This window comes from Ochrobactrum teleogrylli (assembly GCF_006376685.1).
Taxonomy (GTDB): Bacteria; Pseudomonadota; Alphaproteobacteria; order Rhizobiales; family Rhizobiaceae; genus Brucella; species Brucella teleogrylli.
Genome location: NZ_VEWL01000002.1, coordinates 55,255 through 285,940, shown reverse-complemented (window position 1 = coordinate 285,940; position 230,686 = coordinate 55,255). Strand labels below are relative to the sequence as shown.

Genomic DNA, 230,686 nt, shown 5'->3' with positions numbered 1-230,686 from the left:
GCGACCTTACTATTAAGACGGGCAATAGATCGGTCCTGCCAGAAAAGACAGATCTAAAGTCAGAGCCCGAACGAGACATCGCTTTTCTTTGACTTTTGCGTGATATGCATAATGCGCATGTTGCGAATGGCCCGCGATTTCGTCACAGGGATTCGCGAACGGCACGTGGCGAGGCAAATATGACGTCTGAACCGGAACAGAAGCAGCCGAAGCGCAGCGCGCAAAGGAAAAGCCGCAAGCGAGGGAAGTCCCAGCGCGTTGGTATCAAGGGCTTGCTCACCCGTCAGCCGGTCCGGGACGGCAATGATCTGTTCTCACAGGTCTCGATGATGACCGGCGCTTTCTGGAATTCGCCAGTGCGCACCACGCTGATTGCACTCGGAACCGGCATTTTCGTGCTGATCGTGCTGATTGCGATTGGGCAGGTGGCCATCAACCGCTGGAACGAGCCGTTTTACGATGCGCTGGCGCGCAAGGATTTGCAGGCGTTCTTCCAGCAGCTGATGGTGTTCTTCGGTATTGCGGGCACATTGCTGGTGCTCAATGTCGCCCAGACATGGCTGAACCAGATGTTCAAGCTGAAGATGCGTGAAGGGCTGGCGCGCGATCTCGTTGGTCAATGGCTGGTGCCGGGGCGCGCCTTTCGGCTCGCCAATGCGGGCGAGATCGGCATTAATCCCGATCAGCGCCTGCATGAAGATGCGCGCCACCTTGCCGAAACATCCTGCGATCTCGGTATCAACCTGCTGCAATCGACCGTCATTCTGTTGAGCTTTGTCGGCGTATTGTGGTCGCTGTCGAGCGGATTTATTTTCAATATTGGCGGTTATAGCTTCCCGATTCCCGGCTATATGGTGTGGGCGGTGATCATATATGCCGCGTCCGCATCGTGGCTGACATGGATCGTCGGGCGCAACCTCGTCAATATCAATGCCAATCGTTATGCGCGCGAGGCGGATTTCCGCGCCTCGCTGATGCGCGTCAATGAGCATCTCGATTCGGTCACCCTTTCGCGCGGTGAGGTGGATGAGCGCCGCCGTCTCGATCTCGATATCGACGCCGTGCTGGCTGCGATCCGCAAGATCGTCTATGCGACCACGCGACTGACATGGGTGACGGCTGGTTATGGCTGGCTCACCATCGTCGCGCCGATTCTGGTCGCCGCACCGGTGTATTTCTCTGGCGGACTGACCTTCGGTGGTCTGATGATGGCCGTCGGCGCGTTTACGCAGGTGCATAATTCACTGCGCTGGTTCGTGGATAATTTCGGTGCCATTGCCGACTGGCGCGCCACACTGCTTCGTGTCGCCACTTTCCGTCAGGCAATTCTGCGCATGGATGAGCTGGGTCATCTCGACCGGCACGTCGATCTGGCCGTCAACGAAGGCGATACAATCAGTCTCGACGATGTGTCGATTGCGGCACCCGATGGCTGTTTGCGCCTGTCGAAGAGCGCCTTCGCGGTCAAGCCGGGCGAACGGGTGTTGGTAACCGGCGGCACCGAAACCCAACGCACCTTGCTCTTTCGGGCGCTTGGCGGTCTGTGGCCATGGGGCGAGGGGCGGATCGGCATGCCAGCCAATGACGGCGTAGCCTTCATGCCGCGTGCGCCTTATTTCCCGCCCGGGACATTGAAGAGCGTGATCGTCTATCCATTCGACCTGAAGAAATTCTCGCCCGAAGCGCTGGAGGGCGTGTTGCAGCGCGCCGGGCTTGACCGGCTTATCGGCAGTCTCGACTACGCCACACGCTGGGAACGGGTGCTGACCGATGACGAGCGGCAATGTCTCGCTTTCGCCCGCCTCATTCTGCAAAAGCCGCAATGGATCATCATCGATGGCGCGCTGGATGGTCTCGATGCCGAAGCCTATGATCGCATCCGGGACATTTTGACCACTGAGCTGAAAGACGCTGCTGTGATCCATCTGGGCAAGCCGCATCTGCATAACGGGTTTTTCTCCCGGCAGGTCAATCTGGAAGATGATCCCGATGGCAAGCCGCTGGAAATTCCCGCTTTAAAGAGCGCATGAAAAAAGCCGCCGGATCGCTCCGGCGGCTTTTTTCATTATCTGTAAAACAGATTATGCGCGGAAGTAATCCTGCAGCGGACGCACTTCCAGCGAACCGGCCTTCAGCGCCGCGATGGCTTCGGCCGCTGATTCTGCGCCTGCCATCGTGGTGTAGTAAGGCAGCTTCTGCATCAGCGTTGCGCGGCGGATCGACTTGGAGTCGGACACGGCGCTGGCGCTGTCGGTGGTGTTGAAGACCAGATGGATCTGACGGTTGCGGATCGCATCTTCCACATGTGGACGGCCTTCGATGACCTTGTTGACCTTGATCGCCTCGACGCCATTGTCAGCGAGGAAACGCTGCGTGCCGCCGGTTGCCATCACGCGGAAGCCGAGGCTTGCGAGCTTGCGCACAGGTGCCAGAACGCGTTCCTTGTCTTCGTCGCGCACCGACACAAACACCGTGCCTTCACGCGGCAGTTCCACGCCGGCACCAAGCTGCGCCTTGGCGAAAGCCAGTGCGTAGTCGTAGTCGAGGCCCATGACCTCGCCGGTTGAACGCATTTCCGGTCCGAGCAGCGTATCGACGCCGGGGAAACGGGCGAACGGGAACACGGCTTCCTTGACCGCGATATGCGGGCGCGATGGGGCCTGCGGCTTGCCGCCATAAGCGCCGAGCGCTGCTTCAAGGCTTTCGCCAGCCATGATGCGGGCCGCGACCTTGGCAATCGGGGTGCCGATGGTTTTGGCAACGAACGGCACCGTACGCGAAGCGCGCGGATTCACTTCAAGGATGAAGATTTCGCCATCCTTGATCGCGAACTGCACGTTCATCAGGCCGCCGACATTGAGCGCCTTGGCCAATGCTTCGGTCTGACGTTCGAGTTCGGCGACGGTTTCAGCCGAGAGCGAGTGAACCGGCAGCGAGCAGGCGCTGTCGCCGGAGTGAATACCGGCTTCTTCGATATGCTCCATGATGCCCGACACAAAGCTGTCCTTGCCATCGCAGAGGCAATCGACGTCCACTTCGATGGCCTGGGTGAGATAGGTATCGAACAGCAGCGGGTTCTTGCCGAGCAGGGTGTTGATCTGGCCGGTCTTGTCGTTCGGATATTTCGCCTTGATGTCTTCCGGGACCAGTTCCGGCACGGTGTCGAGCAGGTAGGCTTGCAGCGTGCGCTCGTCATGGATGATCTGCATGGCGCGGCCACCCAGAACATAAGACGGGCGAACGACCAGCGGGAAGCCGAGGTCAGCGGCGACGAGGCGAGCCTGTTCGACCGAATAGGCAATGCCGTTCTTCGGCTGGTTCAGGTCGAGCTTGACCAGCAGCTTCTGGAAGCGGTCGCGATCTTCCGCAAGGTCGATGGCGTCCGGCGAGGTGCCGAGGATCGGAATGCCGGCCTTTTCAAGTGCATTGGCGAGCTTGAGCGGGGTCTGGCCGCCGAACTGGACAATCACGCCGTGCAGGGTGCCCTTTTCCTGTTCAACGCGCAGGATTTCCAGCACGTCTTCCGCCGTCAGCGGTTCGAAATAGAGGCGGTCCGAGGTGTCGTAATCGGTCGAAACCGTTTCCGGGTTGCAGTTGATCATGATGGCTTCGTAATCGGCGTCGCCGAGCGCGAAGGCAGCATGGCAGCAGCAATAATCGAACTCGATGCCCTGACCGATACGGTTCGGCCCACCGCCGAGAATGACGACCTTCTTGCGATCCGAAACTTCAGCTTCCGAACGTGGCTGGCCGACGAAGGGCGTTTCATAGGTCGAGTACATATAGGCGGTCGGCGAAGCGAATTCGGCAGCGCAGGTATCGATGCGCTTGTAGACCGGATGCACGTCGAGATCGGCGCGCAGCTTGGCCACGTCCGCAGCGTCCTTGTTCGTCAGGCTGGCAAGGCGCGCGTCGGAGAAGCCCATTGCCTTCAGCATGCGCAGGTTTTCAGCGTCCTGCGGCAGACCATGTTCGCGAATGCGTGCTTCGGTCAACACGATGGCTTCGATCTGTTCGAGGAACCATGGGTCGATCTTGGAGGCGTCATGCACCTGCTCGACAGTCAGGCCGAGGCGCATGGCCTGCGCGACCATGCGCAGACGATCCGGCGTCGGCGTGCCGATGGCGGCGCGGATGGCGTTCTTCTCGTCGCCGTCCTCGATGCCGGGAATGGCGATTTCGTCAAGGCCGGTCAGGCCGGTTTCAAGACCGCGCAGCGCCTTCTGCAAGCTTTCCTGAAAAGTGCGGCCAATGGCCATCACTTCACCGACCGACTTCATGGCGGTGGTCAGGATCGGCGAGGAGCCGGGGAATTTTTCGAAAGCGAAACGCGGGATCTTGGTGACGACATAGTCGATCGACGGTTCGAACGAGGCTGGCGTCGCGCCGCCGGTGATGTCGTTGTCGAGTTCGTCCAGCGTGTAGCCGACGGCGAGCTTGGCAGCGACTTTGGCAATCGGGAAGCCGGTAGCCTTGGAAGCGAGCGCCGAAGAACGTGAGACGCGCGGGTTCATTTCAATGACGATCATGCGGCCATTGGCCGGGTTGATCGCGAACTGCACGTTGGAACCGCCGGTTTCAACGCCGATCTCGCGCAGCACCGCAATCGAGGCGTTGCGCATGATCTGGTATTCTTTGTCGGTCAGCGTCAGCGCAGGCGCGACGGTGATCGAATCGCCGGTGTGTACACCCATCGGATCGAGGTTTTCGATCGAGCAGATGATGATGCAGTTGTCCGCCTTGTCGCGGACGACTTCCATTTCATATTCTTTCCAGCCCAGAACCGACTCTTCGATCAGAACTTCGGTGGTCGGCGATGCGTCCAGACCGCGTTCGATGATTTCGAAGAATTCCTGACGGTTATAGGCGATGCCGCCGCCGGTGCCGCCGAGCGTGAAGCTCGGGCGGATGATGGCCGGAAGGCCAACCACGTCGAGCGCCTGCGCCGCCTTGGCGAGCGCGTGGGTCATGTAGCGCTGCTTGCGTTCGACTTCGCCGAGCTGCCATTCGGTTTCCAGCTTGTCGAGGGCCTTGTCCAGCGCGTCGCCCGAATATTGCGACTTCACTTCAGCGCGCTTGGCTTCGTGACGCTTGCGGTCTTCGTCCTTGATTTCGGTGGCGTTGGCGAGGCGCGATTCCGGCGTATCGAGGCCGATCTTGTCCATGGCTTCGCGGAACAGCGCGCGATCTTCGGCCTTGTCGATGGCCTCGGCATTGGCGCCGATCATCTCGACATTGTAGCGCTCCAGCACGCCCATGCGGCGCAGCGACAATGCGGTGTTCAGCGCGGTCTGGCCGCCCATTGTGGGCAGCAGCGCGTCCGGACGTTCCTTGGCGATGATCTTGGCGACGACTTCCGGCGTGATTGGCTCGATATAGGTCGCGTCCGCCAGATCGGGGTCGGTCATGATCGTGGCCGGGTTGGAGTTGACGAGGATGATGCGGTAGCCTTCCTCTTTCAACGCCTTGCAAGCCTGCGTGCCCGAATAATCGAATTCGCAAGCCTGGCCGATGACAATGGGGCCCGCGCCGATAATCAGGATCGATTTGATATCTGTACGTTTCGGCATGGGCGCTCATCCTATCTTCTTCGCGCGCATGATCTTGTCCGAAAACCGGTTCCCATTTTCGGGATCATGCTCTTGTTTCACGCATATCTTGGTCTCGAAACCGGTTCCCACTTTCGAGAGACATGCTGCTTAGCCTGCCAGAAAAGCCCGCACGGTTTTCCGGCGGGTTGGCAGCTTATGAATTCTGTGGGCTAAGCGGGCCTTATAGGCAATGATGACCCAAAGCGGAACCCCACAAATACGCTTATTTCAAAGAAAATGCGGGCATTCACGAAAAATCTTCGTCATTTATCTGTCTTATGCCGGTCGAGTTCGATCACGATCAGCCACCCGCCATGACAGATGGCGTATTAGCGTGCCATAATTGGTGTGGTTTTGTTACGCCGGAGTTGCCGTTTGTGATTTGCGTGCCATTTACTTTTTATATTGCGGTGGCAACTCTTTATGCGACAATTATACGAGATAATATTTTGCGCCGCGGGGTTTACAGCGGCCGGTGTTGAGGGAGTGGGTGCATGCGCTGGCAAGGTCGTAGGCAAAGTGACAATGTGGAAGACCAGCGTAGCGGCGGTGGCGGCATAGGCGGTGGCCAGGGCGGCGGTTTCGGCGGTGGCGGGCCGGGCTTCAAGGTCGTGCGCGGCGGCGGGCTTTCCGGCATTCTCATTCTGGTCGTGATGTTCTTCGTGCTGCGCGCCTTCGGTATCGATCCGATACCGATTCTGTTCGGCAGCGGCGGCATGGACTCGTCCGTGCAGACGCAACAGCAGTCCAGTGGTCGCACGGCTGCCGAGGGCGGCGCCGTCGCCAATGACGAGATGACCCAGTTTGCCCGCACGGTGCTTGCCGAAACAGAAGATGTCTGGAGCGGTATTTTCCAGTCGCGCGGCCAGACCTATACCAAGCCGACCATGGTTCTCTTCACCGGGCAGGTGCGTTCGGCCTGTGGTTTCGCTTCGGCGGCATCCGGGCCGTTCTACTGCCCCGGCGACCGCAAGCTCTATATCGATCTGAGCTTCTATGACGAACTGGCGAACCGTTTCGGCGCGTCGGGCAATTTCGCGCAGGCCTATGTGCTGGCGCATGAAGTCGGGCACCATGTCCAGAACCTGCTCGGCATTCTGCCGAAGTTCAACCAGATGCGTCAGCAGATGAACGAAGTGCAGGCCAACCAGATGTCGGTTCGCGTCGAGCTTCAGGCTGATTGTTTCGCCGGAATCTGGGGCTATTACACCGAGCAGAAGGGCATTCTGGAAACGGGTGATCTTGAAGATGCGCTCAATGCGGCGCACCAGATCGGCGATGATACCTTGCAGCGCCGCAGTCAGGGCTATGTCGTGCCGGAAAGCTTCAACCACGGCACATCGGCCCAGCGCGCCAAGTGGTTCAAGCGCGGCTTTGATACAGGCAAGCTCGAATCCTGCGATACATTCAGCGGCGACGTCTAATCCGCCCGGAATATGCGGTAAAAGGCGGCTACGGCCGCCTTTTTCTTTGCAGCTTAAGCGGTGTTTGGCAGCAATTTCGCCGAGTTTCATCAAGCAGGCTTGTCGTAGAATAATTTTCCCTATAAAGGGTCTGCATCGGCGCGGCCCTTTTCCAAATCATGCGTGACGCTCAGTTTTGAGCGGCGATGACGCGCGATCCTTTCCAACAATCAAAACATGATGCTGTCTGCGGCACATCCGCATGAGCATATTTCAGGTGTTCCAATGCTTGACCCCAAATTCGTAAAGCGGGGCCTTTGGCTGGTCTTCATGACGCTGTTTCTCGATATTATCGGGATCGCGATCATCATGCCGGTTCTGCCAGCCTATCTCGAAGAACTGACCGGCGCGGATGTCAGCACCGCTGCAGTCGATGGCGGTTGGCTGCTTCTGGTCTATGCGGCGATGCAGTTTCTGTTCGCGCCGCTGATCGGAAATCTCAGCGACCGTTTTGGACGGCGGCCCGTTCTGCTGGCCTCCATTCTGACATTTGCAATCGACAATCTCATCTGCGCGCTGGCAACCTCATTCTGGATGCTGTTCGTCGGACGTGTGCTGGCGGGCATCAGCGGCGCAAGCTTTGCGACCGCATCCGCCTATATTGCGGATGTCAGCGATGACAGCAATCGCGCGCGCAATTTCGGCCTGATCGGCATTGCCTTCGGCGTGGGCTTTGCGCTCGGCCCGGTTCTGGGCGGCCTGCTTGGCGAATTCGGTCCGCGCGTTCCGTTCTACGGGGCGGCGCTCTTGTCCTTCATCAATTTCGTGCTGGCTTACTTCCTGTTGCCGGAAACGCTGTCCTTGCAAAACAGGCGCAGTTTCCAGATCGGACGCGCCAACCCACTCGGTGCGCTGAAGCAGTTGCGCAGCTATCCCGGCATCGGCTGGGTGATGGCGGTCTTCTTTCTGTACTGGCTGGCCCATGCGGTCTATCCGTCGGTCTGGGCCTTTGTCGGCGCCTATCGCTATAATTGGAACGAGGCACAGATCGGCCTGTCGCTTGGCATGTTCGGCATCGGTACAGCGTTCGTTATGGCAGTCGTCCTGCCGCGCGCTCTGCCTATTCTGGGCGAACGGCGCACGGCGATCATCGGCGTGCTGTTTGCCGGTCTCGGTCTGACGGGCTATGCAATCGCCTGGGAAGGCTGGATGGTCTATGCGGTCATCTTCCTGACCGCTCTGGAAGGCTTCGCCGATCCACCGCTGCGCAGTATCGCTGCGGGCAAGGTGCCGCCTTCCGCGCAAGGTGAGTTGCAAGGCGCGCTGACCAGCGTTTCGAGCATCACGACGATTATCGGGCCGCTGCTCTTCACGCAGTTGTTCAGCCATTTTACCGGCGCGAATGCCCCGTTCGACTTCGCCGGTATGCCCTATGCGGTTGCAGCTGGGTTGATCTTCATTGCGCTGGTCGTGGTGGTGGCGCGGGTGCATCCGAAGCCAAAGTCGAAGCCTGTGGACGCTTAAACGCCCACATTGGAGCATGAAAAAAGCCGGGGTGTTTGCCCCGGCTTTTTATTTTTCTCACAATAAGTTAACCGCAAAACCTCAGTTTTGGATTCACGCGGCCTGTTCGCGTTCCGGCAGAAGAGCTTCGCCCTTCTTTTCGCGGATCAAATTGATGAACCGGCGGAACAGGTAGTGTGAATCCTGCGGGCCGGGCGATGCTTCCGGGTGATGCTGCACGGAGAAGACCGGCTTGCCGATGACGCGCAGGCCGCAATTGGTGCCGTCGAACAGCGAGACATGGGTTTCTTCGACATCTTCCGGCAGCGATTCGGAATCGACTGCAAAGCCGTGGTTCATCGAGACGATTTCCACCTTGCCGGTCGTGTAGTCCTTCACCGGATGGTTGGCGCCGTGATGGCCCTGATGCATCTTCTCGGTGCGACCGCCAAGCGCCAGCGCCAGCATCTGGTGACCGAGGCAGATGCCGAAAACCGGTAGGCCACTGTCAACCAGTTTGCGGATGGTCGGCACGGCATATTCGCCGGTGGCTGCCGGATCGCCGGGGCCGTTCGACAGGAACACGCCATCGGGATTATAAGCCAGCACGTCGTCGGCGGTTGCCGTTGCGGGCAGAACCGTGACCTTGGCGCCGAGGCCCGAGAGCAGACGTAGAATGTTGCGCTTCACGCCGAAATCGAGCGCGACCACATGATATTGCGGGTTGGCGAGTTCGCCGAAGCTCTCGCCCTTGATCCAGGGCGTTTCGTTCCAGACCTGGCTCTGGCCGATGGTGACATCCTTGGCGAGATCAAGATTCTCCAGACCGCTCCAGCCAGCCGCGCGGGCTTTCAGGGCGTCAATGTCGAACTTGCCGTTCGGGTCATGCGCGATGACGGCATTCTGCGCGCCTCGTTCGCGGATCAGCGCGGTGAGGGCGCGGGTGTCGATGCCTGCCAGCGCGATGACGCCGCGCGCCTTCAGCCAAGCATCGAGATCTTCGCTCGAGCGATAATTGGATGGTGCGGTGATATCGGCCTTGAAGATCGCGCCGACTGCGCCGTGGCGGTTGGCTGGTGTCAGGTCTTCGATGTCTTCAATATTGGTGCCGACATTGCCGATATGGGGGAAGGTGAAGGTCACGATCTGTCCGGCATAGGACGGATCGGTCAGGATTTCTTCGTAACCGGTAAGCGCCGTGTTGAAGACAACTTCCGCTTCGATTGCGCCGGTCGCGCCGAGGCCCTTGCCTTCGATCACGGTGCCGTCGGCAAGAACCAGAACGGCGGTTCGCTTTTCGGTTGTCCAGGGTGCGGTTTTCGGGGTCGTTTCGGTCATGTTTGCACTCCTGTTTAAATTGCAGCACCTAAATCCGTGCCACGTTTAATGTTTTAGCTTCCGCACACGCTCGCGTTCCAACCCGCCAGGTCCACCCCTGTTACCGGGCGAATGGCTTGAAAGATGGGGCGTCAATGGTCATATACGCGCCAACGGGCGACGGGATCATATATGCGCCAAAAAGCAGCGGGGATTTCAAACCTCCCACTGCCAGCATGTACCGATGTCCTGCTAAGCCTTGATCAATAAAGAAACTTGGTTGCCGGGTCAATCGTCCGAGCGTACCCAATCGGGAAATAATCGCGATAATGATCGCATTATTGTTCTACGGGCGGGTAGTTCGGACAGCTCGTAGCAGCACGCGATTGCTTTATGGATCACGTTGCGGGTAAGAAGAGACAAACACCGTCAGGAGACATTCGATGCTTCGCCAGGAGATTTCCCAGGCCCTCACAACCGCGCTCAAGGCGCATGAAAAGCGCCGCACATCGACGCTGCGCCTCATCCTGGCCGCCGTGAAGGACCGCGATATCGCCAACCGTTCCGCCGGCAAGGACCCGGTCGGAGATGAGGAATTGCTGGGTATTCTCGGCAAGATGGTCAAGCAGCGCGAAGAATCGGCGCGCATCTATGAAGAAGGCAGCCGCATTGAGCTGGCGGAAGCCGAGCGCGAGGAAATCGTCATTATCTCCGAGTTTCTGCCGCAGCAGATGACCGAGGAAGAAGTGAAGAAGGCTTGCGAGGACGTTATCGCCGAAATCGGCGCGCAGGGGCTGCGCGACATGGGCAAGTGCATGGCGATCCTCAAGGAACGCTATGCAGGCCAGATGGACTTCACCAAGGCAAGCGCACTGGTGAAATCGCTTTTGCAGTAGAAAGCCGTTCTCATACGACATCAAAAGGCCCCGTTCAAAGCGGGGCCTTCTTGTTGTTCGCGCTATCTGGATGTTATGCGGGCGCAATCGAAATCAGTCAGCGAGATTGTTTGTCATGGCCACCGCTCTGCTTATCATTGATGTCCAAAACGATATTGTAGCCGGGATGGGTACGCCTGAGCGTCAGCCTGTGATTGATCGCGCGCTGGAGGAAGTTGTCGCCCGATTGAGCGACGTGAAAGCGCGGGCGCGTTCTGCGGGCATTCCCGTGATTCTCGTGCAGCATGACGGCGGGCCGGGCGACGTGCTTGAAAAAGGTACGCCGGGTTGGGCAATCCGGACCGAACTGGCGCCGCTGACCAACGACATCGTGGTTGAAAAGACGAGCTGCGATTCATTCCACGAAACAGAGCTTCAGGACCGGCTGCGTGCGTTGGCGATAACGCATCTGGTCATCGGCGGTTGCCAGACCGAATATTGCGTTGATACAGCGGTTCGTCACGCGATCTCGCTCGGCTATGATGTGACATTGATTGCCGACGGGCACACGACGGGCGATACGGCGAGCTTGCAGTTCGCCGATATCGTGGCGCATCACAATGAAACGCTTAACGGGTTCCGGGCAGGAAGCACCCGCGGACGCACGGCCAACGCTGCCGATATCGCGTTTTAACGGCGTTAGCTCTGCTTGGCGGTCTTGAGTCGCGTTTCGCTCAGGAGGCCCTGTTCTTCCAGCACCGGATAGGCCATCGAAGCCAGCAGCGAATTGATCTGCTTCAGGTCGCGGATCGTATCGAGATGGATGGTGCTGGTCTCGATGCTGCGGGTTGAGCCTTCGCGCAGACGCGAGAAGTGGCGCAGGCTGGTCTGCTTTTCCAGTTCGCGCAGCCGATCCTTTTCCTGAACGAGCTGGCGCGCCGTGCGCCCGTCACGTGAGACGACCACGTTGAACGCCAGATGCGCATTGGCCAGAACCATGGCGTGGAAGTGGCTGAGTTCTGCCCAGCCTTCCTCGGTGAATTCCAGCTTGTGGTCCATCTTCTTTTGCACCTGCGCCAGCATGTTGCGCACGATGATGTCGCCCACCTGTTCGAGCTTCACGCAGGCGCCGAGCAGTTCCTGCATCCGAAGCGCCTCAAACTCGTTGAGATCATGCGAGGCAAGCCGCGTCAGATAAAGCTTGATAGCGGCATGTTTCTTGTCCACGCGATCGTCGAGGGCGGCGAGTTCGTTGATGCGGGCCTGATCCGGCTTTTCGTAGAGGTCGATGATACGACGCAGCATCACCTCGACGGTATCGCAGACGCCGACGACTTCGCGGGTGGCGTTGGCCAGCGCCTGCGATGGGCGATCAAGTACGCTTATGTCGAGGGCGCTATATTCTTCCATTTCCAGCGGCTGCGCCGGTGCAGCCGTCTTGTCGGCATTGAGGCGAACAAGCGCTTCGGTGGTGCGCAGAACCAGCCCGGAGAGCGGGATACCCGCCACCATGACAATCACGTTGAACAGGATATGTGCGTTGACCACCTGCGATACGGGATCAGCGCCGAGAAAGGCAATCGACGGCTTGAAGGTCTCGTAAAGCACCAGCATCACCAGCGAGCCTGCACCGCGCATCAGAAGATTGCCGAGTGGCACCACGCGGGTTTCCGGCGGAGCATTGCGGGTGAGGATCGGCGCGATGATCGAGGAACCGAGATTGACGCCCAGCACCATGACCACGGCCAGTTCCGGATCGATGAGGCCGCGCGATGCGAAGGTGGTCAGCAGGATGACGGCTGCGACGCTGGAATGGAACAGCCATGTCATCAGTGCGGCCAGCAGATAGGTGGTGATCGGATCGCTCGACAGATAATCGACGATCACTGGCAGAAGCTCGCTCTGGCGCAGGGGCTCGGTCGCTTGCCCGGTCATTTCCAGCGACATGATCAGAAGGCCGATGCCGACCAGAATGCGCCCGATCTGCCGCCAGTCGCGGCGCTCGGTGGTCATGAAAATGCCGGTGCCTATCACAAGGCAGAGCGGAACGAGAATGGTCAGGTCATAGCTCAAAATCTTGACGACCAGCGCCGAGCCGAGTTCGCCGCCGCGCACCGCCATCAGTCCCGCAACGCCGCTGACGAAGCCAGATCCCACGAAGGAACCGACCAGAAGTGTCACCGCCGTCGAGCTTTGCAGGGCAACCGCAAGCACCAGACCAAAGGCGACCGACAAAAGCGGGTTCTGCATCTGGTTGCGCAGGCGTCTGCGCAGACGGTCGCCATAAGCGCGCTCTACCCCGGTTCGCACCATGCGGGTGGCCCACAAAAGAAGGGCGACAGCGCCGGCAAGATGCAAAAGGACCAAAGAACCGTTCACGGCGAAATCCCTTCGGTTGGCGGTTGACGTTGAAAGCTAGAATTATCTCATAAAACGAAGAAATTATGTTCCGGCTAATTAAATATCCAAGAGATATGGGCTTATTCGCGCATAAAATCAACCGGCTTACGCTGAATGTAAAAGTTATATGACAGTTTTGTGACAGCTGCGTGACCGTAGAGCAGGCTCGTCGAACAGGTTGTCAAACAGTCTGGGCAGAAGACTGTGATTAGCGGGGAGGGTTATGCGCGCGCGATGGACTGTCAGAGCCTGCGCGCCTATATACTCTATGGAAGACACGCCCGCTGTCGGGCCGAGCTGAAAGTGAAATCTGTAATGCGTTTCCCACCCTCCTTTCTCGATGAGATCAGAGATCGTGTGCCGATCTCGACGCTGATCGGAGCACGGGTTTCGTTCGACCGCAAAAAGAGCAATCCGCCGAAGGGCGATTTCTGGGCCTGTTGTCCGTTCCATGGCGAAAACACGCCGAGCTTCCACTGCGAAGACCGCAAGGGACGTTACCACTGTTTCGGCTGCGGCGTGACTGGCGATCACTTCAAGTTTCTGACCGAACTGGAAGGCTTGAGCTTTCCCGAAGCCGTGGAGCGCGTGGCCGATATGGCGGGCGTGCCGATGCCAGCGCGCGATCCTGAAATGGAAAAGCGTGAGGCTGAGCGCGCAACGCTTTATGACGTGATGGAACTGGCGGCGCAGTTTTTCGAGGCGCAGCTACAGAGTGCTGCCGGTGCCAAGGCGCGCGCCTATCTGCGCGACCGTGGCCTTTCCAGCGCGACGCAACAGGCGTTCCGCATGGGCTATGCGCCGGAATCGCGCAATGCCCTGAAAGAGTTTCTGGCGGGCAAGGGCGTATCGCGCGAGCAGATCGAGGCTTGCGGCCTCGTGGTGCATGGCGAGGGCATTGCCGTTTCCTATGACCGCTTCCGCGACCGCGTGATGTTCCCCATCGAGGATTTGCGCGGACGCATCATCGCATTCGGCGGCCGCGCACTTTCTGCCGATGCGCCTGCCAAATATCTGAACTCGCCGGAAACCGAACTCTTCCACAAGGGGCGGGTGCTTTATAACGGTCTGCGCGCACGCAAGGCCTGCCAGCCACAAAATGGCGAACCGGCCAAGCCGATCATCGCCGTCGAAGGCTATATGGATGTGATCGCGCTGGCGCAGGCGGGTTTCCACCACGTCGTGGCGCCGCTCGGTACGGCGCTGACCGAAGAACAGCTCGAACTTCTCTGGCGCATCAGCCCGGAACCGGTGCTTTGCTTCGATGGTGACGGTGCGGGGCTTCGCGCTGCCTATCGCGCCGCCGATCTTGGTCTGCCGACCTTGCAGCCGGGCAAGTCGCTGCGCTTTGCGCTGTTGCCGGAAGGACAGGACCCGGACGATCTGGTCAAGGCGGAAGGTCCGGCGGCGTTTCAGGCCGTGCTGCGTGACGCCAAGCCGCTGGTCGACATGATCTGGACCCGCGAAACCGTGGGCGGCGTGTTCGACACGCCGGAAAAGCGCGCCGAACTGGAAGCGCGTTTGCGCGAGATAACCAGCCGCATCGCCAATGAGGATATTCGCCGCCATTACGGTCAGGATATGCGCGAACGCGCCCAGGCATTCTTCGGGCAGGGGCGGCAGCAGGGCGGCCAGCGCAATGGGTCGTTCAACCGCCGCAACGACAATGGGCGCGGACGTGGCGCCCCTGGCATGGGCGGCGGCGGGCGATTGACGATCTCCGACAGCCTTGTTCGTTCCACGCTGGTCAAAGGCGGGCGTCCCGGTGCGGGCACCCATGCGCCGCTGCGGGAAACGGCAATCGTACTGACGCTGATGAACCATCCGCGCCTGATCGAAGAAGATTTCGAAACGATTGCCGGGCTTGATCTGGCGCATGATGCGTTGAAGGCGCTGCATCTGGCCATGCTCGACGTTCTGGCCTCCAACCATGTGGACGATGGTCTGGCCATGCGTCACGCGCTGGTCGGCGCCGGGCATCGCGATCTGATCGAAACGCTGGAACAGGCGGTGAAGGGCGCAAGGCTCTGGACCGCATCCGCGCTTGCGGCGGAAGACGATGCGCGGGAAGCTTTGCGGCAGGCGCTTCACTTGCATCAGCGCGCCCGCACACTACATAAGGAGCTGCGAGCCGTGGAGGCCGCACTGGAAACCGATGAGACGGGCGAACTTTATGCGCGCCTCATCGATATACAAAATCAGATTTTAAAGGCAGATGCGACCGAAGCCCTGATCGACGGTTTCGGTCTGTCGTCCGGACGCTCTCCCGGCGGTTTCTGATTCGGATTGCCCGAATCACTTTATGGGAAAGTACCGGGAATAAGGGGTTGCGGACGGCCAATAGCGCTCTAATTAGAGCATTTCCAGCAAAAGTGCGTAGCGGTTTTGCGTAGGATAATGCGTAAAAACAAAAAGATAGAGCGGTTTCACGATTCCGTTTTAACCGGAACAGTTCTAGCCCGCGGATGGGCCGCGACAACAAATGATTCGCTTTTTAAGGGCGAATCAGGTGAGTCGCTCTTGACGAATGGCGTAAATGACGGAATCACGACAGTTCGAACAAGGATAGAACGGATACCGATGATGTTCCGATACCTCTGCTCCGTGTGAAGCGGGATGCGGAACAAGGGCAAAAAACCGTTGCGATGACGTGATGTCACCGGCTCTGCCCACAGAAAATCGATCACGATGGAGCCTGATACCGAGGGCAGGGTTAATCCGCCATTAACGGCAAATCAGCTACTCGCAGAATCAACCGGCGGCTTGCAGGCTCGCAAAACCGTTCGGACACTCTATATATCTTAAAAGCGACCGGGGTCGCCTGGAGAAGAACATATGGCAACGAAGGTTAAGGAAAACGAAGAAGCCGAAGTCGAGCGCGAAGGTGCTGCCGACGGTCCGCTTCTCGACCTTTCTGACGATGCTGTCAAGAAGATGATCAAGGTCGCGAAGAAGCGTGGCTATGTGACCATGGACGAGCTGAACGCCGTTCTTCCTTCCGAGGAAGTGACGTCGGAGCAGATCGAAGATACCATGGCCATGCTTTCCGACATGGGCATCAACGTCGTTGAAGACGACGAGCAAGACAACGATCGCGAAGAAAACAACAACGACGACGACGCGGAAGAAGGCGGCGATCTGGTCGAGGCTGGCGGTACTGCCGTTGCCACTACGACGACCAAGAAAGAGCCGACGGACCGCACCGACGACCCCGTGCGCATGTATCTGCGCGAAATGGGTTCGGTGGAGCTTCTGTCGCGCGAAGGCGAAATCGCCATCGCAAAGCGCATCGAAGCCGGTCGCGAAACGATGATTGCCGGGCTGTGCGAAAGCCCGCTGACTTTCCAGGCCATCATCATCTGGCGCGATCAGTTGAATGAATCCAACATTCTCCTGCGCGAAATCATCGACCTTGAAACCACCTATGCCGGTCCGGAAGCCAAGCAGGCGCCGGTGATCGAGCGCGTGGAAGAAGAACGCCCGCGCGACGACAAGCCCGCGCGCCGTTCGCGTGACGACGACGACATCACCAATGTCGGCGGCGACATGCCAGCGGAAGAGGAAGAAGAGGACGAGGACGAAGCCAACCTGTCGCTGGCGGCCATGGAAGCCGAACTGCGCCCACAGGTCATGGAAACGCTCGACCTCATCGCCGATACCTACAAGAAGCTGCGCAAGCTGCAGGACCAGCAGGTTGAAGGCCGTCTGGCCGCGACCGGCGAACTCTCCTCCAGCCAGGAGCGCCGCTACAAGGAACTGAAAGACGAGCTGATCACCGCCGTGAAGTCGCTCTCTCTCAATCAGAATCGTATCGAACAGCTCGTCGAACAGCTCTACGATATCAATAAGCGTCTGGTTCAGAACGAAGGCAAGCTTCTGCGTCTGGCTGAATCCTTCGGCGTGCGTCGCGATGAGTTCCTGAAGGAATATCAGGGCCACGAACTCGATCCGAACTGGGTTGAGCGCGTCGGTCTGCTATCGGCTCGCGGCTGGAAGGATTTTGCCGCCAAGGAAGTGGGTACGATTGCCCGTCTGCGCAGCGAAATTCAGAACCTCGCCACTGAAACCGCGATTTCGATCGGCGAATTCCGCCGCATCGTCAATCAGGTACAGAAGGGCGAACGCGAAGCCAGCATCGCCAAGAAGGAAATGGTCGAGGCCAATCTGCGTCTCGTGATTTCCATTGCCAAGAAGTACACGAACCGTGGTCTCCAGTTCCTCGATCTCATTCAGGAAGGCAATATCGGCCTGATGAAAGCGGTCGACAAGTTCGAATACCGTCGCGGTTACAAGTTCTCGACCTATGCGACCTGGTGGATTCGTCAGGCGATCACCCGTTCGATTGCCGATCAGGCGCGCACCATCCGTATTCCGGTGCACATGATCGAAACGATCAACAAGATCGTCCGCACGTCGCGCCAGATGCTGCACGAAATCGGTCGTGAGCCGACGCCGGAAGAACTGGCCGAAAAGCTTGCCATGCCGCTCGAAAAAGTGCGCAAGGTGCTGAAGATCGCCAAGGAGCCGATCTCTCTCGAAACGCCAGTCGGCGACGAGGAAGATTCACATCTGGGTGATTTCATCGAGGACAAGAACGCACTGCTGCCGATCGACGCCGCCATTCAGGCGAATCTGCGCGATACGACGACCCGTGTTCTCGCTTCGCTGACGCCGCGTGAAGAACGCGTTCTGCGTATGCGGTTCGGTATCGGTATGAACACCGACCACACGCTCGAAGAAGTCGGCCAGCAGTTCTCGGTTACCCGTGAACGTATCCGTCAGATCGAAGCGAAGGCGCTGCGCAAGCTCAAGCATCCGAGCCGTTCGCGCAAGCTGCGTTCGTTCCTCGATTCTTAAAACGGGAGGAAACCATGTCGTTCCTGAAGCGTCTGTTCGGCGGCGGTGGTGAAGCCGCTGAGAAATCAGCGGAGCCGAAAGAGGCCGGTCGTACCGAGCACAAGGATTTTCTGATCGTCGCCACGCCTTACAGCGAAGGCGGTCAGTATCAGGTGTGCGGTGTGATTTCCAAAACGATCAATGGTGAATTGAAGGAATATCGCTTCGTTCGCGCTGACCGTTGCCCCGGCATCGAGGATGCCGCCAGCATTGCGCTGAACAAGGGTCGCCAGATCGTTGACGAGCAGGGCGAGCATATCTTCCGCTGATCGTCTCGATTGCAAATGAAAGCGCCGCGCATGGGTCCATGCGCGGCGCTTTTTATTGAGACTGTCCCGATGATCGGATCAATCCGGATGGCACACAAAGGCAACCATTTTGCGCACAATCGGCAGAAGCATCAGCAGAACCGGGAAAGCCACGATCCACGAAACCACCCATGAACTCATCCAGTTGGATGCGAGATCGGGATGGGTGAGGCCGAGGCTTTTCGCGGTTGCGATCAGCGAGACCACCAGTGTCATCAGCATCGAAAGAATGAGCGGCATGACGAAAGACGCATAATGCGCTGGCAGTTTCCTGCGACGCGGCGTGTCAGAATTTGGCATGATAGTACCTGGAATTCAGAGCGGAAAACGGAACACAACGTCAGTGCATCGGCGGCCGTTTCCGGTCGGTTGATGCGTTGCCTGACGTTAGACGCTTACGATCATGGGAATGATGCTTCTGACTTAGCCCAGGCAGGCCGGGCTTTCAATAGTCAATTAGCCGTATGCATCAGCTCCAGTCAGGGCGGCGATTTGTCCACGCTATTCCCGACATATTTCCGATATAGGCTCAGACATGACCGACAAGCCATTCTGGAAAACCAAAAAGCTCAATCAGCTGACCCGCAGCGAGTGGGAAAGCCTGTGCGACGGTTGTGGCCAGTGCTGCCTGCATAAATTGCAGGACGACGACACCAACGAGATTTACTGGACGAGCGTGGCCTGCACTTTGCTCAATGCTGAAACCTGCCAGTGCCGCGATTATCCAAACCGCAGGGCCACCGTGCCGGATTGCGTATTCCTGACGCCGGAAATCGTCGATGAAGTGGACTGGTTGCCGGTGACCTGCGCTTATCGTCTCGTTGCGGAAGGCTCCGACCTTTACTGGTGGCATCCGCTGGTTTCCGGCTCGCGGGACACTGTGCATGAGGCGGGCGTTTCGGTGCGCGGCAAGGTAACCGCCTTCGATCATGACATGGAAGATGACGAGGATTATCTCGATCATATGGTCATGCCCGATTGAATGCGCATTCTTTATAACATTGCTTAAATTTAATAGAGAGCAGGCAGCACTTTTCAGTTCTCTTAATTCTTTGAATTTGAATGGGTTTTACCAGTGGTTTCCTGCCTTATCCGTCTCGCTCGTCTTAACTGAATGTCAGATGAACGGAGGCTTTTCGTTTCGTTCATCTTCCTCGTTCTAATTATCGGGTGTCTCAGGCGGAGGGCCTGACACTCAATTGGAAGAGGTTCAAAATGTCCGCTATTTCGCTCAAGTCGTTTGCCGTTACCGCTGCACTCGGTCTTGCCGCCGTCTTTTCGGCTGGCGCATCGGCGAATGCCGCGCCTGCAATGACAACACCGGCTGTCAGCACTGCCGCCCATGGCGCAGTTATCAATGTCGATTATCGCGGTCGTCCGCATCATGGACGTCCGGCCTATCGTGGCCCTGCCTGCTCTGTTGAATCCGCCAAGATGAAGGCGCATCGCATGGGCATTCGCAATGCGCGGGTTGCTTATCGTGGCAAATCCGTGCAGGTGCGCGGCTTCCGCCATGGCCGTCCGAGCGGCGTTGTATTCGCCAATGCGCGCGGCTGCCCGATCATCCGCTAATGTGATGTAAAGATAAAAGAAAAGGGGCGCCTGGCGCCCCTTTTTTGTTGGCCGAAACTGTCGTTATTGCTTGATCTCGTAGACGACATTGACCGAAACATTGAAGCTGTTTTCGCCAGCTGCGACCGGAACGGCATCTTCCGGAGCGGCGGCAGCCATGGTCTTGAACTGGCCGCGGGCGATTGGCATCGGCATGGGCGGACGGCCCTGTTCGGTGATTTCGATGACACGGCCGAGACCGACGCCTGCGGCATCGGCAAGCGTCTTAGCCTTGGCGGCAGCGTCGGCCACGGCGCGCTTGCGCGCTTCGTTGATGGTTGCAGCCGGATTGTCGTTGACGAAGCTCAGATCTCCGCCCTGATTGACGCCGAGTGTAATGGACTGGTCGAGTACTTCGCCGACCTTGGCAAGATCACGGACGCGCACGGTGAGGCTGTTGGTGACCGCATAGCTTGTGATGCTCGGTTCCTTGAGGCCGTTCTTGTCGTCAGGGAAAACATAGCGCGGCTGGATATTGATGCCGCCGGTCTGGAGGTCGCGCCCTTCTATGCCGGCTTTTTTCATGGCGTCGAGAACTTTGGCCATGGCTTCGTTATTGGCGGTCATCGCCTCGCGGGCAGTCTGGGCTTCGCGCAGAACGGTGAGATTGAGAATCGCCATGTCAGGTGCGGCTGTCGTGGTGCCTTCACCGGTCACGGCAATGCGCGCAGGCTGTCTCGACATCTGGTTCTCCTGGGCTGCGGCGGGCAGGGCGAGAGCGCCTGCGAGCATGATTGCCGAAAAAGAGGCTGCTATGAGCGTGGTAGCGCGGTTTTTCATGAAATCTCCTGTAGAGAATGTTGAGGCAGCTTATTGAAAGCAATCCGGGTTGCCGGTTCGCTTTATCGTTGAAATCGTTTGTTTCTTAAGTTCCCTCTCATGCGCGTCGCCATGATATAAGAATGGAAATGCCCCTTTAATGCAACCGGGCTTCAAATCCTGACCATCGTGGCTTGCTGACGCCATCCATCGCAATCGAATATGTGCGCATTAGGGCGACTGGCAGATTTGACAGTTGTATCTTCCGTTTCTTTAGGGTACGTGCAGTGTTGCGTGGGGCCTGTAGCTCAATTGGTTAGAGCCGGCGGCTCATAACCGCTTGGTTGGGGGTTCGAGTCCCTCCGGGCCCACCATTTCCTTTAAAAGCAAAGACTTGCAGATCGGCTTTCGTGTTTCGAAAGCCGCGCGCCGACCACGTTCGTGCTGCTTCGCCCGTCATTTCCCGATCATATCCATTGTTATGTCTGCCGGGCTGATATCGCGCTGCTGTGCCCTGTTTGAATTGCGGATTCTTATTCTCAAATTTTCAACAAATTTTTAGGTCTTTGTTAAGGAAATAGTAACGCAATGTTATAATTTTTTAACATGCGTGATTTTGCAATATTATGGAGGTTTTCGGCGATGAGGAAAAATGCAACCACCGTTGCGTTAGCACTGGCAGGGTTGGTGGCGAGTTCTCTCGTGGCTACGGCAAAGACGAATTATATCGGAGAATTCAAGGACTGGGGCGTTTATCAGAACACTGATCTGCCCGGTAACAAATGCTATGCTTTGACGGTTCCGGTTAAATTTCATCCCGTAGATGTCAGGCACGGCGATAATTTCATCATTATTTCCAAGTCGAGCGGACAGTACAGCCCGCAGCTTGTCATGGGCTATGATCTCAAGGCAGACAAAGCCGTGAATGTCATGGTGGATGGCACAGCATTTCCTTTCTTCAGTGAAGGCAATCGCGCCTGGGCGGAAAATATCGCCGATGAAACGCGGATTATAAAGGCAATGCGTGCAGGCAAGGCGGTCAATGTGCAGGCGGTTTCAGCGCGTGGCACGCAGACGCGCTACACATTCTCGCTGATCGGCCTTTCGGCATCGCTTCAGCGCGTCGATGGCTGCTGACCGGAGCCTCAGTAAAGAAAGACCCCGCCATTGGGCGGGGCCTTGGAGTTCCATCAAAGTCCGAGGAACTTGAACGGTTCGGTTTCCTTGAACTGATCGTTGGCCATGCCGGAGAAGGTGTTGGTCTGGTCGGGCCCGAGATCGAGCTTCTTCACCTTGCCGGTTTCGGGCGAAAAATCGACCTTGTTGAGGTCGATCCAGAATGTATTCGGTGTCAGTGCGGATTCGAAGAAATAGAGCTTGCGCTTGTGGTCGGCCACGGTGCGCCAGCGGGTCGATGAAATATTCGGCTGATCGGGCGTGCTGATGCCGAACGGCACCGAGACATTTCGAATCACGCTGAACACGCTGGCGATGGTTTTCACCGGATCTTCCGTTTTCGGAATGGCATTCACGTAGAAAGAAGCCCGGGCGAAGCGGTCGGCGGCGCGGTTGGTGCCCGGCAGCATCACGGTGCCGCCAATATCCTTCCAATAGGCGTTGAGCGCCAACTGCTGGTCAAAGGTCGGCGAATTGGTCATCACCGGATATTGCTTGCCGTGGTGGATGACCTGCTTGCCGTCGATATATTCGATGATGGCGCTGTCGCCGCTGGAATCCGACATGGCCAGATGCAGCGTGGCGAGGCGATCTTCCCCCGGCACCTTGTCGGTCACGACATTGAACGGATTGTCGCTCAGCGCTTTTACCGCTTCATCGACAGTTGCGAAATTGTCGAGGACATATTGCGTCCAGGCAGCGATGCTGAGGCTTGGATGCTTTTCATCGAAGGGCGGATATTCCGATTCCACCAGCCACAGCACGCTTGCCGAAAGCCCCGCTTCATTGAGGCCGTCCGTGGTTGAAATGTCATAGCCGGAGGCGATGACGCTGCCATATTTGGATTGCCACTGCACGGAATTTGGCCCGGCTTCGCCGGAGCGTTTCATACCGCGTGGAAAAATCCAGAGATTGGTCGCCACGTCGACCTTCCAGTCCATGGAACGGGCCGTGATGATCTGGTCATTGGCACCGTGATAGACGAGGCGCGTGCATGCCTCGGCGACAGGAGCAGCAATCATGCTGCCCGCCACAAGCAATGCGGTGCATGTGGCAGCAAAAGAACGTTTCAATGTCGGCATGGAATGGCCCCTGATGTTCGTTTCAATGCGGGATCGGAACGGATCGGCGTAGAACGCCCCGAAACCGATATAGGGCGGGGGCTGGCGAAGAAAAGCGCGTTAAAAACGTTGTTATGCCTTTTTGTTTAGTGATGATCGCCCGTGTCGCCGGGCTTGCGATTGACACCCTGAAGGATGACTTCGAGAAGCCACGGTTTCTTTTCAATGACTGCGGAAAGATCGTCGGCGCGAATGCTCAAGCCGGCTTCCTTGAGCATCGTATCAGCTGCTGCGCCCGAACCGTTTGTCTTGTCCAGAGCCAGACGGTGCGCGCGGCGCAGCAGCATTTCCGCCGGTGTAAAGCCGCCATCCGCGAGGCTTTTTTCTATCCGGCGTTGGAGCTCTTCAGGAACCACCATTGTGCAATTGCCCTCATCGATCTTTGATATTGTTTGAAGCTGCCCCGCTTCAGGGAGATTCCGCCCGAGACTTTATAGATAGGCCTGTTGAAGAATTTGAGAATATGAAAAGTAAAATCGCGGGATCGCTCGCGTCCGGCGTCTTTCCGCCACATGAACAAAATTTTGCCGTTGTTTCCCTTGTTTGGCGATTTGACGCCTCTTACATAAGGCAATAGCCCATCCGGGGAACGACGTCGTGATTTTGACCGGCGTCGGGAAGGGCTCTGTCTTTAGTGAAAACAATAAAACGGTTTGCAATGGCCACCCTACGCTATTTTACATGGCCCATGATCTTCACAGTCGTGGGTCTCGCAGCTGCTGTCTGGCTCGGATACGAGATGACCGGCACTTTCGGGGGAATGGTCTCCGTTTTCATCATCTGCGCCGTGCTGAGCGTTCTTGAGATTTCGCTTTCCTTCGATAATGCCATCGTGAATGCGCGCATTCTGCGTGACATGACACCCGAATGGCAGCATCGCTTCCTGACATGGGGCATCATCATCGCCGTTTTCGGCATGCGCATCATTTTCCCGCTGGCCATCGTTGCGGTGGCCATGTGGACGGACCCGATTTCAGCGCTCAAACTCGCCATCTGGCAGCCGAATGAATATGCCCGTGTGATCGCGGAAGCCCATACCGGGATTGCTGCGTTTGGCGGCACGTTCCTGCTGATGGTCGGTATGAAATATTTCTTCGACGTCGAGAAGGATGTGCACTGGATCAAGGCCATCGAAAGCCGCATGTCGAAATTCGCGTCCGTGCAGGGCGTTGAAATCGGCGTTGCCGTCGCGCTGATCTTGTTCTTCTCCTACCAACTGGATGCTGTTCATTCGCACACATTCCTCGTTGCTGGCCTGTTTGGTCTTCTGACCTTCCTGGCGGTTGAGGGACTAGGCGAGGTGCTGGACGCCACGCAGGAACAGATCGACATGGTCCATCGCGGTGGTCTTGGCGCTTTCATCTATCTGGAAGTGCTTGATGCAAGTTTCTCGTTTGACGGCGTCATCGGCGCTTTCGCGCTGACGACCAACCTCTTCATCATCGCGATCGGCCTTGGCATCGGCGCCTTTTATGTGCGCTCGCTCACCATCATGTTGGTGGAGCGCAAGACGCTCGGCCAATACCGCTATCTGGAACATGGCGCGTTCTATGCCATCCTCGTTCTGGCGGTAGTGATGTATGTGCAGACGCTGGTTCACATACCGGAAGTCATTACCGGCCTCATCGGTGCGGTGCTGATCGGCCTCTCCTTCATGTCGTCGCTGCGCTATAACCGGCTCAATCCGCACTGGCAGGACGACAGCGAAGAGGTCATAGGTCACTAAGCAATGACATCAATGACAAAAAGGGCGGCCTATGCCGCCTTTTTTATTGCACTGGATGATATGGTTTGCCGGTAGCCGATTTGGCCGAATCGACAGAACCATCGAGGGGAACCCATGATCGTTACTCGCTTGAGCAAGACCGCTTTCGTGGCGGTAATCGCCTTCTTCGCAACCCTGGTCGCTTTCGGTAACATCACCGATTACGGCAGCAATTTCGCCTTCGTCCAGCATGTTCTGATGATGGATACGATCTTTCCCGATGCCACGATCAAATATCGCGCTATCGACAATCCCACCCTGCATCATGCGGGCTATATTCTGATCATCGCGGCTGAAACGCTGACCGCCATCCTGTGCTGGATCGGGGCTTTCGCCATGTTGGGGCGGCTCACGGATCGCGCGGCCAGCTTCAATCGCTCCAAGAAATGGGCCATTGCCGGGCTTTCGCTCGGCTTTCTGGTCTGGCAGGTGGGCTTCATATCGGTGGGCGGCGAGTGGTTCGGCATGTGGATGTCGCAGACGTGGAACGGCATCGAATCGGCCTTCCGCTTCTTCATCACCATCATCGCCGTGCTGATCTATGTGGTCATGCCCGATGGCGAGCTAGAGTAAATGCGCGGCTGAGGCAGGCTCATCGACCAGTTCGACGCCAGCCTGCTTCATCTTCTCCAGCATGGTGCTCATGGAGCCGTTGAGGTCGATGCCACGACAGGCATCGAGCCGCACCCGTACCTGAAAACCTTGTGCTACGGCATCAAGCGCGGAATAGGCAACGCAGAAATCGGTTGCGAGACCCGCAAGCGTCAGCGAACCGATGCCGCGCTCGCGTAAATATCCGGCAAGGCCGGTCGGTGTTTCACGATCGTTTTCGAAGAAGGCTGAATAGCTGTCGATGCCGAAACGGAAGCCTTTGCGAATGACGAGCTGTGCGCGCGTCCATTGCAGGGCAGGGTGAAATTCCGCCCCGCGCGTGCCCTGTACGCAATGATCCGGCCACAGTGTCTGCGGCCCGTAGGACATGTCCACCATATCGAAGGGCGCTTTTCCGGGATGGGTGGAGGCGAAGCTCGAATGACCGGCAGGGTGCCAGTCCTGCGTCAGAATGACGTGTTCGCTTTCCTCGATCAGTCGATTAACGGCGGGCAGAATTTCATCGCCATACGCGACAGCCAGCGCGCCGCCGGGGCAGAAGTCATTCTGAACATCGACGACAATAAGGGCATGACCGATCATAAGCGCACCTGCTTCATTTTCAGCTTTTTCACCGCGACTATAATCAGCCCGTTTCACTGAGACCAGCGAATATGCGCGTTCTGGTATAACATGGAGAAGGGTGCTAGGGACCGCGCTTAACAGTGACAGTATAGGCAGGGATCACCATGGCAGACGAAATCACGCGCGACAGCAACGGCACGCAATTGAATGACGGCGATTCCGTCACGCTCATCAAAGATCTGAAGGTCAAGGGAACCTCGACCACGCTGAAGCGCGGCACGATGGTCAAGGGCATTCGCCTGACCGGAAATCCCGCCGAAGTCGATTGCAGCACCAAACAGGTCAAGGGTTTGGTGCTGAGAACGGAGTTTCTGAAGAAAGCTTAAGCGTCGATCTCCACGCGACCACGCGGGCGGCTGCAACAGGCGAGAATATAGCCTTCCGCGATTTCATCATCGCGAATGCCGCCATTGTGGTTCATTTCGGTTTCGCCGCCGAGGCATTTCACCTTGCAGGTGCCGCAAATGCCGAATTCGCAGGCGCTCGGTATTTTGAGACCGCCATTGCGGGCGGCAAGCAGGATGGTGTCGTTTTCGGTGCATTCCACTTCGACGCCCGAAAGGCTGAACACCACGCTGGCGGCAGCCACGGCTGGCGCTGCCGGAGGGGCGGCAACTGCGGCAGGTGAGGCGGGCGCAAGTGCGCTCGGCACGGGCACCGACGAGATTTCGCTCGCGGGCTGGAAGCTCTCCTGATGATAATTGGCCATGTTGAAGCCGGATTGTTCCAGCAATCCGCGCACGCCGTTCATGAACGGTTCGGGGCCGCAGCAGAAGACCTTGCGATGCTGGAAATCCGGCGCCAGCAATTCGAGCCGCGCCCGGTCGATACGACCGTGCAGGCCCGGCCAGACATGGCGGGCAGATGACTGCTCGACAATGAAGGCGAGTCGCATCGCATCCATACGACCGGAAAGCAGTTCCAGTTCCTTGCGGAAAATAATGTCGTCCGGTGTACGGGCGCAATTGATGAATGCTATGTCGGTTCCAGGAGCGCAGTCGAACAGCCAGCGGGTCATGGACACCATCGGCGTGATGCCGGAACCAGCCGAGATGAACAGGTATTTTTCGCTCGGATGATTGGCGAGCGAAAAGTCGCCATTCGGCCCGTAGGCCTTGATCTTCATCGGCGGGCGCAGATTGTCGAGCATCCAGCGGGTGCCGATGCTGTCCTTCTGCGCCTTGACCGTCACCGAAATATGGTAGGGCCGCGACGGCGTGGACGACAGCGTATAGGTTCTGAGCACAGGGCCAAGACCGTCCGCCCGCTCCAGCGGCAGTTCCAGCGTGACGAACTGGCCCGGCGTATAGCGGAACCAGTTGCCTTCTTCGGTCCTGAACGAGAAGGTCATCACATCCGGCGCTTCTTCGATGGCCGAAATGCACTCCAGCATTTGCAGCCTGTCGTTCCACGGCAGCATCTCGTCCAGATATTTCAGAGGCTGCATGGCCTTCTCGCTTCTCAATTCGTATTTCGGTCTATGCCGATCAGGCCACGCGGCTAAGCTTGGCCGTTTCACCGCTGAGGCGCGGCGTCATCGTATTGGTGTACCATTCGAGGAACTGCATCACGCCGCCTTCATGCTCGACCGAATAGGGGCCGGGCTGATAGGCGGGCGAGCGGATGCCGACGGCATTTTCCTCGACGATCTGCCGATCCTGATCATTGGTCTGTATCCACACATGGGTCAGTTCGTCCAGATCATAATCGACGCCCTCAACCGCATCCTTGTGCACCAGCCACTTGGTTGTGACGAGGGTTTCTTCAGCGCTGATCGGCAAAACGCGGAACGATATGGCGTGGTCGGCCATCAGATGGTTCCAGGTGGACGGATAATTGAAGAGCAGCATCGCGCCGATATTGGTGTCGCCTGCAACCTGATCGCTTAGCGGCTTCTTGACGGCGGCCTTGCCCGACATTGTATAGCTTACCGCATCGCGCAGAAGCGGAATGCGGGTGATGCGATGACGACCGTCTTCGGACATTTTGAATTCTGCCGGCAGGCCGGCGCTGGCGCAGTTCTTCCAGAGCTGGTTGATTTCCGGGTCTTCCATCACACCCTGAACGCCGGTCGCCGATGGCGCTTCGGGATAGGTGCGGCAGAGTTCCGGGTGGTTCGCGGCGCAGTGATAGCACTCGCGATTGTTTTCCCAGACCAGCTTCCAGTTGCCCTTTTCGATGATCGAGCTTTCGAAAGCGACCTTGGCGTCCTTGATATTGTGCGGCGCGAGATAGGGTTCGACCAGATTGCGGAAGGCGGTGAAATCGGGGGCTTCGTCGGCGACGCAGATATAGATATAGCCTGCGACCGTCTCGCAATGCACCTGCTTCAAACCATATTCGGCGGGCTTGAAATCCGGGCCAACCTGACGCGCGAAGAGCAAGCGTCCGTCCAGCTCATAGGTCCACTGGTGATAGGGGCAGACGAGCTTCGCCGCCGTGCCTTTCTCGGCAGAGCAGATGCGCGAGCCGCGATGACGGCAGGAATTGTGGAAGGCGCGGATACCGCCCTGCGCATCGCGCACGATGACGACCGGATAGGCGCCAACCTGCACGGTCATGTAGGAGCCGGTCTTCGGCAGCTCGCAATCATGGCCGACAAACAGCCAGTCACGATAGAAGATGTTTTCCAGATCCAGCTTGTAAAAATCCGGATCGGTGTAAAACTTCTGCTCCAGGCTGAAATTGGGGTCGCGCCCGGACAAAAGCCCCAGCATTTCCCCCAGCACTTTATTGCGAACGTCCATCATCACGACCCTTGCTTCATCTTCGTTAGGATCGGCATTTGCTGTTCTCCCAGCGACCTTGGCCTGATCCGGTGTTCCCTTAGCCTTCCAGAAGCCCGGCTTTTGCCGCTACATCAATGGCTTGTTCGCTTCCATTTCGGATTTCGAACTGGCTTCCGTTGTCATGATTCAATCACTGAAATGTCCTAAACGCGCATTGGGATGCGACATGGATTTCGCGTAAAGACGACACGCCAAAATGTCGCTTTTGCGGCAGGCAGTCAGGACAGCAAATATGCGTGACAGCTGACATGCAAAGCATTTCCGGGATTGCCAACAGGCCGAAAAGATAGTTACCACACGAACCAGACAGAAACTGTTTCATTCCATGGGAGGCCCAGAGGTCATGAAGCGCTCAGAAATCAATGATATTATCCGCGAAAGCGATGCGTTTATCCGCTCATTCGGCTATGTCATGCCGCCCTTTGCCTACTGGACCCCGGAAGAGCTGAAGCAGCGAACCGGCAGCGATGCCGCAGCCATCCGCGATGCGCGTCTGGGCTGGGACATTACGGATTACGGTCAGGGCAAGTTCAAGGACCTTGGCCTTTTCCTGTTTACGACACGCAACGGCAATGCCGATGACCTGAAGCGCGGCGGCGGCATGCTTTATGCCGAAAAGATCATGATCTCGCGCGAGAACCAGCTGTCGCCGATGCATCGCCATGTGGTTAAGGCTGAAGATATCATCAATCGCGGTGGCGGCACGCTGGTGCTGGAACTGTTCAATTCGCTGCCGGACGGCAGTGTGGATGAGCATTCCGATGTTACGGTCGCGACCGACGGTCGTCTTGTGACGCAGAAGGCGGGCGCGCATCTGAAACTGTCGCCCGGTGAAAGCGTGACGCTTCTGCCCGGCAACTGGCATGCTTTCTGGGGCGAGGGCGGCGACGTGCTGATTGGTGAAGTTTCGACCGTCAATGACGACCTCACCGATAATATTTTCCGCGAGCCGATTGGCCGCTTTTCGAATATTGAAGAAAACGAAAAGCCGCTGCATCTGCTGGTCTCTGACTACGACAAGTGGCTCTAAGCCAAACTGAAGGACTGAACATATGAAGCTGGCGATGATCGGAACGGGCTATGTGGGTCTGGTTTCGGGCGTGTGTTTTGCCGAATTCGGCTTCCACGTCACCTGCGTCGACAAGAACCCGTCGATCATCGAACGCCTTGAGGCGGGCAAGGTCACGATCTTTGAGCCGGGCCTCGATGAACTTCTGACCCGCAACATTCGTGACGAACGGCTGGATTTCAGTACCGATCTTGCGACAAGCGTGGCCGATGCCGATGTGATCTTCATCGCTGTCGGCACGCCGTCGCGGCGTGGCGACGGCGAGGCGGACCTGCAATATATCGAGGCGGCGGCGGACGAAATCGCAGCCGCGATGAAGCCGGGGGCCGTGGTCGTCATCAAGTCGACGGTGGTGGTCGGCACCAATGCGCGTATCCGCGACCGTATTGCCGCAGCACGCCTCGGTGTGCCTTTCTCCATGGTTTCCAATCCGGAATTCCTGCGCGAAGGCTCGGCCATCGAGGATTTCATGCGGCCCGACCGCGTTGTGGTGGGCGTTGAGGACGAGCGCGGCAAGGCTGCGATGCAGCGCCTCTATCGCCCGCTTTATCTGCGCGAGACGCCGATGGTCGTCACCTCGCTCGAAAATGCCGAGATCATCAAATATGCCGCCAATGCGTTTCTGGCAATGAAGGTCACCTTCATCAATCAGGTGGCGGATTTGTGCGAGAAGACCGGCGGCAATGTACAGGAAGTTGCACGCGCCATCGGCATGGATAACCGTATCGGCTCCAAATTCCTCCATGCGGGACCGGGCTTCGGCGGCTCATGCTTTCCGAAGGATACGCGTGCTTTTGCCGCCACCGGCAAGCGTTACGACGCGCCGCAATCGCTGATCGAGGAAGTGATCGCCATCAACGAAACGCGCAAGCAGTCGATGGCGGAGCGGATCGTTTCCGCAGCGAAGGAAAGCGGCGCTGCGACGGTTGCGGTTCTGGGCATCGCGTTCAAGCCTAATACTGACGATATCCGCGAATCTCCGGCCCTGGATATCGTGACCGCGATCCAGAAGGCAGGCATTTCGGTGCGCGCGCACGACCCCGAGGCGATGGAAGCCGCCAAGGCCGTTCTGCCGGATGTGATCTGGTGCAACTCAGCCTATGAGGCAGCGGAAGGGGCTGGCGTGGTGGCGCTTCTGACAGAATGGAACGCCTATCGGGCGCTGGATTTGAAGCGCGTCGCAAAAGCGATGGCTGGCAACGTGCTGATCGATTTGCGCAATGTCTATAAGGCGGAAGACATCGCCGATACTGGCCTCGACTACCGTTCGGTAGGGCGCCAGCTGAAAAGCTGATCTCGGGGCGAGCTATTCGCTCGCCACGATTCGCTTCTTTTCATTGGCGATAAGCCAGAGATTGCGCACATAGACCAGCAGGCCGAAACCCTGTCCAGCAATGAAGACCGGGTCTTTGCGCTGGACCGCATAGATCAGCAGCAATGCGCCGCCGAACAGCGAGAAAAACCAGAACGCCACTGGCATGACACTGCGTTTGGCTTTTTCGGAAGCCAGCCATTGCACGACGAAGCGCATGGTGAAGCAAGCCTGTGCGACGAAGCCGAGCACGATCCAGCCATCCCACTGCGCGACGAACACTTCGTGCAGCCAATGCGACAGGCTGTTGAAAATATCAGTCATGGGTAATCTCCGTCACACGCGGCACGACCTTGCGGCGCTTGCGCAGCCACCAGACGCCGTAAAGATCGAGTATGCCACGCAGTCCGCGATCAAGGATGCCGTAATTGGATTTGCCATGGCGGCGTTCGCGGTCAACCACATCCACATGCACGACATCGAAACCTTCGCGCAGCGCCAGCGACGGCAGATAGCGATGCCAGCCGTCGAAGAACGGCAGCTGACGGAACAGGTCGGTATGCAGCGCCTTGAGGCCGCAACCGGAGTCGCGCGTCTTGTCCTTCAGGATTGCGCCACGCAGATTATTGGCGAAGCGGGACGACATTTGCTTCAGCTTGGTATCGGTGCGCTTCAGACGCTGGCCAGCGGCAATGCCGTAGCCTTCGCCCGCCTCAACCAGCGCATCGACCAGAACCGGCAGATAGGCCGGGTCGTTCTGGCCGTCGCCATCCATCGTCACCACAATCTTGCCGCGCGCGGCAAATACACCGGAACGCACCGCAGCACTCTGGCCGGATGAACGGTCATGGCGCAGATGGCGCAGCGGCTTGCCCGCATGGATGCGCCGGGCGATGACGTCGCTGGTCGAATCCGTCGAGCCGTCATCGACGACAATCACTTCATAGGCGCGGCCCTGCATCGCGGAATCCACCTCATCCAGCAGAAAGGCGAGATTGTCCGCCTCATTGCGGCAGGGGATGACCACAGAAATTGTCGGTGTTTCCACGCAGAGTGTTCCTTCGTTCCTTGCGCTATTCTTCAAGCGCAGGCTCCCCTTTTGCTGTTCGGAGCCCCGATATCGCGCAAGCCGCGCTAGTTTTTTGATCAGCATCGGCTTTTCCCGAAACCGATAATCACTTTCGGGGCCGATGCTCTAGCACTGAATACCCGGCGAAGCCAAGATGCTTCAAGAAATCGTGAGCCGAGCTCGATACAGAAGATAATAGCCGCTTTTTAACTGGACATGGTTGAAGACGGAAGGGTCTCCGCCAGCCAATCCAGAAATTTCTGTGTTACGTCGTCCCGGTTGATCTCATTCAGGCTTTCGTGGCGGGTGTCGGGCAGGATCGTGCAGGTGACCCGCGTGAATCCCATACGCCGCATCCGCTCCGCCAGTCGCGCGACGGCAGCGCCTTTGGCAGTAGCGGGGTCTTCGCTGCCGCCCACCAGATGAAAGGGCAGGCTGCGCGGGATGTTGCCGAAGGTGCGATCATCCGCGCCGCGTGCGGTCATGTGCACGAGATCGAGCCACAGCGATACAGTCGCATCGAAGCCGCAAAGCGGATCGGCGACATAGGCATCGACCTCCGCCGGGTCGCGTGACAGCCAGTCGAAGGGCGTGCGATGGCCGGGGATGGAGCGGCCCCATGCACGAAAGGTCAGCTTCGGTAGCAGGCTGCTCGGAACATCCGACCCTTTCAGCATGCGCTCCATATAAAGGAGAGCGGCAGCGGCTTTGGCTTCAAGGCCGCCGTCGAAATTGGCATTCCAAATCGCAGCGGCATCCACCGTGTCGGCATGGTCCAGCACATAGTTCAGCGCGATCAGGCCGCCCATCGAATGGCCGAACAGCACCACCGGCAATCCGGGGTGCTCGAGATGAATATGGCGGTTCAGCGCCAGAACATCCTTGATCGCCACATCATGGCCTTGCTTTTGTGAAAACATTCCTCTCGGTGCATGGGCGCCGATATTCACGCCGTGTCCACGGTGGTCGTGCGCATAAACGTGATAGCCAGCCTGTGCCAGCGCGTCTGCGAACCGCCGATAGCGTGCGGAATGTTCCGCAAGACCGTGGCAGATTTGAACGACCGCGCGTGGTGCGTCGGCAAGCGCGTTTCGAAACGGCAGTTGCGTCGCGTCGGACAAGGAGAGGTGGTGGACGGTTTCAAACGACATTTCACCATCTGATTTTATGCCGCGCAAATAGTCAATTCCCCGCTTGGGCACGATATTAAAAGAGGCATGACAACGTTGTATGAGGGAATTTTAGGCAAAAGCTTTTTTTGTGCAAATTCTGCTTGAAATGCGGAAAAAGCTGGGCAAATCTAGCTTCAACGGGGAAATACAGGGGCTTTGACGGTTATAAAAGGCGTCATTTAGAGAATTTCAAGCCATCATTTGCAGGCCGTCCGATGAAAGGGAGGAAACTTTCGCGGACGGTGGCCAGAGGGGAAACCGGGTGACGGAAATATCCGCGCCCGGTTTCATTCTTTTAAGCTCAATTTTTGAAGCGTGTGCTGCCGGGGGCCATGCCTCAATCGGCATATTTGTTTTGCGTGATGGCGTTTGCGTCCGCTCACTATTTGGCCTACATACGCGTCAGCAATTTCCGCGCGGCTCGGCTTCGTTTGGACCGCCCGCGCTTTCCAACCAGTGGAGACGACGCGCTTTATGGCACGCCAATTCATCTATCATATGTCCGGGCTGAACAAGGCCTACGGCGCCAAGAAGGTTATCGAAAACCTTCACCTGTCATTCTATCCGGATGCGAAGATCGGTATTCTCGGTCCCAACGGTGCCGGTAAGTCGACCATCCTCAAGATCATGGCCGGTCTCGACAAGGAATATACCGGCGAAGCCTGGCTCGCAGACGGGGCCACTTGCGGCTATCTCGCGCAAGAACCGCATCTCGACCCGGACAAGACCGTCCTCGGCAATGTGATGGAAGGTGTGGCTGCGAAGACAGCCATTCTCGACCGTTACAACGAGTTGATGATGAACTATTCTGATGAAACCGCCGACGAAGGTGCGGCGCTTCAGGATATCATCGACAGCCAGAACCTCTGGGATCTGGAAAGCCAGGTTGAAATGGCGATGGAAGCGCTGCGCTGCCCACCAGCCGACGCCGATGTCACCAAGCTTTCGGGTGGTGAACGTCGCCGTGTTGCGCTTTGCAAGCTGCTGCTGTCGAAGCCTGACTTGCTGCTGCTCGACGAACCGACCAACCACCTTGACGCTGAAACCACCGCATGGCTGGAAAAGCATCTGCGCGAATATCAGGGCGCTGTCCTGCTCATCACGCATGATCGCTACTTCCTCGACAATGTAACCGGCTGGATTCTCGAACTCGATCGCGGTCGCGGCATTCCTTACGAAGGCAATTACTCGGCTTATCTCGAAGCCAAGGCCAAGCGTATGATTCAGGAAGGACGTGAAGAAGATTCGCGTCAGAAAGCGCTTGAGCGCGAACGCCAGTGGATTGCCGCAAGCCCGAAAGCTCGACAGGCCAAATCGAAAGCCCGTATCAAGGCTTATGATCAGCTGGTCGAAGCTGCGGAAAACCAGCGTCCGGGCGATGCCCAGATTCTGATCCCGGCAGGCGAGCGTCTCGGTCAGGTGGTCATTGAAGCGGAAGGTCTGACAAAGTCGTTTGGCGATCGCATGCTGATCGAAAACCTGACCTTCAAGCTGCCTCCCGGTGGCATTGTTGGTGTTATCGGCCCGAACGGTGCCGGTAAGTCGACGCTGTTCAAGATGATCACCGGTCAGGAAAAGCCGGATTCCGGTTCGATCCGCATCGGCGACACGGTTCATCTCGGTTACGTCGATCAGAGCCGCGATCACCTTGATCCGAACAAGAATGTCTGGGAAGAAATTTCCGGTGGCAACGACATCATCAAGCTCGGCAAGTTTGAAATGAACTCGCGCGCTTATTGCGGTGCGTTCAACTTCAAGGGTGGCGATCAGCAGGCTAAGGTCGGCAATCTGTCCGGTGGTCAGCGCAACCGCGTGCATCTTGCCAAGATGCTGCAGGCAGGCGGCAACGTTCTGCTGCTCGACGAACCGACCAACGATCTTGATACGGAAACACTGGCAGCGCTCGAAGACGCGCTTGAAAAATACGCTGGTTGCGCCGTTATCATCTCCCACGATCGTATGTTCCTCGATCGTCTGGCAACGCATATTCTCGCTTTCGAAGGCGACAGCCATGTCGAATGGTTCGAAGGCAATTTCGAGGATTATGAAGCGGATAAGGTCCGTCGTCTCGGACCGGAAAGCGTCAACCCGAAGCGGGTGACGTATAAGCCGCTGACAAGGTAATGATTTTAAGGCCGGTGCATCGCACCGGCCTTTTCATTTGATGAAAGGAAAGACGATGAAAGACTGGTCCGCAAAACAGTATCTGAAATTCGAAGATGAACGCAGCCGCCCGGCGCGTGATCTTCTGGCGCAGATACCTCTGGCAACACCGCGCAAGGTGGTGGATATCGGCTGCGGACCCGGCAATTCAACCGAGCTTCTGGTCGAGCGCTGGCCGGACGCGCAGATTTCGGGCTTCGACACCTCGCCGGATATGATCGACAAGGCGAAGGCGCGTTTGCCGGATGTCGAGTTCTTCATCAGCGATGCCGCCAGTTTCGAGCCGGACGCCGAAACGGACGTGCTGTTCTCCAATGCCGTCTTTCAATGGCTGCCAGACCATATCGAGCAATTGCAGCGGCTTTTGTCCTTGATGCAACCCGGCGCATTTCTGGCGATCCAGATGCCCGACAATATGGGCGAGCAAACCCATATCGGGATGCGCGACGTTGCCAAGACTGCGCCTTTTGCAGCCAAGATCGGCACGACGGGCAGGGGGCCTTTGCCGCCGGTCGCGACTTATTACGACGCTTTCGCTGGCGATGCGGCGCGGATTGATATCTGGCACACGATCTATAATCACCCGCTGGCGGGCGTGGATGCCATCGTGGAGTGGGTCAAGGGCACGGGTCTCAGGCCATTCCTCGACCCGCTGGATGCGGACGAGCAGGCGGCCTATCTTGCAGCCTATAGGGAGCGCATCACCCCGCACTATCCGACGACTCGCGACGGCAAGGTGCTGCTTCGATTCCCGCGTATTTTCATGCTCGTCCAGAAGCGATAATCATGCCGAAACCGGCCACTACACGGGGATGTGATTGACGCTCGCCGGGGCAGCGGTCAGGCGCATTTATAATTTTTCCAATTATTTCAAAGAACTGCGACGGATGATGGCAGGTGGATCGCCATCGTCCGCCTTGCTATTGGTTACAAGTCAATAGATTGCATGCAAATGATTTTGCTCCTATGGTCTGATCGCATTCTGGAACCGATGCTAATTTAGTAAGTTAGCAGGCATCCTTATAACGCTGCGCTTCATCCAAAATTTTCGCTGTCGTTCGATGTGGGTAACAGAATCCGCTTTTGGGAGTTTTCAACATGAGCAATGCAAATACGCATGTCGATGCCAATGGCGAGTTCGAAGCGGCGCATGACGCCCACGATACACGCCGTCGCGTCTATGCGATTGTGGCCAGCGCCTCGGGCAATCTGGTCGAATGGTATGATTTCTATGTTTATTCGTTTGGTGCGCTTTACTTCGCGTCGCAGTTTTTCCCGGCCGAGGATCAGACCAGCCAGCTTTTGAATGCAGCTGCGATTTTCGCGGCCGGCTTTCTGATGCGCCCGATTGGCGGCTGGTTGTTCGGTCGTATCGCCGACAAGCTGGGTCGCCGCACATCGATGCTGATTTCCGTCACCATGATGTGCTTCGGCTCGTTTGCCATCGCCATCCTGCCGACCTATGCATCGATTGGCGTGCTGGCGCCGGTGCTGTTGCTGATCGTGCGTCTGTTGCAGGGCCTTTCGGTCGGTGGCGAATATGGCACCACGGCAACCTATATGAGTGAAGTTGCGCTTGCAGGCCGTCGCGGCTTCTTCTCGTCGTTTCAATATGTCACGCTGATCGGTGGCCAGCTTCTGGCCGTGCTGGTGATCGTGCTTCTCCAGTTCTTGCTGACGTCTGAACAGCTTCACGCCTGGGGCTGGCGCATCCCGTTTGCAATTGGTGGTCTCGCGGCCATCGTGGCGCTCTTTTTGCGCCGCACGCTGCATGAAACGACCACGGAAGAAACCCGCAACAGCAAGGCTGCCGGCAGCTTCGCCACCATCTGGAAGCATCATCGCAAGGCGTTTCTGGTTGTTGTCGGCTTCACGGCAGGCGGTTCGCTCGCCTTCTATACGTTCACAACCTATATGCAGAAATATCTGGTCAATACGGCCGGCATGAGCAAGGAAACCGCCAGCGAAACCATGACCTTCGTGCTGCTGGCCTATATGCTCATGCAGCCGCTATTCGGCGCCTTGTCCGACAAGCTCGGCCGCAAGACCATGATGATCGGCTTTGGCGGCATCTCGATCTTGACCACGATCCCGTTGATGACATTGATTGGCTCGGTGCAGAGCTCGACCATGGCTTTCATCTATATCGTGATCGCGCTGGCCGTGGTGAGCATGTACACCTCCATCAGCGGCATCGTGAAAGCCGAGCTTTTCCCGGCGGAAGTGCGCGCCCTTGGCGTCGGTTTTTCCTACGCCATCGCCAATGCGATCTTTGGCGGCACGGCGGAATATGTCGCGCTGTGGTTCAAACAGCAGGGCATGGAAAGCGGCTTCTTCTGGTACGTGACCATCATGATGGTCATCGTGTTTGCGGTCAGCATCTTCATGCCGAACCCGCGTAAGCACGGTTATCTGCAGGGGCATGGGTCCGTCGATTAAACGGGCCGAGGTTCTCTAGGATCAAGACGCCGCCTCCGGGCGGCGTTTTTACATCTCCACGGCTTCGTCGTCTTCCGGCGACAGAAGCCGTGTCGCGCGCCATTCCGTCAGCTTTGAGTTGATCGCGTCTAGCACAAAGAAGCGCGCGGAATCCTTGTCATATCCGTCATCGCGCAGCGTATCATAATCCGTATGGGCGTGGCGCACATGCGCCACGGTGGCAAGCCAGACCGCCGTGGACGGCGGCAGCGTCTTCATATGCGGGGCGAGAGCCGCCGCTCTGATCGGTTCCGAATCCGAATAGGGAACTGCCGGAAGCAGCAATGTGAGCGATTTGGCGATTGCCTTTTGACGCGTTGTGCCCGCACGCATGGCGCTTTCCTTTCCCGCACTCGCTGTGAACGAATCCCCAGCTCCCGTTCATTCTGCCATGAAAAGCACTTGCATAGGAATGCCTTTCCATATAAACATATCTTTATATGTTTTTGAGCGCAGCCATGGTTGTGCCGCAACGGAAGAGCTGAGGACATGGCCGGTTTGCAATTGCAACTCGATCAGATGGTGGATGTGTTGAAGGCGGTGGCAGAGCCAAGCCGTCTGCGCATTCTGGCGCTTCTGGCGCGGGGCGACCTGACAGTTTCCGATCTGACGACAATTCTCGGCCAGTCGCAGCCGCGTGTGTCGCGCCATCTCAAGCTGTTGGGCGAAGCCGATCTCATCGACCGCTATCAGGAAGGGGCATGGGCCTATTTCCGGCTGGCGGATAATGCGATCAGCGGCGATCTGGCGCGCGGGCTTCTGGCGCGGCTCGACCGCTCTGATGCGCTGGTCGAGCGCGATCAGGAGCGGCTTTCGCAGGTCAAATCCAGCCGTCAGGAAAAGGCCGCGGCCTATTTCAGCGCCAATGCTGGCAGCTGGGGCGAAATCCGCAAGCTGCATGTTTCCGAAAATGCGGTCGAAACCGCACTCAAGAAGATCGTCGGCGAAAAGCCGTTTCAGGCCATGCTCGATGTCGGGACCGGCACAGGGCGCTTGCTGGAGCTTTTCGCGCCGCTTTATGCGCGCGGTCTCGGCATCGATATCAATCGCGACATGCTGGCCGTGGCACGCGCCAATCTCGATCTTGCGGCCATCGGCAATGCGCAGGTGCGCCAGGGCGACGTTTATGCCCTGCCGGTCGAACGCGAGAGCTTCGATCTGGTGACGATCCATCAGGTGCTGCACTTTCTGGATGACCCGCTTTCGGCAATCCGTGAAGGCGCGCGTGCGCTGCGTCCGGACGGTCGCTTGCTGATTGTCGATTTTGCGCCGCATACGCTCGAATTCCTGCGCGAAGACCATGCGCATTTGCGCCTTGGCTTCAGCGACGAGCAGATGCTGAGCTGGATGAAGGAAGCGGGCCTTGAGCCTGAAAAGACGCTGGAATTAAGCCCGAAAGGCGCAAGCGGAGATGAGGGGCTGACCGTCAAGCTTTGGCTTGCACGTGATCCGCGTCTTCTCATTGCCGATCCGGCAACGAATGAATCAAGCATGACGGAGACAGTGTGATGGGTTTTTATGGTCTTTCCCGCCGACCGGATGTCGGCCAGACCACCCGGGTATCGTTCGAATTCTTTCCGCCCAAATCGGAAGAAATGGAACAGCGCCTTTGGGAAACGGTCACACGGCTGGCACCGCTGCAACCGGAATTCGTCTCCGTGACCTATGGCGCGGGCGGTTCCACGCGTGAGCGTACAATACGGACGGTGGCGCGTATCCTTAAAGAAACCGACATCAAGCCTGCGGCGCATCTGACCTGTGTGGATGCTACACGCGAGGAAGTTGACCGCGTGGTGCGCGAGTTCGCCGATCTTGGCGTGAACCGCTTCGTGGCCCTGCGCGGTGATCCGGCAGCGGGGATTGGTGAAAAATATGTGCCGACAACCGGCGGTTATCTGAACGGTGCCGATCTGGTCGGTGGCCTGCGCCAGATTGCGGATTTCGACATTTCGGTTTCCGCCTATCCGGAAAAGCATCCCGAAAGCCCGGATTTCGCGACCGATATCGACATGCTGAAGCGCAAGGTCGATGCTGGCGCCACCCGCGCCATCACGCAGTTCTTCTTCGAGAACGATCTTTATGAGCGTTATGTCGAGCGCGTGCGCCGGGCGGGGATTTATATCCCGATCGTTCCGGGTGTTCTGCCGGTGCATAATTTCAAGCAGGTCAAGAATTTCTGCGCCCGTTCCGCGACGCATATTCCGGCCTGGCTGGCCGAGCGTTTCGACGGGCTGGAAAACGACCCGCAGACGCATCAGCTCGTGGCTGCGGCCATCGCCGCCGAACAGGTGATGGATCTGATCGAGCGCGGTGTGCAGGACTTCCATTTCTATACGATGAACCGTGCCGATCTGCCCTATGCGATCTGCCATATGATTGGCATTCGCCCGAAGACGGAAGCGGTGCTGGAGCCTGCCTGAAAATAAAGAAAGCCCGCCGAAATGGCGGGCTTTCTGTTTCTTGCGAGACCGGTCTATCCTCGAAACCTGTGTCGCCGTATTGGTCAAAGCATGTCTCCCAAAAGTGGGTCCCGGTTTTGGGAAAAAGACATGCTTTAAAAGTAACTTCGCGTCTGCTTTACGGTATGACGCCTGCTATCAACGCTGCAACAAATGCAAATGCTGCACAGATCATGAGGACATTCAAAGATCGTGTCAGTCCCATCGGTCTGTCTCCTTCATATGCGCCAGACAAGCGTCCGGTGCGCGCTGGTAGAGACTGGAATCTAAGCGCAAAAAGCCGAGAACAAAAGAAGATTTCGTGCTGCAACCTGGCGTGATTGCGAAAAAAACCTTCTGTTTACCACCTAAGTTATTGAAATTTTTGACCTGAAAAATCTGTTCACATTTCATGAAAAAGACACAGAACTGACAGGATTTACAGGGAAATAGCCACAATTCCCACAATCCGCTTCTACAATGCGCCTATGCGAAATCCCGCTTTTTATCAGCGGATCAAAGCCAGATAGGCGGAGAGTGTTACCACCGAAATTACCGTCGAATAGAGAATGACGTTGGAGGTGATGGCCGCCTCGCGCCGGTAATGTTCGGCGAGCATGAAAGGGCCGGTGCCCGTCGGCAAGGCGGCGAGAAGGGCGGCACTTTCCGCCATCAGCGGCGGCAATCCGAAGACATAGACCGCGAGCAGCCATGTGGCGAGTGGCTGGACGATCAGCTTGATCGACACGAGGAATGCAATGGCGTTGACGCTTTCGCGTTCGACCTTGCGCGATTGCGCGAGGAACAGGCCAAGCGCCACGAGCGCGCAGGGCGATGCTGCGCCGCCGAGCATTTTCAGGAAAGTTTCGGCGGGGGCGGGGATCGTCAGCCCGAGGAAAGAAAATATCGCGCCAAGCGCCGGTGCAAAAAGCAGCGGATTGCGGATAAGCGAACGGACGACTTTCCAGACGAGATGAAACGGCTTCTTCTCGGTTTGCAGGCCGATCTCGATCAGCACGATTGCAAAGGCGAAAGTCACGCAAACGGTGATGATGATGGAAATGGTGGTTGCAGCCAGAACGCCGGAACCGAAAGCGATCATCGACAGCGGAATGCCCATATAGCCGGTATTGGGATAGGCGGCATTGAGGCCGTCCAGCGCGGTGTCGGCAAGCGGCAGCTTTCCGCGCAGCCGCACCAGAAAGGGCAGGACGAAGGCGACGGCGCTGCTCAAGAGGAAGACGGCGATGAAGCCCGGTTGCCAGAGTTCGCTGCCATGGGTGTTGGCCATGATGTCGAACAGCAGCGCAGGCAGCGCCAGATAAACCACGAAGCGGTTCAGCTCTGCTATGGCGTGCGGTCCCAGTATTTTCAGCTTGAACGCCCCCCAGCCGGAAAAAATCAGCGCAAATACGGGCAGGACGACGATCAGGGTGGTGAGCATGAGGCAGGCATTCGCGGTCAGGGTGTCGGAAAGGAAAAGGCGCGGGGATTAGCCCGCGCCTTCATTGTGTGACTCAGAGCTTGTCCAGCAGCTCCTGGGTTGGCCAGGAATCGGCCGGCATGCCAAGCCGCATCTGTTCGGCGCGCACGGCATCGCGGGTCAGGAGACCGTAAACGCCGTCGATCTTCGCGCCCATATCATAGCCGCGCGCCTGAAGCTTGGTTTGCAGCTCCTTCATCTGGTCCTGCGTCAGACCCGGAATTGGATTGCCGGGATCGAATGCAGGTGCACCCGCGAGGCGGGTCGCAAAATAGGCTGCGGTTGTGGCGTAGACGATGGATTTGTTCCATTCGACGAAGACGTCGAAATTCGCATAGGACAGGAAGGCCGGGCCCTTGCGGCCCAGCGGCAGCAGCAGCGAGGCATCGCCGTCATCCGGCCCAAGCGGACCCTTCAGGCCGGTCACGCCCTGCGCGGCCCACCAGGAGTGCGGCTTGCGGTTGGTGCGGATGGCTTCTTCCCAAGGCAAATCCTTGGTGATGCGCACTTCTTCCAGCCACGGCTGGCCGCGTTTCCAGCCAAGTTCCGAAATCATGCGACCGGCGGTCATCATGGCGTCGGGAACGCTGTTCTTCAGATCGACCTTGCCGTCACCGTCGCCATCGACGCCGCGCTCCAGATAATCCTTGGGCAGAAGCTGCATCATGCCGATTTCGCCAGCCCATGCGCCGGTCGTGCTCGCATCGACAACGCCCGTGTCGAACAGCTTGAGCAGCGCGATCAGCTGCGGACGGAAAAGGTCCGGGCGGCGGCAGTCGTAGGAAAGGGTAACAAGCGCATTCAGCGTGTCGAAATCGCCCTGAATCGCGCCGTAGTCGGTTTCAAGGCCCCAGAAGGCAGCGAGAACGGGACCCGGCACGCCATAGGTGTCTTCGACTTTCTTGAAGACATCGGCATATTTGACCAGATTTTCCTGGCCTTTTTTCAGGCGCGCTTCGGAGATGAGGCGCTTGGAAAATTCGGTGAAGGTCAGGTTGAAGACGGTCTGCTTGCGATCCCGGTCGAGCACCTTCTGTTCAAGCGAGGCCTTGTGCAGCTCGCTGATGCCCTTGTCGCCGACGCCAGCTTCACGCGCTTCCTTGGCCAGATTTTCGACCCACTGGCCGAGATCGGTTTCGCATTCGGGCTTGGGCATGTTCACGGCAGTTTCAGCCGGAGCCGCAGGTGCCGGAGACGCACTGGCGGTCTGCGCATGCGACACAGCGGTCGAAGCGAGCAGGGCGGCTGTCATGATGGAAGCAACAAACTTCATCGGTAACTCACACTATTTTGCAGGGCACAGGCTTGCCCTTCCGGGAATTGTTAAAGCTATTGCCCCAACAAGACCCGGAAATGAAGCAAAACTTGGTGCGATCAGCCAAACGGGCCCGTCTTAACGGCCCTTGTTGCTTTCCAGCCACTTTTTCCATGTGGCTGCGTCGCCCGCGAAGACATTGATATCCGCGTCGCCCTTGATGCCCGGAATGCTGCCCGTGCCGGTATATTGCCAGAAAGTCCACGGATGCGGGCCGTATTTTTCGTCCGGGTGGCCCGCGACCGAGCGCAGCCAGAACGGATAGTCTGGAAGCTGGCGCAGGTCGTTATCGTCGAAGAAATCGACGGTCGTGTAGATGATCGGACGCTTGCCGTAATGCTTTTCGAGCGCTGAAAGGAAGATGCGCATTTCCTTGCGCACAACCGCCGCATTGGGCCGCAATTTGCAGGTCGGCGATTGCGGGTTCCATTCCATGTCGAGAACGGGCGGCAGCGCGGACGGGTCGCGCGGCACGTTCTGAATATACCAGCGCGCCTGTTCGATGGCCGGACGGCAGAAATAATAGAAATGATAGGCGCTGCGGGGAATGCCCGCCTCGCGTGTGCCATTCCAGTGTTGGGCAAAGCGGTCGTCCAGACGGTCGCCGCCTTCCGTCGCTTTGATAAAGGCAAAGGAAATGCCGCTGGCGCGGACCGCGCTCCAGTCCACACTGGTCTGGTATTTCGAAACGTCAGTGCCGTGGATCGGATAGTGCCAGGGCGTCTTGCCGGTCCAGTCATGCGGATCGCGGTCGCCGAAGCGCGGCGCCTTCACCGATCCCGATGGAGGTGGGATGCGGGCGACCGTGCCGTTCTTTTTCACATCGGAAAAATCGTAATCCACTGTCGTACAGGCCGAAAGCAGAAAAACGCCCATGCAGGAGGCAAAGCAGGGGCCAAGAAAATTGCGGCTGGCCAGACGGCTCATGAGACGTTTCATGCAGGGTTTCCGGTGTCGCGAATCAGTCCCTACAACGGTTACGCGATCCGCACCCGGTCGTCACCAGCCTGTGGCGTTGTTGCTCCTAATTTTATGCAAAAGCCCGGATGACGGCGATCCACGCAAAGCCGCGATAAAGCACGCGGCGTTCCACTGTGAGGCCGCGTTCGGCAGCAAGCCATTCGCACACGGCGAACATGTCCTGACGCGGCGTGACATGAAACCAGTCGAGCCATTTATAGAGCCCGCGCTTGAACCATCGGGGCAGGCGGCTTTGATCGCCGAAATCGACGATATGCAACTCGCCTTGTGGCGCCAGATGGCGAATGCTCTCGCGGATGACCGATTGCCATTGCGGGATCATCGATATGGCATAGGAAATGAAGATACGGTCGAAGCCTGTTTGATGGAAAAGCTGTTCGGGATCGAACTGCGCCGCATCGGCGCGTTCCAGCCGGGTGCGGCTTTCGATGCCCGCACGTTTGGCGGCACTGCGGGCCGTATCCAGCATTTCTGCTGAAATATCGATGCCATAGAGTTTGGCATCGGGGTAGTGTTCGGCCGTCTTGACGAGGTTGCGGCCCGTGCCGCAACCGATTTCCAGAACGCTGCCGCCGTCCGGCACATTGAGCGTCGCGATCATCTCGTCGCGCCCCAGCAGGTAATATTTGCGGGTCGCATCATAAAAGTGGCGCTGGCGGCGATAGACCCGGTCCATCAGCCGCGCATGACTTGCGCCCTGACTGTTGCCCTGCGTGCCTTCAGTATTTTGCAGCATGTCACGCGTCCTTCAGGACATAAAGGTGAAAGCCGCCATAAATCGACGAGCGGTCGCGGTCATGCAATGCGCGGGATTCGTCTTCGCGGTATTCCCAGTGGTCGAGAATTTCCGGCGCGACGCGACCGGGCAGCAGGCTCGGCTCGGCGGCAGTGCGGAAAATCACGCGAGCGCCCGGTGCGGCAGTGCGTGTGATTTCGCTCCAAACGGCATTCAGCTGGCTGTCGTTCATCCAGTCTTGCGCGTCGAGAAGGATATAGCGATCCACCGATGCGGCGGGTTTGGCGGCCAGAAAGTCGGTGTAATTGGCGTTCTGCACCGTCATGCGGCCGGCGCGGGCGCGGACTGTTTCGAAATTGGCGCGCGACAGATAAGGCGGCAGAGGGCCGGTTTCTTCGTTGCCGCTATAGCCGCGTCCGAAAGCCTGCCAGGCAAAGTAGTTTTCCGTCAGCGGAAAGCCGCAGGCGAGCTTTTCAAGGCGGCTGCGCAGCACCTCGGCCATATTGCCGTTTCCGGCGGTGGCCAGCGCATCATATTGCTGGGGCGGAATGCCAAGACCGAACAGCGAGGATTTGCGTGCGGTTGCCCAGCGCACCATGCGTTTTTCGAACAAGGGCGCAAGTGCGGTGTCGAAGAAGCTGCGCTGTTCTTCCATGCTGCGCGATTTGAGAATATCGCGCGGATCAATGCCATAGAGCCGCGCCACGCGATGGCCCATGCCGATGAATACGCCGAGCAGGCCGTGACGGTAAAGATCGCGCCAGAAGATGGAAATGCGCTGGCGACCGTTCCACTTGCGCTTTTCCCAGTAAGCGCGGCTTTCGGCATCAAGATGCGGACGCACGAAGCGCTTATAGGCAGCCAGATTGGTCTTGTCGTCAGCCTTGCCATAGAAGCGGTAAAAGGCGCTGTAATCTGGCAGGTTCTTGAGCGCGGCCAGCTTCAGCCGGTTGAAGGCGACATGAGCCTCGTTGAGATCAACGGCCTCGACGCGGGCGGGATCGGCGGTGAGATAGGAAAGCGCGTTACAGCCGCCAGACGCGATAGTGACGATGCGATGACCGGGCTGAATGGCGAGGGCCGCCATGTCCACATCCGGATCTTCCCAGATTTGCGGATAGACCAGCCCCTTAAAGAGCCAGGCAAACAATCGTTCCGAAAAACCCGCGCGGGAAAGCGCATGGTTCTGGGTTACTGCACGCTTCAGAATAGTACCGTCGGCTGATTGGTCGGCCATGAATTCCCCTTTGGGACGAATCCCGTGCTTGGTTTCAAAAAAGTTAAACACGGGGCATGACACCGCTGTGACATGGGGGATTGACGGACTAATGATCGCTTCTGACTGGGAAATGCGGGATTAAGTGTCTGCAATATTGGCGTTTTATTACGGACAGTAAGACTAATTGAGAGAACCTTTCCTTTGGTCTGCCGTTTTCTTTTGTGACGGTGGGTATCGACAGGAGTTCTGTGCCTGATCCAACCGCAAAAGTGCCCGACCGGTAAGAAGCCGGATGGACACGAAGAAAGCTATGAAAAGAGCAGAGGGGTGTCTGCGCAAACTGCGCCATGCTCAACAGGGATGAGCTCGGATCGAGCAACCCACGCTAGGAAGGAGAGCCAAAATGAAGAAGTTTCTGATTACATCTGTTGCCGCTGTATCGCTTCTGGGCCTTGCCGCCTGCAACGACAAGAAGGATGACGGCGCAAGCAACGCTCCGGCACCGGCCCCGACGACGCCGGCCGCACCTTCGAACAATGATACGAACACCACGCCTGCAACACCGGCTCCGGCAAATCCGGGCACGGGTACGGGCGGTACTGGTACTGCGCCTGCTAATTAAGCTCGGGTGCTATTTTGTATCAATAAAGCGCGGGCAAGTTACGGCTGGTGAGCTGTCATAGACCCGTGTGGTAAACGTCATACGAATGGCGATCCGGGAAACTGGATCGCCATTTGTCCCAGAAGGAAGTGTAATGCATGAACGATCCCGCGGCATTTTACGGGAAAGACGGCGCGCAAGCGATTTCCGTGTTTAAACGCAGGCTATCTTCGGTTATGGCTTTGGTCATGAACCGTAACACCCTGTTTTTCGTTGCCGCCATTGTTCTGGTTGCGCTTGCTGCTTGCGGCAAGGGCAACGAGGAAAAGGCTGCCGCTCCGGCGCAGGACGGCGCTGCTGTTTCCCAGCCTGCCGCACCAGCGGAAGGCGCATCGGAAAAAGAGGGGCCAGATCTCGTCAAGGCACTGCGCGAGGACGCCGGCGTGACCACGCCCGAAGAACAGGCGGCTGCCATCGAACGCGCCCGCACTAATGCCGAATCTGCCGCAAAGGCTGTCGGGCAAAATGCCGAGCAGGCCCAGGCCGCCGGAGAAGCTGCCGCCGCGACGGCACAACGCTCCTTCAATGAACGCCAGAACGCCGTTCAATCCAATTAATTGGGAACAGCGTTCTCCTTTTTTGGTTTACACCATAACAGTTCAGGGCATTTCTTATCACAGACCGGTGATAAGCGCATATAAATCATTGTTTTTTCGACTTCGCTTCATGCAGGCGGTTTCCAGCCGCGACGGAATTTTGTAGAAAAGCCCCATGTCGATTTGGGTTCGCATCGGTGAGTTTGTGGCGTCAGTGACGTCGAACGCCATTACAGGCGTTATCGAGGCTGTGCGCACCGTTTTTGAAGGCGATGCCGATACGCGCAGGCGGGTGGCCTTCTCGATTGCCATGATCGCGCTCTCCGCAAAAATGGCGAAGGCCGACGGCGTGGTCACGCAGGACGAGATACGCGCTTTCCAGGATATTTTTGCGGTGCCGCAGGAAGAAACCGCGCATGTCGCCCGGCTTTACGATCTGGCCAAGCAGGATGTGGCGGGTTTCGAAAGCTATGCGCGCCAGCTGGCCGGACTTTGTCAGGAAGGCCAGACCGAGTGCCATCTTCTGGAAGATATTCTCGACGGACTGTTTCATATCGCCAAGGCGGATGGCTATGTCCATGAAAAGGAATTGGCATTTCTAACCGAAGTCGCCGGTATTTTCGGCTTTGACGAGGTTGCCTTCGACCGCATCGCGATCCGGCATGTGCAGCGTGGCGAGGGCGATCCTTATGCCATTCTGGGTCTTGAACGCGGGGTGTCGTTTGATACTGCGCGCAGCCGCTACCGTTCGCTGGTCAAGCAGCACCATCCCGACCGGCTGGTTGCCGAAGGTTTGCCGCTCGAATTTATTGCTATTGCCAATGCGCGCCTTGCTGCCATAAACGCGGCTTGGGCGAGCATAGAAAAGCATTTGGAGGCTGCGTGATGCAGACGTCGAGCGACGCAACCGGATTTCAGGATGAGGAATTGGCGGAACTGGCGCTGGAAAAGCCCGATTTTCCCGATGCCACGCTCGATCCTTCGCCCAATTTCGGCCCGCGCCGTGACGGCAAGACGCCGGTTTTTCTGATCCAGCATTATACCGGCCTTGCGACCGCGCAGGAGGCGATCGACATTCTGAAATCGCCCGAAATGCAGGTCTCGGCTCACTATCTCGTTCTAGAGGACGGGAAGGTGTTGCAGATGGTTTCGGAAAAGGCCCGCGCCTGGCATGCGGGCAAGAGCTTCTGGAAGGGCGAGACCGACATCAATTCGGCCTCTATCGGCATCGAAATCGTCAATCCGGGCGTTCTGCAAGACTATCCGCCGTTTAAGGATGCGCAGATCGAGGCGGTGATCCGTCTCAGCCGCGATATTTGTGCACGCCACGCCATCGCGCCGGAAAACGTGCTGGCGCATTCGGACATCGCACCGGCGCGCAAGACCGATCCCGGCCAGAGCTTTCCGTGGAAACGTCTGCATGAGGCGGGTGTCGGGCATTATGTGGAGCCGACGCCGATCCGCGGCGGACGGTTTCTGGCGCGGGGCGAACAGGGGCAGCCGGTGGAGGCTTTGCAGTCCATGCTGGCGCTCTACGGCTATGGAATTGAGATCACCGGTATCTTCGATGAAGCCACGGAAATCGTGGTTAAGGCATTTCAGCGTCACTTTCGGCCACAAAATGTAGACGGTGTGGCCGATGTTTCTACCATAGATACCCTCTACAGGCTGATTTTTTCCCTGCAAAATGTTACCGCCTGATCAAGCAGTATCCATCGGGCGTCTTTCGCAATTTAATTAGAATTTCGTTCAAAATTTCAAAAATTTAGCCGAATCACCTTTTAGACCTCGCTTAAGTGACGGGGCGTCGACTCACGTCCGATTGAGTCGGTTTTGTTACAACCTGTAAGACGATTTTACTTTTGCAACCAATCTTCGGCTGCATTTCCCCTTCAGATCATCGATCAATCCCAGCGGAAATGGGCCTCGAGAGCTCATACCGGACGGGACCCGAATAAACGGATCGTCTCCCCCCAAGACGGGCGGTCCCCCATAAGAAACGTTCCAAGACGGTAGGTTATGAAAGTAAAATTTGTTATTGTTAGCGCCCTTGTTGGCGCGATGAGTTCGTTTGGCCTGAATCCGGCGCTTAGCGCCCCTGCAAGTGAACCAACCAACCTCGTAGCACTTCTCAAGGCGCGTCAGCAGAACAAAGTTGCTGAGGCCGACAAGGCGAAGCCTTCGGTCAAAAAGGCGTCCGTCATCACCAACCGCGCAGCCCCCGCAGGCAAGGGTTCGCGTTCCGGTTCGTCCAAGTCCGGTGGTGCCAGCCGTTCGGTCAAGAGCGGCAGCGGCTACTCACAGATCATCAACCGCTACGCTTCCACTTATGGCGTACCGTCCTCGCTCGCTCATGCGGTCGTGCGTCACGAAAGCAATTTCCAGCCGAATGTGCGCGGTGCTGCAGGCGAAATCGGCCTGATGCAGATCAAGCTCTCGACGGCGCGCGCCATGGGCTATTCCGGCTCGGCCAAGGGGCTTTATGAGCCTGCCACTAACATCCAGTACGGCATGAAATACCTCGCCATGGCCCAGAAGCTTGGCGGCGGCAGCACCTGCGGCACGATCCTGAAATACAATGCCGGTCATGGTGCAAAGCGCATGAACCCGATCTCTGCGAAATATTGCAGCTCGGTGAAGGCATATATGGCCGGACTTTAAGCATCGCTTTTGGAGTTCGCTCCAGAATTTGCGTCGGCGGTTGCGTAGAGTTTCAAGCCGTTTGATGTGAACGAAAAGCCGGTAGCGGTTTTGCTACCGGCTTTTTTGTTGCTTTTTCGGGCAGAAGCGAATTTATACGCGGTGTCAGTCGGTCGGGCAGCCGCGCTTGTCATATGCCGAAAGGCGGCAGGTGAGGAAAGTCCGGGCTCCAGGGAAACACGGTGCCGGGTAACGCCCGGCGGGGGTGACCCCAGGGATAGTGCCACAGAAAGTAAACCGCCTCGTCTTCCGTATCGTTGTGCAGAAGCTGCAACGACAGGGATGACGAGGTAAGGGTGAAAGGGTGGGGTAAGAGCCCACCGCGTCTGCAGCAATGCAGACGGCACGGTAAACCCCACCGGGAGCAAAACCGAATAGGGACGGCGCGCCGGTTCGCAAGGACCGGCAATCGGTTTCCGGATCAGTCGTCCGGGTGGGTTGCAAGAGGCGGGTGGCAACATCCGTCCCAGATGAATGGCTGCCACGTCGGGCGAAAGCCCGGCCATACAGAACCCGGCTTACAGACCGGCTGACACTTCTTCGATAGCGAAAAAGCCCGGCTTTGAGCCGGGCTTTTTGCTTGTGCGCAGTTGCTTGGGAGGCGTTGCGCGGATCCTTCATTTTAACGCGCATCTTTTCCGAAAACCGTTTCACACTTTTCGGGATGCGCTGGATTAATCAGATCGGTACGCCGGTGAAGAAGTCATAGATGAGCTTCAGGTTCAAAACGACGATGATGACCGCAGTGATGGCGGCCAGAATGGTGACCCAGCGTGGTGCGACCAGCGATCCCATCTTCTTCTTTTCCGCCGTGAACATGACCAGCGGTATGACCGCGAAGGGCAATTGCAGGCTGAGTACAACTTGCGACAGGATCAGGAGTTCCGTCGTGCCCTGCGAACCGTACATGATCGTCACAACAGCCGCGGGCACAATGGCCACAAAACGGGTGATGGCACGGCGCAGCCACGGCTTCAACCGGATACGGATAAAACCTTCCATGACGATCTGCCCCGCCATGGTGGCGGTTATGGTCGAATTCAGGCCGCAGCACAGAAGCGCGATGGCAAAAAGCGTGGGGGCAAGCGATGATCCGAGCAGCGGGTTGAGCAGGGCATGCGCCTTGTCGAGGTCTTCCACGCCGGTATTGCCGGTCGCATTGAAGCTGGCTGCGGCGAGGATCAGGATCGATGCATTGACCAGCAGCGCGAATGTCAGCGCGATGGTGGAATCAAGCGTCGAATAGCGGATGGCTTCGCGCTTTTCAGCGGTTGTGTGTCCATAGTCGCGGGTCTGCACGATGCCCGAATGCAGATATAGATTATGCGGCATGACCGTCGCGCCGATAATGCCGAGCGCTATATAAAGCATGTCCGGGTTGCGGATGATCTCGACCGTTGGCGCAAATCCGAGAATGACCTCGTTCCATTTCGGCTGCGCCATCAGGATCTGGATCAGGAAACAGAGCGCGATGACGGCCAGAAGCGTCATGATGAGCGCCTCGACGCGGCGGAAGCCCTTATTTTGCAGATAGAGCACCAGAAGCACGTCGGCGGCGGTGATAATGACACCGAGTTCGAGCGGAATGCCGAACAGAAGGTTGAGGCCGATGGCTGTGCCAATGACTTCGGCAAGATCGGTGGCGCAGATCGCCAGTTCCGCCAGCAGCCAGAGCGGCCAGGCGAGAAAACGGGGATAGGCGTCGCGGCAGGCCTGCGCCAAATCGCGGCCAGTCGCGATTGCGAGCCGTGTGCAGAGCGCCTGCAACAAAACGGCCATTAGGTTGGACAGCAGCACGACCGACAGCAGCGCATAGCCGAAGCGGGAACCACCGGCGAGCGAGGTCGCCCAGTTCCCGGGGTCCATATAGCCGACGGCGACCAGATAGCCAGGGCCGACAAAGGCCATGGCCTTGCGAAAGCGCGACCCGGAGCGGTTGACCGCCACGGAGCGATGAACATCGGACATTGAGGCTTCGCCGCGATCCCGCCGCCAGCCTTCAAAAGTGACGTCATGACCTTCGGAGGGGCCCGCTCCATGGGGTGTCATGCTAAATACCTTTATTACCAATATGCACTTGCAAACTATTTGCATTTAATAATGGCAGACGGGTGGCGCGTCAATAGGGGGAGGAGGAAGGGCAGTAGGGGAATAGGGGAATAGGGGAATAGGGGAATAGGGGAATAGGGTAGGAACTCGTAGCCCCGAAAAAAACGCTTGCGCTGACAAAGCGCTCGCGATCCTCTTCCCTTACTCCCTTACTCCCTTACTCCCTTACTCCCTTACTCCCTTACTCCCTTACTCCCTTACTCCCTTACTCCCCTCAATATTCCTGTGCGCTCATGTAAAGGATAACGCTTCATTAAGCTTAATATCCGATAACTGACGAACGAATCCGTCATGACGACAAATGGTCGGAATCCGCAGACAGAAAACAGGATAGCGGGGGCAACTCCCGGGAAAGGAACGGAATGATGGCGAGCCTCGGCGGAGACAAATCTCAAGCCGAAGGGGCTGAAGTCCGTCACGTTCCGGTGTTGATCTCCGAGGTGATTGACGCTCTCAAGCCCAAGCCCGACGAAGTCATCGTCGACGGCACCTTTGGGGCAGGCGGCTACACCCGTCGCATATTGGACGAGGGCGCCGAAGTGATCGCGATCGACCGCGATCCGACGGCCATCGAAGCCGGACGCGCCATCGAAAAGCAGTTTCCAGGGCGTCTGCATCTGGTGGAAAGCCGGTTTTCGGCACTGGATTCAGCCGTTGCGCATGTGAAGGGAGCAGGCAGCAAAGTGGATGGCGTTGTGCTCGATATCGGTGTTTCGTCGATGCAGATCGATGAAGCCGAGCGCGGCTTCTCCTTCCAGAAGGACGGGCCGCTCGACATGCGCATGTCCAGCAAAGGTCCCAGCGCTGCCGATGTTGTTAATCGCCTGAAGATGGGCGATCTGGCGCGCATTTTCAATTTCCTCGGTGAGGAGCGTCATGCAGGGCGCATCGCGCGGATGATCGAGAAGCGCCGCGAGGCGCAGCCGTTCACCCGCACGCTTGATCTCGCCAATGCGATTGAAACGCTGGTCGGTCGTAATCCCAAAGTGCCTATCCATCCTGCGACGCGCGTGTTTCAGGCATTGCGCATCTACGTGAATGATGAGTTGGGTGAACTGGCCCGCGCATTGCTGGCAGCCGAACAGGTTTTAAAGCCCGGCGGTCGGCTGGTGGTGGTGACGTTCCATTCGCTCGAAGACCGCATGGTGAAGCGCTATTTCGCGGATCGTGCAGGCGGCAGTGCGGGTTCGCGGCATATGCCCGAAACCCATGTGCGCCATCCAAGTTTCACGCCCGCCGTCAAGGGCGCTGTCGGGCCGACGCCGGAAGAAGAAGCCCGCAATCCACGTGCGCGCTCGGCGAAGCTGCGCGCAGGAGTGCGGACTGATAATCCGTCGCTTGAAGATGATCTTTCGCTGTTCGGGCTTCCCAAACTGCCTGAAACGCATGAACTAAGCCGGAGTTGAACGAGTGCTGCGTACTTTCGATCTCATCATGATTGCGGCGATGTTGGTGGCAGCGGCTGTCACCTACACCATCAAGTATGACGCGGAAAAGCAGATCGCGGTCATTGCCAAGCTGACGCGTCAGATCAATTCCGAGCGCGACACGATCACGCTGCTGCGCGCCGACTGGGCGCTCATGACCCAGCCGGGCCGTCTGCAAAGCCTGACGGGCGTTTATGAAAAAGAACTGAACCTGCAGCCCATCGTGGCCGAGCAGCTCATTTTGAGCGCCGGTGACATTCCGGAGCGTCCGTTGGACGACATTCAGAAAATCATCTCCGGCACCGATGAACTGGTGGCAAGCGGCGTCCTCGAACAGGACAAGATCACGACCGGCAGCGTCAAGAAGAGCGGGGCAAAGCACTGATCATGCGGCTGAAACTCGGTCTTTCAAAAAAGAAAAAGCAGGATATGATGGACGGCATGGAGCCGGTCGGCGATGAAAAGCTGGCTGGCAACATGGCTTTTGTCGGGTCGCGTAAAAAGCACGGCAATCGTGCGCGCAACCGTTTGTGGATGGCGATTGCCTGCTTCGTCGGCATTTATGGCGTGATTGGCGGCAAGCTCGTCTATTTCGGCATGATCGGCGGTGAGGACGAAGATGCTTCCGGTCCAGCGGTGCAGCAGCTTGCCTCGCGCCCGGATATTCTGGATCGCAACGGCGAAATTCTCGCGACCGATATCAACACCGCTTCGCTCTACGCCGAACCGCGCAAGATCGTCGATCCCGACGAAACCATCGAAATGCTCTCCACGGTGCTACCCGATCTCGATTGGGAGGCGACCTATAAGCGCCTCAAGAGCGGCGCGGGCTTTGTCTGGGTCAAGCGCGGCCTGACGCCGAAGCAGCAGAGCCAGATCATGGCGCTGGGCGTTCCGGGCATCGGTTTCCGCACCGAAAAGCGCCGCTTCTATCCGGGCGGTCCTACCGCATCCCACATTCTCGGTCTGGTCAATGTCGATAATCAGGGCATTGCCGGTATGGAAAAATATATCGACAGCCAGGGCCTGACCGATCTCCGTCTTGCCGGTCTTGCGACCGGTCAGTCGCTGGAGCCGGTGCGTCTGTCCATCGATATTCGCGTGCAGCACATCATGCGCGACGTTCTGGTCAAGGCCATGGAGCGCTATCGCGCCATTGCTGCCGGCGCCGTTGTTCTCAACATCAAGACCGGCGAAGTGATCGCCATGGCCTCGGTGCCGGATTTCGATCCGAACAACCCGGTCAATGCGCTCGACAAGGATCGCCTCAACCGCATGTCGGCGGGCACCTATGAAATGGGCTCGACTATCAAGACCTTCACGACGGCGATGGCGCTCGATTCCGGCAAGTTCACCTTGCAGTCGAAGCTCGATGCGACGCGTCCGCTGGTGTTCGGTCGCCAGACCATCCGCGACTTCCACGGCAAGGGCCGCTGGCTGACGCTGCCGGAAGTCTTCATCTATTCGTCGAACATCGGTTCCGGTCGCGAAGCCGATGCCGTCGGCATCGAAGGCCACCGCGCCTTCCTCAAGAAGATGGGTCTTCTTGACCGCATGCAGACGGAATTGCCGGAAGTGGCGCGTCCCGTTGAGCCGCGCGTCTGGAAGAAGGTCCATTCGATGACCATCTCGTTCGGTCACGGCATGATGACGACCCCGTTGCAGACTGCGGTGGGTGCGGCAGCGTTGATGAACGGTGGCAAGCTGTTCAACCCGACCTTCCTGATGCGTTCTCAGGCTGAGACCGTCGCGCTGGGAGAGAAGCAGGTCGTTCATCCACAAGTTTCTGCTGATATGCGTTATCTCTACCGCCTCAATGCCACGGCGCCGGGCGGTTCGGGCAAGCGCGCAGCCGTTCCGGGCTATCGTGTCGGTGGAAAGACGGGTACGGCTGAAAAGGTGGTTCACGGTCGCTATTCGAAGGATTCGCGCTTTAACGCCTTCCTTGCCGCGTTTCCGATCGAAGATCCGGCCTATGTGGTGCTGACCATCATCGACGAGCCGAAGCCGGAACAGGGCAAATTCGGCGCGACCGCGGGCTTCAATGCTGCGCCGATGGTCTATGAAATCATCAGTCGCTCGGCATCCTTCCTCGGGGTCAAACCGAACTTCGAACTGGATGCGCTACCGGCAACTGTTAGCAATGTAAGCGGCGGGCCTGATTTAAAACAGGAATTGCCGCCAGCAATGGTTTCCAACGAATACGACTGATTCGTGTGGTGCAGCTTCAGGCCGCGAGGCCACTTTGGGTACGACGCAACGGAATTTGGATTTGATTGCCATGAAACTGAAGGAAATCGCTCTTTTTAAGGAACTGGCCTCCGGCAATGACGGTGAGGTTGAAATCACGGGCGTTACCTCGGATTCCCGCAAGGTCGAACGCGGTTTTCTCTTTGCCGCGCTGAAAGGCGTGAAGGCGGATGGAGCGGCATTCGCTGCGGATGCGATCAAACGCGGCGCTGCCGCCGTCATCGCCGCCAAGGATGCAACCATCGCCGATGCGGGCGTGCCAGTCTTGCATGTAGACGATCCGCGTCATGCGCTGGCCACCGCTGCGGCGCAGTTCTATGGCAAGCAGCCTGAAATCATGGTTGCCGTTACGGGCACGAGCGGCAAAACCTCCGTTGCTTCCTTCACGCGTCAGATATGGGCCTATGCAGGCTTCCCCGCTGCAAACATCGGCACGACAGGCGTGTTTTCGCCGACCCGCAGCGACTATAATTCGCTGACGACGCCCGATCCGGTGGAGTTGCAGCGCGTTCTGACCGAACTTGCCGATGAAGGCGTGACCCATGCCGCGATGGAAGCTTCTTCGCACGGGCTGGACCAGCGCCGTCTCGACGGCGTGAAACTCGCCGCTGGCGCCTTTACCAATCTTGGCCGCGACCATATGGATTATCACGCGACCATCGAAGAATATCTCGGCGCGAAAATGCGCCTGTTCGATACGCTGCTGCCGAAGGGTGCGCCTGCGATCATCTTTTCGGACGATCATTTCTCGCAACAGGCCATCGATGCGGCGACCGCTGCCGGTTGTGACGTGAAGACCGTCGGCCGCAAGGGCAGTTTCATCAATCTGAAGCGCGTCGAGCATGAGCGATTCCGCCAGCATGTGGAAGTGCGCATCGGCGACGAAATCTTTGAAATCGAGCTGCCGCTGGCCGGTGATTTCCAGGTGGCGAATGCGCTGGTCGCAGCCGGTCTCGCTATGGTTACGGGCGTGCCCGCTGCCGCCGCCATGCGCGCGCTGGAACGCCTGAAGGGCGCGCCGGGCCGTCTCGATCTGGTGGGTGCGACCGAAGATGGCGCACCAGCCTATGTCGATTATGCGCATAAGCCGGAAGCGCTTGAAAATGTTCTGACTTCGGTTCGCCCATTCACCACGGGCCGCGTGATTGTCGTGTTCGGTTGCGGCGGTGATCGTGACAAGGGCAAGCGCCCGATCATGGGCGAAATCGCCTCGCGTCTTGCCGATGTGGTGATCGTCACGGACGACAATCCGCGTTCGGAAGTGCCGGCGCAGATTCGCTCCGAGATCATGGCCGCGGCAACCGGAGCGACCGAAATCGGCGATCGCCGCGAAGCGATCTTCACGGCTGTGTCCATGATGATGCCGGGCGACACGCTGGTGGTTGCGGGCAAGGGACATGAGGAAGGCCAGATCGTTGGCAACATCACCTTGCCGTTCTCCGATCATGCGGAAGTCGCAGCCGCACTGGCTGCCCGTCTTGAGGAGCGTCAGGGATGAAAGACTGGCTGTGGTCATCGGCTGATATGGTTGAGGCCATGGGAGGCAGGCCCTTCGGCAAGCTCCCTAAAGGCATCACCGGCATTTCCATCGACAGCCGCACGCTGAAGCCCGGCGAGGCTTTTTTCGCCATCAAGGGCGACCTGTTTGACGGCCACGACTTTGCCACGGCGGCAATGGCGGCTGGCGCAGGTCTTCTGGTGGTGGCTGAGCATCGCCTGCCTGCTTTCGGCAATCTGAAAGTGCCGATGATCGTCGTGGAAGACGTGCTTGAAGCGCTGACCAAGCTGGGGATTGCATCGCGTGCGCGCTCGAAGGCGCAGATCATTGCGGTGACGGGTTCGGTCGGCAAGACGACGACCAAGGAAGCGCTGCGCCATGTCCTGTCCGGCGTTGGCAAGGTTCATGCCTCGGTCGCATCCTTCAACAATCATTGGGGCGTGCCGCTGACGCTCGCCCGCATGCCAGCCGATACCGATTACGGCGTGTTCGAAATCGGCATGAACCATCATGACGAAATTCGTCCGCTGGTGAAGATGGTGCGCCCGCATGTGGCGCTGATCACGCTGATCGCGCCCGCGCATCTTGGCCATTTCGCCAATCTGGAAGAAATCGCGGTCGCCAAGGCCGAGATTTTCGAAGGCATCGTACCGGGCGGCTATGCGCTGCTCAACCGTGACGACAAGCGTTTCAAGCAGTTGGAAGAACTGGCGGAGAAAGCTGGCGTCGAGCATATTTCAACCTTTGGCGAAAATGCGCGCGCCGATTATCGCCTGCGCGAAGTCAAGCTGCACCCGACATGCTCCTGCATGACGGTGAAGATCGGCAATCACGAAGCCGTCGTGAAGGTCAGCATACCGGGCCGTCATATCGTGCAGAACATGCTGGCTGTCCTTGGCGCTTGCGATCTCGTCGGCGCCGATCTCGCCAAGGTGACGATGGCGATGGCGGCCCTTTCAGCAGAAGGCGGGCGCGGCGCACAGCATGTGCTGCAACATCCCGATGGCGGCACATTCACGCTGATCGACGAAAGTTATAATGCCAATCCGACCTCCATGCGTGCGGCGCTGGCATTGCTCCAGTCGTCCAAGCCGGAAGGTCCTAAGGGACGGCGCATCGCCGTTCTCGGCGACATGCTGGAACTCGGTCGTCAGTCGGGCAAGCTGCATGCCGACCTCGCACGTCCGATCGTGGATGCCGAAGTCAGTTCACTTTTTATCGGTGGCCCTGAAATGTCGGTGCTTAAAAACGCCTTGCCGGTTGAAATTCACACCGAATACAGGCAGAGCACCGATGAATTACTGCCGCTGGTGATAAAGGCGGTCCGTCCCGGCGATGTCGTCATGGTGAAATCGTCCAAGGGAATCGGCTTCTCCAAAATCGTCAAGGCTTTCACTGCCCAGTTTCCGCCGGTCGAGCCGGCGGAATAGGCGATGGTCGAGGGAATTTTCTCCACATGCTGATGCTTCTCACCTTCTTCGCTGAACACATGACACCGCTCAACGTGTTCCGCTACATCACCTTCCGCACTGGCGGCGCGATGATTACCTCGGCGCTGATCGTGTTCCTGTTCGGCCCGACGATCATCAACTCGTTGCGCGTGCGTCAGGGGAAGGGGCAGCCGATCCGCGCCGACGGCCCGCAGACCCATTTCAAGAAAGCCGGTACGCCCACCATGGGCGGTCTGATGATCATGACCGGCATTCTCATTTCGTGCATGTTGTGGGCCAATCTCTCCAGCGTCTATGTCTGGGTGGTGCTGCTGGTCACCGTGGGCTTCGGTGCCATCGGTTTCTATGACGACTATCTCAAGGTGACGAAGCAGTCCGACAAGGGCTTTTCCGGCAAGGCGCGTCTGGGCATCGAGTTCCTGATCGCAGCGATTGCCGCCTTCGTCATCATGCGCGCCGGGCAGGAGCCTTTCTCCTCCTCGCTGACCTTCCCATTCGCCAAGCAGTTCGTCATCAATCTGAGCTGGTTCTTCATCCCGTTCGCCGCCTTCGTGATGGTCGGCGCGGGTAATGCCGTGAACCTGACCGACGGTCTCGACGGTCTGGCCATCGTGCCGGTCATGGTTGCTGCAGCTTCCTTCGGCTTCATCGCCTATCTTTCCGGTAATGCGATCTTCGCAGATTATCTGCAAATCCATTTCGTGCCGGGCACGGGTGAACTTGCCGTGGTCTTAGGCGCGGTCATTGGCGCTGGTCTTGGCTTCCTGTGGTTCAATGCGCCGCCTGCCGCTATCTTCATGGGCGATACGGGTTCGCTGGCGCTGGGCGGCATGCTCGGCACCGTGGCCGTTGCGACCAAGCATGAAATCGTGCTCGCCATCATCGGCGGACTGTTCGTGATGGAAGCGCTGTCGGTGATCATTCAGGTTGGCTCTTTCAAGCTGACCGGCAAGCGCGTCTTCCTCATGGCGCCAATTCACCACCATTTTGAAAAGAAGGGCTGGACCGAGAGCCAGGTCGTGATCCGGTTCTGGATCATCGCCATCATTCTCGCAATGATCGGCCTTTCCACCCTCAAGCTCAGATAGTCACAAGACCAGTATCGACAGGCAAGAAGAATGATCCCGATCACCGCCCTTAAAGACAAGACCGTCGCCCTCTTCGGATTGGGCGGGTCGGGCATCGCCACAGCCAAGGCCATCGTGGCCGGAGGGGCGAAGATCATTGCCTGGGACGATAATCCCGACAGTGTCGCGCGCGCGCAAGGCACAGGCATTGCAACCGGCGATCTGAGGCAGGCGGACTGGTCGCAGTTCGCCGCCTTTGTGCTTTCGCCGGGTGTTCCGCTGACCCATCCGAAGCCCCATTGGACGGTCGATCTTGCCCATGCGGCAGGCGTCGAAATTATCGGCGATGTGGAGCTTTTCGTGCGCGAGCGCAATCATATCGCACCCGATTGCCCGTTCATCGCCATTACCGGCACCAACGGCAAATCGACCACCACCGCGCTGATCGCCCATATCATCAAGGCGTCGGGCCGCGACATGCAACTCGGCGGCAATATCGGCACGGCAATCCTCACGCTGGACTCGCCAGCGGCCAACCGTTTCTATGTGGTTGAATGCTCGTCCTACCAGATCGATCTGGCACCCTCGCTGAATCCGACTGCCGGAATTTTGCTGAACCTGACGCCGGATCACCTCGACCGTCACGGCACGATGGAAAACTATGCGGCCATCAAGGCGCGGCTGGTTGCGGCCAGCGGCACCGCGATTATCGGCGTTGATGATCTTTACTGCACGGCGATTGCTGAAAATCTGGCGGCGAACGGCGTCAATGTTGCGCGGATTTCCAAGGAAAAGCACCTCGACAATGGCTATTTCGCTGATGGTCCGACCTTGATTCATGCCACCGATGGCAAGAATGAGGAACTGGCCTCGCTCGCCGGGGTCGGTTCGCTGCGCGGCGCGCATAATGCGCAGAACGCGCTCGCAGCCGTGGCGGCCTGCCTCGCTGTCGGCCTGTCGCTCGATGAAATTCGCGCCGGTCTGAAAAGCTTTCCGGGTCTGGCGCACCGCATGGAGCAGGTGGGGCGGCGCGGCAAGGTGCTGTTCGTCAATGATTCCAAGGCGACCAATGCCGATGCGACCGCACCGGCGCTGTCGTCCTTTCCGCGGAACATCTACTGGATCGCTGGCGGCGTGCCGAAAGCAGGCGGTATCGAGTCGCTCGGCGGGTTCTTCCCGCGTATCGCCAAGGCCTATCTGATCGGCGAAGCGGCGGCGCAGTTTGCTGCTACGCTGGGCGACAGCGTGCCGTTCGAAATTTCCGATACGCTGGCCGTGGCCGTCGATCACGCCGCGCGCGATGCGGGCAATGATGCAGCCGCAGAGCCGGTGGTGCTGCTTTCGCCAGCCTGCGCCAGCTTCGATCAGTTCCAGAATTTTGAAAAACGCGGCGATGCCTTCCGCAGCGCCGTATTGGCCCTTCCCGGTATCATGCCAATTGGAGGAGAAAGCTGATGGTAAGCCGTGTCGATCGCGGTCCTGTCGCCAACTGGTGGTGGACAATAGACCGCTTCTTTCTCGTAGCCTGCCTTGCCCTGATGGGGCTTGGCATTCTCCTGTCCTTTGCGGCAAGCCCGGCTGTGGCGTCGCGCATCGGTCTCGACAGTTTCCATTTCGTCGAGCGTCAGACCATCTTCATGATCCCCGCCGTCATCGTCATGGTGGGCGTGTCGTTCTTCTCCCCACGGCAGATCAGGCGTTTCGCGCTGATCCTGCTCGCTATTTCCATGGTGCTGATGGTTGCGGCGCTCTTCTTCGGTATCGAAGTCAAGGGTGCGCGCCGCTGGGTCAATCTGGCGGGTATTTCCATCCAGCCATCCGAATTCATGAAGCCCGCTTTCGTGGTCGTCTGCGCATGGCTTTTCTCCGAGCGCGAACGTGGCGGCGACATGCCGGGCTATTTCCTCGCCATGATGCTGTTCTGCACGGTTGCCGGTCTTCTGGTGTTGCAGCCCGATCTGGGCCAGACCATGCTGACCACCGGCACATGGGGCGCGATGTTCTTCCTCGCCGGACTGCCGATGTTCTGGATTCTGGTTCTGGGCGGGCTTGCGGTTTGCGGCGGCTTTAGCGCTTATTTCGTGTTCGACCACGTGGCCGGTCGTATCAACCGCTTCATGACGGGCGAGGGCGATACGTTCCAGGTCGATGCCGGACGCGAAGCCATTCTGCGCGGCGGCTGGTTCGGGCAGGGGCCGGGCGAAGGCACCGTCAAGCGCATCATCCCCGACAGCCACACCGACTTCATCTTCTCCGTGGCTGCGGAAGAATATGGCATCATCCTGTGCATGATCATCATGCTGCTATTTGCCTTCATCGTGGTGCGTGGGCTTTCCATCGCGCTCAAGGAACGCGATGCGTTTACGCGTCTTGCCGTGTCTGGCATCGTGATCCTGTTCGGCTTCCAGTCGATCATCAACATGGCGGTGAACCTGCACCTGATGCCCGCAAAAGGCATGACGCTGCCGTTCATTTCCTATGGCGGCTCGTCGCTGGTGGCGATTGCCATCACCATGGGCATTTTGCTGGCGCTCACCCGTCGCCGCCCGGAAGCGCGCATGACGCACACGGTTGGGCATATCGGGTCAAATCGGGGCGAACGCATTCCGGCGCTGTGAGGGATTGATGGCTAAAGGTGTTATCGTATTGGCCGCCGGGGGAACGGGCGGCCATCTTTTTCCGGCGGAAGCGCTGGCGCATGAACTGAAGTCTCGCGGCTGGGATGTACATCTGGCGACCGATGCCCGGGCGCAGCGTTTTGCAGGCGCTTTCGATGAAAGCCATGTGCATGTGATCCGTTCCGCGACCATTGCGGGCCGCAATCCGATTGCGCTGCTCAAAACATTCTGGTCGCTGTGGCAGGGCAATCTCGATTCACGCAAATTGTTCCGCCGCTTGAAGCCGCAGCTTGTCGCTGGTTTCGGCGGTTACCCGACCTTGCCGCCGCTTTATGCGGCCAGCAATATGCATATTCCGACGCTGGTGCATGAACAGAACGCCGTGATGGGCCGCGCCAACAAAGGCCTTGCGGGGCGCGTCAAGGCGATTGCAGGCGGGTTTCTGCCGGAAACAGGCGGTGCCTTTGCCGACAAAACGGTCACGACCGGCAATCCGGTGCGCCCGCCTGTGTTGGCGGCAGCCGCCACGCCTTACAAGCCCGCAAAGCCGGACGAGCGGTTTCGTCTTTTGGTTTTCGGCGGCAGTCAGGGTGCGCAGTTCTTCTCAAACGCGATACCGGCTGCTGTTGCTCTTCTGCCCGAGAAGGAACGCGCGCGACTTCTGATCACCCAGCAGGCGCGCAAGGAAGACGAAGCTTCCGTGCGCGAGGCCTACAAGAAGCTTGGCATTCCAGCCGATGTGGCCCCGTTCTTCAACGATATGCCCGCACGCATGGCGGATGCGCATTTCGTGATTTCGCGCTCCGGCGCATCGACGGTTTCGGAAATAACGGTGATCGGTCGTCCGGCCATTCTGGTGCCATTCCCCCATGCGCTTGATCACGATCAGGCGGCCAATGCCGAAGCACTTAGCCGTGCAGGCGGCGGAGAGGTCGTGCGACAGGCGGAGCTTTCGCCTGAACGCCTCGCGCAAATCCTGCAATCGGCGATGAATGAGCCGGAAAGGCTCGAAAATCAGGCAAAAGCTGCAAAAAGCGTCGGCAAGCCGGATGCTGCGCGGTTGCTTGCCGATCTGGCAGAGGCTATTGCAACTGGCAAATCAGTTCACGAATTCAAAGAAGGAACTCGGCCATGAAAATGCCGCTGAACATCGGGCTCGTCCATTTCATCGGAATTGGCGGCATCGGCATGAGTGGCATCGCCGAGGTGCTGCATAATCTCGGATACAAGGTCCAAGGCTCGGATCAGTCGGACAGCGCCAATGTGCAGCGTCTGCGCGAGAAGGGCATCGAGGTTTTCGTCGGCCACAAGGCAGAGAATCTCGGCGATGCGGAAGTCATCGTCGTTTCGACCGCAATCAAGAAGACCAACCCGGAACTGGCCGCTGCCCGCGAAAAGCTGCTGCCCATCGTGCGCCGCGCCGAAATGCTGGCCGAGCTGATGCGCTTCCGCCGCGCTGTTGCCATTGGCGGCACGCATGGCAAGACGACCACCACTTCCATGGTGGCAGCGCTTCTGGATGCAGGGCATCTCGATCCGACCGTTATCAATGGCGGTATCATCAATGCCTATGGCACCAATGCCCGCATGGGCGACGGCGACTGGATGGTGGTGGAAGCCGACGAAAGCGACGGCACCTTCCTCAAGCTGCCCGCCGATATCGCGGTTGTGACCAATATCGACCCGGAACATCTCGACCATTACGGCAATTTCGACAATGTGCGCGCCGCTTTCGCGCAGTTCGTCGAGAATGTGCCGTTCTACGGTTTTGGCGTCATGTGCCTCGATCATCCGGAAGTGCAGGCGCTTGTGGGCCGCATCGAGGATCGCCGCATCATCACCTATGGCCAGAACCCGCAGGCGGAAGTGCGTTTTGTTAATCAGCGCATGGAAGGCGCTGCGAACCTGTTCGATGTGGTGATCCGTTCGCGCAAGGGCGATGCCGTCGAGATCAAGGATCTGCGCCTTCCGATGCCGGGCCTGCACAATGTTTCCAACGCCACGGCGGCGATCGCGGTCGCGCATGAACTGGGCATTTCCGCTGACGATATCCGTCGCGGCCTTGGTTCATTCGGTGGCGTGAAGCGCCGCTTCACCCATACGGGTTCGTGGAACGGCGTCGAGATTTTCGACGATTATGGCCATCACCCGGTGGAAATCCGCGCGGTGCTGAAAGCCGCACGCGACGCAACAACTCAGGCAGGTGGTCGCGTGATCGCCATTGTGCAGCCACACCGCTACACCCGCCTGCACAGCCTGTTCGACGAATTTGCCGCATGCTTCAACGATGCCGACACGGTCATCGTCACGCCGGTCTATACGGCGGGCGAAGACCCTATCGAAGGCGTGAACTCCGAAACGCTTGTCAGCCGCATCAAGACGGCGGGTCATCGCGATGCGCGCTACGCCAGCGGGCCGGAAGCTCTGGCCCCGCTCGTTGCCTCCATCGCGCAGCCGGGCGACTTTGTCGTCTGCCTCGGCGCGGGCAATATCACGCAATGGGCCTATGCGCTGCCCAAGGAACTCGCCGAACAGGGTAAGAAGTAATGGACTATCACCCGATGGAAAGCGGCGAGGCGCTTCTGAAGAAGCTTGACGGCAAGCTGTCGGGCCTGCGCGGGCGTCTGACGCCCGATACGGGCATGGACAAGATCACCTGGTTTCGTGCCGGTGGACCGGCACAGGTTCTGTTCCAGCCCGCCGACGAGGAAGACCTGTCGAATTTCCTGAAGGCAGTGCCGGAAGAAATACCGATCCTCGTGGTTGGTATCGGCTCCAATCTGCTCGTGCGTGACGGGGGCGTTCCCGGCTTTGTCGTCAGGCTTTCCGCAAAGGGGTTTGGCGAGGTCGAACGCGTTTCCGAGACGCAGCTCAGGGCAGGTACAGCGACACCAGACAAGCGCGTGGCAGCGGCGGCGCTGGAAGCGGGCCTTTCGGGCTTCCATTTCTACCACGGCATTCCTGGTGGGATCGGCGGGGCGTTACGCATGAATGCGGGCGCCAACGGTGTGGAAACGCGCGAGCGTGTCGTGGAGGTGCGGGCGCTCGACCGTAAGGGCGAACTGCATGTGCTTTCGAATGCCGATATGGGCTATGCCTATCGCCATTCTTCGGTATCGCCGGAGCTGATCTTCACCTCGGCGCTGTTCGAGGGCGTTCCGGGTGACCGCGAGGATATCCAGCGCGCCATGGACGAGGTGCAGCATCACCGTGAGACGGTGCAGCCTGTGCGCGAAAAAACTGGCGGCTCAACTTTCAAGAATCCTGAAGGCACGTCTGCCTGGAAGGAAATCGACAAGGCGGGCTGCCGTGGACTGCGTGTCGGCGGCGCCCAGATGTCGGAGATGCACTGCAATTTCATGATCAATACCGGCACCGCGACCGGGCATGATCTGGAGACTTTGGGCGAGACAGTTCGCGCAAAAGTTTTTGAGTCGTCAGGGATTCGCCTCCACTGGGAGATCAAACGTCTCGGTTTGTTCCGCGACGGCGCGCGCGTAGAAGAGTTTCTCGGCAAAGTTTAATAAAAAAATTGCCCGGATTTTCTGCCTGAAAATCCGGGCTTTTTTGCCTTCGCAAGCGACGCGTAAGGTTCGTCCCTTTTGATAGGGTCTTGTCACGGAATCAATCCTCTGATTCTTTATGGTTAACCACACAGTGATTTGATTCGGCAGGATTTTCCTGCCGTGGGCGTCTGCGGCCTGTGCCGCCGGATGACTCAGACTCTGTTCTTGATTCACCGCGCAGGGGATTGCGCAGAGGGGATGCTTCACATGACGGGAAAACACGTCGCCGTTTTGATGGGTGGGTTCTCCTCCGAGCGTCCTGTCAGCCTGTCGTCCGGCGCGGCCTGTTCGGCGACCCTGGAAGAGCGCGGCTACCGTGTGACCCGCATCGATGTGGATCGCAATGTTGCCAGTGTTCTCGCCGAGCTGAAGCCTGATGTCGCCTTCAATGCGCTGCATGGCCCATTCGGTGAGGATGGCGCCATTCAGGGCATCCTTGAATATCTCCAGATTCCCTACACCCATTCCGGCGTTCTCGCTTCGGCGCTCGCCATGGACAAGGATCGCGCCAAGAAGGTTGCTGCGGCGGCTGGCGTGGCCGTCGCGCCGTCGCGTCTGATGAACCGTTTCGATATCGGTTCCGAACACCCGATGGAGCCGCCTTATGTGGTCAAGCCGGTGCGTGAAGGTTCAAGCTTTGGCGTTGTGATCGTCAAGGAAGACCAGACCCATCCGCCGCAAATCATCGGCTCTGCGGACTGGAAATATGGCGACGAAGTTCTGGTTGAAAGCTACATCGCTGGCCGTGAATTGACCTGCGCCGTGATGGGCGACCGCGCCATGGATGTCTGCGAGATCGTTCCGGTCGGTCATCAGTTCTACGATTATGATTCAAAATATGTTGCAGGGGCATCAACTCACGTGTGTCCGGCAAAAATTTTACCAAATATTTACCAAAAAATACAAACAATGGCCCTTACGGCGCATCGGGCAATCGGGTGTCGGGGCGTAAGCCGGTCGGACTTCCGTTTCGATGATCGTTTTTCAGAAGAAGGCGAAGTTATCTGGTTGGAAGTTAACACCCAACCGGGGATGACGCCCACCTCGCTCGTGCCTGATATCGCCAAAGCGGCTGGTATCTCTTTCGGTGAATTGTTGAGTTGGATGGTGGAGGACGCGTCTTGTTTGCGTTGAACGGCAGAAATGATGGATATAGGCGCTCGGGCGCGATGCGAGACGCATCGGCGATGAATGTCGCATTCGTCCTGCCGCGCTTTCTGCGCAAGCCGTTTCGCTTTGCCGCCCGTCTGTTTCAGGGCAATGTCAGCATTCCACGTCATGCCGGAACCATTGGCATGCTGGGCTTCCTCGGCGCCACCGGCATTTACGGCATGGTTGTTGGCGGTCACTCGCAGGATGTGGTGAAGGCTACGGCCTCGACGCTCGGTTTCGCCATCGAGGATGTCAAGGTCGTCGGCAATCACGAGACCTCCGATATCGATATTCTTGGGCAGCTTAACCTTGATGGCGAAACTTCGCTGGTCGGCCTGAACGCTGAAGAAGCGCGCGCCGCCATCGCACAGCTTCCATGGGTGCAGAGCGCCGAAGTGCGCAAGGTTTATCCGGGTACGGTTCAGGTTGCGTTGCATGAACGTCAGGCCTTCGCCATCTGGCAGAACGACAAGGAATTGTCGCTGATCGATGCCGAAGGCGACACCATCGTGCCTTTCCGCGCCGGGCGTTACAACACGCTGCCGCTTGTGGTTGGCGACGGCGCTGAAAAGGTCGTTAAGGGCTTTGTCGACGAGGTCGCAAACTATCCGGCGCTGGCTGGCAAAGTTCGCGCTTATATCCGCGTCGCTGACCGTCGCTGGGACCTTCTTCTGGACAATGGCGTGCGCATCATGCTCCCGGCGGAAGATCCGCTGAAAGCGCTCGCACAAATCCAGAAACTCGATGAGGAAAAGCAACTTCTCACCCGCGATATCATGGCGGTCGATCTTCGTCTGGATGATCGTGTAACCGTTCAGCTGACGGCAAGCGGTATGGAACAGCGCCAGAAGTTCCTGGCGGAGCGTAAGAAAGAATTGGCCCGCACGGGGAAGCGCGTATGAGTATTCTGGGCGGTAAGGGATCATCTCAAGGCGGAACTGCAGGGCGCAAAGTGCGCCTGCTCACGGTTCTGGATGTTGGCTCAAGCAAGGTGTCCTGCGTCATCGCAAGGTTGCGTCCGCATGAAGGCGGCGCGCTTCTGCCAGGCCGCACGCACCGCATGGAAGTGCTGGGCATCGGTCATCAGCGTTCGCGTGGCGTGAAGTCCGGCGTGATCATCGATCTCGATGCTGCCGAACAATCCATCCGTCTCGCCGTCGATGCCGCAGAACGCATGGCCGGTCTGACCGTCGATAGCCTGATCGTGAATATTTCGGCCGGCCGCCTCAAGAGCGAAACCTTCACCGCTAGCGTCAATCTCGGCGGTCATGAAGTCGAACAGACCGATATTCGCCGCGTTCTCGCAGCTGGCGCGAAACAGGCTCTGGCCGCTGAACGTCACCTCGTTCACTCGCTGCCGATCGGCTACACGCTCGATGGCGAGCGCGGCGTTCGCGACCCGCAGGGCATGCTGGGCGACAGCCTCGGCGTCGACATGCATGTGCTGACGGCTGATGCCGCTCCGCTGCGCAATCTCGAACTTTGCATCAATCGCTGCCATCTGTCGGTCGAGGCCATTGTTGCGACGCCTTATGCAAGCGGTCTGTCTGCTCTGGTCGGCGATGAAGCCGAAATGGGTGCGGCCTGCATCGACATGGGTGGCGGCACCACGACGATTTCTGTCTTCTCCGAAGGCAAATTCATTCACGCCGATGCAGTTGCCATCGGCGGCAATCACGTCACGATGGACGTGGCGCGCGGTTTCTCCACTCGCATGGAAGACGCCGAACGCCTGAAGGTCATGTATGGCTCGGCGCTGCCAAGCGCTGCCGACGACCGCGATCTCATCTCCGTCTCGCCGATTGGCGACGACGAGCGTGATGTACCCAATCAGTATCCGCGGTCGGTTTTGACGCGGATTATCCGTGCAAGAGTGGAAGAAACGCTGGAACTGGTTCGCGACAGGCTGAACCAGTCGGGTCTCGGACACATTGTCGGCAAGCGTGTGGTTTTGACCGGCGGCGCAAGCCAATTGCCGGGCATGCCGGAGGCCGCCAGACGAATCCTTGCAAGAAATGTACGAATCGGGCGTCCTCTAGGAATAGCGGGATTGCCTGAGGCGGCTAAGGGGGCAGCTTTTGCCGCGACCGTCGGACTTCTGATCTACCCGCAGGTGGCCGGGATAGAAGAACGGTCGGTAAAAGCAGCTTCCTCCGGTCTTATGACCGGTACGGGTGGGCGCATTCAACGTGTCAGCCAATGGCTGAGGGAGAGTTTCTGAGTAACCGATCTTTGAGTGAACAGTCGAATTTTCCGGGACGTGACCATCTGGGTAACAACCAATCAGCACCGCAGCGGCGAAAAGCGGTGACGGGCTTTAAGAGGAACAAGGACCAATGACTATCAATCTGCAAAAGCCGGACATCACCGAGCTGAAGCCCCGCATCACCGTTTTCGGTGTCGGCGGTGGCGGCGGCAATGCAGTCAACAACATGATCAATGCCGGTCTTCGCGGTGTGGATTTTGTTGTGGCCAACACCGACGCGCAGGCTTTGACCATGTCGAAGTCCGACCGCATCATCCAGCTCGGCGCTGCCGTGACGGAAGGTCTCGGCGCAGGTTCCCAGCCCGAAGTCGGTCGTGCCGCTGCTGAAGAATGCATCGACGAAATCGTCGATCACCTCAATGGCACGCATATGTGCTTCGTCACCGCAGGCATGGGTGGCGGCACCGGCACCGGTGCAGCTCCAGTTGTTGCCCGCGCAGCACGTGAACGCGGTATCCTGACCGTCGGCGTCGTGACCAAGCCTTTCCATTTCGAAGGTGCGCGCCGCATGAAGACGGCCGATCTCGGCATCGAAGAACTGCAGAAGAACGTCGATACGCTTATCGTCATTCCGAACCAGAACCTCTTCCGCATTGCCAATGACAAGACCACCTTCGCCGACGCTTTCGCGATGGCCGATCAGGTGCTCTATTCGGGTGTTGCCTGCATCACCGATCTGATGGTCAAGGAAGGCCTCATCAACCTCGACTTTGCTGACGTTCGCTCTGTCATGCGCGAAATGGGCAAGGCGATGATGGGCACCGGCGAAGCTTCCGGCGAAGGCCGCGCAATGGCTGCTGCCGAAGCTGCCATCGCCAACCCGCTGCTCGACGAAACCTCGATGCGCGGCGCCAAGGGCCTGCTGATTTCGATCACCGGCGGTCGCGACATGACCCTGTTCGAAGTCGACGAAGCTGCAACGCGTATCCGTGAAGAAGTCGATCCGGAAGCAAACATCATCCTCGGCGCAACCTTCGACGAAGGTCTCGAAGGCGTCATTCGTGTATCCGTGGTTGCTACCGGCATCGACAAGCAGATCGGAGATGCGGCGCCTGCGCCGCTGGAATTTCGCCAGCCAGTAAAGCAGCCGACTTCGCAGGCCAAGCCTATGGCTCCGCATGGCGCTCTGCGTCCTCCGGTCGTTGAACAGCCGCGTCAGGCTGACCCGATTGCGCAGGCAATCCAGTCTGCCGAAGTCGATATGCCGATTGCAGCTGCGCCAGCCGCACCTGCTGCATCCGCAGAGCCTGATTTCCGTCCGCAGAGCCGCATTTTCCAGGCACCTGCACCGGAAGCCTTCGAACGCGCACCGGTTGCTCGCGCACCGATGCCTCAGGCTCACGCTGCTCAGGCCGCTCAGCCGCAGGCTTACCAGCAGCCGCAGCAGATGCATGCAGAACCGGCCCGCGAACCGCGCCCGGCTCCACGTATGCCAGCCGTTTCGGATTTCCCGCCGGTTGCACAGGCTGAAATCGCCGCCCGTCGCGCTCCGCAGCAGCCACAGCCTGCTCAGGAAGAGCCACGCGGCCCGATGAGCCTTCTCAAGCGCCTGACCCACGGTCTGTCGCGTCGTGAAGAAGAGCAGCCTGCAGCCCGTCTGGAGCCTGCGCAGCATCGCGAACCCGGCATGCGTCCGGCTGAACGCCGCCCGATGCAGCAGGACGGCTCGATCTACGCACCGCGTCGTGGCCAGCTCGATGATCAGGGCCGCCCGCAGCCGCGTGCAGCTTCGGAAGACGACCAGCTCGAAATTCCGGCCTTCCTGCGCCGTCAGTCGAACTGATCGAACACCGACATAAAATTTCAGAAAGCCCGCCTGTCTCAGGTGGGCTTTTTGTGTTTTGCGGGAAATGCTGGAATAAAACGGCTTTTATGGTAATAGAGCGTAAGAAAGCGTGATTTTGTCCGAACGTTCCGGCTCACTATTTTATATGTGGTCGGTTGTTTTGGGGCTCACACGGGGTTGTGATTCTTTTTGTCTTCCCTGCCGCTAATTTTGCCATATCTAACAGATTAATCCGTTTGAGGATTAGATGTGCGATTGCGGGAGCAGGGTACGCCAGCGAGCAAGTGCGGCCTGTTTACGCCTGCGCGTATATTCTTGATTATGAATAGATTGGAACAGTCTTGAGCGCTTATCAGAAGACAATTGGTCGTGCGGTGACCCTCTCCGGTGTGGGTGTCCATGGTGGCGCTCCGGCTTCGGCCACGTTTCTTCCTGCCGATGCGGATACGGGTATTGTCTTCCAGCGCTCGGACCTGAAAACCAGCGCGCGCGAAATCCGTGCCCATGTTTCGGAAATCGGCGCGACTGACCTGTGCACCTCGCTTGGACCGAAAGAAGCGAAAATCGATACGGTCGAGCATCTGATGGCCGCTATTGCAGCGCTTGGCATCGACAATCTGATTGTCGAGGTTGATGGCCCGGAAGTGCCTATTCTTGATGGCACCTCGGCGCGCTTCATCGAAGCGCTCGATGAGGCGGGCATTGTCACGCAGCAGGCCAAGCGCCGTTTCATCCGTATTCTCAAGACGGTTCGTGTGGAAGCCGGTGGCTCCTGGGGCGAGTTCCGCCCGTTCTCCGGCACGCGGTTTGAAGTGGAGATCGATTTCGAATGCCCGCTGATCGGTCGTCAGAAATTTGCCAATGACATGGACGAGGCGGTGTTCCGCAAGGAAATTTCCACTGCACGCACCTTTGGCTTCATGAAGGATGTGGAGCGTCTTTGGGCCTCCGGTCATGCGCTGGGTTCATCGCTCGACAATTCTCTGGTCATCGGCGACGACAATTCGGTCATCAATCCGGGTGGTCTGCGCTTCAAGGACGAGTTCGTACGTCACAAGACGCTGGATGCGGTGGGTGATCTGGCGCTCGCCGGTCTGCCGTTCATCGGCTGCTTCCGTTCCTATCGCAGCGGTCATCGCCTGAACGCAGAGACGGTGAAGGCGCTTCTTGCCGACAAGAGCGCTTTCGATATCGTCGAGGCATCTGGTGTGCGTCGCAATGCGAAGAGCTCGGATTTCGTTGCGGTGAAGCCGAATATCGCGGCACCCTGGGCGCTTTAAACCTCTCGCAGCATCGTCCACAATAATTTGGATGATCCCGGCGCACGGCCTTAATTGAGCCGTGTTCGCCGGTTCACCATTGCGATGCGAGTCGCCTTCCGTTTTGCGGCGGGTCGATGAGGGGACCAATCTTCACGGTTCACAGGATGCGAAGGAGCCGTCCGGACAGTGTTTCGGCCAAAATCTGGCGATTGTAGAGCTAGACGATTGCGCCTGCATGTGGTTTATGGACGGCCAAAACAGCCTTGGCATTGTTTAATCTTTGCCAAAGTTGAATGATTTGGATGGATGAAGCACGGTTGCAATGCTACAAGCGCGCACGTTGCTTCAAACAGGAATGACGCTGCCAGAAGGCCGGAGACCGCATGACGAGTTTCAAATTCACGGGTGTGACGAAAACTGCGCTGTTGACTGGCGCTATCGCCGTTCTTATCCCGCTCGCCGGTTGTGCCAGCAAGGACGACGATATCGATCTCACCAAGTATGTTGAGACGATCGATCCTGCCGACAAGCTCTATAATGAAGGTCTGGCCAATCTGGATGCAGGCCGTCTCGACGAAGCCTCCAAGAAGTTCGCTGCCATCGACCGCCAGCATCCCTATACGGAATGGGCACGCAAGGCGCTCGTGATGGCTGCCTTCACCAATTACCGCAAGGGTAACTACGAAGAAGCGATCAGCATGGCGAAGCGTTACAACACGCTTTACCCGACATCGCCCGAATCGGCTTACGCCTATTACATCATCGGTCTTTCCTACTTCCGTCAGATTCCGGACGTGACACGCGATCAGGCTGCCAGCCGCCGCGCCATCGCCGCGATGCAGGAAGTGGTCGATCGCTTCCCGGATTCGGAATATACCGACGATGCGAAGGCCAAGATCCGCTTCGCCCGCGATCAGCTCGCCGGCAAGGAAATGCAGGTCGGCCGCTATTATCTGGAACGCAAGGAATATCTGGCCGCCATCAAGCGATTCCGCGGCGTGGTCGAGGAATATTCCAACACCCGTCAGGTGGAAGAAGCGCTGGCGCGTCTGGTCGAAGCCTATTATGCGCTCGGCCTGACCTCGGAAGCCCAGATGGCCGCTTCCGTCCTCGGCAAGAATTTTCCGGACAGCCAGTGGTACAAGGACAGCTACAAGCTCTTGCAGAGCGGTGGTCTGGAACCACGCGAAAACGGTGGCTCATGGCTGGCCAAGGCTTCGTCGCTCATCACGGGCGGCGGTTCATAACAGTTTGAGCCCGACATGCTGTCGCACCTCTCGATCCGCGATATTGTCCTGATTGAAAGGCTCGACATCGAGTTCAAGACCGGCTTGTCCGTGCTGACGGGCGAGACCGGCGCCGGTAAATCCATCCTGCTTGATTCGCTGTCGCTGGCGCTCGGTGCGCGTGGCGACGCTTCACTGGTTCGCCACGGGGCGGATCAGGGGCAGGTGACGGCGGTATTCGATGTGCCGGGCGGTCATCCGGCCCGACTTTTCCTTCGCGAAAATGGTTTTGACGATGACGGCGACGTCATCCTGCGTCGCCTCCAGATGGGCGATGGGCGCACGCGCGTCTTCATCAACGATCAGGCGGCAAGCGTTGCACTGTTGCGCGATCTGGGTCGCAGGCTGGTGGAAATCCACGGCCAGCATGATGACCGTGCGCTGATCGATACCGATCTGCACCGGACATTGCTGGATGCTTTCGGCGGTCTCGACGCCGAGGCGGTCGTGGTGCGCGAACGGCACAAGGCGTGGCGCGATGCGGAAACCGCCTTGTCGCGTCATCGCGCTCGCGTGGAAGCAGCCGAGCGCGAAGGTGACTATCTGCGCTCTTCCGTGGAAGAATTGACCAAGCTTGATCCGCAGCCCGGCGAGGAAGACGAACTCGCCGAACGTCGCGCGGTGATGATGAAATCTGAAAAGATCGCCGGTGATGTGAACGAAGCGGGCGAGCTTCTGTCGGGCAATGGTTCGCCAGTGCCGACACTGGCAAGTCTGGTGCGCCGTCTGGAACGTAAAATCCCAGAAGCGCCGCATCTGCTGGAGCCGGTCTGCAAAGCCATCGATGAAGCACTGAACAGTCTGGCTCTGGCGCAGGACGGCATCGACCACGCCATGCGGGAGATCGATTTCGATCCGCGCGTGCTGGAACAGGTGGAAGAGCGCCTGTTCGCGCTGCGTGCGGCTGCGCGCAAATATTCGGTCGCTGTGGAAGGCTTGCCTGCGCTGCGCGACAAGATGGACGCCGATCTAGCCGAGCTGGATGCAGGCGCGGAAAAGCTGGTGCAGCTTGAAGCGCAGGCGACCGAGACACGCGCTGCCTATGACGCGGCGGCGGCGGAATTGTCCGCCCGGCGCAGAGATACCGCGGAGCATCTGAAAGATGCCGTCATGGCGGAACTGCCCGCGCTCAAGCTGGAACGCGCTGAGTTCCTCGTGGAGATGATCACCGACCCGCAAGCGCGCGCTGCCGAAGGTATCGACACGGTGGAATATTGGGTGCGCACCAATCCGGGCACGCGCGCCGGTCCGATGATGAAGGTTGCTTCCGGCGGCGAGCTGTCGCGTTTTCTTCTGGCGCTGAAGGTGGCGCTGGCGGATCGCGGTTCCGCGCCGACGCTGGTTTTCGACGAAATCGATACGGGTGTGGGCGGTGCCGTGGCGGATGCCATCGGCCAACGTCTGGCGCGGCTGTCGTCGCGGGTGCAGGTGCTTTCGGTCACCCATGCGCCGCAGGTGGCGGCCCGTGCATCGACGCATTTCCTGATTGCCAAATCTGCGACCCATGAAGACCGCATGTCGACATCGATCCGGTCCATCGGCGTGGATGAGCGTCAGGAAGAAATCGCCCGTATGCTCGCCGGTGCCAGCATCACCGATGAGGCGCGCGCGGCGGCGGAGCGACTGCTCGCGGAAAACAGCGCTCTGGCCTCCTGACAGCTATCTGACAGTATCCTCTGTTCGTAAAGTCAGGCGGCTGTAGGCTAAATGACTTTTCTTGGATATGTTTCTGGTCGATTCAGATAGCCAGGATGCTTGTCGCATATGTCCGAAACTCCCGTTGAAAAACTGACCGACCTTGAAGCTGCTGCCGAACTGGAGCGACTGGCGCGTGCGATTGCTCATCATGATGAGCTTTATCATGCCAATGACAGGCCGGAGATTTCGGATGCCGATTATGACGCGCTCAAGCGGCGTAATGAGGCCATAGAAGCGCGTTTCCCGAAACTGGTGCGCGATGACAGCCCTTCGCGCCGTGTGGGCGCAGCGCCTCTGCTGGCGACTTTTGCACCTATCGTGCATTCGCGGCCCATGCTGTCGCTGGACAATGCCTTTTCGGACGAGGACGTGCGCGATTTCGTCGGCAGCGTCTATCGGTTTCTGGGGCAATTGCCGGACAATTCCATCGCCTTTACCGCCGAGCCGAAGATCGACGGGCTTTCCATGTCGATCCGCTATGAAAACGGTGTTCTGGTCAGCGGCGCAACGCGCGGCGACGGTACGACGGGCGAAAACGTGACCGCCAATATCCGTACCATCGGCGAGATCCCGCACAGGCTCCCGGCGGGCGCGCCATCGGTGGTGGAAGTGCGCGGCGAGGTCTATATGGCCAAGAGCGACTTTCTGGCGCTCAACGCCCAGATGGAAGCCGAAGGCAAGCAGACCTATGTGAACCCGCGCAACACGGCGGCTGGTTCTCTGCGCCAACTTGACGCCAAGGTGACAGCAAGCCGCAAGCTCCGCTTCTTCGCTTATGCCTGGGGCGAGATGTCCGATATGCCAGCCGATACGCAGCTTGGCATGGTCGAGGCTTTTCGCAGTTGGGGTTTCCCCGTCAATCCGCTGATGAAGCGCCTGTCGAGCGTCGATGAACTGATCGCCCATTACCGCGCCATTGGTCTGGAGCGCCCCAATCTCGACTACGATATCGATGGCGTGGTCTATAAGGTTGACCGGCTGGATTTGCAGACGCGGCTCGGTTTCCGCTCGCGCAGCCCGCGCTGGGCGATTGCGCATAAGTTCCCGGCGGAACAGGCAACCACCATTCTGCGCGGCATCGATATTCAGGTCGGGCGCACCGGTGCGATGACGCCAGTAGCGCGACTGGAGCCGATCACCGTCGGCGGCGTGGTGGTGACCAATGCCACGCTGCATAACGAGGATTACATCAAGGGCATCGGCCAGAAGGGCGAGCCGATCCGCGAAGGGCGCGACATTCGCATCGGCGATACGGTGATCGTGCAGCGCGCTGGCGATGTCATTCCGCAGATCGTCGATGTGGTGCTGGAAAAGCGGCCCGCCGGTGCGGTGCCATTTCCATTCCCGCACCAGTGCCCAGTGTGCGGCAGTCATGCCGTGCGCGAGGAAGGCGAGGCCGTCTATCGTTGCACGGGCGGGCTGACCTGCGCTGCGCAGGCCGTCGAGCGTATTCGCCATTTCGTGTCGCGCAATGCCTTCGACATTGAGGGTCTCGGCGAAAAGCAGGTCGAGTTCTTCTTCCATGCCGAAGATGAAAACCTGAAGATCAAATCGCCTGCCGATATTTTCACGCTGCAAAAGCGACAGGCTGCATCGCCGCTCAAGAAGCTTGAAAACATCGAGGGTTTTGGCGCCACTTCGGTCAAGAAGCTCTATGACGCGATCAATGACCGGCGCGAGATCGCGCTCAGCCGCTTTCTGTTCGGCCTCGGTATCCGCCATGTCGGCGAAGTCAATGCCAAGCGTTTTGCGCGGGCTTATCTGTCTTACGCTGCTTTTGAAAAGGCGGCGCTGGAAGCCGTTCCGCCAAAAGGCGGCGACCGCGCCGACAAGGGCAATGACGCATGGCAGGACATGCTTGCCGTCGAGGGCATTGGTGCAATCGTCGCCGAAGCGGTGGTGGATTTTTACGGCGAGCCACATAATCGCGAGGTACTGGCCGCCCTGCTTGCGGAAGTGACGCCGCTGGATGAAGCGGCGCGCGTCGCGACCGGTTCGCCGGTGGAAGGCAAGACGGTGGTGTTTACCGGCAGTCTCGAACGCATGTCGCGCGACGAGGCCAAGGCCATGGCGGAGCGCTATGGCGCCAAGACGGCTGGTTCCGTGTCGAAGAAGACCGATCTGGTGGTGGCCGGACCGGGGGCGGGATCGAAGCTTGGGAAAGCCGCAGAGCTTGGCATCGAAGTCATCGATGAAGACGCCTGGTTCACGCTCGTCGGGGAGGGCTGATCGAATGGCACCGTTCAAGGGGTTTGGCGACAAGGCTATTCCATTTTTGAAGGCGCTCGATTTCCACCAAAACCGGGAATGGTTTGTGGAGAACAAGGATCTCTTTGAGGAACACCTGAAAGAGCCGCTTGGCGATCTGATTGAAGAACTGAGTGCCCGCTTTGAAAAAGCGGGGCTTGGCTTCAAGGGCGACCGCGTCAAATCGCAGTTCCGCATCAAGCGCGATACGCGGTTTTCCAAGGACAAAGCGCCCTATAATCGGCACCTTTCGGCGCTGCTTTCACGCTCCGGTACCAAATGGGACGAAAGCGGCTGTTTTTATGTCTGCATCGGTCTGCCCGGCGTGCGCGATTGCTATGCCGGTGTTGCCTGGTGGGGGCCAAAACCGAAGCTTCTGCTGGCCATCCGCAAAGCGATTTCCGAGAAGCCGGAAGACTATCGCGCCGTGGTCGCAAAGCTGAAGAAGAACGGTTTGCAGATCAGCGACAATGACCGTTTGAAGCGCACTCCGCGTGGTTTTGAGAGCGTGACGGAAACCGATCTCGTAGGGGCTATTCGCAATCGCCATTTCGCGGTGCGCATGGAGATCGATCCGGGCAGCATTACCGAAGCAGCGCTTGCGGATCGGCTGGTTGACTTTGTCGAGCGCGCGCGACCTCTGGTTGACTGGATCAGAAAGATTGAAGGCACACTGCCGCCAGATCAGCCGGATTGATCGCCGCATCAATTATCTGCATGAGTGGTGCCTAAATGTTGCGTCGGCCAGATAAACTGACCGCACCGTCTCTATTTGTATGATTTTTACCGGAAACGTATTCCAACACGTCATGGAATTGCCTAAGAGCCTGTTCCAAAAGTCGTCCTGTGTGGCTGCAAATGGCAATTTTCTAAGTTCCGGTGCTCACGTACCTTAAGTACGCTCCGCTCCGGTACTCGAAAATCACTATTTTCGCACACACATGCCGCTTTTTGATTCAGGCTCTAATGGCTCCTTGGCTGAAGGAGGGGATTCCGTGGATCAGGGTTTCAGGCCTGCAAAGGTCTCTGCGAGCAGCGAGCTTATCGAAGGCGCGAAACGTGCAGTGCCGATTGTGCTGGCGGGTTCACCTTTCGGCGTGTTGTTCGGTGCGGTCGCTATCGATAATGGCCTGTCCGTCGGCGAAGCGGTGTTTATGAGCGCATCGCTCTATGCCGGCGCCAGCCAGATGGTCGGCCTCGACCTGTTCGGGCAGAATATCGCACCATGGATGATTGTTCTCTCCATCTTCGCGGTCAATTTCCGCAATGTGCTCTATTCCGCGACAGTAGGGCGGCGCATCCGCCACTTCTCATTCTTGCAGAAGGCCGTCGCGTTCTTCGTGCTGGTCGACCCGCAATATGCGGAGGTGGAGATTCGCAGCGAAGCAGGCAAGAAGATCAGCTTCTCGTGGTATATGGGGCTGGGGCTGACGACCTATATTTGCTGGATTCTGGAAACATGGGTTGGCGCGATGTTCGGCGACCTGATTTCCGATCCTTACGCGATTGGCGTCGACTTCCTGCTGCCGATCTACTTCCTCGGCATGGTGATGAGTTTCCGGCATCGCAGGCATTGGTGGCAGGTGGTTGTCGTCAGCGCGATTTCTGCCATCGCCGCCTATAAATTTGTCGGTTCGCCCTGGCATGTAACGCTTGGGGCCGCCGGGGGCGTGTTGCTTGCCGCGCTTCTCGCTAAGCCGCAGAATGCGAAGGTTTGACGCCCATGGATACCACGACCTGGATCATCATTGCCGCAGCCTTCTTCACCTATCTGACCCGTATTGGCGGGCATCTGGTTTTATCGCGTTTTGAGCGTTTGCATTATCGTGTGGAAGCGGCGCTGAATGCAGTGCCTGCGGCTGTGCTGACGGCGATTGTCGCCGCACCCGCATCCGATCATGGCTGGCGCGAACTGCTCGTGCTGGCCGTTTGCGTCATCCTGTCCTTGCGGGTCAGCATGATGACGATGTTCTTTGCTGGCGCAGCGCTATTGATTGCGCTACGCCATTTTTTCCCCATTTGAACTTATAGCGGGGCGGTGGCGGTCTCCAGCCACTTGCGTTCCGCATCCTTCAGATGGCCTGACAGCTTTGTACGCACGCGGGCGTGGTAATTGTTGAGCCAGTCCAGCTCTTCCTGCGTCAAAAGCGCCTTGTCGATCAAACGACGATCAATCGGGCAGAAAGTCAGCGTTTCGAAGCCCATCATCGGAATGTCACCGCCTTCCGGCAGTTCCGGCTCGGTGACGATGATAAGGTTCTCGATACGAATGCCGAACGAGCCCGGCTTATAGTAGCCCGGCTCGTTGGAGAGGATCATACCCGGCAGAAGTTCCTGCGAACCCGTCTTGGCGATCCGCTGCGGTCCCTCATGCACCGAAAGATAAGCGCCGACGCCATGGCCGGTGCCATGGGCATAATCGAAGCCATGCTTCCACAGCGCGATGCGGGCGAGAACATCAATATCCTGCCCACGCGTGCCTGCGGGAAAACGCGCCGTGCTGATCGCAATCACGCCTTTCAGCACGAGTGTGAAAGCCTTGATGGTTTCAGGCGCGATTTTGCCCACCGGAACCGTGCGGGTGATATCGGTGGTGCCATCGCGATATTGCGCGCCGGAATCGACCAGATAAAGTTCGCCATCCTGTAGCGTGCGGTTGGTATCGGTATTGACGCGATAATGGATTACCGCGCCATTGGGGCCAGCGCCCGAAATCGTGTCGAAGGACACGTCTTCCAGCGGCATCTGGAAATCACGTCCAGCGCTGGCGCGTGATTCTTCCAGCTTTTGTGCTGCGCCGATTTCATCCAGCGTACCGGGCTTTTGCGCATCGACCCAGGACAGGAAATTGACCATGGCCACGCCGTCGCGCTCATGCGCGGCACGTGAACCGTCAAGCTCGGCCTTGTTCTTCACCGCCCGTGGAATGCGGGCAGGGTCCTTGCCGTCGATCACAGTGCCGCCTGCGCCGGTGACGATTAGGCGCAGTTTTTCCGCCGCAAGTGCGGGGTCGAGCAGAATGGCTTCACCCTTTGCAGCGCGTGCGCTGAGATGGCCTTCCAGATTGCTGGGAGCCGACAGCTTGGCAAGCTGGGTCAGATAAGCGCGGGGCTCAATGGCAAGCTTGGCTTCGTCGATGAATATTTCCGGTTCGCCCTTGGCCGGAATGATGGCGAAGCTCAAGGGCAGGGGCGTGTTGGAAACATCCTTGCCGCGGATGTTGAACACCCATGCGACCGACGAGGGATCCGTCAGCACGGTGGCCGTGGCACCGCTGGCAGTGACCGCCTTCTGCATGTCCCTGATCTTGTCTGCGGCTTCATGACCGGCAAACCGTGCGGGCTGGATGGTCACGGCAGCGGTTGGTGCGGCGGGCTGATCGTCCCACACCGCATCGACCAGATTGGTTTCGACGGGAACCAGCGTGCCGCCCTGCTTTTCCAGCGCCTCGCGAAGCGCATGGGCTTCGGAAATGGTGTGGAGCCATGGATCGAAACCGATAGTCAGGCCCTTGCCGTTTTCAGCCAGCCAGACGGATGGCGGCGTGCTGACCAGACTTTCATAGGAAAAGATTTTCGGGTCGGTCTGCGCGCGCACCTGCAATTCGTAACGTCCGTCGATAAAGACATAGGCCGATTTCTTCAGGATCAGGGCCGCACCTGCCGAGCCGGTAAAACCGGTCAGCCAGGCGAGGCGCTGAGCATGAGGCGGCACATATTCGCCCTGATGTTCGTCGGCGCGCGGCACCAGAAAACCGTCGAGGCTGAGGGCCGCCATTTTCTCGCGCAGCTTCGCCACGCGGGGCGCGCCATTGGCCGGATTGGTGGTGACGTCAAAGGACTGAAAAGCCATGGGTCTAACTCACAACAGATGGAAGATAACCGTTCTTGCGTCCCGTCTCCGGGATCACTTTATTTCAGATGGATCGCCACCCAGCCTTCGCGATGCAGCGTCTTTTGATGCGTCAGGCCCTGCGCCTGATAGGCGGCGAGCACTGTATCATGCTGGCTGTCGAGAATGCCGGAGAGAACAATCGAGCCGCTTGGAGCCAGATGCTGCTTCAACGAGGGCGCAAGTTCAATCAGCGGATTGGCGAGGATATTCGCGACAATCAGATCGAAAGGCGTATAGGAGCGGAAGATCGAATGGTCGAAACCTTCTGCCGTCGCCGTGATGACATGCTCGGCAACGCCATTTTTGGCGGCGTTTTCTGCCGCGACGGTGACAGCAATCGGGTCGATGTCGGTGGCGAGGACCGGGATCGGCGCTAGCTTCGCAATGGCGATGGCCAGCACGGCGCTGCCGGTGCCAAGATCGAGCGCATTGGTTGGGTGTTCGTTCTCAACGACTTCCTCGATCAGTTCGAGGCAGCCAGCAGTGGTGCCATGATGGCCCGTGCCGAAGGCCAGACCCGCATCGATCTCAATCGGAATGTCGTTCGGTTCTATTTTGTCACGGTCATGCGAGCCATGGACGAAGAAACGCCCGGCGCGAACCGGCTTCAGACCTTCCAGCGAATGGGTGACCCAATCAATATCCGGCAGTTCCTCGGTTTCGAACTTGTCGGCACCGACAAGCTCATCTACACGGGCCACGACCTCTTCAGCGCCGTCCTCGACATAGACCGAAACTTCGAAAATCTGCCGGTCTTCATCGATTTCGGTGATGGCGATGGGAAAGCCGTCATCCTCGAAAGCCTGCTCGAGAATATTGTAAACGCGCTCGGCTTCCGCCTTGTTCGCCGAAAAGAAAAGTCGTGACTGGGCCATGAGGTAAAAAGCTCTCTAAAAGTTCAAGAGCTTCTGTTTAGCTGTCAGAGCGCCGCGCGTCCATCCGAACACATAAATGGCGCTCCGAATCTTTGGGATTTACGTGCCCGCCAAAGGGCGGTTGCCAAAGAAAGCAGGGGGCGGCTTTGAACTAGTGGATTGAATTTGACGTTTGAATCCTGGCTGACATAGATGCTGTTTCAAACGTCAAATTCGAAAAATCCCCTAGATACATATTCTTGCTAGTGGTCTTTTTGATTCCAACATTTGCTCAGCGCGTGAACCGAGGGATGCAAATGTTGGAACCAGACCACTAGCCGGCGGAAGCGCCCTTGGCGAGGTTCTTCAGCTTTTGCAGTGCGGTGTCCGGGTTTTCCTGATAGGCGATGGTGCTGCGGAAACGTCCGCCCTTGTCGAGCAGGAAGACGGATGCCGTGTGATCCATGCTGTATTCGCCGTCTTCGCCCGGAACCTTCTTGGCGTAGACATGGTACGACTTGACCATGTCGGCGATATTTTCCGGCGTGCCGGTGATGCCGACAATGCGCTTCGAGACATTGCCGACATAGGTTTTCATGATGTCCTGCGTGTCGCGCTCAGGATCGACGGTGATGAAATAGGCCTTGAGGTCCTGACCTTCGGCACCCAGCTGGTTCAGCCAGCCGTCAAGCTCGTAAAGCGTGGTGGGGCAGACATCCGGGCAATGGGTGAAGCCGAAGAAAATGACCGAGGGCGTGGCGCGCAGGTCTTTTTCGGTAAAGGGCTGTCCATCCATCGTGACGAGATTGAGCGGCCCACCGAAGGGTTCCTTCGCCGCCTGACGGTCCCGAAACATGTTGAAACCAGCAGCGCCGACAATCACGACGATGAAGGCAATGATGAAGATGGGCAGAAATTTTTTCATGTCCGATGAACCCTGCATTTCTGAGCGCGCCTTCGCGTGCTCTACAATCACGCACTTCTAGAGCATTTCCAGCAAAAGTGCGTAGCGGCTTTGCGTAGGATAATGCGTAAAAATAAATAGATAGAGCGGTTGCCCGATACCGTTTTAACCGGAACCGCTCTAAGTGGGCCTAATCTACGGTTCTTTCTCCGATTTTCAATAATTTCTGAAACTTTTGTTCAATCATTCTGTTTGCCGGACAACCAAAGTTGAACGTGGAAGTCTGCTATTTCGTTTGGTATCGACCGGCGGATTGTTATATTTCAGTTATAAAACTGCAATACTTCAAGAGAACCGCATTGGAAATCGATTACGTAATCGCATGGGTGGATGGTCAGGACCCGGCGCATAAGGCCTCGCGGCAGAAATTTGCGCCAGACTCCGAAAAGACCCATTTCGAAGCGGTAACCAGCGAGCGCTACTTCGACAATGGCGAAATCTATTACAATATCGCATCGGTGATTAAATTCGCGCCGTTCATACGGCGTATCTTCATCATCACCGACAATCAGAAGCCGCGGCTGCTCGATGCTTTCGCGACCGAGGGAAAATGCGATCCGTCCTTCATCCAGATTGTCTCGCATGACGATATTTTCAAAGGTCTGCCCGCGGCTCGCCCGTCCTTTAATGCGAGAGCCATCGAAGGTGCGGTGTGGCGCATACCGGGCCTTTCGGAACATTTCATCTATTCCAACGATGATTTCTTTCTGAATGCCCCGTTGGACGTGTCCGACCTTTATGAAAACGGACGCCCCAGATTGCATGGCGACTGGGTGCGACCAGAAAATTCCCGCTGGAAGTACAAGCTGCGGCGCTTTCTCGGAAAGATTTCCCGATACGAATACACGTTCCCGAAATTCCGCCTTGCGCAATGGAAAGGCGCTGTCACAGCCGGGGTGAAGGACAGGTTCCTGAGCATCCATCATCACCCGCATCCACTGAGACGCAGCACGCTGGCCTCGTTCTTTGCCCAACGCCCCGATGTCCTGAACCGGCAGGTGGGGTTCCGCTATCGCAATATCGAACAGTTCAACACTGTTTCGCTCGCCAACCATCTGGAAATTGCGCAGCATAACACGCCCGTCCACCCGGCACGGGAACTGGCTTATCTCGACTTTGTGCAAGCCAAGCATTGGGGCGAGGAGCTGGACAAAATCCGAAACGGTTCGGCTCCGTTCGGCTGTGTGCAGGGCTTCGAACGGTTCGAGCCGCAGTTTCAGGCGCAAATTCATGCAGCGCTGCTCGCAAAGTTTGACGATGTGCTGCCGAATGTTATCAAGGCATACTTATCGAGCGAACAGAGTTCGCAGCAGGCGGCTTAAGTCGCCTTCAAAACCCTGAGACTTTTGATGGCCAATTCCGACGATCTTCGTTTCCAGAACAGCGAGCCGCGCATTCATTCAACGGCGCAGCTCAAATCCTCGAAGCTCGGACGCTATGCTGATATCGGCGAGCGGGTCATATTGCGCGAAGTGACAGTCGGCGACTTCACCTATTTCGAGCGCAACGGCGAAGGCATTTATGCCGAGATCGGCAAGTTTTGCTCCATCGCGGCCAATGTGCGGATCAATGCGCTGGAACATCCGATGGAACGGTTGACCACGCATAAGCTGAGCTACCGCCCCAATGAATATTTCCGCTATCTGGGTGTCGATGGCGATTTTCGCGCGCGCCGTCAGGCGAAACGGGTGGTGATCGGCAATGATGTCTGGATCGGCCATGGCGCGGTTATCACGCCGGGCGTGACGGTCGGCCATGGCGCAGTGATCGGCGCGAATGCGGTCGTGACCAGGGATGTCGCGCCCTATACGGTGGTCGGCGGCGTTCCGGCAAAACTCATTCGCAAGCGTTTCGATGATCCAATTGCCGAACGCCTGCTGAAACTTTGCTGGTGGGACTGGCCGGTCGAAAAGCTGTTTGAGGCCGTGCCCGACATTCAAACCATGGCGATTGGCGACTTCCTCGACAAATGGGAATAGGCGGTTCGGCGGCGGATGTTTTTCAGTAAGCTCTTGCAAAGACGGGTCAGCCGCGCCACTTCTCCTCACAGGTTTTCAGGGAGAACATGATGAAGCAGACTTTCGCCGCTTTCGCTCTTCTTGCCATCTCGGCCCTGCCGGCGACTGCGGAACAGGTTGGCAAGGTTGGCGTGGATTGGGTCGGCAACGATATCGTCATTGATGCGGTGCCCGATCCGAAGGTCAAGGGCGTGACCTGTCATCTCGCATCCTTCTCGCGCAGCATGATCGACCGGTTGCAAAAGGGAAAGTGGTTTGAAGACCCGTCCAATGCATCGATTTCCTGCGAGCAGACCGGACCGATTTCCATCGGCGATATCGAGCTTGGCCAGAAGGGCGAGCGGGTCTTTTCCGAGCGCACAAGCCTGATCTGGAAGAAGCTGGTCATCACCCGCATTTACGACAAGCAGAACAATACGCTGCTCTATCTCGCCCACGCCACGCAGGTGCAGGATGGTTCGGCCAAGACTTCACTCTCGACCGTGCCGCTCTTCAGGGGCGATGTGACATGGGAAAAGGGCAAGCCGGAATAATCCGGCGCGCTTTTGTCTCGTTTAGGCAGGCGTCACGAAGCCATCAAGAACGCGCTTCTGTCCGGCCTTGTCGAAGTCGATTGTCAGCTTGTTGCCGTCGATGGCGGCGACTTTGCCATTGCCGAATTTCTGGTGGAACACGCGGTCGCCGACCTTGAATGCCGATGGCTTGTCGGCAACCGATTTCGCGACCAGTTCGCCTTCGATGGTGCGGCCCTTGACCGAACCGCGTCCGGCGCCGAAACCGGAATCGGTTTCGCCATAGCCGACGCGCTCGACGCGGCTGCCGGAGCGTGAACCCCAATTGTTGCGGGTCGCGTCCGAGCGGTTCTGCTGCGCGCGCTGCCAGCCCGGCGTCGAATAGCTATTCTGGAACGGATCGGCTCGGTCGAAGCGGGACTGGCCGTAACCACCGCCATAGCCACCGTAATTGCCTTCCAGTTCCGCGACTTCGACATGGGCTTCCGGCAGTTCCTCAAGAAACCGCGACGGAATGGTCGATTGCCACATGCCATGAATACGGCGGTTGGACACGAACCAAATATGCAGGTTTTTCTTGGCGCGGGTGACACCGACATAGGCGAGGCGGCGTTCTTCCTCCAGCCCGGAGCGTCCGCCTTCATCGAGCGCGCGCTGGTGGGGGAACAGGCCTTCTTCCCATCCGGGCAGGAATACGGTTTCGAATTCCAGACCCTTGGCCGAATGCAGCGTCATGATGTTGACGGCATCCATATCTTCATTCTGTTCGGCATCCATCACCAGAGCGATATGCTCAAGGAAGCCGCGCAAGCTTTCATAGTCCTCCATGGAACGGATCAGTTCCTTGAGGTTTTCCAGCCGTCCCGGCGCTTCCGCCGATTTGTCGTTCTGCCACATTGCGGTGTAGCCGGATTCGTCGAGAATGGTTTCGGCCAGTTCGGTATGGGGCGTGTTGTCGAGCAGCGACTGCCAGCGGAGGAAGTTTTCCACCACTTCGCGCAAGGCGGAGCGCGGCTTTGGCTTCAGCTCTTCCGTTTCGATCAGGTCACAGGCGGCGGCGAACATGGAAATGTCACGGGCGCGAGCATAGTCGTGAACCTGACGGATGGCCGCTTCGCCCAGACCGCGCTTCGGCGTATTGATGATCCGCTCCAGCGCCAGATCATCGGCTGGCTGCGCGACGACGCGCATATAGGCCAGCGCATCGCGGATTTCGAGCCGCTCATAGAAGCGCGGGCCGCCGATAACGCGATAGTTGAGACCAAGCGTCACGAAGCGGTCTTCGAATTCGCGCATCTGGAAGGAAGCACGCACGAGGATCGCCATGTTGTTGAGCATATGGCCCTGACGTTGCGCCTGTTCGATCGCTTCTCCAACGGCGCGGGCTTCTTCTTCCGAATCCCACGCTGCATGCACTTTCACGCGCGGATCGTCGGGATTTGGCGCTTCCGTGAAAAGCGTCTTGCCCAGACGGCCTTCGTTGTGAGCGATCAGATGCGCGGCGGTGCCAAGAATATGTGCGGTCGAGCGGTAGTTGCGCTCAAGCTTGATGACAACCGCGCCCGGAAAATCCTTGTCGAAGCGCAGGATGTTGTCCACTTCCGCCCCGCGCCAGCCGTAGATCGACTGGTCGTCGTCGCCAACGCAGCATAGATTGACGCGCGAACCCTCACCCTGAGGTAGGGAAAGCGGAGTGCGGCTATCAGGTGCGTTTCTTGGCTGCGGTCGTTGTGCGAGCAGGCGCAGCCAGAGATATTGCGCGGTGTTGGTGTCCTGATATTCGTCCACCAGAATATAGCGGAACTTGGCGTGATACTCGCGCAGTATATCGGGATGGTTGCGGAAGATGCGGATCGGATGCAGCAGCAAATCGCCGAAGTCGCAGGCGTTGAGCGTGCGCAGGCGCTCCTGATAGGCCTGATACAATTCGCGGCCCTTGCCATTGCCGAACGAGCGCGCATCGCCTTCCGGAATGTCGGAGGGGCCAAAGCCCTTATTCTTCCAGCCGTCGATCATATTGGCGAAAGTGCGCGCAGGCCAGCGCTTGTCATCCAGACCTTCCGCCTGAATGAGTTGCTTGATCAGCCGGATCACATCGTCAGTATCGAGGATGGTGAAATCGGATGTGAGATTGACCAGTTCCGCATGGCGGCGCAGCAATTTCACGCCGATGGAGTGGAACGTGCCAAGCCATGGCATACCTTCCACCGCGCCGCCGACCAGATGACCGATACGCTCCTTCATTTCGCGCGCGGCCTTGTTGGTGAAGGTCACGGCGAGAATCTGGCTCGGATAGGCAAGGCCGGTGGTGATGATATGGGCGATGCGGGTGGTCAGAACACGGGTCTTGCCGGTGCCCGCACCCGCAAGCACCAGAACCGGGCCTTCGGTCGTCAGCACGGCCTGTCGCTGTTCCGGGTTCAGCCCTTTCAGGTAGTCAGGCTCGCCACGCTGTTGGTTGCGCGCGGCCATGGCGCGCGCCGCAATACCGCCGGTAGCTGGCGCGCGGCCAGCCGGTGCATCATCGCCGAAAAACGGCATATCGTCGGGAAAATCGGACATCTGACCCCGAATGTAATGATTCGTGGCTGAAAGACCAGCGAAACGGTTAAAATATTCGACTACTCTAATTGAGTAACGCGCCGGTCCGTGAAGTTTAGCCGATGGGCGGCCAGCGCTTCCACAAGGCCGCGCAGTTCCGGCTCGCGCTGCAGCAGGTCATCCAGCTCCGTCATCTGGTTCATGGCGATCAGCCGCAGGATATCGTCGCGAATGGTGCCGTCTTCACGACGCGGCAGGTGCGCGACCGGCTGGATCAGCTCCACCTTCTGGCTTTTCAGACGCGCCCGCAGGCTTTTTTCATCCGCATCCAGCGTTTCCACGAAAGCATAGAGACCCACGCCCTTGGCTGGCAGCGAATAAAGCGCCAGCGCCACGTCCTTGACGCGCGGATCAGACTTGAGTGCGGCCAGAATCGCCGGGCCTTCATTGTCGATACGGTCGCCCGTGCCTTCACCATCCGACCAGCTGAAAATGCCGCGTGTGATGAAGTTGTAGACCTTCTTGCCGGTGGCGAGCCAGATGCGCGAGGGCAGCGAACGGCGCGCCAGAATACGCTTTTCCGTCGGCGTCATCAGATCCTTGGCGAATGCCCGTTTCTGCTTGATGAGGTGGCGGAAGTCTTCATACGCCATCAGCCGATAGAGCGCGCCACGACGACGATGGACGCTGGCAAGCTGGAAGTCGATCACAGCGGCTTCGCCTTCCGGCGTCATCAGCCAGTTTTGCGGCTTTGCAAGATCGTTATGCGTGACGCCAAGACGGCGCATATCGCGTAAGATTCGATGCGCGGTGCGATACCATTTCGGATCGGACGGGCGCGCAAGATGCAGCGGCGTGCCTTCCGTCCACGAACGATAGAGGCCGTCGCGATCCGTTGCGATCAGCTGCGGCACACCTTCAATGCCGCGCACGGTCTTCAGACCGCGAATTTCGCGCCGGGCGAGAATCCATGCAAGCGGGCTCGACCACCAGGGAGCAGCGCTCACCACACGGCGGATAATGCGCGTGTCGGGATCGTTCGCAAAATAGCCCGCGCGCGTTTCGGAAAACACGTCGCGCTTAAACACGGCTGTCTCCACAAACGGGGGAATTTGGTCGCCCTTCAAAGGCACATCGATATTGGGGTTCTGAGCCATAAGGTTCCACTAGCGTCTTGTGTACCATCAATCAAGTTTGGCGATGAACGTCGGTGGATATCCGCTGTTGCAAACATGTGAATGAAGGGGCACAAGAAACCCATCTGAGTTTCCATGGAGCGATAAACGTGGCGCAAGGCGACGACATCAAATTGGCGATCGGGCAGATCATCCGTCAGGAACAGGCACTGATTTTTCCGTCTTTCGACGAGAACGACGCTTTTGCGCTCGGCCATAGAATTCGCGATATCGCCGTGAAGGAAAAGCTCGGCGTGGGCATCGATATTTCGCTGTGGGACCGGCGTTTGTTCTTCGCGGCGACTATCGGCACCACGGCGGATAATTCTGAATGGCTGCGCCGCAAGTTCAATGTCGTGCGCCGTTTCCATGCTTCGACCTATCGTCTGGTTCTGGAACAAAATCGTGAAGACCGGATGTTTGCGCCGCATAAGGCGCTGGATGTAACTGATTACGCGCTGGCGGGCGGTGGATTCCCGATCCGCGTTGCGGGCGCTGGTGTGATTGGAGCCGCCATCGTTTCGGGCTTGCCGCAGCGCGAGGATCACAATCTCGTCGTGCGCGCCATCGCCTTGCAGCTGGGGCAGGACCCGGCAGCATTGGCTCTTCCTGCTGTTTAATATTCCGGAGAATGAACAATGTCGCTTGAGCATGTGATCGCGCTTCCACGCAATGAAGAGGGGATCGCCGCTGTTGTCGGTATCCTCAAGCAGCGTTTTGGCGAGCGGGCGCAGACCGGGCAGGCCATGCGTGAGCAGCACGGCCACACCACCAGCTATGTGCCGACGCAGGCGCCGGATATCGTGGTGTTCGCTGAGAATACGCAGGACGTGCAGGATGTGGTGCGCATTTGCGCCGAACATCGCGTACCGCTGGTGGCTTTCGGCGCTGGTTCGTCGCTGGAAGGTCAGGTCAATGCGGCGGCGGGCGGCGTATCGCTCGATCTGACGCATATGAACCGCATTCTGGCCGTCCATGCCGAAGATCTCGACTGCGTCATCGAGCCGGGCGTCACGCGTAGGGAACTTAACGAATATCTGCGCGATACCGGCCTGTTTTTCCCCATCGATCCAGGCGCCAATGCGACGCTCGGCGGCATGGCCTCGACACGCGCATCCGGCACAAATGCGGTTCGCTATGGCACCATGCGCGAGAATGTTCTGGCGCTGAAGGCCGTCATGCCGGATGGTCGCCTGATCGAAACGTCCAAGCGCGTCAAGAAGACCGCCGCCGGTTATGACCTCACCCGCCTGCTGATCGGCGCGGAAGGCACGCTCGGTATTATCACTGAACTCACCTTGAAGCTTCAGGGCATTCCGCAGGCAATTTCCGGCGGCATCTGTCCGTTCCCGGATGTGGAATCGGCCTGCCGCGCGGTGATCGACACGATCCAGATGGGCGTGCCGGTGGCGCGTATCGAGCTGGTCAACAAGTTGCAGATGGAAGCGCTGATCCTCTATTCGAAGCTGCCCTACGAAGCGCAGCCCTATCTGTTCGTGGAGTTCCACGGCACGGAAACCGGCGTTGCGGAACAGGCCGAGATTTTCGGCGAAATCGCCGCCGGACATGGCGGCGGACCGTTCCACTGGACACAGGACGCCGAGGAGCGCGACCGTCTGTGGCGGGCACGCCATGACGCCTATTTCGCCTCGTCGCTGCTGCGCCCCGGCTGCAAGGGCATTTCGACCGATCTCTGCGTGCCGATTTCGCGTCTGGCCGATTGTATCACCGAGACCGAACGCGATCTGGCGGAGAGCAACATCATCGCGCCGATCGTCGGTCATGTGGGGGATGGCAACTTCCATCTGCTTCTGCTGCTCAATACGGAAGACCCGGAAGAAATGGCGCGGGCAGAAGCTTTTATGGACCGGCTCGTGATGCGGGCGCTGGCCATGGAAGGAACCTGTACGGGCGAACATGGCATCGGTCAGGGTAAGATGAAATATCTCGCCATGGAGCTTGGTGAAGCGACCGATTATATGCGCATGATCAAAAAAGCGCTCGATCCGCTCAATATCATGAACCCCGGTAAAATCCTGATTTCGTGAATCAAATCAGCCTTTTGCGCCGCTCGGCTCAGAGGGTGATTCAGCGAGGGGACCTATTTGGATCGGTTGGGCGGCAGCTTGCCTTGTTGTCGCCGAACCGATGCTGTTTTTTGTTGCCGCGCAATCCTGAAAACCGCTTCGCACTTTGTGCGATGATGCACTATGTTGCGTTGGTAAATATGGCGTGATTCACCTGTTGTCTCGCGCCTGACCGAATTCACCTGACTGACCGGAGCTGCTTCTTGGGCCGCATATTCGTCATTGTCGGCGGGCTTCTGGTGCTGCTTTTGACAGCGGCGCTGGTGGTGCCGCCTTTTGTCGACTGGAGCGGCTATCGGGCCGATTTCGAACGCGAGGCGAGCCGCATTCTGGGACGTCCTGTCAAGGTGGCGGGCGATGTGAATGCGCGGCTGCTGCCGTTTCCATCTGTGACCTTTTCCGATGTCCGCGTCGGGGCCGATGCAACGCATCCGGTGATGACGCTCGCCCGGTTTTCGATGGATGCGGAACTGATGCCTTTCCTGCGCGGTCAGGTGCTGATTTTCGACATGCGCGTCGAGCGTCCGCGCGTTTCGATCTCGCTGGATAAGGACGGCAAGGTGGATTGGGCCATTCGTCCGTCCACGCCGCTCGATCCATCGCAGATCAAGGTCGAACGGCTGTCGATCAGCGACGGCACCGTGACGCTGCATGACTTGGCAAGCGGGCGCGTTCATGAGGCCACGGGCCTTAATGCCGTGCTGTCGGCCAACAGCCTCGCGGGGCCTTGGCAGGCGCAAAGCAGTTTTAGCCTTGCGGGCCGCAAGCTTTCCGTCGATCTGACGAGCGGCGAGGCGAAGCCTGACGGTTCCCTGCGATTGCGGGCGCGTGTTTCGCCGGAAGCTATTCCCGCCGCATTCGAAACCGATGGCGATATTGTCCTCAAAGATGGCCGGTTGAATTATGCGGGCGATTTTTCGCTGCGCTCCTCCGATATGGTGGCGCAAAACGCCAAAAGCCAGAAAGACGCGTCCGCCGATAAGCCGTTTTTCAGTGGCCTGCGCCTCACCGGCAAGTTTGCCGCCGATACCGACCGCTTCGATGCAAGCGAATTTCGCATGGAGCAGGGGCCAGCCGACAATCCTTACGTGGTTAATGGCAAGGCACTGATTGATTACGGCAATGTGCCGCGCTTTGAAATCAGCGCCGATGGGCAGCAGATTTTCTGGGGCCCAAGCGAGACGGCGGAAGACCAGCAGGTCGCTTCCGCCATGCCGCTGACGGACCGCATCGCCATTGCGCGCCGCGTTCTCGAACAATTGCCAATCCCGACCATACCGGGCCGTATTGACCTTCGTTTGCCAGCGGTCGTTGCCGGTGGAACCACCATTCGCTCCGTAACGATCAACGCCGAACCCGATGGCGGCGACTGGAATATTCGCCAGTTCGCGGCTGACCTGCCGGGGCGCACCAAGGTCGAGGCCAAGGGCAGGCTTTCGGTTGGCGATGATTTCGGTTTCAAGGGTGAGATGCTGGTGGCATCGCGCCAGCCATCCGGTCTTGCCACCTGGCTCAATGAGACCGTGGATGAATCGATCCGCGCGCTCGACGGGGCCGGCTTCTCCGGCAAGGTCGATTTGCGCGACGGCATGCAGCGCATCGACGATCTGGAAATCGGTCTGGGCAAGACGTCGCTCAAAGGATCCCTGCTGCGGCAGGTCAATGGGGCGGCGCAGCCGACCATCGACGTCAATCTCCAGGGCGGCGCGGTGGAGAGCGATGCCTTGCAGGCTTTCGTTTCGTTCTTCTCCGGCGGCGAGGGGCTGGCGCTTCTCGATGCGCAAACGCTCAATGTCGGCTTCAAGGCCGGGCCTGTGCGGTTCAAGGATATGGAAGCGGCCAATGTCGATCTGGCGATGCGCCTTCACGATGGACGCTTCGATTTCGACCGGCTGATGATCAGCGATGTCGCCGATGCGACGCTGACGGCAACCGGCGCCTATGAGCCTTTCGCCAATTCACCGTCGGGCAAGCTCGACGCGACGATCCTTTCGGGCGATCTGTCCCGCTTTATCGCGTTGATGGCGAACCGGTATCCGCAGTTGCCGCTGTTCCACGCCTTGTCGGCGCGCGCGGCCAATTTCCCCGGTCTGTTTGAAGACAGCGAGATCAACGTGATCGCCAATGCGGTTGCGCCGGTCAGGCCGGAAACGCAAGCCAATCCCGCGAAGAACGGCGCAGCCAAGGGCAAAAGTGCGCGACCAGCCGAGACGAGGCCCAAGACTTCGCCCGGCAGCGGCGAGTTCTCCTTCAGCGTCACTGGCAAGACCGGTGGGATGAAGCTCGACCTGTCGGGAACGGCCAGCGGTGGCGAAACGGAAGCAGACCCGTTGCAGATGCAGCTGAACGGCACGGCTAGTTCCGAGCAGGGAGAGGCAGTGCTGGCGCTGATCGGCCTGCCGTCGCTGCCATTGGGCCTTGCCGGTGAACTGACCGCCGATCTGACCATGCAGGGCGCGCCAAGCGCCGGAATGCGGACGCTTCTCAAGCTGACGGCGCCGGATGGCACGGCTTCGGCTGACGGGGTGATTTCGCTGATCGGCAACGATATTGCCGCAAGCGGCAAGGCGCAGGTCAAATCAGCCGATCTGCAGCCATTCATCGCGACAGCGGGCTATGCATTGCCGGGTTATGGCGCGGGGCTTTCCGCTGAGCTTTCCAGTGATTTCCAGTTTGCCAAAGGCATTTTGCGCTTTCCGAATCTTGCTGGCCAGTTGGGTGGCGAAGATGTTTCGGCGCGGCTGGAGGCGAACTTTGCCGATAGCGGATTGCCGCAATTGAAGGGCGAAGCGAAGCTCGCTTCGCTTGAAGTCGATGGTCTGGCGGCCATCATGCTCGGTCAGGACGCGTTTGAACCAGCCAAGCCGACAGAAAAGTCCATCTGGCCGCGTGGGGCCTTTGCGGTTCGTCCGTCGCTGCCGCTGCTGATCGACGTGAAGTTGAATGTTGCTGAGGCGCATATGCAAGGTTTCGGCACGGCGACCGAGTTTTCGACGCGGCTGCAAAAGACGATCGATAGTCTGAGCCTCACCGAACTGACCGGAAACTGGGCAGGGGGTTATCTCGTCGGCACCCTGTCGTTGCGCAACAGCGACAAGAATGCGCTGCTTTCGACCGATCTGAAATGGAGCGGTGCGGACCTCGCCAATTTCTACCATCTGGAAGATGGTTCGGCCCCGCTGGGTGGTGTCGTCAAGGCTGCGGTGACGCTGAATGGCAGCGGTGAAAACGCTGCTGCGCTGGTCGGTTCGCTGGCGGGAACTGCGACCGTGGATGTCGAAAAATTCGCGGTCGCCGGTCTTGATGGTGCGGCGCTGCCTGCCATGGTCGCAGCCGCTGACGGCATTGGCGATCAGCCTGCGGGCGACGAAAAACTGGATGCGAAGCGGTTTGCCGCCATTGCCGATAAGGCCGTCGCCCCGGATGCGCGGTTTACGCCCGGCGACGCGCGTTTCGAATTCACGGTAGCGGGCGGTACGGCGCGGATGTCTGCCGCCAACCTGTCGGACGGCAACGCAGCTTTGTTGAGCGATTTGCAATTCGATCTTTCGACGCTCGGCGTCGGGGGCAGCGGAACTTTTACCTTCCAGGGTAATGAGGGCGCGCAGACCGGCCTTGCGCCGCAGGTGGCCTTCACCATCGGCGGAACCTATGACCGGCCAGAAGTAAAGCTCGACCGGCAGCCGCTTGTGCAGTTCCTGACCCAGCGTGCGCTGGAGCGTGAACAGGAGCGTGTCGAGGCCATGCAGGCCAGTCTGATGGAAAAGCAGCGTCTGCGCCGTCAGCTTGGCGTATTGGAAGCTGATGCGGCGGAACGTGAACGTGCTCAGCAGGAAGACGAGACGCGCCGTCGTTCCGAAGCGGCGGCACGGGTTGCAGCAGAAAAACAAGCTGAGGAGAAGAAGCGTCGCGAGTCGGAGCAGCCGCAGCCAGCCAATCCGGAAGGCGGGGCCGAAAATGGCGCGGCGATGCCGTTGGCCAGCCCACAAGGCGGACAGTCGCTGAATGAATTCCTGAAAAGTCTGGAGCCAGCACCGAGCGCACCCGTGCCGCAGCCGTGATCGGTTTGCTATCAGCTGGCTGGTGGTAACTGCGATTTGAGCCAGTTCAATACGTGGAGCCGCAGCGCCGATGAGAGGTTGGTGGTGCGCTCACGCTTGCTGTCCACCTCGGCCACCAGTGATGCAATCGACTGGCCGCGCATTTCGGCAATCTGGTGGAGAATCTCGAAGAATTCGTCTTCCAGCGTATAGCTGGTCGCATGGCCGCGAATGCTGACAGAGTGCTTGCGCAGGCCGCCGGTGCTCAAAGCTCACCATCCGCGTCGTCTTTGCGCTCCAGGCGATTCACGTCCAGAAAGCGTTCGCTCTTGCGGGTCTCTTCCCGCGCGAAGTCTTTTTCCACTTTCGTTCGTCCGAAAAGAATGCGGTTTTGATCCGCCTGCTTTTCCTTGGCGTCACGCGCTTTCTTTTTCTTGAACTGCCGCAGATTGACGATGTCGCTCATGTCGATGTCTCGGATGGCTTAGAGCGCGTTTCGATCTGATTGCATCAGATCGGCGCTCTAATTCTTTGTTTTAACGCGCATCTAACCCGAAAACCGTTTCACACTTTTCGGGATGCGCTCTTAGTGCGTTGACACACGCTTTTATAACGCGGCGCTTCGACGGGCTGCAAGCTGTCGGCTTGGCTTACTGTCTCGGTTCCTTGGGATTGGTGAACCACCAGATCGCGACTGAAACCGCGACGAGTAGCAAAAGGCCGATGGTCATTTGCCAGAGGGGAAAGTTCGGCGCGTCGCTCGCGATGAAAAACGCAGCAATAACGCCGCTTATCCAGAGAACTGCCTGCGCTAACAAACGGACCATGAGATTCCCGCCTTGATTTCCACTGCCGTAATGGCCGCTATCATATCATTTTAAACTTCGGTTGCCTTGATCGAAGTCAAAACGAATGGTCTGGTCAGTAATATACTATGGAATAACGCCCTGTCTGGCCACAGTTTTATACGAACGGTTTCTGGCCACAGCAACATACTTGCAGCGCAGCCAAAGCCTTCATGAATTCATGCAAAGTTGGGAAGAAGATTTACTTCTTGCGGAAAGCGTCCAGCGATACCACGTCGGCGGATGGCTTCGGCGTATCTTCGCCCTCAGCATTATCCTTCGCGGCGGCTGCCTGCTTTTCAGCAGCAGTCTTGCGCGACTTCGCCTTGGGCTTTTCCGGCTTTTCGGGCGCGGTTTCCACCGGCATCATCTCGATTGGCGCGATATTGTGGTCTTCGTCATTGTCGCTGGTCGGCTGAACTGCCGCAACATCGAACTCAAGTTCGAAATTGACGGACGGGTCGTAGAAACCACGCACTGCCGAGAATGGTATCACCAACTTTTCGGGAATATCACCGAAAGACAGGCCGACTTCGAACAGCTGATCGGTGACATTCATGTCCCAGAACTGATGCTGCAACACGATTGTCATCTGCTCGGGATATTTCTCTTTCAGGCGCGTGGAAATACGCACGCCCGGCGCTCCGGTGAGGAACGTGATAAAGAAATGATGATTGCCCGGCAGGCCAGCCTTGGCCACCTCCGCAAGAACCTTGCGGATGACGCCACGAAGGGCTTCCTGAGCGAGAATGTCGTAACGGATCAGATCCTGTACCATGGGTTTCTTATCCCACGGATTCGCAGGCAGATGTCAAGTTCGTTCTCGCAGGAAACGATGATATATATCGCGAAAGTGCGGCAGCACTGCTCGATCTGTCAGGGGAGAGGGGCAGCTTGCGGCGACGAAGCGGTCCCGCCAAATGCCAGCAGAAATGTCCTGACGCCATTGATGGCGCTGCGCTCAATGGTGTCGTCATCAATGGCGCATCCGTGCAAGGCGTGCAGTTGCGTATCGGCGCTGATCAGGGCCATGAAATGCAGTGCCGCCAGATCAGGATCATTGAGGCGCAAATGTCCCGCCAGCGCCAGACGGGACAGGCACGCGGCAATGGCCGGGACAGCCTGCGCCGGACCCTTGGTCTTGCAGATATAGCCCGCGAAAGACATGTCGGGCGTACTCGACTGCAAAAGCTTGCGCAGAAAAGCACCCGATGGATCGTAAACGCAGTTCCGGCTCATGCGGATCGCGAAAGCCGTCAGATCCCGCTCAAGATTGTCACCGCTCTGTGGAAAAGTGGATAGCACGGCAAACAGGCTTGCATTCATGCGGTCCAAGGCGTCTTCAACCACAGCGGCAAGCAAAGCTTCCTTATCGCGGTAGTGGTTATAGATGGTCTGGCGCGAAACGCCGGCCTCGTTTGCAATCAGGTCGATACTGGCGCCCTGAAACCCGTCGCGCGAGAAAACGCGCGCCGCAGAACACAGGATGAAATCGCGCTTCATGCACTGCCCAGGCTTCATGGCGGCAGTGTTTGCAGCGGCATTCAGCCCTTTTCCGGTGGTGCTACGCTTCACCGGCGGGGCGGCCATTTCGATTATGTCAGTAGGTTTCATAAGCCCAACATAAGATGACTTGACGTTTTGGACAATGGTGTCTAATTTGACATCAATGTCAAATTCCTTTTGGCGTTTCGTCTAGACAAGAGACTGTGACAGTCATTTCAGAAGTCTGGTTTGCCCGTTTAAGCGCGTATATCCCGGATATCATCTGAAAAGCCATAGCAGTTACATAGAGTTATTCAATCCAGTACCGGTTTTGCGAGCCCAGCGATCCACCCTCCCAAGCGAAGTTGGCGATCCGAAACCGGTGCGGGCACCTCACGAAACATTGATGAAAGCGCGTCTCCCATGGCTTCGAGTCTTGTGCGCAATGCGATTGTTCTTGGTCTTCTTTCCGCCGTCGGTCCCTTCGCGATCGACATGTATCTCCCTGCCTTGCCGACGATTGCCGCCGACCTCCATGCGGAAACCGGCGCGGTGCAGATGAGTCTGCTTGCCTTCTTCATCGCCTTGGCGATTGCCCAGCTTTTCTGTGGGCCTCTGTCGGACATGGTCGGGCGCAAAGTCCCGCTTTACGGTGGGCTGATTCTGTTCGCCATCGGCAGCGTCGGCTCCGCGCTGGCGACCAACATTGATGTGCTGGTGCTGTTTCGCTTCCTGCAGGGGTTGGGTGCTGCGGCGGGCATGGTGATTCCGCGCGCTGTGGTGCGTGATCTGCATACCGGCGTCGAAGCGGCGCGGCTGATGTCGCTGTTGATGCTGGTCTTCTCCATTTCGCCGATTCTGGCGCCTCTCACGGGCTCGGTCATTATCAGCTTCTTTGGCTGGCGTGGCGTGTTCTGGGCTGTTCTGGTCGCGGCGATTATCGGCCTTGTGCTGCTTGCGACGGCCCAACAGGAAACGCGAACGCGTGAAGCGCGGCTTGAAAGCAGCGTTGGGAGCGCGCTGCGCGGCTATGGCCGCTTGCTCAAGGACCGCTATTTCCTAGGGCTGGTTTTCGTCGGCGGCTTTGGCATTGCCTCGTTCTTCGTTTATCTGGCCAATTCATCCTTCGTGCTCATCGATCACTACGGTCTGACCCCGAACGAATATGCGCTGGCTTTTTCGGCCAATGCGGTGTCGTTCTTCGGCGTTTCCCAGCTGAATGGTTGGCTGGGCGCGCGATTCGGGCTGCGCCGTGTAATGCGCTTTGCCGTATCCGGTTTCGCTGCCGCCATGCTCGCTATGTTCGCAGCCGTACTGATGGGGCATCAATCGCTCTGGCTGATCGCAAGTTTCCTGTTCGTCGGTTACGGCTTCCTCGGGCTGGTGATCCCAACCACGGCGGTTCTGGCGCTGGAAGATTATGGCGCGATTGCCGGTACGGCTTCGGCGCTGATGGGAACGCTGCATTTTGTGATTGGCGGTCTGGCGATTGGCATTACCGGTTCGTTCTTCGACGGAACGGCTGTGCCTATGGTCGGCGGAATCGCCGGTTGTGCGCTGACCGCATTCGTGCTGACGCAGATCGTTCTCTCCCGCAAAGCGAGCGATCTCGATACGGAAGCAGCAGCAGCCTGAATTGAAGAGGGAAAGTGGAGGCTTCTGTTGCCAGGTGCCTCCGAACCCCGCCTTAAGGTGCTAACCCTAAGGGCTTTAGAGTGGGTTTCCCGCACCGCCATTAGGCAGCGAGAGCATAACCCTGAGCTTTGTTGTCATTTGCAACTACTCAATTGACCCGATAACGGTGGTATCATGCCGAGTAAAAGAGCGATCTTTACACCCTTGTCGATCCTATTTCGCCCCCGCCACAGCACAGACCAATCATAGAGCCTGTGTTCTGGTGGAGGCGCCGGGTACCGCCCCCGGGTCCAATGGGTTTATTACACCGTCCGTTTATCACCATAGCTGGCTTGCGCCAGCGAGACGTATATAGGCGCGGTCGATCCATATTGGAAGAGGGGCGGTTATATTTGTCAGGGGCAAATTTACTCCTGAATTTTCTGAAATATGAATAGGGCAGCTCGTTTCGTCGCTTCGGGAAGCGAAGCAACTTCAAGCGTTTCATGCTCGGTATGTGCGCCCGAACCCCATGGCCCCAATCCGTCAATACCCGCTTTTACATAAGGCGTGATATAGGAAATATCCGCGCCGCCACGCTCCTCAGGGGCGACTGCCTTCAGCGCAGGGCCGCCAAGTTGCTGCGATATGGCGCTATATTGCAAGAGCAACGCATAATTGGCGTTGGTTGCTGGCATTGCCGGCATGATATCCTGAAACTCGACCTTGCTGTGTGTCCCGGAAAGCGGCTGCGCTGTGATCTTTTGCAGGGAGGCTTCAATCGCGTCACGTTCATCCTTCGTCATGAAGCGCAGATCGCCATGCGCCAAAGCATTGGGCGGAACGATGGTCTTGCGCCCGCTGGCGATCCCGGTTCCCTGATCGATGTCCTCGTTGATTTGCTGCCCGCCAAGGAGAAGGCCTACATTCATGGTGATATCGGGCGTTTTCGTCAGTTCCATACGCAATGCATCAATCACTCTGGCTATTTCATAAACAGCGCCAAAGCCGACATCGGGCTGGAAAATCTGCGAGGAATGCGCGGCATTTCCGGTGGCGGTCAGAAACCACTCGGACAGGCCGCGTCTTGAGACGACCAGTTCATCGGGGGCAAGTGCAAATTCAAACCCCAGCGCAATATCGCTTTGTTTCGCGGCGTCCATCAGAACTTTCCGGGAGAGGCTCGTCGGTCGCGCCGCCAATTCCTCGTCGCCGGTCATGACGATTGTGATATTCGCATTTTTGAGCGCATCGGCGTTTTTAAGCGCCTTCATCGCATAGAGAATGGTGACCAGTCCGCCCTTGTCATCGATGACGCCGGGGCCGCTTGCCTGTTTTCCGTCATGAGAAAGGGTGAAGTGCTGGAACTTGCTTGTTGGCGGAAACACCGTATCCAGATGCGCGATCAGGAGAATGCGCGTCTTCGCGTTTCCGGTATGTCTGGCGACCAGTGTGCCCGCATGTTTCAAGTCTGCCGGAAGATCATGCCATCGAACATCAAAGCCAAGCGCTTCGAATTCCGGTTTCAGAAGATTCCCGATTTGCTTCACGCCGTCGGCGTTTGCGGTTCCACTGTTGATATTGACCAGTTTTTCAAGCAGCAACAGCTGCTCATTTTTATGATCTTGAATATAACCCGCAATATCTTTCTGCGAAATGTCCGCTGATGCCGAATAGGCATGAGCTGGATAAAGAAAAATATGCAATGCAGTGATAATAGATAAGGATCGAAACATAATAAAACCTGTCGTAAAATTGGAAGTAGATTTCAAATTTTTATCAAATAGGCGTTATATGCGTGAAGAAATTTTTATACCGAGATTATGTTAAGTTAGATTTTGTTCTTTGCAGGGCAAAAGCTCAATCTCACGGGTTGTTTCTCATAATTGCCGTTGACAGCTTGCTCTCACTGGTCAATCTTGGTCGCATATATATTGGAAAGGCTGGAGTTTTCTTCCGGTCTATCCGGAATTGCGGTTTAGACTGGGCGGTGTGCCCCACTGAAGGAGAGCCGATATATGAGTGAATACCTCGCAGATGTCCGTCGCTACGATGCCGCCGCCGATGAAGCGGTTGTCGAGAAGATCGTCAAGCATCTGGGCATTGCGCTACGCAATCGCGACTCCTCGCTCGTTTCGGCGACCGATCCGGAAGAACTGAAGCGTGTGCGCGACAGCTGGGTTGGCAAGAAGCTCGGCGTGACCGATGCCGCCAAGGCAGAAGAAGTGGTGAACCACGTTGCGGAAGTCATGAAGGGCGACCGCAACAAGCACCGCGTGACCTTCTATTATCTGGTGGCAAAGCAGCTCGGCAAACTCGGCGATCTCTGATCGGTGCATATTGCCTGTGGAATTCCAACCCCGGTGCCCCGCGCCGGGGTTTTTCCTTATAGTAGGGTCGAAACGAATCGATCTCGAAAACCCTATCCGGGAACATCCCATGCGCACCTATCTCGATCTTCTCCAGCATGTGCTCGACAACGGCACCGATCGCGGCGACCGCACGGGAACGGGCACGCGCTCGGTTTTCGGCTATCAGATGCGCTTCAATCTGGAGGAGGGCTTTCCGGTCCTGACCACCAAGAAGCTGCATCTGCGCTCGATCATCTATGAGCTGTTGTGGTTTCTGAAGGGCGATACCAATATTGCCTATCTCAAGGAAAACGGTGTTTCGATCTGGGATGAGTGGGCCGACGAGAAGGGCGATCTCGGCCCGGTTTACGGCTATCAGTGGCGCTCCTGGCCAGCGCCGGATGGTCGCCATATCGACCAGATCTCCAATCTCATGAAGATGTTGCATGGCAATCCGAATTCCCGCCGCCTGATCGTGTCGGCCTGGAACCCGGCGCTGGTCGATGAAATGGCGCTGCCGCCGTGCCATTGCCTGTTCCAGTTCTATGTCGCGGACGGAAAACTGTCCTGCCAGCTCTATCAGCGTTCGGCGGATATATTCCTCGGCGTGCCGTTCAACATCGCTTCCTACGCGCTTTTGACCATGATGATCGCGCAGGTGGCGGGCCTCAAGCCCGGCGAATTCATCCATACGCTGGGTGACGCGCATATTTATTCCAACCATTTCGAGCAGGCGCGGCTGCAATTGACGCGCACGCCGAAAAAGCTGCCGGTCATGCGCATCAATCCGGATGTGAAGGACCTGTTTGCCTTCCGTTACGAGGATTTTGCGCTGGAAGGCTATGAAGCCGATCCGACGATCAAGGCGCCGATTGCGGTATGAGTGAGAGCGTGAACACGGATAAGCCGGTCGTTTCGATTATCGTGGCTGCAGCCGAGAATGGCGTGATCGGGCGCGACAACGATATGCCATGGCGGCTTTCGACGGACCTCAAGCGCTTCAAGGCGCTGACGCTCGGCAAGCCGGTCATCATGGGGCGTCGCACATGGGAGTCGATCGGGCGACCCTTGCCGGGACGACCGAACATCGTCGTGACCCGCGATGCGAATTTTCAGGCTGAAGGCGTACATATCGTCGGCTCGCTGGAAGAGGGCATTGCGCTTGGGCGCAAGCTTGCCGAAAAGCTCGGCGTTGGCGAGGTCTGCATCATTGGCGGCGGCAAGATTTATGCGCAGGCTTTGCCGCTGGCGGACCGCGTGCATCTGACGCGGGTTCTGGCGGCAATCGATGGGGACACACATTTCCCGGAGATTAAGCCCGATGCGTGGCGTCTGGTCTCGTCGGAAGACGTGCCAGCCGGCGATAAAGACAGCCATCCGACCCGCTATATGGTTTACGAAAAGCGTGTTGCGTAAAGCATAACATAGGAATTTTATTGCGCTTCCGTTGAAAGCGCGCCTCCCGATGCCTATAAAACGGTAACATTAGTTGATGACGGGGGTTTGCGCCTTGCTTTCCCGTCTTCCGGGAGCATCTCCGTTAAAAGCGCTGAGGCGTTTTTTGCCGGAGATGCGGGAAACAGAAGCTTAGAGGTGAGGATGCCCTGGAGCAATCAGAATGGCGGCGGCGGCCCATGGGGTGGCGGCGGCGGTGACAACAATAATAACAACAATAATAATGGCCCCTGGGGACAGGGCCCGAAGGGTCCGCGCGGGGGCGGCCAGAATACGCCACCTGATCTCGAGGATATTTTGCGCAAAGGCCAGGATCGCCTGAAGCAGGTGTTCCCCGGCGGCGGTGGTCGCAGCGGCGGCAATCGCCCGATCTATTTCCTGATCGGCGCGGCCTTGCTCGGCTTCTGGGTTTTCCAGTCCGTCTATACAGTACAGCCGGATGAACTGGCGGTTGAACTTCGTTTCGGCAAGCCGAAGGCTGAAGTTTCCGAACCTGGCTTGCATTTCCATTGGTGGCCGATTGAAACCTATGAAAAGGCGCAAATCGTCGAAAAGCAGATCAATATCGGCGCTCAGGGTTCCCGTACTGCGACGCAGGGTCTGATGCTGACCGGCGACCAGAACATCGTGAATGTCCAGTTCTCGGTTCTCTATCGCGTTTCTGATCCGCGCGCTTACCTGTTCAATGTCGACAGCCCGGATGCGATGGTGCAGCAGGTTTCGGAAAGCGCGATGCGTGAAATCGTCGGTCGCCGCCCGGCGCAGGACGTTTTCCGCGACAATCGTGCCGAGATTGCGCAAAGCGTGCGCGCTATCGTGCAGCAGACACTCGACACCTACCAGGCCGGTATTCAGGTCAATGCCGTGTCGATTGAAGACGCATCGCCGCCGCGTGAAGTGGCCGACGCCTTCGACGAAGTGCAGCGCGCCGAACAGGACGAGGATCGATTCATCGAGGAATCGAACCAGTATTCCAACCAGAAACTCGGTCAGGCCCGCGGTGAAGCCGCTCAGCTTCGCGAAGAAGCGGCAGCCTATAAGAACCGCGTCGTTCAGGACGCCGAAGGTGAAGCGCAGCGTTTCAGCTCGGTTCTCGGCCAGTATGAAAAAGCCCCGGAAGTGACCCGTAACCGTCTCTTCCTCGAAACCATGGAACAGGTGCTTAAAAGCACCAAGAAAGTCATTGTGGAACCAGGAAAGGACGTCGTGCCCTATCTGCCGCTGAACGAATTGATGCGCCAGCAACCGCGCGCAGGCGCAACTCCGGGTGCAACCGTGACCACGACCCCCTCGACCGGCGGAGGTGCACAGTAATGGCTCAGAACAGACTTCCGATCATTGCCGGCATTATCGCTGTCCTCGCCTTCCTGCTTTATTCCGCGACGTTCATCGTTTCGGAGCGCCAGCAGGCAATCGTTCTTCGTTTCGGTCAGATCGTCAGCGTGAAGACCGAGCCTGGCATCTACTTCAAGTTGCCATTCGGCTTCCTTGACGCCGATACGGTGCAGATGATCGATGACCGCTTGCTGCGTTTCGATCTGGACGACATCCGCGTTCAGGTTTCGGGCGGCAAGTTCTATGACGTCGATGCGTTCCTCGTCTATCGCATCACCGATGCCCGCAAGTTCCGTGAAACGGTTTCGGGCAGCACGCTCCTTGCCGAACAGCGCTTGCGCACCCGTCTCGATGCATCGCTGCGTGGTGTCTATGGTCAGCGTGGTTTTGAAGCCGCTCTTTCTGAAGAGCGCGGCGACATGATGCGTGAAGTGCGCGATCAGCTTCGTCCTGATGCGACTTCGCTCGGCCTGACCATCCAGGACGTGCGTATCCGCCGTACCGATCTGACGGCAGAAGTCTCGCAGCAGACCTATGAGCGCATGAAGGCGGAACGTCTGGCGGAAGCCGAGCGTCTGCGTGCCCGTGGCCGTGAAGCCGCCCAGCGTATCCGCGCCGTGGCCGACCGTCAGGTTGTGGAAACGATTGCCGAAGCGCGCAAGGAATCGGAAATCCTTCGCGGTGAGGGCGATGCGCAGCGCAGTGAAATCTACGCAGCCTCCGCATCGAAGGATCCGGGCTTCTTCGCCTTCTATCGTTCGATGGCCGCTTATCGCGAAGCGCTCGAAACGCCGGATACGACGCTGGTTCTCTCGCCGGATTCGGAGTTCTTTAAGTTCTTCCGTGATGCTGGCGGCAAGCTGGCAACGCCTTCGCAGTAAAGTGCGGGAACAGCTCTCATGAGCGATTTTCTAGCCGCCGTAGGACTTCTCTTCGTTATCGAGGGGCTGCTCTACGGCGGCTTTCCTTTTTTCGCCAAGAAGCTCGCCCGGGAGGCGAGCGAAGCACCGGAAGGCATGTTGCGCATTGCCGGTATAGCGGCGCTTGCCATCGGCGTCGGCATCGTCTGGCTTGTCAGGGGATAAGCACCTCTGGTTCCGTTATTTATGGCCCTCTGCCTATACGGGGCCGTAAACAGGCCTTAATTTGCGGCGATCTAACCTTTAGGTTATTTGCGTAGATATTCAGGATCGGAGCAGAGCTTTATGGCAATCGTACCGAAGGCGGGATTCGCTCGCACCCTATTCGCAACCGTGGCAATGGGCGCGCTTGCTGTCACCGGAACGCTGACGGTCGCAACGCCGCCTGCCTTTGCTCAGGACGCTCCCGTGAAAGGCATTCAGGGGCCGGGTTCTGTCGCTGATCTCGCAGAAGGGCTGCTGGATGCGGTGGTGAATATCTCCACCTCGCAGACCGTGAAAGACGATGGCGGCGAGGGCGATGGCCCCGTGCCGATGCCGAAAGTGCCGGAAGGCTCACCGTTTCAGGAATATTTCAAAGACTTCTTCAACAACAAGGACGGCGAACAGAGCGACGAGTCGCGCAAGGTGCAGTCGCTTGGATCGGGCTTCGTCATCGATGCCGAAAAGGGCTTCATCGTCACCAACAATCACGTCATTGCGGATGCCGACGAGATTGAAGTCAATTTCAACGACGGCACCAAGCTGAAGGCCGAGCTGGTCGGCAAGGATATCAAGACCGATCTGGCTGTCCTGAAAGTCGATCCGGCCAAGCACAAGCTCAAGGCCGTGCAGTTTGGCAATTCCGACAAGGCGCGTATTGGCGACTGGGTTCTGGCCATCGGCAATCCGTTCGGGCTTGGCGGAACCGTGACCGCCGGGATCATTTCGGCGCGCAAGCGCGATATCAATTCCGGCCCCTATGACGATTTCATCCAGACGGATGCTGCCATCAATCGCGGCAATTCGGGCGGCCCGCTGTTCGACATGAGCGGTCAGGTGATCGGCATCAACACGGCGATTATTTCGCCGTCCGGCGGCTCCATTGGCATCGGCTTTGCCATTCCGGCCGAAATGGCAGTGGGCGTGATCAACCAGCTGAAAGAATTCGGCGAGGTCAAGCGCGGCTGGCTCGGCGTTCGCATCCAGCCGGTGACGCAGGATATTGCCGACAGTCTTGGTTTGAAAGAACCGAAGGGCGCGCTGATTGCCGGGCTGATCGAGAATTCCGGCGTGGACAATACGGCGCTGAAGGCTGGCGATGTGGTTATCCGCTATGAAGGCAAGCCAGTGGATACCGCCCGCGATCTGCCCCGCCTCGTGGCCGAAAGCGCGGTCGGCAAGGATGTGGAAATCGTCGTTGTCCGTGACGGTGCGGAACAGACCGTCAAGGTGAAGCTCGGTCGTCTTGTGGAAGACGACAAGAGCACGGAAGCTGCTACCGAAGATCAGGCGCCGGTTCCGGATGGAGCGGAGGGTGAGGATGGTGAGGAAGCGCCAGCCACCCCGAAGCAGGAGCAGAAGAGCGAAGCCACCGGCCCGTCCGTGCTCGGCATGAGGCTCGCTGCGCTCAACGACGATGTGCGTGGCGAGTTCGGGATTGCCGAAGACGTGCAGGGCGTGGCGATCCTCTATGTCGCTCCCGGTTCGGCTGCGGGCGACAAGCGCGTTGAAACCGGCGATGTCATCGTCGATATCAATCAGGTCACGGTCAAGGCGCCCGAAGACGTGAAGAAGCGCATCGATGCGCTGCGACGGGAAGGGCGCAAGAATGCGCTGTTCATGCTGGCGTCACGCTCTGGCGAACTGCGTTTTGTGACGGTTCGGATCGACTAAACGCCTGTGCGAAATGAACCTGGAACGGCGCTGCGGATCATCCCGCAGTGCCGTTTTCATTTGCGATTTGAATCAAATAGCGGCAAGTGCTGAGAACGAGATTCAATGCCCGATTGGGTGGTGGAGTGGTGCGGGTTTGGAAACTGTCGATATTGTCGTGATAGGCGCGGGCGCAGCCGGGATGATGTGCGCCATCGAAGCAGCCAAGCGCGGTCGTTCCGTGCTGGTTGTCGATCATGCCAGGACGGCAGGTGAGAAAATCCGTATCTCCGGGGGCGGGCGGTGCAACTTCACCAATATCCATGCCAGCCCGAAAAACTATCTGTCGCGCAATCCGCATTTCTGCATCTCCGCCTTGAGCCGCTATACGCAGCGCGATTTCATCGCATTGGTCGAGAGGCATCGCATTGCCTATCATGAAAAGACGCTTGGCCAGCTTTTCTGCGATGGGTCGGCAACGCAAATCATCGACATGCTGCTTGGCGAGATGAAGCGCCACGGCGCGCGGTTGAAAACCTCCTGCGGTGTCGAGAGTATAGCCAGAATACTAGGAGAAGGGTTTGAGCTGCGGCTGATGGAAGGCGGCATCCGCACGACAGTCAGATGCCGTTCCGTGGTGGTCGCCTGCGGTGGCAAATCTATCCCGAAGATGGGCGCAACCGGCTTCGGCTACGACATCGCCGAGCAGTTCGGCTTGCGGCTGGTCGAGACACGCCCGGCGCTGGTCCCGCTGACTTTTGAACCGAAGACGCTGGAACGGTTGAAGCCGCTGGCCGGTATCGCCGTCGATGCGGTGGTGGCCTGCGGCAAGACGAGTTTTGCCGAGGCCATGCTGTTCACGCATCGCGGCATCAGCGGGCCGTCCATTTTGCAGATATCATCCTACTGGAAAGAGGGCGATGAAATCCGCATCAGCATGTTGCCCGGTACGGATCTGTTCGAAGCCTTGCGTGCGCAGCGCACGACAAATGGAAAGCAGGCCCTGCAGACAGCACTCGGCCTGTACCTTCCGAAGAAACTTGCACAGACAATCGCCGAGGAAAACGGTGCCAGCGGGCATCTCGCCGATATGTCCGACAAGCTGTTTCGGCGTGTGGAAGCTGCCGTCAATGATTGGCGCATCAAGCCCGCCGGATCGGAAGGCTATCGCACGGCGGAAGTGACGCTGGGCGGTGTCGATACACGCGATCTCGATTCGCGCACCATGGAGGCCAAGTCGGTGCCCGGCCTCTATTTCATTGGTGAAGTGGTCGATGTCACCGGCTGGCTCGGTGGCTATAATTTCCAGTGGGCATGGTCTTCTGGCTGGTGCGCCGGTCAGGTCGCATGAGCGCGATAAACGACGTGGCGTTTCAGTTGGGGCGTTTCGTCCGGTACGCGCGGATGATCGAAATCACTTGAAGGATCGCGCACCATGCCAATGCGCTGCATGACGTTCGTGGAGCGATCATTATTGTGTACGGCGAAAGAAACGACCTCAGACAGGCCCAGCGAACCGAAGGCGTAGTCAAGAAGAGCTTTGGCGGCTTCTGTCACAAAACCCTTTCCCCAGAAAGGGCGGGCTAGTCGCCAGCCGATTTCCACTGTTCCATCCGGCAAATGCGGCTCAAGATTGGTGCGGGCAAGACCGGCAAAGCCGATGCATTCACCGCTTGTCTTTTCTTCGAGCGCATAGAAACCAAGGCCGGTTTTCGAAATCATGGTGCGCAGCCGGGTGAAAAGTTCGTCCGACTGTTGCCGGTCGTGCCGGAACGGGAAGAAAAGCATGACATCTTCGTCGGAATTGATCGTGTGAAAGAGGTCGCGGTCGCGATCCTCCCAATTTCGAATGATGAGCCTTGGCGTTTCCAGAATGATCATTCGACGAAATCCGTTTTCCTGTAACCCTGAATGTAGAGAAGGGCAGTCAGGTCGCCATGGTCGATGCGAACCTTGGCTTGTGCCGCCACCGCCGGTTTAGCATGTAGCGCCACACCCGTTCCCGCGAGCTGGATCATGCCGAGATCGTTAGCGCCATCGCCGACAGCAATCGCATCCTCGGGCGTCAGCCCAAGACGGTCTGCAATTTCTTCCAGCCGTTCCACCTTGGCTTCTCGACCGAGAATCGGTTCCGCGACAACGCCGGTCAGCTTGGCGCCATCATCCAGAAGGAGATTGGCGCGGTCTTCATTGAAGCCGATCATTTCGGCAATACGGTGCGTGAAGGACGTGAAACCGCCCGAGACGAGCGCGGTATAGGCGCCGTGCTTGCGCATGGTGCGCACCAGTTCCGGCCCGCCGGGGGTGAGTGTGATGCGGGTGGCGATCACCTTGTCGATAACCTGAAGCGGCAAGCCTTTCAGAAGGGCGACGCGCTCGCGCAAGGCTGGTTCAAAGGCGACTTCACCGTTCATAGCACGGGCGGTGATTGCGGCCACATGGTCGCGCAAGCCTGCCTCTTCGGCCAGTTCATCAATGCATTCCTGCTGGATCATGGTGGAATCCATGTCGGCGATCAGGATTTTCTTGCGGCGGCGATCCTGCTCCTGCACAACCACGTCGACCGGTATGCCATCGAGTGCCGAGCGTAGCGCGGCGTCGGCTTCTTCGGCGCTCAAGCCGGTTGGCAGGGGGATATCGCAGGCAATACCATCTGCAAGCCAGTAAAGTCCTGTTGCATTCACTGCCGCTGACGCTTTAATCCCGAGCGACGGAACAAGAGCGGCCTTGGCCGGGTTGGTGATCAAAGTGGCAATGAGCGAAGCGGATGCAGACATGAGGGAGCGATTCCTGCGATGAGTGAGGAGGCGATCAAGAATGCCATCCTGATAGCGGGCCCGACGGCCAGCGGCAAGTCGGCACTTGCTGTTCATATGGCAAGGGAGACTGGCGGGTTCATCGTCAACACCGATTCCATGCAGGTTTATGACGTACTCGATCTGCTGACGGCGCGTCCGGGCGCAGACGATCTGGCTTCAGCCGGGCATCATCTCTACGGCCATGTTTCGCCGTCTGTGTCCTATTCCACCGGCAAATGGTTTGCCGATGTGGCATCCCTTCTGGCGCAGCCCGATCTTGAAGGACGGACGCCGATTTTCGTCGGCGGGACGGGACTTTATTTTCGCGCTCTGCTGGGCGGCTTGTCACAAATGCCGGAAGTCTCGCCCGATGTGCGCAATCATTGGCGCGCCCGCATGGAGGCGGAAGGGGCTGAAGCCCTGCATCGGGCGCTGTCGGAACGCGATCCGCAAATGGCGGCGACGCTCCAGCCGACCGATAGCCAGCGCATCGTGCGTGCGCTGGAGGTGATCGAAAGCACCGGAAAATCCTTGAGCGCGTGGCAGCAAAGCAAGGGCCATGTGCTGGTGGACGACCAGTCGGCGCGGAAAATTGTGCTTTTGCCGGAACGGGGCTGGCTTTCCGAACGTATCGCGCGGCGCTTCGCACTGATGTGGAATAATGGCGCAATTGACGAAGTGAAGGCGCTGTTGTCCTTGCAGCTTGATCGGGCGCTACCCGCGATGAAGGCGATTGGCGTTCGGGAAATCACCGCTTTTCTTGATGGCACCATGACTGAAGAAGAGGCCATTGAACGATCCGTCATTGCAACGCGGCAATATGCCAAGCGCCAGTCGACCTGGTTTCGCAATCAGCTGGATGAAAGCTGGAATTTTTTAAGTAATTCTGATGAAGCACTACTTCAATTAACGTCACCGAAATAACTAGCAGGCTATCTTCTGACAGGAGAGGCGGGCGCGAAACATGCGGTTTCATAAATCGGAGCGGGCATTTTTCATTCTGATTATTTTAATGTGCGGGATAGGCATTTTGCTTTATCGCGTGCATGTCGATTTGGGCTTGCTTGAAGCGACCTCCCTCAATGCATCCGCTGCCGAAATCGCAACTTCTCTCGGGCGGCTCAATCATGCGGCGATCTGGGTTCTCATTGCCTCCATCGTCTGCGGGCTTTTGCTGATCTATCCGCAAATCCGCACCGAGGCGCTGGATCGCGGCAAATTGCAGATCATCACGCAGGATTTGTCCGAACGGTCGCAGACGCTCGAACATGCCGCGCTCACCGACAGCCTCACCGGCATGCAGAACCGTCGTTATTTCGACGAAGCGTTGAAGGAATATCTGGTCCAGTTCGACCGTATCCAGCGGCCAGTCGGCCTGATGATTATCGATCTGGATCACTTCAAGGCGGTCAACGACACCCACGGACACGATATTGGCGACGTGGTGTTGCAGGAAGTCGCGCGCTGCCTGCGTGATTATACCCGGTATCACGATGTGGTTGCGCGGCTTGGTGGTGAAGAATTTGCTGTACTCGCTCCCAATATGGATGCAGAGCTGATGATCAAGCTCGCCAATCGGATCCGAAAAGCCATTGCCGGGCTGGAAATTGATCTTGGCGATGTGAAGCTGACGGTCACCGTCAGTATCGGTCTTGCGGTCTGGGACCGGCGCGAAACGTCGAAGGACCTTTATCGCCGCGCCGACAAGATGCTCTACGCCGCCAAGAATATGGGGCGCAATCGCGTCTGCGCCTGATATCGGGTCGTTGCAGGCGTCCCGTCAGCTCTCGTAATCCTTGCGGAAATTGCGCACCAGATCGCCAAGTTTCTTCATGCTTTGGGCTGTCTCGCTGTTATGCGAGACGATGGGAGCCGGTCGTTCCGGTGCAATTGGTGCAACCGCGACGGTCTCCAGCCTGCTGATCGTCGAAGGCTTTTCTAATAGATCGCTGTCGTCGGTCGGCTTTTCCGGCGCGCCGGGCTGCGCATTGTTTTCGAACGAACGAAGCCGGTCCACGATACGATCCAGCGCGATTCTGTCATCGACCTGCAAGGATGATGTCAGGCTTTCGGTTTTGCGTCGCCCCGGCAGCTGATGCGCTGGAACCGTTTCGAAGGTCAGTCGCATCGGTGTCGAAAACGCTTCGCCGAAGGCAATGGCTTCGCGATTGGCAATCGACGAGAGGAAACCGGCCATGCTGCGCGCGCCGCCGCGCAGCGCGCCCTTGATGATTTCCTGATCGCGCTCATTGCCGAGACGCATCGCGAAAATGGAATTGCATTGCGAAAGAATGGTGGCGTCCAGCTCGCCGGGGCGCTGGCTGATCACGCCGAGATAGGAGCCGTATTTGCGCCCTTCCTTGGCGATGCGGGCAATCGCCTGTCGCGTAGGCCAGAAGCCTGCATCCTTGTCGGCTGGAATATAACGGTGCGCTTCCTCGCAGATGACGAGGGTTTGCAGGCTGCCTTCGCTTGACATGGCAATGTCGAAGGAGAGGCGGCACAGAACCGAAGCAACGGCATTGACCACTTCGGACGGAAGGCCGGCAAGCTGGAAGGTGCAGATCGGCTTGCCATTATGCGGAATGCGGAAAATGCGTGCGATAGCCTGACGCATGGTTTCCGGCCCGCCGGTGACGGCGAACATGAAGCGGAAACGCGGGTCGCTGGCAATCGACTCCAGTCTTGCTTTCAGGTTGCGCAGATAGGGGCGCTCCGCCTTGCTGTCGAGAAGGCCGATCCTGTCATCGATCAGCGTCAGGAGATCACGCAGGCGATAGGCGATGGGCGTATCGACGCTGACCGTCCTGTCCGAAAGCTTGCGCCGCAAGCTGTGGCGTCCGCCGGTTTCACTGTCACTGGTTTTTTCGCGCGCAAGCTGCACGAGGTCGCGCAATATGTCGTATTCCGTCGGCTCCGGCGTGCGGCCGCGAAAGATAACATCGGCAAATTCGTCCAGTCGCAGCATCCAGAACGGCAATTCGATATTGGTCTGGTCTACTGCAATGGCGAGGTCTGGAAACGCGCCCGCAAATTCATTGTGCGGGTCGAGGATCAGGATGCGCAAATCGGGCCGCTGCAGGACGATGCGGCGCAAGAGCAGCATGACGGCGCTGGATTTGCCCACGCCCGTGGTGCCGACAACGGCAAAATGGCGCGAGATGAGGTCTTCAACCGAAACATAGGCCGGGACGGAGGCGTCCTGGGTCAGCGCGCCGATGGGTACGCTTGTCTGGCCCATCTGGGCATAGACTGCGGAAAGGTCGGAGGCGCGGATACGGTGGGCGATGGCGCCGGGATAGGGATATCTTGAAATCCCGCCGCTGAACGACATATGGCCATCCGGTTCGCCGCGCACTTCGCCCAGAAATTCGACATGGACATGGACGATGTTGTCGCCGCCGCGTGTCCAGGCATTATCGGGCACGGTGACATTGTGGACGAGGCCAACCAGGCGGTTGCCGCCCGACTGGATCGAGATCAGCTGACCGACGGTCCAGTAGTCATCGGACGCAGTGGAGGAGGGGCCGGACAAAGCCGCAATGATGGCGCGCTCGCCGTCGCACTGGATGACATGACCTTCCGTGCGGTTGCGCTGTACAAAGCCGCGGCCCTTCATCTCGGCACTACCGTCAATATCCCCGCCCGTGTTCATTCCGCCAACTTTCATAAGAGCTATCTGATGAAGCTAGCAAATCCGGGTTGAAATAAAGTTATCGAGAGGGTGGGGTGAATCTTAAGAAAATATCACAGGGCTCGTATTTATGCGTTGACGGCTTCTTTTCAGGCGATTAGTGTCCCGCCCCATGAACACGTTTATTATTCTTGTGGTACGGGCGCGCATGGGCAGGATGGTGTAACCATCCGGCGAAAGCTCCCATGCGCGAAAGACAGGCTCCCTCGGGGGCCTTTTTTATTATCCAAAAAAGCCCGATGCGGCTAAATCTGACACCGAAATACAGACTAGACGGGAAGAGAACGATGACTGCAGGTAAACAAGAGGCGGAAGCGACCGCCGCAGGATCTCAGGAAACAAGCCATCCACGCGAGATGACCGGCGCGGAAATGGTTATTCAGGCCATGATCGATCAGGGCGTGGAGAGCATTTTCGGTTATCCGGGCGGCGCAGTGCTTCCGATCTATGACGAACTGTTCCAGCAGGACAAGATTCAGCACATTCTCGTGCGTCACGAGCAGGGTGCTGGCCATGCCGCCGAAGGCTATGCCCGCTCCACCGGCAAGGTCGGTGTGCTGCTGGTGACATCCGGCCCCGGCGCAACCAATGCGGTCACCCCGCTTCAGGATGCGCTGATGGATTCCATCCCGCTCGTCTGCATTTCCGGTCAGGTCCCGACCTCGTTGATCGGTTCCGATGCCTTTCAGGAAGCCGATACGGTCGGCATCACGCGCCCCTGCACCAAGCACAACTGGCTGGTGAAGGACGTCAAAGACCTGTCGCGCATTCTGCATGAAGCCTTCCATGTTGCATCCACGGGCCGTCCGGGTCCGGTTCTGGTCGATATTCCGAAGGATATCCAGTTTGCCAAGGGCATCTACACGCCGCCGCAGACCACGCCGCGCACCACCTACCGTCCGGTTCTCGACGGCAATGCGCAGGCAATCTCCGACGCCGTCCGTCTCCTCGCCACGGCCAAGAAACCCGTCATCTATTCCGGCGGTGGCGTGATCAATTCCGGCCCGGCAGCTTCCCGTCTGCTGCGCGAGCTGGTTGAACTCGGCAACTTCCCGATCACCTCGACCCTGATGGGCCTCGGCGCCTATCCGGCATCGGGCAAGAACTGGCTCGGCATGCTGGGCATGCACGGCACTTACGAAGCGAACATGACCATGCATGATTGCGATGTCATGCTGTGCGTTGGCGCGCGCTTCGACGACCGTATCACCGGTCGCCTCAATGCCTTCTCGCCGAATTCGAAGAAGATTCACATCGATATCGATCCGTCTTCGATCAACAAGAATGTCCGCGTGGATGTGCCGATCATCGGCGATGTTGCGCATGTTCTGGAAGATATGGTTCGCCAGTTCCGCGCTTCCGAAAAGAAGCCGGAAAAGAAGGCCATCGCCGCCTGGTGGGAGCAGATCGACCGCTGGCGCGCCCGCAATTCGCTGGCCTATACGCCGAACAAGGACGTCATCATGCCGCAATATGCCATTGAGCGGCTGTATGAACTGACCAAGGATCGCAAAACCTACATCACCACCGAAGTCGGCCAGCACCAGATGTGGGCGGCACAGTTCTATGGCTTCGAAGAACCGAACCGCTGGCTGACCTCGGGTGGCCTCGGCACGATGGGCTATGGCCTGCCTGCCGCGCTCGGTGTGCAGATTGCGCATCCGGATGCGCTGGTTATAGACATTGCCGGGGACGCATCGATCCAGATGTGCATTCAGGAAATGTCGGCAGCGATCCAGCACAATGCGCCGATCAAGATCTTCATCCTGAACAACCAGTATATGGGCATGGTGCGCCAGTGGCAGCAATTGCTGCATGGCAACCGCCTGTCGCATTCCTATACGGAGGCGATGCCGGATTTCGTCAAGCTGGCGGAAGCCTATGGCGCGCACGGCATTCGCTGCGAAAAGCCGGGCGATCTCGACGCCGCCATTCAGGAAATGATCGACATCGACAAGCCGGTCATCTTCGACTGCCGCGTTGCCAATCTGGCGAACTGCTTCCCGATGATCCCGTCCGGCAAGGCGCATAATGAAATGCTGTTGCCCGACGAAGCCACCGACGAAGCCGTCGCCAATGCCATCGACGCCAAGGGCCGCGCGCTCGTCTGATCCGGAGGATTTGAAATCATGAATGCACAGAACCTAGCTTCCGGATCGGCCTACTTCATCGCGGCCGAGACCCAGACCCCGGAAACCCATACGCTTGCCGTCCTCGTCGATAACGAGCCGGGTGTCCTTGCCCGTGTGATCGGATTGTTTTCCGGTCGCGGCTACAACATTGAAAGTCTGACGGTTTCGGAAACCGAGCACGAAAAGCACCTTTCGCGTATTACCATTGTGACGCGTGGTACACCGCACGTGCTTGACCAGATCCGCCACCAGCTGGCGCGCATCGTTCCGGTTCACCGCGTGGTTGATCTCAGCCACCGTGCGAGCGAACTCGGGCATGATCGCCCGATCGAGCGCGAGCTGGCGCTGGTGAAAGTGGCTGGCAAGGGTGAAGCCCGCGCCGAAACGCTGCGTCTCGCCGATGCGTTCAAGGCCAAGGTGGTCGATGCGACGACGGATCATTTCATTCTGGAGATCACCGGCAAGACCGCGAAGATCGACCAGTTTATCCTGATCATGAAACCGCTCGGCCTCGTGGAAATCTGCCGCACGGGCGTCGCGGCGATGAATCGTGGTCCTGAAGGCATGTAAGTGCAACGTCTCTGCCAAGGGCAGGGATCGATACAATAAGGTTTAAAACCGGCACAATGTTTCGATTGTGCCGGTTTTTTATTGAGCTAATTTGTGCGGGTAAATCGGGTTCATCACATGTCTGTCGAAATATTTTTGGCGCTGATCGCCTTCGCTTTTGTGTCTTCCATCACACCGGGGCCGAACAATCTAATGCTGCTGGCATCGGGGGTTAATTTTGGCTTTCGGCGCACGATCCCGCATATGCTGGGTATCGGTGTCGGGTTTTTCGGCCTGCTTCTGGCCGTTGGCTTCGGTCTTGGCGTGCTGCTTGAAACGGTGCCAGCCTTCTACACCAGCCTGAAATTCGCGGGCGGCGCTTACATGCTCTATCTGGCATGGAAAATCGCAATGTCGCGTTCGATCGGTGAAGCGAAGGGTACTGGTGATGGCAAGCCGATGACGTTCATGCAGGCGGCAGCCTTCCAATGGGTCAATCCCAAGGCGTGGGTGATGGCCGTCACCGGCATTGCCACCTATGCCACGCATGACAATTACTATCTGGCCGTGTCGCTGGTGAGCGTTGCCTTCACGCTGGTCAACCTGCCGAGCGTGTCGGTCTGGGCAGGCTTTGGCATGTTGCTGCGCAACTGGCTGGATGATCCGGTGCGGCTCAAATGGTTCAATATCTTTATGGCTTTGCTGCTGATCGCGAGCCTCTGGCCGATGCTGAAGTAGCTCAATCGGAGCATCAAAATGCGTGCACTTCCTACCTATGACGATGTGGTTTCCGCCGCCGGACAGATCGAGGGCCATGCGCTTCGCACACCGGTTCTGACCTCTGCGGCGCTCGATGCCGAGACCGGCGCACAATTCTTTTTCAAGGCCGAAAATCTTCAGCGCATCGGTGCGTTCAAGTTTCGCGGAGCGTTCAATGCGCTTACCCGTTTCAGCGACGAGCAAAAGAAGCGCGGCGTGATTGCGTTTTCGTCGGGCAATCATGCGCAGGCGGTGGCCTTGTCGGCAAAGCTGCTTGGCATTTCCGCCACCATATTGATGCCGGAAGATGCGCCGCAGTCGAAGTTGGAAGCAACGCGCGGCTATGGCGCCAATGTCATCACCTTCAATCGGTATAAGGATGACCGTGACGCCCTGACGAACCGTCTGGCGGAGGAGGGCGGTCTCACCCTGATTCCACCCTATAACCACCCGCATATCATTGCCGGGCAGGGCACCGCGACCAAGGAGCTGATCGAGGAGGTCGGGCCGCTTGACGCGCTGTTCGTCTGCGTCGGCGGTGGTGGGTTGATTGCCGGATCGGCGCTGGCCGCCAAGGCGCTTTCGCCTGATTGCGCCGTTTATGGTGTCGAGCCGGAAGCGGGGAATGATGTCCAGCAATCCTTGCGGGCGGGCAAAATTGTGCGCATCGACACGCCGCAGACGCTGGCCGACGGTGCGCAGACGCAGGCGCCGGGCGACCTGACCTTTGCCATCATCCGCGAGAAGGTCACGGATGTTCTGGCCGTTAGCGATCAGGCCCTTGTCGACGGCATGAAGTTCTTTGCTCGTCAGATGAAACTGGTGGTCGAGCCGACGGGTTGTCTGGCTTTCGCCGGCGCCCGCCAGATGGCGGATCAACTGCGCGGAAAGCGCGTCGGTGTGATCGTCAGCGGCGGCAATGTCGACCTCTCCCGCTATACGGCTCTGCTTAATACGGCTGTTTGATCACGGTTTGATCTTGTTTTCGGGTCGCGAATCCTGTCTGAAAGAGCCATGCAGTTTTCACCGGAACAGGATCAGGCGCTCAAGGCCGTCGGACAATGGCTGAAAGACGGACGCAGTCCCATTTTCAGGTTGTTCGGTTATGCCGGAACGGGCAAGACGACACTGGCGCGCTATTTCGCGGAACATGTCGATGGCGATGTGCAGTTTGCCGCCTTTACCGGCAAGGCCGCGCAGGTTTTGCGTTCCAAGGGCGCCAGTAATGCGCGCACGCTGCATTCGCTGATCTATCGTCCGCGTGGCGAGGAAGCCGTTGAGGACGAGACGACAGGCAAGACGTCCATCGCGCCGACATTCTCGCTCAACCGGCAAAGCCCGGTCGCCAAGGCGGCGATGATCGTGGTGGACGAATGTTCGATGGTCGATGAAGCGCTTGGGCGCGATCTCATGAGCTTCGGAACGCCGATCCTTGTGCTGGGCGATCCGGGCCAGTTGCCGCCGATTTCCGGCGGTGGGTTCTTTACCGAGCATGAGCCGAACTATCTGCTCACCGAAATTCACCGTCAGGCGCAGGACAATCCGATTATCCGCATGGCGCTTGACGTGCGCGAAGGGCGCGAGCTGCCCTATGGCGATCACGGCGCGGCAAAGGTCATCAGCAAGAACGAAGTCAATCAGGACATGGTTTTGAAGGCCGATCAGGTGCTTGTCGGCACCAATCGCACGCGGCGGCGTTATAACCAGCGCCTGCGCGAGCTGAAGGGCTTTACGGCGGATTATCCGCAGGCGGGTGACAAGCTGGTCTGCCTGCGCAACGATCCGGCCAAGGGCCTGCTCAACGGGTCACTTTGGAAGGTCATGACCTCATCCAAGGAAACCGTGAAGCCCGGGATCAATCTGCTGGTTGCGCCGGAAGACGATGATCGCGGCGTTGCCAAGATCAAGCTTTTGAAGGCGCAGTTCGAGGACCCGGACAGCGAAATTCCGTGGCAGACCAAGAAGCGTTACGACGACTTCGACTATGGCTATGCCCTGACGGTGCACAAGGCTCAAGGTTCGCAGTGGGATGATGTGGTATTGTTCGATGAAAGCTATGCTTTTCGCGATACGCGCGAGCGCTGGCTCTATACGGCCATTACCCGTGCAGCAGAACGCCTGACGATTGTAAAATAATCAGCTTTCAATTGGTTTGGCGCTCAGCCACTCCCATGCGTCCTGTTCTTCGTCGGCTTCGAAGGAGCGCATTTCTATCGAGAGGAAGGGCTGCATCAGGGTGATGCTGGCCTGTATCCATAATGGACCGCCGACAATCGCATAGCGGCGCAGATGCTTGAGCGATTTTGAGCGCATTGAAAGCATGCTTTCGGAAAAAGCCGCGGTCCAGTCCACGCCCTCATAGCCGGTCAGGCGGATCAGCAGATCAATCTCGTCATATTGCTCATAGGCTGCGTCGAGCAGCCCATAAAGGTTCTCCAGCGATGAATCGTCCAAATGCCCTTCAATGGCAAAGGCGAATACATCATTCCGGTCCGTGGGAATGCGGCGGACGACGGGGATGTCCTCATTGCGCATCATCGGTCTCCAAGCGTCTTCTATGACCAATCGTCAATTCGTGCCCTGTCGGGACAGGATTCAAACGTCCAAACCGGGCGAAAGGTTGCGGATTGTTGTTCCAAATTCGGCAAGGAATAGCTTGGCCTATGCTCCAAAGACGGGAAACGGCAACATTTGGGGATGGGTCATCAGGTGCGACGGGAAAACACTCACACTTTCCTGCGGCGGGCGATATAAGAGCCTGACTCAAAAAGCGGCATGTGTGTGCAAAAATGGTGAAAATCGGCATTTGCAGCCACACAGGACGGCTTTTGGAACAGGCTCTAAAGCGAAAACCGATCATGGGAGAAATGCCTCCATGCCTGCGAAATTATCTGTCAATCTCAATGCCATCGCCATGCTACGTAACCGTCGCGATCTGCCCTGGCCGAGCGTCACCGGTCTCGGGCGAATTGCACTCGCGGCGGGGGCGGCAGGATTGACGGTGCATCCGCGCCCGGACCAGCGCCACATCCGCTTTTCCGATCTTGGCGATATTCGTGCATTGATCGATGATGAATTTCCGCAGGCCGAATTCAATATTGAAGGCTTTCCAAGCGAGGCCTTCCTCGATCTGGTGGAAAAGCACCAGCCGGAACAGGTGACGCTGGTGCCGGATGATCCGACACAGGCCACTTCCGACCACGGCTGGGATTTCCTGTCCAAGGCCGATTATCTGGCGCCCATCGTGGCGCGGTTGAAGAAGGGCGGCATGCGCGTTTCGCTGTTCGCCGATCCCGATCCGCTGGGTTATGAAAAGGCCAAGGCCATCGGCGCTGACCGGCTGGAATTCTATACCGGTCCTTATGGCGCGACCTATGACGATCCGGCAGCGGCAGCGCGCGAGCTGGACCGTGTTGGCAAGGCCTCGGATGCCGCAACGGCGCTCGGTCTTGAAATCAATGCCGGTCACGATCTGACGGTCGAAAATCTCCCGGCACTGGTCAAACGCATTCCACAATTGAAAGAAGTTTCCATCGGACATGGATTGACGGCGGACGCTTTGACGTATGGTATGGCGGCGACAGTGGGACGTTTTAACGCTGCTTTGGCTGGGTAATTGGCACGTTCAATGCGCAAAATGCATAGCTTTGACCTGAGCTTTGCGAAAAGCGCATTTGTGCCAAAGCTCAACAAGCTATAGGCGTCCGCGGCTGGTTCATCCGCGTCAGGAGCGCGCAGGGACGTATGAGGGAAGCATTGATACGGTTTTCCGAAATCCGCATTCCACATCGAAGTGCCCCGGCGTGCTTTGCCTTCGGGGCATCATCGGAGCAGCGCGTATGCACCGCTCGGTTCGGTGATGATGTTTGAACCGGATTGGGGCAAAGATGCGGCACGGTTGTTGCAATCCGCAATCTTTTGCGGGTGTACCTGTGAGTGGACTCCACACAGTATGATTTCCAGCCAGAATGATTTCAGGATGTTGCGAGGTGTCGGCAAATGAGCGACGAGCTGAACGGCCAGAACGCGCAATCGCAATCCTCCGCGCCGGATGCGGCGGTCACGCCGCTTGTTGGCGGTGTTGGCGCTGAAACCGGATATATCGGGGAAGAAAACGACCATCACAGCGACAGCATGAAGACGCTGGTCTTGGGCGCGCTCGGTGTGGTCTATGGCGATATCGGCACCAGCCCGATCTACGCTTTTCGTGAGGCGCTGCACACGGCGGCCTCTGACGGCGTCCTGTCGCGTCCGGATATTCTCGGCGTCGTCTCGCTGATATTCTGGGCGCTGACGCTGGTTGTCACGATCAAATATGTCCTGTTCGTGCTGCGGGCCGATAATAACGGCGAAGGCGGCATCCTATCGCTGATGGCGCTGGTGCGCGGCGCTCTGAAAGGACGTCCCAATCTCATTCTGGCCGTAGGTATATGCGGCGCAGCGCTGTTCTTTGGCGATGCCGTGATTACGCCTGCCATTTCCGTGCTTTCCGCGATGGAAGGCCTGGAAATCGTCGCGCCCAGCCTCACGCCTTTCGTGGTGCCCATTACGGTCGTCATCCTTGTGACGCTGTTTTCGGTACAAAAGCTCGGCACCGGCAAGGTTGCCATCGTGTTCGGGCCGATCATGGCGATCTGGTTTCTGGCGCTGGGCGCGTCGGGCCTCTGGCACATATTCGACGATCCAACCGTCATTTATGCGCTCAATCCCTATTATGCAGTGCGCTTTCTGGCCATTAGCCCCGGTATTGCCTTCATCACCGTTGGCGCGGTTTTCCTCGCCATGACGGGTGCCGAAGCGCTCTATGCCGATCTTGGCCATTTCGGGCGCAAGCCCATCGTGCGCGCCTGGCTGTGGATCGTGTTTCCATGTCTGGTGCTGAATTATTTTGGACAGGCCGCCTTCATCCTGTCGCATGGCGAAGCAGCGGCATTGCCGTTCTTCCAGATGCTGCCGAATTTCGCGCTGCTGCCGATGGTGCTGCTGGCGACGGCAGCAACGGTGATCGCCAGTCAGGCCGTTATCACCGGTGCCTTTTCCGTGGCGCGGCAGGCGGTGCAGCTCAACATTCTGCCACGCCTTGAAATTCAGCACACGTCGGAGAAGCTGCACGGGCAGATCTATATCCCGCGTGTCAATCTGCTGCTCGGCCTGACCGTGGTCATTCTGGTGCTGGGCTTTGAGAAGTCGACCAATCTGGCCGCAGCCTATGGTATCGCAGTGACCGGCAACATGCTGGTGACGACCGTGCTGCTCTATATTGTCATGACGCGGATCTGGAATTGGCAGGTCAGTCGTGCGCTGCCTTTGATGCTCGGTTTCCTGCTGATCGACATCATGTTCTTCAGCGCCAACATCATCAAGGTGCATGAAGGCGGTTGGGCTTCTATCGGCATTGCCGCAGTGCTTGTGCTCATCATGTGGACATGGGTGCGCGGCACCCGGCACCTGTTCCTCAAGACACGCAAGGGCGAAGTGCCGCTCGATCTCATCGTCGAGCAAATGGCCAAGCGCCCGCCAACGATTGTGCCGGGAACGGCTGTCTTCCTGACGGGCGACCCGAAAAGTGCGCCAACCGCGCTGATGCACAGTCTGAAGCATTATAAGGTGCTCCATCAGAACAATGTCATCCTGACCGTCGTGACCGCTTCGAAGCCGTGGGTCTCCAGCGCAGACCGCGCGCGTGTCTCGCAATATAACGAGCGCTTTATGCAGGTGACGCTGAAGTTCGGCTATATGCAGCAGCCGAATATTCCGCGCGCGCTTGGCCTTTGCCGCAAGCTTGGCTGGAAGTTCGACATCATGACGACCTCGTTCTTCCTGTCGCGCCGTTCGCTCAAGGCTTCGGTGCATTCCGGCATGCCTCTGTGGCAGGACAAGCTGTTTATCCTGTTGGCGCGCACGGCGTCGGACGCGACCGAATATTTCCAGATTCCAACCGGACGCGTGGTCGAAATCGGTACGCAGGTGAATATCTGATCGGGAATTCGCTTTAACAGACCGTGTTTTATCAGGGCGTTATCTGAGAATTTGATTCCGGATGACGCCCTAATTGTTTGTTTTTCCCACTATTTTTGCGCAAATACATAGTTCAATCGCGCTATCGGCAACGGCATCTTTAGTACACGCCTTACCATCCGAATTTTTAAAAAATCCCGCTTGACCGCCTATGCGGCAAGGGCTAATAGAATGGGAACCGTACCGTACGGTACAAGAGGAGGAAGTGCCCCGTGACTGATGGTAGCGACGAATTGCAGGCTCAAAAGCAGCAGGCTCTTTCGCCGCGTCAGAACGATGTTCTGGAGCAGGCGTTGCGCCTTCTTGTCGAAGGCGGAGACCGCGCTTTGACGACGGCGAGCATTGCGCGTGCCGCCAATTGCTCCAAGGAAAGCCTCTATAAATGGTTTGGCGACCGTGACGGTCTTCTGACGGCGATGGTTCGCTGGCAGGCCTCCAAGGTTCGCGTTGTGCCGCTGGCGCGCGAGAAGCTTGACGCGGAATCGCTGTTTTCAAGCCTGGAACACTTTGCCCGCGACTGGCTGCTGGTGCTTTCGGGCCGCACGTCGATCGCGCTTAACCGTCTGGCTGTCAGCCATGCGGCATCGGGCAAGTCGGCGCTGGGCGATATCGTTCTCTCCAACGGGCCGGTGGCCATGGCCAAGCGCCTGAAGCCGATCCTTGAAATGGGGATGGAAGCCAAGCTGCTGGCTTTCGACGATATCGATGAAGCATTTCGCACGTTCTTCGGGCTCGTCGTCCGGGACATGCAAATCCGGTTGCTGTTGGGCGACCGGCTGGAACTGACTGACGACGTGGTCATCCGGGACGCCCGGCGCGCCACAAAGCAGTTTTTCGCTCTGTACGGGGCTTAGTCACATCGGCTGACGCAAGAAGGCCAGAGAATAAACTGAAACGAAGGGAATAGGAAATGCGCGTTTATTACGACCGGGATGCAGACGTTAACCTGATCAAGTCGAAGAATGTGGTTATCGTCGGCTACGGCAGCCAGGGCCGCGCCCATGCGCTGAACCTGAAGGATTCCGGTGCTGCCAATGTGCGCGTCGCCCTTCGCGAAGGTTCCGCAACCGTCAAGAAGGCGGAAGCAGACGGCTTTCAGGTGATGAACGTTGCTGATGCCGCCAAGTGGGCCGACCTCATGATGATGGCGACTCCGGATGAACTCCAGGCCGACATCTACCGCGACCACATCCACAGCAACCTGCGCGACGGCGCTGCGATTGCTTTCGCACACGGCCTCAATGTTCATTTCGGCCTCATTGAGCCGAAGAAGTCGGTCGACGTCGTCATGATCGCACCGAAGGGCCCAGGCCACACGGTTCGCGGCGAATACCAGAAGGGCGGCGGCGTGCCTTGCCTGATCGCCATCCATCAGGATGCATCGGGCAATGCCCATGACCTCGCTCTGTCCTACGCTTCGGGCGTTGGCGGCGGCCGTTCGGGCGTCATCGAAACCACCTTCAAGGAAGAGTGCGAAACCGATCTGTTCGGTGAGCAGGCTGTTCTCTGCGGCGGCGTGGTTGAGCTGATCCGCACCGGTTTCGAAGTTCTGGTTGAAGCCGGTTATGCGCCGGAAATGGCCTATTTCGAGTGCCTGCACGAAATGAAGCTCATCGTGGATCTGATCTACGAAGGCGGCATCGCCAACATGAACTACTCGATCTCGAACACCGCTGAATGGGGCGAATACGTCACCGGCCCGCGCATCATCACCGCCGAAACCAAGGAAGAAATGAAGCGCGTTCTGAAAGACATTCAGACCGGCAAGTTCACTTCCGATTGGATGCAGGAATATCGTGCAGGCGCTGCTCGCTTCAAGGGCATCCGCCGCAACAACGATGCGCACCAGATCGAAGAAGTTGGCGAGAAGCTCCGCGCCATGATGCCATGGATTGCCGCCAACAAGCTGGTGGATAAGGCTCGCAACTAAAAATCAGCGATATTGAGGTTCTGGCTGTCTGCAAATGGCACTTCCTTCCGCTTCCGGTGCTCATGTACCTTTAAGTACATTCCGCTCCGGTTCTCAGAAAGCACCATTTTCGACGGACCAGAACCAAAATCTCATCTGATTTTGGGAGCTTCCACGACGAGCAAAAAAGGGGGCGTTTCATACGCCCCCTTCATTACTTGGCGCTGGATGGTGGGATTGATCGCGATTAAGCCGCGAACGAAAAGAACCAAAACTCTGCGTCAGCTTTCCGTTTCATGCACTTCGACGGACAAAAGAATTTCGAATAGCTTTATTCCATAGAAGCATGGGAAAAGCTGTTCTCGTTGGTCTAAAATTGCGCTAGAGCTTCGCCCTATTAGCTGGGGTTTGAGGAGATCTGGCTAATACGAATTCCATCAGATGGATGGTTAAGTCTAGTTGAGGAGATTTCCCGTGTTGGACTGGGAAAATGTTTTTGCAACGCGTTCCAAACGCATGCGCGCATCGGAAATCCGCGAACTTTTGAAGCTTCTGGAACGTCCGGACATCATTTCATTTGCCGGTGGCATTCCCGATCCGGCGCTGTTTCCGCATGACGCCTTTCAGGCTGCCTATAAGGAAACGCTGACGGGTGCGGAAGCCAATGCCGCGCTGCAATATTCAGTATCCGAAGGCTACAAGCCGCTGCGCACCTGGCTTGTCGGCGAACTGGCCAAGATCGGCATTCCCTGCACCGAGGACAATGTTTTTATCACCTCCGGTTCGCAGCAGGCGCTCGATTATCTCGGCAAGCTGTTCATTTCGCCCAATGATACCGCGCTGGTGACTGCGCCGACCTATCTCGGCGCCTTGCAGGCATTCAATGCCTATGAGCCGACCTATGACACGCTGGCGATCAAGGGCAACCGCACGCCTGAATCCTATGTGCAGGCCGCTGAAAAGGCTGGCGGCAAGGTGAAGTTCAGCTATCTTTCTGCCGATTTCGCCAATCCGACCGGCGAGACCGTCGATCTGGCGGGCCGTCAAAAGCTTCTGGCAGAAGCCGATGAGCTGAATATCCCGATCATTGAAGACGCAGCCTATCAGTATCTGCGCTACAATGGCGAAGCCATCCCGCCGATCCTTTCGCTCGACATCGCCCGCAATGGCGGCGACATCGAAAAGACCCGCACCATCTATTGCGGCTCGTTCTCGAAGACCCTCGCACCGGGGCTGCGCGTCGGCTACGTGGTTGCCTCGAAGGATGTTATCCGCAAGCTCGTTCTCATGAAGCAGGCGGCGGACCTTCATTCCTCGACCATCAACCAGATCGCGATCTATCATGTCGCGACGCATGGCTTCGATGCACAGGTCGCCAAGGTCGCCAAGGTCTACAAGCATCGCCGTGACCGCATGCTTGAAGCCCTTGCCAAATATATGCCGGAAGGCACCAGCTGGACCAAGCCTGAAGGCGGCATGTTCATCTGGGTCACGGTGCCGGAAGGCATGGATGGCGCGCAGTTGCTTGCATCGTCCATTGAGACTGAAAAGGTCGCTTTCGTTCCCGGCAAGGCGTTCTTTGCCGATGCCACCGGCGCGAATACGCTGCGCCTTAGCTATTCTTGCGCCAATGACGAAATGATCGATGAAGGCATCATGCGGCTTGGCCGCCTGATCCGCACGCACAGCAAGTCTGCTGCTGCATAAGAACTGGGAACAAAAAGCAAAGGCCGGGAAATTTCCCGGCCTTTCTTTATTGAAATGGCGAGTTGCAGCTGGTGCGCGGCCCGGCGAGGGGCTGATAGGTATCATCGGAGCTGCGATAGCTGCGATAGCGGTTTGAGCACCACTGCATGTGATTGACGCTCGGCCCGAAGCGCTTAACCTGCGGGCGGGTGGATGGGCGCACGTCCAACGGCTCGCCGTTCTTGTAACGCAACACACCCTGACCGGAGATATAGTTTTCGCTGTTGCGGCAGGTGACGGAGCCGTAGCATCCCGGCGAATTCGGGCCGGGTCGATTGGTATTCGAATTGGGATTGACGACTGGCGGTCTGGTCGGCTGCAACGACGGCAGATAGGGCGTTTTGCGCAGTTCGACCGCCACGGCGGGCGCAGCGAAGCCAACGGCAAACAGACTGGAAATCATCGCTGCGCACAGGGTTTTCTTGAGCATTACGACTATTGCCTTTCATGTATGGGAGGCGGGCATTCGCTGTCGTCATACACTTAATATGGGTGTTTCATCTTCCAAAATCATCCGTTCGGGGAAAATTCCCGGCGCGGCCAAGAAGTCCTTGCCAATCGCGATGCAAGTGGCGAGATTGCTCGCACATGTTTACGATAGCCACATTCAATGTCGAGAATCTGATGCGCCGGTTCGATTTTTCCGGCTTCCGCAATGAATTGCATCAGGACCGCAGCCTGCAATTGTTCGAAATCGGTGACGAGGCGCAATACCGTCTGCTGGAGCAGGCGCGTGCTGTCGCCCATGCCGACGACACAAGGCAGATGACGGCGCTCGCAATCGCCGAAACGCGCGCCGACATACTGTGCCTGCAGGAAGTCGATAATCTGGCCGCGCTCAACGCCTTCGAATATGGCTATCTTTTCAAGATGATCGGCCATGGCTACCGGCACAAACATCTGATCGACGGCAATGACAGCCGGGGCATCGACGTGGCCGTCATGATCCGGGACACGACCCGCGACGGCCAGCCTATAGAGGTGGACGAGGTCACGAGCCACGCGCATCTGACCTATAATGATTTCGGCCTGTACGAGCCTGTTCTGGCAGAACTTGGCATTGAGCCGCATGACCGCATTTTCAAGCGGGATTGTTTGAATGTGGATTTGCGTATTGCGGGCAAGCCGCTCTCGCTTTTCGTGACGCATCTCAAATCCATGACCGGCGCGCGCAACGGCTTTGACGGGCGCACCGCTTCATCCCCGGTTCGCAAAGCCGAGGCGAAGGCGATCCGCCGCATCATCGAAGACAAGTTCGGACCGGCCAAGGCTGCCAATCGGCGCTGGCTGATCTGTGGCGATTTCAACGATTATCGCGAGCGCATCCTCATCGGTGGCGATGAATGGAACGGCTATGACTTCACGCCGGTTCAGGAGGAGGACAGCGCGCTCGATGTGCTGCTTGGCGATGGTTTTGCCGTCAATCTCGTGGAGCGCCGCCCTATCATGGATCGCTGGACGTTGTATCATACGCGCGGACCACTGGAGCGACATCTTTGTCAGCTTGATTACATCCTGGCGTCACCATCATTTGCTTTGAAAAACGAAAGCGCGGTGCCGCAGATTGTGCGGCGCGGCCAGCCATGGCGCACGGTGTTTCCACCGGATCAGCAGGTGGAGCGCTATCCGCGCACGGGCTGGGATCGGCCCAAGGCCAGTGATCATTGCCCGGTCGCCGTGACGCTGAATATTGTCTGAGAGGCAGGATAGAACCACGATGGATCATGTGCGGGAAAATACGGTTCATGTCATCAATGATGCCGATGTCCGTGTCGTTCCGGGGCCGCTTGAATATACCGAGCAGCATCAGCAGATAATTGCGCTGAACTGGAAGCGTGAGCAGGCCGCAAAGCCAACCTTGTTCGATGGCGAAATCTTTTTGGCGCCGGAAGCGCGGCTGGCCGATGGTGTCTTGAAGGCGGGTTTCAAGCGCAGCAGCTTTGCGACGCTGATGCATTGGCGCAACGACCCGGAGCCAGTTCGTCCATGGCATATCTTTGGCGTGGGTGTCATTGTTTCAGGCGAGGGGCATCTGATTGCGGCCCGCATGGGCATGCAGAATGCCGGTGGGGGACGCATCTATTTTCCGGCAGGCTCAATCGACGATAACGACATTGTGGACGGGCGCGTGGACTACGTCGCCAATATGCAGCGCGAGGTGCGTGAAGAAACCGGTCTCAATCTGGCCGACGCTGAGGGCGAGGCGCAGCTCAATCTGGTGACCGGCAATCGCAGCATCGCGCTGTTCCGCCGCTATCGCTTCGATGCGCCGTCGCGGGAGCTGGTTTCCGGCATCGAAAATTTCGTATCTGCGCAGGCTGAGCCGGAACTGGCCGAGATTATCCCGATCAAGGCAGCGGGCATGATGGGCGATGCCACACCGTCTTATGTTCGTGCTTTTGCCGACTGGCATTTCAGACAGTGAACAAATAAGCCAGACTGGCAGTGACAGGGCCGATAAATTGGCTATGCTCGCACAGAATTCTATTAAGATGATGGTTGAATATAAAGACACTGATCATGGTTTCCAGAAAAGTGTCGAGGGGAGATTGAGGGATGAGCGAAGCCGCTGTTTCCGGCCGTTTCTATGAGGTTTTCGACGTTTTTGCCGAGAAAGCTCTGGCCGGAAATCCTTTGGCCGTCGTCCATGACTGCGAAGGGCTGAACGATGCCCGCATGCAGGCCATCGCCCGCGAGTTCAATCTTTCCGAGACGGTTTTCATTTTTCCGCCTTCCAATCCCGCCCATGAGGCTGCGGTTCGGATTTTCACGCCCGATTACGAATTGCCTTTTGCCGGTCATCCGACGGTGGGCGCCGCCGTTTCGCTGGCGCGTCGTCGCAACACCGGCGATGAGGCCGACCGGCTTGTCGCGCTGGAAGAAAAGGTGGGTATTGTGCGCTGTGGCGTCATTCTGGGTGACAACAGCGCCTTTGCCGAATTCGATCTTCCGCGCTTGCCGGAAAAGATCGACATACGGATCGAGAAAGAAGAAGCAGCCGCCGCCATCGGGCTTGGAACGCATGAGATAGGCTTCGAGAATCATGTGCCCGGCATCTGGAGCGCGGGAACGCCTTATCTTCTCGTGCCGGTTCACAATCTCATCGCTGCGGCCAAGGTGTCGATCGATCCGGTCTATGTCACGGAGAACCTGCCACATGTCGATGGGCGTCCGCTGCCGATCTATGTCTATTGCCGCGAGACGATCCTGTTCAACAGCAATTATCATGCCCGTATGTTCGTGACCGGGGCGAATGTCTATGAAGACCCGGCGACGGGTTCGGCGGCTGCAGCCTTTGCCGGAATGATCCAGCAGAACGATAAGCCGATGGACGGCAGTTCGCAATGGTGGATCGAGCAGGGCATGGAAATGGGGCGTCCGTCGCTCATCCGTCTTGAACTCGACGTCAACGGGCAGAAGCTGACAGGCGCGCGCATTGGTGGAACGGCGGTCAAGATCGCCGAGGGGCGGCTTTTCATCTGACGCAAATCCTTTCGTCTCCTTGATCTCTGTCAAGGCAAGCTCACCGCCCTATGTATTAGGAGTATGGGGAAGCTTTTTCAGGAGACGATACGCCATGTTGATCAAGGAAATGTCGGACTACGATCTTCGGGACATGATTCAGAATTCGCATATGGGGCGGCTGGCTTATATTCTGGATGACCGCCCGGTTATTGTGCCGATGAGTTTCCGCTTCAATGGCGGGTCGCTTTATTCCTTCACGACCGATGGGCAGAAGACCGAAGCGATGCGCAAGAACGATGCTGTCTGCATCCTCTTCGACCACATTCTATCCCGCACCGAATGGAAAACCGTGGTGCTGCACGGTCGCTATCGTGAGATCGCGCGGGAAGACGAGAAGGCGGCCATCGTCAGTATCATGTCTGCTGAGCCGACTTGGTGGGAACCGGCCTATACCAAGACCATCACCAAGGAAGGCGACACCCGCAAGCTGGAGCCGGTTTTCTTCCGGGTGGATATTGAAAGCGCCAGCGGTCATCAAACAAGCTGATCGCCGCGACTTCGATCATTCTTCACTTATCGAACGACAAGCACTGGAATCGTGCTGCGTGTAACGACTTCATAGGTCTGGCTGCCGAGCAGCAGGCCCTTGAAACCGCGCCGTCCGTTGGATGCCATGACGATCAAATCGCTGCCCAGTTCGGTCGCGGATTCGATGATGGCTGTTGCCGGGTGCTGCTCGACCACATGCAGCGTGTGGACTTCGCAGCCAGCCTCGACTGCCAGTTCGCGCGCGCGTATCAGTGTCGTATCGGCGAAATCCTTCCATTCCTGTTCGAAACGTTCGATGAAAGCCGGACTGTCGGTCCAACCGCCGGGCAGGCCGGACACGGAATAAGGTGCGGTGACCGTCACAACCGTAACCTTGGCTCCAACGGCCTTGGCCAGCTGGAATGCATGCACGAGACCACGCTCGGCGAATTCCGATCCATCGGTCGTGGCGACAATATTCTTGTACATGTTTCCTCGCTTCTCCAGATTCTGCTTTAAGCTAACGCCTATAAGAACCATATCCAAGCCTTGGCCGTAATGTTTGCGGCTGGAAATGCAAAATCAAAAGCGGAATGCCCATGCCTCTCGACATATCGCCGCCCATGTCCCCCCATTGCGATGCGTTTCAGGCAAGCTGGATCGCCACGGTTCTCAATCTCGACTGGCCATCGCGGGCGTCAACGAAAATCGAAAATGACGATGAACGCATCCGGCGGCAAAAACAGGAGCTGGTGAACCTCTTCAACGAGGCGTCGGAACACGGAATCAATGCGGTGGTGTTTCAGGTGTCGCCAGCAGCGGATGCATTCTATGCGTCATCCTATCTGCCGTGGTCGTCTTATCTGACCGGGACGCTCGGCAAGAACCCCGGCTTTGATCCGTTGCAGTTTGCCATTGAGCAGGCACATAAGCGCGGCATCGAACTGCATGCCTGGCTCAATCCCTATCGGGTTTCGATGGACGTCGAGGCATCCACGCGCAAGGAATTGAAGAACTCGTCAAAGGATTCGCCGCCGAGTGTCTACAAAACCCATCCAAGCTGGGTCGGCGTGTCGGCGGATCGCTATGTTCTCGATCCTGGCATTCCCGCCGTTCGCCAATGGGTGACGAACATCACCGCCGAGGTCGTGCAGAAATACAATGTCGATGGAATCCAGTTCGACGATTACTTCTATTATGAAACCGCGTCCTCGCCTCTCGATGACGACAAGACCTATGCGCGTTTCGGTACACGCTTTGCCAGAAAATATGACTGGCGACGTTACAATACCTATACTTTGGTTCAGGAAATTTCCGACAAGATCAAGTCGATCAAGCCGAATGTGCGCTTTGGCATCAGCCCCGGTGGGGTCTGGCGCAACAAGGCCGACGATCCGCTAGGGTCTGCCACGCGCGCGGGCAAGACGAATTATGACGGCGATTTCGCCGATACGAGACGCTGGGTCAAGGACGGCCTGATCGATTATATCGCGCCGCAGGTTTACTGGTCGTTCGGACGCAAGGCCGTGCCCTACGACACGATCGTCAAATGGTGGGCGGATACGGTGCGCGGCACCAAGACTGATCTTTACATCGGCATGGCGCTTTATCGCGCCGGAACCGCAACCGCGTCGGAGCCGGGCTGGCAGGCAGGTGGCGGCTTAAGCGAGATCAAGCGCCAGCTGGAACTGAACCAGTCGCTGCCGGAAGTGAAGGGCAGCATCCTGTTTCGACAGGGATTTCTGTCCGACCCAAAACTGAAGAACGTATCGGATTATTTGAAGAAGACGTGGGGCAAGTGCGGCCAGAAATAGCGCGTTTCACCGCGCATCTTTGATCCTGATCAAAGTGCGCTTCCCGCAGAGTTGCTAATCCTTATGCCGTTGCTGGTTTCCACCAGAATCGGCGACCCGGGATGTCCGGCCCTAAATGGCATCCCGGCCTTCATCAAATCTGTCGAGCGCATACCAGCGCGATCTTCCGTAGCGCCGTTTTCGACAGCCAGCGGGTGCTGTCGGCGTTGCCCCTCTATTTCACCAAATCGGCACCCGCGCTTCTCGTCGGTCGAGTATTTTGAAGAAATTGCCAGTATTTTAGCGTCTATTGATCAAGGTCAAAGCGATTGAAATTCGGGGCCACTATGCAGGGCCGCAACGGCATTTACTTTATACCGCGTTTATTAGCATTCGCTGGTTGTCAACCTGTGCAGTTGTTCCATATCCTCAACCATATGGTTCTCCGATGACTATCGAGCGGGGCGGTGGGATTGCGAACAGCCCGACAATGGGGATCGCCTGCCAATGCCTTGAACTAACTCGGGAATAATGCCGGCATTGTCGTAGATATTGCAAAAAGGGTGTTTCGCATGAGTTCCAACCGCAAGCAATGGATTGTGGCTGCAGTGGTGGTGGCGCTGGCTGCTGGTGGTTACTATGCCTGGAAGGCGCTGAACGGCAGCGGATTGCCCGAAGGAATTGCCTCCGGCAATGGCCGTATCGAAGCAACCGAAATCGATATTTCGACCAAGAGCCCTGGCCGTATCCGCGAAATACTTGCCAATGAGGGTTCATTCGTCAAACAGGGCGATATTCTCGCTCGCATGGATACCGATCAGCTTGAAAGCCAGCGCGCACAGGCGGAAGCGCAATTGCGCCGGGCGCAGATCGGCATCGAGACGGCACAGAGCCTCGTCATACAGCGACAGGCGGAATTTGCCGCCAATCAGGCGACGGTCGCCCAGCGCAATGCGCAACTCGATGCGGCACAGCGGCGTCTGGCACGTTCGCAGGCGTTGACCCAATCGCGAACCGTCTCCGAACAGGTTCTCGATGATGACCGCGCCACTGCGCAAGGCGCGCAGGCAGCGGTCGAGGCTGCCAAGGCGCAGCTTGCGGCAAGCGACGCGGCCATCAATGCCGCCAAGGCGCAGGTTGTCGATGCCGAGGCATCGGTGGAAGCCGCCAAGGCGGCGATTGCCAGCATCATGGCGGATATCAACGACGCAACGCTGGTCGCGCCAACGGCGGGGCGGGTGCAGTATCGTGTCGCCCAGCCCGGCGAAGTGCTTTCGGCTGGCGGTCGCGTGCTCAACCTCGTTGACCTTGGCGATGTCTATATGACGTTTTTCCTGCCGACTGCGCAGGCCGGTCGTGTCGCAATCGGCGCCGAAGCCCGCATCGTGCTGGATGCCGCGCCGCAATATGTCATTCCGGCCACGATTTCCTTCGTGGCCGATGTGGCGCAGTTCACGCCGAAGACGGTTGAAACCGAAGAGGAACGCCAGAAGCTGATGTTCCGCGTCAAGGCAAAGATTTCGCCGGAACTGCTTCAGAAATATATCCAGCAGGTGAAGACCGGGCTACCGGGCATGGCCTATGTAAAGCTCGACCCCGCCGCTGAATGGCCGAAGAACCTCGCGGAAACCGTAAAATGAGTGACGCTTCGGTCCAGTCTGAGGCGGGAGGCGACAGTTTTGTCGTTCGCGCAAAGGGCGTAAAATTGTCCTATGGCGCTGCGCAGGCGCTGCGCGATGTTGATCTCGATATCCCCGCCGGGCGTATGATCGGCCTGATCGGTCCCGATGGCGTCGGCAAATCGAGCCTGCTGTCGCTGGTTTCCGGCGCGCGCAGCATGCAGGAAGGGCACATTGAGGTGCTGGGCGGCGATATTGCCGATCGGAAGCATCGCGAATCTGCCTATCCGCGCATCGCCTATATGCCGCAAGGCCTTGGCAAGAACCTTTATCCGACGCTCTCGGTTTTCGAGAATATTGATTTTTTCGGACGGCTGTTCGGCCATGACAGGCAGGAGCGGGAGCGGCGCATTGCCGATCTTCTGGCGCGCACTGGCATGTCACCCTTTGCGGATCGCCCGGCAGGCAAGCTCTCGGGCGGCATGAAACAGAAGACGAGCCTCTGCTGTTCGCTGATCCACGATCCTGATCTGCTGATCCTCGATGAACCGACCACTGGCGTCGATCCCCTGTCGCGCCGGCAGTTCTGGGAACTGATCGACGATATCCGCAAGGACCGTCCGGGGATGAGTGTCATCGTCGCGACCGCCTATATGGAGGAAGCGGAGCGTTTTGACTGGCTTGTCGCGATGAATGACGGGCAGATATTGGCGACGGGCACGCCGCGGGAGCTTCTCGAACGCACTAAAACGCCCAATCTCGATGCGGCCTTCATCGCTTTGCTGCCGGAGGAATTGCGGCAGGGGCACAAGGAAATCGTCATTCCGCCGCGCGCGCCGGGTGCCGATGCCGAGATCGCCATTGAAGCCGAACATGTCACGGTTCGGTTCGGCAATTTCACGGCGGTCGATAATGTGAGCTTCCGCATTCCACGCGGCGAAATTTTCGGATTCCTCGGCTCCAATGGCTGCGGCAAATCCACCACCATGAAGGTGCTGACCGGCCTTCTGCCCGCCAGCGATGGCATTGCACGGTTGTTCGGGCGCGAGGTCGATCCGAAGGATATCGATATCAGGCGGCGCGTCGGCTACATGTCGCAGGCCTTTTCGCTTTATTCCGAGCTGACGGTTCTCCAGAATCTGGAACTGCATGCCAAGCTTTTCGGCATGGAGCCGGAACTGACCGCGCGGCGCATCAAGGAACTTTCCGAGCGTTTCGATCTGGCCGGTGTGATGGACGAATTGCCGGATTCCATGCCGCTTGGTATTCGCCAGCGCCTGTCTTTGGCGGTGGCGCTGATCCATTCGCCGGATATTCTCATTCTCGATGAGCCGACCTCTGGCGTGGACCCGGTGGCGCGTGATGCTTTCTGGGAAATTCTGGCCGACCTGTCGCGCAAGGATAATGTGACGATTTTCGTCTCGACCCACTTCATGAATGAGGCGGAGTTGTGCGACCGCATTTCATTGATGCATGCGGGCAAGGTGCTGATCAGTGAAACGCCGAAAGCGATCACGGCAAGCCGCAATGCGGCGACCTTGGAAGAAGCCTTTATCGCCTATCTGACCGAAGCCATCGGCGAGACGGGGCAACCGGCGGCACCCGTTACGGAAGAGGCACCAGCGCCGGTTCAGGCTGCCGTCAGTCCTCCCAAGCCTCAGCCGAGTTGGCTTCCCAATCCGCGCCGCATGCTGGCTTATACACGGCGCGAGGCGCTGGAATTGAAGCGCGATCCAATCCGCGCGACACTCGCCATTCTTGGCACGGTGATTTTGATGTTCGTGATCGGTTACGGCATCAATCTCAATGTCGAAAACCTGACATTTGCGGTTCTGGACCGCGACGATACGACGGTCAGCCGCGATTATACGCAGCAGATTGCCGGGTCGCGCTATTTCACTGAAATGCCGCCGATTACCGATTATGACGATCTCGACCGGCGGATGCGCAACGGCGAGATTAGCCTTGCCATCGAGATACCGCCACGTTTCGGCGCAAATATCGCGCATGGGCGGCCTGTCGAGGTGGCGGCCTGGATCGACGGTGCCATGCCCACCCGCGCTGAAACGGTGCGCGGCTATGTGCAAGGCATGCATGCCAACTGGCTGACGCAAAAGGCGCGCGAGCTTTATGGCAATGCGGCGACGGTCGGCAATTTCAATCTGGAAATTCGCTATCGCTACAATCCCGATGTCCAGAGTCTGGTGGCAATGGTTCCAGCAGTCATTCCAATGCTGCTTTTGATGATCCCGGCCATGCTCGCGGTTTTGAGTGTGGTGCGCGAAAAGGAACTGGGCTCGATCATCAATTTCTATGTGACGCCGGTGACCAAATTCGAGTTCCTGTTCGGCAAGCAATTGCCCTATATTGCACTCGCCTTCCTCAACTTCCTGATGCTGACAGCCTTTGCTGTCTTCATCTTCCGGGTGCCGTTTACCGGCAGTTTCCTCACCTATGCAGCGGCGGCGCTGCTCTATGTCATCATCGCGACCGGCATGGGTCTGGTGCTTTCCACCTTCATGAGCAGCCAGATTGCCGCCATCTTCGGCACGGCCTTGCTGACACTCATTCCGGCGGTGCAATATTCCGGCATCATCGATCCGGTTTCGTCATTGCAGGGTGCGGGCGCATTCATCGGCAAGATTTACCCGACGACCTATTTCGTGACCATCTCGCGCGGGGTTTTCTCCAAGGCGCTTGATTTTGGCGATCTTGCCGGGTCGTTCATACCCTTGCTGATCGCCATTCCGGTGCTGATGGTGCTGGCCATTCTCCTTCTCAAGAAACAGGCGGGCTGAGATGCGGATAGCCAATATATTCCAGCTCGGTATCAAGGAATTGCGCGGTCTCGCCCGCGATCCTATGCTTCTGCTGCTGATCGTCTATGCGTTTACGCTTGCGGTCTATACCTCTGCCCGGGCCCAGCCCGAAAATCTCAGCAATGCGGCTATCGCGATTGTCGATGAAGACCAATCGCCGGTCTCAAACCGTATCACCTCGGCTTTCTACCCGCCTTATTTCGTGCCGCCCAAACTCATTTCTTCCTACGAGATGGACAGCCGCATGGATGAAGGGCTCGACACTTTCGCGCTGAACATTCCGCCGAATTTTCAGCGCGATCTGCTTGCCGGGCGCTCGCCGACCATCCAGCTCAATGTGGATGCAACTCGCATGAGTCAGGCCTTTACGGGCGGTGGCTATGTTCAGTCCATCGTCTCCAGTGAGGTGAACGAGTTCCTGAACCGTTATCGCGGCACGGCGGATACGAAGGTCGATCTCAATTTGCGATCCCGCTTCAATCAGGATCTGAACAAGAGCTGGTTCGGCGCGATCAACAATGTCATTTCGTCGGTCACCATGCTGTCGATCATCCTGACGGGTGCTGCGCTGATCCGCGAGCGCGAGCATGGCACCATCGAGCATTTGCTCGTCATGCCGGTGACGCCGGTTGAAATCATGGTCAGCAAGGTCTGGTCCATGGGGCTGGTCGTGCTGGTCGCTTCGGCCTTTGCGCTGATCTTTGTAGTGCAAGGTCTGCTAGCGGTGCCGATTTATGGATCGGTTCTGCTGTTTCTGGCTGGCGCCGCATTGCAGCTTTTCGCAACCACCAGCCTCGGCATTTTTCTGGCAACGGTTGCAGGCTCCATGCCGCAGTTCGGCATGTTGCTGATGCTGGTGCTAATGCCGTTGCAGGTACTTTCCGGCGGCATGACCCCGCGGGAAAGTATGCCGGATATCATCCAGAACATCATGCTGGTGGCTCCAAACACGCATTTCGTCATATTGGCGCAGGCGATCCTGTTTCGAGGGGCGGGGATCGGCGTAGTCTGGCCGCAATTTCTGGCCCTGATCGTCATCGGCTCGGTGCTGTTTTACTTCGCGCTGCAACGCTTCCGGGCGTTTTTGAGATAATCAAAGCCTTTTGAAAACAATGCCCTGAATCGCTTCGTTGAGAATGCGATTCAGGGGAGCGCGCTTTTCGGCGCATTGCGAATCCGCATCAGCCTTGCTAGGGCTCGTTTCAGGAAACGGTTTCGCTGTAAAAGGCGGATGAAAAGGGAACGCGGTGAGGCCATCTGGCCAATTCTGCGACTGCCCCCGCAACTGTAACCGGAGAGCTATCTTCCACAATCGCTCAGGCGATCAAGCCACTGAGAGCAGTTTTTGCACTCGGGAAGGCGGAAGAACAGCGGCGACCCGGAAGTCAGGAGACCTGCCGTATCCGGTCACCTAGTTTCGACGCGGGGCGTGTCGGGGCGCGGCTTTCCGTAGCGGTGACATTGGACAAATGTTGCCGCCGGAACGGGAAATGGGTTTCCCCTATTTCTTCGACCTGCGGTCAGGCGATACCGCCTTGCAGGAGACGATACAGGTGCATATTCCAAAATTATCCATTTTGCTGACGGCTGCTTTTGCGGCTGCAAATCCGCTTGCCGCATCGGCCCAAACCGCCAGCGGCGCGGGCGATGCCAATGCAAGCGTGGTTCTCAATACGATTGTTGTCACGCCGCTTCGTCGCGCAACGTCGTTGCAGCGATCCACCTCGTCGGTAACGGTCATCGACACGGCTGAAATCGAGCGTTCGGCGGCCCCCGATCTGCAATCACTGCTGAAATCCTATAGCGGGGTTTCGATCAAGGCGAATGGCGGGCAGGGGTCGAAGTCGGACATCTATATGCGCGGCATGTCGTCCAAGCAGACGGTCGTGCTGGTCAATGGCGTCCGCACGGCATCGGCTACGGATGGGACCACGGCGCTGGCCAATATTCCGCTGACTTCAATCGAGCGTATCGAGATCGCCAAGGGCGGCCATTCGGCCCAGTATGGGGCCGATGCGATGGGTGGCGTCATCAACATCATCACCAAGCAGGGCGGGGCTTGTGGCGAGCGCTCATGGTGCGGCAGCCTGTCCACGGGCGTCGCCCATCCCTGGGGCGGCTATGCTTCCGGTTCGGTGCAAGGGCAGAGCGCTGCGGGTGTCGATTATGCCTTTGGTGCGGCGATCACCGGCACCGAGGGCTATGATTTCACCAGCCCCGATGCGTGGGGACACGAACCGGACCGGGATGGTTTCCTGCAAGGCTCGTTCAACTTCTCGCTCGGAAAAGATTTTGACTGGGGCAGGCTCTATGCGGACGGGCTTTTGAGCCGGGGCCGCAATCAGTATGATTCCGAATATCCGTCCGCCGATCAGGGCTACAGCACAGCCTTTTCCGGCAAGATCGGCACGCGGATCGATCACGCGGATGACTGGTCTTCGACAGTCGAGTTCAGCTCGGGCATCGATAGCAGCCGTGATTTCCGCAAGGGCGTCTCCGGCTCCGACCGTTATGAAACCAAGCGCTACGGTGTTTTCGCGTCCACCGAGAAAAGTTTCGAAACGGGCAAGGCAAAGCATGTCGTGACCGGCGGTGTCGAAGCCTATCGCGAGACGATCGATTCCACCGTCGCCTATGACGAGACGGGGCGCAATCTGGCGGCGGTGTTCGGGCAGTATTCGCTGGAATATGAAGCGCTGCGCGTCGATGGCGGTGTGCGTTACGACCACAACCAGCAATTCGGCGACGTGACGACATACAATATTGGTGCGAGCTATGAGATTGTACCCGACCTCGTTGTGCGGTCGTCCTATGCGACCGGATTTCGTGCGCCGACATTCAACGAGCTTTATTATCCCGGTTTCGCCAATCCCGATCTGCAGCCGGAAAAGTCACGCTCCTATGAAGTGGGGCTGAACTGGCAGATTTCGGCGGCGACCAGCCTTGATCTTGCGCTTTATCGCAATGAATTGCGCGATGCGATCATGAGTACCGCGCCTTCTTATCTGCCCTATAATGTGGCGCGCGCTCAGGTGACAGGTTTCGAGGCGACGCTGGCGCATCGCTTCGATGACCAATGGGGCGTGAAGGGGGTGCTGGACTTCAAGCGACCCATCGATGAAGAAAACGACACCGATCTTGCCTATCGCGAACGTTTCAAGGCGACCGCCGAAGTGAACTATACGCCGTTCGAAGGTCTCGACCTGACGGGCCGCGTCTTCTATGGCGGTTCGCGTTATGCGGATGCCGCAAATACGCGGAAGCTCGGCAGCTATGTAACTGCCGATTTCGTGGCGCTTTATGCCATCGACAAGCAGTCAAAGCTGAAGTTCTCGGTCGAGAACATCTTTGACAAGGACTACCAGACGACCTCCGGTTATATTGCGCCGGGCCGTACCTTCAACATCGGTCTGACGCGGAATTTCTGAGGGTTTATCGACGGATGACGAGAGCGACGATCCTTGGCGCAAACTGGCTTATGGCGCTGGCAGCCATGGTTTCGGTCGCTCTTTCTTCTGCCAAGGCTGCACCGCCACAGCGCGTGGTGTCGATCAATGTCTGCACCGATCAACTGGCCATGCTTCTGGCCGCGCCGGGACAGTTGCGGTCGGTTTCCCGTCTGTCGCGCGATCCGCAGCTTTCCGTGCTGGCCGGGCAGGCGGCGACAATACCGGTTAATCGGGCTGAAGCAGAGGAGATTTTCCTCATGAAGCCCGATCTGGTGCTGGCGGGCACATTTTCATCGCAGGTGACGGTCGATCTTCTGCGCAGGCTTGGCCTGCATGTGGAACAGTTCACGCCTGCGCGCTCGTTTGACGATATCGAAGCGCATCTAAGGCGGATGGGCGCGTTGCTTGGACGCGAAGAACAGGCGGAAGCGCTGGTCGCCTCCATGCGATCTAGACTTGCGGCAATAGAAAAGCCGCAGCAACGCAAGACTGTCGCGCTTTATTTCGCCAATAGTTACACATCCGGGCGCGGCACGTTGATTGACGAGGCGGTCAAGCGGGCAGGGCTGGACAATATCGCCGACCGCGCTGGCGTGAACGGACCTGCGGCGCTACCTCTCGAAATGCTGGTGATGGAAAAGCCGGATATGCTTGTCCTCAGTGCAAGCGAGCGCGCACCGGCGCTGGCTTTCCAGAATTTCCGGCATCCGGCTTTGCAGGCGCTGGAGCGCGAGGCGAAAGCAATGAGGCTTCCCGATAATCTGACCGTTTGCGGCGGGCCGTTCAGTGTTGAGGCGGTGGAAAAACTTGGCGAGGCGGCGCGTGACTGAAAACACTCGTTTCGTGCTTTTGCTCGTCAGCCTTACCGTGCTTGTGGCGGTTCTTTTCGCGTGGTCGCTGCTGACCGGGCCAGCCAATATTGCCGTGAGCGACAGTCTCCGGGCGCTGTTCAGCGGCGAGGGCGATGCCATCGTGCTGGTGATGCGTGAGATCCGCCTGCCGCGCGCCTTGCTGGCTTTGCTGATCGGCGCGTCGCTGGGGCTTTCTGGGGCGGCCCTGCAAGGCTATCTGCGAAACCCGCTGGCAGAACCCGGATTGCTCGGTGTCAGCGCTTCGGCTTCGCTTGGCGCAGTCATCGCCATTTATACCGGGCTGTCGCTGCTGTTTCCCTTGGCCCTGCCTTTGCTGGCACTGGCCGGTGCATTCGCATCGGTCTTTCTCGTCAAGCTTCTGGCCGGGCGCAATGCCGGAACATTGACGGTCATTCTGGCCGGTGTCGCGGTGACCAGCCTAGCCGGAGCGCTGACTGCTCTGGCGCTCAACCTTTCGCCTAACCCCTTCGCAGCGATGGAAATCGTGTTCTGGATGCTCGGCTCGTTGGCAGACCGCTCGATGACCCATGTGATGCTGGTGGTTCCGTTCATCATCATTGGCTGGATCATGCTTCTGTCGCTGGGGCGGTCGCTCGACAGCCTGACGCTCGGTGCCGATGCAGCGGCCAGCATGGGTGTCAGTCTGGCCCGCGCGCAGCTTCTGGCCGTGTTGGGCACAGCGCTTTGCGTCGGTGCTTCGACGGCAGTGGCGGGCGCTATCGGATTTGTCGGTCTTGTGGTGCCGCATCTGCTGCGACCGCTGGTCGGGGCGCGACCATCGCGGCTGCTTGTCGCGAGTAGCTTGGGCGGTGCGGCTTTGCTGCTTGCTGCCGATATAGTGGTGCGGGTCGCCATGCCGGGACGAGAACTGAAGCTCGGCGTCGTCACGGCCCTGATCGGCGCGCCGTTCTTCCTGTGGCTGGTGTTCAAATATCGCAGGCAACTCGTATGACGGTGCTCTCGGTTCAAAATATCAGCGTGTCGCTGGGCGGGAAAACCGTGCTGGATCGCGTCAGCTTCGATGCAGGCCCCGGCGAGTTCATCGGCCTGATCGGACCCAATGGCGCAGGCAAAACCACGCTTTTGAAAGCAATGCTCGGCCTTGTTCGGGCAGATGGCGCGGTTTCACTCGATGGACGAGGAATAGCCAATTTCAACGCCCGCGACAAAGCTGGTGCGGTTGCCTATCTGCCGCAGGAGCGCGATGTCGCCTGGCCGGTTTCCGCGCATATGCTGGTGTCATTGGGACGGTCGGCGCTGAAGCCAAGCTTTGCTTCGCTGGACGCTGGCGATGAAGCGCTGATCCGTTCGGCGATGCAGCGCATGGATGTGGAAGCCTTTGCCGAGCGGCCAGCCAACGCGCTTTCCGGCGGTGAACTGGCGCGAGTGCTGATCGCCCGCGTTCTGGCGCAGGATACGCCTGTGATCCTCGCCGACGAGCCGGTCGCCGGGCTTGATCCGTCGCATCAACTGGCCTTGATGGAAAACTTTGCAGCGCTTGCGCAGGAAGGCCGAACGGTGATCGCCTCGCTGCATGAGCTTGGCCTTGCGGCACAATATTGCACGCGGCTGATCATTCTCGAGAACGGGCTTCTTGCGGCGGATGGCCCGCCACAGGACGTGCTGACGCCGGAGCGGCTGCGGCAGGTTTACGGGATCGAGGCGCATATCCTGCATATCGACGGGCAGTTCATCGTGCAGCCGAAGTCCCGCGCTTAAACTCTGCGCCACTGGCGTTCCCGCGCCGAAGCGTAGATCGTTTCCAGCGTCTTTTGCACTTCATAACCTTCACGGAAATCGGCATGGCCGGTTTTATGGCCAGCAATAGCCAGCAGGAAGTCGCGCACTTCGATGGTCTTGAGGTCGTTGAAACCGATCTGGTGTCCCGCCGCCACGCAGAACGAACCATAGGGTTCGTGGTCGGGACCGGCAAAAATCTTGCGAAAACCCTGCTGGCCTTTTTTGTCGGCATGAAGAAACAGGTCCAGCTCATTGAACCGCTCCTGCGTGAAGAAGATCGCGCCCTTCGAGCCGGAGATTTCAAAGTCGTGCTGCATTTTGCGCCCGCTGGCGATCCAGCTTGCTTCCAGCGTCCCGGTCGCCCCATTGGCAAAACTGATCATGGCATGGCAGACATCGTCCACTTCAACCGGCTTGCTTTGTGAAGGATCGGCGCTGTCCGGGCGCTCGCGAATGGCGGTGACGGTCCTGCCCATGACTTCGGCAATCGGGCCGACCAGATAGCGTGCGGCGGCGATGATGTGGCTGCCAATATCGGCAAGGGCACCGCCGCCGCCAGCCGGGTCCAGCCGCCATGTCCACGGAATACGCGCATCGGCCATGAAATCTTCCGCATGGATGCCGCGAAAGTTCCGGACCTCGCCAATTTCTCCGCTGTCTATAATGTCTTTCGCCAGCCGGATCATCGGGTTCTTGAGATAGTTGAAACCAACGGCTGTCTGGACACCTTTCTTCTCCGCCGCGAGCGTCATTTCCAGACAATCGGCTGCGCTGGGGGCAAGTGGCTTTTCGCAATAGACATGCTTGCCTGCTTCAATCGCCGCCAGCGCCATTTCCTTGTGAAATCGGTTGGGCGTGGTGATATCGATAAGGTTGATTGTCGGATCGGCAATCAGGTCGCACCAGTTGCCGGTCGCATGGGCAAAGCCCAGTTGTCTTGCGGCTTTCTCAGCGGTTGTTTCATCGATATCGGCCAGCGTGTGCAACTCGACCTGCAAAGGCAGATCGAAGATGCGATTGACGTTGGCAAGCGCCAGCGCATGGGTCTTGCCCATAAAGCCGGACCCGATCAGACCTGTAACGACTGCCATGCCATCCTCCCAAGCGCTGACACCATACATGCTGGCAAAGTTCTGCCCGCGATACGCATCATCCAGTCGGAAAATATGCGTTTCGGGGAGAGCTTATGCGATTGACATGGGCTAGCAGAAATGGAATTATAATTCCACGAGAATTTTCTAATGATTGTTTCATTCTATTGAATAGCCGAAGTCGGTTTATTTGCGGGTCATGACTTGGAGGAAGTCACCGTGATGATACCGACAAGGCCGAAAATCGAGAAAACCGGCGGGGAGCGTCGGACAATGGGAGGAGTGAACATGAAATCTCTTTTGAAATCGGCAGTCGCTGGCGCGGCCCTCATGGCTGCGTCATTCGCTGCACATGCGGCTGACATCAATATCGTTGTCGTCAGCCATGGTCAGGCATCGGACCCGTTCTGGTCCGTGGTGAAGAATGGTGTGGCGGAAGCTGCCAAGGATACGGGTGCCAAGGTTGACTATCGCGCGCCGGAAACCTTCGACATGGTGCAGATGGGGCAGCTTATTGATGCCGCCATCAACCAGAAGCCGCAAGGTATCGTCGTATCGATCCCGGATGCCGATGCGCTCGGGCCGTCGATCCAGCGCGCCGTCGCCGCTGGTATTCCGGTCATATCGATGAACTCCGGTTCCGATGCTTCCAAGAAACTCGGCGCGCTGCTGCATGTCGGTCAGGATGAATTCGATGCGGGCAAGGTCGCCGGCGAAGCCTTGAAAGAGGCCGGCGGCAAGAAAGGCATCTGCGTCAATCAGGAAGTGGGCAATGTCTCGCTTGACCAGCGTTGCGCCGGTTTCAAGGAAGGCTTCGGTGACGTGACCGTTCTGCCGACCTCCACTGATCCGGCGGAAAACGAAGCCAAGGTGCGCGCGGCGCTCGCCTCCGACACAGCGGTCGATACGATCCTGACCCTTAACGCGACGCTTGCCGGTGAGCCTGCCGTGAAGGCGGCAGCAGAAAGTGGCCGCAGCGGCATTCATGTCGCAACCTTCGATATGTCGGCAGGCTTCCTTGAAGCCGTCGAGAAGGGGCAGGCGGACTTCGCCATCGACCAGCAGCAGTTCCTGCAAGGTTATCTGCCGGTCTCCTTCCTGGCGCTCAATGCGAAATATGGCCTGATGCCCGGCGGCAATGTGCCTTCCGGCCCGAACCTGATCACCAAGGACAAGGCTGCCCAAGTGGTCGAGCTTTCCGCCAAGGGCATCCGTTAGAACCGGCAATATTTCGGCTCTGGCGGCCTGCAAATGGCACTGTTTTGCGCTTCCGGTGCTCATGTACCCAAAAGTACACTGCGCTCCGGTTCTCAAACCGCACCATTTTCGGCTCGTCAGAGCCAAAATTTCCTCCGGTTCTAAAAACACTTTCCATGACCCGCCCATAGCGATGGGCGGGAACGGGTGGTTGCACCCGAAGCTCGACAGCTGCGCATGAAGCAGCTGCGATAAGGCCTCAGGAGAAAATCATGAGCGAACCCATGTCCGAACCGAAGCCCGCGACGATTGCGGAGCAGAGAGACGAACGGCTGAAAACAGCAAGTCCGATCCAGCGGCTGCTCAGTCGCCCCGAACTTGGTGCGGTTTCCGGGCTCATTCTCATCACGGCTTTCTTCCTGACTACGGCCAACCCGGCAATGTTCACGGCGGCGGGCATCATGAATTTCATGGCCCCTGCATCGCAACTTGGTATTCTCGCGGTCGCCGCCGCGTTGCTGATGATCGGCGGTGAATTCGACCTTTCCATCGGCTCGATGGTGGCGTTTGCCGGTCTGATTTTTGCTGCGGCGCTCGTCGTCTGGCAATTGCCGCTTGGAGTGGCAATCATTATCACGCTTGTCTTTGCGGCACTCGTCGGAACGGTCAATGCGCAGATCGTGATCAGGAGCGGCTTGCCGTCCTTCATCGTGACGCTGGCTTTTCTGTTTATCCTGCGTGGCCTGTCCTTGGTCGGCCTCAAATGGGCAACCGGCGGCGCGACGCAGCTTCGCGGCGTCAAGGAAGCCGTTGGCAACAGCGCGCTTGCGGGGTTGTTTTCCGGCGATGCGTTTCAGGGGCTGTTCGCCTGGATGGCCGAGCGCGACCTGATTGCCAAGTTCCCGAATGGCGAACCGACCGTGAAGGGCGTTCCCGTCGAGGTGCTGTGGTTTGTCGGTGTGGCGCTGATCGCCACCTATGTTCTGGTGCGCACCCGGTTCGGCAACTGGATTTTTGCATCGGGCGGCGATGCGCTGGCGGCGCGAAATTCCGGTGTTCCCGTGCGCCGCGTCAAGACCACACTCTTCATATGCACGGCCATGGCCGCAGCGCTGGTCGCCATTCTCACCGTGCTTGATGCCGGATCGACCGATGCGCGGCGCGGTTTCCAGAAGGAGTTTGAAGCGATCATCGCGGCTGTCATCGGCGGGTGCCTGCTGACGGGCGGTTATGGTTCGGCCATTGGTGCTTTCTTTGGCGCAATCATTTTCGGCATGGTGCTGATCGGCCTGACCTACACGCAGATCGATCAGGACTGGTATCTCGTCTTCCTTGGCGGAATGCTGTTGATCGCCGTTCTCTTCAATAATTTCATTCGCAAGCGCGCCACGGGCGAGCGCTGAGCCGGGAGGTTGCCATGACAATGACAACGACGACACCGACGATTGAAATCCGTAATCTTGTCAAACATTTCGGGCCGGTTATTGCACTGAATGGCGTTTCGTTGAGCGTCGAGCCGGGGCAGGTTCATTGCCTGCTGGGCGATAATGGCGCGGGCAAATCGACACTCATCAAGACGCTGTCCGGCGTGCACAAGCCGACGAGCGGTGACTTCCTTGTTGAAGGCAAACAGGTTGCGTTCAACAGCCCGCGCGATGCGCTCGACCACGGGATCGCGACCGTCTATCAGGATCTGGCGATGATCCCGCTCATGTCGGTGATGCGGAACTTCTTTCTGGGTCGCGAACCGACCAAGGGGGTTGGCCCGCTGCGCTGGTTCGACACGCAGTTTGCTGAAGACGTGACCCGTGAGGAAATGCGCCGGATCGGCATCGATGTGCGCGATCCACAGCAGGCCGTGGGCACGCTGTCCGGTGGCGAGCGACAATGTGTGGCCATTGCCCGCGCTGTTTATTTCGGGGCGAAGATATTGATCCTCGATGAGCCGACTTCCGCGCTCGGTGTTCGCCAGACCGCGATGGTTCTCAAATATATCAATCAGGTGCGCGCGCGGGGGCTGGGTGTGATCTTCATCACGCACAATGTTCGCCATGCCCATGCGGTGGGCGACAAATTCACCGTGCTTAATCGCGGTGTGACGCTTGGCACCCGAACCAAGAGCGAAGTCGATATGGATGAATTGCAGAGCCTGATGGCTGGCGGTCAGGAATTGTCCGACCTTTCAGCCGAATTGGGCGGCAGGGTTTGATCGGGTCTCGGAGTTTGCGATGAGCGAGCAATTGAAAGGCAAGGTTGCTGTCATTACCGGCAGTACACAAGGGTTAGGCGCGGCCACGGCAAAGCTGTTTGCAGAACGTGGCGCCGCCGGTCTGGTTATCTGCGGACGGTCCGTGGAAAAGGGACGGGCGCAGGTCGATCTGCTGGAGAAGATCGGCGCGCGCGCAGTCTTCGTTCAGGCCGATCTGGAAAATGTCGAGGATTGCAGAAAGATTATAGCCGAGGCTGACCGGGCTTTCGGACGTCTCGATATTCTGGTCAATGCGGCGGGACTAACCGACCGCGGAACTATACTGGATACCTCGCCAGAGCTTTTCGATCGGCTGTTTGCCGTCAATACCAGAGCGCCTTTCTTTCTTATTCAGGAGGCCATCAAGCTTTTCCGGCGCGATGGCGTGGAGGGCGCGATTGTCAACATTTCCTCCATGTCTTCGATGGGCGGGCAACCCTTCATCGCCGCTTATTGCGCGTCCAAGGGCGCGCTCGACACGTTGACCCGCAATGTCGCCTATTCGGTGCTGCGCAACCGTATCCGCGTCAACTGCCTGAATATCGGCTGGATGGCGACGGACGGCGAAGATCGCATCCAGCGCGAATTTCATGGTGCGCCTGCCAACTGGCTCGATGACGCCGCCAGAGCGCAACCCTTTGGGCGCTTGATCGATCCTGCGGAAGTTGCGCGCGCAATTGCGTTTCTGGCTTCGGAAGAATCGGGGCTGATGACCGGAGCAATCGTCAATTTCGATCAGTCGATCTGGGGCGCCTACGATGGTTCTCCGCACCCACAAGCACCGCTCTGAGTTGCATTACTGTGGCGTTTCTAACGCGATCTACTGAAAAACCACCTGTTTTATTGGGAGTATGCCGAAAAATCAGGCAGCAATTGCCATTCCTGCTTGCGCGCACAATTACAGGTAGTTAGAGCACCTTATTGCCTGTTTGATTCAGGCAGGGTGCTCTAAGCTGTTGTTTTAGCCGTGTTTCTGTAGACCACGACTTTTCGTTTGGTTGCATGATTCCGGGCTGCGACGGCGGACACCGACAACCGTTTCAATTGCGCTGAAAGGACGAATATCGTGGAGCAGGCAAAGAACGGGACCGGCAAGGGTGGACGCAAGGCGCTTTGGGCCGCCGTTGCGGTCATCGCGATAGCTGCCGCTGGTCTGACCGGATACAAGATCACGCTTCAGAACACCATCACGTCACAACTGGAAAAGCGTGGCGGCAAGGCTGCTTCCGTCGAAGCCGATTTCCTTGGGCGCATTCATCTGCGCGACGTGACGCTGCCGCTCAAGAACGGTTCTGATGTGCGCATCGGCTCGATTGAAGGCCGTCCGAAATTCCTGTTTCTGACCGGTATGCTGGATGCATCCGACATCAACACGCAGGTCGCCAATTATAAGATCTCCATTCCCCATGTGAAGATCGACGATGCGAGCTTTGATATTTCCACATTGCGCGAAACCTTTGGCAACAGCCAGCTGACCTTGCCGGAGCGCGTCGGTCGCTTCTCGGCCAAGAGCGTCGTCGCACCGGAAATCAATCTGGTTCAGACCATTGCGGGCAACGAGCAGAAAGTCGTATACAAGGACGTGAAGCTCAATGACATCCAGCAAGGCCACGTCGCCAGTTTTTCCGCCGCAAATACGACCTTTGAGTTTGCGTTCGACGCGCCCAAGGACGACGGCGAAACAGTCCGCGACCAGATGCAGGGCTCAATCGGCCAGACGGAAGGCAAGGACATTGACGGTGTTTATCTGACGCGCCTTTATACGGAAAAGGCCGGACCGGACGACAAGGACGCCAAGCCGGTTTATGGCCCGTTCTCCGCCAAGAATATCGTCATGAAAAGCAGCGAAGCGAGCTTCGGCTACGACGAAATTCGCAGCAATGGTTTCAGCATGCGCATGCCTGCCGAACCGCTTCTGGAAACGGTCCAGAAACTCGAGGCGGTGAAGAACCCCGACGACCTGACGCCTGCAGAACAGCGCGAATTCTTCCTGCGCGTGCTGTCGATCGTCGATATGATTGGCAAGGGCGACATGGAGATGCTCGGCCTCAAGATCGAGCCCGCCGACGGCACCAAGGGCAAGGGCGACATTGCTCAGATTTCGATTGCGTTCGACACCAGCAAGGTGGACGCCACCGTGAAAGGCGTCAATATCGGCAACGGCACCGACTATATGAAAGTCGATGAAGTTTCCATGCAGGGCTTTTCCTGGGCACCGACTATGGAAGCCTTGAAGAAGTTCGCCGCGCTTAGCGATGAAGAGGCCGAAAACTTCCCCTTTACAACGCTTTTGCCTGAATTCGGCACCACGCGCGTTTCCGGTGTCGATGCTGATCTGCCTTATGAACCGGAAGCGGTTGATGATGTGACCGGCGCTGACGAAACCACAGACGATGCGACCGATCAGGAAACCGTCGATGCGGCGGGCGATGATGCAGCCGCCGCGACGGACGATCAGGGTGTCGATATCGCGGGTCCGGCACAGGATTCCACGGAAGAGCCTGCGACCGAAGGCGAAGAGGCGCAGCCGGAAGCTGCTGAAGAAGCAACGGTTCCAGCAGTTCCAGAGCGCATAAAATTCTCCATGAAGAATTACGAAGTCGCGCTCACCAAGCCGCAGAACGGTATCCCGTCCGATATTCGCGTAAGCTATGAGGATATGACGCTTCCGGTTCCGCATGGCAGTGACCAGATTTACGATCACCTGCGCAAGCTTGGCTATGACACGGTGACGATCTCCTCCAACATGGCGATGAACTGGGATGAAGCGAACCAGAATCTCGTCATTTCGGATATTTCCGTCAGCGGCAAGGACATGGGCCGCGTCTCGGTCAATGGCCTGATGGGCGGCTTCACCAAGGAGTTCTTCTCGGGCGACAAGGTGATGACGCAGGTTGCCGCTCTTGGCCTCAAGGCGCGTGAAGTGAAGGTGAAGGTTGAGGAAAAGGGCCTGCTCGCCAAGGCGCTCAAGCTTTATGGGGAAGAAAACGGCATGACGGAGGACGAAGTACGCAGCAACTTCTCCCTGATCGCCGCCGCCTTCCTGCAGGAACTGGCGACCGATCAGCCGAAGCTACAGGACGCGGTTACCGCATTCTCAAACTTCCTCGCCAAGCCGAATATTTTCGAGCTGACGGTCACGTCGAAGGCGGAGAAGGGCATTGGCGCGCTGGATATGATCGCGGCGTCGCAGGACCCGCTGTCGCTGCTCGACAAGGTGAATATCGAAGCCAAGGCCGAGTAAGCCATCTCTCCGGAACCATCGAGAAAAACGCCGGCTGCATCGCAGCCGGCGTTTGCATATGGACCGCCGTTTGAATAGATTTTCGCATCGAAAACGCCTCCAATCTGGAATCAGACACTATGCTGAAAAATATCAATCCGTTGCTGACCGGCTCGCTCCTCTCCATTCTCGCAGATATGGGGCATGGAGACGATCTCGTCATCGTGGACGCAAACTACCCGGCGCAGGCTTCCGGCGTGCCCGTGCTGGATTTTCCGGGCATCAGCGCCACAGCCATGGCCGAAGCCGTCTTGTCGGTTCTGCCGCTCGATGATTTTGTCGACAAGCCAGCGGCTGTCATGCAGGCGCCGAACGAGACGCCAGCCATCTATGGCGAGTTTGAAGAGGTCATCGCTGTGGCCGAGGGGCGCAAGATCGCCGTCGATCCGGTGGAACGCTTTGCGTTCTACGCCCGCGCCACCGAAGCTTTCGCTGTGATCCGCACCGGCGAGCGCCGGCTTTACGGCAATATCATTTTCAAGAAGGGCGTTATCCGCTCCTGATCGTCGAAGACGAACCAATAAAAAGCCCGGGCCGTTGCGCCCGGGCTTTTGTTTCAGGAATTATTCCTGCGGCTTTTCATTTGGGCCCTTCATTGGACCGTGGGAGCCTTTTTCGCCGCCCTTATGGTGCTGTCCCATGCCGTGACGGCCTCCATGTGGACCTTTGCCACGGCGGTCCATATGGGCAGCGCGCATTTCGCTGCGGTCGAGCTTGCCGTCTTCGTTACGATCCAGCGCGGCGAATTCCTTCTTGCGCTGGTTTTCGATGGCCGTCAGGGTGATGTTACCGTCGCCCTTGACGTCGAGACGACGTTCCAGGCGGTCGGCTTCGCGCTTCACGAAACGCTTGAGCGCCAGCGCTTCAATTTCATCGCGAGACAGGGTGCCGTCGCCATTGGTGTCGGCGGCCTTGAGCTCTTCCATGCGGGAAAACTTTTCCAGATCGATTGGCCCGCGCTTGGTCTTGACGTCCTTATCCTGTGTAGCAGCCGCTTCCGTTGCTGGCTTTGGTGTATTCGCATTGCTGCTTTCTTGTGCCAGTACAGGACTAGCAAGCATAGTCGATGCGATTACAGCGAGAAGTGCGGTTCTATATTTCATGGTTGCTTGACTCCATTACTCTTTACAGGGCGCCGTCAATTGGCGTGTGAGTAATGTGTGTCTTTTTAGATGAACCGCATATGAATGGGCCAATTAATTATATTTAATGAAACTGTAATGTACTCGCGACACGGTGTACGAGGTTGCAGCGAATGCGGACATATCCAGATGAACGATGAGGTTTATCACGGGAAGAAAATCGAAATTTCGACGCGATCAGAAGATCACTTCGTCACCGTTCGTTACGGTGTCAATCAGCGGAAGCGTTTGTTTTCAAAGGAGAAAATGGTGGGTGATGTAGGGATCGAACCTACGACCCGCTGATTAAGAGTCAGCTGCTCTACCAACTGAGCTAATCACCCACTCGCTTTGCCGAGGCAGCGGCCCCGGTGAAGTGAGCGGGTGTATACCGGTCGATTTTCCAGCTGTCTACCCTCCAATAGAAAAATTTCGAAAAAAACTTGCGTCTTTGTGCAAAAGCCCGGAAATGCGGTGTTTTGGAAAATCCGGCTTTGCACCTTTTCCGGGAATATCGATCATTCATCCGCCAAAGTTGCGATTGCTTGAGCGAATCCCGAAGAATCGAATGCAAAAAGAATCTTGTTTTGATTCATTTTTTTGCTCTTCCAGCGTTGTAAGCGCGCCTGGCCGACTCCATATTCGCGAAATACTGGATTCGTGCTTGCGGATGTGTCCGCGCGGGAGGCGAAACAGGTTACGGCATCGGGGCGTATGCAAACGCTTCAAATGTCGCAGCCATGTCATCATTTTTTGATGCTTGTCTGAAAAGTTAGAGCATATAAATGTCTTGATCAGCGGATATTAAGTCCTCGATCAAAAATCTTCGCTGATCGATCAGCAAAACAAGCTCGAGCAAGGCGCGTCATGCACCGGATAGCCTTTGCGGAGAAAACCGAGGCGGGTAAACCGCTTCAAGATCCGGTTCGCGGCATTTGAGGAAAGCATGGAAAGCATTATCAGCGATCTCGGGCAGTTCATTTCCGATCATCGGGCATGGGCCGGACCTATTGTTGGTATCATTGCCTTCGGCGAATCTCTCGCGATCATTGGAATGTTCATTCCCGCCACCCCGATAATGATTGCCATTGGCGGCCTTGTCGGCGCTGGAATCATCGAGCCGCTGCCGGTTATTATCGGCGCCATCATCGGCGCGGTAATCGGCGATATCATCTCCTATTTTCTCGGCTGGTGGCTGGGCCGTAACATCATTCACAAATGGCCTCTCAATAAACATCGCAGCGGTGTGGCGCGTGCGCGCCTGCTGTTCCGCCGCTATGGCTTTTCTGCCGTCTTCCTCGGTCGTTTTTTCGGGCCGGTTCGCTGCACGGTGCCAATGGTCGCGGGCATGATGTCGATGGACCAGACGCGCTTCCAGACCGCAAACGTGCTGTCGGCACTGGTTTGGGCGCCGCTGATGTTCCTGCCCGGCTGGCTGGCTGGACGTGGCGCGGGCATATTCGCCAAGATGGATGGCGACCATATGTTCTGGTTCGCCATCGGAATCACCGTGCTGACCCTGATCGTCACGGTCATCGGTGTGCGTTTCTTCAAGGCGCGTCCGCGCCGCGAGCGCAAATCGCGTCGGGTGCAAGTGTCGCCCGCCGAATAGGAATGAGGCGGACGCACTTGCCTGACCGGCGATCGTCTGCATAATAAGAGTGAAGCTGGCAGCGGATCGAAGCTTTTGCCTGCCAGCCTTTTGAATATATTGCGAACAACAACCGTATGTTTCGTATGGCAATTGGTGCCCGAGGTCGGCGAGAAAGCCGATACAGCGCCCTATAAAAGGTTCATCGCGCTTAATGCCCGACGACAGTTCTGACGATTCGTCTTACCGAAGTACCGGTTCCCTCGCGGGAACCTTTCACTTCATAGGCCTGAAGCCTCTCTCCGCCGCTTGTGGATTTTTTCGGCTGGATCGCGATTTTGCGTTCCGGCCCGAAAGCGTTTGCGCCGGTATCTCTGAATTCCGCTTTTTCTGACCCGTTTGGACGCTGTCTTTTTGATTCAGGTCAGCGCTCTAAACATTTGTTTGTACTCACATATTGCCCGAAAATAGTCTTCGGGCCGTGTTCTAAAGGAGCCGACATATCATGGACTGGTCCATGGACTGGATTGCCGACCCCAATGCCTGGATAGGTTTGGTGACATTGGTGGTGCTTGAGATCGTTCTCGGCATCGACAATCTCGTCTTTATCGCCATTCTGGCCGATAAATTGCCGCCGCATCAGCGCAATCGCGCCCGCGTCATCGGTCTCGCTCTGGCGCTTCTCATGCGCCTTGTCTTGCTTGCATCGATTTCGTGGATTGTGACGCTGCGCGAACCGCTGATCGAAGTGATGGATATGTCGTTCTCCGGACGTGACATCATCATGTTGATCGGTGGTCTGTTCCTGCTGGCCAAGGGCACGATGGAACTGCACGAACGCCTGGAAGGCGCGCATGGTGCGAAAACCTCCCGTGTCGTCCATGCCGTGTTCTGGCAGGTCATTGTCCAGATTGTCGTCCTCGATGCGGTGTTCTCGCTGGATAGCGTGATTACGGCTGTCGGCATGGTGCAGCATCTGCCGGTGATGATGATCGCCGTCATTATCGCAATCGGCGTCATGATGCTGGCTTCCAAGCCGCTGATGGACTTCGTCAACAAGCATCCGACGGTGGTTATCCTCTGCCTTGGCTTCCTGATGATGATCGGTTTCAGCCTCGTGGTGGAAGGCTTTGGTTTTCACATTCCGAAGGGCTATCTCTATGCGGCCATCGGCTTCTCGGTGTTGATCGAAGCGGCCAATCAGGTCTCGCGCCGCAATCGTGAAAAGCTGGTGACGACCAACGATCTGCGTGAGCGGACGGCGGGCGCGGTTCTGCGCCTGCTCGGCGGCGGGCGCGGCGAGAATCCGCTTTCCGATACTGTTGACGTGATCGCCCAGCAGACAGCTGCCAATGACGTCTTCCTTCCGGAAGAAAAGGAAATGATCCGTGGCGTTCTGGATCTGGCGGATCGCCCGGTGCGTTCGATCATGTCACCGCGCAATGAAATCGAATGGCTCGACATCGATGAAAGCGAAGAGGATTTGCATGAAGCGATTCGCAAGCTTTCGCACTCGCGCGTTGTTGTTGCCCGCCGTCAGGTCGATGAATTTGTCGGCGTCGCTTCGGTTCGCGATCTGCTGCTCGACATGACGGACAAAAAGTCCATCGATTGGGATCAGGTCGTCAAGCAGCCGCTTGTCGTACACGAGAGCGCCAATGTGTTGCGTGTGATGGAGCAGCTGCGTGTCTCACCGGTGCAGCTTGCTGTCGTGGTCGATGAGCATGGCTCATTCGAAGGCGTCGTTACGCCGACCGACGTGCTGGAAGCGATTGCCGGGGAATTTCCCGATGAAGACGAGGAAGCATCTGTTGCCGAATCGGACGGGCAGGGCGGTTATATCGTCGACGGCTTTGTTGATATTCGCCGCCTGAGTGGTCTTCTGGAACGCGATCTGGTGGATGACAGCGACCGCTATACGACGCTGGCTGGCTACGTGCTCTGGCACCTTGGCCACCTGCCGCTGGGCGGTGAAAGCTTCGTCGCGGATGGCTTCGAATTCAGGATCGACGCCATGAAGGGGCGCAATGTGGACAAGGTCCATATCAAGCCCGTCAATGACTACGAGGTGTAAGCTGGTATGATTTTGCGGGCGGCTGCTTGTCGCTCGCAAAATATTTCACTCTGTTAACTCCGATAAAATAAGTCGGTTATTGACATCTGCGCGGAAGCCTTCAAAATTAACCCATCGTTCATTGTTGCGGCGAAAGCGTGTCTGGATTGAAGACGTGCTTTAAGGTCGGCAGCTTTGAGATGGGGACGCGACAACGCGGATAGGAGGCCTGGTTTAATGCAGAACTTGCAGGTGCTGACCACCGGAGTGAAAAACGCCTTCTTGGGCATTCCCGCGTTTTTGGCGCAGCCATGGCGGGAAATGAAATTGAGCGCTGAAGAAATCGCAGCGCGTCGGCGCAGCCGGTTGGAGCGCAGTGAGCATAATTTTCTGTGGTGCTGGCAGCATCGCGGTTTCTGGTAAGATTTTACGCAGAATAAAATTTGGGCCGGAGGCGAAAGTCTCCGGCTTTTTTGTTGTCCTGTTGCTGATTTTTGCCCCTCTGGGGAATATTTTTCTAACACGCTTAGGCTGCTTGGACACATGTTCCAAGGAGTTTGCCGAAAGTAGTTTATTGATTTAAATCAATGATTTAGGTTGATTTTGAATCACCTTTCGGTAGATTTTCTTTCCAAGTTCAATCGTCTGTATGAACGCTTTGCAGGTGCAGGGCGGTGGGGATGGGTCTAATGCGAAAAATTTTTCTCTATGCGGCTGTCGCGCTCGGTCTGGGCGCAGCGCCGGTCAAGGCTGAAGAGCCGAAGGAAATCCTGAACGTTTCCTACGATATCGCCCGCGAGCTTTACGAGCAGGTTAACAAGGCGTTCATCGCCGACTGGAAGACGAAGACCGGTGATGAGCTGACCGTCAACCAGTCGCATGCCGGTTCGTCCAAGCAGGCCCGCTCCATTCTGGAAGGCCTTGAAGCCGATGTGGTGACTTTCAATCAGGTGACCGATGTGCAGGTTCTGCATGACAAGGGCGATCTGATTCCGGCGGACTGGCAGAAGCGCCTGCCGAACAATTCGTCGCCTTATTACTCGTTTCCGGCGTTTCTGGTGCGTGCGGGCAACCCAAAAAACATCAAGAACTGGGATGATCTGGCCCGCGACGATGTGAAGGTGGTTTTCCCGAATCCGAAGACCTCGGGCAATGCGCGCTATACCTATCTGGCGGCGACCGCCTATGCGAAGGAAGCCTTCAACAACGATGACGCCAAGGTGCGTGAATTCGTCGGCAAGATCTTCAAGAATGTACCGGTTTTCGACACGGGCGGTCGTGGCGCGACGACGACCTTTGCCGAGCGCGGTATCGGCGATGTGCTTGTTACATTTGAAGCGGAAACCCGTGGCACGCAAAAGCAGCTCGGTGCGGATAAATACGACGTTGTCGTTCCGCAAGTCAGCCTTTTGGCCGAATTCCCGGTCACGGTCGTAGACAAGGTGGTGGACAAGCGCGGCTCGCGCAAGATCGCGGAAGCCTATCTGAACTATCTCTATGCGCCGGAAGGTCAGGAGATTCTCGCGCAGAACTTCAACCGCGTGCATGACAAGGCGGTCATCGAAAAGCATAAGGATATCTATCCCGATGTGCGTCTCGTGACGGTCGAGGATGTCTTCGGCGGCTGGGACAAGTTGCAGAAAGAGCATTTTGCCGAAGGCGGCGTGCTTGATCAGCTCTTCACCAAGAAGTAAGCGGTTATTTAGCTCATATGCAGGAGCGTGCGGCGACGTGCGCTCCTGCCGTCATATGGAATGATTCAGTGTCGCTTCTCAGCATGAAACGCAATTCGGTGTTGCCGGGGTTCGGTCTGACCCTCGGCTGCACTTTGTTTTATCTGACGGTTATCGTGGCTCTGCCATTGCTTGCCATGATCATGAAGACCGCGAGCCTCGGCTGGAGCGATTTCTGGTCCATCGTCACCTCCGACCGCGCGCTGGCCACCTATCGCATCACGCTCGGCACTGCGGCACTGGCAACCGTGTTCAATGGTCTGTTCGGGCTGCTGCTGGCATGGGTTCTGACGCGATATGAGTTTCCCGGCAAGCGTCTGATGGATGCGGCCGTCGATCTGCCTTTTGCGCTGCCCACGGCAATTGCGGGTCTGGCACTGGTGACGGTCTTTGCACAGAACGGCTGGCTCGGCCAGTTTCTGGAACCGCTCGGCATCAAGGTTGCCTATGCGCCGCTCGGTATTTCCATCGCTATGGCGTTCACCAGCATTCCCTTTGTCATCCGCACGGTGCAGCCGGTGTTGGAAGATATGAGCGCCGATGTCGAGGAAGCCGCGCGCAGCCTCGGCGCAAAGCCATGGCAGATTTTCGCCCATATCATCTGGCCGACGATCTTCCCGGCCTTTCTAGCGGGCGCATCGCTGTCGTTTGCGCGCAGCCTCGGCGAGTTCGGTTCCATTGTTTTCATTTCCGGCAATCTGCCATTCGAAACGGAAGTGACATCGCTTCTGATCTTCATCCGGCTCGACGAATATGATTATCCAGCAGCGGCAGCGCTGGCCTTCGTCATGCTGGTTACAGCATTCCTGATGCTGCTCATCACCAATCTCATTCAGGCAAGGCAGCTTCGTTATGCAGAGCGCTAGTGTGGCGCGCAACGCGCCGGGGGCCGTTCGCAGCCTGTTGATCTGGCTGGCCAGCATTCTGTCCATCCTGTGCATCGGCGCGCCGCTGGCGGTCATTTTCGCTTATGCGTTCAGCAAGGGCGCGGGCGCGTTCTTTGGCGAAATCCTGAAGCCCGATACGCTGCATGCTATCTGGCTGACGGTGCTGGTTGCCATCGTGGTCGTGCCGATCAATATGGCGTTCGGTGTCTGCGTGGCATGGCTGGTGACGAAGTTTCGTTTTCCGGGACGCAGGCTGCTGATTACCTTTGTCGAGATTCCCTTCTCCGTCTCACCGATTGTGGCGGGCGTGACCTATCTCTTCCTCTATGGCTCGCAGGGCCTGCTCGGGCCGCTGCTTGAAAGCTATGATCTGAAGATCATGTTCACGGTCCCGGCGATCTTTCTGGTTAGTCTGTTCGTGACCTCGCCCTTCGTGGCGCGGGAATTGATACCGCTGATGGAAGTGCAAGGCAGCGATGAAGAAGAAGCGGCGATGACGCTCGGCGCCAATGGCTGGCAGACATTCTTCTATGTTACGCTTCCCAATATCAAATGGGCACTGCTCTATGGTGCGGTGTTGTGCAATGCGCGTGTGATGGGCGAGTTTGGCGCGACCTCGGTGGTTTCCGGCGCTATTCGCGGCAAGACGAACACCTTGCCGTTGCAGGTGGAGCTGCTGTTCAATGACTATAATGTCGCCGGCGCCTTTGCCGCGGCTTCCACACTCGCATTGATTGCCGTTCTGACGCTGGTTTTGAAATTCCTGCTGGAGCGCAAGCAACACGCTTGATGCCGTGCGTCCGAAAGGACGCACGGCGCGCGAGCGATCAGGCTGCCAGTTGGGCAGCTTGGGAGGATGCTGCTGTTTGTGGCTCCCGTTGCAGGGAAGAGGCGAGAATGACGCCTTCTGGCCAGCGGCTGAACCCGCTCGCGACATTGATGTGACCGGCATGGCCAAGGTCGACGAAGCCCGAACCCCAGACATTCGCCAATGCCTCTGCCTTGGCAAAGCGCATATAATCGTCATTGCGGCTGGCGACGACGATGGACGGGAAACCCAACTCATGGCGCGGCAACGGCGCGAAGCTCTGGAAACGGCTGTCTCTGGAGGCCATGGTTTCCGCGTCAGCTGGGGCGACCAGAAGCGCGCCCGCAACATGTGCAGCAGCCGGACGGCTTGCCAGATGGGCAACCAGCACACAGCCGAGGCTATGGGCAACCAGAACCGCGCCGGGATTTTCGGCCAGTTTTGCTTCGAGCGCATGCATCCAGTCGGATAGCACTGGATAATGCCAGTCGTCCTGTTCAACCAGTAATGCTGACGGATCGTCATGCAACCATTGGCGCTGCCAGTGGCCTGCTTCCGATCCCTTGTAACCGGGGATGATAAGTGTCGCAGGCATGCGTTGTTTCCTTTTCAAGCAATTGCAGCAAAAGTGCAAAGCGGTTTTGCGTTCGCAATTGCGATAGAGATCAGAGCCTTGGGAGGGCTTTTCTGTTTCGCTTTTCGTCCCGATATCGTGGCGACTTGCGAAGCAGTTTCCAAAATAGGCGCTGAAACCCGCAATTTTAAGGAAAAGGAATTCAAATTTAGGCGGATACGTGAAAATTATTCTCCGCCTGAATGGGGTCTCACTTGTTATGCTTTTCGTTCCAGCGCAGCAGGAACTGCGATTTCTCGAAAACCAGCACCACCACCAGCGACATGGCGAAGGGGATCAGGAGATAGAGCAGGCGGAACACAATCAGTGCTGCCAGCACATCCGCCTGATGCATATCCGGCAGGCCGGTCAGGAATACCAGTTCAAGCACGCCAAGGCCGCCCGGTGCATGCGAGATGAGCGCTGCCGAGAAGGAGACGAGGAAAATGCCGAGCACGATCAGGAAACCCGGATTGCCCGCTTCCGGCAGCGCGAAATAAATGATGCCCGCAGCGCCGATCAGCTCCAGCGGGGCCACGATCAATTGCTGCACGACAACCGACATGCGGGGATATTCCAGCCGGAATTTGCCGATCTGGAGCGGACGCAGCTGCATCCAGCTGCCGAAGACATAGAGCAGCACGAACGCCAGCATGATCACGGCAATGACCATGGCGACGGTGGGTGTCAGATCTTCGTTGAAACGCATGAGGACATGCGGCTCAAGCAGCAGCACCACACTTGATGTGATGATGACACCGAGAATGAATGTGAATGAGCAAAACGCGATGAGAACGGCAATTTCGCTGCCTGGCATGCCTTGCGAGGAATAGGCGCGGTAGCGAACAACAGCGCCGGAGACGACCGATGCGCCGATATTGTGCGACAGGGCATAGGTGGTGAAGGAGCAGAGCGCGATGAAAAGCCAGGAAATCTTGCGTCGCAAATGGAGAAGCGCGATACGGTCGTAACCGGCAAGCGAGCTATAGGCGAGAAGGGCTGCCGCCGCTGCCAGTACCCAGTGATGTGCGCGAATGGCGTAGAGGCTGTCCAGAACATCGTCGAGCGATATGCTGCGAAGTTCCCGATAGAGAAGCCAGACTGAAACGCCCACAGCACAGACACCGATGACTGGCCAGATATAATCCTTTGCTTTCATTAACCGATTACCGCCCCTTCAATTTTCATCTGTGTTCCCCCTTATATGGCCTGTGCTTCGCCATCAGCGGCAGTCACAGAACTGTCGTCCTGTGCCTGAATATGCCGCTGTGGCTGCCGGGCAGAAGCATTGCAGCCCGTATTCGAAACGTCTGCGCCGATTGCCTTGGCCATTGCCTTTGCAATTTCCTCTTCGCCAAGAATGACGGCGGTTGCGCCAAGATCGGTCAGATATTGTGCTTCGGCCTGCGAACTGGCCTGCGCGACGATGTGAAGATCCGAGTTGGCCGCATGGGCCAGAGCAGTTGCGCGTCCTGCCTCGAAGGCATTCGGAATCGCAATGACCAGATTTTTGGCAAGCCCCGGATTCGCCGCATTCAATATTTCGGTATCGGAGGCATTGCCCGCAATAGCTTCGATGCCTTTTTCCCGCAAAGCGGTGCAGATTTTCGGCGAGTCATCGATGACGAGGAACGGCATCGCATGTTCCTGCAAACTGGTGGCCAGCCTGCTGCCGATATGTCCGTAGCCAGCAATGATCGTGTGGCCGGTCAGAAGCGTGTGAGGCAATGGTTCCGGTTCGGAAACATCGATGGCTGCGCTGCCCGTCGGTTCGTTTGCGGCTTCGCTTGCGCTGTGCTTTTCGATCCAGGGCCGCATCCGTTCCGCGACGATGAACATCACCGGATTGAGGAAGATGGAAAGGATAGCGCCAGCGAGAATCAGATCGCGTCCGGCGGGTGGCAACAGATTGAGGCTGACGCCAAGCCCGGCAAGAATGAACGAGAATTCGCCGATCTGCGCCAGACTTGCCGAAATCGTTAGCGCCGTGCTGACCGGGCGGCGGAAGGCCCGGACGATAAAGAAAGCGGCTACGGATTTGCCGATCAGGATGATCGCAAGCGTGGCCAGAAGGGGCAAGGGGTCTTTCAAAAGGCTCATCGGGTCGAACAACATGCCGACCGAAATGAAGAACAGCACTGCGAAGGCGTCGCGCAAGGGCAGGGATTCTTCAGCTGCGCGGTGACTAAGCTCGGATTCGCTCATCACCATTCCGGCGAAGAAGGCACCGAGCGCGAAAGACACGCCGAAGAGATGCGCCGCGCCGAAAGCCACACCGAGCGCAATGGCCAGAACGCCAAGGCGAAACAATTCGCGCGAACCGGTCTGCGCGACGACGTTGAGAAGCCAGGGAATGACCTTGCGCCCGACGACCAGCATCAGGGCGACGAACAGAACCACCTTGGCGATGGTGAGGAGAATGATGCCGCCAATGCCGAGCCCGAGCCAGGCCGCAAGCGGGTCGCTTGCTGCGGCACTGGTCGCGCGTCCCGTGACACTGGCGACGGCGGGCAGCAGGACCAGCGCCATCACCATGGCGAGATCTTCAACGATCAGCCAGCCGACGGCAATGCGGCCGCGTTCGGTGTCGATCAGGCGGCGCTCCTGCATGGCACGCAACAGAACGACGGTACTGGCGGTGGATAGCGCAAGGCCGAAGACCATGCCTGCTTCAACGTCCCAACCGAGCGCAAGGCCAAGGCCGGTGCCAAGGGCGGCCGCGGTGGCGATTTGCGCCAACGCGCCCGGAACGGCGATGGCTTTAACGGATAGCAGGTCTTTCAGGGAAAAATGCAGACCGACGCCGAACATCAGCAGGATGACGCCGATTTCGGCGAGCTGCAAAATGAGGTCCTGATCGGCAACGAAACCGGGTGTGTGCGGACCGGCAATAACGCCAGCCAGAAGATAGCCAACCAGTGGAGAGATTTTGAGGCGGGTGGCTACAGCACCGAAGATGAAGGCAAGGCATAACCCGATGACGATTGTCGCTATCAAAGGCGTGTCATGGGGCATAGGGTGCCGTTTCCCTCTGTTTTAGCATGTCCTTGTCCCAAAATCGGTTTCCACTTTCGGGGAACATGCTTCTGTCAATTCATTGTGGGAGCCGGGCAAGACGGAAATCCTGCCCGGCGATTGGATTACTTCTGCGCGATGGCCTTTTCTTCAGCAGGCTTGTGAGCCTCCTTGTGGTGCTGCCACCAGTCGCCCAGCAGAAGCAGGATCGGCGCTGCGATGAAGATCGACGACGACGTCGCAATGACGATACCGAACAGCATCGGCACGGCGAAATTATGGACGGCGCTGCCGCCCCAGATCGCCATCGGGAACATACAGAGGAATGTCACCAGCGATGTGTAGATACAGCGCACTAGCACCTGATTGATACTCATGTCGATGATCTCGCGCAGCGGCTTCGACTTGTAGAGGCGCATGTTTTCACGCATGCGGTCATAGACAACCACCTTGTCGTTCACCGAATAGCCGATGATCGTCAGGAGAGCAGCGATTGCCGTCAGGTTGAAATCGAGCTGCATCAGCGCGAAGAAGCCAACGATCTTGGTCGTATCCAGCACAAGGGTTATGATCGCGCCGAGCGCGAAGAACCACTCGAACCGCCACCAGAGATAGACCAGCATGCCGAGTGCGGAGAGCACGACCGCTATGAAGCCGGAACGCGCCAGTTCGCCGGAGACTTTCGGTCCCACGACTTCTGTTCGTTCGATCTTCACGCCCGGATCAAGCTCGGTAACGGCTTCGCGCATCTTGTTGACAGCAACCGTCTGCGCTTCCTCGCCACCATCCTGACGCTGGATGCGGATGAGCACTTCATTCGGGCTGCCTGCGCTCTGGAGCGCCACTTCACCCAGTTCCAGCGAACCGAGCTTGGCGCGAAGCTGCGCAAGGTCGGCGGGCTGCGACGTGGTGATTTCGGCCTGGATACCGCCCTTGAAGTCGATGCCGTAATTGAGGCCCGGCTTGAAGAACAGCACAATCGAGGCAATCGACAGCACGATAGACACGCCGATACCGGCGAAGCGCGCGTTCATGAAGCGGTAGTTGGTGCCTTCCGGCGCGAACTTCAGGATCGGCTCGATATGCAGAACCTTCAGCTTGCGACGACGTACGAACCAGCCCATCGCCATGCGCACGAGCGTCACGTCGGTGAACATCGAAATCGCGATGCCGAGCATCATGGTGATGGCGAAGCCGCGAACCGGGCCCGTGCCGAACATGAACAGAAGCAGCGTCGAGATCAGCGAGGTGACGTTAGAGTCGACGATGGTTGCAAAGGCGCTGTGGAAGCCCTTGTCGAGCGCCGCCATCGCGCCGAGGCCCTTGCGCGTTTCTTCGCGGATACGTTCGTTGATGAGAATATTCGCATCGACCGCGATACCGATACCCAGAATAATACCGGCGATACCAGGCAGGGTCAGCGTGGCCCCAATGAGGCTCAACGCGGAGAAGGTCAGCAATGTGTGCAGAAGAAGCGCCACATTGGCGATCATGCCCCAGAGGCCGTAAAGCAGAACGATGAACACGGCCACCAGCGCGAAGCCGATGATGCCGGTGACAAGGCCCATCTTGATGGCGTCGCCGCCAAGGTCGGGACCGACGGTGCGTTCTTCAATGACGGTCAGCGGCGCGGGCAGGGCGCCTGCGCGCAGCAGGGCGGACAGAACGACAGTGTCCTGAACGGTGAAGCTGCCGCTGATCTGGCCCGAACCGCCGGTGATCGGCTCACGAATAACTGGTGCGCTCAAGACCTTGCCGTCGAGAACGATGGCGAAAGGACGGTTCACGTTCTTCGTGGTGATATCGGCGAACTGACGTGCGCCAAGGCTGTCGAAACGGAAGGAAACGATCGGCTCATTGGTGCGCTGGTCGAAACCGGCGCGGGCATCGGTCAGGCGTTCACCCGAGAGCGCGATCTGGTCTTCGATCGGATATTTGATATTCGCATCCTTGGAATCCGGCATGATCGTCACGCCCGGAGGCGGCGTATCGTTCGGATTGGCATCGGCGACCATGTGGAAGCTCATCTTCGCCGTGCTTCCGAGAAGCTGGCGAAGCTGAGCCGGGTCCTGGAGGCCCGGAAGCTGAACCACGATACGGTCGGAACCGACGCGCTGGATCGACGGTTCGGCAACGCCGACCTGGTCAACGCGCTGGCGGATGATTTCGAGGCTCTGCTGCAGTGCTGCGTCGAGACGGTAATTGAAGCCCGCTTCGGTCAGCGTCAGACGAACCTGATTATCGGTCGAGTTGACGTCGATATCATTGATCGCCGTGCCGAAACCGCTGGTGTTGACCTGCGAGATGAGCGTGCGAAGCGCTGTTTCCGCCTTGGCGCGCTGGTCGGCATCGGGAATTGCCACGATGACGGCATCGCCCACGGCGCGGATCGACTGCGGCTGGATGCGTTCAGCGCGCAGCTTGCTGCGGGCATCGTCCAGCAGCGCACGCAGGCGGTCCTTTTTAAGGCCGGCTGCGTCCACTTCCAGCACGAGATAGGAGCCGCCGCGCAGGTCGAGACCGAGCGTCACCTGACGCTTCGGGAACCAGGATGGCATCGCATCCAGCTGTTTTTGTGTGAAGAAGTTGGGCAAGGCGATGATAAGCCCGATCACGACGATCAGGCTGTACAGCGCTACGACCCATTTCGAAGTACGCATGGATTGTGGTTCCGAGTCTGCGCGTCATCTCAAAATCCCGACAGGCTGACCGGAATGGAAAGCCACAATCTGTGTGGGGGCGGATGACGCTGTTTTACGTAAAAGTGTTGGGGACTGGAGAAAGCCAGTCTTCCGATGGTGCCTATTATGCGCTTACAGGAGGTGCGCGGGCAAAACCAAAATATTGCTGGGCAGCCGTAAAATGCTGAAAATCGCGCCCGGCCTCTGCAGATTTCGCATTGGCAAAGGAATGACCGGCTCCGGCAACGGCGAGGGCCGTGTCACCACCCAGCGGAAAAGCTGCTTTGATTTTCGCGGCCATGGCTTCGACGAGAATGGCGCGCATGGGCTGCGGTGCGGGTGCCGATTGCTGCCGGACAGGAGCTGTCGGCGTGCTTTCAGCCTGTCTGGCGGCAAGCATTTTATGAAGGCTGCGAGACGTATCGTCGCCAGTCTTGTCGTTCAGTGCAGAGAAGTCCACGGCGAACAATAGTGCTGCAAAAGACAGCACGCATGCCATCAACAGCATGAAACCATGCTGTCTATGCTGCCCTGTGCTGTTCATGCCTATCATAAAACTGCCCAGACTTTCGTTAGAGTCTCGCTCAGGATTCGAGCCAGTTTCTGCACTGTTCACGAATCCTCATTAGCCATTTGTGACGGTGCGAACAAGGAAATACTGGCGTTTTGCCGTGGTTTCATTGTCGCCTCGCAACAAGTGGCGGGCGAAAAGCACCGTTCATGCCATAGGGGAGCAAGTGGGATTCTCTCTTGCAACCTGCCTTGCTTCCGTTCTACGGCGCTTTATGTTGAAACAGTGATCTTCATAACGGCAGATTTGAAATTGGCCCATTTATTGACGTTTCGGTTCGTTGCATTTTCCCTTTTGATCGGCGCGCTTTCGTTGGGCAGCATAGCGCCCGCCAGCGCACAGGATAACAAGCCGCAAGCGCAGCAGGCTCCTGCGAGTCAAGCGCCTGCCAGCCAGTCGAACGATGGTGCTCAGGCAGCGCCGGAAGATGGCGACCAGCCTCAGCCGCCCGTATCGGCTATCGTGCAGCAGCAAAAGCCGATCATTGACGATCTGAAGCGGCAGGCCGACAAGCTCAAGGAACAGCTGCAGAAAGCTGAAAACAGCGACGAAGCGCTGGCAAACCTGAAGCTTCAGTTCGACGGACTGTCCAAAAAGCTTCTTGATGCGGGTGTCGCCTTTCGTCCGCGACTGACCGAGATCAATACACGTCTGGAGCAGCTGGGCCCCGCGCCATCGGGCGATGCGACAGAGCCGGGTATCGTGACGGATGAGCGCAAGCGCCTCACCGCCGAAAAGGCGCTGATTAACGCGATGATCGGCGACACGGAAGATACCTCGCTCGGCGTCAACCAGATGTCGGCGAAGATCGGCGATCTGCGTCGCGACCTTTTTGCGAAAACGCTGTCGCAACGCGTCAATCTCGATACCGCGCTCGGCACGGAGGTCGCTTCAGCGGCGAATAATCAGGTCATATCGCTGTGGCGCATCATCCAGTCCTGGTGGCGCTTCGTCGTCACCTTCAAGCTGAACTCGTTCCTGGCAGCAGCATTTTTCGCATTCGTCGGTGCGCTGGTGATCCAGCTCGGTGCGCGGCGTTTGCTTGGTACGCTGTATCAACGAGACCCGACCATCGAGTCGCCGTCCTACCTTAGCCGCCTTCTGGTCGCCTTCTGGTCCACGGTCATTCCGTCTGCAGCACTCGGCGTCTTTCTGGCGACGACCTATTTTTTCCTGAACTATTTCAATGTTCTAAGAACGGACGTTGCGTCGATACTGGAATCGCTGTTCATCGTCCTCGGTCTCGTCTTCTTCATTCATCGTCTGGCCGCTGCCTGTATCAGTCCTGACATGCCGCAATGGCGCCTCGTACCGGTCGCGCCGCGTCCGGGGCGGATTCTGGGCTTGCTGATAACCGCGACAGCGCTGACGACGGGCGTCGATTCTTTTATCGGGACCGTCAACAAGCTACTGTCGTCGCCCTTGTCGCTCACCATGGCCCAAAGCCTGCTGGCGACTGTCATGGTGGGCATTCTCATTCTGGCAATCGCCTTCCTGAAACCCGTCGTGCGGCGGGATGACGAGCGCGTGCGGTCATGGCCGCGTCTCTTCAAGATATTTCTGATCATATTGGGATTGCTGCCCATTCTGGCCGCCCTCTTCGGCTATATCGGCATGGCGCGCTTTCTGTCACAGCAGATCGTCGTGACCGGCGCTTTTCTGGTGACGATGTATCTGGGCTTCCTGACGGGGCGCGCCATTTCCGAAGAACAGGCATTTGCGTCAAGCAAGGTCGGCGCGAGCTTGCGCGAGCGTTTCCACTTTGACGATGCGACGCTCGACCAGCTGGGGCTTGTCGCAGGCATTCTCATCAATCTGGTGGTAGCACTGATCGGCATTCCGCTGGTGCTGATGCAGCTCGGCTTCCAGTGGGCCGAGCTGAAAAATGCATTCTTCAAACTGATGACCGGCTTTGAAATCGGCAATATGTCGGTTTCGCTGATGGGGCTGCTCACCGGCATTTTGCTGTTCGTCATCGGCTATCTGCTGACGCGCTGGTTCCAGAACTGGCTCGACAACAGCGTCATGGCGAGGGGCCGCGTCGATTCCGGCGTGCGCAATTCCATCCGCACGGTGATCGGTTATGTCGGTCTCTGTCTCGCCGCCCTGATGGGCGTCTCGGCGGCCGGGTTCAATATGTCCAATCTGGCGCTGATCGCCGGTGGTCTTTCACTTGGTATCGGTTTTGGTCTCCAGAACATCGTCCAGAATTTCGTTTCCGGTCTCATTCTTCTGGCGGAACGCCCGTTCAAGGTCGGTGACTGGGTGGAAGCAGGCACGGTCAGCGGCATCGTCAAGAAGATCAGTGTGCGCGCAACGGAAGTGGAAACCTTCCAAAAGCAATCGATCATCGTGCCGAATTCGACGCTCATCAACGGCAATGTCGGCAACTGGACGCATCGCAACAAGCTTGGCCGCATCGATATCAATGTTCAGGCTTCCTATACGGAAGACCCGCGCCGTGTGCACACGCTGTTGCTGGATATCGTGCGCAGCCATCCGTCCATTCTCAAGAATCCAGAACCGTTCGTCGCTTTCCAGAGCATGACCGATTCACTGATGGTGTTCGACATCTATGCGCATGTCGCAGACATCACTGCGACCGGCGGCATCAAGAACGAGTTGCGGTTCCAGATCGTGGAGCGCTTCCACGAAGAGGGGCTGCATCTGTCGTCGTCTTCGACCGATCTCGTGCTGGGGCTGCCGGAAATCGAAAAGCTGTCTGAGATCATGCAAAAGGCGCCGACAGCGATGCCAAAGAAAAAGGTGCGCGAAGAGAAGGCAAAGGCAACGGACGACAACGACGATAAAGCGTGATCACGTCTCGTTCAGTTGCAGTTCAGTTTTGTCCTTTTATAAAAGAGCTACGAACGGCGGGTCGTTCTTCGAGGATGGAAGCAAGGCTTGCTTCCATCAGGGTTGTAGAAGCGGGAGCGGTGGAAACACCGAAACGATATGAACGTAATTCAGATCAACAAGTTTGCTACGATCGGTCTTGGCGCAGTCGTCATGCTTGCCGCTTCCATGGGCGGTTCTTACGCCGCCAAGATTTCCAACAAGGACAGCGCCGCGCAGACAATCGTGGTCACCGAAGGTGCTTCAAAGCGCGAGATGGTTGTGGCGCCGGGCGACACTGTCGATTTCTGCGCCGCAGGCTGCTTCGTCACTTTTCCGAACGGCGACCGCGAAGCGCTGACCGGTGATGAGACGATCACCATCACCGGCGGCAAGGCGACGCTGAAATAAGTCTGCCGCATTATTGAATTGAAAAAGCCGGGCGTTGTGCCCGGCTTTTTGTTGGCCTCACCGCTGGCTCAACTGCGCGGCTTGAGGTTTTCCGGGTCGTAAAGCGGCTTATAGCCAACAGACGCTACCTCGACCGGATAGGTTTCGCCGAAATATTCGACGGTCAGCTTGCGGCCTTCCTGACAATGGCTCCATGGCAGATAAGCAAGCGCGATATTCTTGCCGATGGTCGGGCCGAAAGCGACCGACGAGGTGAACGAGCGGCGGCCCAGTTCATCGACCAGCGTTTCGCCGGTTTCCGGCTCCATGACCGGCATGATGCCGACCGGGAAACGGGCGACGCCCTTCGAATCGATATTGTCGGTCATGACCAGCGTGCAGAGCATAGCGGGCTGATGTTCCCGGGCGCGATATTCGACATGTTTGGCCTTGCCCCGGAAATCGGCCTCCTTGACCTTCGGGCGCGCCAGATCCGCTTCAAGGAGATTATACTCGGTCAGCAGGTCGGCGTTCTGAAGGCGCAAGCTTTTCTCCATGCGGCGGGTATTGGCATAGGTTTCGACACCCACGGCAATCGTGCCGGTGGAGCGCAGCGCATCCCAGACGGCGAGGCCATCTTCATAGCGCATATGCAATTCCCAGCCCTGTTCACCAACATAGGAAATGCGGAAGGCGGTCACGTCCTTGCCCGCAATCCTGATCGGCTTGATCGCCGCAAACGGGAAGTTTTCGGCATTGAGACCGTCAGGATTCTCAACGACTTTCTTGAGATTTTCGCGGGCATTCGGGCCCCAGATGCCGATGGTGACATATTTCTCCGTCACATCGGTGATGGTGACGTCAAAGCCCTTATCCTCGGCCACGCGGCGCATGTAATGGAAATCGCGGGGGCCAGCATCGGCACCGTTGATCATGCGGATGCGGTCCGCCATGCGTATTGCCGTGAAATCGGCGCGCACCATGCCTTCATCGTCGAGGAAATGCGTATAGATGCCCTTGCCGATATTGGCGTCGCCGCCGATCTTGGCCGCACAGAGCCATTCCATCAGCTCGACATGGTCCGGGCCTTCAATGTCAACAATCGCGAAATGCGAAAGATTGATGATGCCGCAATTTTCGGTCAGTTCGAGATGCTCGGCATTGGAAACGCGCCAGAAATGGCGGTTGTCCCATTCATTTTCACGCACGGGTACGCGGTCGCCGTATTTTTCCAGCAGGTGTTCATTGGCGGCATAGCCATGCGCACGCTCCCAGCCGCCGAGTTCCATGAAATAGCCGCCAAGCTCCACTTCGCGTTCATAGAAGGGTGAACGGCGGATATTGCGGCCCTTGGAGAAAGGCTCACGGGGATGCACCGCCGGGTTATAAACCTTCATTGCCGTTTCGGTGCAGCGATCCCAGATGAACTGTTCGGTCATCTGGTGCGGATAGAAACGGGAATAGTCGATGGCGTGATGGTCGATGGATGTGCGGCCATCGGTCATCCAGTCGGCAATAAGCTTGCCCATGCCGGGGCCGTCCTTGACCCAGATGGCCACCGCATACCAGAGGCCGCGCACCTTCTGGCTTTCACCCATGGATGGGCCGCCATCGGTGGTGACTTGCAGGAAACCGTTGAAGGAATGGCTTTCATTATAGCCAAGCTCGCCGAGGATCGGGGTCAACTCGATGGCGCGTTCGAGCGGTTCCAGAACCTGTTCCATATCGAGGTCGCGCTGCGATGGCGAAAGGCGCGCTTCGTGCTTTTCCAGAAGATCACGCGGGTGGCAGAGGCGCGGATTGGTCTCTTCGTAATAGCCCCATTCGATCTGGCCGCCTTCGGCGGTCTTCGGATCGCCGGTGTCGCGCATATAGGCCGAATTGCCTTGATCGCGCATCAGCGGCCAGCCGATTTCCTTGCCGGTGCCTTCGAATTCATTATAGGGACCAAAGAATGTCAGCGGATGGTCAATCGGCATGACAGGCAGATCTTCACCGACCATTTCGGCAATCAAACGTCCCCAGAGGCCAGCGCAGATCACCACATAATCAGCTTCAATCGTGCCGCGATGGGTGACAACGCCCTTGATGCGACCGTTTTCGACCAGCAGCGACAGGGCGGGTGTATTGGCAAAGCTCTTCAACTTGCCAGCGGCTTCCGCCTGATCGATCAGTTTGCCAGCAACCGTCTGCGAACGTGGGATGACCAGACCGGCATCCGGGTCCCACAGGCCGCCCTGAACCATGCTTTCTTCGATCAGCGGAAATTTTTCCTTGATCTCTGCCGGTTCCATCAGGCGGGCGCGGGTGCCAAACGCCTTGCCCGATGCGACCTTGCGCTTGATTTCATCCATGCGGCCATCGTCGCCCACACGCGCAACTTCAATGCCGCCGACGCGGGCGTAGTGCCCCATCTTCTCGTAGAAATCGATGGAATAAAGCGTGGTCCAGCAGGAGAGGAAATCGTGGCTGGTTGCATAGCAGAAATCCGACGCGTGGGCTGTCGAGCCGATATCGGTCGGAATGCCCGACTTGTCGATGCCGACGATGTCGTCCCAGCCCCGTTCGATCAGGTGGTGCACGACGGATGCCCCGACGATGCCGCCGAGCCCGACGATTACGACCTTCGCCTTCTTAGGAAACTCTGCCATTTTATGTGACCCTGGTTGGTATTTGACAGAACCATAATCGCTGACGGGGCAGGATATTTGCCTTTATACGACATATTCGCTGCCTGACACGACTGCGTCTGCCACCGGGCAAAGCCGGGGTTTTTCGCAACAAGCCTGTTCTGCAAGCGACATGCCGGTACGAGCGTCACCCGATCTTGCGAAACTGATTCCGAAAGATGCTTTACGATGCTGATTTTCTTAGTCTTTTACACGAGGATCGGACTGCTTCATCCAGCGGGCATTCGATCTGTCGCAATGATCCAGCCTATGCTGCGATGAGCATTTTGCGATCTGCGCGTTCCTGCTGCGGCGAGCGTCCATAGAGTTCGCGATAGCATTTGGAAAAATGCGACGCGGAAACGAAGCCGCATGCCACCGCCACTTCCACGACCGGCATCGACGACTGCAAAAGCAGGTGCCGTGCCCGGTCGAGGCGGATTTCCAGATAATAGCGAGCCGGAGAGCGTCCCATTTCCTGCCGGAACAGGCGTTCAACCTGACGGCGCGACAGGCCGATCGTATGGGCGACATTGATCAGCGCCTGCGGCTCGGAGAGGTTGGCTTCCATCATCTCGATGATGGTCAGGACTTTCGAGTTCTGGATGCCGAGGCGCGCACGCAGCGGCAGACGCTGCCGGTCTTGCGGGCTGCGGACGCGGTCGGTCAGCGCCTGCTCGCAGATTTTGTTGACCAGATTGGCGTCGAAATCATCGCCGATCAGCTTCAGCATCATGTCGAGCGAGGCTGTTCCGCCTGCGCAGGTATAGATATTGCTGTCGAACTCGAACAGGTCGGCGTAGACTTCCGCCTTCGGAAACGCCTCGGCAAAGCCCGGCAGGTTTTCCCAATGAATGGCGCAACGCTTGCCGGAAAGGAGGCCGGCTGCCGCAAGGATATGCGCGCCGGTGCACAGGCCGCCGACCGCGACGCCGCGGTTATATTCTTCGCGCAGCCAGGCGAAGACCGACTTGTTGCGGAATTCCTCGACATAGACGCCGGAACAGACGAACACCATGGACGGGCGCTGCTCGCGTTGCAGATAGCGTCGCTCGTCTTCCAGCGAGGCATTGGCGGCGCAAACCACGCCGTTCGATGCCGTTACGGGCTGGCCATCCGCCGACGTCAGACGCCAGCGATAGGCTTCGTAACCGAGCATGCGATTGGCGATGCGTAACGGCTCGATGGCGGTCGCAAACGCGATCATCGAGAAGTTCGGCACCAGAAAAAAGACAATAGACCGCTTAACCGATGAAGCCTGGTTCATAACCGGACCGTTCCCACTTTATGAAGCACGCGCTGCGGTTCCCGACGCGGCGATGCTTCCGTCTCCGTCACGACTGCGGGGCCTGTTTTTGCCCCGCTTTTTGCCGGTCGCTATCAGACCGGCGATCCCGGTATCATTGCCCGCAAACACTAGGGGAGGGCAATGACGCAAACGGGACAGTGCTTTATTGAGACACAGAACGGTTAGGTTGCAAAGTGCGGCTAAATGCCTGCCGCGAGAAGGTATTTTCATGTCGTGAAAATGAGGGCGAGACAGGCTAGCCCTCATTCGAAAAGAGATATTTGTCGCAAATCAACCGTTGCGGAGCGTGTTGGCGCGCGTGGGTTGGCTCGGGCGGGTCATCGGAAGGCGGTCGTCGATTGCGGGCCAGCCGATGTCCTGCCGAATATGTTCCGGCAAATTCTGGATCGAGAGGCGCGTGCGAGCAATTTTGCGGTCGAGCATCCACTGTTCGATCTGGCTTCTTATTTCAGAGTGGGCCTGACGCAGCCATATAAAGATCGAAGGCGATTCCGACGTCGCTGAACGACGATCGCGGGCTGCTGTCTGGCTTAGGGCTTGGCCCATAGTTTGGCATTGTGCGGTCATTTTCGGTCTCCTCGGGGCGAGAATGGATTGGTTTGAATGCCTGCTGCAGCGGGATGGGTGTTTTCAATGTGCTTAATGTGCGCTGTGCTTGACGTTCAATCAAACGAAATATAAAAAGGCTTAAGATCAGAAAATTTGATTTATCATCACCGGAGTTCCGTCATGACAGCGCCCGTCCAGCATCCTTTGCCAATGCTCGATATCGATGTCCTTCGCACCTTTGTGGCGATTGCGGACACGGGCAGTTTTTCATCCGCAGCCAATGCGGTGTTTCGCACGCCATCGGCCGTATCGATGCAGATCAAGAAACTTGAAGAGCAGATCGGCGTCGCCGTGTTTGACCGCGATGCCCGTTCGGTGACGCTCACCAGCGATGGCGAAGTTCTGCTCGGTTTTGCGCGTCGCCTTCTGGCGCTCAATCGTGAAGCGGTTTCGAAATTTGTCGCGCCGACCGTCACAGGCGTGGTGCGGCTGGGCTCGCCCGACGATATCGGCGAATGTGTTTTGCCGCTCGTCTTGAAGCGCTTTGCCGAAACCCATCCCGGTGTGACCGTCGATGTGGTGATCGATCAGAGCAGCAATCTGCGCAAGCGCTTGGATGAACGGCGTCTCGATGTGACGCTGGTGAACATGTCGCATACGGTGCCCGGCAAGGGGGACACGGAAGTTCTGCTCGATGAGGAACTCGTCTGGGCCGGGGCGAAATGTGGAACGGCTTATCGTCGCGATCCGCTACCGCTTTCCATCTGGGAAGAGGGCTGCGCCTGGCGCGGCAATGCTCTGGAAGCGCTTGAAAGCTCGGGGCGTCCCTATCGCATCGCTTATATGAGTTCGCATTCTACCGGGCAGCGCGCCGCCATCATGGCCGATCTCGCCATCGCGCCTTTCGCGAAGACCTTGCTTGGCGAAGGCATTGTCGCGCTGGGTTCGGAACATGGCCTGCCGGAACTGGGGCGCTATCAGCTTGGCATGATCATAAAGCCGGAAGCCGGACCACATATCCATGCAGTGGCGGAGAACTTGCGCAATGTGTTCGAAGCTTATCGTCGGACGGGCCGCTTCGAGACTTTTCGTTCTTGCTGATACATCTCACAAGAACTTGTGGGTCTAAGTAATCCCGTCTCTTGTCAGGCCGAAATGTTGCGCTAGATTTCCTCTGTGACAGCCGGATGAAACGGCTTCATGGCCAGCTGACAGAGGCGGGGTCCGGGGTGGGCCGATGGAATGCTGGCGCGATACAAGCATGTGTGCCCATTGGTTTGGGCTGTAACGACATCCTTATCGGAGAGACCGCTATGAAACTGACCCGCCTTGTCCCGGTTGCTATTGTTCTCTGTGCCTTCACACTGGCTTCTTGCGCCAATACGGTTCGCGGCGTCGGACGCGATGTAAAAGGCACTGCAAATGCCGTTCAGGAAACGGTTGAATAAAAGGTTTTAAGCAAAAGGCCCGGGATATGCTCCCGGGCCTTTTTAGCGATGCGCTTTATGGCGCGTTGACCAGAAAATAACCCACCTGCATCTGCATATCCGGGCGTGTTTTATAAGCGATGCTCGTCGTGAAGATGCCCGTCGTCGGCACCGCGATATCGGCATTCGCCAGAAGATTCGCGATGTGGGCGTTGGGCGTCGCGTCGCCAAACCACATAACCAGAATTGGCGCTGTGATTTGCTTGGCCCCATCGGGGGTTTCCGGGTGGACAACTTTCAGCGACGGATCGAAGAGCCGGAAATTGCCCGGTATCTGCGCGTTATCCGTCACGATGGTCCTGAAATGTCCGTGGCTGCTGATTTCCGTATAAAGCTGACGATAATCTAACTGCCCGTAAGGCGGCGTGCTGGAACCATAGACCAGATAATAGGACAGAACCGGCGGAACCAGCAGCGCAACCAGCGCGCCCATTGCCGCATATTCGATGACTGGGCGCTTGCCGATACGGAAGCGCTCCAGACGAAATGCCAGCACAGCCGGCAACAGAAACAGCACTGGCTGAAGCCAGCGGTCCTTCACGTCATTGGCGCCGGTTGCAACGACGCCGACGAAAACAACGAGCAAGCCGACAAGCACGAGGCGACGCATGAATGTCTCGCCGGGCGTGTAGGGCGTGGTTGGCTTTGTGCGCTTTTTGTAATGGATCAGCGCGATGATAGCCGCGATTGCCAGGGCGAGCACAGAGAACAGGAAGGCAGCTTCGACGAAGCTTTCAATGCCGTTCAGCCGGTCGAAGATCGGATTGCCCGATGCGCCCATCTGCAACTTGCCGGAACGGGCGATGACGCTCGATTTGTGCGCGAACATCCATGTTGCCGTCGGTCCGACACAGATCGCGAAGGCAAGCAGCGTGACAGCCGAAAGTTTCGACAGCAGCACAGTTCGATATTCGGGAACTGAAAGCCCGGTTATGATCACCATGATGAGGAAGAACGACGCGTTGAACTTGCCCAGAAGTGCAGCGGTCATGGCAACGCCAAGAAGGGCAGCCGAAATAACGCTGCGCTTGCGCATATGCCAGGCAAAGGCCAGGAAGGTCCATCCGCAACCGGCCGTGCCAGCCACCGAATGGGTCAAGGCGCGCTGCGATTCCCAGCCGATTTGCGGAATGAGAAACAGGCCGAGCATGCTGGCCGAGGCCACGGGGCGCGAAAACCCTAAAAGCCGCATCGCGCCAAAGACGCTGAGGAACAGGCTTGCCAGCATGCCGAACTTCACGATCTGAAGCGTCAGCATCGACGTGCCCAGCACGGAGGCGGCAAGATTGGTCGTCCAGGTATAGAGTGGTGGCTGCGAACCGCCATAGCCCCAGTCGAGATAGCCTATATTGGCGAGCTGTTCCGCGTCATCGAGCCCGGCACCGTTGGAGATATAAGTCACCAGAACGGCCTGAAGCACGAAATAGCACACTATAAAAAGAACGGCCCAAGGCAGTCCCAATATTTCTTTGTCTGCGGTAGACGCGGTTTGTCTTAATGCGGTCAAGCTTGAAGTCCCGATGCTGAACGAAATGCCCGGATGGGCGCAAACAGGCTGCTACATGTCACAGGATTATGTTCGGATTTCAATCCGGGCAGCGCCAATCAATCGAAATATGAGGACAATATTTGATAAAATTTTCGTTTACGGCAAAAACCGCGCTGCCTTTCGGCGCACGGTTTTGCCAACTACGCATGGCAATCTCACCGGACTAAACGCTGGTGAGAGATACATAAAGCTCCGGTACGCAATACCAGATCCGGAGCATCGAGAGAGGTTCAGCCTGTCTCGAGCTCCTTTTTATCCGAACATCGTTACCGTACGGTTAGCAGACGATTAAGCAAATCTAAACATTGCCTTTTTTGGGCAAGTTTTTCACGGATGTGATGTTTTTTTACTTGGCGTCGGATTTTGCCCGCAAATGATTGATGATGCCGGAGAAATCTTCGCCACCATGACCTTCACCGTCGAAAAGCGCGTAAATCGCTTCGGCATGGGCACCAAGCGGCGTTTCCGCGCCCGCACTTTTCGCCGCTTCCTGCGATAGCTTGAGGTCTTTCAACATGAGTGCTGCGGCAAAGCCCGGTTTGTAGTCGCGATTGGCGGGGGAGGTCGGCACCGGCCCCGGGACAGGGCAATAAGTGGTGAGCGACCAGCATTGGCCCGACGAGGTTGAGGCCACGTCGAAAAGCGCCTGATGCGAAAGGCCGAGCTTTTCGGCCAGCACGAAGGCCTCGCTGACGCCGATCATCGAAATGCCGAGAATCATATTGTTGCAGATCTTGGCGGCCTGTCCGGCTCCATCGCCGCCGCAATGCACAATCTTGCCAGCCATTGGCTTGAGGATCGGTTCGCCACGCTCGAAGGCCTTGTCGCTGCCGCCCGCCATGAAAGTGAGTGTGCCTGCGGCTGCACCGCCGGTGCCGCCCGAAACCGGCGCATCGATGGAGAGGTGACCGTGGCTGGCAGCGAGAGCATGCGCCTTGCGTGCTGAATCGACGTCAATCGTGGAGCAATCAATGAAAAGCGAGTCTTTACGGGCCGTAGGCGCGATTTCCTCATAAACGGCGAGAACATGCTTTCCTGCGGGTAACATTGTGATAACCGCGTCCACATCGGTCACGGCTTCCGCCGCGCTCGCGGCGATCTGCAATCCATTGGCGCGGGCTTCTTCAAGATGCTGCGGCAACAGATCGAAACCGCGCACCGTATGTCCGGCCTTGACCAGATTTGCCGCCATCGGGCCGCCCATATTGCCGAGGCCGATGAATGCGATAGTGGCCATGTTAAACTCCTCCGTATAAGTGCTGTTCAGCGCCCGATCATATGCCTTGCAATGATCACGCGCATGATTTCGTTGGTGCCTTCCAGAATCTGGTGCACGCGCAGGTCGCGGACCAGTTTTTCGATCCCGTAATCGTGAAGGTAACCATAACCGCCAAAAAGCTGCAGCGCTTCATTGGCGACATTGAAGCTCGTGTCGGTTACAAATCGCTTGGCCATCGCCGACCATTTGCCAGCATCGTGGGTTTTGCGGTCGAGCTTGCTGGCGGCGGCGTAAAGCAGCAGGCGCGCTGCCGAAAGTTCCGTTTCCATGTCCGCAAGGCGAAACTGGAGAGCCTGAAAACGGTCGATCGTTTGTCCGAAGGCTTTGCGTTGACCGCAATATTCCAGCGCCTTGTCGAGCGCGGATTGTGCGCCGCCAAGCGAACAGGCACCAATATTCAGACGTCCGCCATCGAGACCCGCCATGGCGATCTTGAAGCCGGTGCCTTCATCGCCAAGCCGATTTTCCACCGGCACGCGACAGTTGTCGAATATGACCGTCCGCGTCGGCTGGCAGTTCCAGCCCATCTTGTATTCATTGGCACCAAACGACAGGCCGGGTGCATCTTTCGGCACAATGAGGGTGGAAATACCCTTCGGGCCGTCCTCGCCGGTACGCACCATGGTCACATAGATATCTGTCTCTCCGGCACCGGAAATAAACTGCTTGGCGCCGTTGATGACATATTGATCGCCGTCCCGCGTCGCACGGGTGCGAAGGGCGGCGGCGTCCGAGCCGGACCCCGGTTCGGTCAGGCAGTAGCTGGCAAGCCAGTCCATCGATGTCAGCTTGGGCAGAAACTGCTGGCGTTGCGCTTCGTTGCCGAATGTGTCGATCATCCACGCAGCCATGTTGTGGATTGAAACAAAGGCCGAGAATGACGGGCAGGCGGCTGCGAGCGCTTCGAAAATAAGCACTGCATCCATGCGTTTCAGCGCTGATCCGCCAACATCTTCGCGGACGTAAATGCCGCCCATGCCGAGCGATCCGGTCTCGCGGAGTGTTTCAACCGGGAAATGCTTGTCGCGGTCCCATTGCAGCGCGTGAGGTGCAATCCGGTCGCTGGCGAAGCCGCGCGCCATCTCCTGAATGGCAAGCTGTTCTTCATTCAGCTCGAACTGGTTTTGTTCGGCAGCATCCATGGTTTCCTCCCTCAGCTTTGAAAGTTGAGTACCGCTCCTCTGTTGTGGACTAGAGCATAAGACCGGATAGCTGCCAACGCTCCATTGGAATAATCTTGCTCACATTTGTAATAAACTGATGCGCATTTTTGCATAGAAGGTGTGTCGTTGAACGCTTCGGATGTGCTGTGAAGCATAGGCTGTGAGCCAGATTGCCATGGCTTGTTGTTTCGGCTAGGCAGGGCGCATGGTACGGGCAATTATGTTTCAGGGAACGGGGTCTGATGTCGGCAAGAGCGTGCTTGTCGCGGGGCTCTGTCGTGTGGCGCGCAATCGCGGATTGAAAGTCCGCCCGTTCAAGCCTCAGAACATGTCGAACAATGCTGCTGTCAGTGACGACGGCGGCGAAATCGGTCGTGCCCAATGGCTACAGGCACTGGCGTCGGGCGTGCCATCCTCGGTGCATATGAATCCCGTGCTGCTGAAGCCACAGACGGATATGGGCAGCCAGATCGTGGTGCAGGGCCAGGTGCGTGGCGAAGCGCGCGGGCGCTATTATCAGGAATTGAAGCCGCAACTGATGGCGTCAGTGATGGAGTCCTTTTGCATCGTCAGCGATGGTGCCGATCTCGTGCTGATCGAAGGGGCGGGGTCGCCTGCCGAAATCAACCTTCGGGCGGGCGACATTGCGAATATGGGTTTCGCAACGCAGGCAGATGTGCCGGTGGTGCTGGTCGGCGACATTGATCGGGGCGGGGTGATCGCCTCTCTGGTCGGAACCCATACAATTTTGTCTAACGAAGACCGCGCCATGGTGCGCGGTTTCATCATCAACAAGTTTCGTGGTGATATTTCTCTGTTCGATGACGGGCTGGAAGCGATCGAACGCTTCACCGGCTGGCGCTCGTTCGGTGTGGTTCCGTGGCTAAAGGCGGTTTCCAGATTGCCTGCCGAGGATTCGGTGGTTCTGGAGCGCGCCGTGCGCAGTGCTGACAAGGCGCTAAAAGTTGCGGTGCCGATGTTGCCGCGCATCGCCAATTTTGACGATCTGGACCCGCTGAAAGCCGAGCCTGCGGTGGAGGTGGTCATGGTGCCGCCCGGTACGTCTCTTCCGCCCGATGCCGGGCTGGTTGTACTGCCGGGAACGAAATCCACGATCACCGATCTGCTGGCTTTCCGTGAAAACGGTTGGGATCGCGATCTGGTACAGCACGTGAAGCGGGGCGGACATGTGCTGGGTATCTGCGGCGGGTTTCAGATGCTGGGGCGCAGCATCCATGACCCGCACGGGATAGAAGGGCAGGTACGCGAAGCAGAAGGGCTGGGGCTGCTCGATATTGAGACGGTCATGGAGCCTGAAAAAGTCGTCCGCAATGTGAAGGCGACTTCGCTGCTCTATGATGCGCCGCTCGAGGGATATGAAATTCATGTTGGCCGCACGACAGGTGCGGATATGTTCAGGCCTTTCGCGCGCATCGGGGATCATGATGACGGTGCCGTATCTGCCGATGGCCGCATTATGGGCACTTATTTGCATGGTGTTTTCGGTGCGGATCGTTTCCGGCAGCAATTTCTCGCAGCGCTGGGTGTTGAGGGCGGGATAGGCAATTACCGCCTGAGCGTCGAAGCGGCGCTGGATGAACTGGCGGAAGGGCTGGAAGCCTGTCTCGATATCGATGCGTTGTTTTCGCTGATCTGACGCAACTGCACTCGTTCAGTCTCGATAGTTTCACGTGTTAGGGCTATTTTTAGGCCTGATACGAAAATAAATCTTAATTATATGTAAATTGCATATAATTCTAATATACTATATCGTATGAATATTTATATTGGCATTTCTACTAACTCGTTTCATTCAAAATATATTTAAAATTATAATGAGGCTATTTTGATATTGAGGTTTTTATATCAAAATCATCATATTGTTTTTCGCCGTCATCTCTACGTATATTCACTCCTAGCGGTCAATGCATTGTTCATTGTTTCGCCTCAGGTCGATTTGATTACCAGCCGATATTTTTTCAGACACGGGGATTTTTCCGCGTCGAATTCACCGGCTTGGGTGGCCCTTAGGGATTTTCACCGTGTCAGTCAGTGGTGGTTGCTGGTTGGAATGGTGGTTTTGATCGCTATCTACGCGTTGTGGCGGCGCCCCATCCATTCTATCGCCCCTCACAAGGTGCTTTATGTGCTTCTGACCTTTGCGCTTGGTCCGGGCATCGTAACGCAAAGCCTGAAGTTGCTGATCGGAAGAGTGCGGCCCCGGCACTTGCTGGAATTTGGCGGCTCAATGGATTTTACACCTGCCTGGCAAATGGCTGCGACATGTAGCAAAAACTGCTCATTTCCGTCGGGAGAGGGCGCTGCTGCGGCTGCGATGCTGTCGCTGTTGATATTCGTTCCTGAACGCTGGCGCATTGTGTCCGCCGCGATTTTCATTCCAATCCTCATGCTGGTTTCCATGAACCGTGTTTTCATGGGCGCGCATTTTCTATCGGATGTGGTGATCGCATGGAGTTTGGTGGCGGGCGTGATGTCGTGGCTCTGGCCCAGGATCAATGCCAAGGCGGAGACCATCGACAGCTGGGTTCGGCGCAAGGGGCAATTTCTGCGCCCTCGCGCTGATTGACGGCCTATCAGCAAAGGCTTAATGTCCGCGCATGTGACAGGTTTTCGCCGGACGAATCTGGTGAAACCAAGAGGGAATGCGAAGGACGGACCCAATCAGGGCGTTTCTATCGCAGCCGACCCCGCGACTGTAGAGCGGAGAGGAATGAAACCAAGCCGGGCAACCGGCAGCCACTGGAACATCACGTTCCGGGAAGGCGGTGACATTACCGACGACCCGCGAGCCAGGAGACCTGCCTGTTGCAGAAGGGTATTTTACCCGCGCCCCATGGGAGGTTTTTCCCTGCTGCCTGCACGGAGGTTGTCATGGCTGCACGTATGAATAATTCTGTCTCCGCTACTATTCCCCTGCCTTTGGCTGCGCGCCTCGGTACGGCGGTGGTCTCCCTGCTTCTCGGCGCGTTTCTTATCTATGGCGTTGGCATTGCGCATTCGGATGCGCTGCACGATTCAGCGCATGATACCCGCCATTCTTACGGTTTTCCCTGCCATTGATGCTTTGCATCGACATTGCGAGCCGCGCCCTTGGCCGGTTTGCATGGGGAAATGACCATATGTCTGTTTTTCTAGGAAGCTGACATTGCAGAGCGTCGGATAGCGTTTGCTACCGACGGGCTTTGCAGCTGGGGAATTGAAATGTTGATCCGTTATCTCTTGGCCACGCTTGCTGCGGGCCTTCTGGCAGGGCTTCTGGTGACGCCTGCCATGTATCTCAAAACCGTGCCGCTGATCATTCAGGCGGAAGTTTACGAAGAGGCGGGCGGCGGCCATAGCCACGGACCGGCGGAAGCCGCGCCGCATGAACATGCCGCCGAGACGCCTGCTCATGACCATGCGGCAACTGCCGCGCCGGCGGAAGAAGAGGCGGGAGCAGAACTGCCTTTCGGTCGCCTTGGCAATACAATCCTCGCCAATCTTGTTGCGGGTGCCGGTTTTGCACTGCTGCTTGGCGGTATCGCGCTGCTGATTGGTCGCCCGATCACCGTGCAGAACGGGCTTTACTGGGGCATGGCCGGTTTCTTTGCGGTGGCATTCTTGCCTGCGCTCGGTCTGTCGCCGGAACTGCCAGCCATGCCTGCCGCCGATCTTGCAGAGCGCCAGCTTTGGTGGATTTCGACGGTTGTTCTCAGCGGCGTCGGCCTTTATCTCATCGTGCTGCGCGGAGAAATCTGGGCAAAACTGCTCGGCCTCATCGCCATTATTGCGCCGCATCTCTATGGCGCGCCGCATCCTGAGGATATTGCGTCGCCTATTCCGTCGCTGCTTGCGTCGCAATATGCGGTCGCCTCGCTGGCGACGAACCTGTTCATGTGGGCGGTGATTGGTCTGGCGCTTGGCTGGTTCATCCAGCATTACGCCTCATCGGAACTGGAAGGCTGAAAGCATGGCTCTGCCCGGAAAAATAACCTTTGTTCTTGGCGGAGCCCGTTCAGGCAAATCGTCCTATGCCGAAAAACTGGTTGAAGCCTCCGGGCTTCAGCCGGTCTATCTGGCGACTGGTCGGGCCTTCGACGGAGAAATGGAAAGTCGCATCGCGGTGCATCGCGACCGGCGCGGCACGCAATGGCAGACCATTGAAGAGCCGTTCGAGCTGAAGGGTGCGCTTCTGCAACAGGCACAATCGTCCAGATTTGTGCTGGTTGACTGCCTGACCTTGTGGGTCACCAATCTCATGATGGCCGAACGCGACATTGCTGCGGAAGGACGTGATTTGGTGACCGCGCTTTCTGAGCTGGGCGGGCCGGTTGTTTTCGTCTCCAACGAGGTGGGTCTTGGCATCGTGCCGGAAAACCGCATGGCGCGGGAATTTCGCGATCATGCAGGCTTTTTGCATCAGGCCATCGCTGCGGCGGCAGACGAAGTTTATTTCATGGCGGCGGGCTTGCCGCTCAAGATGAAGGGATAATTTTATGCAGGGCCAAAAGATACCGGCGACCGTGATTACCGGGTTTCTCGGATCGGGGAAGACCACGATGATCCGCAATCTGCTTGAAAACGCCAATGGCAAGCGCATTGCGCTGATCATCAATGAATTTGGCGATCTTGGTGTCGATGGCGGTATTCTGAAAGGTTGCGGCATCGAAACCTGCCGCGAGGAAGACGTGATCGAACTCAACAATGGCTGCATTTGCTGCACCGTTGCGGACGATTTCATCCCGACCATGACCAAGCTGCTCGACCGCGCGGATCGCCCGGATCACATCGTCATCGAGACGTCCGGCCTGGCATTGCCGCAGCCGCTAGTCGCGGCCTTCAACTGGCCGGAAATCAAAACACAGGTTACGGTTGACGGCGTGGTGACTGTTATCGATGCTGCCGCTGTCGCCGAAGGCCGCTTCGCTGATGATCATGACAAGGTGGATGCGCAGCGCGCCGCCGATGAATCACTGGACCATGAAAGCCCGCTGGAAGAACTGTTTGAAGATCAGATTCATGCAGCCGACTTGATCGTGCTCAACAAGGCCGACCTGATCGATGCGTCAAAGCTTGACGGCGTGAAGGCCGATGTGGCCGAACGCTCGTCGCGCCGCGTCAACATGGTGCCTGCAAGCTTCGGCAAGCTCGGCGCTGATGTGCTGCTCGGCCTTGGTGTCGGTACGGAAGACGATATCGCCAACCGCAAGTCGCATCATGAAATTCATCATGCCGATGGCCACGAGCATGATCACGATGAATTCGAGAGCTTTGTGGTTGAGGCCGGTTCCGTGTCGGACCCGAAGGCTTTTGCCGAAAAGCTGAAGGGCATCATTGCCGATCACGACATTCTGCGCCTCAAGGGCTTTGTCGATGTGCCCGGCAAGCCAATGCGTCTGGTGGTGCAGGCTGTCGGCCCGCGTATCGAGCATTACTTCGACCGCCCCTGGGGCAAGGATGAAGCCCGTTCGACGCGTCTCGTTGTCATCGGCCTACATGAGATCGATGAAACCGCCATTACCAAGGCCGTGAAAGACGCAGTTTTGTAATGCATCTTCTGCTTGCCCAGAAAGGAACGATCAGCGACGGCAATGAGGCCGTCGATCTCGGCCAGACGCCGGGTGACATTCTGTTCCTTTCCGCCGCCGACACGGAGCTGGCCAGTCTTGCGCAGGCGCACCGCGCTGAGCCAAACGGGCCAAGCCTGCGGCTCGCCAGTTTTCTGAGCCTGACGCATCCTATGTCCGTCGATGCTTATGTCGAGCGGACGGTGCGTCATGCAAAGCTGATTGTCGTGCGCATTATCGGCGGTGAAACCTACTGGCCCTATGGGCTGGAAGCACTTCATGCCTGCGCTGTGAACAACGGCGTCAAGATCGCGGTGCTTCCGGGCGACGACAAGCCGGATCATGGGTTGGATCGCTTTTCGACGGTTGCAAACGCTGACCGTGACGCGTTGTGGCGCTATCTGATTGAGGGCGGCGCTTCCAACATGCGCGCTTTCCTCGATTATTGCGCCGCGCTGATCCACGGCGGCGAAAAGCCAGCCGAAGCCGCGCCACTGCTCAAGGCGGGGCTTTGGTGGCCGGGCGAGGCGGTGGTTTCGCTCGATCTCATCCGCAGTCGTTGGATCGAGAATGCACCCGTTGCGGCAATCGTCTTCTATCGCGCGCTGGTGCAAAGCGGCCAGACTCAGCCGGTTGAAGCACTAATTACGGGTTTGCAGGCGGAAGGCATCAACCCGCTGCCTCTGTTCGTCTCCAGCCTCAAGGACCGGTTGTCCGCTGCCGTGGTGGACGGTGTTTTCGAAGATTGCGCGCCGGATATCGTGCTGAACGCGACCGGTTTTGCCATTTCTTCGCCGGGTGCGGAGCGCAAGCCGACCGTGCTCGACAAACGCGGCAACATGGTTTTGCAGGTGATTTTTTCCGGCACACCGAAGGCGGTCTGGCAAGCGTCCCAGCAGGGGTTGCTGGCCCGCGATCTCGCCATGAATGTTGCCTTGCCGGAAGTGGACGGGCGCGTCCTGTCGCGTGCGGTTTCGTTCAAATCGGCGCGGCAGTTCGATGCGGCGGTGGAGGCGAATATCGTCACCCATGAGCCCGATGAAAACCGCGTGGCTTTTGTTGCGAAACTCACGGCGAACTGGGTCCGACTGAAGCGGAAGAAAGCAGCGGAACGCCGTGTGGCGCTGATCCTCGCCAACTATCCCAACCGTGACGGGCGGCTTGGCAATGGTGTCGGGCTGGATACGCCTGCCGGAACGGTCGAAACGCTCAGAGCCATGGCCGGTGCGGGCTATCAGACTGGTGAAGTGCCTGCTGATGGCGACGCGCTGATGCAGCTTTTGATGGCCGGGCCGACCAATGCCGCACGCGATGGTCGCGAGATTCGCGAAACCATTTCGCTCAATCAATACAACGACTTTTTCAAAAAGCTTCCCAATGCGATTCAGGCGGAAATCACCACCCGCTGGGGCGAGCCGGAAAGCGATCCATTCTACGACCGGGAACGCATTGCTTTTGCGCTGCCGCTGATGCTGCTTGGCGAAACGCTGACTGGCATTCAGCCCGCCCGCGGCTACAATATCGATCCGAAGGAAAGCTATCATTCGCCGGATCTGGTGCCGCCACACGGCTATATCGCCTTCTATGCCTATTTGCGCGCCGTGGCGAATGTCGATGCCATTGTTCACATGGGCAAGCACGGTAATCTCGAATGGCTTCCGGGCAAGGCGCTGGCGCTGTCGGAACACTGCTATCCGGAAGCTGTGTTCGGGCCGACGCCGCATATCTATCCGTTTATCGTCAACGATCCGGGCGAGGGCACGCAAGCCAAGCGCCGTGCGGGTGCGGTGATTATCGATCACCTGACGCCGCCTTTGACCCGCGCCGAAAGCTACGGCCCGCTGAAAGATCTCGAAGCGCTGGTCGATGAATATTACGAAGCCTCGGGCGTCGATCCACGCCGTTTGTTGCGGCTCAAGGGGCAGATTCTCGATCTGGTGCGCGATATCGGCCTCGACCGCGATGCGGGCATTCACGACCACGACGATGAAGATATGGCGCTGCAAAAGCTCGACGCCTATCTCTGCGATTTGAAGGAAATGCAGATCCGCGACGGGCTGCATATTTTCGGGCAAGCGCCTCAAGCGCGGCTTTTGACCGATCTTCTGGTGGCGCTGGCCCGTGTTCCGCGTGGTGTGCCGGTTTCGCTTGGCGGAAGTGCCGGTGACCAGAGCTTGCAGCGCGCCATTGCGGCTGATGCGGGGCTGGATGAAGGTTTCGATCCGCTGGATTGCAACATGGCCGATCCGTGGACAGGACCGAAGCCGGAATTGCTGGCCGAGGTTAGTCCGGCGACTTGGCGCATCACGGGCGATACGGTGGAACGTATTGAACTTCTGGCAGCAAAGCTTGTCTCGGGCGAGCAGGCTTGTCCACAAGACTGGCAACAGACCAGCGCTGTGCTGCAAACTATTACTGACCATCTACGGCCAAGCGTCATCGCCTGTGGTCCCGCAGAAATCGAAGGACTATTGGCTGCGCTCGATGGGTGCTTCGTGCCGCCGGGACCATCCGGCGCGCCAACGCGCGGACGGCCCGATGTCTTGCCAACAGGGCGTAATTTCTTCTCGACTGACAGTCGTGCGGTGCCAACACCTGCCGCGTGGGAACTCGGACGCAAATCGGCGGAACTGTTGGTTACCCGCTATACGCAAGACCATGGCGAATGGCCGACCTCCTTCGGTCTCACGGCTTGGGGCACATCCAATATGCGCACCGGCGGCGACGACATTGCGCAGGCGCTGGCGCTGATCGGCGTCAAGCCGGTCTGGGATATGGCCTCGCGGCGCGTCACCGGCTACGAAATCGTGCCGCCTGCAATGCTCGGGCGTCCGCGTGTGGACGTGACCTTGCGCATATCGGGCTTTTTTCGTGATGCTTTTCCCGAACAGATCGCCTTGTTCGACAAGGCCGTGCGTGCGGTGGGAGCGCTCGCCGAAGACGCGGAAGACAATCCGATTGCGGCGCGCATGGCGGCAGAGCAGGCGCGTCTTGTGACCAGCGGTGCCGATGAAAAGACGGCGCAACGCCGTGCAGGCTATCGCGTGTTCGGCTCGAAGCCCGGTGCCTATGGCGCTGGATTGCAGGCGCTGATCGACGAAAACGGTTGGGCCGGGCGCAACGATCTGGCGGAAGCCTGGCTTGTCTGGGGCGGCTATGCCTATGGCGCGGGCGAGGAGGGGCAGGCAGAGCGTGGCCTTCTCGAAGAGCGCCTGCGTTCGGTGCAGGCCGTCGTGCAGAATCAGGATAATCGCGAGCACGATCTTCTCGACAGCGACGATTATTACCAGTTCGAAGGCGGTATGGCCGCGACGGTGGAAAACCTGACCGGTGCCATGCCAACGGTTTATCACAACGATCATTCGCGACCGGAAAAGCCGGTGATCCGCACGCTTGAGGAAGAGCTTTCGCGGGTGGTGCGTGGACGCGCCTCAAACCCGAAATGGATCGCGGGCGTGATGCGCCACGGCTATAAGGGGGCGGCGGAAATCGCGGCGACGGTCGATTATCTGTTCGCCTTTGCGGCGACCACCGGAAAAGTCGGGAACCATCATTTCGAGGCAGTTTATCAGGCCTATATCGCCGACAAGGCGGTGCATGATTTCATGGCTGAAAAGAACCCGGCAGCGCTGGCGGAAACCGCCGCGAAGCTGAACGATGCCGTCGAGCGCGGTTTCTGGACGCCGCGTTCGAATTCAGCGCGGTTCATATTGGAAAATCTTCAGAAGTTGAATCCGGAAAGGGCGACAAATGGCTGAGAAATCTGAAAAACTTCTGTCGATGACGGAAGAAGAGCTGAATGCGCGCCATGCCGACAAGATGCGCAAGAAGAAGGCCGCGCGCGACAAGATACAAGCCACCAAGACCGAGGAAAAGGGTCTTGTGATTGTCCATACCGGCAAGGGCAAGGGCAAATCCACTGCTGGTTTCGGCATGGTTTTCCGCGCGCTCGGTCACGGTATGAAGATCGGTGTCGTGCAGTTCGTCAAGGGATCGTGGGACACGGGCGAACGCTGGGTTCTGGAAAAATTTCCCGATCAGGTGACGATTTCGGCATTGGGTGAAGGCTTTACCTGGGAAACGCAGGATCGCAGCCGCGACATCGCCATGGCGCGTGGCGCATGGGAACAGGCCAAGGCCATGATCATGGATGAAGAGATCGACATGGTGCTTTGCGACGAGCTGAATATCGTTCTGCGCTATGATTATCTGCCCGTGGAAGAAATCATCGAAGTGCTGAAAGCCAAGCCGGAAATGAAGCACGTCATCGTGACCGGCCGGAACGCGAAAGATGAGCTGATAGAGGTGGCCGACCTTGTCACCGAGATGGAAATGATCAAGCATCCGTTCCGTTCGGGCGTGAAAGCGCAGAAGGGGATAGAGTTCTGATCATGGTAGCAAGCTGGCAGTTCTGGGCGTTGATGTCGGCGGTATTCGCCGCGCTGACCGCGATTTTCGCAAAGGTCGGCATTCAGGGCATCAATTCGGACTTTGCAACACTGGTCCGCACCTTTGTTATTATCGGCGCGCTGTGCCTGTTTCTGACGATCACCGGCCAATGGCAAAGGCCGGGCGAGATTTCTGCCAGGTCTTGGCTGTTTCTCGTCCTGTCCGGTCTGGCGACTGGCGCGTCCTGGCTTGCCTATTTCCGCGCCTTGCAAATTGGCGATGCGGCGCGCGTCGCGCCGGTCGACAAGCTTTCGGTGGTGCTTGTTGCGCTGTTCGGCGCTGTGTTTCTCGGTGAGCGCATGTCGACTATCAACTGGTTCGGCATCGTGCTGATCGGCTGTGGCGTGGTGCTGGTGGCGCTACGGGTTTAGAACCCAACCCATTGCCGGAGCGGATTGGTCGGGTCCATCAGAAGGCGCACAGCCAGAGCGAGGCTGACCACGATCAACAGCGGCTTGATCATGCGCGATCCAACCTTCATCGCCAGACTTGCGCCAATCTGCGCGCCGATGAACTGCGCAATGCCCATGCAGATACCGATTTTCCAGTTGATGACGCCGACAGCTGCAAAAGTCGCAAAGCCGCCAACATTGGAGGCGCAGTTCAAAAGCTTCGTATGGGCTGTCGCTTTCAGCACGCCGTAGCCCGCCAGCGCCACGAAAGCCAGCATGAAAAACGATCCGGTGCCCGGACCGAACACGCCATCATAAAAGCCGATCAGCGGCACGATGGTCATGCCGAACAGGAACGGGCCGATGCGGCGGGAACGGTCGATATCGCCGATATTTGGTTTCAGCGCGAAATAGAGGGCGATTGCCATCAACAGCAGCGGCAGCGCGGCGCGCATGATTGCGACCGGCAGAACTGTTGCGAGCAGTGCGCCGAAAACCGAACCGACGAGTGAAGCAAGCGCTTCCTGCCATTGCTCGCGAATGTTCACGTAACCCTTGCGGGCATAGGCGATTGTCGCCGAAGACGAGCCGAACAGACCCTGCAACTTGTTGGTGCCAAGCGCTTCCACCGGAGGAATGCCCGCAAGCAGCAAGGCGGGAATGGTAATCATGCCGCCACCGCCGGCAATGGAATCGATGATGCCAGCGATGAACGCGGCAGCCGTCAGGAGCAGGGTGAGTGTATCGAAGAATTCTAGCATGGAGAGGGTCCGGGAACTGATGTCGCAACATAACGTTGTTTTCCCGATCCGCCAGCATTAATGATGTGCTTCTAACCACGAACCCGGAGGGGCGCCTATGAGCGAAAGCATCTTCGACCGCATTAGCGCATTTTTGAACAAGAAGAGTGCCGTGCAGCGTGTTGCCGATGATCCGGCGCTAGCTTCGGAATTGCTGCTGCTTCTGCATGTTGTGTTCGCTGATGGCGACCAGCATCCGGCGGAAATTGCTGCCTTCAAGGAAATCGCCTTCAAAAATTTCGGTATCGCGGCGGAAGATATTCCGGAAGTGGCCGAATATCTGAAGGATTTCGCTTACGAAACCACCACCAAGCAGGCCGCAAACATGCTGGCCGAAATGGCGCCCGAACGGCGTCTGTCGTTGTTGCGCGATCTGATGACGATTGCCTGCGCCGATAATCGCATCGATAAATCGGAAACGGTGCTGATCCAGCGTGTTGCCGATGTGCTGGGCATCAAGCGCGAGGAATTGCAGCGGGCGCAACGGGGCTCGCCCTGTGGCGCGTGAGGCGCAACTTGCCGTTCTGGGAATGGGCTGCTCTTCAGGCGCGACGTTAGGCGAATTGATGGCGCTTGCGGGCACTGTTCTGTCCCAGTGTGGTCTGCGCAAACCCGATATGATCGCGACACTGGCATCGAAAGCCGGTGATTCCGTTTGGGCGGAACTTGCCGCTCATTACGATTGTGCTTTGCGCTTCTTCGAGGCGGGGCGTCTGGAAGAAGAAACGCCGCGTCTCGTCAATCCTTCCCAAGCAGTGTTCCGGACTGTCGGATGCCATGGCGTGGCGGAAGCTGCCGCGCTTGCCGGGGCGGGGCCGACGGCAAAGCTCGTCGTTCACAAGACCGGCCTGCTGCACGCCACCGCTGCGCTGGCTGTGGCGGGACAAGAAAACAGGTAAGACAAGTGACCGTTCATTTCATTGGCGCCGGTCCGGGCGCGGCAGATCTCATCACTGTGCGCGGCCTGCGGCTGATCGAAAAATGCCCTGTGTGTATTTATGCAGGATCGCTGGTGCCAAAAGATGTGGTTGCTTCCGCTCCCGCCGATGCGCGCCTCGTCGACAGCTCATCCATGACGCTCGATGAAATCATCGCGGAAATGGCGGCAGCCCACGCGAAGGGGCAGGATGTCGCCCGCGTTCATTCCGGTGATCCGTCAATTTACGGCGCGGTCGCCGAACAGATGCGCAGGCTCGACGCGCTGGGCATTCCATATGATGTGACACCGGGCGTTCCCGCTTTTGTCGCCGCCGCCGCCGCGATGAAACAAGAACTGACGATCCCGGAAGTCAACCAGACGATCATTCTCACCCGCACGTCGATGAAATCCTCGGCGATGCCGGAGGGGGAAGACCTCGCCACGCTTGGTCGTTCCGGGGCCACCTTGGTCATTCATCTGTCGATCCGCAATCTTGGCAAGATCGAACGCGAACTGACGCCGCTTTATGGTGCGGATTGCCCGGTTGTGGTGGCTTATCGCGTCGGTTGGCCGGATGAACTCATCCTGCGCGGCACGCTGTCGGATATTGCCGGAAAGATCGAAGCAGCCGATTTGAAGCGGACCGCGATGATTTTTGTCGGGCGCGGGCTCGATCCGAAGAATTTTCGGGATTCGGCGCTCTATCACGAAGCGCACAGCCATGCGGCGCGCTCAAAATCCGAAGTGTAAGCGAATAAGCCGGATTGTTTCTTCCACTGTCTCCGTGACATGTTCAGCCATGACCGGAGGGCGGGCGATCATCATGACGGGCAAAGCGAGATCGCGCGCGGCCCTGATCTTGGCATAAGATGTGTCGCCACCGGAATTGCGACAGACAATCAGCCCGATGCGCTTTTCCGTCAGAAATTGCGTTTCCTGCGCGTGAGTGCCCGGTCTGGCCAGAACAATTTCACACGTCTTTGGTAAGGGCGCGTCGGTCGGGTCGATCATGCGCATGATGAAATGCGCGTCGGCACGGGTTGCGAAAGGCGCGATATGCTGACGCCCGAGCGCGAGGAACACGCGTTCGCCCGCCGGGATCAGTCTTGCAGCTTCTTCTTCATTGGCCACAGTGATCCACTGGTCGCCATTCTGCTGCACCCATTGCGAGCGCTCAAGCCGGAGCAGGGACGTGCCGGTCAATGCGGTTGCCGTCACCGCATTTTGAGAAATGCGCGCGGCATAGGGATGCGTGGCATCAATGACGTAGTCGATTTTCTCAGCCGTGATATAGGCGGCAAGACCGTCAGCGCCGCCGAAACCGCCGCTGCGCACCGGACCGGGCAGAGGTGCCGGATTGGCGGTGCGTCCCGCAAGCGAGGTCATGACTGCAACTGACAAGGCCGAAAGCTCCTGCGCCAGCCTTGCTGCTTCCGTTGTGCCGCCCAGAATGAGAACCTTGGGTTTAGACACGGGCAAGGATTGTTCCCGCCCGGTCAGTCACGATGATTTCCACATCGACAGGTGCGCCACGGAGAGTCGCGAGCGCGGTTTCCTTCGCCTTGACGGCAATCGGCGTGGCGATATCGATGCCGATTGCCTTTGTCATATCAAGCACTTCCTTGGCGGTGTTCGCAAAGAGAATCCGGTCCTTGAGGTTTCCCGGTGCGCCAGCCTGGTCGGCGATCTCTGCCAGAAAGCTCATGTCCACCTGACTGCGTGCCGAATGCAGGTCGAGCGCACCCTGCGCCAGCTTGGTGAGCTTGGCGAAGCCGCCTGCGATCGTCAGCCTGTCGATCGGGTGATCGCGCAGATATTTAAGCACGCCGCCTGCAAAATCTCCCATATCGAGAATGGCGAAATCCGGCAGATCGTAGATCGCCTGCGCGGCATCTTCCGATGTCGATCCCGTCGCGCCAAGCACATGCTTTTGGCCTGCCGCCCGCGCCACATCGATGCCGCGATGAATGGAGTGAATCCAGGCAGAGCATGAGAAGGGATGCACGACGCCGGTGGTGCCGAGGATGGAAATGCCGCCGACAATGCCAAGACGCGGGTTCCACGTCTTCTTGGCGATTTCCTCGCCGTCGGGCACGGAAATGGTGATGACAAGATCGGCAGGGAGGCCGTATTCGGCGCAGATTTCCTCGCAGATTTCGGTCATCATGCGGCGCGGAACGGGGTTGATCGCGGCTTCGCCCGGTGGAATGGGCAGTCCGGCCCGCGTCACGGTGCCAACACCTTCGCCAGCGCGAAAGACCACGCCGGTTCCGGGTGGAGCCGGAAAGACGGTGGAAATGATCGTCGCGCCATGGGTGACATCGGGGTCGTCGCCCGCATCCTTGACGATACCCGCCATGGCGTAACCTTCGCCAAGCCCCTCATAGGCCAGTTGGAAATAGGGCACTTCACCCTTCGGCAGGATGATTCCAACCGGGTCGGGAAATTCGCCGGTGATAAGCGCTGTCAGCGCCGCCTTGGTGGCAGCGGTTGCGCATGCGCCCGTGGTCCAGCCACGTCTAAGCTCGCTTTTTCCAAGCTTTTTATTGGGGTCTGCGGTTTCGTCGGTCATGGATGCCTTATAAGGTATCTGATAGCAGTGCCGCCAGATTTATTAATGGTTGAAGCGAATGAGCGGAATCGGATCGACGACAGAACGGGGCATTGCCCTGCCAGCGATGGAGCCGGGCCATGTCTGGCTGGTTGGCGCCGGGCCGGGCGACCCGGGTTTGCTGACGCTCCATGCCGTCAATGCGCTGCAACAGGCGGATGTCATCGTCTATGACGCGCTGGTGGACGAAGCCTGTTTGTCTCTGAAAAACGAACAGGCGGTGCTGGAATATGCGGGCAAGCGGGGCGGCAAGCCGTCGCCCAAGCAGCGCGATATTTCACTTCGGCTTGTGGAACTGGCGCGGCAGGGCAAGAAAGTCCTGCGCCTCAAGGGCGGCGATCCTTTTGTTTTCGGTCGTGGAGCGGAAGAAGCGCTGACGCTGGTGGAACATGGCGTGCCGTTTCGCATCGTTCCCGGTATCACGGCGGGGATCGGCGGACTGGCCTATGCGGGCATTGCCGCCACGCATCGCGATATCAACCAGTCGGTGACGTTCCTGACCGGGCACGATGCAACGGGATTGCTGCCCGACCGCATTGATTGGAATGGCATCGCAAAATCGTCACCGGTTATTGTCATGTATATGGCGATGAAACATATCGATCTCATCACGGCGCGGCTGATCGCTGCCGGACGTTCGCCAGACGAACCGGTCGCTTTTGTCTGCAATGCCAGCCTGCCGGAACAGACCGTTCTCGAAACGACGCTGGCGCGCGCGGCCAGCGATGTTGAAGCTGTGGGGCTCAAGCCGCCTGCCATCGTGGTGGTGGGAGAGGTGGTCCGGTTGCGCGGTGGTCTCGATTGGATCGCCGCCGCACAAGGCCGCCAGCTCGTCAGCGATCCCTTGCATATCAGACGCGGAGGCCAGAGCGCATGAAGGGTTTTATGATCGCCGCGCCTGCATCCGGTTCGGGCAAGACGACGGTAACGCTTGGCTTGTTGCGCGCCTTGAAGCGGGCCGATGTGGCGCTTGCGCCAGTCAAGACGGGACCAGATTATATCGATCCCGCCTATCACAAGGCGGCAAGTGGCGTGGAATGCTTCAATCTCGATCCATGGGCGATGCGCATGGAACTGATCAGCGCCCTGTCGGCACGGATGACCGAAGGTGGAAAGGTGCTAATCGCCGAGGGCATGATGGGTCTCTTCGATGGCGCGCTGGACGGGCAGGGCTCTTCCGCCGATCTGGCAAGGCTGCTCGATTTGCCGGTGGTGCTGGTGGTGGATTGCGCGAAACAGTCCCATTCCATCGCAGCTTTGGTTTCCGGTTTCAGCCGGTTCCGCAAGGATGTTTTCGTTGCGGGAGTTCTGCTTAATCGTGTCGGCAGTGCGCGCCATGAGGCCATGTTGCGTGATGCCCTGAAGCCGCTCGGCATTCCCGTTTTGGGTGCATTGTCGCGCGATGCGGCGTTGGCTTTGCCGGAACGCCATCTGGGGCTGGTACAAGCGGGCGAACATGCCGATCTCGAACGCTTTCTCGATCACGCCGCCGATATGATTGAGGCGCATGTCGATCTTGCTGCTCTGCAGCGCGTCTGGTCGGCACCGAAACGCTTCGATCCGATGGCCAATGTGCCGCGTCTTCTGCCGCTCGGCAGTCGCATTGCGGTTGCGTGTGATGATGCTTTCGCCTTTGCCTATACGCATCTTTTCGAGGGCTGGCGCAGGCGCGGGGCGGAAATTTCCTTCTTCTCGCCTCTGGCTGATGAAACCCCGTCGCCAGACGCCGATGCGGTCTATCTGCCGGGCGGCTATCCTGAACTCCATGCGGAACGGCTTGTCGCCGCGCAGAATTTCCAGAACGGTATCAGGGCTGCGGCAGCGCGCGGCGTGACGATCTATGGCGAGTGCGGCGGCTATATGGTGCTGGGCGAGACGCTGGAAGATGCCAGCGGCAAACAGCATCCAATGCTGGGTCTTTTGCCGCTGGAAACCAGTTTTTCCAAACGCAAGCTGCATCTGGGCTATCGCGTTCTGGAGCCATTGAGCGGGTCACCCTGGCAGATGCCGCTGAAAGGCCACGAATTTCATTATGCCAGCATTACGCGCGAAGGCGCGGCGGACAGGCTGTTTAAAGTCCGCGATGCGGCGGGGGTTGATGTGGGTGATGCCGGGCTGCGGGTCGGATCGGTCGCTGGTTCCTTCATGCATGTCATCGATTTTTCCGGAGACCATGCGTGACATCCAACATTGAACATGGCGGCGCGCTGGACAAGGCGATTGCGCGTTTTGGCGGTACACCGGGCGATTGGCTCGACCTTTCGACGGGGATCAATCCCGAACACTATCCCTTGCCGTTCATTTCAGCCGAGGTCTGGAACCGTTTGCCGGATGAAGGTCTGCTGCGCCAGACGCTTGAACTTGCACGAAACTATTATCGCATACCGGCAGGTGCACCTATCGTTGCCGCACCCGGCACGCAAGCGCTGATCCAGATTATTCCGACGCTGGCGCAACCTGCGACGGTCGCCGTTTTGACGCCGACTTATCAGGAACATGCGGCTTCATTCGCCGCCTCTGGCTGGCAGGTCGCGGAATGTGCTGGCATTGCCGATGTTCCCGACAGTGCGACGGTTGCGGTCATCGTCAATCCCAACAATCCCGACGGAAGGGTAATTGCTGCAGATGAGCTGCGCGCTCTGGCCCGGACTTTGGGCGCGAGAGGTGGTTTTCTGGTGGTGGATGAGGCTTTTGCCGATCCGCATCCCGAAGTCAGCGTCGCGGCGCTGGCCTCCGACGAGCCTCTGATCGTACTGAAATCCTTCGGCAAGTTTTTCGGCCTGGCTGGCGTGCGTCTGGGGTTTGCCGTCGCGCAGGCTGGAATTGTCGACACGATCACGCGGCGCCTGGGTCCTTGGGCCGTGCCGGGACCGGCGCTTGTCATCGCTTCCGACGCTTTCGCGGGTGGCGAGACATTGCAGGCGTTTCGCAGGCGGATAGACATTCGGCGTCGGGAACTTTCCGATGTGCTTGCGCGATGCGGATTGTGGGAAGTCGGCGGCACCGCGCTGTTCTCGTTGGTCGCGCACGACAATGCGCACGGATTGTACGGGGCATTGTGCGAAAACCATATTCTCGTCCGCAAATTCGCCTATGCTCCGCATTGGCTGCGCATCGGCCTTGCCAATGACGATGCAGATCTTGCGCGTCTGGAACATGCGCTCATTCAATGTCTCGGAAAAGCAGCTTGAAAAAGTGATTCATGAATCTCGGTTAAATCCATGGAAATAAAGCTGATTATCCTGTCGCTGGCGCTCATCCTCGACCGCGTCGTCGGTGATCCGCCGCAGCTGTGGCACAGGCTGCCGCATCCGGTGGTGCTGTTCGGCAAGGCAATTTCCTGGGGTGAGAAGCGTTTCAACGACCGCACGCTGCCGGACGCGGTCCTGCGCCGGAACGGCATGTGGCTGACCATCGCGCTGGTCACGGCCTGTATTCTGCTGGGACTGGCGATCGAAAGCCTGCTGCCCTTTGCGGACTCTGCCGGGGCCGTGGCGGAAATTCTCATCGTGGCGGTGCTTCTGGCGCAAAAGAGCCTCGCCGATCATGTCGGGGCGGTTGCGCGCGGGCTGCGCGACGCGGGCATCGACGGCGGGCGCAAGGCGGTTTCGATGATCGTCGGGCGCAATCCCGATCAGCTCAGCGAAGGCGGCGTCAGTCGCGCGGCCATCGAAAGTCTGGCGGAAAACGCCTCGGACGGCATTATTGCTCCGGCATTCTGGTTTCTTGTTGGCGGTCTGCCGGGACTGTTCGCCTACAAGATGATCAATACCGCCGATTCGATGATCGGCCATCTCAATGATCGCTATCGCCACTTCGGTCGTTTCGCTGCGAAGCTGGACGATGTTGCCAATTATATTCCGGCGCGCTTGACTGGCCTTCTGGCCGCGCTTGCAACTGCACTGACCCGGAGCAGGGGAGCAGCAAAGGCAGCGTTTTCGGTCATGCGCAGCGATGCGCGCCTGCATCGTTCGCCCAATGCGGGCTGGCCGGAATCCGCTTTTGCCGGTGCGCTTGATCTGGCGCTCGCCGGTCCGCGTCAATATGGCGAAGAGAAAGTGGAAGGGCCGATGCTCAATGCATCGGGCAAGCGCGAAGCTGACGCAACGGATATCGACGCGGCGCTGGACCTGTTCTGGGCGACGATGAGCCTGCTGACTGGCCTCGTCATCGTCGCAAGCCTCGCCGGACTTATCTATCGGCTGGTATGAAGCGCGAACCCTCGTAGCGCTGCAAGCGGTTCGGATTGTCTGTCCGCATGCCGTTGCCGTCGAACTTGATCGTGCCAAGCACCGTTTCGAAGGATGTATGGCGCAGCGTGTCGAGCACTGGCTGCTTTTGCTCATCGGCTTTGCTGACGGCATCGGCGGCGATCTGCACCGTTGCATAGCCGGTGATCGCATAGGCTTCGACAAAACGCCCCGCCTGATGAAGCGCGTCGATTGCCGGTTTTGCGGTTGGCAAATCCTGCGGCTTCAGCGGCGCGGTCATCAATGTGCCTTCGCTCAAGCGTTGTGCGCCGGGCGCAGCGTCCAGCAGGCTGCCGCCCGCAATGACCAGCGGATAATTGAGCGAAGCAGCACTTGCGCCAATGGCGGCAATGTCGTCGCGTTCGCCGCCGACGTAGACATGGGTGGCGCCAGCGCGCTTGAGGCGGGCAACCAGCGCGTTTTGGTTTTCCAATCCGGGGCGATAGGTATCGATGAAAACCGGCTGTAGCTGCTGCTCTTTCAAGCTGGCAAGAACCCGGCTTGCGCGCTCACGGCCTTCAATGGTGCCATCATCGATCACCGCGAAGGGCTGGGCGCGCCACAGACTGCCGAGAAAACTCGCCGTCGCCTGCGTTTCCTTTTCCAATCCCGTGCTCAGGCGGAACACCGGCAGGGGCGTTGCGGCGCGGCGCTCGACAAGGGTTTGTTCGCTGACGCCGGATATGATCACCGGAATGTTGCGTTCGGCCAGAAGCGGGGCTGCGGCTTCGAGAGATTCGGCGCAGAGAAAGCCCGATGCGATGCGGACATTTTGCGCAATGAAGCGTTCTGCCGCCTCCTTGCCACCTTCCGCGTCGCAACGGTCATCGAAAATGACCAAGTCTGTGCTTCGTGTTTCGGCAGCCGCACGCGCGCCCTGCGCAAGCTGGTTGCCCAAGGGGGCGAAAGTGCCCGTCAAAGGTGCCGCCAGACCGATCCGGATGTTATCCGCATACGCCAATCCCGATCCTGCCAGCAACAGCATGGCAAGGCTTGTCAGAGTGGCAATGGGAAGCTTCCCAGACTCAATCACGTTATCGGTCTTCTTTATACAATTCGTGGCAATGTGATCGAAAAGTGGGTAGCGGTTTCCGCGCCTTTGTGCAATGCCCGTAATCTATGCCAGTATTTCGGCTAAATATTACGGTCGGCAACGGATCGATTCTGACGTGCAAACGATAAATAACATCATCTCCAGTGCGGCATCTGTGGAGCCCAAGGCTTACCGCGATGCCATGAGCCACTATGCCGGCGCGGTGCAAATCGTGACGACCGATGGCCCGGCAGGACGGCGCGGCCTGACATTGACGGCGGCCTGTTCGGTATCCGACGCTCCCGCGACAGTTCTGATCTGCCTTCAGAAGGTTCATGAAGACAATCGCCTGTTCATCGAAAACGGTGTCTTCGCAATCAACACGCTGGCGGGAACACATCAGCAACTGGCCGACGCCTTTTCCGGGCGCATCGGGCTGACGCAGGATGAGCGCTTTGAGCTGGCGACGTGGGACAGGTTTGCCACCGGCGCGCCCGTGCTGAGCGATGCGCTGGCGGCTTTCGACTGCCGGGTTGTCAGCATTCAGGATCATTCGACGCATCATGTGCTGTTTGGCGAAGTGATCGGCCTGCGGTCCAATGCCGATGCATCTGCGCTCATCTATCTGAACCGGCGCTATCACACGCTCGAATTGTGATCGGCTGACTGGAGGGGAGGAGGCAGAATGAAAATGCGATTGAACGCAACAGCGCAGGCTGGACTTGGGGGCATGGCAGCGCTGCTGTTGTCGGTGTCCGTAGCTTGGGCACAAGGGCCACTGCCGCCTTTCAAGGATGATGCCTTCGCCTATCCCGGCGTGTTGAGCAGCGCCGATGGCGGCGACTATAAAATCATTGATTACAACGAGATGCGCGACATCAATGGTCGCGATAGCGTGCCGGAAAAGCGCGTAAAGGACAGCTATGTCTCGCTGAAAGCGCGCGCCTATCAAAAGGATGTCACCTTTCAGACCGCGGCGGGGCCTGTGAAGGCCATGGTCGCTGGCAAGCAGCAGGGCGCATCCTTCATCGTAATCTATCTGCACGGTCGCGGCGGTAATCGCTTGCAGGGGATGAATGATTTCACCTTTGGCGGCAATTTCAACCGCGTCAAGAATTTGGCCGCGTTGAATGGCGGTCTCTATGTCACGCCGGATTTCAAGGATTTCGCGACTACGGGCGAAGCGCAGATTGCGGGGCTGATCGAGGCCTTGAAGGCGTCGTCGCCTTCCGCACCGCTGATCCTGTCCTGCGGTTCGCAGGGTGGTTCGCTTTGCTGGCGCATCGCGTCCAATGAAAAGGCTGGCGGAGAGCTTGCCGGGCTCATTCTGTTGGGTTCGCTGTGGGACGACGGTTTCTTCACATCGGCGACATTCAAGCGGCGTGTGCCGGTCTTCTTCGGACATGGCAGCCGCGATCCGGTTTTCGCCATTGACCGGCAGGAAGCTTTCTATCGGGAAATTCGCAAACGCGCGCCGGGCTATCCGGTACAGTTCCGGCGGTTCGAGTCCGGCAATCACGGTACGCCCATCCGCATGACCGACTGGCGGGAGATGCTGAACTGGATTCTCGCAAAACAGTGACGACAGTTTTGTGGATGCGAATCGAAATTCCGGCTCTGTGGCGTTCCTGCCACTCGACAATCGGCTAAAACCGAATAGTTATCGAAATTAAAATTTTACCTATCCAGCAGACCTAATGAGGAAGACCATTATGTACGGACGAGTCCGCACCGGAGCCCGTTTCCTTGCAATCGCCATGTTGGCCCCGCTTGCTGCCGCCTGTACGACGACCGCGCCGGTTGCCATCACCCCCGGCAAGACCGATTCCCCGGTGCCAGCGGCCAGCTCCTCGCTGCCAAGCTTCATTCCGACTCCGGTTAAGACGGTCGACTATTCCCTGGCGCAGCCTTGCATCACTGCCGCCGCCAACAAGTATTTCCTGCCGGAACGCGTGATCAGCGCTGTCGATTCCCGTCCGGGCGCCAATGGCGGCACGGATGTGGACCTAAAGGTCGATCTGCGCACCGCAGTCTGCCAGCTGACCGCCAAGGGCGGCGTGCGCGCGGTTATCGACACTTCGCCGAAGAGCGCCGATCAGGTTGCCGCTGAAGCTGCTGCCGCCAAGGCCGACGCAGCCGCAGCTGTCGCGCCGAAGAAGGCCAAGGCAAAGAAGAACTGATTCATTAAACTTGAATAAGTTACGAAAAAGGCAGGGATTTCCCTGCCTTTTTGTTTGATCATTTGTCCGGCTTTTCGCCGTACCAGCGTGGCGTATAGACCCATTCGCCGCCCGTTGCTCGCTCAAACCGCTGCGTATGAGACGAGCCGACGATCACCACCGTGCGCATATCCACATCGTCGGGCGTCAATTGCCGAAGCGTGGTGACGCGCATTGTCTCCGCCGGTCTGCCGATATCGCGGCCTAGCACAACCGGCGTTTGCGGAGCGCGATGCTGGCGCAGAATTTCCAGCGCACGGCCCAGCTGATGCGGACGGGCTTTGGAAATAGGATTGTAAAATGCCATGGCGAGATCAGCTTCTGCGGCCAGCGTCAGACGTTTTTCGATCACGTCCCATGGTTTCAGATTATCGGACAGCGAGAGAATGCAGAAATCATGGCCGAGCGGTGCACCGCTGCGGGACGCTGCTGCCATCGCAGCCGAGATGCCCGGCTGAATGACCAGTTCCACACCATGCCATGCAGGGTTGTCGGTTTCGTGCAGCGCCTCGACCACGGCAGCCGCCATGGCGAAAACGCCGGGATCGCCAGACGAAACCATCGCCACCGTGCGGCCTGAGGCGGCCAGTTCGAAGGCATGGCGCGCGCGCTGCATTTCCTCGCGATTATCGGTCATATGCACGGTCTGACCAGCATGAAACGGCCCGGCCATGCGCACATAAGTCTCGTAGCCGAGAATATCTTCGGCCTGTTCGAGTTCGCGCTGCACGGCGGGCGTCATCAGATCCCGTGATCCGGGGCCAAGCCCGACCACGACCAGCTTTCCGCGTTTGCGCCCAATCCGCAGCACGTCAGCAGGGGCAGGAGCGACGGCCAGCACGAGGCCGCCCGCTTCGATCAACCGCAGCGGCTGCTCGACTGAAAGATGAGCAAGTGAAAGCGCAGTGTCAGCCGACGGCACAAAGCGTAGCTCTGCGCCGAGTGCGCCTGCCGCTTCATGGATTTGCTGCACAGCGCAGTGACGTTCATGGGCCAGCAGCAGCGCGAGCGATGATCGTGCGAGGCCCGTTTCGTCGAACGCCCGTGTCATTGCTTCCGCAAGATCGTCGGTCGGCTGGTCGATGGCGACGGCCACGACCTGCGGATGATAGATGAGCTCATCCGGCAGCGGCGTGCGTTTTTCCGGCGTGATGCTGACGGTGAGCCTGCCATCGTCGGCGAAAGGCAGCTTCGACGTCTGTACCCAGCGGGAGCGTCCGTTGAGGCGCAGTTTCGCACCTGCCAGAAGATCGGACGTGAAGGCTTTCGCCGCATCCGGATTGGCGAGCGTCAGTTCCGCTGGCGGGTGCAGGAGATTGATTCCGAAGCGCAATTCGCCGGAGGTGGTGATCGCCGGGGCGACCTCCAGTGCGGCGGCGATGGTTCGCGCCGTGTCGTTGACGCCGGACAGCCCGCCGAGAAGCGGCACCACGGCGCTGCCGTCTTCGGCAATCACCAGAACGGGCGGCTCTATGCGCTTGTTCTGCAAAAGAGGCGCCAGTGCGCGGATGACAATACCGGCGGCGCAGAGCGCGATGACCGGTCGGCCTTCTTCATAAAGGGCGCGTATGGTGTCCCCGAAATGGGCAAATGTCCTGTCGGCACCCGTGACGCGATCCTGAAGTCCAAGCACCTCGGCCTGATCGAGCGCGGCGGCAATGCGGCGTGCTGTTACGGTCGCCGCTTCCGCCAACACAACGATAGCCGGCTTCATGCGCCGTTCCATTTCTGGCCAGGAACAAGGATGATCGAGAAATAGGGGCAATCGCTGCCGCTGACGTCCGACAGCGGCACGATGCGCTGATTGGCCATGGTGGCGCGCTCGACATAAAGCGCGCGGTCCATCAGGCTAAGATCGGTCAGCACATCGCGAACCTTGTCGAGATTCTTGCCGAGTTTCATGATGGCGGCGGCACCAGTATCGGCCAGCCTGCGCTTCAGTTCGTCGGCTTCCATGACGCCGGAAAGGATCGACAATGTCTGGTTGCGATAGACAAGCGGCGCGCCAAGCACAGCCGAAGCGCCGAGCACCGAACAAACACCCGGAACCACTGTGGTTTCATAGCTTTCAGCCAACCGGTCATGAATATACATGAACGAGCCATAGAAGAACGGGTCGCCTTCCGCGATCACGGCCACATCCTGTCCCTGATCGAGATATCCGGCGATTGTCGTGGTGATCTCGCCGTAAAAATCGCTGACGATCTGCTCATAATCCATGTGCGCGGGCAGTTTTTCCGTAGTCACCGGATAGATGAGCGGCACCAGAACCTGTTCCGGCGAGAGATAGTCCTCAACAATGGTAAGGGCATTGCCCTTCTTGCCCTTGGCAGCGTGATAGGCCACCACCGGCGCTGATTTTAGCAGCCGAAGCGCCTTCAGTGTGATGAGTTCAGGATCGCCGGGGCCGACACCCAGACCGAAAAGCTTGCCTTTTGTCGTCATTATTCGCGCTCCGAAGCCAGAGCATTGACCGCCGCCGCGGTCATGGCACTGCCGCCGCGTCGTCCGCGCACGATGACATAGGGCACGCCGCGACTATTGGCGGCGAGTTCGTCCTTCGATTCCGCCGCACCGACAAAGCCGACCGGCATGCCGATGATAAGCGCTGGCTTTGGCGCACCGGCATCCAGCATTTCGAAAAGCCGGAAGAGGGCGGTTGGGGCATTGCCGATGGCGACGATGCTTCCTTCGAGATGCGGCAACCACAAATCGAGCGCGGCGGCAGAACGGGTGTTGCCGATTTTCTTCGCCAGTTCAGGAACGGAAGGGTCGTTCAGCGTGCAGATGACCGGGTTGTCGGCAGGCAGGCGCGAGCGGGTGATACCTTCGGCGACCATGCGTGCATCGCAGAGAATCGGTGCGCCTTTGGCAAGCGCCTGTTTGCCAGCCAGACCTGCACCTTCCGAAAAAGCGATGTCGCTCACCACATCCACCATGCCTGAAGCATGGATGACGCGCACGGCGAGTTTTTCGAGATCGGCAGGGATGCGGCTCAGATCCGCCTCGGCGCGGATGATGGCGAAAGAGCGGTCATAGATGGCCTGCCCGTCGCGAATGTAATCAATCATGGTTTCCGCTCTGGTGAGTTGAGAAGGCGCGCGGCAGCGTCAATAGTCACGTCAGTCGCCAATAGCCGCCCGAAACGGGATGGTCCAGCCTTGTCTGCAAAAAAGACATCGTAGCGGCCCGGAGAGCGCGCCAGAAGCGTGTGCGGAAGCGGCGCAAGCGCGGCGCAGGACTTGGCGCAGCCAGTGAGATGGACCGCGTCCGGGCTATCGACGTCAAGAAACGAGGCCAGTTCTTTCGCATCGGTCTGCGTGTCGGAGAGGGCAGAGGCGCAACCCTTTGACCCGGTACAACTGCGCAGTCGTGATTGCGGTGCCTGCGCATCGGTCGCAAGGCCGAGCGTATGCAATTGCCGGAGAACCTTGTCGCAATGTGCTGCATCGACATTTGGCAGGATCACGCCCTGCCAAGGCGTCAGCCGGATTTCCCCGCCGTTGACCTTTTGTGAAAGGGCACCGAGTGCCTGCAGTTGCGTCGTATCGAGCCGCCCCAGAAGCGGCATAGCGCCGATGTAGAGCCGTCCGTCAACCTGAACGTGGGCTCCCAGATGGGCGCATGGGCGGGGTTGCCGCCGTTGCCAATTGGCAGCGGAATCGACCGGAAACGGAAGGCTGGCAATCAGTTCTTTCAAAAACTCTTCGACAGCAAGGGTTTCGAAGAGTTGCTTCATTCGCGCCGCGCCTTTGGAGTGGGCAAGAAATAATCGCAGCGCTGCTTCTATAAAGGGCAGCGCATCATCGATTTCCACGCTTCCCAATGCGGTTCCATCGGGCGACGAAGCAAAGCCGAAAGCAAAAATACGACCGTCATCTGTTGCGGATAGCCAAATGTCACCCGGATGAGCAATCATGGCGCAAGCTTCGCCGCCATCGATCTGGAACGAGAATTTTGGCGACAGCGCATGATGGTCGGCGTTGTTCTCAAGCGCTGCCAGCAATTGCCGCGCTAGCGGCGTGACATCGCAAGCTTGATCGCGGTCTATACCGGATGTGGGGCTGACCATGACGTTGCGAATGTCATCCGCAGCGGGGTTATCGGCACCAAAACCTGCTTGATAAAGTGCTGTGACTGCTTGTTCCCAGTTCTCAGGCGCGATGGCGCGCAGCTGGATATTGGAGCGAATCGAAAGTTCCACAGCGCCGGGACCGAATTTTTCGGCAATCTCGGCCAGCGCAAAAGCCTGATCGGCGGTGAGCCGTCCGAGCGGCAGTTTGATGCGCGCAATGGCACCGTCGCGCGCCATAACCATGCGCGACAGGCCGGGACAGGCATTTCGCCTGTCAAACGGTTCGGTCTTTGTCGCGGTGGTCTGCTGGTTCAACATGATTGCCTTATACGCCGCCCGTGCCGGGCCGGAAAGTAGGAACCGCCTTTGGGACTTGCGCTTGTCACCGTCGCACCCTACGAACGAAGAAAACGGAGCAAAGAGCATGGCTTGCTGGCTGACGGTCATCGGCATCGGCGAAGACGGTTTGAATGGGCTTGGCGAGACTGCGCGGCAGGCCCTTGCTTCGGCTGATGTGATTTTTGGTGGCAAGCGGCATTTGGGGCTCATCGGTGAAACACCCGGTGCCCGGCAGATTGCATGGCCTTCGCCCTTCGAGGATGCTTTTCCGATGATTTCAGCCGAGCGCGGGACGTCAGTCGTGGTTCTGGCCAGCGGCGATCCGATGCATTACGGCATGGGCGCTTCGCTAACCCGGCATTTTTCTCCGGATGAAATGCTGGTCTTGCCTTATCCGTCGTCGTTTTCGCTGGCTGCGGCGCGTATGGGCTGGTCGCTGCAGGACGTGTGTTGCCTCAGCGTGCACGGGCGTCCGCTGGACGTGCTGGCGAAGCATATTCTGCCCGGCATCAAATTGCTGATCCTCAGCAATGACGGTTCCACACCTGAAAAAATCGCCCGAATGCTGGCCGCACGCGGTTTTGGACCAAGCCGCATCGATGTGCTGGAACATCTGGGTGGCCCCAAAGAAACGCATAAGCGCGGTATTGCAGGTGCATGGACAGTTCCCGCCGGTGCCGATCTGAATGTCGTCGCTGTGGAATGCATTGCAGAGCCGGATGCGAAAATTCTTCCCAGTGTGATCGGCCTGCCTGATGAAGCCTTCGAAAATGATGGTCAACTAACGAAGCGCGATATTCGCGCCGTGACACTGTCGCGGCTGGCGCCGCTGCCTGGCGAAATTCTATGGGATGTCGGCGCGGGGTGCGGCTCCATCGGTATCGAGTGGATGCGCACCCATGCTTCCTGTCGTGCCATCGCCATCGAGGCGCATGAAGGGCGGCAAGGCATGATCGCCCGCAATCGCGATGCGCTGGGCGTACCCGGTTTGCAGATCGTTTCCGGTGAAGCGCCGGGCGCTCTCGCAGGACTGGAAAAGCCTGACGCGATTTTCATCGGTGGCGGCGTGACGGATGAAGGCGTGTTGCAAGCCTGTTGGGATGCACTGCAACCCGGCGGACGGCTGGTTGCCAATGCCGTGACCTTGCAAAGTGAAATGCAGCTTTTCGGCTGGCGGCAGCGCTTTGGCGGAGAACTCGTGCGGCTTTCCGTGGCACAAGCCGGTGCGCTTGGCTCGTTCGATGTATGGCGGCAGGCACTGCCTGTCACGCTATATTGCGCGATCAAAGACAAATGATGACTTGAATTGTCATCTTATATTCGGGTAAGGCTGGCGCATCATTTCATCCGATGGAGGATGGGTCGTGTCCGAACTCAACGCCAATACCCGCTTTACGCTGACCAATGCTGGTCACATCGTCAATCAACTGCTCGATCATTTCGTCGAACATGCTGATGTGCAGCGTGACGAGACGCATGCGAAACTCGTTTTGAGCTTCGGTCAGGCCGATGTTCAATGGGATAACGAGACGGTCAGCGTCGATGTCAAAAGCGATGATGAGACCGGCCTTGCCTATATGAAATATTCAATCGCCGAGCATGTGCTGGAATTTCTGGAGAAGGGCAGCCCCACGCCGAAAATCATCTGGCAGGGCGATGGCGCGGCGGGACTGCCGCTGCCTTACTTCCGCGAAATGCAGGTGGTGGCGGTGTCCAATGTCACGCCGCATATGCGTCGCGTGCGCCTGAAAGGCGACAACCTCCAGCGGTTTTCGCATACCGGGCTGCATATCCGCCTTCTGTTCCCGCCAAAGGGGCTGGCAAAGCCACAATGGCCGGTGACGGGTGAGGACGGGCGTCCGGCATGGCCGGAAGGCGATGCCAAGCTTGCAACCCGTGTCTATACCATCCGCAATATCGATCCTGAAGCGGGCTGGGTCGATATCGACATGGTTGTGCATGGTGATGATTGCGACGCTCCGGGTTCGGGTTGGGCGCTTAACGCCAAGCCGGGCGATATTGTCGGCATGACTGGTCCGGGCGGTGGCGATGCAGGCGATGCCAAATGGTATCTGCTCGCAGGCGACGAAACCGCGCTGCCCGCCATCGGGCGCATTCTCGAACGACTGCCTGAAGATGCAAAGGCCGTTGTGCGCATTGAAATCGGCGATCAGGCCGAGGAACAGAAGCTTGTCTCGCGTGCGAATGTCGATGTGCAATGGCTGAACCGCAAGGGCGCCGAAGCTGGCACCACCACGCTGTTGCAGGATGCGGTGCGTGCGGTCGAACTGCCGGAAGGCGAGGAAGACATTTATGTCTGGGCGGGTTGCGAGTTCAATGCCTTCCGTAATATTCGCAGCTATATGCGCAAGGAGCGTAACGTTCCGAAGAATCGCCAGCTGATTGTCGCCTATTGGCGGCGCGGCCAGGACGGGGACAATGCCCGCAAAGCTTCTGAGGAATAAAAAAGGGGACCGAAAGGTCCCCTTTTTGTTGTGTCATGCGACTGGTTTCAGCGCCGGAAACCTTCGCTCGCGCGCATCAGGTTCTTGGTATAGTCGGCGTGAATATTGCCGGTGACTAGATCGCCAGCCTGTAATTGTTCGACCACTTCACCATTGCGCATCACTGCAAGGCGGTCGCACATATGGGTGACAACGCCGAGATCGTGGCTCACCATGATGAAGGTGAGGTTGCGGTCACGGCGAACCTGTTCCAGCAGGTTCAGCACTTCCGCCTGTACTGATGCGTCGAGCGCCGAAGTCGGTTCGTCGAGCAGCAGAATGCTCGGTTCCACGATCAATGCGCGGGCAATGGCGATGCGCTGGCGCTGACCGCCCGAAAGCTGGTGCGGATAGCGGAAGCGGAAGCCCGAGCCGAGCCCCACTTCATCCAATGCGCGCACGATGCGCTGTTCGGCATCGCCGACACCATGAATGGCGAGCGGTTCCAGCAAAAGCCGGTCCACCGTCTGGCGCGGGTGCAGGGAGCCATAAGGGTCCTGAAACACCATCTGCACCTTGCGATAGAAGGCCTTGTCGCGTGGTGTCTTGAGAGGTACGCCGTCGATACGGATTTCGCCATCGTCAATCGGCGCAAGTCCCGCGACTGCGCGCAGAAGTGTGGACTTGCCCGAACCGGATTCGCCGACGAGACCATAGGATTCGCCCTGCGCCACATGGACGCTGACCGACTTCAACGCATGGAAATGGTCGAAATAGACGTCAATATTGTCGACGCTCAGTGCTGGTGCCGTACTCATAGCTTCCAGGCCTCCTCACGCTGCAAGGTGGGCAGAGGATGGCGGTCGGCTCCGATTTTCGGCATGCAGTTCAGCAATCCTTGCGTATAGGGATGTTTCGCGTTGGCAAGATCCTTGGCCGCGATCTCTTCGACGATACGGCCCGCATACATCACGATGACGCGGTCGCAGAAGGACGAAACAAGGCGCAGGTCATGGCTGACGAAGATCAGCCCCATGCCACGTTCGGCCACCAGCTTGTCGAGAATGCCGAGCACTTCGAGCTGTACCGTCACGTCGAGCGCCGAAGTCGGTTCGTCGGCAATCAGCAGTTCCGGTTCGGCCACCAGCATCATGGCGATCATCACGCGCTGACCCATGCCGCCCGAAACCTCGTGCGGATAGAGTTTCATGACGCGTTCAGGATCGCGAATCTGCACCGCTTCCAGCATGGCCATCGAGCGCGTGCGAATTTCTCCGCTGCTGTATTTGCCGTGGGCTTTAAGCGTTTCGGCAATCTGCTTGCCGATGGTCATCACAGGATTGAGCGAATATTTCGGGTCCTGCAACACCATGGCGATACGCCCGCCGCGTAAGGAGCGGCGTTCACGGGCCGAAATGTTGAGGAGATCGATGCCGTCGAAATTAAGCGTCTTGGCCGTGATCTGCGCGTGGAGTGGCGTCAGACCCATGATGGCGCGCCCGGTCTGGGACTTGCCTGAACCGGATTCGCCAACGATGCCGAGGCGTTCGCGGCCCAGCTCAAAGCTGACACCACGGACAGCCTCGATGGCCCCCGTGCGCGTCGGGAAGGTGACGCGCAGGTCTTCTACTGTCAGAAGCGGCTTCATTGGTTGTTACCCCGCGGATCAAGCGCATCGCGCAGACCATCGCCCAGCAGGTTGAAGCCGAGGCTGACGATCAGGATCGCAATGCCGGGCATGGCGGCAACCCACCATTGGTCGAGGATGAAACGGCGACCCGATGCGATCATCGCGCCCCATTCCGGCAGTGGCGGCTGTGCGCCGAGGCCGAGAAAGCCGAGACCCGCTGCCGTCAGAATGATGCCCGCCATGTCTAGCGTCACGCGGACAATCAGCGACGAGGTGCAGAGCGGCATGATGTGGCGCACGACAATGCGGATCGGCGAAGCACCCATCAGGCGGACAGCGGAGATGTAGTCGGAGTTGCGCACGGTCAGCGTTTCTGCGCGAGCAATGCGCGCATAAGGCGGCCATGAGGTGATCGCGATGGCGATGATGGCGTTTTCGATGCCCGGTCCCAGAGCCGCCACGAAGGCAAGCGCCAGAATGAGTTTCGGGAAGGCGAGGAAGATGTCGGTAATGCGCATCAAAACCGCATCGACCCAGCCGCCCGCATAACCGGCCACTGTGCCGACCAGCAGGCCGATTGGGGCCGCAATGATCGCAACCAGCAGTACGACATAGAGCGTCAGGCGGGAACCGTGAATGAGACGCGAAAGAATATCGCGACCCTGATCGTCGGTGCCGAGCAGATAGCCGGGGCTTCCCGGCGGCAGCAGGCGGGCATTGGCCAGATCGCCGACAACCGGCGAATGCGGCGCCAGCACATCGGCGAGCGCTGCAACGACCAGCAGGCCGATGATGATTAGGAGGCCGAGAACGGCCAGCTTGTTGGCGGTGAACCGCCGCCAGACCATATAGGCGCGACCGAGGCGGGCCTGCGCGCGTGACTGGGGCCGCTCGGTAAGCAGCCATTCACGCCATGAGAGGTTGGATGTATCTGTCATTTGGCTCATCGTGCGCGCGTCCTTGGATCGAGAAGCCGATAGAGAAGATCGGACACGAGGTTGAGCGCGATAAAGACCGACCCGATAACAATGGTGCCACCGAGAACGGCATTCATATCAGCGTTTTGTAGCGAATTGGTGATGTAGAGACCAAGGCCCGGCCAGGAGAAGATGGTTTCGGTCAGAACCGAACCTTCCAGAAGCCCAGCATAGGAAAGCGCAATCACGGTCACCAGCGGCACGGCGGCGTTGCGCAACGCGTGGCCCCAGATGATGCGGGTTTCCGAAATGCCCTTGGCGCGCGCCGCGACGATATATTCCTGATCAAGCTCGTTGAGCATGAAGGAACGGGTCATACGGCTGATATAGGCGAGCGAGAAATAGCCAAGCAGTGCCGATGGCAGGATAAGGTGGGAGACAATATCCTTGAGGGCTGGCCAGTCACGCTGGAGGATCGCGTCGATCAGGTAGAAGCCGGTGATCGGAGTGAACGTGTATTCGAATGTAATGTCGATACGTCCGGGACCGGAGGTCCAGCCGAGACGGGCATAGAAGATCAGCAGCGCAAGCATGCCGAGCCAGAAGATCGGCACGGAGTAACCGACAAGGCCGATAACGCGCACGATCTGGTCGATGATGCTGCCGCGTTTGACGGCTGCGAGCACGCCGAGCGGAATGCCGAACACGGCGCCGATGATCGTGCCGAGTGTGGCCAGTTCCATCGTGGCCGGGAATACGCGGCGAATGTCGGTCATGACCGGATTGGTCGTGAGCACCGAAGTGCCGAAATCGCCTTGCAGCACGCCTTTCACGTAAAGAAAGAACTGCTGGTAATAGGGCAAGTTGAAGCCCATTTCCTCGCGCACGCGGGCGACGACATGCGCAGGCGCGCGGTCGCCGACGATGGCCAGGACAGGGTCAATCGGCACGACGCGACCGATGAAGAATGTTACGGCCAAAAGGCCCAGATAGGTCGTGACGACGATGACCAGAAAACTGGCTATCGACGCGGCAAGGGCCGATGAACGCCGCGGCGCTCGCCTAACCTTTTTGGTGGTTTCAGTGTTACTCAATGTTTTGACCGCTTCCGATGATGAGTGCGTTCAGAACAGGGTCCGGTCTGACGCTCGATCATCTTTGCTTGAAAAAAGCTCTGGAGCGGCTTTCCTTTTTGATTCAGAAAACCGCTCCATCTCGTTGTTTTAAAGCCGCTTAGCACATTCATGCGCCAAGGCTTGGCCGACTATTCCTTGCTGATCGGAGCAAGGAAGTTGGAGTCGAATGTCGGGCCGAGCTTGTAACCCTTCACATTGCCGGCGATACCGGCCGTCTCGATCTGCTGGAAAACCATCACGAACGGGCTCTGGTCGAGCGCTTCCTGCTGAAGCTTCTTGTAGATCTCGGCGCGCTTTTCGTTGTCGCGTTCCAGAAGAGCAGACTGCGTCTGCTTGGTCAGCTCGGGAATGTCCCAGGCGTTGCGCCATGCCAGCGTCTTGTTGGCGGCATCGTCCTTGTTATCCGGATTGCTGGTGAAAGCTTCGGCATTGGAATTCGGATCCCAATAGTCCATGCCCCACTGGCCGATATACATGTCGTGGTTACGCGCACGATATTTGGTCAGGGTCTGCTTGCCATCGCCCGGGATGATTTCGATCTTCACGCCAGCCTGAGCAGCGCTCTGCTGGAAGGATTCGGCAATGCCGGTCACCGGCTGCGTGTTGCGCACGTCGAAGGTCACGGAAAGACCGTCCTTCAGACCTGCCTTGGCGAGAAGTTCCTTCGCCTTTGCAACGTCGTATTTGTAGCGTGCAGCATCGAGCGCGCCCAGAACGCCCTTAGCCTGATAGGTCTGGCGGATTTCGCCAATGCCTTTGATGAGGGTCGAACCGATTGCATCATAATCGACCAGATATTTGAACGCTTCGCGAACTTCCGGCTTGGCCAGGTTCTCGTTCTTCTGGTTGAGGCTGATATAGTAGACCGTACCCTTCGCGGCGCTGGTCGTCGTCAGCTTGTCGTTTTTCTGAACGGCTTCGTAGTCGCCGGGTTCCAGATTACGCGCCACATCGACGTCACCGGATTCAAGCATCAGGCGCTGTGTCGCGCTTTCCTTGACGTGACGATAGAAAACGCGCTTCAGCTTGGCCTTTTCACCGTAATAATTGTCGTTGCGTTCCAGAATGACGACTTCATTGGCGCGCCATTCGCGGATCGCGAACGGACCGGAGCCTGCCGACTTGGTCTTCAGCCATGCATTGGCATAGTCGGTGTCGTATTTGTAGTCGTCGGTCGGTGTGACCTTTGCGGCATGCTCTTCGAGAAGCTTCTTGTCGACGACTGCGGCGACGGTCGCGGTCAGGCAGTTCAGCACGAAGCTTGGTGCGTATGGCTTGTCCACGGTGAAGACGAAAGTCGTGTCGTCTACGGCTTTCGCCTTTTCGTTGACATTATCCTTGGTCAGGCCGAACTGGGTCAGGATGAAGGCCGGGCTCTTGTCCAGACGCACGGCGCGTTCGAAGGAATAGGCCACGTCGGCAGAGGTAATCGGGTTGCCGGAAGCGAACTTGATGTCCTTTTTCAGCTTGAACGTGTAGGTCAGGCCGTCGTCGGAAACGGTCCAGCTTTCCGCCACGCCCGGCACGACTTTCGACGTGTCGTTGATGTCGAGGCGAACGAGCATGTCATAGGCATTACCGATGAATTCAGCCGGGCTGAGTTCGAAGGATTCTGCCGGGTCGAGCGTGATGGTGTCATCGATCGCCCATGCCTGGACGAGCGTGTCGGCTGGCGTGGCCGACAGGGCCGGATTGGCAGCCATAACGGCAGCAAGCGCTGCACCAGCGGCGAGGATGCGAAAACGTCCGAAATGCATCATGATTGAGTTCCCTTTCTGTATTTTTGTTGGGATTTTGTTGAATTGTATTTGTATCTCAGGCTTCGTGCCATGCCTGTTTCAGAACCCTGATCCAGTTGTCCCGGCAAAGCTTCGCCAGTTCCTCATCGTTATATCCGGCCTCTCGCAAGGCCGTGACGAGGTTCTGGGTCCCGGCGGCATCGGAGATTTCGGCTGGGATGGTCGCGCCGTCATAATCGGAACCGAGCGCCACGCAGTCGATCCCCATGCGGTCAACCATGTAATCGATGTGGCGAACCATATCGGACATCGGCGTGTTGGCATCTTCCTTGCCATCGGCGCGCAGCATGGTGGTGGCGTAGTTGAGACCCGCAAGCCCCTTGCTTTCGCGGATGGCATCCAGCTGCTTGTCCGTCAGATTCCGGGCCACGGGCGTCAGGGCATGGGCATTGGAGTGGCTGGCGATCAGCGGCTGGTCGCTGAGTTCAGCCACATCCCAGAAGCCTTGCTCGGTGATATGGGCGAGATCGATCAGAATACCCTTGCGGTTGCACGCCTTGACGAGACGCTTGCCCGCTTCCGTGAGACCGGGACCGGTATCCGGGTTCATCGGGTAAGAGAAGGGAACGCCGTGACCGAAAATATTGTTGCGGCTCCACACAGGGCCAAGCGAACGCAGGCCAAGCGCGTAGAAGACATCGAGCGCGGCAAGATCGGCGTCAATCGCCTCGCAGCCTTCCATGTGCAGAACGGCGGCAAAGGTGTCGCTGTTCAGCGTTTCATCGAGCTCGCGGCCATTGCGGCACAGTTTCCACGCGCCAGCTTCTTCAAGGCGGAGTGCGATGGATGCGATTTCGATGGCGATGTCGAGGGAAGGAGTGCGCTTGAGCGGCGGAGAAAGCGGCGTGTCGTAATGGCCATTGGCGTCGGGTTTGCCAAGTTCGATATGGTGGCCGGACGGCACATAGATGGCGCAAATGCCGCCAGCGAGACCGCCTTTGCGGGAGCGCGGCGCATCAATATGGCCGGTTTGCGTTCCGTCGATGAATTCCCGGATGGGATCGTCGCCGTTTCTGGAGTTTTCCCAGAGCCTCAGAAGGACATCGTTATGCCCATCGAAAACACGCTGCATGCTATCTTCCTGGCTGAGTGATAAAGCGTTGTTTTAGCACTCGATTAAATAAAATCGCGCAACGGGAAGAATTTGTATCGGCATATTTGCATAAAATTTAAACACAATAGCCACGCGCCTAATCCCCAATCGCACATCCCTATAAGATAGGAGCCGGTGCCGGAGTCAAGAGATACGAAAGCGGACGAACTCTTTTGAAAGCAAAGAAATCGGTGCAAAAAGAAAGGGCTACGGTTGACCCGCAGCCCTTGTGCAAAAATGGAATTGCCTTATGCAGAAACGGTATAAGGCTTATATCGCTTTAGAAGCGATAGTTCAGACCGGCCTTGATGGCGTGGTTCTTGAGGTTGTTGCGCTGCGAAACGCCGTTGACTTCAGACTTCACGTCGCCGAAACGCTGGAAGTCATATTCAGCCTTCACCGAAAGCGGGCCGGTCAGGGCCTGTTCGACGCCAGCACCAACCAGCGCGCCGCCTTCCCAGCCCGGACCTGACGTGGTGTTGTCCTTCGCCTTGAAGCGCGTTGCGCCATAGCCGAGAGTGCCATAAACCAGCGTCTTGTCGAAGGCGTAACCGGCTTTGACCTTGGCATTGGTGTTCCAAGACTGCTGGAGGCTGCCGCCATTACCGATGCGGTGTTCGGCTTCCGCGAAATTGGCTTCGACTTCACCGCCAACGACGAAATTGCCGCTCTGGATGTTCTTACCGGCGACAACGCCACCGAGCACACCAGCGCGATTCGTAAACGGGCCGGGGATCTTCGAGGACGATGCACCGACCTGTGCGCCGACATAATTGCCGGACCAGTCGTGCGGGCCTTCGGCAACCGGCTCGTTGTAGGAATAATCGTTCGAACCCATCATATCGGCAGCGAATGCCGGGGCTGCGATGGCCATGATGCTGGCGCTGAGCGCCACTGCGGTAAAGGTACGCTTCAACATTTTGTACTCCGTTTTTCCACCCGGAACGCTGATGGAAACATGCAAGATCTGTTTGGCAAAGACGGGCCTTGCCGTCTTCGGTTCGGTTGCCTTCTGTTGGGTGATTGTGACTAAATTTAAGAAAATTCGAGCGAATTCCATCCGTCGCACAGCCATTCTTCGCGCTATGCTTAACAAGTGGTAACGATCTGCAACAGGCCAGCCCTGACGGCTTCACATCAGGTTCTGCTTTCGGAAGCTGATGCATTTTTCCTTGCCGACAATGATGTGGTCGTGCACCGCGATTTTCAAAGGCTTGGCGGCCGCTATCAGCGCGTGCGTCATGTCGATATCGGGCCGAGACGGCGATGGATCGCCTGAAGGGTGATTGTGGACGAGAATGATGGCCGTTGCCGCAAGCTCTAGCGCCCGGTGAACCACTTCCCGTATATAGACCGGCGTATGATCGACCGTGCCCCGCTGCTGCACTTCATCGGCGATGAGCCGGTTCTTTTTATCCAGAAACAGAATACGGAATTGTTCGCGTGTCTCATGCGCCATGGCGGCTGCGCAATAATCGATCACCTTTTCCCAGACACTGAAAACCTCGCGCTTCATGACCTTGCTGCGCGCACTGCGTTTGTGAACGGCTTCTATAATCTTGAGATCACGCGCCACGGAGGGGCCAGCGCCGGGTACTTCCGCGATGAGCTTTTCGGGGGCTCCCAGCACTTCGGCAAGCGTGCCGAAGCGGGTCAGCAAGGCCTTTGCGATGGGTTTGGTATCTGCGCGTGGGATAACGCGAAAGAGCAGGAGTTCAAGCAGCTCATAATCAGCAAGCGCATCAGGCGCAGCCTGGAAGCGCTGCTTCAGGCGATCCCGGTGGCCGACGTGATGCGGCTGCTTCGCCACTTTCGGCGTTAGCTGCAGCGTGTCGCTGAAACCGGGGATGCTGTAGCTCCCCGGTCTATCCGTTTTCTTTGTCATTCTGTTTAAACCCCCGCAAAAACAGATGAGACTATATTTCCAGTTTTACCGCATCGATGCAGGGCCAAACATATTGGCCGGTGACAATGTGAATATTTCGCAGCCGTCCTTGGTAACGCCAACCGTATGTTCATACTGGGCGGTCAGCGAGCGGTCACGCGTCACGGCAGTCCAGCCGTCCGCCAGCACCTTCACATGCGGCTTGCCGAGATTGATCATCGGCTCAATCGTGAAGATCATGCCTTCCTTGATTTCCACGCCTTCGTTCGGCGTGCCGTAATGAAGGATATTCGGCGCGTCGTGGAAAAGCTGACCAACGCCATGGCCGCAGAAATCCCGCACCACGGAACAGCGCTCGCCTTCGGCATAGGTCTGGATTGCAGCGCCGATAGCGCCTGTCTTTACGCCCGGCTTGACGACGGCAATGCCGCGCAAAAGGCTTTCATAGGTGACTTCCAGCAGACGTTCGGCAGCGCGCTTGATCTCGCCCACCGCATACATACGGCTGGAATCGCCATGCCAGCCGTCGAGCAGATAGGTCACGTCGATATTGACGATATCGCCTTCGCGCAGTGGCTTGTCGTTCGGGATGCCGTGGCAGACAACGTGGTTGATCGACGTGCAGGTCGATTTGGTATAGCCACGATAGTTGAGCGTCGCCGGGAAGGCGCCTTGATCCATGCCAAATTCGAAAACGAAGCGGTCGATTTCATTGGTGGTCACGCCGGGCTTCACGATGTCGTTCAGCGCATCAAGGCAGCGTGCGGTCAGGTTGCAGACCTTGCGCATCGCCTCGAAGGCGTCCGGGCCATAAAGCCTGATCTGGCCGGTATATTTCATGGGGGCGCTTGTCGCTTCGATATAAGTTACCATTACTAGATCCGTCTTTGTCTATTCAATTGGCACCAGCTCGGTGGCGACAATGCTTTTATCCGTTATGTGGCATCGAACGGCCCATGCCTCAACCCCGGATGCGACGGCGCGCTCAAAAGCGCGTGCATAGACAGGGTCGAGATCGCCGGAAATGCTGAATTTGCTGCAATCGCTTCGCTGGATAATAAACAACATCACACCACGATGACCAGCGGCAACACTGTCGGCCAGCTCATTGAGATGTTTTGTCCCGCGCGCGGTCACCGTATCGGGAAATTCCGCAAGGCCAGCCGTGCGGGTGAAGTGCACGTTCTTGACTTCCACATAGGCGCGGGGCAGGGCGCCTTCGTCGAGCAGAATGTCGACGCGGGAATTCTGTCCGTATTTCTGCTCACGCTTGAGGCTGGCATAGCCGCCGAGGCTCGGAATGAGACCGGCGCGTATTGCCTCTTCGGCGATTCTGTTCGGCAGACCGGTGTTGACGCCGACCAAAGTGCCGTCAGCTTCGATGATCTGCAGCGTGTGGGCATATTTGCGGTGGGGCGCATCGGAAACGCTGAGCCAGGCGCGCGAGCCGGGCGTCGTCAGGCCGAGCATGGAGCCGGTATTGGGCACTGCCGCCGTAATGAAGCGGCCATCGTCGAGCGTTACGTCTGCGAGAAATCTTTTATAGCGGCGTTCGAGCCTGCCGGAGACAAGGGGTGTTGGGAATAACATAAAGCTTCTGAACAGTTTGGACGGAATGGCGAAATGTTTGTCCGCCTAACGCCGCAAAAAGTCAAAAGCACAATCGGTGCTTGTTATCGCTCGTTTCAGAAAAGAGCCTTGATAACATCTGCCCAGCTCAGATCCGCACCAAGCGCCATTGCTGCGGCGACAAAGCCTGCACCGAGAAAGGTGAGGGTGGTTCTGGTTTCGCTGGTCATCATATCTTTCCCCATCAAATCGGTCGCTTGAAGTTGTGAGGAATGTCGCGGGTGAATGAGCCCGGAATGTGATGCGATAATGGCTATTCCGGGCATTTTGCAGGCAATTTGCGGATAAGGTAAATGGCGGCTCTTAGACCTGCGTCTGCTGCCAGTTGAACACCAGTTCCTCGCGGAAGGCAAAGCGGACGATGTGATTGACCACGACGTCCTGAAGCCGCTCGAGATTTTCGGCTGAGGTCTTCACGGTGGTGGTCAGTTTTTCCGCATCGGCGTCGAGAATCACCAGCCGGTCGTCGCCGAGATCGATCTGGCCGTGTTCGGGTGTGAATTCGACGGCAAACTTATGCGCCCAGTGTTTGCAGAGTTGCTGCAGATAACGGCTGGCATGGGCGGTGGGAACAATGGCTGTAGCTTGCGACATACGCAGTAATTTCCCTTTGAATTGCGAAGTGGTTCCAGCTGCGCGTAACAATATACTGGCAGAACGGCCAGTATTAATTCCATCAATTTTTCGGGAAAAGAAAAACCAGCAAGTGGTACGCCCAAGGGGAATCGAACCCCTGTCTGCGCCGTGAAAGGGCGCTGTCCTAACCGCTAGACGATGGGCGCCTGCTGGTGTGGGGCGCTTATAGTCAGGATAATTCAGACATGCAAGCCCCTTTTTTCAGCATCTGTGAAATAAATTCAGATGGTGCAAAACGGCGTGCGAAGGATCGCGCTCGGAGCGCTAAAGCTTTGATATGTTGGGGAAAAGAAAAACCAGCAAGTGGTACGCCCAAGGGGAATCGAACCCCTGTCTGCGCCGTGAAAGGGCGCTGTCCTAACCGCTAGACGATGGGCGCCTGTTGCTGGTGTGAGTGGGCTTATATTCAGGTCGATGCTGACTCGCAACCCCCTAAAATCAGTTTTCTGAAAAAAGTCGCATAAGCACCTATTCCGTAGGACGCAGCCTGTGGATTTCCAGGCTATGGCTTTGAAATCGATGACAAAAAGAAAGGCTGGCTCCAATGGGGCCAGCCTGTTCATTCAAGAGAATTGGGGCGCAGAGGTTCAGATCAGCCCTTGCATTTCCAGTTCCAGTCGCGTTCCGGCCCGATATCCACATGGACGGATGACGTATGGCAATAGGTGCCGACGCCGCCGCGTCCCGGCATTGATCGCGCAAAGCGGGCCATTTCCCACTTGGAAACACCATCGATCTGAATATCGGCTGCGGCACAGATCATATGGAGCGATTTGCGGGCGCCGTTGACCTTGCGGTTATAGGAAGGGCTGCGATAGCCGGATGTGACCATGACTGGGCGGCGGAAGTGCCGTTCCATGGTCTTCAGCATGGCGACGAGTTGCGGCTTGAGGCAGGCAACATCCACGGTCTGGCGCTGTACCTTCAGGCCGTTCGGCGCGAGCCGGGCGAGGCCGGGCGCCGAAGCAAGCGTGACATTGGGAGAATCATCATATTCGTTCGCATCAATGTCGGTGTCGTCATAGAGACTATTGCGATGCTTGATCTCGATGCCGCCATTCGCGCGCACACCTGGCAATGTATAATTATACTCATGCTTCACGGCAGGCGAGACAGGCTTTGCCATCGCCAGCTTCTTGTTCTCGGTACGGTCGGAACGTGAATTGGCCGATTCGTCGGAGAAAAGCCGCGAGATGCTGCCCTGCGATGCGGTCGGGCGCTGGGGTGTCGCATAGGCATTGGCATTTTTCGGTGTGCCGAAAAGCGAAGCGACCTGAACCGGCTTTTCCGGCTGGGCCGGTTTGGCGGCTTCCGGCTCGTTCGCCTTCGCGACTTCAGCGGCAGGCGCTTCGGCCTCGGTTGCAGGCTTTGCTTCAGCGGTCTTAGCCTTGGGCTTCTCGGCGCTGGCCGTTGCGGCTGGCTGTTCGGTCGCTTCGGCTGGCTTCGATTCGCTGGAACCACTTCCGCCAAACAAGCCGAACAGCGAATTGCTCTTCTTTTCCGGTGCCGCCGCTGCCACTTGGGTTGGCTGCACTTCGGTTGCCGCGTTTTCCGCAGTTGCGGTCACGGCTGCATTTTTCGCATTCTCCTTGGCCGGGGAGGCGGCAGATGTAGCGCCAGGATTGGCCGCCGTTGCAGCGGCTGCGACCTGTTTGGCCTCGCCGGGCTTTTCTTCCGTCTTTGTCTCTGCGGTCTTTGCTTCTGTGCCAGCTTCGGCGGCGACAGTCTGGTCGGCAGCACTTTGCAGCGTCTCGGTCAGCATCGAGCCATTGGCCGTCATCTGCAGTGGCTTGCCGTCAGGACCGGTCCCCGTCGATGTACAGGACGACACCAGAAGCGCGAGCAAAGCCACGCTGCCTGAAAGTAGTCGGCCGGTTGTCCGGTGCGCAGAAGGTACAAATTTCAATAGTCCGCTCCAGCTCGATTTCCCTGACCAGTTTGGCGAACCGGACGTGTCCGAACCCACCTGGCTTCGGGAGATCGGCTCTCCCGTGTGGGTGGAACCAATCACAAAAGTGATTTCTCCCACGGTCCCCTGTCAAAGCCCAATAAAAGCTTAGGGAAACAAACTCCATTATATCAATGCGTTAAAGTGGCTCTCCCAGTTTCTCAGTGAGCCAATTTTAGCAGTGTGCAAATCACCTGATCTGCAATTGTTGCCAATTTTTAAGTTTTTTATGCCGTGAAGGCAACTATCGAAGTGCATTTTATACGACAGGCACTATGCATTATTCCGTGGGGTTAAGGATTAACCCATTGGTAACAAAATATTACTTTGTGTAATCTTTTGAGGATCAGAGTGCTGCTCCTATCGAAATAAGCGGCTTCGGCAGGCCAAATGTCGGAATTGGGCCAATCGCTTGTTGACATGATGCATCGACTTGGTGCTATCCCTTCGGAAGTATATTCTGTCGCGACTTGTGCGGCAGCCTCAACGGCAGAACCGGGATCAGACATATGACCAAGAGCACGCGGCAGATCGCCCATCTCATGCTGGCATTAACCGCCGCAGCGATGCTCACTGCCTGTGCCGGTGGCAAGGAATTTCAGGGCGTGCCGCAGGAAGGCGCATTGCGCACCGGCGTCTATCCGACATTCGGTCGTATGCCGAAGGCTGCAACCGAGCAGATCACACCGGAAGAAAAGCAGCAGATGACTGCAAAACTCGATTCCGATCGCACGCGTCTTGCGGCATCGAGAACGTCTGGCGGCGGTTTTACCCCCGCACAGGCTGAGGCCATGCGCAAGCAAGCGCAGGCTGAATCGGAAGCTACCCTGAAGCAGATCGAATCCGGGGAAGAATAAGCCCTTCATCGACACGCAAGGCCACGTTCGAAACGGCGCGGCAAGAAGTCTCGACCCGATTCGATAACAGGTGTATAGCTCCACCCGCGGCGCAATGATGCGTCCTATCGTTAACTCTCCTTTTGGAACAGGATCATGTCGGAAGAATTCCATAAAGTCCGTCGCTTGCCCCCTTATGTCTTTGAACAGGTCAATCGCCTGAAGGCATCGGCGCGAGCGGGCGGGGCCGACATCATCGATCTTGGGATGGGAAATCCCGATCTGCCGACGCCGCAGAATATCGTCGACAAGCTGTGCGAGGCCGTTCAGGACCCGCGCGCGCATCGTTATTCCTCGTCGAAGGGCATTCCGGGGCTGCGCCGCGCGCAGGCGCAATATTATGCCCGCCGTTTCGGCGTGAAGCTCAACCCGGATACGCAGGTTGTCGCCACGCTCGGCTCCAAGGAAGGCTTCGCCAACATGGCGCAGGCCATCACGGCGCCGGGCGATGTGGTGCTTTGCCCGGACCCGACCTATCCGATCCATTCCTTCGGCTTCATCATGTCGGGCGGCGTGATCCGTTCAATTCAGGCCAAGCCGGATGACAACTTCATCCCGGCACTGGAGCGGGGCGTGAAGCACTCGATTCCAAAGCCGATTGCGCTGATCCTCAATTTCCCGTCCAATCCGACGGCTTATGTGGCGACGCTCGACTTCTATAAGGATGTCGTGGCCTTTGCGCGCAAGCATGACATCGTCATCCTGTCGGATCTGGCCTATTCGGAAATCTATTTTGACGGCAATCCGCCCCCGTCCGTACTCGAAGTGCCGGGCGCCATGGATGTTGCGGTCGAGTTCACCTCCATGTCGAAGACGTTCTCGATGCCGGGCTGGCGCATGGGCTTTGCGGTCGGCAATGAACGCCTGATTGCTGCTCTGACGCGTGTGAAATCCTACCTCGATTACGGCGCATTCACGCCGATCCAGGTGGCGGCAACCGCTGCGCTTAACGGCGACGGTTCCGACATTGCCTATGTTCGCGATGTGTATAAGCAGCGCCGCGATGTGCTGGTTGAAAGCTTTGGCCGTGCAGGCTGGGTTGTTCCGCCGCCAGCAGCGACGATGTTCGCCTGGGTGCCGATCCCGGAACGCTTCCGCGCTCTTGGCTCGCTCGAATTCTCCAAGCTACTGGTGGAAATGGCCGATGTGGCCGTTGCTCCGGGCATCGGCTTTGGCGAGCACGGCGATGATTATGTGCGTATCGCTCTGGTCGAAAACGAACATCGCATTCGTCAGGCAGCGCGCAACATCAAGCGTTTCCTCGCCACCAAGGATGAGAACCTGCACAATGTGATCCCGCTGGAAGGCCGCCGCTAAGCGCCATTCCGGGTTCTTCCTTTCTGGCCGTGACAAGCGCGCGGCCAGAACTCCCACCTACCAAAAATCCACTACATCCACACAATCAGAGTCAGAAGGTCGATATAATGAGTGATGCATTGCGGATCGGCGTTGCGGGGCTTGGCACCGTTGGCGCTTCAGTGTTGCGTATCCTGCGTGACAAGTCCGAAATGCTCACCCGCCAATGCGGTAAGCCGGTGACTATTACCGCCGTCAGCGCCCGAGATCGCTCGCGTGACCGTGGCGTTGACCTGAACGGTATCGACTGGTTCGATGATCCGGTCGAACTGGCCAAGTCTGCCGATATCGACGTTTATGTCGAGCTTATCGGTGGTGATGATGGCCCGGCCAAGGCTTCTGTTGAAGCCGCTTTGCGCGCTGGTCGTCATGTCGTGACCGCCAACAAGGCGCTTCTGGCACGCCATGGCGTCGCTCTGGCGAAAATCGCCGAAGACAAGGGCGTTCTTCTCAACTTCGAAGCGGCGGTCGCCGGTGGCATTCCGGTCATCAAGGCGATGCGCGAGTCGCTGACCGGCAATACGGTTTCGCGCGTCTATGGCATCATGAATGGCACTTGCAACTACATCCTGACCCGGATGTGGGAAGAGGGCATTTCGTTCGAGGCCTGCCTGAAAGACGCGCAGCGTTTGGGCTATGCCGAAGCCGACCCGACTTTCGATATCGAAGGCAACGACACCGCGCACAAGCTTGCGCTGTTGACCAGCCTTGCCTTTGGTACGCAGATTGCTGCCGACGATATTTATCTTGAAGGCATCAGCAATATTTCGCTCGCCGATATTCGCGCCGCCGATGAACTGGGTTACCGCATCAAGCTTCTGGGGGTGGCGCAGAAGACCGATACCGGCATTGAGCAGCGCGTGCATCCGACCATGGTTCCAACCTCGTCGGTGATTGCGCAGGTGCATGGCGTGACCAATGCGGTTGCCATCGAGACCGATCTTCTGGGCGAGCTTCTTCTGTCTGGTCCGGGTGCGGGCGGCAATGCGACGGCGTCCGCAGTCATCGGCGATATCGCGGATATCGCCAAGAGCCGTCCGGGCTTCCAGCATGGTCCTGTTTTCGGCACGCCTGCCAAGGCCTTGCAGCCTTATAAGCGCGCCAAGATGCGCAAGCATGCGGGCGGTTATTTTATTCGTCTGACGGTTCTCGACCGCATCGGCGCCTTTGCCGGTATCGCCAAGCGCATGGCCGAAAACGACATTTCGCTTGAGTCGATCGTGCAGCGTCCGCCGATGGGCGACATGCAGCAGGAAGGCATCAAGACTGTCATCCTCGTCACGCATGAGACGACGGAAGCAGCCGTCAAGAAAGCGCTGGAAGCGATCCTCAAGGACGACCATCTGGTGGATAAGCCGCAGATGATACGTATCGAGCGTGCAGGCTAAATCGAGTGTCGCGCTGTGCGATCTGCCATGATTATTCGTGGCCGATTGCACCATGATGTTGCGCAGGCCAGTTCACGCCCGGCCATGACATGCAACGAAGCGTGTAGTCCTTAAATCGATTAAGCAATTGAGCGCACATAGTTTTTAGCTTTCGGGCTCTTGCAGGGCACCGGGGACTTTGACAAAAGGTTCGCATACTGTCGCTATAAACGCGGCATGGCGCCCCTTGTGGCGCATCAACGCAATTCGAATTCAGGACTTGTTCAAATGGCCAACACCGCAGAGCAGCACCCCCACGGACTGGATCGCATTCTCACACTGGAACTGGTCCGTGTAGCCGAACGCGCAGCAGTGGCAGCAGCGCGGCTGCGGGGGCGTGGTGACGAGATGGCTGCCGATCAGGCCGCTGTTGACGCCATGCGTCAGGAACTGAACCGTCTGCCGATTTCCGGCACGGTGGTGATCGGTGAAGGCGAGCGCGACGAAGCGCCAATGCTCTATATCGGTGAAGAAGTCGGCACCAAGCAGGGGCCGGATGTCGATATCGCGCTCGATCCGCTGGAAGGCACGACGATCTGCGCGAAGAATCTGCCGAACTCGCTGGCGGTCATCGCCATCGCCGAGAAGGGCAATCTGCTTTATGCGCCCGACGTCTACATGGAAAAGATCGCCGTTGGCCCGGGCTATCCGAAGGGCGTTGTCGATCTCGACGCCAGCGCAACGGAAAACATCAACTCCATCGCCAAGGCGAAGGGTGTAAAGCCGCATGAAATCACGGCTTGCATCATGGACCGCCCGCGCCACGCACGCCTGATCGAAGAAGTGCGCGCGACAGGCGCTGCAATCCGCCTGATTGGCGACGGCGACGTTGCAGGCGTGATGCACACGACCAATCCGGATGAAACCGGCATCGACATTTATATCGGCATCGGCGGCGCACCGGAAGGCGTGCTGGCTGCGGCAGCTCTGCGCTGCATCGGCGGCCAGATGCAGGGCCGTCTCCAGCTGAACACGGACGAGAAAGTCGCCCGTGCGCTGAAGATGGGCATCTCGGATCCCAAAAAGGTCTACACGATGGAAGAAATGGCCAAAGGCGACGTGCTCTTCGCCGCCACCGGCGTGACGGACGGCAACATGCTTTCTGGCGTGAAATTCGCCCGCGATTACATCCAGACGCATACTATCGTGATGCGCTCGAGCTCGCAGACCGTGCGCGAAATCAAGGCTCGCCATCAGGATCTGTCGAAGTTCTAGAGCATTTCCAGCAAAAGTGCGAAGCGGTTTTGCGTCGGATAATGCGATAAAATAAAGAACCCAATCGCGTCGAACTTCACGACGAACCGGCAAATCCCGAAAAGCCCCGTGCTTTTCGGGATTTCTGTTTATGGAGCCTTGCGCAGATGTTTTGGCCAAAGATTTGTCATTTTGATCGCGACTGTGTTCAATCACCTATCGACGAAGAAATGGAGCGGGCATGACCGAAACGCCGAATAAGCTACGGATCGCGGTACTCTTTGGCGGGCGTTCCGCCGAGCACGAGGTGTCGGTTCTTTCTGCAACAAATGTCATGACCGCGTTGGATCCCGCGAAATATGAAGCCATTCCAATCTATGTCACCCATGAGGGCCAATGGCTGTTGACGAGTTTTGCAGGCGGCAAGCTGGAACGGCCCGAACACGGTACTGAAGTGTCATTGCTGCCGGGCGGCAAGGGACGCGCTGTTGCGCTGCCCGAAAGTGGTTTGCCTTACGAACTGGCGCGGATCGATATCGTCTTCCCGGTCTTGCATGGGCTTCACGGCGAGGATGGCAGCGTGCAGGGGCTAACCGAAGTGGCGCGTGTGCCGATGGCAGGTTGCGGTATCTGTGGTTCCGCCAATGCGCTCGACAAGGATATTGCCAAGCGCCTGCTGTCCGAAGCGGGCATCCCGGTGGCGCGCGCCATGACGGTTACGCGCGACACGGTTCCATCCTTCGATGTGCTGATCGAAGCACTCGGCCTGCCGATCTTCATCAAGCCCGCGCGCCAGGGGTCATCTGTCGGTGTCAGTAAGGTTCAGACAGAAGCCGATTATCAAAAGGCGCTGGCGGAAGGTTTCAGGCACGACGCCAAGCTTCTGGCGGAAGAGTTCATACAAGGCCGCGAAATCGAATGCGCAGTGCTGGAGGACGAGAATCACGGCCTGTTCGTGTCGCGAACGGGCGAGATAGTCCCGGCAGAAAGCCACGGTTTTTATAGCTATGATGCCAAATATATTGATGAAGACGGTGCGGCGCTGAAAGTCCCGGCAGAGTTGCCGGCGGATATCGAGACCGAACTTCAGGCGGTCGCGGCGCGGGCGTTTCGGGCGCTCGGTTGTGACAGCATGGCGCGTGTCGATTTCTTCGTCACACCGGATATGCAGTTTCTCGTCAACGAGCTGACCACTATTCCGGGCTTCACCAATATCAGCATGTATTCGAAAGTCATGGCGGTGAGTGGCGTCAGCTATCCCGAGGTCATTGACCGGCTCGTGGCGCATGGTCTGGCCCGTGCAGCGCGCGACAATTAAGGTTAGGCACGGCTGATAAATTGCGGGCGGCATTGCAAAGATGCCGCCTTTTGTGTCTTTAAGAGTTTATGACGACAGAGCGCCTTTTCCTTGGAATAAAACAATCTGCAACCGGCCAGAAATGGGTGGATCGACTGGGCTTGCGCGAATCCAACACCGCGCTTGCCATTGCCCAGCATCACGGCATTTCCGATCTGGTGGCGCGGGTTCTGGCGGGGCGGGGCGTAACGGTGGAAGGCGCGCCGGAATTCGTTGATCCCACACTGCGCAATCTCATGCCCGACCCGGCCACGTTGACCGATATGGAGAGCGCGGCAGGCCGCATTGCCGATGCCATCGAGCGCCGCGAGACCGTTGCGATCTTCGGCGACTATGACGTGGATGGTGCCTGTTCATCGGCGCTGATGGCGCGTTTTCTGAAGCATTACGGCATCCAGCATTCGATCTATATTCCTGACCGGATTTTCGAGGGTTACGGCCCAAATCCCGATGCCATGCGCGAGTTGGTTTCCAAAGGCGCGAGCCTGATCGTCACCGTGGACTGCGGCACGAACAGCGCGCCCTCAATCAGTGCAGCCAAACAGGCTGGGGCGGATGTGGTCGTGCTCGATCACCATCAGGTGGGCGGCGATCTGCCGGAAGATGCGGTGGCCATCGTCAACCCGAACCGCGAAGACGATATTTCGCAACAGGGCCATCTTTGCGCTGCGGGCGTTGTGTTCCTGACGCTGGTACAGGTCACCAAGATATTGCGCGAGCGCGGCAAAGGTGCTGCACCTGATCTGTTGTCGCTGCTTGATCTCGTCGCGCTGGCAACGATCTGCGATGTGGTGCCGCTGCAAGGCGTCAATCGCGCCTTCGTCGTCAAAGGTTTGCTGGTTGCGCGAGCGCAGAGCAATGCCGGATTGGCGGCGCTTGCGCGGGTGTCCCGGATCGGCGAGCCGATCAATGTCTTCCATCTTGGCTATCTCATCGGTCCGCGCATCAATGCGGGCGGTCGCATTGGCGATGCCGGACTGGGCGCAAGGCTGTTGACGCTCGACGATCCATCGATGGCAGATCGCATCGCCATCGAACTCGACCGGCTCAATCAGGAACGTCAGGCGATGGAAGCGGAAATGCTTCTGGAAGCCGAAGCGGAAGCATCGCTTGAGATTTCCGGCGGTGCAGGCGCTTCGGTGATCGTGACGGCCAGTGAACGCTGGCACCCGGGCATCGTTGGCCTGCTGGCATCGCGATTGAAGGAAAAGGCACGGCGACCTGCCTTCGCTATCGCTTTCAATGCCAATGGCGTCGGCTCCGGTTCGGGGCGCTCGATCAGCGGTCTGGACCTTGGCAGACTGGTGCGCGGCGCGATGGAGCGCGGGCTGCTTGTCAAGGGCGGTGGCCACGCCATGGCGGCCGGCATCACCATTGAACGGGCCAAGCTTGGCGCGCTTCGTGCCTATCTGGAAGACGAATCCGCCCATATCGTTGCGCGTCTCCGTGAAAATCAGAGCCTTTCCATCGATGGCGCGCTTGCCGCTTCCGGCGCGACTGTTTCGCTTTATGAAGCCTTGCAGAAGGCCGGACCTTACGGTTCCGCCCATCCGCAGCCAACTTTGGCCCTACCGCATCATGTGCTGGCCGATGTGCGTGGTGTCGGTCGCGACCATGTGCGCGTCGTCTTACGCGGCGCCGATGGCAAGCGGGTCAATGCCATTGCGTTTCGTGTGGCGGAAGGCGATCTCGGGCGCTTTCTGTTCAACAATATCGGGCAGAGCGTTCATGTGGTCGGCAACCTGTCGCTCAACCATTGGAACGGTTCGGTCTCGCCGCAAATCCAGATTCTGGATGCGGCAAAGCCGCTTTGACCGCATTTGAAATTTCTCGATTTTTTTGAGTTCACGCCCTTGTGAAGAACGGGGGGCAATTCCCATATGTGCAATGATTTAAACATTCAGTCATGTCTCTAAATGGGAGTAAACAATGCCGGGTTTCGGAAACCGCCTGACAAAACTGACCGCCGCGATGGTTCTGGGCCTGATCGCCTCATTCGCCGCTGTCGATTTCGCCGAGGCTCGCCGTGCAGGCGGAGGCGGTTTTGGCAGCCGTGGGGCGCGTACCTATCAGGCGCCTGCGCCGACGCGCACCGCACCGAATAATGCAGCACCAATTGAACGTTCAATGACGCCGAATACCGGCGCAACGCAGACGACCCGTCCTGCCGCCGCTGGCGCGCAGAATGCGGCTCCGGCACGTGCGGGTGGCATGTTTGGCAATTTCGGTCGCTCCATGTTGGGCGGCCTGCTCGTTGGCGGTCTGATCGGTATGATGCTCGGTAACGGCCTCGGTGGTCTCGCTGGCATGTTCGGTCTTCTGTTGCAGGTGGGCGTGATTGCGCTGATCGCAATGTTCGTCATGCGCATGTTTGCCAATCGTCGTCAGGGCGCGACCGCAACGGCAGGCGCTGGCAATGCCAACGCTCAGCCTTTTGGTTCAGCGCAGCCTTTCGGCGCAGCCAAGAGCGCCGCGCCACAGCAGGCTGGCAACTTCGGCGGTCGCACGCCTTCGGTCAATCCATTCGGCGCGGGCGCCAAGCAGGCTGAAGAGCCGGTGGCTCAGGCTGTTGAAGATGAACCGATGGATGTCGGACAGGAAGAGCTTGATCGTTTCGAGCAGATGCTTTCGGAAATCCAGAGTGCATATGGCCGCGAGGATTACGCAGCGCTCCGCAAGCTGACCACGCCGGAAGCCATGTCCTATCTGGCGGAAGAACTGGGTGAAATTGCTTCCAGCGGTATGCGCAACGAAGTGAAGGACGTGAAGCTGCTTCAGGGCGATGTTTCGGAAGCCTGGCGTGAAGGCAATATCGAATATGCCACCGTGGCGATCCGCTACTCCGCAATCGACCTCATGCTTGACCGCAACACGGGCGCGGTTGTCGAAGGCAACCCGAACGAGCCGGTCGAAAGCACCGAAATCTGGACCTTTACCCGCGTCGATGGCGGCGACTGGCTGCTC

Annotated in this window: 200 protein-coding genes, 4 tRNA genes, 2 other RNA genes, 1 pseudogene and 2 riboswitches (1 of these 209 cut by a window edge); of the genes and pseudogenes, 133 read left to right on the top strand and 74 right to left on the bottom strand. The window is 58.1% G+C overall.

Annotation, left to right across the window (positions count from 1 at the left end; all coding sequences use genetic code 11):
* The first annotated feature begins 179 nt into the window (after positions 1–179).
* Entirely contained in the window at positions 180–2,030 is a 1,851-nt protein-coding gene (locus FIC94_RS05435) for an ABC transporter ATP-binding protein/permease (RefSeq protein WP_140024203.1), read from the top strand.
* 51 nt (positions 2,031–2,081) lie between these two features.
* On the opposite strand, the gene carB is transcribed toward FIC94_RS05435, so the two are convergent.
* Entirely contained in the window at positions 2,082–5,570 is a 3,489-nt protein-coding gene (gene carB / locus FIC94_RS05430) for a carbamoyl-phosphate synthase large subunit (protein ID WP_140024202.1), read from the bottom strand.
* A 515-nt stretch (positions 5,571–6,085) separates the two neighbouring features.
* Between carB and ypfJ the strand changes: the two genes are divergently transcribed.
* Both ypfJ and FIC94_RS05420 read left to right on the top strand, forming a co-directional pair.
* Complete coding sequence (gene ypfJ / locus FIC94_RS05425; RefSeq protein WP_140024201.1) at positions 6,086–7,015, top strand: KPN_02809 family neutral zinc metallopeptidase; 930 nt, start codon at positions 6,086–6,088, stop codon at positions 7,013–7,015.
* A gap of 264 nt (positions 7,016–7,279) precedes the next feature.
* Positions 7,280–8,518 (top strand): TCR/Tet family MFS transporter, encoded by a 1,239-nt coding sequence (locus tag FIC94_RS05420; protein ID WP_109370268.1) that lies wholly within the window; start codon positions 7,280–7,282, stop codon positions 8,516–8,518.
* Positions 8,519–8,611: 93 nt separating this feature from the next.
* On the opposite strand, the gene carA is transcribed toward FIC94_RS05420, so the two are convergent.
* A complete protein-coding gene (gene carA, locus FIC94_RS05415; RefSeq protein WP_140024200.1) occupies positions 8,612–9,835 on the bottom strand; it encodes a glutamine-hydrolyzing carbamoyl-phosphate synthase small subunit in 1,224 nt (407 codons plus the stop codon).
* 422 nt (positions 9,836–10,257) lie between these two features.
* Here carA and FIC94_RS05410 point away from each other — a divergent pair, with 422 nt between their 5' ends.
* Both FIC94_RS05410 and FIC94_RS05405 read left to right on the top strand, forming a co-directional pair.
* Positions 10,258–10,710 (top strand): GatB/YqeY domain-containing protein, encoded by a 453-nt coding sequence (locus FIC94_RS05410; protein ID WP_109369456.1) that lies wholly within the window; start codon positions 10,258–10,260, stop codon positions 10,708–10,710.
* A gap of 115 nt (positions 10,711–10,825) precedes the next feature.
* Entirely contained in the window at positions 10,826–11,383 is a 558-nt protein-coding gene (locus FIC94_RS05405) for a cysteine hydrolase family protein (protein ID WP_140024199.1), read from the top strand.
* Between the two features lie 5 nt (positions 11,384–11,388).
* Here FIC94_RS05405 and FIC94_RS05400 read toward each other — a convergent pair whose 3' ends face one another.
* Positions 11,389–13,068: a Na/Pi cotransporter family protein gene (locus FIC94_RS05400; protein WP_140024198.1), complete on the bottom strand. Its 1,680-nt coding sequence runs from the start codon at positions 13,066–13,068 to the stop codon at positions 11,389–11,391.
* Positions 13,069–13,404: 336 nt separating this feature from the next.
* Between FIC94_RS05400 and dnaG the strand changes: the two genes are divergently transcribed.
* The 3 genes from dnaG to FIC94_RS05385 all read left to right on the top strand — a co-directional run bounded on the left by dnaG (position 13,405) and on the right by FIC94_RS05385 (position 18,254).
* Positions 13,405–15,369 (top strand): DNA primase, encoded by a 1,965-nt coding sequence (gene dnaG / locus FIC94_RS05395; protein WP_140024197.1) that lies wholly within the window; start codon positions 13,405–13,407, stop codon positions 15,367–15,369.
* Between the two features lie 555 nt (positions 15,370–15,924).
* Positions 15,925–17,946, top strand: a complete 2,022-nt coding sequence (gene rpoD / locus FIC94_RS05390; protein ID WP_109369452.1) for an RNA polymerase sigma factor RpoD — start codon at positions 15,925–15,927, stop codon at positions 17,944–17,946.
* A 14-nt stretch (positions 17,947–17,960) separates the two neighbouring features.
* Positions 17,961–18,254 (top strand): HlyU family transcriptional regulator, encoded by a 294-nt coding sequence (locus FIC94_RS05385; protein WP_078338696.1) that lies wholly within the window; start codon positions 17,961–17,963, stop codon positions 18,252–18,254.
* Between the two features lie 78 nt (positions 18,255–18,332).
* Here FIC94_RS05385 and FIC94_RS05380 read toward each other — a convergent pair whose 3' ends face one another.
* The gene (locus tag FIC94_RS05380; RefSeq protein ID WP_109369451.1) at positions 18,333–18,593 is read right to left on the bottom strand and encodes a DUF2798 domain-containing protein; all 261 of its coding nucleotides are present in this window, start codon (positions 18,591–18,593) and stop codon (positions 18,333–18,335) included.
* Between the two features lie 235 nt (positions 18,594–18,828).
* Between FIC94_RS05380 and FIC94_RS05375 the strand changes: the two genes are divergently transcribed.
* Entirely contained in the window at positions 18,829–19,275 is a 447-nt protein-coding gene (locus FIC94_RS05375) for a YcgN family cysteine cluster protein (protein ID WP_109369450.1), read from the top strand.
* 233 nt (positions 19,276–19,508) lie between these two features.
* Positions 19,509–19,865 (top strand): antifreeze protein, encoded by a 357-nt coding sequence (locus FIC94_RS05370; RefSeq protein WP_121536444.1) that lies wholly within the window; start codon positions 19,509–19,511, stop codon positions 19,863–19,865.
* Positions 19,866–19,928: 63 nt separating this feature from the next.
* Here the strand turns inward: FIC94_RS05370 and FIC94_RS05365 are convergent, their stop codons facing one another.
* Positions 19,929–20,684, bottom strand: a complete 756-nt coding sequence (locus FIC94_RS05365; RefSeq protein WP_121536442.1) for an SIMPL domain-containing protein — start codon at positions 20,682–20,684, stop codon at positions 19,929–19,931.
* Positions 20,685–20,960: 276 nt separating this feature from the next.
* Here FIC94_RS05365 and FIC94_RS05360 point away from each other — a divergent pair.
* A tRNA-Ile gene (locus tag FIC94_RS05360) sits at positions 20,961–21,037 on the top strand.
* Positions 21,038–21,305: 268 nt separating this feature from the next.
* Positions 21,306–21,800 (top strand): invasion associated locus B family protein, encoded by a 495-nt coding sequence (locus FIC94_RS05355; RefSeq protein ID WP_140024196.1) that lies wholly within the window; start codon positions 21,306–21,308, stop codon positions 21,798–21,800.
* 53 nt (positions 21,801–21,853) lie between these two features.
* Here FIC94_RS05355 and FIC94_RS05350 read toward each other — a convergent pair whose 3' ends face one another.
* Both FIC94_RS05350 and FIC94_RS05345 read right to left on the bottom strand, forming a co-directional pair.
* Positions 21,854–22,921, bottom strand: a complete 1,068-nt coding sequence (locus FIC94_RS05350; RefSeq protein WP_109369446.1) for a linear amide C-N hydrolase — start codon at positions 22,919–22,921, stop codon at positions 21,854–21,856.
* A gap of 125 nt (positions 22,922–23,046) precedes the next feature.
* Complete coding sequence (locus FIC94_RS05345) at positions 23,047–23,319, bottom strand: hypothetical protein (RefSeq protein ID WP_121536440.1); 273 nt, start codon at positions 23,317–23,319, stop codon at positions 23,047–23,049.
* Positions 23,320–23,618: 299 nt separating this feature from the next.
* Here FIC94_RS05345 and FIC94_RS05340 point away from each other — a divergent pair, with 299 nt between their 5' ends.
* Both FIC94_RS05340 and FIC94_RS05335 read left to right on the top strand, forming a co-directional pair.
* Positions 23,619–24,686 (top strand): DUF475 domain-containing protein, encoded by a 1,068-nt coding sequence (locus FIC94_RS05340; RefSeq protein WP_109369444.1) that lies wholly within the window; start codon positions 23,619–23,621, stop codon positions 24,684–24,686.
* A gap of 114 nt (positions 24,687–24,800) precedes the next feature.
* Positions 24,801–25,298, top strand: a complete 498-nt coding sequence (locus tag FIC94_RS05335; protein WP_140024195.1) for a DUF2165 family protein — start codon at positions 24,801–24,803, stop codon at positions 25,296–25,298.
* Here FIC94_RS05335 and pncA read toward each other — a convergent pair.
* Positions 25,290–25,919 (bottom strand): bifunctional nicotinamidase/pyrazinamidase, encoded by a 630-nt coding sequence (gene pncA / locus FIC94_RS05330; protein WP_140024194.1) that lies wholly within the window; start codon positions 25,917–25,919, stop codon positions 25,290–25,292. The two genes, FIC94_RS05335 and pncA, sit on opposite strands and share 9 nt — an antisense overlap.
* A 146-nt stretch (positions 25,920–26,065) precedes the next feature.
* Here pncA and FIC94_RS05325 point away from each other — a divergent pair, with 146 nt between their 5' ends.
* A complete protein-coding gene (locus FIC94_RS05325; protein ID WP_140024193.1) occupies positions 26,066–26,287 on the top strand; it encodes an alkylphosphonate utilization protein in 222 nt (73 codons plus the stop codon).
* On the opposite strand, the gene FIC94_RS05320 is transcribed toward FIC94_RS05325, so the two are convergent.
* Together FIC94_RS05320 and FIC94_RS05315 are read right to left on the bottom strand one after the other, a co-directional pair.
* Positions 26,284–27,408 (bottom strand): FAD-binding oxidoreductase, encoded by a 1,125-nt coding sequence (locus FIC94_RS05320; RefSeq protein ID WP_109369440.1) that lies wholly within the window; start codon positions 27,406–27,408, stop codon positions 26,284–26,286. The two genes, FIC94_RS05325 and FIC94_RS05320, sit on opposite strands and share 4 nt — an antisense overlap.
* A gap of 40 nt (positions 27,409–27,448) precedes the next feature.
* Positions 27,449–28,708 (bottom strand): aromatic ring-hydroxylating oxygenase subunit alpha, encoded by a 1,260-nt coding sequence (locus FIC94_RS05315; protein WP_109370267.1) that lies wholly within the window; start codon positions 28,706–28,708, stop codon positions 27,449–27,451.
* Positions 28,709–29,093: 385 nt separating this feature from the next.
* Between FIC94_RS05315 and FIC94_RS05310 the strand changes: the two genes are divergently transcribed.
* Positions 29,094–29,780, top strand: coding sequence for a D-lyxose/D-mannose family sugar isomerase (locus tag FIC94_RS05310; RefSeq protein WP_109369439.1), 687 nt, complete (start codon positions 29,094–29,096; stop codon positions 29,778–29,780).
* A 22-nt stretch (positions 29,781–29,802) separates the two neighbouring features.
* Entirely contained in the window at positions 29,803–31,113 is a 1,311-nt protein-coding gene (locus FIC94_RS05305) for a UDP-glucose dehydrogenase family protein (protein ID WP_140024192.1), read from the top strand.
* 12 nt (positions 31,114–31,125) lie between these two features.
* On the opposite strand, the gene FIC94_RS05300 is transcribed toward FIC94_RS05305, so the two are convergent.
* The 3 genes from FIC94_RS05300 to FIC94_RS05290 form a co-directional block, all read right to left on the bottom strand.
* A complete protein-coding gene (locus FIC94_RS05300; protein WP_140024191.1) occupies positions 31,126–31,455 on the bottom strand; it encodes a lipid-A-disaccharide synthase N-terminal domain-containing protein in 330 nt (109 codons plus the stop codon).
* On the bottom strand, positions 31,448–32,179 hold the full coding sequence (locus FIC94_RS05295; RefSeq protein WP_121536428.1) for a glycosyltransferase family 2 protein: 732 nt from the start codon (positions 32,177–32,179) through the stop codon (positions 31,448–31,450). The genes FIC94_RS05300 and FIC94_RS05295 overlap by 8 nt, the downstream gene beginning before the upstream one ends.
* A gap of 227 nt (positions 32,180–32,406) precedes the next feature.
* Complete coding sequence (locus FIC94_RS05290) at positions 32,407–33,351, bottom strand: alpha/beta fold hydrolase (protein ID WP_140024190.1); 945 nt, start codon at positions 33,349–33,351, stop codon at positions 32,407–32,409.
* Between the two features lie 495 nt (positions 33,352–33,846).
* Between FIC94_RS05290 and ettA the strand changes: the two genes are divergently transcribed.
* From ettA to FIC94_RS05270, 3 genes are all read left to right on the top strand, one after another.
* Positions 33,847–35,496 (top strand): energy-dependent translational throttle protein EttA, encoded by a 1,650-nt coding sequence (gene ettA, locus FIC94_RS05280; protein WP_121536424.1) that lies wholly within the window; start codon positions 33,847–33,849, stop codon positions 35,494–35,496.
* Positions 35,497–35,551: 55 nt separating this feature from the next.
* Positions 35,552–36,319 (top strand): trans-aconitate 2-methyltransferase, encoded by a 768-nt coding sequence (gene tam / locus FIC94_RS05275; RefSeq protein ID WP_140024189.1) that lies wholly within the window; start codon positions 35,552–35,554, stop codon positions 36,317–36,319.
* A gap of 314 nt (positions 36,320–36,633) precedes the next feature.
* On the top strand, positions 36,634–37,974 hold the full coding sequence (locus FIC94_RS05270) for an MFS family transporter (RefSeq protein WP_109369432.1): 1,341 nt from the start codon (positions 36,634–36,636) through the stop codon (positions 37,972–37,974).
* A 48-nt stretch (positions 37,975–38,022) separates the two neighbouring features.
* Here the strand turns inward: FIC94_RS05270 and FIC94_RS05265 are convergent, their stop codons facing one another.
* The gene (locus FIC94_RS05265; protein WP_109369431.1) at positions 38,023–38,346 is read right to left on the bottom strand and encodes a DUF2293 domain-containing protein; all 324 of its coding nucleotides are present in this window, start codon (positions 38,344–38,346) and stop codon (positions 38,023–38,025) included.
* A 156-nt stretch (positions 38,347–38,502) separates the two neighbouring features.
* On the opposite strand from FIC94_RS05265, the gene FIC94_RS05260 reads away from it, so the two are divergent.
* Both FIC94_RS05260 and metF read left to right on the top strand, forming a co-directional pair.
* Positions 38,503–39,522, top strand: coding sequence for an ArsR/SmtB family transcription factor (locus tag FIC94_RS05260; protein WP_109369430.1), 1,020 nt, complete (start codon positions 38,503–38,505; stop codon positions 39,520–39,522).
* Positions 39,522–40,433, top strand: coding sequence for a methylenetetrahydrofolate reductase [NAD(P)H] (gene metF / locus FIC94_RS05255; protein WP_121536418.1), 912 nt, complete (start codon positions 39,522–39,524; stop codon positions 40,431–40,433). Before FIC94_RS05260 ends, metF begins: the two co-directional genes overlap by 1 nt.
* A gap of 526 nt (positions 40,434–40,959) precedes the next feature.
* On the opposite strand, the gene FIC94_RS05250 is transcribed toward metF, so the two are convergent.
* The 5 genes from FIC94_RS05250 to FIC94_RS05230 all read right to left on the bottom strand — a co-directional run bounded on the left by FIC94_RS05250 (position 40,960) and on the right by FIC94_RS05230 (position 46,203).
* Complete coding sequence (locus FIC94_RS05250; RefSeq protein ID WP_140024188.1) at positions 40,960–41,895, bottom strand: AEC family transporter; 936 nt, start codon at positions 41,893–41,895, stop codon at positions 40,960–40,962.
* 73 nt (positions 41,896–41,968) lie between these two features.
* On the bottom strand, positions 41,969–43,207 hold the full coding sequence (locus FIC94_RS05245; RefSeq protein ID WP_109369427.1) for a lytic murein transglycosylase: 1,239 nt from the start codon (positions 43,205–43,207) through the stop codon (positions 41,969–41,971).
* Positions 43,208–43,327: 120 nt separating this feature from the next.
* Complete coding sequence (locus FIC94_RS05240) at positions 43,328–44,176, bottom strand: glycoside hydrolase family 25 protein (protein ID WP_121536626.1); 849 nt, start codon at positions 44,174–44,176, stop codon at positions 43,328–43,330.
* A 103-nt stretch (positions 44,177–44,279) separates the two neighbouring features.
* Positions 44,280–44,966 (bottom strand): class I SAM-dependent methyltransferase, encoded by a 687-nt coding sequence (locus tag FIC94_RS05235; protein ID WP_140024187.1) that lies wholly within the window; start codon positions 44,964–44,966, stop codon positions 44,280–44,282.
* 1 nt (position 44,967) lies between these two features.
* On the bottom strand, positions 44,968–46,203 hold the full coding sequence (locus tag FIC94_RS05230) for a BtaA family protein (protein ID WP_140024186.1): 1,236 nt from the start codon (positions 46,201–46,203) through the stop codon (positions 44,968–44,970).
* 385 nt (positions 46,204–46,588) lie between these two features.
* Here FIC94_RS05230 and FIC94_RS05225 point away from each other — a divergent pair, with 385 nt between their 5' ends.
* The 6 genes and pseudogenes from FIC94_RS05225 to rnpB all read left to right on the top strand — a co-directional run bounded on the left by FIC94_RS05225 (position 46,589) and on the right by rnpB (position 50,619).
* Positions 46,589–46,807: a hypothetical protein gene (locus tag FIC94_RS05225; protein WP_109369424.1), complete on the top strand. Its 219-nt coding sequence runs from the start codon at positions 46,589–46,591 to the stop codon at positions 46,805–46,807.
* Positions 46,808–46,951: 144 nt separating this feature from the next.
* Positions 46,952–47,403, top strand: a pseudogene (locus FIC94_RS05220) (antifreeze protein).
* A gap of 154 nt (positions 47,404–47,557) precedes the next feature.
* The gene (locus tag FIC94_RS05215; protein ID WP_109369422.1) at positions 47,558–48,268 is read left to right on the top strand and encodes a J domain-containing protein; all 711 of its coding nucleotides are present in this window, start codon (positions 47,558–47,560) and stop codon (positions 48,266–48,268) included.
* On the top strand, positions 48,268–49,083 hold the full coding sequence (locus tag FIC94_RS05210; protein WP_140024184.1) for an N-acetylmuramoyl-L-alanine amidase: 816 nt from the start codon (positions 48,268–48,270) through the stop codon (positions 49,081–49,083). The genes FIC94_RS05215 and FIC94_RS05210 overlap by 1 nt, the downstream gene beginning before the upstream one ends.
* A 318-nt stretch (positions 49,084–49,401) precedes the next feature.
* Positions 49,402–50,043: a lytic transglycosylase domain-containing protein gene (locus FIC94_RS05205; RefSeq protein WP_140024183.1), complete on the top strand. Its 642-nt coding sequence runs from the start codon at positions 49,402–49,404 to the stop codon at positions 50,041–50,043.
* A 144-nt stretch (positions 50,044–50,187) separates the two neighbouring features.
* Positions 50,188–50,619, top strand: an RNA gene (gene rnpB / locus FIC94_RS05200) — RNase P RNA component class A.
* Between the two features lie 141 nt (positions 50,620–50,760).
* Here rnpB and FIC94_RS05195 read toward each other — a convergent pair.
* Complete coding sequence (locus FIC94_RS05195) at positions 50,761–52,131, bottom strand: Nramp family divalent metal transporter (RefSeq protein ID WP_140024182.1); 1,371 nt, start codon at positions 52,129–52,131, stop codon at positions 50,761–50,763.
* Positions 52,132–52,553: 422 nt separating this feature from the next.
* On the opposite strand from FIC94_RS05195, the gene rsmH reads away from it, so the two are divergent.
* From rsmH to FIC94_RS05080, 22 genes are all read left to right on the top strand, one after another.
* Entirely contained in the window at positions 52,554–53,597 is a 1,044-nt protein-coding gene (rsmH, locus tag FIC94_RS05185) for a 16S rRNA (cytosine(1402)-N(4))-methyltransferase RsmH (protein WP_180917910.1), read from the top strand.
* A 4-nt stretch (positions 53,598–53,601) separates the two neighbouring features.
* Entirely contained in the window at positions 53,602–54,003 is a 402-nt protein-coding gene (gene ftsL, locus FIC94_RS05180; RefSeq protein ID WP_109369417.1) for a cell division protein FtsL, read from the top strand.
* Positions 54,004–54,005: 2 nt separating this feature from the next.
* Positions 54,006–55,829 carry a peptidoglycan D,D-transpeptidase FtsI family protein gene (locus FIC94_RS05175; RefSeq protein ID WP_109369416.1) on the top strand — a complete coding sequence of 608 codons (1,824 nt, stop codon included), beginning with the start codon at positions 54,006–54,008 and terminating at the stop codon, positions 55,827–55,829.
* A gap of 64 nt (positions 55,830–55,893) precedes the next feature.
* The gene (locus FIC94_RS05170) at positions 55,894–57,366 is read left to right on the top strand and encodes a UDP-N-acetylmuramoyl-L-alanyl-D-glutamate--2,6-diaminopimelate ligase (RefSeq protein WP_109370265.1); all 1,473 of its coding nucleotides are present in this window, start codon (positions 55,894–55,896) and stop codon (positions 57,364–57,366) included.
* A complete protein-coding gene (locus tag FIC94_RS05165; protein WP_140024181.1) occupies positions 57,363–58,796 on the top strand; it encodes a UDP-N-acetylmuramoylalanyl-D-glutamyl-2,6-diaminopimelate--D-alanyl-D-alanine ligase in 1,434 nt (477 codons plus the stop codon). The genes FIC94_RS05170 and FIC94_RS05165 overlap by 4 nt, the downstream gene beginning before the upstream one ends.
* Before the next feature lie 26 nt (positions 58,797–58,822).
* Positions 58,823–59,905, top strand: coding sequence for a phospho-N-acetylmuramoyl-pentapeptide-transferase (gene mraY / locus FIC94_RS05160; protein WP_109369414.1), 1,083 nt, complete (start codon positions 58,823–58,825; stop codon positions 59,903–59,905).
* Positions 59,906–59,935: 30 nt separating this feature from the next.
* On the top strand, positions 59,936–61,339 hold the full coding sequence (gene murD, locus FIC94_RS05155) for a UDP-N-acetylmuramoyl-L-alanine--D-glutamate ligase (protein ID WP_121536404.1): 1,404 nt from the start codon (positions 59,936–59,938) through the stop codon (positions 61,337–61,339).
* Entirely contained in the window at positions 61,339–62,502 is a 1,164-nt protein-coding gene (ftsW, locus tag FIC94_RS05150; RefSeq protein ID WP_109369412.1) for a putative lipid II flippase FtsW, read from the top strand. Before murD ends, ftsW begins: the two co-directional genes overlap by 1 nt.
* A 7-nt stretch (positions 62,503–62,509) precedes the next feature.
* The gene (gene murG / locus FIC94_RS05145) at positions 62,510–63,637 is read left to right on the top strand and encodes an undecaprenyldiphospho-muramoylpentapeptide beta-N-acetylglucosaminyltransferase (protein ID WP_140024180.1); all 1,128 of its coding nucleotides are present in this window, start codon (positions 62,510–62,512) and stop codon (positions 63,635–63,637) included.
* On the top strand, positions 63,634–65,049 hold the full coding sequence (gene murC / locus FIC94_RS05140; protein ID WP_140024179.1) for a UDP-N-acetylmuramate--L-alanine ligase: 1,416 nt from the start codon (positions 63,634–63,636) through the stop codon (positions 65,047–65,049). Before murG ends, murC begins: the two co-directional genes overlap by 4 nt.
* A gap of 14 nt (positions 65,050–65,063) precedes the next feature.
* Complete coding sequence (gene murB / locus FIC94_RS05135; protein WP_140024355.1) at positions 65,064–66,026, top strand: UDP-N-acetylmuramate dehydrogenase; 963 nt, start codon at positions 65,064–65,066, stop codon at positions 66,024–66,026.
* 249 nt (positions 66,027–66,275) lie between these two features.
* A complete protein-coding gene (locus tag FIC94_RS05130) occupies positions 66,276–67,202 on the top strand; it encodes a D-alanine--D-alanine ligase (protein WP_109370263.1) in 927 nt (308 codons plus the stop codon).
* Positions 67,190–68,122, top strand: a complete 933-nt coding sequence (locus FIC94_RS05125) for a cell division protein FtsQ/DivIB (RefSeq protein WP_109369409.1) — start codon at positions 67,190–67,192, stop codon at positions 68,120–68,122. Before FIC94_RS05130 ends, FIC94_RS05125 begins: the two co-directional genes overlap by 13 nt.
* A complete protein-coding gene (gene ftsA, locus FIC94_RS05120) occupies positions 68,119–69,441 on the top strand; it encodes a cell division protein FtsA (RefSeq protein WP_109369408.1) in 1,323 nt (440 codons plus the stop codon). The genes FIC94_RS05125 and ftsA overlap by 4 nt, the downstream gene beginning before the upstream one ends.
* A 115-nt stretch (positions 69,442–69,556) precedes the next feature.
* The gene (ftsZ, locus tag FIC94_RS05115) at positions 69,557–71,269 is read left to right on the top strand and encodes a cell division protein FtsZ (RefSeq protein WP_109369407.1); all 1,713 of its coding nucleotides are present in this window, start codon (positions 69,557–69,559) and stop codon (positions 71,267–71,269) included.
* Between the two features lie 344 nt (positions 71,270–71,613).
* Positions 71,614–72,552: a UDP-3-O-acyl-N-acetylglucosamine deacetylase gene (lpxC, locus tag FIC94_RS05110; protein ID WP_121536396.1), complete on the top strand. Its 939-nt coding sequence runs from the start codon at positions 71,614–71,616 to the stop codon at positions 72,550–72,552.
* A gap of 365 nt (positions 72,553–72,917) precedes the next feature.
* Positions 72,918–73,781 (top strand): outer membrane protein assembly factor BamD, encoded by an 864-nt coding sequence (locus FIC94_RS05105; protein ID WP_109369405.1) that lies wholly within the window; start codon positions 72,918–72,920, stop codon positions 73,779–73,781.
* A gap of 15 nt (positions 73,782–73,796) precedes the next feature.
* Positions 73,797–75,476 carry a DNA repair protein RecN gene (gene recN / locus FIC94_RS05100; RefSeq protein ID WP_140024178.1) on the top strand — a complete coding sequence of 560 codons (1,680 nt, stop codon included), beginning with the start codon at positions 73,797–73,799 and terminating at the stop codon, positions 75,474–75,476.
* A 108-nt stretch (positions 75,477–75,584) separates the two neighbouring features.
* Positions 75,585–77,747 (top strand): NAD-dependent DNA ligase LigA, encoded by a 2,163-nt coding sequence (gene ligA / locus FIC94_RS05095; protein ID WP_140024177.1) that lies wholly within the window; start codon positions 75,585–75,587, stop codon positions 77,745–77,747.
* 4 nt (positions 77,748–77,751) lie between these two features.
* Positions 77,752–78,462, top strand: coding sequence for a DUF2461 domain-containing protein (locus FIC94_RS05090; RefSeq protein WP_140024176.1), 711 nt, complete (start codon positions 77,752–77,754; stop codon positions 78,460–78,462).
* 298 nt (positions 78,463–78,760) lie between these two features.
* Complete coding sequence (locus FIC94_RS05085; protein ID WP_109369401.1) at positions 78,761–79,483, top strand: AzlC family ABC transporter permease; 723 nt, start codon at positions 78,761–78,763, stop codon at positions 79,481–79,483.
* A 5-nt stretch (positions 79,484–79,488) separates the two neighbouring features.
* Positions 79,489–79,788, top strand: a complete 300-nt coding sequence (locus FIC94_RS05080; RefSeq protein ID WP_121536386.1) for an AzlD family protein — start codon at positions 79,489–79,491, stop codon at positions 79,786–79,788.
* Between the two features lie 2 nt (positions 79,789–79,790).
* Here FIC94_RS05080 and FIC94_RS05075 read toward each other — a convergent pair whose 3' ends face one another.
* The 3 genes from FIC94_RS05075 to FIC94_RS05060 form a co-directional block, all read right to left on the bottom strand.
* Positions 79,791–81,617: an aminopeptidase P family protein gene (locus tag FIC94_RS05075; protein WP_140024175.1), complete on the bottom strand. Its 1,827-nt coding sequence runs from the start codon at positions 81,615–81,617 to the stop codon at positions 79,791–79,793.
* Between the two features lie 59 nt (positions 81,618–81,676).
* Positions 81,677–82,534 (bottom strand): 50S ribosomal protein L11 methyltransferase, encoded by an 858-nt coding sequence (locus FIC94_RS05070; protein WP_140024174.1) that lies wholly within the window; start codon positions 82,532–82,534, stop codon positions 81,677–81,679.
* Positions 82,535–82,847: 313 nt separating this feature from the next.
* On the bottom strand, positions 82,848–83,438 hold the full coding sequence (locus FIC94_RS05060; protein ID WP_121536620.1) for an SCO family protein: 591 nt from the start codon (positions 83,436–83,438) through the stop codon (positions 82,848–82,850).
* Positions 83,439–83,776: 338 nt separating this feature from the next.
* Between FIC94_RS05060 and FIC94_RS05055 the strand changes: the two genes are divergently transcribed.
* The 3 genes from FIC94_RS05055 (at position 83,777) to FIC94_RS05045 (ending at position 86,028) form a co-directional block, all read left to right on the top strand.
* Entirely contained in the window at positions 83,777–84,799 is a 1,023-nt protein-coding gene (locus FIC94_RS05055) for a stealth family protein (protein ID WP_140024173.1), read from the top strand.
* 27 nt (positions 84,800–84,826) lie between these two features.
* The gene (locus FIC94_RS05050) at positions 84,827–85,456 is read left to right on the top strand and encodes a DapH/DapD/GlmU-related protein (protein WP_140024172.1); all 630 of its coding nucleotides are present in this window, start codon (positions 84,827–84,829) and stop codon (positions 85,454–85,456) included.
* Between the two features lie 89 nt (positions 85,457–85,545).
* On the top strand, positions 85,546–86,028 hold the full coding sequence (locus FIC94_RS05045; RefSeq protein ID WP_140024354.1) for a CreA family protein: 483 nt from the start codon (positions 85,546–85,548) through the stop codon (positions 86,026–86,028).
* Positions 86,029–86,049: 21 nt separating this feature from the next.
* Here the strand turns inward: FIC94_RS05045 and FIC94_RS05040 are convergent, their stop codons facing one another.
* A complete protein-coding gene (locus FIC94_RS05040) occupies positions 86,050–88,569 on the bottom strand; it encodes an ATP-dependent helicase (RefSeq protein WP_140024171.1) in 2,520 nt (839 codons plus the stop codon).
* Positions 88,570–88,628: 59 nt separating this feature from the next.
* Entirely contained in the window at positions 88,629–89,705 is a 1,077-nt protein-coding gene (locus tag FIC94_RS05035) for a serine/threonine protein kinase (protein ID WP_109369393.1), read from the bottom strand.
* A 128-nt stretch (positions 89,706–89,833) separates the two neighbouring features.
* On the opposite strand from FIC94_RS05035, the gene FIC94_RS05030 reads away from it, so the two are divergent.
* The 3 genes from FIC94_RS05030 (at position 89,834) to FIC94_RS05020 (ending at position 95,871) form a co-directional block, all read left to right on the top strand.
* On the top strand, positions 89,834–90,343 hold the full coding sequence (locus FIC94_RS05030; protein ID WP_140024170.1) for a heme-degrading domain-containing protein: 510 nt from the start codon (positions 89,834–89,836) through the stop codon (positions 90,341–90,343).
* Between the two features lie 18 nt (positions 90,344–90,361).
* A complete protein-coding gene (locus FIC94_RS05025; RefSeq protein ID WP_109369391.1) occupies positions 90,362–91,771 on the top strand; it encodes an FAD-binding oxidoreductase in 1,410 nt (469 codons plus the stop codon).
* Positions 91,772–92,013: 242 nt separating this feature from the next.
* Positions 92,014–95,871: an AsmA family protein gene (locus FIC94_RS05020; protein WP_140024169.1), complete on the top strand. Its 3,858-nt coding sequence runs from the start codon at positions 92,014–92,016 to the stop codon at positions 95,869–95,871.
* A gap of 11 nt (positions 95,872–95,882) precedes the next feature.
* Here the strand turns inward: FIC94_RS05020 and FIC94_RS05015 are convergent, their stop codons facing one another.
* From FIC94_RS05015 to FIC94_RS05000, 5 genes are all read right to left on the bottom strand, one after another.
* Complete coding sequence (locus FIC94_RS05015; RefSeq protein ID WP_140024168.1) at positions 95,883–96,119, bottom strand: ribbon-helix-helix domain-containing protein; 237 nt, start codon at positions 96,117–96,119, stop codon at positions 95,883–95,885.
* Entirely contained in the window at positions 96,116–96,316 is a 201-nt protein-coding gene (locus FIC94_RS05010; protein ID WP_109369388.1) for a DUF4169 family protein, read from the bottom strand. The genes FIC94_RS05015 and FIC94_RS05010 overlap by 4 nt, the downstream gene beginning before the upstream one ends.
* Before the next feature lie 184 nt (positions 96,317–96,500).
* Positions 96,501–96,677, bottom strand: coding sequence for a hypothetical protein (locus FIC94_RS22375; RefSeq protein ID WP_167836041.1), 177 nt, complete (start codon positions 96,675–96,677; stop codon positions 96,501–96,503).
* 220 nt (positions 96,678–96,897) lie between these two features.
* Positions 96,898–97,473 carry an SspB family protein gene (locus tag FIC94_RS05005; protein ID WP_109369387.1) on the bottom strand — a complete coding sequence of 192 codons (576 nt, stop codon included), beginning with the start codon at positions 97,471–97,473 and terminating at the stop codon, positions 96,898–96,900.
* Positions 97,474–97,571: 98 nt separating this feature from the next.
* Complete coding sequence (locus FIC94_RS05000; RefSeq protein WP_140024167.1) at positions 97,572–98,309, bottom strand: TetR/AcrR family transcriptional regulator; 738 nt, start codon at positions 98,307–98,309, stop codon at positions 97,572–97,574.
* Positions 98,310–98,603: 294 nt separating this feature from the next.
* Between FIC94_RS05000 and FIC94_RS04995 the strand changes: the two genes are divergently transcribed.
* The gene (locus FIC94_RS04995; protein ID WP_109369385.1) at positions 98,604–99,815 is read left to right on the top strand and encodes a multidrug effflux MFS transporter; all 1,212 of its coding nucleotides are present in this window, start codon (positions 98,604–98,606) and stop codon (positions 99,813–99,815) included.
* Between the two features lie 13 nt (positions 99,816–99,828).
* Here FIC94_RS04995 and ssrA read toward each other — a convergent pair.
* Positions 99,829–100,196: a transfer-messenger RNA gene (gene ssrA, locus FIC94_RS04990) on the bottom strand.
* A gap of 26 nt (positions 100,197–100,222) precedes the next feature.
* Complete coding sequence (locus FIC94_RS04985) at positions 100,223–101,398, bottom strand: M20 family metallopeptidase (protein WP_210237286.1); 1,176 nt, start codon at positions 101,396–101,398, stop codon at positions 100,223–100,225.
* Between the two features lie 414 nt (positions 101,399–101,812).
* Between FIC94_RS04985 and FIC94_RS04980 the strand changes: the two genes are divergently transcribed.
* From FIC94_RS04980 to FIC94_RS04945, 8 genes are all read left to right on the top strand, one after another.
* Positions 101,813–102,124 carry a DUF2853 family protein gene (locus FIC94_RS04980; protein ID WP_109369383.1) on the top strand — a complete coding sequence of 104 codons (312 nt, stop codon included), beginning with the start codon at positions 101,813–101,815 and terminating at the stop codon, positions 102,122–102,124.
* A 109-nt stretch (positions 102,125–102,233) separates the two neighbouring features.
* Entirely contained in the window at positions 102,234–103,028 is a 795-nt protein-coding gene (locus FIC94_RS04975; RefSeq protein ID WP_140024165.1) for a thymidylate synthase, read from the top strand.
* Positions 103,029–103,111: 83 nt separating this feature from the next.
* On the top strand, positions 103,112–103,561 hold the full coding sequence (locus tag FIC94_RS04970) for a dihydrofolate reductase (RefSeq protein ID WP_371830894.1): 450 nt from the start codon (positions 103,112–103,114) through the stop codon (positions 103,559–103,561).
* Positions 103,562–103,744: 183 nt separating this feature from the next.
* A complete protein-coding gene (gene hflK, locus FIC94_RS04965) occupies positions 103,745–104,914 on the top strand; it encodes an FtsH protease activity modulator HflK (RefSeq protein ID WP_235891956.1) in 1,170 nt (389 codons plus the stop codon).
* The gene (hflC, locus tag FIC94_RS04960) at positions 104,914–105,816 is read left to right on the top strand and encodes a protease modulator HflC (RefSeq protein WP_109369381.1); all 903 of its coding nucleotides are present in this window, start codon (positions 104,914–104,916) and stop codon (positions 105,814–105,816) included. Before hflK ends, hflC begins: the two co-directional genes overlap by 1 nt.
* A gap of 18 nt (positions 105,817–105,834) precedes the next feature.
* Complete coding sequence (locus FIC94_RS04955) at positions 105,835–106,020, top strand: DUF2065 domain-containing protein (protein WP_109369380.1); 186 nt, start codon at positions 105,835–105,837, stop codon at positions 106,018–106,020.
* A 120-nt stretch (positions 106,021–106,140) separates the two neighbouring features.
* Positions 106,141–107,730, top strand: coding sequence for a DegQ family serine endoprotease (locus FIC94_RS04950; RefSeq protein ID WP_140024163.1), 1,590 nt, complete (start codon positions 106,141–106,143; stop codon positions 107,728–107,730).
* Positions 107,731–107,866: 136 nt separating this feature from the next.
* Complete coding sequence (locus FIC94_RS04945) at positions 107,867–109,060, top strand: BaiN/RdsA family NAD(P)/FAD-dependent oxidoreductase (RefSeq protein WP_140024162.1); 1,194 nt, start codon at positions 107,867–107,869, stop codon at positions 109,058–109,060.
* Here the strand turns inward: FIC94_RS04945 and FIC94_RS04940 are convergent.
* Together FIC94_RS04940 and serB are read right to left on the bottom strand one after the other, a co-directional pair.
* Positions 109,048–109,590, bottom strand: a complete 543-nt coding sequence (locus FIC94_RS04940; protein WP_140024161.1) for a GNAT family N-acetyltransferase — start codon at positions 109,588–109,590, stop codon at positions 109,048–109,050. The genes FIC94_RS04945 and FIC94_RS04940 overlap by 13 nt on opposite strands.
* Positions 109,587–110,486 carry a phosphoserine phosphatase SerB gene (gene serB / locus FIC94_RS04935; RefSeq protein WP_140024160.1) on the bottom strand — a complete coding sequence of 300 codons (900 nt, stop codon included), beginning with the start codon at positions 110,484–110,486 and terminating at the stop codon, positions 109,587–109,589. The genes FIC94_RS04940 and serB overlap by 4 nt, the downstream gene beginning before the upstream one ends.
* Before the next feature lie 18 nt (positions 110,487–110,504).
* Here serB and miaA point away from each other — a divergent pair, with 18 nt between their 5' ends.
* Together miaA and FIC94_RS04925 are read left to right on the top strand one after the other, a co-directional pair.
* Positions 110,505–111,431 carry a tRNA (adenosine(37)-N6)-dimethylallyltransferase MiaA gene (gene miaA, locus FIC94_RS04930; RefSeq protein WP_140024159.1) on the top strand — a complete coding sequence of 309 codons (927 nt, stop codon included), beginning with the start codon at positions 110,505–110,507 and terminating at the stop codon, positions 111,429–111,431.
* 40 nt (positions 111,432–111,471) lie between these two features.
* A complete protein-coding gene (locus FIC94_RS04925) occupies positions 111,472–112,263 on the top strand; it encodes a GGDEF domain-containing protein (protein ID WP_140024158.1) in 792 nt (263 codons plus the stop codon).
* A 24-nt stretch (positions 112,264–112,287) separates the two neighbouring features.
* Here FIC94_RS04925 and FIC94_RS04920 read toward each other — a convergent pair whose 3' ends face one another.
* Positions 112,288–114,162: an ATP-binding protein gene (locus FIC94_RS04920; RefSeq protein ID WP_235891955.1), complete on the bottom strand. Its 1,875-nt coding sequence runs from the start codon at positions 114,160–114,162 to the stop codon at positions 112,288–112,290.
* 326 nt (positions 114,163–114,488) lie between these two features.
* On the opposite strand from FIC94_RS04920, the gene FIC94_RS04910 reads away from it, so the two are divergent.
* The 5 genes from FIC94_RS04910 (at position 114,489) to FIC94_RS04890 (ending at position 119,777) form a co-directional block, all read left to right on the top strand.
* Positions 114,489–116,312, top strand: a complete 1,824-nt coding sequence (locus FIC94_RS04910; RefSeq protein WP_140024157.1) for an acetolactate synthase 3 large subunit — start codon at positions 114,489–114,491, stop codon at positions 116,310–116,312.
* 18 nt (positions 116,313–116,330) lie between these two features.
* On the top strand, positions 116,331–116,903 hold the full coding sequence (ilvN, locus tag FIC94_RS04905) for an acetolactate synthase small subunit (protein ID WP_140024156.1): 573 nt from the start codon (positions 116,331–116,333) through the stop codon (positions 116,901–116,903).
* Positions 116,904–117,020: 117 nt separating this feature from the next.
* Positions 117,021–117,620: a LysE family translocator gene (locus FIC94_RS04900; protein WP_140024155.1), complete on the top strand. Its 600-nt coding sequence runs from the start codon at positions 117,021–117,023 to the stop codon at positions 117,618–117,620.
* Positions 117,621–117,638: 18 nt separating this feature from the next.
* A complete protein-coding gene (locus FIC94_RS04895; protein ID WP_109369371.1) occupies positions 117,639–118,607 on the top strand; it encodes a threo-3-hydroxy-L-aspartate ammonia-lyase in 969 nt (322 codons plus the stop codon).
* A gap of 48 nt (positions 118,608–118,655) precedes the next feature.
* The gene (locus FIC94_RS04890) at positions 118,656–119,777 is read left to right on the top strand and encodes an ATP-dependent DNA helicase (RefSeq protein WP_140024154.1); all 1,122 of its coding nucleotides are present in this window, start codon (positions 118,656–118,658) and stop codon (positions 119,775–119,777) included.
* Here the strand turns inward: FIC94_RS04890 and FIC94_RS04885 are convergent, their stop codons facing one another.
* Positions 119,778–120,176 (bottom strand): SpoIIAA family protein, encoded by a 399-nt coding sequence (locus tag FIC94_RS04885; RefSeq protein ID WP_171318318.1) that lies wholly within the window; start codon positions 120,174–120,176, stop codon positions 119,778–119,780.
* A gap of 340 nt (positions 120,177–120,516) precedes the next feature.
* On the opposite strand from FIC94_RS04885, the gene FIC94_RS04880 reads away from it, so the two are divergent.
* The 5 genes from FIC94_RS04880 to FIC94_RS04860 all read left to right on the top strand — a co-directional run bounded on the left by FIC94_RS04880 (position 120,517) and on the right by FIC94_RS04860 (position 127,275).
* Entirely contained in the window at positions 120,517–121,257 is a 741-nt protein-coding gene (locus tag FIC94_RS04880) for a pyridoxine 5'-phosphate synthase (RefSeq protein ID WP_109369368.1), read from the top strand.
* Between the two features lie 518 nt (positions 121,258–121,775).
* Positions 121,776–123,620 carry a potassium transporter Kup gene (locus FIC94_RS04875; protein WP_371830893.1) on the top strand — a complete coding sequence of 615 codons (1,845 nt, stop codon included), beginning with the start codon at positions 121,776–121,778 and terminating at the stop codon, positions 123,618–123,620.
* A gap of 251 nt (positions 123,621–123,871) precedes the next feature.
* Positions 123,872–124,513, top strand: coding sequence for a TetR/AcrR family transcriptional regulator (locus FIC94_RS04870; protein ID WP_078339363.1), 642 nt, complete (start codon positions 123,872–123,874; stop codon positions 124,511–124,513).
* Positions 124,514–124,569: 56 nt separating this feature from the next.
* A complete protein-coding gene (ilvC, locus tag FIC94_RS04865; RefSeq protein WP_109369366.1) occupies positions 124,570–125,589 on the top strand; it encodes a ketol-acid reductoisomerase in 1,020 nt (339 codons plus the stop codon).
* Between the two features lie 453 nt (positions 125,590–126,042).
* Positions 126,043–127,275: an aminotransferase-like domain-containing protein gene (locus FIC94_RS04860; RefSeq protein WP_109369365.1), complete on the top strand. Its 1,233-nt coding sequence runs from the start codon at positions 126,043–126,045 to the stop codon at positions 127,273–127,275.
* A 46-nt stretch (positions 127,276–127,321) separates the two neighbouring features.
* On the opposite strand, the gene FIC94_RS04855 is transcribed toward FIC94_RS04860, so the two are convergent.
* Entirely contained in the window at positions 127,322–127,744 is a 423-nt protein-coding gene (locus FIC94_RS04855; protein ID WP_109369364.1) for a BA14K family protein, read from the bottom strand.
* 158 nt (positions 127,745–127,902) lie between these two features.
* On the opposite strand from FIC94_RS04855, the gene FIC94_RS04850 reads away from it, so the two are divergent.
* The 4 genes from FIC94_RS04850 (at position 127,903) to FIC94_RS04835 (ending at position 131,326) form a co-directional block, all read left to right on the top strand.
* Positions 127,903–129,012, top strand: a complete 1,110-nt coding sequence (locus FIC94_RS04850; RefSeq protein ID WP_140024152.1) for an endonuclease/exonuclease/phosphatase family protein — start codon at positions 127,903–127,905, stop codon at positions 129,010–129,012.
* Positions 129,013–129,031: 19 nt separating this feature from the next.
* Entirely contained in the window at positions 129,032–129,739 is a 708-nt protein-coding gene (locus FIC94_RS04845; protein WP_140024151.1) for an NUDIX hydrolase, read from the top strand.
* Between the two features lie 131 nt (positions 129,740–129,870).
* Positions 129,871–130,797, top strand: a complete 927-nt coding sequence (locus tag FIC94_RS04840; protein ID WP_109369361.1) for a PhzF family phenazine biosynthesis protein — start codon at positions 129,871–129,873, stop codon at positions 130,795–130,797.
* Between the two features lie 94 nt (positions 130,798–130,891).
* Positions 130,892–131,326 (top strand): pyridoxamine 5'-phosphate oxidase family protein, encoded by a 435-nt coding sequence (locus tag FIC94_RS04835; RefSeq protein ID WP_140024150.1) that lies wholly within the window; start codon positions 130,892–130,894, stop codon positions 131,324–131,326.
* Between the two features lie 26 nt (positions 131,327–131,352).
* On the opposite strand, the gene FIC94_RS04830 is transcribed toward FIC94_RS04835, so the two are convergent.
* Entirely contained in the window at positions 131,353–131,796 is a 444-nt protein-coding gene (locus FIC94_RS04830) for a universal stress protein (protein WP_140024149.1), read from the bottom strand.
* A 110-nt stretch (positions 131,797–131,906) separates the two neighbouring features.
* Here FIC94_RS04830 and FIC94_RS04825 point away from each other — a divergent pair, with 110 nt between their 5' ends.
* The 8 genes from FIC94_RS04825 to FIC94_RS04790 all read left to right on the top strand — a co-directional run bounded on the left by FIC94_RS04825 (position 131,907) and on the right by FIC94_RS04790 (position 143,578).
* On the top strand, positions 131,907–133,121 hold the full coding sequence (locus FIC94_RS04825) for a glycoside hydrolase family 10-like protein (protein ID WP_235891954.1): 1,215 nt from the start codon (positions 131,907–131,909) through the stop codon (positions 133,119–133,121).
* Positions 133,122–133,672: 551 nt separating this feature from the next.
* Complete coding sequence (locus FIC94_RS04820) at positions 133,673–134,740, top strand: HlyD family secretion protein (protein ID WP_140024148.1); 1,068 nt, start codon at positions 133,673–133,675, stop codon at positions 134,738–134,740.
* Positions 134,707–137,517, top strand: a complete 2,811-nt coding sequence (rbbA, locus tag FIC94_RS04815) for a ribosome-associated ATPase/putative transporter RbbA (RefSeq protein WP_371830891.1) — start codon at positions 134,707–134,709, stop codon at positions 137,515–137,517. The genes FIC94_RS04820 and rbbA overlap by 34 nt, the downstream gene beginning before the upstream one ends.
* Before the next feature lies 1 nt (position 137,518).
* On the top strand, positions 137,519–138,631 hold the full coding sequence (locus FIC94_RS04810; protein WP_109369355.1) for an ABC transporter permease: 1,113 nt from the start codon (positions 137,519–137,521) through the stop codon (positions 138,629–138,631).
* 100 nt (positions 138,632–138,731) lie between these two features.
* A riboswitch (cobalamin riboswitch) is annotated at positions 138,732–138,954 on the top strand.
* A 137-nt stretch (positions 138,955–139,091) separates the two neighbouring features.
* Positions 139,092–140,966 (top strand): TonB-dependent receptor domain-containing protein, encoded by a 1,875-nt coding sequence (locus tag FIC94_RS04805; RefSeq protein ID WP_180917919.1) that lies wholly within the window; start codon positions 139,092–139,094, stop codon positions 140,964–140,966.
* A 14-nt stretch (positions 140,967–140,980) separates the two neighbouring features.
* A complete protein-coding gene (locus FIC94_RS04800; protein WP_140024145.1) occupies positions 140,981–141,817 on the top strand; it encodes an ABC transporter substrate-binding protein in 837 nt (278 codons plus the stop codon).
* Positions 141,810–142,811 (top strand): FecCD family ABC transporter permease, encoded by a 1,002-nt coding sequence (locus FIC94_RS04795; protein ID WP_140024144.1) that lies wholly within the window; start codon positions 141,810–141,812, stop codon positions 142,809–142,811. The genes FIC94_RS04800 and FIC94_RS04795 overlap by 8 nt, the downstream gene beginning before the upstream one ends.
* Positions 142,808–143,578, top strand: a complete 771-nt coding sequence (locus FIC94_RS04790) for an ABC transporter ATP-binding protein (RefSeq protein ID WP_140024143.1) — start codon at positions 142,808–142,810, stop codon at positions 143,576–143,578. Before FIC94_RS04795 ends, FIC94_RS04790 begins: the two co-directional genes overlap by 4 nt.
* Here FIC94_RS04790 and FIC94_RS04785 read toward each other — a convergent pair.
* The gene (locus FIC94_RS04785; RefSeq protein ID WP_140024142.1) at positions 143,575–144,690 is read right to left on the bottom strand and encodes a Gfo/Idh/MocA family protein; all 1,116 of its coding nucleotides are present in this window, start codon (positions 144,688–144,690) and stop codon (positions 143,575–143,577) included. The two genes, FIC94_RS04790 and FIC94_RS04785, sit on opposite strands and share 4 nt — an antisense overlap.
* A 288-nt stretch (positions 144,691–144,978) precedes the next feature.
* Between FIC94_RS04785 and FIC94_RS04780 the strand changes: the two genes are divergently transcribed.
* The 6 genes from FIC94_RS04780 (at position 144,979) to FIC94_RS04755 (ending at position 151,921) form a co-directional block, all read left to right on the top strand.
* Entirely contained in the window at positions 144,979–145,908 is a 930-nt protein-coding gene (locus FIC94_RS04780; protein WP_109369351.1) for a sugar ABC transporter substrate-binding protein, read from the top strand.
* Between the two features lie 251 nt (positions 145,909–146,159).
* The gene (locus tag FIC94_RS04775) at positions 146,160–147,290 is read left to right on the top strand and encodes an ABC transporter permease (RefSeq protein ID WP_140024141.1); all 1,131 of its coding nucleotides are present in this window, start codon (positions 146,160–146,162) and stop codon (positions 147,288–147,290) included.
* 20 nt (positions 147,291–147,310) lie between these two features.
* On the top strand, positions 147,311–148,096 hold the full coding sequence (locus FIC94_RS04770) for an ATP-binding cassette domain-containing protein (protein WP_180917917.1): 786 nt from the start codon (positions 147,311–147,313) through the stop codon (positions 148,094–148,096).
* Between the two features lie 19 nt (positions 148,097–148,115).
* Positions 148,116–148,925 carry an SDR family oxidoreductase gene (locus tag FIC94_RS04765; RefSeq protein ID WP_140024139.1) on the top strand — a complete coding sequence of 270 codons (810 nt, stop codon included), beginning with the start codon at positions 148,116–148,118 and terminating at the stop codon, positions 148,923–148,925.
* A 276-nt stretch (positions 148,926–149,201) separates the two neighbouring features.
* The gene (locus FIC94_RS04760; RefSeq protein ID WP_140024138.1) at positions 149,202–151,379 is read left to right on the top strand and encodes an aq_1923 C-terminal domain; all 2,178 of its coding nucleotides are present in this window, start codon (positions 149,202–149,204) and stop codon (positions 151,377–151,379) included.
* 119 nt (positions 151,380–151,498) lie between these two features.
* Positions 151,499–151,921, top strand: a complete 423-nt coding sequence (locus FIC94_RS04755) for an RbsD/FucU family protein (RefSeq protein ID WP_140024137.1) — start codon at positions 151,499–151,501, stop codon at positions 151,919–151,921.
* Between the two features lie 60 nt (positions 151,922–151,981).
* On the opposite strand, the gene FIC94_RS04750 is transcribed toward FIC94_RS04755, so the two are convergent.
* Both FIC94_RS04750 and FIC94_RS04745 read right to left on the bottom strand, forming a co-directional pair.
* Complete coding sequence (locus tag FIC94_RS04750; RefSeq protein ID WP_140024136.1) at positions 151,982–152,521, bottom strand: EF-hand domain-containing protein; 540 nt, start codon at positions 152,519–152,521, stop codon at positions 151,982–151,984.
* Between the two features lie 286 nt (positions 152,522–152,807).
* Positions 152,808–152,883: transfer RNA gene (locus tag FIC94_RS04745), tRNA-Lys, on the bottom strand.
* A 602-nt stretch (positions 152,884–153,485) separates the two neighbouring features.
* Between FIC94_RS04745 and FIC94_RS04740 the strand changes: the two genes are divergently transcribed.
* The 6 genes from FIC94_RS04740 (at position 153,486) to cysW (ending at position 159,593) form a co-directional block, all read left to right on the top strand.
* Positions 153,486–154,151, top strand: coding sequence for a DedA family protein (locus tag FIC94_RS04740; protein ID WP_109369313.1), 666 nt, complete (start codon positions 153,486–153,488; stop codon positions 154,149–154,151).
* A gap of 484 nt (positions 154,152–154,635) precedes the next feature.
* The gene (locus FIC94_RS04735) at positions 154,636–156,204 is read left to right on the top strand and encodes a TerC family protein (RefSeq protein WP_109369312.1); all 1,569 of its coding nucleotides are present in this window, start codon (positions 154,636–154,638) and stop codon (positions 156,202–156,204) included.
* A gap of 216 nt (positions 156,205–156,420) precedes the next feature.
* Positions 156,421–156,606, top strand: a complete 186-nt coding sequence (locus tag FIC94_RS22600; protein ID WP_109369311.1) for a hypothetical protein — start codon at positions 156,421–156,423, stop codon at positions 156,604–156,606.
* A 266-nt stretch (positions 156,607–156,872) separates the two neighbouring features.
* Positions 156,873–157,877 carry a sulfate ABC transporter substrate-binding protein gene (locus FIC94_RS04725; RefSeq protein ID WP_140024134.1) on the top strand — a complete coding sequence of 335 codons (1,005 nt, stop codon included), beginning with the start codon at positions 156,873–156,875 and terminating at the stop codon, positions 157,875–157,877.
* Positions 157,878–157,960: 83 nt separating this feature from the next.
* Positions 157,961–158,782 (top strand): sulfate ABC transporter permease subunit CysT, encoded by an 822-nt coding sequence (gene cysT, locus FIC94_RS04720; RefSeq protein WP_140024351.1) that lies wholly within the window; start codon positions 157,961–157,963, stop codon positions 158,780–158,782.
* On the top strand, positions 158,769–159,593 hold the full coding sequence (gene cysW, locus FIC94_RS04715) for a sulfate ABC transporter permease subunit CysW (RefSeq protein ID WP_109369309.1): 825 nt from the start codon (positions 158,769–158,771) through the stop codon (positions 159,591–159,593). The genes cysT and cysW overlap by 14 nt, the downstream gene beginning before the upstream one ends.
* Positions 159,594–159,630: 37 nt before the next feature.
* Here cysW and FIC94_RS04710 read toward each other — a convergent pair whose 3' ends face one another.
* From FIC94_RS04710 to FIC94_RS04690, 5 genes are all read right to left on the bottom strand, one after another.
* A complete protein-coding gene (locus FIC94_RS04710; protein WP_140024132.1) occupies positions 159,631–160,206 on the bottom strand; it encodes an alpha/beta hydrolase in 576 nt (191 codons plus the stop codon).
* A gap of 229 nt (positions 160,207–160,435) precedes the next feature.
* Positions 160,436–161,383: a lysylphosphatidylglycerol synthase domain-containing protein gene (locus FIC94_RS04705; protein WP_109369307.1), complete on the bottom strand. Its 948-nt coding sequence runs from the start codon at positions 161,381–161,383 to the stop codon at positions 160,436–160,438.
* 41 nt (positions 161,384–161,424) lie between these two features.
* Positions 161,425–163,239 (bottom strand): YbaL family putative K(+) efflux transporter, encoded by a 1,815-nt coding sequence (gene ybaL, locus FIC94_RS04700; protein WP_140024131.1) that lies wholly within the window; start codon positions 163,237–163,239, stop codon positions 161,425–161,427.
* Between the two features lie 125 nt (positions 163,240–163,364).
* Positions 163,365–165,899: a protein translocase subunit SecD gene (gene secD / locus FIC94_RS04695; protein WP_140024129.1), complete on the bottom strand. Its 2,535-nt coding sequence runs from the start codon at positions 165,897–165,899 to the stop codon at positions 163,365–163,367.
* A 145-nt stretch (positions 165,900–166,044) separates the two neighbouring features.
* A complete protein-coding gene (locus tag FIC94_RS04690) occupies positions 166,045–166,473 on the bottom strand; it encodes a hypothetical protein (protein ID WP_140024350.1) in 429 nt (142 codons plus the stop codon).
* Positions 166,474–166,743: 270 nt separating this feature from the next.
* On the opposite strand from FIC94_RS04690, the gene FIC94_RS04685 reads away from it, so the two are divergent.
* Both FIC94_RS04685 and FIC94_RS04680 read left to right on the top strand, forming a co-directional pair.
* Positions 166,744–169,308, top strand: coding sequence for a mechanosensitive ion channel family protein (locus FIC94_RS04685; RefSeq protein ID WP_140024127.1), 2,565 nt, complete (start codon positions 166,744–166,746; stop codon positions 169,306–169,308).
* Between the two features lie 138 nt (positions 169,309–169,446).
* Positions 169,447–169,737, top strand: a complete 291-nt coding sequence (locus tag FIC94_RS04680) for a hypothetical protein (protein ID WP_109369303.1) — start codon at positions 169,447–169,449, stop codon at positions 169,735–169,737.
* A gap of 68 nt (positions 169,738–169,805) precedes the next feature.
* Here FIC94_RS04680 and FIC94_RS04675 read toward each other — a convergent pair whose 3' ends face one another.
* From FIC94_RS04675 to FIC94_RS04665, 3 genes are all read right to left on the bottom strand, one after another.
* Positions 169,806–172,367 carry a GcvT family protein gene (locus tag FIC94_RS04675; RefSeq protein WP_140024125.1) on the bottom strand — a complete coding sequence of 854 codons (2,562 nt, stop codon included), beginning with the start codon at positions 172,365–172,367 and terminating at the stop codon, positions 169,806–169,808.
* A 286-nt stretch (positions 172,368–172,653) separates the two neighbouring features.
* Positions 172,654–173,652, bottom strand: a complete 999-nt coding sequence (locus tag FIC94_RS04670; protein ID WP_109369301.1) for a GlxA family transcriptional regulator — start codon at positions 173,650–173,652, stop codon at positions 172,654–172,656.
* A 312-nt stretch (positions 173,653–173,964) separates the two neighbouring features.
* Entirely contained in the window at positions 173,965–174,261 is a 297-nt protein-coding gene (locus tag FIC94_RS04665) for a DUF1127 domain-containing protein (RefSeq protein ID WP_140024123.1), read from the bottom strand.
* A 162-nt stretch (positions 174,262–174,423) separates the two neighbouring features.
* On the opposite strand from FIC94_RS04665, the gene FIC94_RS04660 reads away from it, so the two are divergent.
* Together FIC94_RS04660 and FIC94_RS04655 are read left to right on the top strand one after the other, a co-directional pair.
* Positions 174,424–175,344, top strand: coding sequence for a LysR family transcriptional regulator (locus FIC94_RS04660; RefSeq protein WP_109369299.1), 921 nt, complete (start codon positions 174,424–174,426; stop codon positions 175,342–175,344).
* Positions 175,345–175,556: 212 nt separating this feature from the next.
* Entirely contained in the window at positions 175,557–175,691 is a 135-nt protein-coding gene (locus FIC94_RS04655) for an entericidin A/B family lipoprotein (RefSeq protein WP_010659830.1), read from the top strand.
* Between the two features lie 55 nt (positions 175,692–175,746).
* On the opposite strand, the gene FIC94_RS04650 is transcribed toward FIC94_RS04655, so the two are convergent.
* From FIC94_RS04650 to FIC94_RS04640, 3 genes are all read right to left on the bottom strand, one after another.
* Complete coding sequence (locus tag FIC94_RS04650) at positions 175,747–177,132, bottom strand: ArnT family glycosyltransferase (protein WP_235891953.1); 1,386 nt, start codon at positions 177,130–177,132, stop codon at positions 175,747–175,749.
* A 493-nt stretch (positions 177,133–177,625) separates the two neighbouring features.
* The gene (gene mmsB / locus FIC94_RS04645) at positions 177,626–178,516 is read right to left on the bottom strand and encodes a 3-hydroxyisobutyrate dehydrogenase (RefSeq protein ID WP_140024119.1); all 891 of its coding nucleotides are present in this window, start codon (positions 178,514–178,516) and stop codon (positions 177,626–177,628) included.
* 26 nt (positions 178,517–178,542) lie between these two features.
* Complete coding sequence (locus FIC94_RS04640) at positions 178,543–179,700, bottom strand: isobutyryl-CoA dehydrogenase (RefSeq protein ID WP_140024117.1); 1,158 nt, start codon at positions 179,698–179,700, stop codon at positions 178,543–178,545.
* Between the two features lie 226 nt (positions 179,701–179,926).
* On the opposite strand from FIC94_RS04640, the gene FIC94_RS04635 reads away from it, so the two are divergent.
* The 9 genes from FIC94_RS04635 (at position 179,927) to FIC94_RS04595 (ending at position 190,108) form a co-directional block, all read left to right on the top strand.
* A complete protein-coding gene (locus FIC94_RS04635; RefSeq protein ID WP_140024115.1) occupies positions 179,927–181,378 on the top strand; it encodes a cobyric acid synthase in 1,452 nt (483 codons plus the stop codon).
* A gap of 189 nt (positions 181,379–181,567) precedes the next feature.
* On the top strand, positions 181,568–182,308 hold the full coding sequence (locus FIC94_RS04630) for a phosphatase PAP2 family protein (protein WP_210237285.1): 741 nt from the start codon (positions 181,568–181,570) through the stop codon (positions 182,306–182,308).
* Positions 182,309–182,329: 21 nt separating this feature from the next.
* Positions 182,330–182,562, top strand: a riboswitch (cobalamin riboswitch).
* A 51-nt stretch (positions 182,563–182,613) separates the two neighbouring features.
* Positions 182,614–182,802 (top strand): CbtB domain-containing protein, encoded by a 189-nt coding sequence (locus FIC94_RS04625; RefSeq protein WP_109369293.1) that lies wholly within the window; start codon positions 182,614–182,616, stop codon positions 182,800–182,802.
* A 141-nt stretch (positions 182,803–182,943) separates the two neighbouring features.
* Positions 182,944–183,687 carry a CbtA family protein gene (locus FIC94_RS04620; protein WP_140024113.1) on the top strand — a complete coding sequence of 248 codons (744 nt, stop codon included), beginning with the start codon at positions 182,944–182,946 and terminating at the stop codon, positions 183,685–183,687.
* A gap of 4 nt (positions 183,688–183,691) precedes the next feature.
* Positions 183,692–184,213: a bifunctional adenosylcobinamide kinase/adenosylcobinamide-phosphate guanylyltransferase gene (gene cobU, locus FIC94_RS04615; RefSeq protein WP_140024111.1), complete on the top strand. Its 522-nt coding sequence runs from the start codon at positions 183,692–183,694 to the stop codon at positions 184,211–184,213.
* 4 nt (positions 184,214–184,217) lie between these two features.
* Positions 184,218–185,270, top strand: coding sequence for a cobalamin biosynthesis protein CobW (cobW, locus tag FIC94_RS04610; RefSeq protein WP_140024109.1), 1,053 nt, complete (start codon positions 184,218–184,220; stop codon positions 185,268–185,270).
* Positions 185,270–189,046: a cobaltochelatase subunit CobN gene (gene cobN / locus FIC94_RS04605; protein ID WP_140024107.1), complete on the top strand. Its 3,777-nt coding sequence runs from the start codon at positions 185,270–185,272 to the stop codon at positions 189,044–189,046. Before cobW ends, cobN begins: the two co-directional genes overlap by 1 nt.
* On the top strand, positions 189,039–189,677 hold the full coding sequence (gene cobO, locus FIC94_RS04600; protein ID WP_109369288.1) for a cob(I)yrinic acid a,c-diamide adenosyltransferase: 639 nt from the start codon (positions 189,039–189,041) through the stop codon (positions 189,675–189,677). The genes cobN and cobO overlap by 8 nt, the downstream gene beginning before the upstream one ends.
* Positions 189,678–189,679: 2 nt before the next feature.
* Positions 189,680–190,108 carry an EamA family transporter gene (locus FIC94_RS04595; RefSeq protein ID WP_140024105.1) on the top strand — a complete coding sequence of 143 codons (429 nt, stop codon included), beginning with the start codon at positions 189,680–189,682 and terminating at the stop codon, positions 190,106–190,108.
* Here FIC94_RS04595 and FIC94_RS04590 read toward each other — a convergent pair.
* On the bottom strand, positions 190,105–190,890 hold the full coding sequence (locus FIC94_RS04590; protein ID WP_109369286.1) for a TSUP family transporter: 786 nt from the start codon (positions 190,888–190,890) through the stop codon (positions 190,105–190,107). The genes FIC94_RS04595 and FIC94_RS04590 overlap by 4 nt on opposite strands.
* Before the next feature lie 97 nt (positions 190,891–190,987).
* On the opposite strand from FIC94_RS04590, the gene FIC94_RS04585 reads away from it, so the two are divergent.
* Genes FIC94_RS04585 through cobM form a run of 3 tightly spaced genes read left to right on the top strand, consistent with a single transcriptional unit; the run spans position 190,988 to position 192,598 of the window.
* A complete protein-coding gene (locus tag FIC94_RS04585; RefSeq protein WP_140024103.1) occupies positions 190,988–191,437 on the top strand; it encodes a tellurite resistance TerB family protein in 450 nt (149 codons plus the stop codon).
* A 22-nt stretch (positions 191,438–191,459) separates the two neighbouring features.
* Positions 191,460–191,828 carry a cobalamin biosynthesis protein gene (locus FIC94_RS04580; protein WP_140024348.1) on the top strand — a complete coding sequence of 123 codons (369 nt, stop codon included), beginning with the start codon at positions 191,460–191,462 and terminating at the stop codon, positions 191,826–191,828.
* Positions 191,829–191,833: 5 nt separating this feature from the next.
* Positions 191,834–192,598 (top strand): precorrin-4 C(11)-methyltransferase, encoded by a 765-nt coding sequence (cobM, locus tag FIC94_RS04575; RefSeq protein WP_109369283.1) that lies wholly within the window; start codon positions 191,834–191,836, stop codon positions 192,596–192,598.
* Here the strand turns inward: cobM and FIC94_RS04570 are convergent.
* On the bottom strand, positions 192,581–193,327 hold the full coding sequence (locus FIC94_RS04570; RefSeq protein WP_140024101.1) for a cobalt-precorrin-6A reductase: 747 nt from the start codon (positions 193,325–193,327) through the stop codon (positions 192,581–192,583). The genes cobM and FIC94_RS04570 overlap by 18 nt on opposite strands.
* Positions 193,314–194,420 carry a cobalt-precorrin-5B (C(1))-methyltransferase gene (locus tag FIC94_RS04565; RefSeq protein ID WP_140024099.1) on the bottom strand — a complete coding sequence of 369 codons (1,107 nt, stop codon included), beginning with the start codon at positions 194,418–194,420 and terminating at the stop codon, positions 193,314–193,316. Before FIC94_RS04565 ends, FIC94_RS04570 begins: the two co-directional genes overlap by 14 nt.
* 58 nt (positions 194,421–194,478) lie before the next feature.
* Here FIC94_RS04565 and cobA point away from each other — a divergent pair, with 58 nt between their 5' ends.
* From cobA to cbiB, 4 genes are read left to right on the top strand one after another with little or no spacing between them, the layout of a single operon-like run.
* The gene (gene cobA / locus FIC94_RS04560; protein WP_140024097.1) at positions 194,479–195,336 is read left to right on the top strand and encodes a uroporphyrinogen-III C-methyltransferase; all 858 of its coding nucleotides are present in this window, start codon (positions 194,479–194,481) and stop codon (positions 195,334–195,336) included.
* Positions 195,333–196,640: a cobyrinic acid a,c-diamide synthase CobB gene (locus tag FIC94_RS04555; RefSeq protein WP_140024096.1), complete on the top strand. Its 1,308-nt coding sequence runs from the start codon at positions 195,333–195,335 to the stop codon at positions 196,638–196,640. The genes cobA and FIC94_RS04555 overlap by 4 nt, the downstream gene beginning before the upstream one ends.
* A complete protein-coding gene (gene cobD / locus FIC94_RS04550; RefSeq protein WP_140024094.1) occupies positions 196,637–197,650 on the top strand; it encodes a threonine-phosphate decarboxylase CobD in 1,014 nt (337 codons plus the stop codon). Before FIC94_RS04555 ends, cobD begins: the two co-directional genes overlap by 4 nt.
* A 30-nt stretch (positions 197,651–197,680) precedes the next feature.
* Positions 197,681–198,670: an adenosylcobinamide-phosphate synthase CbiB gene (gene cbiB, locus FIC94_RS04545; protein ID WP_140024092.1), complete on the top strand. Its 990-nt coding sequence runs from the start codon at positions 197,681–197,683 to the stop codon at positions 198,668–198,670.
* On the opposite strand, the gene FIC94_RS04540 is transcribed toward cbiB, so the two are convergent.
* Complete coding sequence (locus FIC94_RS04540; RefSeq protein WP_371830890.1) at positions 198,651–199,742, bottom strand: branched-chain amino acid ABC transporter substrate-binding protein; 1,092 nt, start codon at positions 199,740–199,742, stop codon at positions 198,651–198,653. The two genes, cbiB and FIC94_RS04540, sit on opposite strands and share 20 nt — an antisense overlap.
* A gap of 136 nt (positions 199,743–199,878) precedes the next feature.
* Between FIC94_RS04540 and FIC94_RS04535 the strand changes: the two genes are divergently transcribed.
* From FIC94_RS04535 to FIC94_RS04525, 3 genes are all read left to right on the top strand, one after another.
* Positions 199,879–200,400 carry a flavin reductase family protein gene (locus FIC94_RS04535; protein WP_140024091.1) on the top strand — a complete coding sequence of 174 codons (522 nt, stop codon included), beginning with the start codon at positions 199,879–199,881 and terminating at the stop codon, positions 200,398–200,400.
* Between the two features lie 33 nt (positions 200,401–200,433).
* Positions 200,434–201,324 (top strand): alpha/beta hydrolase, encoded by an 891-nt coding sequence (locus tag FIC94_RS04530; protein ID WP_140024346.1) that lies wholly within the window; start codon positions 200,434–200,436, stop codon positions 201,322–201,324.
* Positions 201,325–201,454: 130 nt separating this feature from the next.
* Positions 201,455–201,922 (top strand): hypothetical protein, encoded by a 468-nt coding sequence (locus FIC94_RS04525; RefSeq protein ID WP_109369275.1) that lies wholly within the window; start codon positions 201,455–201,457, stop codon positions 201,920–201,922.
* 58 nt (positions 201,923–201,980) lie between these two features.
* Here the strand turns inward: FIC94_RS04525 and cobJ are convergent, their stop codons facing one another.
* The 4 genes from cobJ to cobG are packed head-to-tail and all read right to left on the bottom strand — an operon-like array spanning position 201,981 to position 206,354.
* Complete coding sequence (gene cobJ / locus FIC94_RS04520; RefSeq protein ID WP_180917906.1) at positions 201,981–203,675, bottom strand: precorrin-3B C(17)-methyltransferase; 1,695 nt, start codon at positions 203,673–203,675, stop codon at positions 201,981–201,983.
* The gene (locus FIC94_RS04515) at positions 203,672–204,406 is read right to left on the bottom strand and encodes a precorrin-2 C(20)-methyltransferase (RefSeq protein ID WP_140024087.1); all 735 of its coding nucleotides are present in this window, start codon (positions 204,404–204,406) and stop codon (positions 203,672–203,674) included. The genes cobJ and FIC94_RS04515 overlap by 4 nt, the downstream gene beginning before the upstream one ends.
* Positions 204,406–205,032, bottom strand: a complete 627-nt coding sequence (locus FIC94_RS04510) for a precorrin-8X methylmutase (RefSeq protein WP_109369272.1) — start codon at positions 205,030–205,032, stop codon at positions 204,406–204,408. The genes FIC94_RS04515 and FIC94_RS04510 overlap by 1 nt, the downstream gene beginning before the upstream one ends.
* Positions 205,029–206,354 carry a precorrin-3B synthase gene (gene cobG, locus FIC94_RS04505; protein ID WP_140024086.1) on the bottom strand — a complete coding sequence of 442 codons (1,326 nt, stop codon included), beginning with the start codon at positions 206,352–206,354 and terminating at the stop codon, positions 205,029–205,031. Before cobG ends, FIC94_RS04510 begins: the two co-directional genes overlap by 4 nt.
* A gap of 106 nt (positions 206,355–206,460) precedes the next feature.
* Between cobG and cbiE the strand changes: the two genes are divergently transcribed.
* Both cbiE and FIC94_RS04495 read left to right on the top strand, forming a co-directional pair.
* Positions 206,461–207,672 carry a precorrin-6y C5,15-methyltransferase (decarboxylating) subunit CbiE gene (cbiE, locus tag FIC94_RS04500; RefSeq protein WP_140024085.1) on the top strand — a complete coding sequence of 404 codons (1,212 nt, stop codon included), beginning with the start codon at positions 206,461–206,463 and terminating at the stop codon, positions 207,670–207,672.
* 67 nt (positions 207,673–207,739) lie between these two features.
* A complete protein-coding gene (locus FIC94_RS04495) occupies positions 207,740–208,840 on the top strand; it encodes a siderophore-interacting protein (RefSeq protein WP_140024083.1) in 1,101 nt (366 codons plus the stop codon).
* 47 nt (positions 208,841–208,887) lie between these two features.
* On the opposite strand, the gene FIC94_RS04490 is transcribed toward FIC94_RS04495, so the two are convergent.
* From FIC94_RS04490 to FIC94_RS04425, 14 genes are all read right to left on the bottom strand, one after another.
* On the bottom strand, positions 208,888–209,637 hold the full coding sequence (locus FIC94_RS04490) for an ABC transporter ATP-binding protein (protein WP_140024082.1): 750 nt from the start codon (positions 209,635–209,637) through the stop codon (positions 208,888–208,890).
* Positions 209,634–210,467 carry an ABC transporter ATP-binding protein gene (locus tag FIC94_RS04485; RefSeq protein WP_109369267.1) on the bottom strand — a complete coding sequence of 278 codons (834 nt, stop codon included), beginning with the start codon at positions 210,465–210,467 and terminating at the stop codon, positions 209,634–209,636. The genes FIC94_RS04490 and FIC94_RS04485 overlap by 4 nt, the downstream gene beginning before the upstream one ends.
* Positions 210,464–211,396: an ABC transporter permease gene (locus FIC94_RS04480; RefSeq protein WP_140024080.1), complete on the bottom strand. Its 933-nt coding sequence runs from the start codon at positions 211,394–211,396 to the stop codon at positions 210,464–210,466. Before FIC94_RS04480 ends, FIC94_RS04485 begins: the two co-directional genes overlap by 4 nt.
* A complete protein-coding gene (locus FIC94_RS04475) occupies positions 211,393–212,460 on the bottom strand; it encodes an ABC transporter permease (RefSeq protein WP_109369265.1) in 1,068 nt (355 codons plus the stop codon). The genes FIC94_RS04480 and FIC94_RS04475 overlap by 4 nt, the downstream gene beginning before the upstream one ends.
* 170 nt (positions 212,461–212,630) lie before the next feature.
* Positions 212,631–214,262, bottom strand: a complete 1,632-nt coding sequence (locus FIC94_RS04470) for an ABC transporter substrate-binding protein (RefSeq protein ID WP_140024079.1) — start codon at positions 214,260–214,262, stop codon at positions 212,631–212,633.
* 55 nt (positions 214,263–214,317) lie between these two features.
* Positions 214,318–215,373 carry a dipeptidase gene (locus tag FIC94_RS04465; protein WP_140024077.1) on the bottom strand — a complete coding sequence of 352 codons (1,056 nt, stop codon included), beginning with the start codon at positions 215,371–215,373 and terminating at the stop codon, positions 214,318–214,320.
* A 301-nt stretch (positions 215,374–215,674) separates the two neighbouring features.
* Positions 215,675–216,313 carry an outer membrane protein gene (locus FIC94_RS04460; RefSeq protein ID WP_109369262.1) on the bottom strand — a complete coding sequence of 213 codons (639 nt, stop codon included), beginning with the start codon at positions 216,311–216,313 and terminating at the stop codon, positions 215,675–215,677.
* 213 nt (positions 216,314–216,526) lie between these two features.
* Positions 216,527–217,279, bottom strand: a complete 753-nt coding sequence (gene radC / locus FIC94_RS04455; RefSeq protein WP_140024076.1) for a RadC family protein — start codon at positions 217,277–217,279, stop codon at positions 216,527–216,529.
* A gap of 45 nt (positions 217,280–217,324) precedes the next feature.
* A complete protein-coding gene (gene map / locus FIC94_RS04450; RefSeq protein ID WP_109369260.1) occupies positions 217,325–218,152 on the bottom strand; it encodes a type I methionyl aminopeptidase in 828 nt (275 codons plus the stop codon).
* Between the two features lie 18 nt (positions 218,153–218,170).
* Positions 218,171–218,869: a DNA/RNA nuclease SfsA gene (gene sfsA, locus FIC94_RS04445; RefSeq protein ID WP_140024074.1), complete on the bottom strand. Its 699-nt coding sequence runs from the start codon at positions 218,867–218,869 to the stop codon at positions 218,171–218,173.
* Positions 218,870–219,211: 342 nt separating this feature from the next.
* Positions 219,212–219,502 (bottom strand): DUF2218 domain-containing protein, encoded by a 291-nt coding sequence (locus FIC94_RS04440; protein WP_140024073.1) that lies wholly within the window; start codon positions 219,500–219,502, stop codon positions 219,212–219,214.
* A 113-nt stretch (positions 219,503–219,615) separates the two neighbouring features.
* Positions 219,616–219,690, bottom strand: a tRNA-Glu gene (locus FIC94_RS04435).
* 158 nt (positions 219,691–219,848) lie between these two features.
* Positions 219,849–219,923, bottom strand: a tRNA-Glu gene (locus FIC94_RS04430).
* Positions 219,924–220,136: 213 nt separating this feature from the next.
* Positions 220,137–221,450 carry a YcbK family protein gene (locus FIC94_RS04425; protein WP_140024071.1) on the bottom strand — a complete coding sequence of 438 codons (1,314 nt, stop codon included), beginning with the start codon at positions 221,448–221,450 and terminating at the stop codon, positions 220,137–220,139.
* A gap of 551 nt (positions 221,451–222,001) precedes the next feature.
* On the opposite strand from FIC94_RS04425, the gene FIC94_RS04415 reads away from it, so the two are divergent.
* The 7 genes from FIC94_RS04415 to FIC94_RS04385 form a co-directional block, all read left to right on the top strand.
* The gene (locus FIC94_RS04415; protein ID WP_109369256.1) at positions 222,002–222,349 is read left to right on the top strand and encodes a hypothetical protein; all 348 of its coding nucleotides are present in this window, start codon (positions 222,002–222,004) and stop codon (positions 222,347–222,349) included.
* Positions 222,350–222,484: 135 nt separating this feature from the next.
* Positions 222,485–223,705: an LL-diaminopimelate aminotransferase gene (locus FIC94_RS04410; RefSeq protein ID WP_140024068.1), complete on the top strand. Its 1,221-nt coding sequence runs from the start codon at positions 222,485–222,487 to the stop codon at positions 223,703–223,705.
* A 107-nt stretch (positions 223,706–223,812) separates the two neighbouring features.
* Complete coding sequence (locus tag FIC94_RS04405; protein ID WP_109369254.1) at positions 223,813–225,132, top strand: homoserine dehydrogenase; 1,320 nt, start codon at positions 223,813–223,815, stop codon at positions 225,130–225,132.
* Positions 225,133–225,399: 267 nt separating this feature from the next.
* Positions 225,400–226,386, top strand: coding sequence for a class II fructose-bisphosphatase (gene glpX, locus FIC94_RS04400; RefSeq protein ID WP_109369253.1), 987 nt, complete (start codon positions 225,400–225,402; stop codon positions 226,384–226,386).
* A 220-nt stretch (positions 226,387–226,606) separates the two neighbouring features.
* Positions 226,607–227,683 carry a D-alanine--D-alanine ligase family protein gene (locus FIC94_RS04395; RefSeq protein ID WP_140024066.1) on the top strand — a complete coding sequence of 359 codons (1,077 nt, stop codon included), beginning with the start codon at positions 226,607–226,609 and terminating at the stop codon, positions 227,681–227,683.
* Positions 227,684–227,751: 68 nt separating this feature from the next.
* Positions 227,752–229,536, top strand: coding sequence for a single-stranded-DNA-specific exonuclease RecJ (gene recJ / locus FIC94_RS04390; protein ID WP_121536329.1), 1,785 nt, complete (start codon positions 227,752–227,754; stop codon positions 229,534–229,536).
* A 115-nt stretch (positions 229,537–229,651) separates the two neighbouring features.
* Positions 229,652–230,686 carry the 5' portion of a Tim44 domain-containing protein gene (locus FIC94_RS04385; RefSeq protein WP_140024065.1) on the top strand. Its footprint extends 24 nt past the window's final position, so only the first 1,035 of its 1,059 coding nucleotides appear in the window; its start codon is at positions 229,652–229,654; the stop codon falls past the right edge of the window.

Bases quoted from the DNA above. Each gene is read 5' to 3' on its own strand.
- FIC94_RS05435 (WP_140024203.1), top strand. From the start codon at position 180: ATGACGTCTGAACCGGAACAGAAGCAGCCGAAGCGCAGCGCGCAAAGG.
- carB (WP_140024202.1), bottom strand. From the start codon at position 5,570: ATGCCGAAACGTACAGATATCAAATCGATCCTGATTATCGGCGCGGGC.
- ypfJ (WP_140024201.1), top strand. From the start codon at position 6,086: ATGCGCTGGCAAGGTCGTAGGCAAAGTGACAATGTGGAAGACCAGCGT.
- FIC94_RS05420 (WP_109370268.1), top strand. From the start codon at position 7,280: ATGCTTGACCCCAAATTCGTAAAGCGGGGCCTTTGGCTGGTCTTCATG.
- carA (WP_140024200.1), bottom strand. From the start codon at position 9,835: ATGACCGAAACGACCCCGAAAACCGCACCCTGGACAACCGAAAAGCGA.
- FIC94_RS05410 (WP_109369456.1), top strand. From the start codon at position 10,258: ATGCTTCGCCAGGAGATTTCCCAGGCCCTCACAACCGCGCTCAAGGCG.
- FIC94_RS05405 (WP_140024199.1), top strand. From the start codon at position 10,826: ATGGCCACCGCTCTGCTTATCATTGATGTCCAAAACGATATTGTAGCC.
- dnaG (WP_140024197.1), top strand. From the start codon at position 13,405: ATGCGTTTCCCACCCTCCTTTCTCGATGAGATCAGAGATCGTGTGCCG.
- rpoD (WP_109369452.1), top strand. From the start codon at position 15,925: ATGGCAACGAAGGTTAAGGAAAACGAAGAAGCCGAAGTCGAGCGCGAA.
- FIC94_RS05385 (WP_078338696.1), top strand. From the start codon at position 17,961: ATGTCGTTCCTGAAGCGTCTGTTCGGCGGCGGTGGTGAAGCCGCTGAG.
- FIC94_RS05380 (WP_109369451.1), bottom strand. From the start codon at position 18,593: ATGCCAAATTCTGACACGCCGCGTCGCAGGAAACTGCCAGCGCATTAT.
- FIC94_RS05375 (WP_109369450.1), top strand. From the start codon at position 18,829: ATGACCGACAAGCCATTCTGGAAAACCAAAAAGCTCAATCAGCTGACC.
- FIC94_RS05370 (WP_121536444.1), top strand. From the start codon at position 19,509: ATGTCCGCTATTTCGCTCAAGTCGTTTGCCGTTACCGCTGCACTCGGT.
- FIC94_RS05365 (WP_121536442.1), bottom strand. From the start codon at position 20,684: ATGAAAAACCGCGCTACCACGCTCATAGCAGCCTCTTTTTCGGCAATC.
- FIC94_RS05355 (WP_140024196.1), top strand. From the start codon at position 21,306: ATGAGGAAAAATGCAACCACCGTTGCGTTAGCACTGGCAGGGTTGGTG.
- FIC94_RS05350 (WP_109369446.1), bottom strand. From the start codon at position 22,921: ATGCCGACATTGAAACGTTCTTTTGCTGCCACATGCACCGCATTGCTT.
- FIC94_RS05345 (WP_121536440.1), bottom strand. From the start codon at position 23,319: ATGGTGGTTCCTGAAGAGCTCCAACGCCGGATAGAAAAAAGCCTCGCG.
- FIC94_RS05340 (WP_109369444.1), top strand. From the start codon at position 23,619: ATGGCCACCCTACGCTATTTTACATGGCCCATGATCTTCACAGTCGTG.
- FIC94_RS05335 (WP_140024195.1), top strand. From the start codon at position 24,801: ATGATCGTTACTCGCTTGAGCAAGACCGCTTTCGTGGCGGTAATCGCC.
- pncA (WP_140024194.1), bottom strand. From the start codon at position 25,919: ATGATCGGTCATGCCCTTATTGTCGTCGATGTTCAGAATGACTTCTGC.
- FIC94_RS05325 (WP_140024193.1), top strand. From the start codon at position 26,066: ATGGCAGACGAAATCACGCGCGACAGCAACGGCACGCAATTGAATGAC.
- FIC94_RS05320 (WP_109369440.1), bottom strand. From the start codon at position 27,408: ATGCAGCCTCTGAAATATCTGGACGAGATGCTGCCGTGGAACGACAGG.
- FIC94_RS05315 (WP_109370267.1), bottom strand. From the start codon at position 28,708: ATGGACGTTCGCAATAAAGTGCTGGGGGAAATGCTGGGGCTTTTGTCC.
- FIC94_RS05310 (WP_109369439.1), top strand. From the start codon at position 29,094: ATGAAGCGCTCAGAAATCAATGATATTATCCGCGAAAGCGATGCGTTT.
- FIC94_RS05305 (WP_140024192.1), top strand. From the start codon at position 29,803: ATGAAGCTGGCGATGATCGGAACGGGCTATGTGGGTCTGGTTTCGGGC.
- FIC94_RS05300 (WP_140024191.1), bottom strand. From the start codon at position 31,455: ATGACTGATATTTTCAACAGCCTGTCGCATTGGCTGCACGAAGTGTTC.
- FIC94_RS05290 (WP_140024190.1), bottom strand. From the start codon at position 33,351: ATGTCGTTTGAAACCGTCCACCACCTCTCCTTGTCCGACGCGACGCAA.
- ettA (WP_121536424.1), top strand. From the start codon at position 33,847: ATGGCACGCCAATTCATCTATCATATGTCCGGGCTGAACAAGGCCTAC.
- tam (WP_140024189.1), top strand. From the start codon at position 35,552: ATGAAAGACTGGTCCGCAAAACAGTATCTGAAATTCGAAGATGAACGC.
- FIC94_RS05270 (WP_109369432.1), top strand. From the start codon at position 36,634: ATGAGCAATGCAAATACGCATGTCGATGCCAATGGCGAGTTCGAAGCG.
- FIC94_RS05265 (WP_109369431.1), bottom strand. From the start codon at position 38,346: ATGCGTGCGGGCACAACGCGTCAAAAGGCAATCGCCAAATCGCTCACA.
- FIC94_RS05260 (WP_109369430.1), top strand. From the start codon at position 38,503: ATGGCCGGTTTGCAATTGCAACTCGATCAGATGGTGGATGTGTTGAAG.
- metF (WP_121536418.1), top strand. From the start codon at position 39,522: ATGGGTTTTTATGGTCTTTCCCGCCGACCGGATGTCGGCCAGACCACC.
- FIC94_RS05250 (WP_140024188.1), bottom strand. From the start codon at position 41,895: ATGCTCACCACCCTGATCGTCGTCCTGCCCGTATTTGCGCTGATTTTT.
- FIC94_RS05245 (WP_109369427.1), bottom strand. From the start codon at position 43,207: ATGAAGTTTGTTGCTTCCATCATGACAGCCGCCCTGCTCGCTTCGACC.
- FIC94_RS05240 (WP_121536626.1), bottom strand. From the start codon at position 44,176: ATGAGCCGTCTGGCCAGCCGCAATTTTCTTGGCCCCTGCTTTGCCTCC.
- FIC94_RS05235 (WP_140024187.1), bottom strand. From the start codon at position 44,966: ATGCTGCAAAATACTGAAGGCACGCAGGGCAACAGTCAGGGCGCAAGT.
- FIC94_RS05230 (WP_140024186.1), bottom strand. From the start codon at position 46,203: ATGGCCGACCAATCAGCCGACGGTACTATTCTGAAGCGTGCAGTAACC.
- FIC94_RS05225 (WP_109369424.1), top strand. From the start codon at position 46,589: ATGAAGAAGTTTCTGATTACATCTGTTGCCGCTGTATCGCTTCTGGGC.
- FIC94_RS05215 (WP_109369422.1), top strand. From the start codon at position 47,558: ATGTCGATTTGGGTTCGCATCGGTGAGTTTGTGGCGTCAGTGACGTCG.
- FIC94_RS05210 (WP_140024184.1), top strand. From the start codon at position 48,268: ATGCAGACGTCGAGCGACGCAACCGGATTTCAGGATGAGGAATTGGCG.
- FIC94_RS05205 (WP_140024183.1), top strand. From the start codon at position 49,402: ATGAAAGTAAAATTTGTTATTGTTAGCGCCCTTGTTGGCGCGATGAGT.
- FIC94_RS05195 (WP_140024182.1), bottom strand. From the start codon at position 52,131: ATGACACCCCATGGAGCGGGCCCCTCCGAAGGTCATGACGTCACTTTT.
- rsmH (WP_180917910.1), top strand. From the start codon at position 52,554: ATGATGGCGAGCCTCGGCGGAGACAAATCTCAAGCCGAAGGGGCTGAA.
- FIC94_RS05175 (WP_109369416.1), top strand. From the start codon at position 54,006: ATGCGGCTGAAACTCGGTCTTTCAAAAAAGAAAAAGCAGGATATGATG.
- FIC94_RS05165 (WP_140024181.1), top strand. From the start codon at position 57,363: ATGAAAGACTGGCTGTGGTCATCGGCTGATATGGTTGAGGCCATGGGA.
- mraY (WP_109369414.1), top strand. From the start codon at position 58,823: ATGCTGATGCTTCTCACCTTCTTCGCTGAACACATGACACCGCTCAAC.
- murD (WP_121536404.1), top strand. From the start codon at position 59,936: ATGATCCCGATCACCGCCCTTAAAGACAAGACCGTCGCCCTCTTCGGA.
- ftsW (WP_109369412.1), top strand. From the start codon at position 61,339: ATGGTAAGCCGTGTCGATCGCGGTCCTGTCGCCAACTGGTGGTGGACA.
- murG (WP_140024180.1), top strand. From the start codon at position 62,510: ATGGCTAAAGGTGTTATCGTATTGGCCGCCGGGGGAACGGGCGGCCAT.
- murC (WP_140024179.1), top strand. From the start codon at position 63,634: ATGAAAATGCCGCTGAACATCGGGCTCGTCCATTTCATCGGAATTGGC.
- murB (WP_140024355.1), top strand. From the start codon at position 65,064: ATGGAAAGCGGCGAGGCGCTTCTGAAGAAGCTTGACGGCAAGCTGTCG.
- FIC94_RS05130 (WP_109370263.1), top strand. From the start codon at position 66,276: ATGACGGGAAAACACGTCGCCGTTTTGATGGGTGGGTTCTCCTCCGAG.
- ftsA (WP_109369408.1), top strand. From the start codon at position 68,119: ATGAGTATTCTGGGCGGTAAGGGATCATCTCAAGGCGGAACTGCAGGG.
- ftsZ (WP_109369407.1), top strand. From the start codon at position 69,557: ATGACTATCAATCTGCAAAAGCCGGACATCACCGAGCTGAAGCCCCGC.
- FIC94_RS05105 (WP_109369405.1), top strand. From the start codon at position 72,918: ATGACGAGTTTCAAATTCACGGGTGTGACGAAAACTGCGCTGTTGACT.
- recN (WP_140024178.1), top strand. From the start codon at position 73,797: ATGCTGTCGCACCTCTCGATCCGCGATATTGTCCTGATTGAAAGGCTC.
- ligA (WP_140024177.1), top strand. From the start codon at position 75,585: ATGTCCGAAACTCCCGTTGAAAAACTGACCGACCTTGAAGCTGCTGCC.
- FIC94_RS05090 (WP_140024176.1), top strand. From the start codon at position 77,752: ATGGCACCGTTCAAGGGGTTTGGCGACAAGGCTATTCCATTTTTGAAG.
- FIC94_RS05080 (WP_121536386.1), top strand. From the start codon at position 79,489: ATGGATACCACGACCTGGATCATCATTGCCGCAGCCTTCTTCACCTAT.
- FIC94_RS05075 (WP_140024175.1), bottom strand. From the start codon at position 81,617: ATGGCTTTTCAGTCCTTTGACGTCACCACCAATCCGGCCAATGGCGCG.
- FIC94_RS05070 (WP_140024174.1), bottom strand. From the start codon at position 82,534: ATGGCCCAGTCACGACTTTTCTTTTCGGCGAACAAGGCGGAAGCCGAG.
- FIC94_RS05060 (WP_121536620.1), bottom strand. From the start codon at position 83,438: ATGAAAAAATTTCTGCCCATCTTCATCATTGCCTTCATCGTCGTGATT.
- FIC94_RS05050 (WP_140024172.1), top strand. From the start codon at position 84,827: ATGGCCAATTCCGACGATCTTCGTTTCCAGAACAGCGAGCCGCGCATT.
- FIC94_RS05045 (WP_140024354.1), top strand. From the start codon at position 85,546: ATGAAGCAGACTTTCGCCGCTTTCGCTCTTCTTGCCATCTCGGCCCTG.
- FIC94_RS05040 (WP_140024171.1), bottom strand. From the start codon at position 88,569: ATGTCCGATTTTCCCGACGATATGCCGTTTTTCGGCGATGATGCACCG.
- FIC94_RS05035 (WP_109369393.1), bottom strand. From the start codon at position 89,705: ATGGCTCAGAACCCCAATATCGATGTGCCTTTGAAGGGCGACCAAATT.
- FIC94_RS05025 (WP_109369391.1), top strand. From the start codon at position 90,362: ATGTCGCTTGAGCATGTGATCGCGCTTCCACGCAATGAAGAGGGGATC.
- FIC94_RS05010 (WP_109369388.1), bottom strand. From the start codon at position 96,316: ATGAGCGACATCGTCAATCTGCGGCAGTTCAAGAAAAAGAAAGCGCGT.
- FIC94_RS22375 (WP_167836041.1), bottom strand. From the start codon at position 96,677: ATGGTCCGTTTGTTAGCGCAGGCAGTTCTCTGGATAAGCGGCGTTATT.
- FIC94_RS05005 (WP_109369387.1), bottom strand. From the start codon at position 97,473: ATGGTACAGGATCTGATCCGTTACGACATTCTCGCTCAGGAAGCCCTT.
- FIC94_RS05000 (WP_140024167.1), bottom strand. From the start codon at position 98,309: ATGAAACCTACTGACATAATCGAAATGGCCGCCCCGCCGGTGAAGCGT.
- FIC94_RS04995 (WP_109369385.1), top strand. From the start codon at position 98,604: ATGGCTTCGAGTCTTGTGCGCAATGCGATTGTTCTTGGTCTTCTTTCC.
- FIC94_RS04980 (WP_109369383.1), top strand. From the start codon at position 101,813: ATGAGTGAATACCTCGCAGATGTCCGTCGCTACGATGCCGCCGCCGAT.
- FIC94_RS04975 (WP_140024165.1), top strand. From the start codon at position 102,234: ATGCGCACCTATCTCGATCTTCTCCAGCATGTGCTCGACAACGGCACC.
- FIC94_RS04970 (WP_371830894.1), top strand. From the start codon at position 103,112: ATGCCATGGCGGCTTTCGACGGACCTCAAGCGCTTCAAGGCGCTGACG.
- hflK (WP_235891956.1), top strand. From the start codon at position 103,745: ATGCCCTGGAGCAATCAGAATGGCGGCGGCGGCCCATGGGGTGGCGGC.
- hflC (WP_109369381.1), top strand. From the start codon at position 104,914: ATGGCTCAGAACAGACTTCCGATCATTGCCGGCATTATCGCTGTCCTC.
- FIC94_RS04955 (WP_109369380.1), top strand. From the start codon at position 105,835: ATGAGCGATTTTCTAGCCGCCGTAGGACTTCTCTTCGTTATCGAGGGG.
- FIC94_RS04950 (WP_140024163.1), top strand. From the start codon at position 106,141: ATGGCAATCGTACCGAAGGCGGGATTCGCTCGCACCCTATTCGCAACC.
- FIC94_RS04940 (WP_140024161.1), bottom strand. From the start codon at position 109,590: ATGATCATTCTGGAAACGCCAAGGCTCATCATTCGAAATTGGGAGGAT.
- serB (WP_140024160.1), bottom strand. From the start codon at position 110,486: ATGTCTGCATCCGCTTCGCTCATTGCCACTTTGATCACCAACCCGGCC.
- miaA (WP_140024159.1), top strand. From the start codon at position 110,505: ATGAGTGAGGAGGCGATCAAGAATGCCATCCTGATAGCGGGCCCGACG.
- FIC94_RS04925 (WP_140024158.1), top strand. From the start codon at position 111,472: ATGCGGTTTCATAAATCGGAGCGGGCATTTTTCATTCTGATTATTTTA.
- FIC94_RS04920 (WP_235891955.1), bottom strand. From the start codon at position 114,162: ATGAACACGGGCGGGGATATTGACGGTAGTGCCGAGATGAAGGGCCGC.
- FIC94_RS04910 (WP_140024157.1), top strand. From the start codon at position 114,489: ATGACTGCAGGTAAACAAGAGGCGGAAGCGACCGCCGCAGGATCTCAG.
- ilvN (WP_140024156.1), top strand. From the start codon at position 116,331: ATGAATGCACAGAACCTAGCTTCCGGATCGGCCTACTTCATCGCGGCC.
- FIC94_RS04900 (WP_140024155.1), top strand. From the start codon at position 117,021: ATGTCTGTCGAAATATTTTTGGCGCTGATCGCCTTCGCTTTTGTGTCT.
- FIC94_RS04895 (WP_109369371.1), top strand. From the start codon at position 117,639: ATGCGTGCACTTCCTACCTATGACGATGTGGTTTCCGCCGCCGGACAG.
- FIC94_RS04890 (WP_140024154.1), top strand. From the start codon at position 118,656: ATGCAGTTTTCACCGGAACAGGATCAGGCGCTCAAGGCCGTCGGACAA.
- FIC94_RS04885 (WP_171318318.1), bottom strand. From the start codon at position 120,176: ATGCGCAATGAGGACATCCCCGTCGTCCGCCGCATTCCCACGGACCGG.
- FIC94_RS04880 (WP_109369368.1), top strand. From the start codon at position 120,517: ATGCCTGCGAAATTATCTGTCAATCTCAATGCCATCGCCATGCTACGT.
- FIC94_RS04875 (WP_371830893.1), top strand. From the start codon at position 121,776: ATGAAGACGCTGGTCTTGGGCGCGCTCGGTGTGGTCTATGGCGATATC.
- ilvC (WP_109369366.1), top strand. From the start codon at position 124,570: ATGCGCGTTTATTACGACCGGGATGCAGACGTTAACCTGATCAAGTCG.
- FIC94_RS04855 (WP_109369364.1), bottom strand. From the start codon at position 127,744: ATGCTCAAGAAAACCCTGTGCGCAGCGATGATTTCCAGTCTGTTTGCC.
- FIC94_RS04850 (WP_140024152.1), top strand. From the start codon at position 127,903: ATGTTTACGATAGCCACATTCAATGTCGAGAATCTGATGCGCCGGTTC.
- FIC94_RS04845 (WP_140024151.1), top strand. From the start codon at position 129,032: ATGGATCATGTGCGGGAAAATACGGTTCATGTCATCAATGATGCCGAT.
- FIC94_RS04840 (WP_109369361.1), top strand. From the start codon at position 129,871: ATGAGCGAAGCCGCTGTTTCCGGCCGTTTCTATGAGGTTTTCGACGTT.
- FIC94_RS04835 (WP_140024150.1), top strand. From the start codon at position 130,892: ATGTTGATCAAGGAAATGTCGGACTACGATCTTCGGGACATGATTCAG.
- FIC94_RS04830 (WP_140024149.1), bottom strand. From the start codon at position 131,796: ATGTACAAGAATATTGTCGCCACGACCGATGGATCGGAATTCGCCGAG.
- FIC94_RS04825 (WP_235891954.1), top strand. From the start codon at position 131,907: ATGCCTCTCGACATATCGCCGCCCATGTCCCCCCATTGCGATGCGTTT.
- FIC94_RS04820 (WP_140024148.1), top strand. From the start codon at position 133,673: ATGAGTTCCAACCGCAAGCAATGGATTGTGGCTGCAGTGGTGGTGGCG.
- rbbA (WP_371830891.1), top strand. From the start codon at position 134,707: ATGGCCGAAGAACCTCGCGGAAACCGTAAAATGAGTGACGCTTCGGTC.
- FIC94_RS04810 (WP_109369355.1), top strand. From the start codon at position 137,519: ATGCGGATAGCCAATATATTCCAGCTCGGTATCAAGGAATTGCGCGGT.
- FIC94_RS04800 (WP_140024145.1), top strand. From the start codon at position 140,981: ATGACGAGAGCGACGATCCTTGGCGCAAACTGGCTTATGGCGCTGGCA.
- FIC94_RS04790 (WP_140024143.1), top strand. From the start codon at position 142,808: ATGACGGTGCTCTCGGTTCAAAATATCAGCGTGTCGCTGGGCGGGAAA.
- FIC94_RS04785 (WP_140024142.1), bottom strand. From the start codon at position 144,690: ATGGCAGTCGTTACAGGTCTGATCGGGTCCGGCTTTATGGGCAAGACC.
- FIC94_RS04780 (WP_109369351.1), top strand. From the start codon at position 144,979: ATGAAATCTCTTTTGAAATCGGCAGTCGCTGGCGCGGCCCTCATGGCT.
- FIC94_RS04775 (WP_140024141.1), top strand. From the start codon at position 146,160: ATGAGCGAACCCATGTCCGAACCGAAGCCCGCGACGATTGCGGAGCAG.
- FIC94_RS04770 (WP_180917917.1), top strand. From the start codon at position 147,311: ATGACAACGACGACACCGACGATTGAAATCCGTAATCTTGTCAAACAT.
- FIC94_RS04765 (WP_140024139.1), top strand. From the start codon at position 148,116: ATGAGCGAGCAATTGAAAGGCAAGGTTGCTGTCATTACCGGCAGTACA.
- FIC94_RS04755 (WP_140024137.1), top strand. From the start codon at position 151,499: ATGCTGAAAAATATCAATCCGTTGCTGACCGGCTCGCTCCTCTCCATT.
- FIC94_RS04750 (WP_140024136.1), bottom strand. From the start codon at position 152,521: ATGAAATATAGAACCGCACTTCTCGCTGTAATCGCATCGACTATGCTT.
- FIC94_RS04740 (WP_109369313.1), top strand. From the start codon at position 153,486: ATGGAAAGCATTATCAGCGATCTCGGGCAGTTCATTTCCGATCATCGG.
- FIC94_RS04735 (WP_109369312.1), top strand. From the start codon at position 154,636: ATGGACTGGTCCATGGACTGGATTGCCGACCCCAATGCCTGGATAGGT.
- FIC94_RS22600 (WP_109369311.1), top strand. From the start codon at position 156,421: ATGCAGAACTTGCAGGTGCTGACCACCGGAGTGAAAAACGCCTTCTTG.
- FIC94_RS04725 (WP_140024134.1), top strand. From the start codon at position 156,873: ATGCGAAAAATTTTTCTCTATGCGGCTGTCGCGCTCGGTCTGGGCGCA.
- cysT (WP_140024351.1), top strand. From the start codon at position 157,961: ATGAAACGCAATTCGGTGTTGCCGGGGTTCGGTCTGACCCTCGGCTGC.
- cysW (WP_109369309.1), top strand. From the start codon at position 158,769: ATGCAGAGCGCTAGTGTGGCGCGCAACGCGCCGGGGGCCGTTCGCAGC.
- FIC94_RS04710 (WP_140024132.1), bottom strand. From the start codon at position 160,206: ATGCCTGCGACACTTATCATCCCCGGTTACAAGGGATCGGAAGCAGGC.
- FIC94_RS04705 (WP_109369307.1), bottom strand. From the start codon at position 161,383: ATGAAAGCAAAGGATTATATCTGGCCAGTCATCGGTGTCTGTGCTGTG.
- ybaL (WP_140024131.1), bottom strand. From the start codon at position 163,239: ATGCCCCATGACACGCCTTTGATAGCGACAATCGTCATCGGGTTATGC.
- secD (WP_140024129.1), bottom strand. From the start codon at position 165,899: ATGCGTACTTCGAAATGGGTCGTAGCGCTGTACAGCCTGATCGTCGTG.
- FIC94_RS04690 (WP_140024350.1), bottom strand. From the start codon at position 166,473: ATGATAGGCATGAACAGCACAGGGCAGCATAGACAGCATGGTTTCATG.
- FIC94_RS04680 (WP_109369303.1), top strand. From the start codon at position 169,447: ATGAACGTAATTCAGATCAACAAGTTTGCTACGATCGGTCTTGGCGCA.
- FIC94_RS04675 (WP_140024125.1), bottom strand. From the start codon at position 172,367: ATGGCAGAGTTTCCTAAGAAGGCGAAGGTCGTAATCGTCGGGCTCGGC.
- FIC94_RS04670 (WP_109369301.1), bottom strand. From the start codon at position 173,652: ATGAACCAGGCTTCATCGGTTAAGCGGTCTATTGTCTTTTTTCTGGTG.
- FIC94_RS04665 (WP_140024123.1), bottom strand. From the start codon at position 174,261: ATGACCGCACAATGCCAAACTATGGGCCAAGCCCTAAGCCAGACAGCA.
- FIC94_RS04660 (WP_109369299.1), top strand. From the start codon at position 174,424: ATGACAGCGCCCGTCCAGCATCCTTTGCCAATGCTCGATATCGATGTC.
- FIC94_RS04655 (WP_010659830.1), top strand. From the start codon at position 175,557: ATGAAACTGACCCGCCTTGTCCCGGTTGCTATTGTTCTCTGTGCCTTC.
- mmsB (WP_140024119.1), bottom strand. From the start codon at position 178,516: ATGGCCACTATCGCATTCATCGGCCTCGGCAATATGGGCGGCCCGATG.
- FIC94_RS04640 (WP_140024117.1), bottom strand. From the start codon at position 179,700: ATGGATGCTGCCGAACAAAACCAGTTCGAGCTGAATGAAGAACAGCTT.
- FIC94_RS04635 (WP_140024115.1), top strand. From the start codon at position 179,927: ATGGTACGGGCAATTATGTTTCAGGGAACGGGGTCTGATGTCGGCAAG.
- FIC94_RS04625 (WP_109369293.1), top strand. From the start codon at position 182,614: ATGGCTGCACGTATGAATAATTCTGTCTCCGCTACTATTCCCCTGCCT.
- FIC94_RS04620 (WP_140024113.1), top strand. From the start codon at position 182,944: ATGTTGATCCGTTATCTCTTGGCCACGCTTGCTGCGGGCCTTCTGGCA.
- cobU (WP_140024111.1), top strand. From the start codon at position 183,692: ATGGCTCTGCCCGGAAAAATAACCTTTGTTCTTGGCGGAGCCCGTTCA.
- cobW (WP_140024109.1), top strand. From the start codon at position 184,218: ATGCAGGGCCAAAAGATACCGGCGACCGTGATTACCGGGTTTCTCGGA.
- cobN (WP_140024107.1), top strand. From the start codon at position 185,270: ATGCATCTTCTGCTTGCCCAGAAAGGAACGATCAGCGACGGCAATGAG.
- cobO (WP_109369288.1), top strand. From the start codon at position 189,039: ATGGCTGAGAAATCTGAAAAACTTCTGTCGATGACGGAAGAAGAGCTG.
- FIC94_RS04595 (WP_140024105.1), top strand. From the start codon at position 189,680: ATGGTAGCAAGCTGGCAGTTCTGGGCGTTGATGTCGGCGGTATTCGCC.
- FIC94_RS04590 (WP_109369286.1), bottom strand. From the start codon at position 190,890: ATGCTAGAATTCTTCGATACACTCACCCTGCTCCTGACGGCTGCCGCG.
- FIC94_RS04585 (WP_140024103.1), top strand. From the start codon at position 190,988: ATGAGCGAAAGCATCTTCGACCGCATTAGCGCATTTTTGAACAAGAAG.
- FIC94_RS04580 (WP_140024348.1), top strand. From the start codon at position 191,460: ATGGGCTGCTCTTCAGGCGCGACGTTAGGCGAATTGATGGCGCTTGCG.
- FIC94_RS04565 (WP_140024099.1), bottom strand. From the start codon at position 194,420: ATGACCGACGAAACCGCAGACCCCAATAAAAAGCTTGGAAAAAGCGAG.
- cobA (WP_140024097.1), top strand. From the start codon at position 194,479: ATGAGCGGAATCGGATCGACGACAGAACGGGGCATTGCCCTGCCAGCG.
- FIC94_RS04555 (WP_140024096.1), top strand. From the start codon at position 195,333: ATGAAGGGTTTTATGATCGCCGCGCCTGCATCCGGTTCGGGCAAGACG.
- cbiB (WP_140024092.1), top strand. From the start codon at position 197,681: ATGGAAATAAAGCTGATTATCCTGTCGCTGGCGCTCATCCTCGACCGC.
- FIC94_RS04530 (WP_140024346.1), top strand. From the start codon at position 200,434: ATGCGATTGAACGCAACAGCGCAGGCTGGACTTGGGGGCATGGCAGCG.
- FIC94_RS04525 (WP_109369275.1), top strand. From the start codon at position 201,455: ATGTACGGACGAGTCCGCACCGGAGCCCGTTTCCTTGCAATCGCCATG.
- cobJ (WP_180917906.1), bottom strand. From the start codon at position 203,675: ATGAAGCCGGCTATCGTTGTGTTGGCGGAAGCGGCGACCGTAACAGCA.
- FIC94_RS04515 (WP_140024087.1), bottom strand. From the start codon at position 204,406: ATGACGACAAAAGGCAAGCTTTTCGGTCTGGGTGTCGGCCCCGGCGAT.
- FIC94_RS04510 (WP_109369272.1), bottom strand. From the start codon at position 205,032: ATGATTGATTACATTCGCGACGGGCAGGCCATCTATGACCGCTCTTTC.
- cobG (WP_140024086.1), bottom strand. From the start codon at position 206,354: ATGTTGAACCAGCAGACCACCGCGACAAAGACCGAACCGTTTGACAGG.
- cbiE (WP_140024085.1), top strand. From the start codon at position 206,461: ATGGCTTGCTGGCTGACGGTCATCGGCATCGGCGAAGACGGTTTGAAT.
- FIC94_RS04490 (WP_140024082.1), bottom strand. From the start codon at position 209,637: ATGAGTACGGCACCAGCACTGAGCGTCGACAATATTGACGTCTATTTC.
- FIC94_RS04485 (WP_109369267.1), bottom strand. From the start codon at position 210,467: ATGAAGCCGCTTCTGACAGTAGAAGACCTGCGCGTCACCTTCCCGACG.
- FIC94_RS04480 (WP_140024080.1), bottom strand. From the start codon at position 211,396: ATGAGCCAAATGACAGATACATCCAACCTCTCATGGCGTGAATGGCTG.
- FIC94_RS04470 (WP_140024079.1), bottom strand. From the start codon at position 214,262: ATGATGCATTTCGGACGTTTTCGCATCCTCGCCGCTGGTGCAGCGCTT.
- FIC94_RS04465 (WP_140024077.1), bottom strand. From the start codon at position 215,373: ATGCAGCGTGTTTTCGATGGGCATAACGATGTCCTTCTGAGGCTCTGG.
- FIC94_RS04460 (WP_109369262.1), bottom strand. From the start codon at position 216,313: ATGTTGAAGCGTACCTTTACCGCAGTGGCGCTCAGCGCCAGCATCATG.
- radC (WP_140024076.1), bottom strand. From the start codon at position 217,279: ATGACAAAGAAAACGGATAGACCGGGGAGCTACAGCATCCCCGGTTTC.
- map (WP_109369260.1), bottom strand. From the start codon at position 218,152: ATGGTAACTTATATCGAAGCGACAAGCGCCCCCATGAAATATACCGGC.
- sfsA (WP_140024074.1), bottom strand. From the start codon at position 218,869: ATGTTATTCCCAACACCCCTTGTCTCCGGCAGGCTCGAACGCCGCTAT.
- FIC94_RS04440 (WP_140024073.1), bottom strand. From the start codon at position 219,502: ATGTCGCAAGCTACAGCCATTGTTCCCACCGCCCATGCCAGCCGTTAT.
- FIC94_RS04415 (WP_109369256.1), top strand. From the start codon at position 222,002: ATGACCAAGAGCACGCGGCAGATCGCCCATCTCATGCTGGCATTAACC.
- FIC94_RS04410 (WP_140024068.1), top strand. From the start codon at position 222,485: ATGTCGGAAGAATTCCATAAAGTCCGTCGCTTGCCCCCTTATGTCTTT.
- FIC94_RS04405 (WP_109369254.1), top strand. From the start codon at position 223,813: ATGAGTGATGCATTGCGGATCGGCGTTGCGGGGCTTGGCACCGTTGGC.
- glpX (WP_109369253.1), top strand. From the start codon at position 225,400: ATGGCCAACACCGCAGAGCAGCACCCCCACGGACTGGATCGCATTCTC.
- FIC94_RS04395 (WP_140024066.1), top strand. From the start codon at position 226,607: ATGACCGAAACGCCGAATAAGCTACGGATCGCGGTACTCTTTGGCGGG.
- recJ (WP_121536329.1), top strand. From the start codon at position 227,752: ATGACGACAGAGCGCCTTTTCCTTGGAATAAAACAATCTGCAACCGGC.